Source organism: Arthrobacter sp. FW306-07-I (assembly GCF_021800405.1).
In the GTDB taxonomy this organism is placed as follows: Bacteria; Actinomycetota; Actinomycetes; order Actinomycetales; family Micrococcaceae; genus Arthrobacter.
Genome location: NZ_CP084550.1, coordinates 2220793 through 2450823, shown reverse-complemented (window position 1 = coordinate 2450823; position 230031 = coordinate 2220793). Strand labels below are relative to the sequence as shown.

At 65.7% G+C, this 230031-nt stretch carries 216 protein-coding genes, 1 tRNA gene, 2 pseudogenes and 1 riboswitch (2 of these 220 cut by a window edge); of the genes and pseudogenes, 125 read left to right on the top strand and 94 right to left on the bottom strand.

The features are described 5' to 3' along the window. The 5 genes from LFT46_RS11300 to LFT46_RS11280 form a co-directional block, all read right to left on the bottom strand. Positions 1–525, bottom strand: partial view of a DUF998 domain-containing protein gene (locus LFT46_RS11300; protein WP_236798533.1) — the 5' portion only. 180 nt of this gene lie to the left of the window's left edge; the window shows 525 of its 705 coding nt (coding positions 1–525); the start codon lies at positions 523–525; its stop codon lies off the left edge, out of view. Between the two features lie 127 nt (positions 526–652). Continuing rightward, positions 653–967 (bottom strand): hypothetical protein, encoded by a 315-nt coding sequence (locus LFT46_RS11295; RefSeq protein WP_236798532.1) that lies wholly within the window; start codon positions 965–967, stop codon positions 653–655. Positions 968–989: 22 nt separating this feature from the next. Continuing rightward, on the bottom strand, positions 990–1661 hold the full coding sequence (locus LFT46_RS11290) for a hypothetical protein (protein ID WP_236798531.1): 672 nt from the start codon (positions 1659–1661) through the stop codon (positions 990–992). A 91-nt stretch (positions 1662–1752) separates the two neighbouring features. Continuing rightward, complete coding sequence (locus tag LFT46_RS11285) at positions 1753–2223, bottom strand: GyrI-like domain-containing protein (RefSeq protein WP_236798530.1); 471 nt, start codon at positions 2221–2223, stop codon at positions 1753–1755. Between the two features lie 55 nt (positions 2224–2278). Next, a complete protein-coding gene (locus LFT46_RS11280; protein WP_236798529.1) occupies positions 2279–2647 on the bottom strand; it encodes a DUF5655 domain-containing protein in 369 nt (122 codons plus the stop codon). A gap of 240 nt (positions 2648–2887) precedes the next feature. Between LFT46_RS11280 and LFT46_RS11275 the strand changes: the two genes are divergently transcribed. From LFT46_RS11275 to ppsA, 4 genes are read left to right on the top strand one after another with little or no spacing between them, the layout of a single operon-like run. Then, positions 2888–4843: a heavy metal translocating P-type ATPase gene (locus LFT46_RS11275; protein ID WP_236798528.1), complete on the top strand. Its 1956-nt coding sequence runs from the start codon at positions 2888–2890 to the stop codon at positions 4841–4843. 46 nt (positions 4844–4889) lie between these two features. Beyond that, positions 4890–5351 carry a universal stress protein gene (locus LFT46_RS11270; protein ID WP_236798527.1) on the top strand — a complete coding sequence of 154 codons (462 nt, stop codon included), beginning with the start codon at positions 4890–4892 and terminating at the stop codon, positions 5349–5351. Further along, complete coding sequence (locus LFT46_RS11265; protein ID WP_236798526.1) at positions 5348–7909, top strand: cation-translocating P-type ATPase; 2562 nt, start codon at positions 5348–5350, stop codon at positions 7907–7909. Before LFT46_RS11270 ends, LFT46_RS11265 begins: the two co-directional genes overlap by 4 nt. 40 nt (positions 7910–7949) lie before the next feature. Next, positions 7950–10382, top strand: a complete 2433-nt coding sequence (gene ppsA, locus LFT46_RS11260; RefSeq protein WP_236819613.1) for a phosphoenolpyruvate synthase — start codon at positions 7950–7952, stop codon at positions 10380–10382. 41 nt (positions 10383–10423) lie between these two features. Here ppsA and LFT46_RS11255 read toward each other — a convergent pair whose 3' ends face one another. The 4 genes from LFT46_RS11255 to LFT46_RS11240 all read right to left on the bottom strand — a co-directional run bounded on the left by LFT46_RS11255 (position 10424) and on the right by LFT46_RS11240 (position 14800). Next, positions 10424–10846, bottom strand: coding sequence for an Hsp20/alpha crystallin family protein (locus tag LFT46_RS11255; RefSeq protein WP_272910793.1), 423 nt, complete (start codon positions 10844–10846; stop codon positions 10424–10426). Between the two features lie 13 nt (positions 10847–10859). After that, positions 10860–13379 (bottom strand): HAD-IC family P-type ATPase, encoded by a 2520-nt coding sequence (locus tag LFT46_RS11250; RefSeq protein ID WP_236798524.1) that lies wholly within the window; start codon positions 13377–13379, stop codon positions 10860–10862. Positions 13380–13403: 24 nt separating this feature from the next. Then, positions 13404–14270: a universal stress protein gene (locus LFT46_RS11245; RefSeq protein WP_236798523.1), complete on the bottom strand. Its 867-nt coding sequence runs from the start codon at positions 14268–14270 to the stop codon at positions 13404–13406. Positions 14271–14341: 71 nt separating this feature from the next. Beyond that, a complete protein-coding gene (locus LFT46_RS11240; protein ID WP_236819605.1) occupies positions 14342–14800 on the bottom strand; it encodes a pyridoxamine 5'-phosphate oxidase family protein in 459 nt (152 codons plus the stop codon). Positions 14801–15071: 271 nt separating this feature from the next. Here LFT46_RS11240 and LFT46_RS11235 point away from each other — a divergent pair, with 271 nt between their 5' ends. Then, entirely contained in the window at positions 15072–16802 is a 1731-nt protein-coding gene (locus tag LFT46_RS11235; protein WP_236822029.1) for a GAF domain-containing sensor histidine kinase, read from the top strand. 9 nt (positions 16803–16811) lie between these two features. Here the strand turns inward: LFT46_RS11235 and LFT46_RS11230 are convergent, their stop codons facing one another. After that, positions 16812–17435: a response regulator gene (locus LFT46_RS11230; protein ID WP_142135354.1), complete on the bottom strand. Its 624-nt coding sequence runs from the start codon at positions 17433–17435 to the stop codon at positions 16812–16814. Between the two features lie 347 nt (positions 17436–17782). Between LFT46_RS11230 and LFT46_RS11225 the strand changes: the two genes are divergently transcribed. Continuing rightward, a complete protein-coding gene (locus tag LFT46_RS11225) occupies positions 17783–18283 on the top strand; it encodes a universal stress protein (protein WP_236798521.1) in 501 nt (166 codons plus the stop codon). A gap of 70 nt (positions 18284–18353) precedes the next feature. Here the strand turns inward: LFT46_RS11225 and LFT46_RS11220 are convergent, their stop codons facing one another. The 3 genes from LFT46_RS11220 to LFT46_RS11210 are packed head-to-tail and all read right to left on the bottom strand — an operon-like array spanning position 18354 to position 19470. After that, positions 18354–18860, bottom strand: a complete 507-nt coding sequence (locus tag LFT46_RS11220) for a hemerythrin domain-containing protein (protein ID WP_236798520.1) — start codon at positions 18858–18860, stop codon at positions 18354–18356. Then, positions 18857–19174, bottom strand: a complete 318-nt coding sequence (locus LFT46_RS11215) for a DUF3040 domain-containing protein (RefSeq protein ID WP_236798519.1) — start codon at positions 19172–19174, stop codon at positions 18857–18859. The genes LFT46_RS11220 and LFT46_RS11215 overlap by 4 nt, the downstream gene beginning before the upstream one ends. 41 nt (positions 19175–19215) lie before the next feature. Further along, on the bottom strand, positions 19216–19470 hold the full coding sequence (locus LFT46_RS11210; RefSeq protein ID WP_236819604.1) for an SHOCT domain-containing protein: 255 nt from the start codon (positions 19468–19470) through the stop codon (positions 19216–19218). A 239-nt stretch (positions 19471–19709) separates the two neighbouring features. Between LFT46_RS11210 and LFT46_RS11205 the strand changes: the two genes are divergently transcribed. After that, complete coding sequence (locus LFT46_RS11205; RefSeq protein ID WP_236798517.1) at positions 19710–20372, top strand: hypothetical protein; 663 nt, start codon at positions 19710–19712, stop codon at positions 20370–20372. 26 nt (positions 20373–20398) lie between these two features. On the opposite strand, the gene LFT46_RS11200 is transcribed toward LFT46_RS11205, so the two are convergent. From LFT46_RS11200 to LFT46_RS21155, 8 genes and pseudogenes are all read right to left on the bottom strand, one after another. Further along, positions 20399–21487 carry an HAD-IC family P-type ATPase gene (locus LFT46_RS11200; RefSeq protein WP_272910837.1) on the bottom strand — a complete coding sequence of 363 codons (1089 nt, stop codon included), beginning with the start codon at positions 21485–21487 and terminating at the stop codon, positions 20399–20401. 243 nt (positions 21488–21730) lie between these two features. Continuing rightward, positions 21731–21862: pseudogene (locus tag LFT46_RS21160) on the bottom strand (hypothetical protein); the annotation flags it as partial. Positions 21863–22148: 286 nt separating this feature from the next. Beyond that, positions 22149–23084: pseudogene (locus tag LFT46_RS11195) on the bottom strand (HAD-IC family P-type ATPase); the annotation flags it as partial. Between the two features lie 181 nt (positions 23085–23265). Next, complete coding sequence (locus LFT46_RS11190; RefSeq protein WP_236798515.1) at positions 23266–23733, bottom strand: universal stress protein; 468 nt, start codon at positions 23731–23733, stop codon at positions 23266–23268. 88 nt (positions 23734–23821) lie between these two features. Then, on the bottom strand, positions 23822–25357 hold the full coding sequence (locus tag LFT46_RS11185) for a DUF4389 domain-containing protein (protein ID WP_236798514.1): 1536 nt from the start codon (positions 25355–25357) through the stop codon (positions 23822–23824). A gap of 63 nt (positions 25358–25420) precedes the next feature. Further along, a complete protein-coding gene (locus LFT46_RS11180) occupies positions 25421–26284 on the bottom strand; it encodes a universal stress protein (RefSeq protein WP_236798513.1) in 864 nt (287 codons plus the stop codon). A 106-nt stretch (positions 26285–26390) separates the two neighbouring features. Continuing rightward, positions 26391–27410, bottom strand: a complete 1020-nt coding sequence (locus LFT46_RS11175; RefSeq protein WP_236819600.1) for an AI-2E family transporter — start codon at positions 27408–27410, stop codon at positions 26391–26393. A 3-nt stretch (positions 27411–27413) separates the two neighbouring features. Further along, positions 27414–27536 (bottom strand): hypothetical protein, encoded by a 123-nt coding sequence (locus LFT46_RS21155; protein ID WP_272910792.1) that lies wholly within the window; start codon positions 27534–27536, stop codon positions 27414–27416. Between the two features lie 129 nt (positions 27537–27665). Here LFT46_RS21155 and LFT46_RS11170 point away from each other — a divergent pair, with 129 nt between their 5' ends. Genes LFT46_RS11170 through LFT46_RS11155 form a run of 4 tightly spaced genes read left to right on the top strand, consistent with a single transcriptional unit; the run spans position 27666 to position 31067 of the window. Beyond that, the gene (locus tag LFT46_RS11170; protein WP_236798511.1) at positions 27666–28097 is read left to right on the top strand and encodes a hypothetical protein; all 432 of its coding nucleotides are present in this window, start codon (positions 27666–27668) and stop codon (positions 28095–28097) included. 50 nt (positions 28098–28147) lie between these two features. Further along, positions 28148–28672, top strand: coding sequence for a mycothiol transferase (locus LFT46_RS11165; protein ID WP_236798510.1), 525 nt, complete (start codon positions 28148–28150; stop codon positions 28670–28672). Then, entirely contained in the window at positions 28665–29594 is a 930-nt protein-coding gene (locus LFT46_RS11160) for a ribonuclease Z (RefSeq protein WP_236798509.1), read from the top strand. Before LFT46_RS11165 ends, LFT46_RS11160 begins: the two co-directional genes overlap by 8 nt. 3 nt (positions 29595–29597) lie before the next feature. Then, complete coding sequence (locus LFT46_RS11155) at positions 29598–31067, top strand: protein adenylyltransferase SelO (RefSeq protein WP_236798508.1); 1470 nt, start codon at positions 29598–29600, stop codon at positions 31065–31067. Between the two features lie 109 nt (positions 31068–31176). Here LFT46_RS11155 and LFT46_RS11150 read toward each other — a convergent pair whose 3' ends face one another. Then, positions 31177–32016 (bottom strand): C40 family peptidase, encoded by an 840-nt coding sequence (locus LFT46_RS11150; RefSeq protein WP_236798507.1) that lies wholly within the window; start codon positions 32014–32016, stop codon positions 31177–31179. A 3-nt stretch (positions 32017–32019) separates the two neighbouring features. Then, positions 32020–32190, bottom strand: a riboswitch (cyclic di-AMP (ydaO/yuaA leader). 290 nt (positions 32191–32480) lie between these two features. On the opposite strand from LFT46_RS11150, the gene LFT46_RS11145 reads away from it, so the two are divergent. The 3 genes from LFT46_RS11145 to LFT46_RS11135 are packed head-to-tail and all read left to right on the top strand — an operon-like array spanning position 32481 to position 33832. Continuing rightward, positions 32481–32840 (top strand): TraR/DksA family transcriptional regulator, encoded by a 360-nt coding sequence (locus tag LFT46_RS11145; RefSeq protein ID WP_236798506.1) that lies wholly within the window; start codon positions 32481–32483, stop codon positions 32838–32840. Next, positions 32837–33367 carry a DNA alkylation repair protein gene (locus tag LFT46_RS11140; RefSeq protein WP_236798505.1) on the top strand — a complete coding sequence of 177 codons (531 nt, stop codon included), beginning with the start codon at positions 32837–32839 and terminating at the stop codon, positions 33365–33367. The genes LFT46_RS11145 and LFT46_RS11140 overlap by 4 nt, the downstream gene beginning before the upstream one ends. Before the next feature lie 21 nt (positions 33368–33388). Beyond that, entirely contained in the window at positions 33389–33832 is a 444-nt protein-coding gene (locus tag LFT46_RS11135) for a DUF1810 domain-containing protein (protein ID WP_236798504.1), read from the top strand. A 37-nt stretch (positions 33833–33869) separates the two neighbouring features. On the opposite strand, the gene LFT46_RS11130 is transcribed toward LFT46_RS11135, so the two are convergent. Next, positions 33870–34763 carry a glucose 1-dehydrogenase gene (locus tag LFT46_RS11130; RefSeq protein WP_236798503.1) on the bottom strand — a complete coding sequence of 298 codons (894 nt, stop codon included), beginning with the start codon at positions 34761–34763 and terminating at the stop codon, positions 33870–33872. A gap of 164 nt (positions 34764–34927) precedes the next feature. Next, positions 34928–35434, bottom strand: coding sequence for a metallophosphoesterase family protein (locus tag LFT46_RS11125; RefSeq protein ID WP_236798502.1), 507 nt, complete (start codon positions 35432–35434; stop codon positions 34928–34930). Between the two features lie 72 nt (positions 35435–35506). On the opposite strand from LFT46_RS11125, the gene LFT46_RS11120 reads away from it, so the two are divergent. Both LFT46_RS11120 and LFT46_RS11115 read left to right on the top strand, forming a co-directional pair. After that, entirely contained in the window at positions 35507–35698 is a 192-nt protein-coding gene (locus LFT46_RS11120) for a DUF1918 domain-containing protein (RefSeq protein WP_142133702.1), read from the top strand. Positions 35699–35751: 53 nt separating this feature from the next. Beyond that, positions 35752–36267 (top strand): NUDIX domain-containing protein, encoded by a 516-nt coding sequence (locus LFT46_RS11115; protein WP_236798501.1) that lies wholly within the window; start codon positions 35752–35754, stop codon positions 36265–36267. 36 nt (positions 36268–36303) lie between these two features. On the opposite strand, the gene LFT46_RS11110 is transcribed toward LFT46_RS11115, so the two are convergent. Continuing rightward, entirely contained in the window at positions 36304–36981 is a 678-nt protein-coding gene (locus LFT46_RS11110) for an endonuclease/exonuclease/phosphatase family protein (protein ID WP_236798500.1), read from the bottom strand. Positions 36982–37138: 157 nt separating this feature from the next. Between LFT46_RS11110 and LFT46_RS11105 the strand changes: the two genes are divergently transcribed. The 4 genes from LFT46_RS11105 (at position 37139) to LFT46_RS11090 (ending at position 41140) form a co-directional block, all read left to right on the top strand. Beyond that, complete coding sequence (locus LFT46_RS11105; protein ID WP_236798499.1) at positions 37139–37942, top strand: thioesterase family protein; 804 nt, start codon at positions 37139–37141, stop codon at positions 37940–37942. A 75-nt stretch (positions 37943–38017) separates the two neighbouring features. Then, positions 38018–38560, top strand: coding sequence for a PadR family transcriptional regulator (locus LFT46_RS11100; protein WP_236798498.1), 543 nt, complete (start codon positions 38018–38020; stop codon positions 38558–38560). An 8-nt stretch (positions 38561–38568) separates the two neighbouring features. Then, complete coding sequence (locus tag LFT46_RS11095; protein WP_442863640.1) at positions 38569–40284, top strand: ABC1 kinase family protein; 1716 nt, start codon at positions 38569–38571, stop codon at positions 40282–40284. 106 nt (positions 40285–40390) lie between these two features. Next, a complete protein-coding gene (locus tag LFT46_RS11090) occupies positions 40391–41140 on the top strand; it encodes a lipoate--protein ligase family protein (RefSeq protein WP_236798497.1) in 750 nt (249 codons plus the stop codon). A 46-nt stretch (positions 41141–41186) separates the two neighbouring features. Here LFT46_RS11090 and LFT46_RS11085 read toward each other — a convergent pair whose 3' ends face one another. Further along, positions 41187–41444, bottom strand: coding sequence for a mycoredoxin (locus LFT46_RS11085; RefSeq protein ID WP_236798496.1), 258 nt, complete (start codon positions 41442–41444; stop codon positions 41187–41189). Positions 41445–41594: 150 nt separating this feature from the next. Here LFT46_RS11085 and LFT46_RS11080 point away from each other — a divergent pair, with 150 nt between their 5' ends. Then, positions 41595–42350: an SOS response-associated peptidase gene (locus LFT46_RS11080; RefSeq protein WP_236802867.1), complete on the top strand. Its 756-nt coding sequence runs from the start codon at positions 41595–41597 to the stop codon at positions 42348–42350. A gap of 13 nt (positions 42351–42363) precedes the next feature. Here the strand turns inward: LFT46_RS11080 and LFT46_RS11075 are convergent, their stop codons facing one another. Continuing rightward, entirely contained in the window at positions 42364–42786 is a 423-nt protein-coding gene (locus tag LFT46_RS11075) for a VOC family protein (protein ID WP_236798495.1), read from the bottom strand. 19 nt (positions 42787–42805) lie between these two features. Here LFT46_RS11075 and LFT46_RS11070 point away from each other — a divergent pair, with 19 nt between their 5' ends. Beyond that, positions 42806–43126: a chorismate mutase gene (locus LFT46_RS11070; protein WP_142133710.1), complete on the top strand. Its 321-nt coding sequence runs from the start codon at positions 42806–42808 to the stop codon at positions 43124–43126. Between the two features lie 24 nt (positions 43127–43150). Here the strand turns inward: LFT46_RS11070 and LFT46_RS11065 are convergent, their stop codons facing one another. Then, the gene (locus LFT46_RS11065) at positions 43151–43540 is read right to left on the bottom strand and encodes a hypothetical protein (RefSeq protein ID WP_236798494.1); all 390 of its coding nucleotides are present in this window, start codon (positions 43538–43540) and stop codon (positions 43151–43153) included. Positions 43541–43671: 131 nt separating this feature from the next. On the opposite strand from LFT46_RS11065, the gene LFT46_RS11060 reads away from it, so the two are divergent. The 6 genes from LFT46_RS11060 (at position 43672) to pdxS (ending at position 51956) form a co-directional block, all read left to right on the top strand. After that, on the top strand, positions 43672–44022 hold the full coding sequence (locus LFT46_RS11060) for a hypothetical protein (protein ID WP_236798493.1): 351 nt from the start codon (positions 43672–43674) through the stop codon (positions 44020–44022). An 11-nt stretch (positions 44023–44033) separates the two neighbouring features. Beyond that, a complete protein-coding gene (locus tag LFT46_RS11055; RefSeq protein ID WP_236798492.1) occupies positions 44034–47525 on the top strand; it encodes a DNA polymerase III subunit alpha in 3492 nt (1163 codons plus the stop codon). Between the two features lie 138 nt (positions 47526–47663). After that, the gene (thrS, locus tag LFT46_RS11050) at positions 47664–49673 is read left to right on the top strand and encodes a threonine--tRNA ligase (protein ID WP_236798491.1); all 2010 of its coding nucleotides are present in this window, start codon (positions 47664–47666) and stop codon (positions 49671–49673) included. Positions 49674–49691: 18 nt separating this feature from the next. Then, the gene (locus LFT46_RS11045; protein WP_236798490.1) at positions 49692–50279 is read left to right on the top strand and encodes an HIT family protein; all 588 of its coding nucleotides are present in this window, start codon (positions 49692–49694) and stop codon (positions 50277–50279) included. Next, positions 50269–50892, top strand: coding sequence for a phosphatidylinositol phosphate synthase (gene pgsA, locus LFT46_RS11040; RefSeq protein ID WP_236798489.1), 624 nt, complete (start codon positions 50269–50271; stop codon positions 50890–50892). Before LFT46_RS11045 ends, pgsA begins: the two co-directional genes overlap by 11 nt. Positions 50893–51029: 137 nt before the next feature. Next, positions 51030–51956 (top strand): pyridoxal 5'-phosphate synthase lyase subunit PdxS, encoded by a 927-nt coding sequence (gene pdxS / locus LFT46_RS11035; protein WP_272910791.1) that lies wholly within the window; start codon positions 51030–51032, stop codon positions 51954–51956. Positions 51957–52307: 351 nt separating this feature from the next. Here pdxS and LFT46_RS11030 read toward each other — a convergent pair whose 3' ends face one another. Further along, positions 52308–54320: a M3 family metallopeptidase gene (locus LFT46_RS11030; RefSeq protein ID WP_236798488.1), complete on the bottom strand. Its 2013-nt coding sequence runs from the start codon at positions 54318–54320 to the stop codon at positions 52308–52310. Positions 54321–54488: 168 nt separating this feature from the next. Between LFT46_RS11030 and LFT46_RS11025 the strand changes: the two genes are divergently transcribed. Continuing rightward, positions 54489–55862, top strand: a complete 1374-nt coding sequence (locus LFT46_RS11025) for a ferredoxin reductase family protein (RefSeq protein ID WP_236798487.1) — start codon at positions 54489–54491, stop codon at positions 55860–55862. Between the two features lie 16 nt (positions 55863–55878). Here the strand turns inward: LFT46_RS11025 and LFT46_RS11020 are convergent, their stop codons facing one another. After that, positions 55879–56634 (bottom strand): type 1 glutamine amidotransferase, encoded by a 756-nt coding sequence (locus LFT46_RS11020; RefSeq protein WP_236798486.1) that lies wholly within the window; start codon positions 56632–56634, stop codon positions 55879–55881. Beyond that, positions 56631–57923: a Mur ligase family protein gene (locus LFT46_RS11015; protein ID WP_236798485.1), complete on the bottom strand. Its 1293-nt coding sequence runs from the start codon at positions 57921–57923 to the stop codon at positions 56631–56633. Before LFT46_RS11015 ends, LFT46_RS11020 begins: the two co-directional genes overlap by 4 nt. A 90-nt stretch (positions 57924–58013) precedes the next feature. On the opposite strand from LFT46_RS11015, the gene pdxT reads away from it, so the two are divergent. From pdxT to LFT46_RS10970, 9 genes are all read left to right on the top strand, one after another. Then, positions 58014–58724, top strand: coding sequence for a pyridoxal 5'-phosphate synthase glutaminase subunit PdxT (gene pdxT / locus LFT46_RS11010; RefSeq protein ID WP_236798484.1), 711 nt, complete (start codon positions 58014–58016; stop codon positions 58722–58724). A 3-nt stretch (positions 58725–58727) separates the two neighbouring features. Beyond that, positions 58728–59483: a YebC/PmpR family DNA-binding transcriptional regulator gene (locus tag LFT46_RS11005; protein WP_236798483.1), complete on the top strand. Its 756-nt coding sequence runs from the start codon at positions 58728–58730 to the stop codon at positions 59481–59483. Between the two features lie 65 nt (positions 59484–59548). Further along, the gene (gene ruvC / locus LFT46_RS11000) at positions 59549–60127 is read left to right on the top strand and encodes a crossover junction endodeoxyribonuclease RuvC (protein WP_159631890.1); all 579 of its coding nucleotides are present in this window, start codon (positions 59549–59551) and stop codon (positions 60125–60127) included. An 88-nt stretch (positions 60128–60215) separates the two neighbouring features. Then, a complete protein-coding gene (gene ruvA, locus LFT46_RS10995) occupies positions 60216–60860 on the top strand; it encodes a Holliday junction branch migration protein RuvA (protein WP_236798482.1) in 645 nt (214 codons plus the stop codon). Next, entirely contained in the window at positions 60853–61938 is a 1086-nt protein-coding gene (gene ruvB / locus LFT46_RS10990; protein WP_236798481.1) for a Holliday junction branch migration DNA helicase RuvB, read from the top strand. Before ruvA ends, ruvB begins: the two co-directional genes overlap by 8 nt. Before the next feature lie 209 nt (positions 61939–62147). Then, positions 62148–62561: a preprotein translocase subunit YajC gene (gene yajC, locus LFT46_RS10985; RefSeq protein WP_236798480.1), complete on the top strand. Its 414-nt coding sequence runs from the start codon at positions 62148–62150 to the stop codon at positions 62559–62561. 99 nt (positions 62562–62660) lie between these two features. Next, complete coding sequence (gene secD, locus LFT46_RS10980) at positions 62661–64418, top strand: protein translocase subunit SecD (RefSeq protein ID WP_236798479.1); 1758 nt, start codon at positions 62661–62663, stop codon at positions 64416–64418. Next, entirely contained in the window at positions 64418–65434 is a 1017-nt protein-coding gene (gene secF / locus LFT46_RS10975) for a protein translocase subunit SecF (protein WP_236819598.1), read from the top strand. Before secD ends, secF begins: the two co-directional genes overlap by 1 nt. 169 nt (positions 65435–65603) lie before the next feature. Beyond that, positions 65604–67994, top strand: coding sequence for a RelA/SpoT family protein (locus LFT46_RS10970; protein ID WP_236819596.1), 2391 nt, complete (start codon positions 65604–65606; stop codon positions 67992–67994). Here the strand turns inward: LFT46_RS10970 and LFT46_RS10965 are convergent. The 3 genes from LFT46_RS10965 to LFT46_RS10955 all read right to left on the bottom strand — a co-directional run bounded on the left by LFT46_RS10965 (position 67875) and on the right by LFT46_RS10955 (position 71144). Continuing rightward, positions 67875–68648 carry a type IV toxin-antitoxin system AbiEi family antitoxin gene (locus LFT46_RS10965; RefSeq protein ID WP_236819593.1) on the bottom strand — a complete coding sequence of 258 codons (774 nt, stop codon included), beginning with the start codon at positions 68646–68648 and terminating at the stop codon, positions 67875–67877. The two genes, LFT46_RS10970 and LFT46_RS10965, sit on opposite strands and share 120 nt — an antisense overlap. 99 nt (positions 68649–68747) lie before the next feature. Continuing rightward, positions 68748–70259: a DUF349 domain-containing protein gene (locus LFT46_RS10960; protein WP_236819591.1), complete on the bottom strand. Its 1512-nt coding sequence runs from the start codon at positions 70257–70259 to the stop codon at positions 68748–68750. A 66-nt stretch (positions 70260–70325) separates the two neighbouring features. Next, a complete protein-coding gene (locus LFT46_RS10955; protein ID WP_236819589.1) occupies positions 70326–71144 on the bottom strand; it encodes a peptidylprolyl isomerase in 819 nt (272 codons plus the stop codon). Between the two features lie 229 nt (positions 71145–71373). Between LFT46_RS10955 and hisS the strand changes: the two genes are divergently transcribed. Next, positions 71374–72744: a histidine--tRNA ligase gene (gene hisS, locus LFT46_RS10950; RefSeq protein ID WP_236798473.1), complete on the top strand. Its 1371-nt coding sequence runs from the start codon at positions 71374–71376 to the stop codon at positions 72742–72744. A gap of 28 nt (positions 72745–72772) precedes the next feature. Here the strand turns inward: hisS and LFT46_RS10945 are convergent, their stop codons facing one another. After that, entirely contained in the window at positions 72773–74026 is a 1254-nt protein-coding gene (locus LFT46_RS10945) for an APC family permease (RefSeq protein ID WP_236819587.1), read from the bottom strand. Positions 74027–74123: 97 nt separating this feature from the next. On the opposite strand from LFT46_RS10945, the gene aspS reads away from it, so the two are divergent. Together aspS and LFT46_RS10935 are read left to right on the top strand one after the other, a co-directional pair. Further along, entirely contained in the window at positions 74124–75923 is a 1800-nt protein-coding gene (gene aspS, locus LFT46_RS10940) for an aspartate--tRNA ligase (RefSeq protein WP_236819585.1), read from the top strand. Between the two features lie 96 nt (positions 75924–76019). After that, on the top strand, positions 76020–76829 hold the full coding sequence (locus tag LFT46_RS10935) for a GNAT family N-acetyltransferase (protein WP_236822026.1): 810 nt from the start codon (positions 76020–76022) through the stop codon (positions 76827–76829). A 20-nt stretch (positions 76830–76849) separates the two neighbouring features. Here LFT46_RS10935 and LFT46_RS10930 read toward each other — a convergent pair whose 3' ends face one another. Further along, positions 76850–77518, bottom strand: coding sequence for an acVLRF1 family peptidyl-tRNA hydrolase (locus tag LFT46_RS10930; protein WP_236819583.1), 669 nt, complete (start codon positions 77516–77518; stop codon positions 76850–76852). Positions 77519–77571: 53 nt separating this feature from the next. Here LFT46_RS10930 and LFT46_RS10925 point away from each other — a divergent pair, with 53 nt between their 5' ends. The 14 genes from LFT46_RS10925 to nusB all read left to right on the top strand — a co-directional run bounded on the left by LFT46_RS10925 (position 77572) and on the right by nusB (position 91039). Continuing rightward, a complete protein-coding gene (locus tag LFT46_RS10925) occupies positions 77572–79056 on the top strand; it encodes a replication-associated recombination protein A (protein ID WP_236798469.1) in 1485 nt (494 codons plus the stop codon). Positions 79057–79225: 169 nt separating this feature from the next. Then, positions 79226–79852, top strand: a complete 627-nt coding sequence (gene rpsD, locus LFT46_RS10920) for a 30S ribosomal protein S4 (protein WP_009357431.1) — start codon at positions 79226–79228, stop codon at positions 79850–79852. A 145-nt stretch (positions 79853–79997) separates the two neighbouring features. Further along, positions 79998–80372, top strand: a complete 375-nt coding sequence (locus tag LFT46_RS10915; protein ID WP_142133738.1) for a DUF948 domain-containing protein — start codon at positions 79998–80000, stop codon at positions 80370–80372. A 16-nt stretch (positions 80373–80388) separates the two neighbouring features. After that, a complete protein-coding gene (locus tag LFT46_RS10910) occupies positions 80389–80619 on the top strand; it encodes a DUF6167 family protein (protein ID WP_236798468.1) in 231 nt (76 codons plus the stop codon). Positions 80620–80746: 127 nt separating this feature from the next. Continuing rightward, the gene (gene alaS / locus LFT46_RS10905) at positions 80747–83425 is read left to right on the top strand and encodes an alanine--tRNA ligase (protein WP_236798467.1); all 2679 of its coding nucleotides are present in this window, start codon (positions 80747–80749) and stop codon (positions 83423–83425) included. A gap of 7 nt (positions 83426–83432) precedes the next feature. Next, a complete protein-coding gene (ruvX, locus tag LFT46_RS10900; RefSeq protein WP_236798466.1) occupies positions 83433–84032 on the top strand; it encodes a Holliday junction resolvase RuvX in 600 nt (199 codons plus the stop codon). Further along, on the top strand, positions 84029–85639 hold the full coding sequence (gene mltG, locus LFT46_RS10895) for an endolytic transglycosylase MltG (protein WP_236798465.1): 1611 nt from the start codon (positions 84029–84031) through the stop codon (positions 85637–85639). Before ruvX ends, mltG begins: the two co-directional genes overlap by 4 nt. After that, positions 85636–86496, top strand: a complete 861-nt coding sequence (locus tag LFT46_RS10890; protein ID WP_236802864.1) for a shikimate dehydrogenase — start codon at positions 85636–85638, stop codon at positions 86494–86496. The genes mltG and LFT46_RS10890 overlap by 4 nt, the downstream gene beginning before the upstream one ends. Before the next feature lie 23 nt (positions 86497–86519). Beyond that, positions 86520–87719: a chorismate synthase gene (gene aroC / locus LFT46_RS10885; RefSeq protein WP_236802863.1), complete on the top strand. Its 1200-nt coding sequence runs from the start codon at positions 86520–86522 to the stop codon at positions 87717–87719. Beyond that, positions 87719–88288, top strand: a complete 570-nt coding sequence (locus tag LFT46_RS10880) for a shikimate kinase (RefSeq protein ID WP_236798464.1) — start codon at positions 87719–87721, stop codon at positions 88286–88288. The genes aroC and LFT46_RS10880 overlap by 1 nt, the downstream gene beginning before the upstream one ends. Further along, positions 88285–89376 carry a 3-dehydroquinate synthase gene (aroB, locus tag LFT46_RS10875; RefSeq protein WP_236798463.1) on the top strand — a complete coding sequence of 364 codons (1092 nt, stop codon included), beginning with the start codon at positions 88285–88287 and terminating at the stop codon, positions 89374–89376. Before LFT46_RS10880 ends, aroB begins: the two co-directional genes overlap by 4 nt. Continuing rightward, complete coding sequence (locus LFT46_RS10870; protein WP_236798462.1) at positions 89376–89894, top strand: tetratricopeptide repeat protein; 519 nt, start codon at positions 89376–89378, stop codon at positions 89892–89894. Before aroB ends, LFT46_RS10870 begins: the two co-directional genes overlap by 1 nt. 171 nt (positions 89895–90065) lie before the next feature. Then, positions 90066–90629 carry an elongation factor P gene (efp, locus tag LFT46_RS10865; protein ID WP_142133745.1) on the top strand — a complete coding sequence of 188 codons (564 nt, stop codon included), beginning with the start codon at positions 90066–90068 and terminating at the stop codon, positions 90627–90629. After that, the gene (gene nusB / locus LFT46_RS10860; RefSeq protein ID WP_236798461.1) at positions 90629–91039 is read left to right on the top strand and encodes a transcription antitermination factor NusB; all 411 of its coding nucleotides are present in this window, start codon (positions 90629–90631) and stop codon (positions 91037–91039) included. Before efp ends, nusB begins: the two co-directional genes overlap by 1 nt. A gap of 79 nt (positions 91040–91118) precedes the next feature. Here the strand turns inward: nusB and LFT46_RS10855 are convergent, their stop codons facing one another. Further along, the gene (locus LFT46_RS10855) at positions 91119–92390 is read right to left on the bottom strand and encodes a PrsW family intramembrane metalloprotease (RefSeq protein WP_373462164.1); all 1272 of its coding nucleotides are present in this window, start codon (positions 92388–92390) and stop codon (positions 91119–91121) included. Between the two features lie 195 nt (positions 92391–92585). On the opposite strand from LFT46_RS10855, the gene pyrR reads away from it, so the two are divergent. The 13 genes from pyrR to LFT46_RS10790 all read left to right on the top strand — a co-directional run bounded on the left by pyrR (position 92586) and on the right by LFT46_RS10790 (position 107621). Continuing rightward, the gene (pyrR, locus tag LFT46_RS10850; protein ID WP_236798459.1) at positions 92586–93173 is read left to right on the top strand and encodes a bifunctional pyr operon transcriptional regulator/uracil phosphoribosyltransferase PyrR; all 588 of its coding nucleotides are present in this window, start codon (positions 92586–92588) and stop codon (positions 93171–93173) included. Beyond that, a complete protein-coding gene (locus LFT46_RS10845) occupies positions 93170–94198 on the top strand; it encodes an aspartate carbamoyltransferase catalytic subunit (RefSeq protein ID WP_236798458.1) in 1029 nt (342 codons plus the stop codon). The genes pyrR and LFT46_RS10845 overlap by 4 nt, the downstream gene beginning before the upstream one ends. Continuing rightward, positions 94198–95538, top strand: a complete 1341-nt coding sequence (locus LFT46_RS10840) for a dihydroorotase (RefSeq protein ID WP_236798457.1) — start codon at positions 94198–94200, stop codon at positions 95536–95538. The genes LFT46_RS10845 and LFT46_RS10840 overlap by 1 nt, the downstream gene beginning before the upstream one ends. Further along, entirely contained in the window at positions 95538–96056 is a 519-nt protein-coding gene (locus tag LFT46_RS10835; RefSeq protein WP_236798456.1) for a PH-like domain-containing protein, read from the top strand. The genes LFT46_RS10840 and LFT46_RS10835 overlap by 1 nt, the downstream gene beginning before the upstream one ends. Positions 96057–96075: 19 nt before the next feature. Further along, the gene (gene carA, locus LFT46_RS10830) at positions 96076–97338 is read left to right on the top strand and encodes a glutamine-hydrolyzing carbamoyl-phosphate synthase small subunit (RefSeq protein WP_236798455.1); all 1263 of its coding nucleotides are present in this window, start codon (positions 96076–96078) and stop codon (positions 97336–97338) included. Then, positions 97338–100652 (top strand): carbamoyl-phosphate synthase large subunit, encoded by a 3315-nt coding sequence (gene carB, locus LFT46_RS10825; RefSeq protein WP_236819581.1) that lies wholly within the window; start codon positions 97338–97340, stop codon positions 100650–100652. Before carA ends, carB begins: the two co-directional genes overlap by 1 nt. Beyond that, positions 100645–101520 carry an orotidine-5'-phosphate decarboxylase gene (pyrF, locus tag LFT46_RS10820; RefSeq protein ID WP_236819576.1) on the top strand — a complete coding sequence of 292 codons (876 nt, stop codon included), beginning with the start codon at positions 100645–100647 and terminating at the stop codon, positions 101518–101520. Before carB ends, pyrF begins: the two co-directional genes overlap by 8 nt. A 110-nt stretch (positions 101521–101630) precedes the next feature. Beyond that, positions 101631–101948, top strand: a complete 318-nt coding sequence (mihF, locus tag LFT46_RS10815) for an integration host factor, actinobacterial type (RefSeq protein WP_200830713.1) — start codon at positions 101631–101633, stop codon at positions 101946–101948. Positions 101949–101993: 45 nt separating this feature from the next. After that, positions 101994–102587, top strand: coding sequence for a guanylate kinase (gene gmk / locus LFT46_RS10810; protein WP_142133756.1), 594 nt, complete (start codon positions 101994–101996; stop codon positions 102585–102587). Between the two features lie 15 nt (positions 102588–102602). Next, a complete protein-coding gene (rpoZ, locus tag LFT46_RS10805; protein ID WP_003800778.1) occupies positions 102603–102863 on the top strand; it encodes a DNA-directed RNA polymerase subunit omega in 261 nt (86 codons plus the stop codon). A 38-nt stretch (positions 102864–102901) separates the two neighbouring features. Beyond that, the gene (gene coaBC / locus LFT46_RS10800) at positions 102902–104137 is read left to right on the top strand and encodes a bifunctional phosphopantothenoylcysteine decarboxylase/phosphopantothenate--cysteine ligase CoaBC (protein WP_236819575.1); all 1236 of its coding nucleotides are present in this window, start codon (positions 102902–102904) and stop codon (positions 104135–104137) included. 106 nt (positions 104138–104243) lie between these two features. Continuing rightward, entirely contained in the window at positions 104244–105479 is a 1236-nt protein-coding gene (gene metK, locus LFT46_RS10795) for a methionine adenosyltransferase (protein ID WP_236798450.1), read from the top strand. Between the two features lie 60 nt (positions 105480–105539). Further along, entirely contained in the window at positions 105540–107621 is a 2082-nt protein-coding gene (locus tag LFT46_RS10790) for a primosomal protein N' (RefSeq protein WP_236819574.1), read from the top strand. Positions 107622–107634: 13 nt separating this feature from the next. Here the strand turns inward: LFT46_RS10790 and LFT46_RS10785 are convergent, their stop codons facing one another. The 4 genes from LFT46_RS10785 to LFT46_RS10770 are packed head-to-tail and all read right to left on the bottom strand — an operon-like array spanning position 107635 to position 111502. After that, positions 107635–108714: a glycosyltransferase family 4 protein gene (locus LFT46_RS10785; RefSeq protein WP_236819573.1), complete on the bottom strand. Its 1080-nt coding sequence runs from the start codon at positions 108712–108714 to the stop codon at positions 107635–107637. Beyond that, complete coding sequence (locus tag LFT46_RS10780; protein WP_236819572.1) at positions 108711–109640, bottom strand: alpha/beta fold hydrolase; 930 nt, start codon at positions 109638–109640, stop codon at positions 108711–108713. The genes LFT46_RS10785 and LFT46_RS10780 overlap by 4 nt, the downstream gene beginning before the upstream one ends. A gap of 7 nt (positions 109641–109647) precedes the next feature. Then, positions 109648–110517, bottom strand: a complete 870-nt coding sequence (locus LFT46_RS10775) for an aldo/keto reductase (protein ID WP_236819570.1) — start codon at positions 110515–110517, stop codon at positions 109648–109650. A gap of 19 nt (positions 110518–110536) precedes the next feature. Beyond that, positions 110537–111502: a sugar-binding transcriptional regulator gene (locus LFT46_RS10770; RefSeq protein WP_236802862.1), complete on the bottom strand. Its 966-nt coding sequence runs from the start codon at positions 111500–111502 to the stop codon at positions 110537–110539. Between the two features lie 125 nt (positions 111503–111627). On the opposite strand from LFT46_RS10770, the gene LFT46_RS10765 reads away from it, so the two are divergent. The 10 genes from LFT46_RS10765 to holA all read left to right on the top strand — a co-directional run bounded on the left by LFT46_RS10765 (position 111628) and on the right by holA (position 124874). Next, positions 111628–113451, top strand: coding sequence for a glycerol-3-phosphate dehydrogenase/oxidase (locus tag LFT46_RS10765; RefSeq protein ID WP_236819568.1), 1824 nt, complete (start codon positions 111628–111630; stop codon positions 113449–113451). Between the two features lie 90 nt (positions 113452–113541). Next, the gene (locus LFT46_RS10760; protein WP_236798444.1) at positions 113542–114291 is read left to right on the top strand and encodes an MIP/aquaporin family protein; all 750 of its coding nucleotides are present in this window, start codon (positions 113542–113544) and stop codon (positions 114289–114291) included. A gap of 39 nt (positions 114292–114330) precedes the next feature. Continuing rightward, positions 114331–115845, top strand: coding sequence for a glycerol kinase GlpK (gene glpK, locus LFT46_RS10755; protein ID WP_236819566.1), 1515 nt, complete (start codon positions 114331–114333; stop codon positions 115843–115845). 331 nt (positions 115846–116176) lie between these two features. Then, on the top strand, positions 116177–118702 hold the full coding sequence (leuS, locus tag LFT46_RS10750) for a leucine--tRNA ligase (RefSeq protein WP_236819564.1): 2526 nt from the start codon (positions 116177–116179) through the stop codon (positions 118700–118702). Positions 118703–118788: 86 nt separating this feature from the next. Continuing rightward, positions 118789–119799 carry a DegV family protein gene (locus LFT46_RS10745; RefSeq protein WP_236819562.1) on the top strand — a complete coding sequence of 337 codons (1011 nt, stop codon included), beginning with the start codon at positions 118789–118791 and terminating at the stop codon, positions 119797–119799. A gap of 86 nt (positions 119800–119885) precedes the next feature. Next, the gene (locus LFT46_RS10740) at positions 119886–120185 is read left to right on the top strand and encodes a DUF4193 domain-containing protein (RefSeq protein WP_236798440.1); all 300 of its coding nucleotides are present in this window, start codon (positions 119886–119888) and stop codon (positions 120183–120185) included. A 154-nt stretch (positions 120186–120339) separates the two neighbouring features. After that, positions 120340–120855 (top strand): DUF805 domain-containing protein, encoded by a 516-nt coding sequence (locus LFT46_RS10735; RefSeq protein ID WP_236819560.1) that lies wholly within the window; start codon positions 120340–120342, stop codon positions 120853–120855. Between the two features lie 91 nt (positions 120856–120946). Further along, positions 120947–121840: a ComEA family DNA-binding protein gene (locus tag LFT46_RS10730; protein WP_236819558.1), complete on the top strand. Its 894-nt coding sequence runs from the start codon at positions 120947–120949 to the stop codon at positions 121838–121840. 185 nt (positions 121841–122025) lie between these two features. Continuing rightward, positions 122026–123924 carry a ComEC/Rec2 family competence protein gene (locus LFT46_RS10725; RefSeq protein ID WP_236822025.1) on the top strand — a complete coding sequence of 633 codons (1899 nt, stop codon included), beginning with the start codon at positions 122026–122028 and terminating at the stop codon, positions 123922–123924. Beyond that, entirely contained in the window at positions 123858–124874 is a 1017-nt protein-coding gene (gene holA, locus LFT46_RS10720) for a DNA polymerase III subunit delta (protein WP_236819556.1), read from the top strand. Before LFT46_RS10725 ends, holA begins: the two co-directional genes overlap by 67 nt. A gap of 174 nt (positions 124875–125048) precedes the next feature. Here the strand turns inward: holA and rpsT are convergent, their stop codons facing one another. After that, positions 125049–125309, bottom strand: coding sequence for a 30S ribosomal protein S20 (rpsT, locus tag LFT46_RS10715; RefSeq protein WP_018761400.1), 261 nt, complete (start codon positions 125307–125309; stop codon positions 125049–125051). A 169-nt stretch (positions 125310–125478) separates the two neighbouring features. Beyond that, positions 125479–126033: a type II toxin-antitoxin system PemK/MazF family toxin gene (locus LFT46_RS10710; protein WP_236819554.1), complete on the bottom strand. Its 555-nt coding sequence runs from the start codon at positions 126031–126033 to the stop codon at positions 125479–125481. A 175-nt stretch (positions 126034–126208) separates the two neighbouring features. Here LFT46_RS10710 and lepA point away from each other — a divergent pair, with 175 nt between their 5' ends. Next, the gene (gene lepA, locus LFT46_RS10705; RefSeq protein ID WP_236798435.1) at positions 126209–128065 is read left to right on the top strand and encodes a translation elongation factor 4; all 1857 of its coding nucleotides are present in this window, start codon (positions 126209–126211) and stop codon (positions 128063–128065) included. Between the two features lie 25 nt (positions 128066–128090). Next, complete coding sequence (hemW, locus tag LFT46_RS10700; RefSeq protein WP_236819552.1) at positions 128091–129320, top strand: radical SAM family heme chaperone HemW; 1230 nt, start codon at positions 128091–128093, stop codon at positions 129318–129320. 224 nt (positions 129321–129544) lie between these two features. Here hemW and LFT46_RS10695 read toward each other — a convergent pair whose 3' ends face one another. Both LFT46_RS10695 and LFT46_RS10690 read right to left on the bottom strand, forming a co-directional pair. After that, positions 129545–129955, bottom strand: coding sequence for a DUF4870 domain-containing protein (locus LFT46_RS10695; protein WP_056336732.1), 411 nt, complete (start codon positions 129953–129955; stop codon positions 129545–129547). 76 nt (positions 129956–130031) lie between these two features. Beyond that, complete coding sequence (locus LFT46_RS10690; protein WP_236819550.1) at positions 130032–130880, bottom strand: DUF3097 domain-containing protein; 849 nt, start codon at positions 130878–130880, stop codon at positions 130032–130034. Positions 130881–131053: 173 nt separating this feature from the next. Here LFT46_RS10690 and hrcA point away from each other — a divergent pair, with 173 nt between their 5' ends. From hrcA to LFT46_RS10675, 3 genes are all read left to right on the top strand, one after another. Then, complete coding sequence (gene hrcA / locus LFT46_RS10685) at positions 131054–132067, top strand: heat-inducible transcriptional repressor HrcA (RefSeq protein ID WP_236819543.1); 1014 nt, start codon at positions 131054–131056, stop codon at positions 132065–132067. A gap of 86 nt (positions 132068–132153) precedes the next feature. Then, the gene (gene dnaJ / locus LFT46_RS10680; protein ID WP_236819541.1) at positions 132154–133281 is read left to right on the top strand and encodes a molecular chaperone DnaJ; all 1128 of its coding nucleotides are present in this window, start codon (positions 132154–132156) and stop codon (positions 133279–133281) included. Positions 133282–133283: 2 nt separating this feature from the next. Next, on the top strand, positions 133284–134063 hold the full coding sequence (locus LFT46_RS10675; protein WP_236819539.1) for a 16S rRNA (uracil(1498)-N(3))-methyltransferase: 780 nt from the start codon (positions 133284–133286) through the stop codon (positions 134061–134063). On the opposite strand, the gene LFT46_RS10670 is transcribed toward LFT46_RS10675, so the two are convergent. Next, entirely contained in the window at positions 134050–135006 is a 957-nt protein-coding gene (locus tag LFT46_RS10670) for a GerMN domain-containing protein (RefSeq protein WP_236819537.1), read from the bottom strand. The genes LFT46_RS10675 and LFT46_RS10670 overlap by 14 nt on opposite strands. A 368-nt stretch (positions 135007–135374) precedes the next feature. Between LFT46_RS10670 and LFT46_RS10665 the strand changes: the two genes are divergently transcribed. The 5 genes from LFT46_RS10665 (at position 135375) to LFT46_RS10645 (ending at position 140893) form a co-directional block, all read left to right on the top strand. Next, the gene (locus LFT46_RS10665; RefSeq protein WP_236798428.1) at positions 135375–136463 is read left to right on the top strand and encodes a PhoH family protein; all 1089 of its coding nucleotides are present in this window, start codon (positions 135375–135377) and stop codon (positions 136461–136463) included. Continuing rightward, a complete protein-coding gene (gene ybeY / locus LFT46_RS10660; protein WP_236798427.1) occupies positions 136460–136933 on the top strand; it encodes an rRNA maturation RNase YbeY in 474 nt (157 codons plus the stop codon). The genes LFT46_RS10665 and ybeY overlap by 4 nt, the downstream gene beginning before the upstream one ends. Further along, positions 136930–138261 carry a hemolysin family protein gene (locus tag LFT46_RS10655; protein WP_236798426.1) on the top strand — a complete coding sequence of 444 codons (1332 nt, stop codon included), beginning with the start codon at positions 136930–136932 and terminating at the stop codon, positions 138259–138261. The genes ybeY and LFT46_RS10655 overlap by 4 nt, the downstream gene beginning before the upstream one ends. Continuing rightward, positions 138245–139204 carry a GTPase Era gene (gene era / locus LFT46_RS10650; RefSeq protein WP_236798425.1) on the top strand — a complete coding sequence of 320 codons (960 nt, stop codon included), beginning with the start codon at positions 138245–138247 and terminating at the stop codon, positions 139202–139204. Before LFT46_RS10655 ends, era begins: the two co-directional genes overlap by 17 nt. Positions 139205–139300: 96 nt before the next feature. After that, complete coding sequence (locus tag LFT46_RS10645; RefSeq protein ID WP_236819535.1) at positions 139301–140893, top strand: LCP family protein; 1593 nt, start codon at positions 139301–139303, stop codon at positions 140891–140893. Between the two features lie 77 nt (positions 140894–140970). On the opposite strand, the gene LFT46_RS10640 is transcribed toward LFT46_RS10645, so the two are convergent. Then, complete coding sequence (locus LFT46_RS10640; RefSeq protein ID WP_236819533.1) at positions 140971–142923, bottom strand: M13 family metallopeptidase; 1953 nt, start codon at positions 142921–142923, stop codon at positions 140971–140973. A 253-nt stretch (positions 142924–143176) separates the two neighbouring features. Between LFT46_RS10640 and leuA the strand changes: the two genes are divergently transcribed. The 3 genes from leuA (at position 143177) to LFT46_RS10625 (ending at position 146619) form a co-directional block, all read left to right on the top strand. Continuing rightward, entirely contained in the window at positions 143177–144916 is a 1740-nt protein-coding gene (leuA, locus tag LFT46_RS10635; RefSeq protein WP_236819532.1) for a 2-isopropylmalate synthase, read from the top strand. A gap of 84 nt (positions 144917–145000) precedes the next feature. After that, complete coding sequence (gene recO, locus LFT46_RS10630) at positions 145001–145753, top strand: DNA repair protein RecO (RefSeq protein ID WP_236798421.1); 753 nt, start codon at positions 145001–145003, stop codon at positions 145751–145753. Between the two features lie 2 nt (positions 145754–145755). After that, entirely contained in the window at positions 145756–146619 is an 864-nt protein-coding gene (locus LFT46_RS10625) for an isoprenyl transferase (protein WP_236819530.1), read from the top strand. A gap of 2 nt (positions 146620–146621) precedes the next feature. Here LFT46_RS10625 and LFT46_RS10620 read toward each other — a convergent pair whose 3' ends face one another. Then, positions 146622–147581 carry an alpha/beta hydrolase gene (locus LFT46_RS10620; protein WP_236819529.1) on the bottom strand — a complete coding sequence of 320 codons (960 nt, stop codon included), beginning with the start codon at positions 147579–147581 and terminating at the stop codon, positions 146622–146624. A 95-nt stretch (positions 147582–147676) separates the two neighbouring features. Between LFT46_RS10620 and LFT46_RS10615 the strand changes: the two genes are divergently transcribed. After that, on the top strand, positions 147677–148747 hold the full coding sequence (locus tag LFT46_RS10615; RefSeq protein ID WP_236819527.1) for a quinone-dependent dihydroorotate dehydrogenase: 1071 nt from the start codon (positions 147677–147679) through the stop codon (positions 148745–148747). 101 nt (positions 148748–148848) lie between these two features. Here LFT46_RS10615 and LFT46_RS10610 read toward each other — a convergent pair whose 3' ends face one another. Further along, on the bottom strand, positions 148849–149451 hold the full coding sequence (locus LFT46_RS10610; protein ID WP_236798417.1) for a DUF3043 domain-containing protein: 603 nt from the start codon (positions 149449–149451) through the stop codon (positions 148849–148851). Positions 149452–149543: 92 nt separating this feature from the next. Here LFT46_RS10610 and LFT46_RS10605 point away from each other — a divergent pair, with 92 nt between their 5' ends. The 5 genes from LFT46_RS10605 (at position 149544) to LFT46_RS10585 (ending at position 154765) form a co-directional block, all read left to right on the top strand. Next, entirely contained in the window at positions 149544–150998 is a 1455-nt protein-coding gene (locus LFT46_RS10605; RefSeq protein WP_236819525.1) for a dipeptidase, read from the top strand. A gap of 184 nt (positions 150999–151182) precedes the next feature. Beyond that, complete coding sequence (locus tag LFT46_RS10600; protein ID WP_236798415.1) at positions 151183–151569, top strand: HesB/IscA family protein; 387 nt, start codon at positions 151183–151185, stop codon at positions 151567–151569. Positions 151570–151756: 187 nt separating this feature from the next. Then, the gene (ctaC, locus tag LFT46_RS10595; RefSeq protein ID WP_236798414.1) at positions 151757–152629 is read left to right on the top strand and encodes an aa3-type cytochrome oxidase subunit II; all 873 of its coding nucleotides are present in this window, start codon (positions 151757–151759) and stop codon (positions 152627–152629) included. A gap of 10 nt (positions 152630–152639) precedes the next feature. Then, positions 152640–154367, top strand: coding sequence for an aa3-type cytochrome oxidase subunit I (gene ctaD, locus LFT46_RS10590; RefSeq protein WP_236798413.1), 1728 nt, complete (start codon positions 152640–152642; stop codon positions 154365–154367). Next, the gene (locus tag LFT46_RS10585) at positions 154364–154765 is read left to right on the top strand and encodes a cytochrome c oxidase subunit 4 (protein WP_236798412.1); all 402 of its coding nucleotides are present in this window, start codon (positions 154364–154366) and stop codon (positions 154763–154765) included. The genes ctaD and LFT46_RS10585 overlap by 4 nt, the downstream gene beginning before the upstream one ends. A gap of 73 nt (positions 154766–154838) precedes the next feature. Here the strand turns inward: LFT46_RS10585 and LFT46_RS10580 are convergent, their stop codons facing one another. Beyond that, positions 154839–155132, bottom strand: coding sequence for an HPr family phosphocarrier protein (locus LFT46_RS10580; RefSeq protein WP_236819523.1), 294 nt, complete (start codon positions 155130–155132; stop codon positions 154839–154841). Positions 155133–155297: 165 nt separating this feature from the next. Here LFT46_RS10580 and LFT46_RS10575 point away from each other — a divergent pair, with 165 nt between their 5' ends. Next, on the top strand, positions 155298–156068 hold the full coding sequence (locus tag LFT46_RS10575; protein ID WP_236798410.1) for a GntR family transcriptional regulator: 771 nt from the start codon (positions 155298–155300) through the stop codon (positions 156066–156068). A gap of 109 nt (positions 156069–156177) precedes the next feature. Here LFT46_RS10575 and qcrB read toward each other — a convergent pair whose 3' ends face one another. The 4 genes from qcrB to ctaE all read right to left on the bottom strand — a co-directional run bounded on the left by qcrB (position 156178) and on the right by ctaE (position 160544). Further along, positions 156178–157848: a cytochrome bc1 complex cytochrome b subunit gene (gene qcrB / locus LFT46_RS10570; protein WP_236798409.1), complete on the bottom strand. Its 1671-nt coding sequence runs from the start codon at positions 157846–157848 to the stop codon at positions 156178–156180. Then, complete coding sequence (qcrA, locus tag LFT46_RS10565; RefSeq protein WP_236798408.1) at positions 157826–158896, bottom strand: cytochrome bc1 complex Rieske iron-sulfur subunit; 1071 nt, start codon at positions 158894–158896, stop codon at positions 157826–157828. Before qcrA ends, qcrB begins: the two co-directional genes overlap by 23 nt. 98 nt (positions 158897–158994) lie before the next feature. Next, entirely contained in the window at positions 158995–159783 is a 789-nt protein-coding gene (qcrC, locus tag LFT46_RS10560) for a cytochrome bc1 complex diheme cytochrome c subunit (protein WP_236798407.1), read from the bottom strand. A gap of 86 nt (positions 159784–159869) precedes the next feature. After that, positions 159870–160544, bottom strand: a complete 675-nt coding sequence (gene ctaE, locus LFT46_RS10555) for an aa3-type cytochrome oxidase subunit III (RefSeq protein WP_217509392.1) — start codon at positions 160542–160544, stop codon at positions 159870–159872. Between the two features lie 112 nt (positions 160545–160656). Between ctaE and trpD the strand changes: the two genes are divergently transcribed. After that, positions 160657–161712 carry an anthranilate phosphoribosyltransferase gene (gene trpD, locus LFT46_RS10550; RefSeq protein WP_236819520.1) on the top strand — a complete coding sequence of 352 codons (1056 nt, stop codon included), beginning with the start codon at positions 160657–160659 and terminating at the stop codon, positions 161710–161712. 12 nt (positions 161713–161724) lie between these two features. On the opposite strand, the gene LFT46_RS10545 is transcribed toward trpD, so the two are convergent. The 6 genes from LFT46_RS10545 to LFT46_RS10520 form a co-directional block, all read right to left on the bottom strand. Next, complete coding sequence (locus tag LFT46_RS10545; RefSeq protein ID WP_043456257.1) at positions 161725–162006, bottom strand: Lrp/AsnC family transcriptional regulator; 282 nt, start codon at positions 162004–162006, stop codon at positions 161725–161727. A gap of 106 nt (positions 162007–162112) precedes the next feature. Further along, positions 162113–162514 (bottom strand): DUF3054 domain-containing protein, encoded by a 402-nt coding sequence (locus LFT46_RS10540; RefSeq protein WP_236798405.1) that lies wholly within the window; start codon positions 162512–162514, stop codon positions 162113–162115. Between the two features lie 10 nt (positions 162515–162524). Beyond that, complete coding sequence (locus LFT46_RS10535) at positions 162525–162812, bottom strand: hypothetical protein (protein ID WP_236798404.1); 288 nt, start codon at positions 162810–162812, stop codon at positions 162525–162527. A 1086-nt stretch (positions 162813–163898) separates the two neighbouring features. Then, the gene (locus LFT46_RS10530; RefSeq protein ID WP_236819513.1) at positions 163899–165416 is read right to left on the bottom strand and encodes a recombinase XerD; all 1518 of its coding nucleotides are present in this window, start codon (positions 165414–165416) and stop codon (positions 163899–163901) included. Continuing rightward, positions 165406–165744 carry a helix-turn-helix domain-containing protein gene (locus LFT46_RS10525; protein ID WP_217509636.1) on the bottom strand — a complete coding sequence of 113 codons (339 nt, stop codon included), beginning with the start codon at positions 165742–165744 and terminating at the stop codon, positions 165406–165408. The genes LFT46_RS10530 and LFT46_RS10525 overlap by 11 nt, the downstream gene beginning before the upstream one ends. Further along, positions 165738–166844 (bottom strand): tyrosine-type recombinase/integrase, encoded by a 1107-nt coding sequence (locus LFT46_RS10520; protein ID WP_175319800.1) that lies wholly within the window; start codon positions 166842–166844, stop codon positions 165738–165740. The genes LFT46_RS10525 and LFT46_RS10520 overlap by 7 nt, the downstream gene beginning before the upstream one ends. A 423-nt stretch (positions 166845–167267) precedes the next feature. Between LFT46_RS10520 and LFT46_RS10515 the strand changes: the two genes are divergently transcribed. Genes LFT46_RS10515 through LFT46_RS10505 form a run of 3 tightly spaced genes read left to right on the top strand, consistent with a single transcriptional unit; the run spans position 167268 to position 170381 of the window. After that, on the top strand, positions 167268–168521 hold the full coding sequence (locus LFT46_RS10515) for a type III polyketide synthase (protein WP_236819511.1): 1254 nt from the start codon (positions 167268–167270) through the stop codon (positions 168519–168521). A gap of 16 nt (positions 168522–168537) precedes the next feature. Then, a complete protein-coding gene (locus LFT46_RS10510) occupies positions 168538–169233 on the top strand; it encodes a class I SAM-dependent methyltransferase (RefSeq protein ID WP_236819504.1) in 696 nt (231 codons plus the stop codon). A gap of 2 nt (positions 169234–169235) precedes the next feature. Next, positions 169236–170381 carry an FAD-dependent oxidoreductase gene (locus LFT46_RS10505; protein WP_236819502.1) on the top strand — a complete coding sequence of 382 codons (1146 nt, stop codon included), beginning with the start codon at positions 169236–169238 and terminating at the stop codon, positions 170379–170381. Positions 170382–170409: 28 nt separating this feature from the next. Here the strand turns inward: LFT46_RS10505 and LFT46_RS10500 are convergent, their stop codons facing one another. Further along, positions 170410–170823: a nuclear transport factor 2 family protein gene (locus LFT46_RS10500; protein ID WP_236819500.1), complete on the bottom strand. Its 414-nt coding sequence runs from the start codon at positions 170821–170823 to the stop codon at positions 170410–170412. A 52-nt stretch (positions 170824–170875) separates the two neighbouring features. On the opposite strand from LFT46_RS10500, the gene LFT46_RS10495 reads away from it, so the two are divergent. The 5 genes from LFT46_RS10495 (at position 170876) to LFT46_RS10475 (ending at position 174665) form a co-directional block, all read left to right on the top strand. Next, positions 170876–171556 carry a peptide deformylase gene (locus LFT46_RS10495; RefSeq protein WP_236819499.1) on the top strand — a complete coding sequence of 227 codons (681 nt, stop codon included), beginning with the start codon at positions 170876–170878 and terminating at the stop codon, positions 171554–171556. A gap of 67 nt (positions 171557–171623) precedes the next feature. Beyond that, positions 171624–172505 carry a putative RNA methyltransferase gene (locus LFT46_RS10490; protein ID WP_236819497.1) on the top strand — a complete coding sequence of 294 codons (882 nt, stop codon included), beginning with the start codon at positions 171624–171626 and terminating at the stop codon, positions 172503–172505. A gap of 129 nt (positions 172506–172634) precedes the next feature. Beyond that, entirely contained in the window at positions 172635–173108 is a 474-nt protein-coding gene (locus tag LFT46_RS10485) for an NfeD family protein (RefSeq protein WP_236819495.1), read from the top strand. A gap of 22 nt (positions 173109–173130) precedes the next feature. Further along, positions 173131–174075 (top strand): SPFH domain-containing protein, encoded by a 945-nt coding sequence (locus LFT46_RS10480; protein WP_236819493.1) that lies wholly within the window; start codon positions 173131–173133, stop codon positions 174073–174075. Positions 174076–174317: 242 nt separating this feature from the next. Beyond that, the gene (locus LFT46_RS10475) at positions 174318–174665 is read left to right on the top strand and encodes an RNA polymerase-binding protein RbpA (RefSeq protein ID WP_026266052.1); all 348 of its coding nucleotides are present in this window, start codon (positions 174318–174320) and stop codon (positions 174663–174665) included. Between the two features lie 102 nt (positions 174666–174767). Here the strand turns inward: LFT46_RS10475 and LFT46_RS10470 are convergent, their stop codons facing one another. The 18 genes from LFT46_RS10470 to LFT46_RS10385 all read right to left on the bottom strand — a co-directional run bounded on the left by LFT46_RS10470 (position 174768) and on the right by LFT46_RS10385 (position 195266). Next, a complete protein-coding gene (locus LFT46_RS10470; protein ID WP_236798392.1) occupies positions 174768–175511 on the bottom strand; it encodes a polyprenol monophosphomannose synthase in 744 nt (247 codons plus the stop codon). 95 nt (positions 175512–175606) lie between these two features. Further along, a complete protein-coding gene (locus tag LFT46_RS10465) occupies positions 175607–177256 on the bottom strand; it encodes an amidohydrolase (protein ID WP_236819491.1) in 1650 nt (549 codons plus the stop codon). A gap of 60 nt (positions 177257–177316) precedes the next feature. Then, a complete protein-coding gene (locus LFT46_RS10460) occupies positions 177317–180244 on the bottom strand; it encodes a DEAD/DEAH box helicase (RefSeq protein WP_236819489.1) in 2928 nt (975 codons plus the stop codon). Positions 180245–180264: 20 nt separating this feature from the next. Continuing rightward, positions 180265–181059: a twin-arginine translocase subunit TatC gene (gene tatC, locus LFT46_RS10455; protein ID WP_236819487.1), complete on the bottom strand. Its 795-nt coding sequence runs from the start codon at positions 181057–181059 to the stop codon at positions 180265–180267. A 48-nt stretch (positions 181060–181107) separates the two neighbouring features. Then, the gene (gene tatA, locus LFT46_RS10450) at positions 181108–181383 is read right to left on the bottom strand and encodes a Sec-independent protein translocase subunit TatA (protein ID WP_142133819.1); all 276 of its coding nucleotides are present in this window, start codon (positions 181381–181383) and stop codon (positions 181108–181110) included. A 32-nt stretch (positions 181384–181415) separates the two neighbouring features. Continuing rightward, the gene (locus LFT46_RS10445) at positions 181416–181763 is read right to left on the bottom strand and encodes a hypothetical protein (RefSeq protein WP_236798388.1); all 348 of its coding nucleotides are present in this window, start codon (positions 181761–181763) and stop codon (positions 181416–181418) included. Positions 181764–181773: 10 nt separating this feature from the next. Then, positions 181774–183759 (bottom strand): helix-turn-helix transcriptional regulator, encoded by a 1986-nt coding sequence (locus LFT46_RS10440; protein WP_236819480.1) that lies wholly within the window; start codon positions 183757–183759, stop codon positions 181774–181776. Between the two features lie 102 nt (positions 183760–183861). Further along, a complete protein-coding gene (locus LFT46_RS10435) occupies positions 183862–184257 on the bottom strand; it encodes an FKBP-type peptidyl-prolyl cis-trans isomerase (protein ID WP_066275847.1) in 396 nt (131 codons plus the stop codon). A 63-nt stretch (positions 184258–184320) separates the two neighbouring features. After that, positions 184321–185295: an FKBP-type peptidyl-prolyl cis-trans isomerase gene (locus tag LFT46_RS10430; RefSeq protein WP_236798386.1), complete on the bottom strand. Its 975-nt coding sequence runs from the start codon at positions 185293–185295 to the stop codon at positions 184321–184323. A gap of 128 nt (positions 185296–185423) precedes the next feature. Then, positions 185424–186788 carry a Pup--protein ligase gene (gene pafA, locus LFT46_RS10425; RefSeq protein ID WP_236819478.1) on the bottom strand — a complete coding sequence of 455 codons (1365 nt, stop codon included), beginning with the start codon at positions 186786–186788 and terminating at the stop codon, positions 185424–185426. Between the two features lie 9 nt (positions 186789–186797). Next, on the bottom strand, positions 186798–187508 hold the full coding sequence (gene prcA / locus LFT46_RS10420; protein ID WP_236798384.1) for a proteasome subunit alpha: 711 nt from the start codon (positions 187506–187508) through the stop codon (positions 186798–186800). Between the two features lies 1 nt (position 187509). Beyond that, complete coding sequence (gene prcB, locus LFT46_RS10415) at positions 187510–188331, bottom strand: proteasome subunit beta (RefSeq protein WP_236798383.1); 822 nt, start codon at positions 188329–188331, stop codon at positions 187510–187512. 80 nt (positions 188332–188411) lie between these two features. Next, positions 188412–188615 (bottom strand): ubiquitin-like protein Pup, encoded by a 204-nt coding sequence (locus LFT46_RS10410; RefSeq protein ID WP_236819476.1) that lies wholly within the window; start codon positions 188613–188615, stop codon positions 188412–188414. An 84-nt stretch (positions 188616–188699) separates the two neighbouring features. Next, the gene (gene dop / locus LFT46_RS10405) at positions 188700–190373 is read right to left on the bottom strand and encodes a depupylase/deamidase Dop (protein ID WP_236798381.1); all 1674 of its coding nucleotides are present in this window, start codon (positions 190371–190373) and stop codon (positions 188700–188702) included. After that, entirely contained in the window at positions 190370–192121 is a 1752-nt protein-coding gene (arc, locus tag LFT46_RS10400; RefSeq protein WP_142133828.1) for a proteasome ATPase, read from the bottom strand. Before arc ends, dop begins: the two co-directional genes overlap by 4 nt. An 82-nt stretch (positions 192122–192203) precedes the next feature. Then, positions 192204–193268 carry a tRNA (adenine-N1)-methyltransferase gene (locus tag LFT46_RS10395; protein WP_236798379.1) on the bottom strand — a complete coding sequence of 355 codons (1065 nt, stop codon included), beginning with the start codon at positions 193266–193268 and terminating at the stop codon, positions 192204–192206. Between the two features lie 98 nt (positions 193269–193366). Next, complete coding sequence (locus LFT46_RS10390) at positions 193367–194557, bottom strand: site-2 protease family protein (RefSeq protein ID WP_236802860.1); 1191 nt, start codon at positions 194555–194557, stop codon at positions 193367–193369. Beyond that, positions 194544–195266: an HAD family hydrolase gene (locus tag LFT46_RS10385; RefSeq protein WP_236798378.1), complete on the bottom strand. Its 723-nt coding sequence runs from the start codon at positions 195264–195266 to the stop codon at positions 194544–194546. Before LFT46_RS10385 ends, LFT46_RS10390 begins: the two co-directional genes overlap by 14 nt. 151 nt (positions 195267–195417) lie before the next feature. Between LFT46_RS10385 and LFT46_RS10380 the strand changes: the two genes are divergently transcribed. Further along, the gene (locus LFT46_RS10380) at positions 195418–196323 is read left to right on the top strand and encodes a PAC2 family protein (protein WP_236798377.1); all 906 of its coding nucleotides are present in this window, start codon (positions 195418–195420) and stop codon (positions 196321–196323) included. Positions 196324–196397: 74 nt separating this feature from the next. On the opposite strand, the gene mshC is transcribed toward LFT46_RS10380, so the two are convergent. Together mshC and LFT46_RS10370 are read right to left on the bottom strand one after the other, a co-directional pair. Then, the gene (gene mshC, locus LFT46_RS10375) at positions 196398–197675 is read right to left on the bottom strand and encodes a cysteine--1-D-myo-inosityl 2-amino-2-deoxy-alpha-D-glucopyranoside ligase (RefSeq protein ID WP_236819474.1); all 1278 of its coding nucleotides are present in this window, start codon (positions 197673–197675) and stop codon (positions 196398–196400) included. A 16-nt stretch (positions 197676–197691) separates the two neighbouring features. Next, the gene (locus tag LFT46_RS10370; RefSeq protein ID WP_236819473.1) at positions 197692–198525 is read right to left on the bottom strand and encodes an undecaprenyl-diphosphate phosphatase; all 834 of its coding nucleotides are present in this window, start codon (positions 198523–198525) and stop codon (positions 197692–197694) included. A 51-nt stretch (positions 198526–198576) separates the two neighbouring features. On the opposite strand from LFT46_RS10370, the gene LFT46_RS10365 reads away from it, so the two are divergent. Further along, positions 198577–199512, top strand: coding sequence for an aldo/keto reductase (locus LFT46_RS10365; protein WP_236819471.1), 936 nt, complete (start codon positions 198577–198579; stop codon positions 199510–199512). A gap of 23 nt (positions 199513–199535) precedes the next feature. Here LFT46_RS10365 and LFT46_RS10360 read toward each other — a convergent pair whose 3' ends face one another. Beyond that, positions 199536–199802 (bottom strand): hypothetical protein, encoded by a 267-nt coding sequence (locus tag LFT46_RS10360; protein ID WP_141941360.1) that lies wholly within the window; start codon positions 199800–199802, stop codon positions 199536–199538. 40 nt (positions 199803–199842) lie between these two features. Between LFT46_RS10360 and LFT46_RS10355 the strand changes: the two genes are divergently transcribed. Further along, on the top strand, positions 199843–200076 hold the full coding sequence (locus LFT46_RS10355; protein WP_018771130.1) for a DUF5703 family protein: 234 nt from the start codon (positions 199843–199845) through the stop codon (positions 200074–200076). A 24-nt stretch (positions 200077–200100) separates the two neighbouring features. On the opposite strand, the gene LFT46_RS10350 is transcribed toward LFT46_RS10355, so the two are convergent. Both LFT46_RS10350 and LFT46_RS10345 read right to left on the bottom strand, forming a co-directional pair. Further along, a complete protein-coding gene (locus tag LFT46_RS10350; protein ID WP_236819469.1) occupies positions 200101–201261 on the bottom strand; it encodes an acyl-CoA dehydrogenase family protein in 1161 nt (386 codons plus the stop codon). A gap of 12 nt (positions 201262–201273) precedes the next feature. Continuing rightward, positions 201274–202578, bottom strand: coding sequence for a M20/M25/M40 family metallo-hydrolase (locus tag LFT46_RS10345; protein ID WP_236802747.1), 1305 nt, complete (start codon positions 202576–202578; stop codon positions 201274–201276). A 172-nt stretch (positions 202579–202750) separates the two neighbouring features. Between LFT46_RS10345 and LFT46_RS10340 the strand changes: the two genes are divergently transcribed. Next, positions 202751–202833 (top strand) — tRNA-Leu (locus LFT46_RS10340). 1956 nt (positions 202834–204789) lie between these two features. Here the strand turns inward: LFT46_RS10340 and LFT46_RS10335 are convergent. Together LFT46_RS10335 and LFT46_RS10330 are read right to left on the bottom strand one after the other, a co-directional pair. Further along, entirely contained in the window at positions 204790–206700 is a 1911-nt protein-coding gene (locus LFT46_RS10335; RefSeq protein ID WP_236819467.1) for a S8 family serine peptidase, read from the bottom strand. A 122-nt stretch (positions 206701–206822) separates the two neighbouring features. Next, positions 206823–207284, bottom strand: coding sequence for a GatB/YqeY domain-containing protein (locus LFT46_RS10330; protein ID WP_236819465.1), 462 nt, complete (start codon positions 207282–207284; stop codon positions 206823–206825). A 193-nt stretch (positions 207285–207477) separates the two neighbouring features. On the opposite strand from LFT46_RS10330, the gene LFT46_RS10325 reads away from it, so the two are divergent. The 4 genes from LFT46_RS10325 (at position 207478) to LFT46_RS10310 (ending at position 211409) form a co-directional block, all read left to right on the top strand. Beyond that, entirely contained in the window at positions 207478–209073 is a 1596-nt protein-coding gene (locus LFT46_RS10325; protein ID WP_236822024.1) for a phospholipase D family protein, read from the top strand. Between the two features lie 95 nt (positions 209074–209168). Next, positions 209169–209342, top strand: a complete 174-nt coding sequence (locus tag LFT46_RS10320; RefSeq protein WP_142133841.1) for a CsbD family protein — start codon at positions 209169–209171, stop codon at positions 209340–209342. A gap of 148 nt (positions 209343–209490) precedes the next feature. Then, the gene (locus LFT46_RS10315) at positions 209491–210327 is read left to right on the top strand and encodes a formate/nitrite transporter family protein (RefSeq protein WP_236802740.1); all 837 of its coding nucleotides are present in this window, start codon (positions 209491–209493) and stop codon (positions 210325–210327) included. Positions 210328–210383: 56 nt separating this feature from the next. Continuing rightward, the gene (locus tag LFT46_RS10310; protein WP_236802737.1) at positions 210384–211409 is read left to right on the top strand and encodes an NADPH:quinone reductase; all 1026 of its coding nucleotides are present in this window, start codon (positions 210384–210386) and stop codon (positions 211407–211409) included. 15 nt (positions 211410–211424) lie between these two features. On the opposite strand, the gene LFT46_RS10305 is transcribed toward LFT46_RS10310, so the two are convergent. From LFT46_RS10305 to LFT46_RS10290, 4 genes are all read right to left on the bottom strand, one after another. Continuing rightward, the gene (locus LFT46_RS10305; RefSeq protein ID WP_236802735.1) at positions 211425–211616 is read right to left on the bottom strand and encodes a three-helix bundle dimerization domain-containing protein; all 192 of its coding nucleotides are present in this window, start codon (positions 211614–211616) and stop codon (positions 211425–211427) included. Between the two features lie 198 nt (positions 211617–211814). After that, a complete protein-coding gene (locus LFT46_RS10300) occupies positions 211815–212045 on the bottom strand; it encodes a hypothetical protein (protein ID WP_236802733.1) in 231 nt (76 codons plus the stop codon). Between the two features lie 74 nt (positions 212046–212119). After that, positions 212120–213091, bottom strand: coding sequence for a glycosyltransferase family 9 protein (locus LFT46_RS10295; RefSeq protein WP_236802731.1), 972 nt, complete (start codon positions 213089–213091; stop codon positions 212120–212122). Then, positions 213088–214230: a glycosyltransferase family 9 protein gene (locus LFT46_RS10290; RefSeq protein ID WP_236819463.1), complete on the bottom strand. Its 1143-nt coding sequence runs from the start codon at positions 214228–214230 to the stop codon at positions 213088–213090. Before LFT46_RS10290 ends, LFT46_RS10295 begins: the two co-directional genes overlap by 4 nt. A gap of 206 nt (positions 214231–214436) precedes the next feature. On the opposite strand from LFT46_RS10290, the gene LFT46_RS10285 reads away from it, so the two are divergent. The 5 genes from LFT46_RS10285 (at position 214437) to LFT46_RS10265 (ending at position 219081) form a co-directional block, all read left to right on the top strand. Beyond that, positions 214437–214739, top strand: coding sequence for a DUF4193 domain-containing protein (locus LFT46_RS10285; protein ID WP_018761323.1), 303 nt, complete (start codon positions 214437–214439; stop codon positions 214737–214739). A gap of 183 nt (positions 214740–214922) precedes the next feature. Further along, entirely contained in the window at positions 214923–215663 is a 741-nt protein-coding gene (locus LFT46_RS10280) for a M50 family metallopeptidase (protein ID WP_236802727.1), read from the top strand. A gap of 29 nt (positions 215664–215692) precedes the next feature. Beyond that, a complete protein-coding gene (locus tag LFT46_RS10275; protein WP_236802725.1) occupies positions 215693–216775 on the top strand; it encodes a glutathione S-transferase family protein in 1083 nt (360 codons plus the stop codon). 50 nt (positions 216776–216825) lie between these two features. Then, positions 216826–217935, top strand: a complete 1110-nt coding sequence (locus LFT46_RS10270) for a serine hydrolase domain-containing protein (RefSeq protein WP_236802723.1) — start codon at positions 216826–216828, stop codon at positions 217933–217935. Positions 217936–218028: 93 nt separating this feature from the next. Beyond that, a complete protein-coding gene (locus tag LFT46_RS10265; RefSeq protein WP_236802858.1) occupies positions 218029–219081 on the top strand; it encodes an FUSC family protein in 1053 nt (350 codons plus the stop codon). Positions 219082–219103: 22 nt separating this feature from the next. On the opposite strand, the gene LFT46_RS10260 is transcribed toward LFT46_RS10265, so the two are convergent. Genes LFT46_RS10260 through LFT46_RS10250 form a run of 3 tightly spaced genes read right to left on the bottom strand, consistent with a single transcriptional unit; the run spans position 219104 to position 222716 of the window. Continuing rightward, positions 219104–220015: a MaoC family dehydratase gene (locus tag LFT46_RS10260; RefSeq protein WP_236802721.1), complete on the bottom strand. Its 912-nt coding sequence runs from the start codon at positions 220013–220015 to the stop codon at positions 219104–219106. Beyond that, the gene (locus tag LFT46_RS10255) at positions 220012–221352 is read right to left on the bottom strand and encodes a 3-oxoacyl-ACP reductase (RefSeq protein ID WP_236802719.1); all 1341 of its coding nucleotides are present in this window, start codon (positions 221350–221352) and stop codon (positions 220012–220014) included. The genes LFT46_RS10260 and LFT46_RS10255 overlap by 4 nt, the downstream gene beginning before the upstream one ends. An 8-nt stretch (positions 221353–221360) precedes the next feature. Then, positions 221361–222716, bottom strand: coding sequence for an acetyl-CoA C-acetyltransferase (locus LFT46_RS10250; protein WP_236802717.1), 1356 nt, complete (start codon positions 222714–222716; stop codon positions 221361–221363). Positions 222717–222735: 19 nt separating this feature from the next. Between LFT46_RS10250 and LFT46_RS10245 the strand changes: the two genes are divergently transcribed. Beyond that, positions 222736–223506 (top strand): TetR/AcrR family transcriptional regulator, encoded by a 771-nt coding sequence (locus LFT46_RS10245; protein WP_373462206.1) that lies wholly within the window; start codon positions 222736–222738, stop codon positions 223504–223506. Position 223507: 1 nt separating this feature from the next. After that, positions 223508–225622 (top strand): acyl-CoA dehydrogenase family protein, encoded by a 2115-nt coding sequence (locus LFT46_RS10240; protein ID WP_236802713.1) that lies wholly within the window; start codon positions 223508–223510, stop codon positions 225620–225622. Between the two features lie 103 nt (positions 225623–225725). Here the strand turns inward: LFT46_RS10240 and glgA are convergent, their stop codons facing one another. Next, a complete protein-coding gene (glgA, locus tag LFT46_RS10235) occupies positions 225726–226931 on the bottom strand; it encodes a glycogen synthase (RefSeq protein WP_236802712.1) in 1206 nt (401 codons plus the stop codon). A gap of 102 nt (positions 226932–227033) precedes the next feature. Between glgA and glgC the strand changes: the two genes are divergently transcribed. The 3 genes from glgC to LFT46_RS10220 form a co-directional block, all read left to right on the top strand. Further along, positions 227034–228443 (top strand): glucose-1-phosphate adenylyltransferase, encoded by a 1410-nt coding sequence (gene glgC / locus LFT46_RS10230; protein ID WP_236802710.1) that lies wholly within the window; start codon positions 227034–227036, stop codon positions 228441–228443. 96 nt (positions 228444–228539) lie between these two features. Then, positions 228540–229991 carry an SDR family NAD(P)-dependent oxidoreductase gene (locus LFT46_RS10225; protein ID WP_236802708.1) on the top strand — a complete coding sequence of 484 codons (1452 nt, stop codon included), beginning with the start codon at positions 228540–228542 and terminating at the stop codon, positions 229989–229991. Between the two features lie 19 nt (positions 229992–230010). Next, on the top strand, positions 230011–230031 hold the 5' portion of the coding sequence (locus LFT46_RS10220) for a pyridoxamine 5'-phosphate oxidase family protein (RefSeq protein ID WP_236821963.1). The gene runs 450 nt beyond the window's last position; the window shows 21 of its 471 coding nt (coding positions 1–21); it begins with the start codon at positions 230011–230013; its stop codon lies off the right edge, out of view.

The window sequence follows — 230031 nt, the reverse complement described above, 5'->3', positions numbered from 1 at the left end:
GGTGAGTACGCCGAAACCGATGAGAAGCAGGATTGTGGCTGTGGTGTACAGACGGAACCACAGGTTCAATGCAACGGCTGCGGAGATCATTGCCGCCATCATCAGCGCACTGGTCACCGACACGATGATCAAATGCGCTGTGTCGGCCGCAGTGGCGCCGCCGGCGGCCAGTACTTCGCGGGTGTGCATCGAGGCGAACGGGTAGGCCAGTCCGGCCAGCACGTAGGCGGCCAGGAGGATGGCGGACACGCGAAGCGACTGGCGTCGGCTTCCGGACTGCCAGACGCCGGCTGCGAACGCAGCCATCAGGGCGCTCCACAGCAACCCCAGCCATACCCACAGGGTCCTGGTGGGGACATCCCATGCCGAGAGCTCGCTGACCGTCTGTGAGATGGGGTCGTACCCGGGATACCGGATCAGCCAGATCATGACTCCGTAGAGCGCAGAGGCAGCAGGTCCGCACAACAGCAACGACCTCCGCCGGGTAGCGGTCGCGAGCAGGGAGTGCTGGACTGAACTGGACATGCCTACCTCCGGGCCTCGGCCTCGGTGTTAATGAACCTTGTGAATTTCCTACCTGAGCCACTGCCGCCGGCACGCCTCTTTTTCGGTGCGTTTGATCTCATTGGTGGAGGCCCTGCCATGTGTCCTGCTACTGGTACCCAGCGACAGCGGAATACATGATCACGCCCGCCGCCACCGCCGCGGCAAGGGCGGCCGAGGTGGTGAGCCAAATCAGGACCGAGCGTTCCTTGTAGTGAATGATGCTGACGAGCCCGAGTGCCGCTGCTGCGGCTGCGGGTCCCGCGAAGGCCTGCCCAAGGGCGTGCCACACCCAAGTGGCAGACGGGAAGCCCATCATGGGCAGCAGAACGATCCATGCAAGGAGGGTCGCCAGCACGGTGATGGCAGCGAAGAGCAGGCTCCAGCGCCCGGCTGCCGACTTTGGTGTGATTGCGGGTGACATGTCTTCTGCTTACGGGTGCGGTTTACGGGTGCGGTGTGAACATGCTGATGAAGAAGGCGAGGTCAAAGACGGCCAGCTGCGCCGGGCCGGCGACCAGTGCGGTAGCTGCCAGCACCGAGCGGTCCCGGTAACTGATGATTCCGGCCAGCGCGAGGGCCGGACCAGCCCCTGCCACCGGTGTCAGGATGGCCCACGGGCTATATGAGAGAACCAGACCGACCACCAGGAAGGCCGCGGCCCACCACCCTGCCGGTGTCGTCGGCAGGAATCGGATGCTATCTCGGTCAGCCCGGAACGCCGCGAGGATGAACAGCACGGCCGCCACAGTGAGGGCATAGGACGCGCCGGAGATCAACACGTCCGGGGTCACGGGCAACTGCGTTCCGGGCGTGAAAACTATCGAGGCAGCAGCCATGATCCCGCCCGAGAGGATGAGAAAAGCCAGGGCCCAGTAGCCCAGCCGCGTGCGGACCACGCCGTGTTTCCGCACCTGCCGTGCGATCCCTGCAACAGCGCTGAGGAAGAAACCGCCGACGACGACGCTTGCCCAGACAACCTGTCCCGTTGGGGGCTCCCCAAAGGGTATCGACGCCACGGTCAGGGCCACGATGAAAAGCACAACGGCCGTTCGCGAAAGCCAGATCACCGGCAGAGCGGCCCGGTGGGGAATTGTCGATTGGATCGGAATTGCCATCGAAGGCTCCAAGTGGGTTTGCGTGCTGGCGGGGTCAGGAGTGGCGAAGCGGGACCTCAGCTCCGCGTTCCCGGGTTCTCAGCCCACAGCCTCAGGCGACCGGCCACACCACCCTGGTCTGCCACGTTGCAGGATCCGGTTGCTGTTCCGGATCGGTCAGGTAGTACTCCCACATCGTGTCCGAGGGGGCGGCGCCATCGGCCTCCATCCGTTGCCGGATGGCATCGTAGGTGGTACCCAAGGTGTCATAAGGGCCCGTATGGACAGCTTCGAACGCGTCCGTATCGGGCAGTGTCCCGCTGGCCACTTCGCCTGTCCCCCGGAAGTTCCCGGCGATAGGGAACCCCGCTTCAACATCCACAGTTTCGCCCGGCATCCCGTGGTACAGCGCGAACGGCGGCCCCGCCGGCCTGGCTCCCTGCATCTGGACTGCCGCCATCACGGCGCCGAAAGCGCGGCCGAAGAAGCCTGTCAGCGCGTCCATGGGGACCCTTTCGCGCACCACGGCAACGGGTTGTTCGGGAACATGGATCTTTCGGGGCTGCTGGCCATCTTCAGTCATGGCATCAGCTTTGACCTGCCGGCAACAGCGCGACAGGGCCAGAGGACTCTAACTGTCAGCCCGCAGCGCCGTACGCTTCCTGCATCCACGTCCGGACCTCGGCATCGAGTTGGGTGCTGTCAGTGAGCTCCAGGTGGTGCATCCAGGTTTGGGCCGAAGGATGCACGATCTGCTTGAAGCGCGGTGAACCCAGGTCCCGCGGCAGGGCCAAAGACAGGACAAGCGGAACCGCGGATTTCACATAAAGACCGGGCCGCCAGAGGTACGCGAACCCGCGGCGCCGGCGAAAGGAAATCTGGCTCTTGCCCACCCTTATCCCAAAGGGTCCCAGGCCCGCCGCCATTCGCTCCACCGCTTCGTAGAGGCCAAGCGCGGTGGGCGCCCCGTCGAAGAACTGTTCCACCGTCCGTAACTGCACCGACATTGCCGCCCTATGGCTCACTGGTGCTGATCGTTACGGCTTGCATGTGGGCTCCGGTCTGCGTCGGCGGCAGGTCTTCCCCCAACGTTGCCGAGACGCCCGGAGCCGTGGACAGGGCCGAAGGTCACATCGGCGGTAACAGAAGGCGGGCTGGGGCCAAATGCCCTAGCCCGCCTGACGGCAGCAGGGTAGGTTCAGTTCCATGTGCGATGACCTTCACCGCCTCGTGCCGAAGGGTCCTGGATGAGGAAGCAGGCGTCCCCAACCATGGCAACCGGCCCTGGTCCGGGCAGCGTTGATGCCGGTGAACCTGCCGGCTCGCCCATGGAAAAGGCCCGGGTCTTTCTCAGGCGGTATCCCGTCGTCGCACTGACTTTGCTGGTGCTCCTGGCCACGCTGGTGCTGGTTCAGTTCGGCCTGGAACTGCAGGTCCGCATCCTGGCGTCGGCTTACGCGGCCGTTATCGTGGTGGCGCGCGCGGCCGGCATGGTCCGGTCGCTGCGTGAAGGCCGCTGGGGCATCGACCTTTTGGCGCTGATGGCCATTGCCAGCACCGTGGCGGTGGGCGAATACCTCGCGGCCCTGGTGGTGATCCTGATGCTCACCGGCGGGGAGGCGCTGGAGAATTTTGCCCAGGGCCGCGCAGCGCGGGAACTGCGGTCCCTGCTGGACCGGGCGCCCCGCTTTGCCCACCGTGAGGAATCCGGTGGAGCCCTGGTGGACACCCCGATCGGCGAGGTTGCGCCGGGGGACATCCTGGTGGTCCGTCCGTCCGAACTGGTACCCGTTGACGGTGAACTCCTGTCCGATTCAGCCAGCCTGGATGAGTCGTCGCTGACGGGCGAAAGCCTGCCGGTGGAACGCACCCGGGGGCAACAACTGCTCAGCGGCGCCGTCAACGGCGTGGCGGCCATCCGGCTGCGGGCAGCGGCCACCGCGGCAGACTCACAGTACAGCCGCATCATCGCCCTGGTGGAGGAGGCTTCCAACAGCCGCGCTCCCGTGGTCCGGCTGGCCGACCGCTACGCAGTGCCCTTCACCCTCCTCGCCCTGGCCATGGCAGGTACGGCGTGGCTGTTGTCCGGTGAGCCGCTGCGCTTTGCCCAGGTCCTGGTGGTGGCCACGCCGTGCCCGCTGCTGATCGCGGCGCCGGTGGCGTTCCTGGCCGGCACCAGCCAGGCCGCCCACAAGGGAATCATCATCAAGAACACCAGGACCCTTGAACAGCTGGCGAAGGCGCAATCAGCGGTCTTCGACAAAACCGGAACCCTCACGTCGGGACGTCCCGTCCTCGATGAGATCAGGGTGTCGCCCGGTCACGGGGAAACACTGGGCAGCAGGAAGCTCCTGCAGCTTGCAGCCTCCGCGGAACAGTACTCCTCGCATGTGCTGGCAGCTTCGGTGATCGAAGCCGCCAAGGCGGCCGGCATTGGACTCCTGCCCGTGACGCAGGCGACCGAAAACGCCACGCACGGTGTGGAGGCCATCTGTGACGATCAGCAGGTGGTGGTGGGAAAAGCGGGCCTGGTCCGCAGTTCATCCACCGGGTTCCGGGAGGCTGCAGTGCACAGCGGTCAGCTTGCCGTCCATGTGGCCGTCAACGGCGGGTACGCCGGTGCCTTGATCATGAAAGATCCATTGCGCGGCAACGCCGTGGATACCCTGGCGCGCCTGCGCAGCCTCGGCGTGCAGAACACGATGCTCCTGACCGGTGACGCCAAGGCCACGGCCGCGCACATCGCCGAGGAAGCCGGGATTGACCGCGTCCAGGCGGAATGCCTGCCCGAGGACAAGGTCAATACTGTTGCCGCGTTGGCGGAACGGCCGGTCCTGATGGTGGGCGACGGCGTGAATGACGCTCCCGTCCTGGCCGCTGCGGATGTTGGCATCGCGATGGGGGCCAAGGGCGCCACGGCGGCGAGCGAATCCGCGGACGTGGTGATCATGCTCGATGACCTGTCCAAAGTGGCCCAGGCCGTAGCCATCGGAAAGCGCACGGTGGGTGTTGCCCTGGTGAGCATCTGGACGGGCATAGGACTCAGCATCGTCCTGATGGCCATTGCCATGACCGGATACATTCCCGCCGTCGCCGGCGCACTCCTCCAGGAACTGGTTGACCTGGCCACCATCCTGAACGGCCTTAGGGCACTGCACGGTGCCGATAGGAAATCCGGTCCACGGAGGCCGCCGGCGGCATGACTTTTGGCCCTTCCCAGCTCAACCCCCAGCCGGGATCGTGGTGACCATGAACGCAGAAACAGGAGCCAAGCCGGTCATCGTGGGTGTGGACGGGTCCGAATACTCCTCCGCAGCCCTCCGCTACGCGGGCACGCTGGCAGCCCGCCTGGGCACCCGGCTCGAAGTCATCTCATGCATCGGGATGCCGGACTACCTGGTGATGTCACGCCTCGAGGGGGCCGACCGGCAGTTCACCGCCAGGTTGGAGGACGCTGCCGGGCGCCTGGTGGAGGATGCCCTTGGCCGGGCGTTTTCCGCTGAACGGCCGGAAAACATCGACGTGACCATCAAGTTCGGGTCACCGGCGAAGGTGCTGGTGGACGAGAGCCGGCGGGCACAAATGCTGGTGGTTGGACGGCACGGCGAAGGCGGCCTGCTCAAGTCGTCCATGGGCTCCGTCAGCAAGGCCTGCGCTGCCCACTCCAACTGTCCCGTGCTCCTGGTTGGGCAGGAGGCGGACGCTGTGTGAGGACCGCGGAGGGCCTGACCTCTGAACAGGCCGCGCAGCTCCTGAAACAGGCGGGCCCCAACCAGCTTCCCGCGGAGAAACCCGTTCCGCAGTGGCGGAAGCTCTGGGGCGAAATGACTCACTTTTTCGCCCTCATGCTGTGGTGCGCCGCCGGGCTGGCCTTCATCGCGGACATGCCGCAGCTCGCCGTGGCGATCATCGTCGTCGTCATTGTCAACGGAGTCTTCGCGCACATCCAGCAGGAACGTGCCCAGCACGCCGCCGCCCGGCTGCGTGGCCTGCTGCCCGCCGACGTGGTGGTCCGGCGGGACGGGAAGGTGCGCAAGGTCCACGCCAGCGAGCTGGTGGTCGGCGACGTGGTGCTGCTCGCTGCCGGCGACCGCGTCCCCGCGGACTTGGTGCTGCTGTCGGCGTCTGCCTGCGCGGTGGATGAATCCATGTTGACGGGCGAAAGCGCCCCTGTGCCCAAAATCGCGGATGACCCGGCTTGGGGCGGCACATTCCTGGTCAACGGCTACGCGGAAGCAGCGGTTTCCGCGACAGGTGCTGGAACCAGGCTGGCCGGCATCGCTGCCCTGACCAGCGGGGCGGTTTCTCCGCCTACGCCGCTCTCCCAGGAACTGCGCCGGATCGTCCGCGTTACCGCCGGTATGGCGCTGGGGATCGCGGCGGTCTTCTTCCTGGCATCGCTGCTGGTGGGCTTCCAATGGCGGGACTCGTTCCTGTTTTCCATCGGCGTTGCCGTGGCGCTGGTCCCGGAAGGCCTCCTCCCCACGGTCACGCTGTCGCTGGCCATGGGGGCCCAGCGGATGGCATCGCGCAGCGGGCTGGTCCGGAACCTTGAGGCAGTGGAAACCCTGGGTTCCACCACTTTTATCTGCACCGACAAAACCGGGACCCTGACGCAGAACCGGATGAACGCCGTCGAAGTCTTCACAGCGGCTGGTCCCGTCCACGTGACGGGCCAGGGATACGCTCCCGACGGCGACGTGCAGGGAAGCGGGGTGGAAGAGGCAGCCGCGGCGGCGCTGGCAGCGCGTACCGCTTCCCAGGGCCGCGCCGAGTTCCACGACGGGCAGTGGCGGGCGCAGGGCGACCCCATGGAAGCGGCCATGGACGTCCTGGCCCGCAGGCTCACAGGCACAGAGGCCGGCGCTGCCCCCTGGCGCCGGTTGCCGTTTGATCCCGTGCGGCGGCGCGAATCCGCCCTCCTGGGAACCGATCTGTTCTGCAAAGGTGCCCCCGAAACCGTGCTGCCGGTCTGTGAAGCCGTGCCCGGCCCAGTCAAGGAACAGGTGGAGGTGATGGCCGCACGCGGGCTGCGCGTCATCGCGGTTGCGAGGCGCCGGCTCGGCGGAGCGCCTGCTGCGTGGCAGTCCACTCCAGCCTTGGAACTCGAAACGGGCATGGAACTCCTGGGCCTGATCGGACTGCAGGACCCGCCCCGGCAGGATGTGGGGGACGTGATCCGCGCGGCCCGGCAGGCAGGGTTGAGGATTGCCATGATCACCGGCGACCACCCGGCCACGGCCGCGGCGATTGCCCGCCAGATCGGCCTGACCGGGAGCCCCGAACTTGTGCTGGAAGGCGCGGACCTGCCGGAGGACGACCAGATACTGGGCGCACTCCTGGACCGCGACGGAGTGGTGGTCAGCAGGGTCTCACCGGAGCAAAAGCTCCGCGTGGCCAAGGCGCTGCAGGCCCGCGGGCATGTGGTGGCGATGACCGGCGACGGCGTCAACGACGGTCCTGCCCTCCGTGAAGCGGACATCGGTGTGGCTATGGGCCTCAGTGGAACAGACGTGGCACGTGAGGCCTCGGACCTGGTCCTCCTTGACGACCATTTCGGCACCATCGTGGCCGCCATCGAACAGGGCAGGGCCACCTACGCCAACGTCCACCGGTTCCTCACCTACCACCTCACAGACAACGTGGCGGAACTGACCCCCTTTGTCATCTGGGCACTGTCCGGCGGGCAGTTCCCGCTGGCCCTGGGGGTCCTGCAAATCCTCGCCCTGGACATCGGCACCGATTTGCTGCCGGCCCTGGCCCTTGGCGCAGAACCGCCCGGCAGGCGCATTCTGGCCCGGCCGCCCGAACGACGGCACCTGATGGACCGGCAGTTGATCATTCGGGTCTTCTGCATCCTGGGTCCCGTGGAGGCTGCAATGGAAATGGCAGTGTTCTCCGCTGTCCTGGCCGGCGGCGGATGGAGCCGGGGCCAGGTTCCCGGGGCAGGGCTGTTGATGGCGGCCTCCGGTGCCGCTTTCACCACCGTGGTCCTGGGACAGGTAGCTAACGCTTTCGCCTGCAGGAGCGCCACGTTGCCGCCCTGGAAGCTGGGCTGGGCGACCAACAGGCTTCTGGTATGGGCCGTCCTGGCTGAACTGGCCATCCTTGCCGTCTGCCTGTACGTGCCCTACCTCGCCACGCTGCTGGGCCAGGCACCGCCAACACCGGCGGGCTTCCTGCTGGCGCTCCTTGCGGCACCTGCTGTCCTCCTGGCGGACTGGATCCACAAAACGGCGCGCGGGCGGCTGCGGCGGAGCAGGACCTAAGACTCTGCATGCCCCGGTTGGTGGAGTCCAGAATCAAGCCATGAGTGCCGCCGCAGACACGTCCCTGGCCAACGCCAACGTCAAATGGATCGAGGACACCGGGATCGCGGACATCCCATCCGTGGGAGGGAAGAACGCCTCGCTGGGCGAATTGAGCCGTGCACTGCAGTCCGCGGGGGTCAGGGTACCCGAGGGGTTCGCCACCACAGCTGCCGCCTACCGGGCGTTCCTTGCTGCGAACGGCCTGGAGCCGCTGATCAGGAAGCACATGGAGGACCAGCGCTCCGGAACGTCCACGCTCCGCCAGGCCGGGGCCGCGATCCGTGAGCTGTTCCTGCAGGCCACCTTCCCTGCAGACATCGCCGCGGACATCCAGGAACACTACCGGGCCCTGTGCCAGCGGGCCGGGCAGCCCCAGGTTGCCGTTGCGGTCCGCAGCAGCGCCACTGCGGAGGACCTCCCGGACGCCAGCTTCGCCGGCCAGCAGGAAACCTTCCTGAATGTGGCAGGCGGACGCGCGGTGTTGGACGCTTGCCGGCGCTGCTATGCCTCCCTGTTCACGGACCGCGCCATCAGCTACCGCGAAATGAAGGGATATGACCACCTGGACGTCGCCCTGTCCGTGGGCGTGCAGCGGATGGTCCGCTCAGACCTGGGCGCGTCCGGGGTGATGTTCTCGATCGACACCGAGTCCGGTTTTCCAGGCATGGTGGTGATCAGCGCAGCCTGGGGACTGGGAGAGACGGTGGTCCAGGGGACCAGCAACCCGGACAAGTACCAGGTGTTCAAGCCGCTCCTGGCAGAGGAACGCTTCAGCCCCGTGATCGAGCGCGAGCTCGGTGCTAAGGAACGCAAAATGGTGTACAGCCAGGGCGGGGACGCGCGGACCAGGATGGTCGAGACCTCCGAGCGGGAGCAGCGCTCGCTGGTGCTGGATGACCGGGAGGTTGTCCTCCTGGCCCGCTGGGCCGTTGCCGTGGAGGAGCACTATGGGCGCCCGATGGATATGGAGTGGGCCAAGGACGGGATCACCGGAGAACTCTTCATGGTGCAGGCAAGGCCGGAAACCGTGCAGGCCCGCAGGAGCACAAGCACGTTCCGGACCTACCACCTTGCACAGCCCGGCAAGGTCCTGGTCTCCGGCGCCGCGATTGGCGACGCCATTGCCCGGGGCCAGGCCTGCGTGGTGCGGGATGCGAAGGACATTGAATCCTTCGTGGACGGGTCCGTGCTGGTCACCCGGATGACGGACCCGGACTGGGTGCCCGTGATGAAGCGTGCCGCTGGCATCATCACGGACCACGGCGGCCCGACCAGCCACGCGGCCATCGTCAGCCGCGAACTGGGCGTGCCCGCCGTCGTGGGCACGCGCAACGCCACCGAAGCATTGTCCGACGGCGTCCCGGTCACCTTGTCCTGCGCCGAAGGCGAGGAGGGCCGCGTCTACGAAGGACTGCTGGAGTTCTCAGTGGAAGAAGTGGACATGCAGACACTTCCGGCCACCCGCACGGCCGTGATGATCAACATCGCCAGCCCGGCTGCCGCCTTCAAATGGTGGCGGCTGCCCGCCGCCGGCGTGGGCCTGGCCCGGATGGAGTTCATCATCAACAACCTGATCCGCATCCATCCCATGGCCCTGGTCCACCCGGAGAAGGTGACTGACCCGGAGGAGGCTGCGCTCATCCGGCAGCTGACCCGCGGCTATGAGGACCCGCAGGAGTATTTCGTCGACGTGCTGGCAACCGGGATCGCCAAGATTGCCGCTCCCTTCCATCCCAAGCCCGTCATCGTCAGGTTGAGCGATTTCAAGACCAACGAGTACGGCCACCTGATCGGCGGCAGCGCCTTCGAACGCCCGGAGGAAAACCCCATGCTCGGGTTCCGCGGGGCCTCCCGCTACTACAGCAGCCACTACCGCGAAGGATTCGCCCTGGAGTGCAAAGCCCTGAAACGCGTGCGCGAGCAGGCGGGGTTCGGCAACGTCATCGTCATGGTTCCCTTCTGCCGTACCGTGCGGGAAGCAGACCAGGTGATCGCGGCCATGGAGGAACAGGGATTGGTCCGCGGCAGGGAAGGGCTCCAGCTCTACATGATGTGCGAGATTCCGTCGAACGTGGTCATGGCAGCGGAATTTGCCAAGCGCTTTGACGGCTTCTCCATCGGGTCCAACGACCTCACGCAGCTGGTGCTGGGCGTGGACCGCGACTCGGAGGAACTTGCGGGGCTGTTCGACGAGCGGGACCCGGCAGTGATGGCCATGATTGCCGAGGCGATCAGCAAGGCCCACGCGGCCGGCATCAAGATCGGGATCTGCGGGCAGGGGCCCAGCAACCATCCGGACTTCGCAGAGTTCCTGGTCGGCCTGGGCATCGATTCCGTGTCCCTGAACCCTGACACCTACGTGCGGACGCTCCCTGTCATTGCCGCGGCGGAGGCACGGGCGTACGAAAGTGCCTGGCAGCCCGAGGGGTGATCCCCGGGAAGCCAGGCACCGGCGTCGTACTTAAACTGTCCTTAACCCCTGCTGATGGGGATCTTTGACGCCGCAGCTTCCTGCCCCTGGTCCGGCATCGGAGCCCGGACTTCGAGGAGGCCGTCCTTGTACGAGGCAGTGATGTCGCCTTGCTGGACGCCGCTGGGGAGGGGAATCCGGCGCATGAAGGAGCCGTAGCGGAATTCGGACCGGTAGCTGTCCTTGTCCTTGTGCTCTTTCTTTTCCTGCCGCTCCGCCTTGATCGACAGCACGCCGTCGGCAATCGTGACGTCAACGTCCTTTTCCGGATCTATGCCGGGCAGCTCGGCCCGCACCACGAGCGTGTTGCCGTCCATCATCTCCTCAACCCGAATGGCCGAGGAACCCATGTCGCCGTCGAACAGCCTCTCGATAACATCCATCGGGGAGCGCCGGGTGTCGAACCATCTCATCAGGTCAGTCATTCTTGCCTCCTGCTCATGTGGAAGCCGGACCATCGCGTTGCCCGGCAGTTCCACCTTCCCCTTCCCGGGTGGCCGCTTCCAGAGTCAAAGGTCCCAGCCCGCCTTGGTGGCCGTGCAAGGATGGCCGCCGGGTAAAACGCCCCACCAGCTCAATAGCCACGCAACCTGCTGCGGCAACCGCGGTGGAAAGGCTCAGCAGGGCGGGAGGCGGCCAGTCCACGCGGAAGAAGTCCTGCGCCACCGGGACGGTGAACAACAGGACCAGCCCTGCGTACATTCCGGCAAGGATCAGGACCTTGGTTGGGCTGAGGGGGCGCGATGCCATCACCAGGATCCACGCGGCCACCAGGCCCAGGGTCAGGGTGGCCGCAGACTGCGCAGACTCTTCGCTGTATCCGCCCCATGTCTGGGCATAGCCGCTGACGGCAAGGACGCACAGGGCGGCGCAGATGCCGGCCGGAACAGCGAAGGCGAGGGAACGCCGGAGGAACCCCGGAGCGTAGCGCTGCCCACCGGGCTGCAGGGCCAGGAAGAACGACGGCAGGCCGATGGTCAAACCATCCAGGGCCGACAGCTGCCGGGGCAGGAACGGAAAGGCCAGCAACAGGATGCCGGACACCACGGAAATGATGGTGGCGTAGACGGTCTTGCTCAGGAACACCAGGGAAACGCGCTCGATGTTGCTGATGGCCCGACGTCCCTCGTCCACTACGGCCGGCAGCCGTTCGAAGCGACCGTCCAGCAGGACCAGGCGGGCCACTGCCTTGGTTGCGGGGGAGGCCGAGTCCATGGCGATCCCCAGGTCGGCCTCTTTGAGCGCCAGGACATCATTCACCCCGTCACCGGTCATTGCCACGGTGTGCCCCCGCCGTCTCAGTGCCTCGATCAGGTCCCGCTTCTGGGAAGGTGTCACGCTCCCGAACAGGCTGTTGGCCTCCACCGTTTCCTCCAGTTCGACGCGATCGTCAGGAAGCCGGCGTGCGTCACAGGCAGCACCGGTCCCAAACCCCACGCGGCGGGCCAGCGCCCCCACCGTGCGGGGGTCGTCTCCGGAGATGATCTTGACGGTTACCCCCTGCCGCCGGAAATAGTCCAGGGTCGAGGCTGCGTCCCGGCGGATGCTTTCGCGGAACGTCAGCAGCATGACCGGAACCAGGTCCGGCGGGATTCCCGCGCCTGCGGCATCCCGGGGCAGCGGCCCGTCCAGGTACACCAGGGCCAGGGTCCGGAGGCCCGTTGCGGCGAGGGTTGCGGCGCTGCCGTGCGCCGCCTCGCAGCCGCGCCCACTGAGTACTGCGTCGGGGGCTCCGAGGATCCATGTGCCGGCAGCGGCGGAGCCCGGCGCAAACGTCACCGAGCTCCACTTGCGGGCAGAGGAGAAGGGGACCGAGTCCTGCTCCTGCGGAGGGACCGGCGCAGGGAAGGCCTTCCCGATGGCTGCGGCGGTGCTGCTGCTGTCTGCGTTGGAACCGAACCACTCCAGCGCCTGCTGCCACCCGGGGGCAGGAACAGTCCCGGCGTGATGGACGGCGTCGAACACCAATGAGCCTGAGGACAACGTGCCGGTCTTATCCAGGCAGAGGACGTCCACCCGTGCCAGCACCTCCACGGCGGCAAGTTCCTGGATCAGCACCTTTTGGCGGGCCAGCCGGAGCCCTCCCACGGCGAAAGCCACGCTGCTCATCAGGAGCAGGCCCAACGGAATCATGGCCATGATGCCCGCAACCGAACCCACGGCCGCCGGCACCCAACGCCCTGATCCCATGGCTCCGGCCCACCCGCCCTGCTCCTGCATTTGGGCATTCGTGAGCAGCAGGGCGGTGGGAAGAAGCAGCCACGTGATGACGGCAAAGACTTTTTCCAGGCCCCGCCGGATCTCTGACGTCACCAGGGAAAACCGGCGCGCCTCAGCCGCCAGCCCGTAGGCGAACGTGTCGGGTCCCACCCGGAGCACCTTGGCACGCCCGCTACCGGCAAGGATCAGGGACCCGGAGAGCAGCACGGCGCCGCCCTGCTTGGGCACGGGTTCGGATTCGCCGGTCAGCAACGACTCATCCACCTCAAGCGGGTTCCCGTCCAGCAGCATCAGGTCCGCCGTGACCTGGTCTCCGGCGTTGAGTACCACCAGGTCGTCAGGCACCAACTCCTCGGAGGAGATGGTTTCCCGGGCCCCGTTCCTGACCACCGTGCTCCTGGCGGCATGCAATATCGCAAGCTGGTCCAGCGAGCGCTTGGCCCGGTATTCCTGGATGATGCCAATCAGGGAATTGCTGATGGCGGACAACCCGAACAGCGCGTCTCGCCACTGGCCAAGGACCAGCAGCAGGATGAAGCACCCTCCGACAACGCCGTTGAAAAGCGTGAAGACGTTGGCCTGGACAATCTCTCCGACGCTCCTGCTGGTAGCCGTCGGCACGCTGTTGATGCGGCCGGCGGCAGTGCGCTCCCGAACTTCGGCAGTGGAGAGCCCGTCCCGGGCATGGCCGATGTCCAGGCCCGGGACCGCGGCCCCGTTGTCCCCGGCTACCGTCATGACGTGGCCAGGCTGCTGACCCGGTCAGTCGTGGTGCTGCTGCCTGTGCACGCGGGTGATGACCGTAGGGCAGGGCGGCTGGGTAAGCACCGCGTGTGCCGTGGACCCCAGGAGGAGCCTTTCGAAGCCACCCCTGCCACGGCTGCCCAGCACCAGCAGACGGGCACCGGCAGCTGCGCGGAGCAAAGCGTCTGCAGGTTCCAGGACGGTCTCCATCACGGTTTGCACCCTGAGGTCCGGGTAGTCCTGCCGGAGGCCTGCCTCCGTTTCGGACAATACGATCTGCTCCTCCTCCACCACATGGGTGGCGAAACTGCTTTGCGGCAGTCCGGCGGAGATCCAGCGGTTGGGGCCGGTGAACGCGTAGAGGACGGTCAGGTCCTCCCCGAGGGCGTCAGCTTCGGCCGCCGCAAAGGCAACAGCCTGCGTTGATTCCCGTGATCCATCAACACCCACCACGATGCCGCGGCCCGGTTCCTGGGCGTCGCCGATGACGGCCACGGGGCATTCGGCTGTGGCAGCCGCCTGCAGGGCCCGGTCCGTGAGGGCACCGCGTGTGTGGCCGCTGGTCCCAAGCACCAGCATGCTGGCATTTTTCGAGTAATCGCCCAGGGCGGCCCCTACGCCGCCCTCCAGGAGCTGGAGGGTCACCTGCAGGCCGGGCTCGGCAGCGGTGGCCTTCTCACCGGCTTCCTTCAGCAGGCCCAGCCCCGATTCGCGCAGGACTTCAAGATAGGGCAGGACTTCGGCGGCCATCCACCGGTCGTCCACCACATTCACGACGGCGAGGGGAAGCTTGAGCCTGTTGGCCCGGGCTGCTGCCCACAACAGGGCGGCATTGGACGCCGAGGAATCAGTGATGCCGACGGCGATTGGCTTGGCAGGTGCCATGGGGGACCATCCTTTGCGGGTTCTTGTGGCGGGGTGTGGTGCAGGAGCCGGGGGAGTGTTCGTGTGCAGGCCTAATCCGCGCTTGGTTCGCGCGGCGGCCACCAGTGGGTTGGCGCGGCGATGACGAACCTGCGCCCACTGATTTCGTGCGGCGTGATCCGGATCAGGACGTTCTTTTGGCCGGGTTGCCATGGGGAAAGCCCTGCATCCATGGCGTCCTGCGTTTCCTCGGCATCGGTAACGATCAGCGCGTGCCCCTTGAGGATGACGCTCCAGGCGATGGTGCCGTACTGGTTCATCCCGTCCGCCTCGACGGCCACTGCCTTATGTTCGGCGAGGGAGGCAAGCTTGGTTCCTTCCCCCGTCCGGATGAGCAGGGTGCCGTTGGTGGGGACAAAGTTCACGGGATAGTTTTCAACAATGTCCCCGTCCGTGAAGGCGATCCTGCAAAGGGACGTTGAACGAAGGTATCGCCAGCAATCGTGGACGCCCAGTTCCTTGATTTCCGGTTCAGTCGCTGCGGTGTTCATGGCCGTAGCCTAAAGCCGGGTATGGCCCCCGGCTAGGGAAGAAGGTCCCGCGCCCCCTAGCGCCCCTATTCGGGGACCATTGGGGGTATTTTTTCCCCTGTGCTCCTAGAATTAATCGGGAAGCGCCTTCATGCTCAGGTGAAGGTGGAATTGGGGGGCGGAGGCCGGCACTTCCGTTTCGAACACTTGGACCGCGCCAGGGACCCGCAGCGCCGCAGGTTCCTGCCGCAGGAGGTGGCACGTGAGCACTGACCAGCCCTGGCGCTCGCCGATGAGGGACAGAGTTGAAGACCTGGTACGGGACTTTACAGCCCGCGGGGACGAATTGCTGGATACGCAGGAACGGATCAACGGCCTGTTGGCTGCGGTGGTGGCCCTGGCCGAGGACCTGAGCCTCGAGGCCGTGCTTGACCGGCTCGTGCGGTCTGCGTGTGCCTTGGTGGGCGCGAGGTACGGTGCTTTGGGGGTCATCGGCGAGGACCGCAGGCTCAGCCACTTCATCACGGTGGGAATTGATGAAGAGGGCATCCGTTCCATCGGTGACCTTCCTACCGGCCATGGAGTGCTGGGCCTTTTGATCCGCGAGCCGCGGCCCCTGCGCCTGCATGACCTTGGCCAGCACCCCATCGCTGCGGGTTTCCCTGCAAATCACCCGCCCATGCGGACCTTCCTGGGCGTACCGGTCCGCCTCCGGGACGAAGTCTTCGGCAACCTCTACCTGACGGAGAAACAGGGCGGGGAGGACTTCACAGCTGAAGATGAGGACCTTGCCGTGGCCCTCGCGGCTGCGGCCGGAGTGGCAATCCAGAATGCCCGCCTTTTCGAAGACAGCAGCCGGCGGCAGAAGTGGCTGGAAGCGGGGATGGAGCTGAGCAGCAGATTGATCATGACGTCCCACCCGGGAGGTGGGGACAACCTGGATGTTGTTGCCGATACCGCCCTCAAGGTGTCGGACTCGGTGCTTGCGGTCGTGGCCGTGCCGGCCGGTGACGGCTCGCTTCGCTGCCGGTCATGCCTGGGGGTGCAGGGAATCCAGGCAGGCCAGGAGTTGATGGTTTCACGGGCGGTATCGGGCGTCCTTGAGGGCGGCGGGTCGTTGGTGGTGAAGGATCCGCGGCAGGTGTTCGAGGACGGGGTAGCGGAGAAGCTTGGTTCCGTCCTCGTGTGCTCGCTCGGGCACAGCTCCAGTGACAACGGGGTCCTGCTGCTGGCGCGCGGACAAGGAACTGCCGTGTTCAACCAGGCTGAGGCCGAATCCAGTGCCATCTTCGGAAGCCGGATCGGACTGGCGCTCGACCTGGCCCGCGTGAATGCACTTCGCGAACAAAACCTTCTTTTCACGGACCGGGAACGGATTGCCAGGGACCTGCATGACCTGGTCATCCAGCGCTTGTTTGCTGCCGGGCTGAGCATCCAGAGCCTGCGGCGGTACACCCTGGATCCGGTGGCGCATGAGCGTATCGCCGCCGTGACCACGGAGCTCGATGACACCATCCGGAAACTGCGGGACACCATCTACTCGCTCCGCACGGCGGATGAGGAACGTGAACCGCTGACGGGCCGTATCCTGCGGGTGGTCCGGGAGAATTCGCGCAGCTACGCCCTGACCCCAAAGGTATCCCTGGACGGACCGGTGGACTCGGTTCGTGAGGATGTGGCAGTGCACTTGTTGTCAGTGCTGTCGGAAGGGCTCAGCAATGCGCTGCGGCATTCCGGCGCGGACGATATCCAGGTGACCGTTGCCGTGGGGAGCGGCGACGCTTCGGGCAGGGACGTTCACCGCGGGAACTTTGATGGCAGGAATGCCAGTGCCGGGAGCGCCAATGCCAGGAATGAAGTCCAGCTCCTCATCCATGACAATGGCCGGGGGTTCGCCGAGCACGGCCAGGTAAGCGGACTGGCGAACATGCGCCACCGCGCTGAACTGCTGAAGGGCAGCTGCGTCATCGAAAGCGTCCCGGGGCAGGGTACGTCCGTGCGGTGGTCGGTGCCACTGGCCTGACCTGTCCGGTCAGGCGGAGTCCGGTGAACTCTTGGTGACGTAGACCGCCGCCTGCGTCCTGCGTTCGAACCCCAGCTTGGCCAGGATGGACGAAACGTAGTTCTTGACGGTCTTCTCGGCCAGGAACAGCTCGTCGCCGATTTGGCGGTTGGTCAGCCCCTGGCCGATCAACGCCAGCACCTTCTTCTCCTGCGCGCTCAGGCCCTCCAAACGGGGATCTGTAGGCGCCGTGGAAAGCCCGGTAATGATCTGCTGCTCCACCCCAGGATCAAACAGCGATTCTCCGGCAGCGGCCCTGCGGATCCCGGCCAGCAGGTCGTCACTCCTGATCTGTTTCAGGATGTAGCCGGAGGCACCTGCCAGGACCGCCCCGCGCAGGGCCTGTTCGTCGTCGTAGCTGGTGAGGATCAGGCAGCGCAGGCGGGGATCCAGCGAACGCACGTCCCGGCACACTTCGATTCCCGTGCCGTCAGGAAGCCGCCCGTCAAGGATGGCGATGTCCGGGTGCAGGGCGGGGATGCGGCGGGTGGCTTCGGCTGCGGACCCGCTTTCGCCTACGACAAGGAATCCTTCGCCTTCCAGCAGGTCCTTCAGCCCCTGCCGGACAAGCTCATGGTCATCGAGGATGAACACCCGGATCTGCCCCAAAGATCCTGTTGGCCCATCAGTCCCTGCTTCATGCTTGTACACCGAACGCTCCCAATGTCTTCAGGATCAAGGCCCCGCTGCAGACGGGGTAGCCCCCGGGGAGGGCCTGGTCCCATTGTTACCCGGGGAGGCGGCGGCGGGAAGGGACCAAAGTCCACGTCACCGGACCTTGGCCGGGAAAGGGGCCCCTCGGCTTGCAAGGACGTGATGACCTTCGGCCCTTCCACGCGGAGCGTTTGTGGTCCATTCTGGGACCGAGCCAAAGGATGGCACCCGGCCACAGGAAAGCATATGGCAGGGCAGCACTTGGCAGGACAGTGATGGGAGCCGGCATGGATGGCCTTGAACCGCACCCGAGGATCATAGTCGGGGTGGATGGATCCGAAGCCTCCGTCGCCGCGCTCCGGGTGGCCCGGGCGATGGCGGAACCAATGTCGGCCAAGGTTGAAGCCTGGGCGTGCTGGGACGTTCCGGCCGGCTACGGCGTGTACCTCGCCGTCGGAATCGAGGGGTTCAAGTATGCCGCGGAACAAGTGCTCCAGCAGGCGCTGGCAGACGCTTTCGATGAACTGCCTCCGTTCGTGCACCCCCGGCTGGTCAGGGGCAAGCCCGGTCCAGCGCTGATTGACGCGAGCCGCAACGCGTCCCTGCTGATTGTTGGAAGGCGGGGGCACGGGAGCTTCGTCCCCGGTTCGGTGAGTTCGGCATGCGTGAGCCACGCGCACTGCCCGGTGCTGGTGGTCCACGCCCCGGAGACAAAAGACCCGGAAGAAAAGGCAGAGGCGGAGGCCGCAGTGGGGGTTGCAGACCCCCGCACCGCTGTGGTTCCCTGACCGTGCACCTGATTGTCCAGCAGTTCAGCGCCGAGCCAATGCACATGCGCCTCAATGCAGGTGCGCCCGCTCAATGCTTGTGATGATGTGCTGCGCCTTCTCCCACCAGTTCGTGCAGTCCTTCCACTGCATGGGCGAGCGACAGTGCGGGGGATTGGATGACGAAAGGCATCAGGAGGCGGTTCTCTTTGTCCAGGTGCAGGGCGAAGATCCGCTGGATGGCACCGGCCGCCACAGCCGCGGCCACCCCGTCAGCCGTTCTGAGCTCCTCGATCAGGCCCACGATGACCTGGTGCTCGGCCAGCATGCCGTCCACCAGCAGCTTGGCCTCCGGCATGCCGTGCGGCCCGCTGTAAAGCGGCCCTTCCTCGGCCAGGGCGTGAGGCACCAGCTCCTTGTCACACCAGTCAAGAAGGGTGGCCTGCGCAGCCTGGGCGGCGCCGGCATCTCCAGCCTCCACGGTCTCCGTCAGCAGGCCCACCAGCCCGTTCAAGTGCCGCAGCATATCCGCATGGTGGGTTTCCACCGCCTGCAGCGCCTGCCGTTCGGACGAAAGGTCCTTGCCGTTCCCGCTCATTCGTTGTTGCCTTCCACTTGGGTAACGCGCCGGTTCCTGCTCCGCAAGGACCACCGGAGGTCCTTGATGGCCCAGTAGCCGCCCCCGTTCATGAGGGCAAACCCTGCGATGCCCACGGGGGGCACCCGCATCACCAGGCCCAGGAGGAGGACGCAGACACCTGCCGCGAAAACGACCAATCCGCGGCTGATCCGGGCCCTGCGGGACAGCGCGGCGCTGTCCCTGCTGAGCATGTCGGCGAGCCGGGGATCGTCCTCTTCCAGGCCGTGGCCGATCAGTTCAAGTTCGCGTTTCTCGAATTCAGAGAGTGGCATCGTTGCACCCCCGCGGTTCGTTGCCTGTAGGACCCGGGAACTCAGGCACCCGGCTGGCCGCGCAGGACGGACAGCCTGTTCTGGTATTCCAGCGCGTCGATCTCGCCGCGGGCAAACCGCTCGGCAAGCACGTCCTCTGCCGGCCGCGGGGACTGCTGCAGCGGGTGCGGAGACGGCGCCCGCAGGGAGCGGGCCAGCAGGACAATACCGGTGATGATTGCTCCCCAGACCACCACCATGCTGATGCTCATCAGGACATAGCCCCACAGGCCCATGCCGTCATTCCAGCCGTACACTTCCACGACCTCCGGGTTCTGAAAGGCGGGCGCCAGCCGTCTGCCTTCCCTTTCAGTATTGGGCGCCCAGGGTGCGGAAGGGAGAGCCATTGGTCCTGTTCCAGCGGCGTGCACCACCGCTTTGGCCGGCTTGCCCAACGGGGCTTTTGACACTGGCGCAGGTGGTGCAGGCCCGGGACCCTGAAGCACGGCGTGATTCTGGAATCGCGGACAACCCGCGGAAGCAGAGAGAGGAGCGCATGGCCTCCAGGGAAAAAGCCGCCGACGGCGTGACGCCGCAGCATGCGTTCCTCGCTGCTTGGGTGGGCTGGGTAAGCCTCGGTGAGAGCATTGGGTTCCTTGCCCCGGCCCTTGCCCAGTTCCTTGCCGCAACTGTCTGGCCCGGCGCGGATTTTGGGCTTCTGGTCCTGGCCGGGTTGGCTGAAGGTGCTGTCCTGGGCTGGTCCCAGGCCCATGTCCTGCGATCGCGGCTGCCGCGCATTTCCACTTCACGATGGATTCTGTTGACCGCGGCGGGTGCGGCCTTCGCCTGGTCCGTGGGAATGCTGCCGTCGGCCTTCGAGACATGGCAGGATTGGCCGCCGGCGGCCTGGATAGGGGCCGGCGGTGTGGCAGCCATCCTGCTGCTCGGGTCCATTGGAACTGCCCAATGGTTCGAGCTGCGCCGCCATACCTTCCGGGCATGGCGCTGGGTCGTCGGGAGTTCTGCGGCGTGGGCCGCGGGTCTGTCGGTCTTCATGCTTGTGGCCCCTCCTCTATGGCAGCCGGGGCAGCCTGCCTGGCTGATCGCTGCCATCGGGGTGGCGGCAGCAGTTCTGATGGCAGTAGTGATGGCCCTGGTCACCGGCCTGGTGCTGATACGCCTTCTGCAGGTGACCCGGACGGCCGGGGCAGGACGTTGAAGCGCGGAACCTTGATGCCCGCGGAATTAAAAGCCACGGCGCCGGAAGCGCTTGTCCAGGGCGACGACGAGGGAGGCCAACAGCGCCAGGCCGACGATCCGCAACCACGCCTCTGCGCTGATGGGGGCGGTGTGGAAGAGTTCGTTCATCAGCGGGATGTAGGTGAGGGCCAGTTGGCCGGCTGTCTGGACCATGACGCCGAGGAGCAGCCAGCGGTTGCCGAAGGGCCTTATCCGCCAGGCGGGGCGGGTCAAGGACCGGCAGCTGAAGAGGTAGAACACCTCCACCGCCACGAAGAGGTTCACTGCGGAGGTGCGGGCCTGCGCCACCGATGCGCCGACGGCCGCTTCGTGTTCGAAGAGCCACCAGGCCCCGGCCACCAGCAGGGCCGACACGAGCAGGATCCTAACGGTGAGCGCCCACGTCAGGAGGGGGCGGTCCGGTGCCCTGGGCGGTCGGGACATCAGGCCTTGCTCCTTCGGCTCGAAGGCGAGCATCAGTCCAAGGGCGACGGCGGTGGTCATGTTGATCCAGAGGATCTGGGTGGGCAGGATGGGCAGCGTAGCGCCCAGCAGGATGGCCACGAGGATCACCAATCCCTCGGCCATGTTGGTGGGGAGGGTCCAGACGATGAACTTGGTCAGGTTGTCGAAGACATTCCGGCCCTCTTCGACCGCTGCTTCAATGGTGGCGAAGTCGTCGTCAGTCAGGACGATGTCCGAGGCCTCCTTGGCCACCTCGGTTCCGGTGCGTCCCATCGCGATGCCCACGTTCGCCTGCCGCAGGGCGGGGGCGTCGTTCACGCCGTCACCGGTCATGGCGGCCACGTGCCCGCGGGATTGCAGGGCATCGATAAGGCGAAGCTTCTGTTCAGGCGAAACCCGTGCAAAAACCGTGGCGCGCTCCACGGCATCCGGGAACCGGTCTGCCGGGATGTCGTCCAGCTGGGCCCCCGTCAGGGCAGTTCCGGCATCATGGTCTGCGGCCAGCCCCACCGCCGCGGCCACGGTCACCGCCGTCCGTATGTGGTCTCCCGTGATCATCTTGACGCCCACGCCGGCACGCCGGCAGGCCGCAACGGAGGCCGCCGCGGCCGGCCGCGGTGGGTCATGCATGCCCTGGAGTCCGGTAAAGGTCATCCGGCCCCGCAATTCCATGGTGGAAAGGGGACCGCCGGCCGCGGGGAGGCGCATCATGGCAGTGGCCAGCACCCGGAGCCCGGTGTCTGCGAGCGCGTGTGCGGCGCTGAGCACCGAATGCCTGCGGAGGGGACTGGCGCCGCCGCCGGTGTCCATTTCGTGGCCGCAGAGTTCCAGGACCCGTTCCACGGCGCCCTTGACGAACACCGTTCCGCCGCCGTGGGGGAGCGTTGAAGCGTGCAGTGTTGCCATGAACTGCCGCTCGGAGGTGAACGGCTGCTCGGCCTGCCGCGGGTTGGCGGCCAGGAATTCCCGCACCCGGATGCCGCCTTTCCCTGCCGCCACCAACATCGCTCGCCTCGGTAGGGTCACCCCGAACCTGCCATCCGGACCCCTCGGGCCGGATGGTTGCATCGTTGCAGGCGGCACCACCCAGGAGGGACCAGTACAGGGCAGCATCCCGGTCTGCCGGCCGCGTTGCCGCGCCGGGTGCCTGTCCGCCGGTGCCGTCTCCGGCTGAAGGGATGATGAGGCCCTCCGGTCCGTAGCCGGAACCCGTGACGTCGTACCTGCCCGAGGGCGTCCAGAGCGCCCGGACTGTCATCTGGTTCTCCGTGAAGGTGCCTGTCTTGTCGGAGCAGATCACCGTGGTGCTGCCCAGCGTTTCCACCACTGGAAGCCGGCGGACCACGGCACGGCGGCGGGCCATCCGGCGCACGCCGATGGCAAGCGTTACCGTGACGGCGGCGGGAAGACCCTCCGGAATGGCGCCCACGGCCAGCGCGACGGCGGCGGTGAACATCTGTCCCGGGCGTTCCCCATGTGCCAGGCCGGCGAGGAAGGCTACGGCAGCGAGGGCAAGGATGGCGATGGTGAGCGTGGTGCTGAAGCGTGCCAGCTTCAGGGTCAAAGGTGTGGCCACGGGGCGGACGGCGCCCATGAGGCGGTGGATCTCGCCGAGTTCGGTTTCACCGCCGACGGCGACGACGATTCCTGCGCCGGTGCCGGCGGTCACCAGTGTGCCGCTGTACAGCATGTTCCGCCGGTCGGCCACGGGCGTGACCTGGGGGAGTACCACCTCGTCCTTGGCCACGGGGTCCGATTCTCCCGTGAGCGCGGATTCGTCCACCCGGAGGGCGGACAGGCGCACCAGGCGCAGGTCGGCGGGTACCTTGTCTCCCGCCTCGAGCAGGACAAGGTCGCCAGGGACCAGGTCTTCGGAGGGGACCTGCATCCGTTCGCCGCCACGCATTACGGCGGCATGCGTGCGGACCAGCGAATGAAGGGCATCCAGGGCTGCTTCTGCCCGCACCTCCTGGACGAAACCGATCAGCGTGTTAACCAGGACCACGGCGAGGATGACTGCAGAGTCCAGGAATTCGCCAAGGAACACGGTAACCACGGCGGCGGCCAACAGGACATAGACCAGCGGGTTGTTGAACTGGCGTCCCAGTTTGCGGGCAATGCCTCCACTGTGTGACCGCGGTAGCTCGTTTCTCCCGAATTGGGCACGTCGGCGCTCTACCTCGCCATGGCCCAGGCCCCTGGCGGCGTCCGTTCCAAGCAGGATCACCACTTCGTGGACCGGGAGACCGTGGTGGGCAGGATCCGGAGGGCCGTCCTGCCTCCGGCGGCCGGATCCAGGCTCCGGGCTCCTCAACCGCCCCTTCCCGGTGGTCCGCCGTCGTACTTCACCGGCCGGCACCGCGCTCACCCGCCCCGGACGTTAATTACCGTCTTCGCAGCTGTCCTGGTCAGTGGTTTCCGGCGGCTTCGGAGTGCTCCTCTGGTGTGTGCACCACCAGGACCGGGCAATGGGCGTGGGCCACGATGGCGGAACTTACGGAGCCCAGGAGCAGGCCACCGAACCCGCCGTGCCCGCGGCGCCCCACCACGATCATGTCCGCGTCGCGGCTGGCATCGATCAGCGCTTCACGGGGGTGGCTCCGGATCAACGACGAGGTGACATTTGCCGGCGTCTCCGCTCCGAACGCCTGCACCACGGCCTCGTCCAGGACCTTTCTGGCGCCCTCCTCGAAGCCCTCGATGCCCATCATGACGTAGCCGCTGTACATCTGCGGGTACTCCCAGCAGGCCACTGCCTGGACCTTTGCGCCCAGGGGAGTGGCGAGCCGCTGCGCCTGGCGAAGGGCCTCCACGGATGCTTCCGATCCGTCTACGCCCACCACGATCCTGGCTATTGGTGCCCCGGCAATGCTCATTTCCGCTCCCTTGGTCCGCCCGCTTGCTTTAACCCGCGCTGTCACGCCTATCTTGCCTGCACGAGTGGGACCGGGCCAGGGTCCAAGGTCACGGCGCCCCGGCAGGGGGCACGCCGGCCGGCGGAATGGCCACCCCGGACCATGCCGGTTCGGTTGCGCCCTGGTCCAGCCGGAACGGCGGATATTCGTCCCGCATCAGTGCGGTGTACACCAGGACCCGGTAGATCCAGCGGTCAACGCCGAGGATGAAATCGAACAGCGGGCGCTGGTAGCGGCCCGTGAACAGCAGGATCACTGCCGCTATCAGGACCAGCAGCCCCAGCAGGGACGGGCCCGCTTCCTGGACATATGTCGTCCCGCCGAAGTTGTTTTCCGCCCGCCACCGCCACGTGGTGTTGGTAAAGGCAGCGACCACCAGCAGGTGCGGGATCGACAGCAGCCACCATTTCACCAGGACCAGGCCGCGGGACAGCCGCTCCGGGTAGTCGACGTCAAAGTCGGCGGGGTAATTGGTGCGCTTCAGTGTGAACGGCGGGTACAGGTCGGTGCCGACGGCGGCGTAGGCGTAGAACGCCACCCGCCAGTTCCACCGCATGACGCCCACGTTGAAGTCGAACAGTGCCCGCGGGTAGCGGCCGGTGAACAGGATGCCGAACCCGGCCACGATGGTGGTGATGACGAAGGCGAACCAGAGGAAGAAGAGCAGGATGAAATGCGGAATCGCCAGGAACCACTTCACCAGCCACATCCACCGCGACAGGGCCGGGTCGATGTCCCCGAAGAGCCTTGCGGGGTAGCCGGGGGCACCTGGCACCGGGGTGAAGGTTTCAGAGGGCGGCGCGGCCCCGGGTGCCGGGGGTGCTCCGACCACCGGCGCCGGGTACACAGGTGCGCCTCCCGCCGGCCCGCTGTAGGGAGGCTCACCGGCAGGTGGTCCTGCGGAAGGATGCGCGGCGTGCCGTCCAAGGCCGGACGCCCCCAGGATGATGAGGGGAATGCCGATCACCAAGGCAATGATCCCGCCTACCAGCAGGCCCGTTGCTGCCGGCTGGAAGAGGTCCGAGTGGAAGCCTGCCTGCAGCCGCACATCCACCCCTTGGGAGGCGTCGGCGTTCATCACCACCACTTCCCAGGCGCCGGGCGCGATGTTCCAGGTGAGCTCCTGCTGCCCGGATCCTGTTGCGGAGGCGCTCCAGAAGCGCTGGTCGGCAGGCGGGGTTGCAGGATTGTTGCCCGGAACGTCGCGGTAGTCCGCACGGAAGGGCTGCTGCCGGATGTTCAGCAGCTCCGAGTGATGCACGCCTGACAGGTACTGCTCCACGTCGGCCTGCCGGCCAATGCCAATGAACACGGGCTTGTCCGGCGTTACTGATGCAGCCCGCAGCCTCAGCTTTCCGATGTCAAAGGGCAGCCTGCCGGGAACGTCCTCGCCGATGGCGTCGGCCCGAGGCGAGGTGAGGGCAAAGGAATTGACGGAAAACCGTGACGTACCGGACGTCAGGTAGCCGTCGCCCTGGATGGTTCCCACCGCTGAGGCCACGGCTCCGCCCGCCAGTGCGGCCAAACCGGGGAGCGTGATGAGGATCCCGAGGATCAGCATGATGATGGCAGCGGGCTTTTTCATGGCGTCGAACCTTCGGCGTACGGAATACGGAGTGCCGGCAGGAGGACCGGCAGGCGGTGCAGCCTACATCGTGCGGGCAGCGTCAGTCCGGGTGATGATCACGGGGCACGGAAGGTGCTTGAGGACGCCGTGAGCGGTGGAACCGAGCAGGAGGCGTTTAAAGGCGCCCCGGCCGCGGCTGCCCACCACCAGCAGCCTTGCCCCGGCTGCGGCCTCCACCAGGGCGTCCACCGCGCGCCGTTCGGTATCAAGGCGCTGGTGCACGATCAGGTCCGGGTAGTCTTCCTTGAGCCCTGCCACCGCTTCGGACAGCACCACGCGTTCCTCGTCAGCGATGAGGTCCGCCATGGCTGCGGGCGACAGGCCGGCGTCGATGACAGGATCCGGGACATCAACGGCATAAACGACAGTGAGTTCGTCGCCTTCGCGGTCTGCCTCCGCGGCCGCAAAGGCGACGGCCTGGGTCGACTCGGGGGATCCGTCGATGCCGACCACCACTCCGGCCCTGCCTTCAAGGTCCTGGGTTCCGACGACGGCCACAGGGACTTTGGCGGCAGTGGCCACCTGGAGTGCGCGGTCGGCAAGGGTGCCGCCGAGATGGCCGCTGCCGGAACCGATGACCATCATCGAGGTCCTCTTGGAGTACTTGGCCAGGGATCCACCCACGCTGCCGGTAAGCAACTCTGTTTCAGCGGTGATGGGCACCGTTCCTTCGAGGCGTCCGGCGGCGGTCTTCAGGAGTTCTTCCCCGGCCTGTTGAAGCGTTCCGAACCACGGGTAGGGTTCGGCAACCCACCGGTCGTCCACCACGTGGAGGATCACCAGGGGCAGGTTTGCGCGGTGGGCGCGCCGGGCGGCCCACAGGACGGCGGACTGGCTTTGCGCTGAGTCGTTGGTGCCCACAGCAATGGGTTTCTGGGATGTCATGGCCGCGCTTCCTGCTTGTCTTTAACTGGCTCCTGCCTTTCAAGACTGGCCCGGGTGCCACCGGTGCTCTAGGGCCAGAAGTCACAGAAGCGCTGTTCAGGGCGCATTACGCGCCGGGCGCTGGCGGAGCAATAGGCTCCGGGCCGGGTGTTTCCCTTTCGGCCAGCGTCTTGTAGATGGTCCAGCCGACGGCGGCCAGCGGCACGGCCAGCAGCGCACCGATGACGCCTGCCAGCGTCGCCCCCGCGGCCAGTGCCAGGATGATCACCAGCCCGTGGATCCGCAGGACCCGGCCCATGAAGAAGGGCTGGAGGATATGGTGCTCAAACTGGTTGGCCGCGACCAGGATCACCAAAACCACCAGCGCGGGAACTGGCCCGTTCTCCACCAGGGCCACCAGCACCGCCAGGCTGCCGGCGGTGGTTGCGCCAATAATGGGAATGAAGCCGCCCAGGAAGACCACCGCGGCCAGGGGGACGGCCAACGGAACTTGCAGGATCAGGAGCCCGGCCAGGACGATGATGGCGTCGATGGCCGCGATGATGAGTGTCCCGCGGACGTAGCCGCCCAGCACCACGATGCTGCGTTCGGCCGCCAGGTGCGCCTTTCCTTGGCGGGTCCCGGGGAGGAAGCCGATCAGGAAGCCGCGGATCTTCTCACCGTCCTTGAGGAAGAAGAACAGGACCACGGCAGTCAAGACTGAACCCGCCACGATTTCCCCGGCCGTCCGTAGCCCCGTCAATGCGTCGGCGCCCAAACTTCCTCCCGCCAGGAACTTCTGGAACTCGCTGCGGGCCGCGTCGATCTGGTCACTGATCAGGGCCACGGGACCGGTGGTGATGAATTGCTGCAGTTGGCCAATACCTGCTTCTGCCCGGGCTGCCAGGACGGAGGCCTGCTGCCGGACGAGGGCGATGATTCCGCCGACCACGCCGGCAGCCACCACCAGGATCACCAGGAATGAGGACAGTACGGCCAGGGCGCGCGGCCAGCCCCGGGCTGCAAGCCAACGGACGGCAGGAGCCATCGCCGACGCGAGGATCAACGCAACCAGTACCGGGATGGTGACAAGCGGGACGCGGATGGCGGCCGAGACCACTACCCAGGCAAGCGCCAAAACTGACAATGCCTAGATGGCGCGGATGCTGGCCCGGCCTAATCCATCGGTCCACATAAAGGACATCCGGGCGGTAAAGGACTGGGGCCGGGACGGCTGTGCCGCGGACCCGTCCGGGGACATATTCGGTTTCATGGGATTCTCCTTGCTTGCCCTCACGTTCTGTCCCATTTGCCTGTTCCTTACCCATGACGGTTCACATCCACCCCAGTTCGTCAGTATGCTTACTATTGTTCGCTGTACGACAACGTGAAAGGCATCATCATGACTGAGCAGAACGTCCCTGACGATGAGCTGGAAGTTGTGGAGGAGGACGACGTGCTTCTCGATGAAACTCCCGGCGCGGCATCGTCCCTGGAACTGGACCCCGTGATGGGGGAACCCGACAACTACCCCGGTGCTGCGGAGAACAATCCGGAACGCTGGCGGGAGGACCCCCTGCTGCAGGACGAGGCCGTCTCGGGTGAAGAGGAGGACTTCCTGAGCGACCAGACACTGCGGGACGAAAGCGCCCAGGCCCGCTACCGCGCCGGCGACGAGCAGGTGCCCCCGGATACGCCCACGCTTGGGGAGGCAGCGGCCGATGTCGATTTCGGCGAAAACCCCACCGGTCCTGAAGCGGACGCCAGTGACGACGAGGAAAACTTCGGCGGCTCGCCGCTCAGCCAATTCGAGCCCGACGACCTGGAACGCTAGCAGCTGAAGGTCCGGGCCCGCGGGGTCCGGACCGGTGGGAAGGGAGACAGATGCAATCCAAGGAACTGCTGCTGGAGGCCTTCGACCGGCTCCCGGCCCTCGTCCGCCAAGTTCTGGAGGGGCTCAGCGAGGCGGACCTGCAGCGCCGCCCTGCCGGCAACGGCAACTCCATCGGTTGGCTGATCTGGCACACGGGCCGGGTGGAAGATGCGCAGGTGGCCTCCGCCTTCGGGCTGGAGCAGGTGTGGACGGGAGAAGGCTTTGTATCCCGTTTCGGGCTCCCGCTGGCGGAGCGGGACACGGGCTACGGCCACACAAGTGAACAGGTGGACACCGTCAGGGCGACCGGCGAAGTCCTGCAGGAATACTACGATGCGGTCCACCGGCAGACCGCCAGGGCCCTGCAAGGTATTGATGATCCGGACCTGGACCGTGTGGTCGACAGGCATTGGGACCCGCCCGTAACCCTTGGGGTGCGGCTGGTCAGCATCCTGGGGGACTGCCTGCAGCACCTTGGCCAGGCTGCCTACGCCAAAGGGCTGCATGCGGAGATGGCGGACGCCCCCGGTGCGTGAACTCGTGGTGCTGGGCACGGCCTCCCAGGTTCCTACGCGCACACGGAATCAGAACGGCTACTTCCTTCGCTGGGACGGCGAAGGACTTCTGTTTGACCCCGGCGAGGGCACCCAGCGCCAGATGATCCATGCCGGGGTGTCGGCCAGCCGCATCACCAGGATTTGCCTCACGCACGTGCACGGTGACCACTGCTACGGCCTGCCGGGGGTACTGTCCCGAATGGCCCTGGACGGCGCCGCACACCCCGTTCACCTGCATTACCCGGCCTCCGGAGACCAGGTGGTCCGGGCCCTCTTGGCGGTCAGTTCACCCGGCATCGACCTGCGGCTCCATCCGTACTCCGGCTCCGGCCCCGTGGCGGACGGCCTCGAGATCCGGCCTCTTAGGCACCGCATTGAAACGTACGGATACCTGCTCACCGAGCCTGACGGCCGCACCTTCCTACCGGAGCGGCTGCGGGCGGCAGGAGTCCAAGGGCCCGACGTCGGCACGCTGCAGCGCCAGGGGTACCTCGGAGCAGTCACGGTGGAGGACATGAGCATTCCCAGGCCCGGCCAGCGCTTCGCGTTCATCATGGACACCGCGCCGTGCCCGGGCGCGGAGGAACTGGCCGACGGCACCGACCTGCTGGTCGCTGAGTCGACCTTCAGCGACGACGACGGCGGGCTGGCGAAGCAGTACCTGCACCTCACCGCCGGACAGGCAGGGGAGCTGGCGGCATCCGGAAAGTCCCGGACCCTGGTGCTCACACACTTTTCCGCACGCTATGGCGACGACATGTCCCGGCTTGCGGAGCAGGCGCAGGCACGTGCTGGGGGAACCACCGTCATTGCAGCCCATGACCTGCAGCGCATAGCCGTTCCCCCGCGGCGGCAACCGGAGCGGGAAGCGGCGGGCCATAACGACGGCGATAGGGTTTAAACCATGACGGCAGCAGCTGAATCCACAGTGGCCCTTGATGGCCGCTTCGCACGTGAACTGTCAGAACTCGCTGTTCCCTGGCAGGCCGAGGAAGCCCCCAACCCAGGGCTCCTTGTCCTGAACGAGGAGCTGGCACGGGAGCTGGGACTGGACCCGGAGTACCTGCGCAGCCCCGAAGGTGTACGGCTGCTGGCGGGAAACCATGTTCCGCCTGGCGCCACGCCCGTTGCGCAGGCGTATGCAGGCCACCAGTTCGGAGGATACTCACCCCTGCTCGGGGACGGACGGGCCCTCCTGCTGGGTGAGGTCACGGACCGCAACGGACGGCTCCTTGACCTCCACCTCAAAGGCTCGGGGCGCACGCCTTTCGCCCGCGCCGGGGACGGCCGTGCCGTCGTCGGGCCTATGCTGCGCGAGTACCTCGTCAGCGAGGGGATGTACGCCCTGCACATCCCCACCACCCGTTCGCTCGCAGTCGTGGCAACAGGCCGCCAAGTCCGGCGCGACGACATGCTGCCGGGCGCCGTCCTGGCCCGGGTGGCAAGCAGCCACCTGCGCGTGGGCAGCTTCCAGTACGCGCGTGCCACCGAAAACATGGATCTCCTGAAGCGGTTGGCGGACCACGCCATCAGCAGGCATTACCCGCACGCCGCCGACGCCGACAACCCCTACCTTGAGCTGTTCGCCTCGGTCGTCTCGGCCCAGGCGGAATTGGTGGCCCGCTGGATGCTGGTGGGATTCGTGCACGGGGTCATGAATACGGACAACATGACCATTTCAGGGGAGACCATCGACTACGGCCCGTGCGCGTTCATGGACGCGTTCAATCCCGCAGCCGTTTACAGTTCCATCGACGTCAGCGGCCGCTACGCCTACGCGAACCAGCCGGTTCTTGCTGAATGGAACCTTGCCCGGCTCGCCGAGGCGATGCTGCCGCTCATCCATGAAGCCCAGGAGCAGGCGGTTGCGCCCGCAGTGGAGGTGCTCGGCGGCTTCCGGGGCCACTACAGCAGGGCGTGGACCGGTGGCATGAATGCCAAGCTCGGCCTTGGCAGCCGCGGGGGAAGTGACGAGGAAACCACGTCCGCTTTGGTGGACGGCGCCCTTGCCATCCTGAAGGACGGTCCCGTGGACTACACCCTCTTCTTCCGTAACCTGGGCAAGGCCGCCCGTGGCGACCTTCGTCCGGTGCGCGGCATGGTTCTTGATCTGGCTGCGTTTGATTCCTGGGCGGAGCGGTGGCAGGCACTCGAACCGGACGCGGAGCTGATGGACAACGTCAACCCGGCGTACATTCCCAGGAACCACCTCGTGGAGGAGGCATTGGCCGCTGCCACGGCCGGAGACCTGTCACCCTTGCAGCAGCTTTTGGAGGCAGTCAGTGACCCCTTCACCGAGCGGCCCGGGCTGGAACGCTACGCCGAAGGCGCCCCCGAGGACTTCGGCAACTATATGACCTTCTGCGGGACCTGACGGCTGCGGGGGCAGGCGGCGGATGCGACAGGAGGGCGGCAGCCGGATGACCGGCTGCCGCCCTCCTGTCTAATGCCTGCGCTGTTGGGCGCCTGCGGTGATGCGAAGACTAGGCGACGCGGACCGCTGAGTAGCCGCCGAGCCAGCTGATGGAGTGCACCTGGGTGTCGTAGCCGTTCACGCCACCGCTGACAACCTGGCCGTTGCCGGCGTAAACGCCAACGTGGCCGGAGGTGATGATCAGGTCGCCGGGCGCAGGAGCGCCGACCACGGTGCCGTACTGGAAGAACTGGGTGGGGGCAAGATCGCCAACGGACTTGCCCACCGAGCGCAGCGCCTTCTCAACCATGGCAGTGCAGTCCTGCTTGATGCCCAGCTGGCCGTAGGCGTTTGCCAGGATGGCAGCGCCGGTGCCGCTGCCGGTGGGGGCGGACACGGGGGTGGCCGAGGCGTAGGACATGTTCATGCCGGTGTTGGCCGGAGCGGCGGCTGCGGTCTGCACGGGTGCTGCTGCAGGGGCCGGAGCCGGTGCCGGTGCCGCGGTGTAGCCGGCGGCGGGGATCTGGATCTGGTCGCCCGGGTAGATGATCGAGGACAGGCCCAGTCCGTTGGCGGACAGGACGCTGTTCAGGCTGACGCCATTAGCAGACGCAATGGCACCCAGGGTATCGCCGGAAACTACGGTGTGGACGCTGCCTGCTGCCGCTGCCGGGGCCGCAACAGGTGCGGAGTACGCCTGCACGTTGGTCTTTTCCGTGGTGTCAGGGCCGGTGACACCGGCGTGGGCCGGGGCGCCGACGCCGAAGGCAATGCCGGACGCTGCAGCAACTGCGAGCGCGGGGCGGCCCAGCGAGCGGGCCTGGGACTTGGCTGTCACGGCGAGGCCCTCGAGAACAATGGAGCGGGCCGGAGTTGCGCGGTGACGGGCAGTGGTGGAATTTTTTGACACGGTTGATCGCCTCTCCCATGCCTGCGGGGTGAGCTGTCGGGTTCGGGCTGGAGATACCCGGCCGGAAGCAACCCCGTAATGGACGGAGGCGCTATCGACTTAACCCCAAGGCCACAAGTGGCCGCGGAAACTTGGTTCCCCCGTCCCTGCCAGCTGGAGCGGTTGTATCCCATGATCAGTGGCAGGGCTCGGCATACTGATGGGAATGTCCCGTCTGAGAGGGACACCTGAAGACCATAACCCACATGCGGTGGCATTGTCACATTTGGATAACATACGAGGTTCCCCTCTCGAATTCCGCAAACGTTTGGACGTTACGGCTGTTACCGGTGTCGACCTCGGCTAATAGCCGGGCTTGCAGGATAGGTAACGGCCCGGACACGGACACGGGATGTTTGCCGCGGCTCCATCGCACTGGCCGTTTCCATTCAGGCGCTCCGCGATCCGACCGCTAGGCTGTTTGTATGCCAGATTTCGACCGGTTCCGGGTACTGCTCGAAGAGGAGCGGGCGCGGCGCCTGGAGTTGCTGCCGGCGCTGCGGGCTGACATCCAGGCAGCGAATTCGGCCCGGCAGGACTCCAATGTCGATGACGAGCACGATCCCGAAGGGGCCACGATCGCGTTTGAGCTCTCGCAGGCTTCGGCGCTCCTGAAGCAGAGCTCGGCCGGCCTGGACCAGATTGACGCGGCGCTGGCCCGCCTGGCAGCGGGGACCTATGGAGCCTGCGCCGTGTGCGGGGAGCCCATTGCGGAGGGCAGGCTGGAAGCGCGCCCCTGGACACCGTTTTGTATCCGCCACGCCTCGTCCGGTCGGGGACGATGACTGGCCCTGCGGATGTGGTGTCCGCGGCGGCGGAGTTCGTTGACCGGACCCTCCAGAACGAGGGCGCCTGGTACCGGGCGGACGACGTCGGGAACCGGCTTGGCTGGGTGCTGGACTCTTACGGTTCCTCCATCGGAGCGGTGCGCGGCACGGTGCGCGATGCCCTGCGCAAATTCAAGAACCTGGACCACGACACCACGGTGATGCTTGCGTCCACCCTGTGGGGACAGCCCCGGCCCGGCTCCCGCCCCGTGTTTGAGCGCCGGTTGGCGGCCGTGGTGCTGCTGCAGTCACGGGTGCGGCTGCTCAGGCACTCGGACCTGACCCGGCTGGAAGGCTTCCTTCGTTCTGCCCAGGCTGCAGACCTGATCCAGCCCCTCCTGGGCGACGTCCTGGTGCCGCTGCTGTCCGGCCTCGGGGAGCGCGAGCGGCAGCGGGCCAACGCGGTCCTGGCTCGGTGGCGGGACGACCCCGACCCGCAGCTTCAGGCGGCGGCAGCCGCCCTTGAAAAAGATTTGACCCTTTGACCTCGAAACCGGGAGATCCGCATGAATGAGCACTTTGACCTTGACCGTTTTGTTGCCGCGCAAAACAGCGGCGGCACCTATGACCAGGCGCTGGGGGAGCTGCAGGTCGGCAGGAAGTCCGGCCACTGGATGTGGTTCGTCTTCCCGCAGATTTCCGGGTTGGGGCAGAGCGCAATGTCCCGCAAATACGCCATCTCCTCACTCGCAGAGGCCCGTGCCTACCTGGATCATGAGGTACTGGGGCCGCGGCTCCTGGAGTGCGCCCTGGTCCTGGCCAACCATGCAGACCAGTCCGCGGAGGACATCTTCGGCGGCATCGATGCCAGGAAGCTGCGGTCGTCCATGACACTGTTTCTCCGGGCGGCACCCGGAGAAACAGTGTTCAAGACTGTCCTGGCCCAGTTCTTCGACGGCGAGCCTGACCCTGCCACCGATGAGATCCTGGCTGGCCAGGCCGCTGGCTGACGCCGGGTTGGCGGATCAGCCAGGCCCGGGGAACCGGCTAGGGCGTGGGGCTGCCGCCGTTGACGTTCAGTGTTTCCCCTACCACGTAGCTGGACTCGGGTGAAGCCAGGAAGACGTAGGCGGGTGCCAGCTCCGCGGGCTGTCCTGCCCGGCCCAGGGGAGTCGACTGGCCGAATTCCGGCAGCTGCTCCTTGGGCTGGCCGCTGCTGACCTGCAATGGCGTCCAGATGGGACCCGGGGCCACGGCATTCACCCGGATTCCCTTGGGTGCCAGCTGCTGTGCCAGTCCCTTGGTGAAGTTGTTGATGCTGGCCTTGGTGGTGGCGTAGTCCACCAGGGTGGGGGACGGGTTGTACGCCTGGATGGAGGTGGTGTTGATGATGGTTGAGCCGGCCGGCATGTGCGGGACGGCGGCCTTGGTCAACCAGAACATCGCATACACGTTGGTCTTGAGGGTGTGGTCGAACTGCTCGTCGGTGATGTCCTGCAGGTCCTCCTGGGCCACCTGCTTCCCGGCGTTGTTGACCAGGATGTCCACCCCGCCCAGCACGGCAACCGCCGTATCAACGACTTCCCGGCATGTGGCGGAATCCTTGAGGTCGCCCGGCACCTTGACGGCCTTGCGGCCCGCGGCCTCGATGATCCCGGCGATGCGGGAGGCATCCTCCTCTTCCTGGGGCAGGTAGGAAAGGACGACGTCGGCGCCTTCCCTTGCAAAGGCAATGGCAGTTGCGGCGCCGATGCCTGAGTCCGCGCCGGTCACGATGGCGCGGCGGCCTTCCAGCCGTCCCGTTCCGCGGTACGTTTCTTCGCCCAGGTCAGCCTTGGGTGTCAATTCGGCGTCGAGGCCCGGCTCGGGCTGGTGCTGCTTTGGCGGGGAAATCTTTTCGTAGGCAGTCACGGGATTACGGAAGGTGTACTGGTCAGTCATGGTGGTCCTCCTGTTCGTGCGGACTCGGGCTGGTTCGTCGCCCCGGAAATTGAAGCAGCCTGCGATCCATGGATCACAGTGAGCCAAAAAGCTAAGCATGCTTACCGTTCCCAGCCTAGGCAATGTAACCCCGCCCTGCCAAGCGGTCCTTCGGCGTGGCCGCGTCAGTCCCGCCGTACTTCGACCAGCCTGACCTCCGCCAACCGCCCGCCGTCGACCACGGCTTCCATGAATGTGCAGGAGGGCTGCCGGCGGCGGTCCGTGGGCGACCCGGGATTCAGCAGCCGCAGCCCGTTCGGCGACGCGGTGTCCCAGGGAATGTGGCTGTGCCCGAACACCAGGACATCGGCTTCCGGATACAACGCTTCGCACCGCAGTTCGCGGCCCTTCGCCTGCCCTGTCTCGTGGACCATCGAAAACCGGACGCCCTCCAAGGTCGCGCTGGCCGTTGCAGGAAGGCGGCGGCGCAGCTCCGCGCCGTCATTGTTCCCATACACGCCCAGCAGGCGCCTGCTTCGGCGCTCGAATTCGTCCAGCAGCGCTGCGTCCACCCAGTCACCGGCGTGGAGCACCACATCGGCATTTTCAACGGCCCGCCACACCTGGGCGGGAAGGTCTTTGGCGCGTTTTGGCACGTGGGTATCGGCGATGAGGACAAGGTTCAAGGGCATATCCGCATCCTGCCATGAAGCCCTGTTCCCGCGCCCACCGCAGTCGTACTCTGGGGCTGGGAGGTGATTGCCATGGAGGCAGCCCAAGGCGACCGCATCGTCGTGCACGGAAGGACCGTAGGGTCCTCGGACCGGCACGGGGTGATCCTGGAAGTCCGCGGCGAAGGCGGAAGCCCGCCCTATGTTGTCCGCTTTGACGACGGGCACGAAACGGTCATGTATCCCGGCGGCGATTTCGCCGTCGACCGTGCACACAACACCTGACCGGCGGTGCAAGCGGGACTGCGCCCCGCCGCTCCACCTGTCAGACTGGACGAATGGACCACTTTCCGTACTCCAGCACGTCATCCACCCCACCGCCCCGCTCCGGTCCGCGCGACCCGGGTGACGCCTGGGTGGAAGGGGACCGGGGCCGGTACTGGGGCAGGTTCGGTGCGGCCGGCGTCCTGGCCTACGACCCTGCCAAGGGCGTGCTCCTGCAGCACCGCGCCGTCTGGAGCCACAACGGGGGAACCTGGGGCCTTCCCGGCGGGGCGCTGCATGAAGGCGAAGAAGCGGTGGACGGCGCGCTCCGCGAGGCCTACGAGGAGGCGGCCGTCCCGTCGGAGAGCGTGGAAGTGCTCTTCACCTCGGTCCTGGACCACGGCTACTGGTCCTACACCACCGTGGTGGTGCGGGTGCTGGAGTCCTTCGAGCCCATTATCAGCGATCCCGAAAGCATTGCGCTGCTCTGGATCCCGGTAGCCGAGGTGGATGCCCTGGAGCTGCATCCGGGTTTCGCGGCGGCCTGGCCGGAACTGCTGGCGCGGCTGGATTCCGGAGAGTCCTGGTGAACGGGGAACGCTGCTGAACCCCGGCCTGCGCCGCTGCTAGTAGCCTTCGCCGTACTCGGCCGTCACCAGGATGGGCAGGTGGTCCGAATTGCCGCGCGGCAGCGTCTCCACACTGGCGATGTCCAGGCCCAGTGACGTGGCGAAGTCGAAGTGGCCCTTGAACACCTTGTACCTGGTGTAGGTCCGCCTGTTGCTGAGGGACAGGGCGTATCCGGAGTTCTTCATATGCATGTCAAGGTTCTTGGTGAAGAACGGGTAGTTGAAGTCACCCACCATCAGGGTCATCAGGCCCTTGCCCATGCTCAGCAGCTCGGCGTGCGCTGCGTGGATCTGCTTGCGCCGCAACGAGTTGGAGGCAGTGAGCGGGGCTGCATGGAAGGAGCCGATCACCAGCTCATGCTGGGTTTCGTTGTCCATCACCCTGGTGCCGATCAGCCGCTCATGGGCCGGGGCCAGCACCCTGTCATGCATGGACTTCTTCAACGCGAAGGACTGGGTGTCCAGTGCAGTGAAGCGGCTGGTGCGGTAATAGATGGCCAGGCCCAACCGGTTGCCCTTGGTGGCATCGGCAAGGTGCAGGGGGCCCAGGGTTTCGGGAAGGTCGCTGGCATCCACTTCCTGGAGGCACAGCGCATCGATGTCATGGTTCCGTGCCAGGGCGAGGAGCTCGCCGCTGGCATTGTGCTTGCGGAGGTTGTAGCTGATGACGCGCATGAAACACCTCTTTTGAGGGTTGCTGACAGGACCAGTTCCTTACTCTAGTCCGATTGCCGCCCCCACCCTCCAACATTTCGCCGGCCGTCCCGGCGCGCCGTTCCCGTGAAGGATAGAGTTAGTGGCAATTCACTGAACGTTTCGTAAGGGGCCAGCCTTGACTGCAGACCTGCCCGAACTTGCCGGGGGCAACTTTTACTACCAGGACCTGGGGGAGGGAGCGTTCCGGTCCACCATCCATGCCCAGGGAGCGTGGAATGTCCATGAACAGCACATGGCACCGGCGTCCGGCCTTCTGGCGGACCGGCTGGAACGGCACGAGCCGCGCGAAGACATGCGGATGGCGCGAATCAGCTATGAGATCCTTGGCCTGATCCCGGGCGGTGAGTTCAGGATCGATACCACCACGCTGCGGCCCGGCAGGACAATCGAACTTGTGCAGGCCGAGCTGGTAGCAGGCGGCAGGACGGCGATCCGCGCTACCGGGTGGCGGATGCTGACCAGTGACACGGGTGAGGTGGCCGCCGTCGAGGACGCCGCCATACCCGGCCCTGACGAATGCAAGCCCTATGACGGCTCAGCCGTCTGGCCCGGCGGTTACATCCGGTCCCTGGAAATGCGGGTCGCGGAAGGACACCGGCCGGGGGCGGGGAAAGTGTGGCTGCGCACGGAACATCCACTCACCGACCGCGCCGACAGCGGGGATTTCGCACGGCTGATGGGGATGGTGGACACCGCCAACGGCATCGCCGCCCGGGTCCCACCGGGCAAGGACAGCTACGCGTTTCCCAATCTGGACCTGCAGATCCACATGTACCGCAGGCCCGAGGGGGAGTGGCTGGGGCTGGACAACGCTGTGTCGTTTGGCCGCGACGGGATCGGCCTCACATCCACCGTGCTGCACGACCGGCAGGGTCCCTTCGGCCGCGCCGAACAGATCCTGACGCTTCGCAGGACGTGACCTGCCCAGCTATGGTGCCCGCCTGTATCGCTGAGTATCGTTGTATATCGTTCGCGATTGACAAAGGAGTTCATCATGCGTTCGTCATACCCTGCAGGCGGATTCGGTCCCGGTAATTTCGATGGGATGTGGCAGGCCGTCGAAGAGCTGAGGTCGCGGTTCGAAAAGCGGGCGGGAACCCGTGCCGGGAAAGGCGAGGTGCGGGCGGCGGTCCTGGCCCTGCTCGCGGAGCGGCCCATGCACGGTTACCAGATCATCCGTGAAATCGAGGAGCGCAGCGGCGGCAGCTGGAAGCCGAGCGCAGGTTCTGTCTATCCCACCCTGCAGCTGCTGGCCGATGAAGGAACAATCAGCGCCGAGGAATCCAACGGCCGGAAGATCTACTCCCTCACCGAAGCTGGGCGCGAGGAGGTGGCGGCCCGCCACGGTGCTGCGCCCTGGGATCCTGCAGGTCCCCAATCCGGAACCGGAATTGCTTCGCTCCCCAAGGCCGGCATCGAGCTGGCCCAGGCGGCAGCCCAGGTGGCCCGGACCGGATCGCCGGAGCAGGTGCAGCAGGCCGTAGTGGCGCTGGACGAGGCCCGGCGCCGGCTCTACGCCATCCTCGCCCAGGACTGACCCGGGTGGTGGCGTCGACCGTCCAGGACAAAGCCGCAGACCCCTCGCTGCCCGTGCGCGAGCACCGGGGGCGCTACCGGCGGATCCTGCGTTTCGCCGCCTGGAACCTCGCCGCCACGTGGTGGTTCGAACTGTTCCTGCCGCGGATCGGGCTGGGACGGATCTCCGCGCGCACCCGCTCCAGGCGGATGCGGCGCTTCGCGCAGCGGTTCCATGACCTGGCGGTGGAACTTGGGGGACTGATGATCAAGGTGGGCCAGTTCCTGTCCTCCCGGCTCGATGTCCTTCCACCGGAGATCACCAAGGAGTTGGAGGGGCTGCAGGACGAAGTGCCGCCGGTTGCGTTCCCGGCCATCTCTGCCCTGGCGGCACAGGAACTGGGGACACCGCTGGCAGGTGTTTTCGCGTCCGTGGACCAAGCGCCCATCGCCGCTGCATCCCTGGGCCAGGCCCACCGGGCCCGCCTCAATGACGTTGACGCGGGGGACACCGGGCTCGACGCCGTGGTTTTGAAAGTGCAGCGCCCGGGTATCGGAGCCATCGTGGACGTCGACCTCGCCGCCCTCCGCAAGGTGGCCGGCTGGCTCAGCCACATCCGGCTCGTATCCCGCAGGGCCGACATGCCGGCCCTGGTGGAGGAATTCGCCCAGACCAGCCTCCTGGAAATCGACTACCTGCACGAGGCCGTGAATGCAGAGCGTTTTGCCGCCGATTTCGCCGGCGATGACCGCGTGGAGGTTCCTGGCGTGGTGTGGGAGCGGACCACCCGCCGCGTGCTGACCCTCGAGGACGTCACGGCCATCAAGATCACCGACGTCCGGGCGCTCCGCGCCGCCGGCATCGACCCCGCCGAGGTTGCGCCGGTGTTCGCCTCCATCATGTTCGACCAGCTCTTCACCAACGGCTTCTTCCACGCCGACCCGCACCCGGGAAACATCTTCGTCACCCCGGTCCCGCCAGGCACCGGGGAGCATCCCTGGAAGCTGACCTTCATCGACTTCGGCATGATGGGGGAAGTAACAGCCTCAACCCGCAGCGGGCTGCGGAAGCTGCTCATCGCGGCGGCCGCGCGCGACGGCAAAGGACTTGTGGCGGCCATCAACGACGTGGGCGTCCTGATGCCGTCAGCGGACAGCGTGGGCCTGGAACGGGCCATGACGCAGCTCTTTGCCCGTTTCGGCGGCATGGGGTTTGCCGAACTGCGTGAGGTGGACCCGCGGGAGTTCCGGGACTTCGCCGTGGAGTTCGGTGACGTGGTCCGCTCGCTGCCGTTCCAGCTGCCGGAGAACTTCCTGCTGATCATCCGTGCCATGTCCCTGACGTCCGGGGTGTGCAGTGCCCTCGACGAGCGGTTCAACCTGTGGGACTCGGTGGAACCCTACGCAGCACAGCTGCTGCGGGACGAGCGCGGCAACGTGGTGCAGGATGTGGCCCGGCAGGCCATCGATGCCGCCGCCGTGGCCTTCCGCCTGCCAGGCCGGCTTGACGCGTTGGCCGGCCGGCTCGAAGAGGGATCACTGGAGGTGGCCGTTCCCCGGCTGGAGCGGCAGGGGGCCCGGCTGGAAAGGGCCGTGCGCCGCTCGGCCTCCGCCGTGGTCTTCGGCGCCGTGCTGATCGCCGGCGCCATCGCCCGCGCCGACGACCTGGTACTGGGCAACGTGCTGATGGCAGCATCGGCAGTTCCACTGCTGCACGCACTGTGGGTGGGGCGCCGGGGGCGTTAAGTCGCGTGCCGCCGTCGGGCGTACCCTAGGGATGGCCCGTCCGGCCGCTGCCAATGAACCTGTCGCCACCAATACCCGTCGACGCCAAAGCCCAGGGAGCTTCGCCATGCACCATACCGCTACCGGACTCCGCCCGCTCACCGTGGTGCGGCAGGACGTGTCCCTCGGCGCGGGCCGCGACCTCGAATTTGGCCTGGAACTGTTGGCCAGGGCCAGGAGTGGCGGGATAGGGCCCACCCTGCGGCTGTACCGACCAGCTCCCACTGTGGCGTTCGGGCAGCGGGACACCCGGCTGCCGGGTTTCGACGCGGCCGCCCGCGCCTGCCGGGAGAACGGCTTTGAGCCCCTGGTCCGCAGGGCAGGCGGACGCGCTGCCGCATACCACCAGGGCACGCTGGTGGTGGACCATATCGAACCGGATGCGGATGCCGTCGCGGGCTCCAAGGCACGGTTCGGCTACTTCGGCGAACTCTTTGCGACGGCCTTGCGCAGCGTGGGGGTGCAGGCGGCTGTGGGCGAGATCCCGGGGGAGTACTGCCCCGGTGAGTTCAGCGTGCACGGCACCGACCCGCAGGACAGCTCGCGGCGGCTGAAGCTGGTGGGGACTGCCCAGCGGGTGGTCTCCGGCGGGTGGCTGTTCAGCTCCGTGATTGTGGTGGAGGACTCAGCCCCTATCCGTAAGGTCCTCACGGACAGCTACGCGGCGCTGGGCCTGGACTGGGACCCTGCCACCGCCGGTGCAGCCAATGACCTGGTCCCCGGCCTGGACGTGGCAGCCGTTGAGCAGGCCCTGCTGGAAACGTATGCGGGCCATGCCGTCCTGGAATCTGCTTCATTCAGCAGCCTGGGGGCATGACCCGCAAACAGTGGTGCGGCCGGCGCCGCATGGGATGGTGGCCGGATCAGGCGGCCAGGCGGCTCTTGACCTCGGCAGCCGACGGGTTGGTGGCTGCGGTGCCGTCCGGGAAGAGGACGGTGGGAACGGTCCGGTTGCCGCCGTTCAGCTGCTCCACGAGCTCGGCGGTACCCTCCACCTCTTCGATGTTGATTTCGTTGTAGCCGATGCCCTGCGCATCGAGCTGCTTCTTCAGCCGGTTGCAGTAGCCGCACCAGGTGGTGGAAAACATGGTGATGGTGCCGGATTCGGGAGTGAAGTCCACAGGGAGCTCCTATACGTCGCTTGGAAGGTTTCCTTACATTCAACCGTAGCGCGGCGGCCGGTATTCCCCGGTACGGCATTGCGTGGGCGGGGCTGGATGACAGTTTGTGGCGGGCGGTGGCAAGGTGGTGCCATGTGTGGACGCTACGTAATGGCCCGTGCCGTGGGGGACCTCCTGGCTGAGTTCGACGCCGAGCTGGAGGACGAGGTGAGCGTTCCGCCGTCGTGGAATGTAGCTCCCACCGACGCCGTCCCCATCGTGCTGGAGCGCCTGAAGGAGGACAACGCCGGGCCCAGGCAGGTGCGCCAGCTGCACGTGGCACGCTGGGGCCTGGTCCCGTCCTGGGCGAAGGACCTGAAAATCGGGTCCAGCATGATCAATGCCCGCAGCGAATCGGTGCTGGAGAAACCGGCATTCCGGAAAGCCGTAAAGTCACGGCGCTGCGCAGTCCCGGCGGACGGCTACTACGAATGGAAGCAGGGCCCCGGGAAGTCCAAGCAGCCGTATTACGTGCACCCGGTCCAGGGCAATGGGCTGGTTTTCGCCGGCCTCTACGAATGGTGGAAGGACCTGTCCGTGCCTGTAGGGCAGCCGGGGCGGTGGCTGCTGTCCACGTCCATCCTCACCGCTGACACGCCTCCGCCGGGGACGGAATCCACCATCTTTGGGAAGCTGGCGGAACTGCACGACAGGGTGCCCCTGCCCATGGACAAGGCCACGATGGAAGCCTGGCTGGACCCCCGGGCCGATGACGCAGCCGGGCTGGTGGACCTGGTGCGGTCACGGGTCAAGGATGCCGCCGCTGACTGGCAGGTGGATTCGGTGGGCAAGGACGTGGGCAATGTCCGGAACAACGGCCCGGAACTGATCCGCCCGGCGGAGGCACTGTTCCAGCAGCCCCTCTGAAGGTGCCCGGCCTTCACACCGTGACGGTGCCGGCGTCGTCCACTGCCCAAGTGGGGTTATAGGCCACTTCCCAGCGGAAGCCGTCGGGGTCGGCGAAGTAGCCCGTGTAGCCGCCCCAGGGCTGGGTGACCGGCTCGGCGATGATGGCAGCGCCCGCCCCCGCCGCCTCCTCCAGGACCCTGTCCACATCCGCCGGGCTTTCCACGTTGTGGCTGAGGGTGATGCAGGGGACGCCGGTCGGCGGATTGGTGCCGGCTTCGGCCTGCATCTGGCGTGCGTCCCACAGGGAGAGCATCAGGCCGTGGTTCACCTGGATGAACAGCACCTCCCCTGCAACCTCCCGGTGGACCGGCCAGCCAAGGCCGTCAATATAGAAGGCGCGTGAATCCGCAACGTTGCGGACACCGAGGGAGATAAAGTCGACTCTGGGCTCCATGCTTCGATACTGTCAGACGATGGCGACAATTCAAGGAAACGATAGGGATGCCCGGGCCGACAAGGAACAGCTCGCTGCGGTCCGGATTGCCGTTGACGAGGTGGATGAGCAGATTGTCACCCTCATCGCCCGCCGTGAACGGCTGATCAGGATCGCCGGAACCCTCAAGGGTGATGACGCCGAGGTGCGCGCCCCGGGCCGGGTGGAGCGCATTATCGAGCACGTGCGCTCAGCGGCTGAGAAAAAGGACATTGACCCTGACATTGTGGAGTCAACGTACCGGGCCATGATCTCTGCGTTCATCGAACTTGAACTGCGGATCCACAAAGAAAACAGCTGACTTTAAAGTGTTGGTGGAGGTGGCCTACAGGGCCTCCTCCACCGGCACGCCGTGCTGGAACTCCCGTCCGTCCGCCTCGCTGAAGGCGGAAATGACGTGCCCCTGTCCCAGCCCGTTGAGGGCTGACAGGGGAAAGCTCCCGGTAATGGTGTTCTCCGAGTGGGACACCCCGGACAGGTCGTAATCCTCCTCGACGCCCTGGTCCCGGTTGAACGAGTAGCAGGCGATTGCCTTCCCGTTCATGAACTCAATGCACAGCCGCCGCTGGAATGAATAGTCCGGCGAGGCCCCCATCAACCCCACCACGTAGGCGCCGGATTCCGGAATGGCGCCGTCGATATCGAACGTGGCAAGGATCGTGGAATCCTGGGCCTTGATGCTTGCCTGCTTGAGGAGTGCGTCATCGGTACTCATGCCAACATCCTGCTCCCTGCCGCACGCTCCGTCCACCCCCGCCTATGTTTTGCTCCCGACGCGGCGTAGACTGGCATTATTCGAATACGTGTTCGAATAACGATTCCAGTTTTACCGTCCGGGGAGGCGCCATGGGCATGTTCAGCGAGTCCGTTGACGTGGTGTGCTCCGCTGCAGGCCAACCGGAATCCCTCACCTGGGCAGGAAAGTCTTACGCAGTCTGCGCCGACCCTGTCCGCTGGTTTGAACGCCGTCAATGGTGGGCGGAGGACGCCAGGGCTCCCTTGGGAAGCGGGCAGGGCGTGGTGGACCACGAAATCTGGCGCATCCAGGTGCTGCCCGTCCGGAAGCCACCCCGTTCCGGGGAATCCGGAGAATCTGACGGCACAGAACCCCTCACCCTTGACCTGTCCCGCCACATCCCCAGCGGCCGGTGGCGGCTGCTGCGGATCCATGACGCACTGCGCCCCAGAACTGCTTGAAACAGAACAGCATGAGCTTCACCCACCTTCACGTGTCCACAGCATTCAGCGCCCACTACGGCGTCTCCTGGCCGGAGGAACTGGCCATGGCAGCCGCCGCTGACGGGGCCACTGCCCTGGCCTGCACCGACAGGGACGGCCTGTACGGCACCATCAAGCACCTCAAGGCCTGCATGGCAGCCGGCATCGATCCCATCGTCGGAGTGGATTTGGCAGTCTTTGACGACGACGGCGATCACCGCACGCAGGTATCCGGCAGGGTGGTGGTGCTGGCCAGGGGCAACAACAACGGAGCCGGATACCGTGCGCTCTGCCGGCTGGTCTCCGACGCCCACGCCAGGACTTCCGGGAAAGCCGGGGGAGCAGTGCCCGCGGCAGTCACCCGCGCCGAACTCGCCTCCCGCACCCTGGACCCCCAAACCCTCAAACCCGTGCTGACCGTCCTGCTCGGCCCCGACTCCGACGTCGGAAGGTCCATGGGCGGGCGTCGCTACCTGCGCCCCCGGACCTTGTTCAAGCAATGGATCGATGCCATGCCCGCGGGAACGGTCGTAGCGGAAATCGTCTCCCAGCTCAGCGCCCCGGGTACCCCGTTCAGCACGGCCCATGCTGTCCGCATGCTCAGGCTTGCCGAGGAATACCATGTACCCGCCATCCTCACCAATGCCGTCCGCTACTGCGCCGCCGATGGAGCCCCCACTGCCGACGTCCTGGACTCAGCCAGGACCCTGAAGTCCCTGCCGGAGCTGGCAGGGGAGCCGCTCCTGCAGCCAACCGGACAGGGGTGGCTGAAATCCGGGGAGCAGATGCTGGCCCTGGGAAAGGAGATCATTTCCGCGGCCGGTTATGGCGCCGCGGACCTCAAGCAGCTGATGGCCCAGACCGAGGCGCTCGCCGACCTCTGCAGGATTGACCCCACCGCCGATATGGGGTGGAAGCAGCCGGTGGTCCCGGAAGCATCAGTCATTGGCATCAACCAGGATCCGCACGCCGAACTTCTCCAGCGCTGCCATGCAGGAATCGGGAGGCGGTTCCCCGGTGTCAGCGGCAAGGCTGAGAAGGACATGCTGCTTCGGCTGGACCATGAGCTCAGGATCATCAACAGCCTCGGTTTCTCCTCCTACTTCCTGACAGTGGCGGAGGTGTCGCGGATGATCCAGGACATGGGGGTCAGGGCGGCCGCCAGGGGGTCGGGGGCCTCCAGCCTGGTCAACTACCTGATTGACGTCAGCCATGTGAATCCCCTCCAGCACGATCTCATTTTTGAACGGTTCCTTTCCAACGACCGCGCCACCCTTCCGGACATCGACATCGACGTCGAAAGCGCAGAACGGCACAACGTCTACCGGCGGATCTTCGAACGGTTCGGGTCCGAGCGGGTCACCCTCATGAGTATGCAGAACGGGTACCGGGCACGGGGGGCAGTGCGCGACGCCGGGCTGGCGCTGGGGATGGACGACGGCGAGGTGGGGGAGATCGCCAAGCAGCTGTGGCGGTTCTCGGCGCGCAAGTTCCGTGAGGCGCTGCAGGAGAAGCCCGAGCTGCGGGAGTTTGCCGGCAGGGTTGAACAGCGCGATGCCGATGGCAACCAGCAGCTTGACCTGCTGGTGGACCTGACCGAACGCCTGGACCGGCTTCCCCGCCACATCTCAATGCACCCGTGCGGCGTGATCCTGGGCGATGCAACGCTCCTGGACCGCACCCCGGTCCAGCCAAGCGGGCTTGGCCTGCCCATGAGCCAATTCGATAAACACGACATGGACCCCATGGGCATGCTCAAACTCGATGTCCTGGGTGTCCGCATGCAAAGCGCCATGGCTTTCGCTGTCAGGGAGATCATCCGCATCCACCCCACCAAGAAGGAAGTGGTGGCAGCGGGGCGGCACCCACTGGGACCTGACGGCACCGGGCCGGATTACATTGCCGGAGATGGCCGGATCGACCTGAACGCCGTCCCCCTGGACGATGAACCAACCTACGAACTGATCAGGAGCACGCACACCCTGGGCTGCTTCCAGATTGAATCCCCCGGGCAGCGGGAACTGATCGGCAAGATGGCGCCCCGTGAATTCAACGACCTCATCATTGATATCTCCCTGTTCCGCCCAGGACCGATGAAATCGGATATGGTGCGGCCCTTCCTGGAACACCGCCACGGTTTTGCCCCTGAGGTGTATCCGCACCCGGACCTCAAACCCGTGCTGCAGGAAACCCACGGGGTCACGGTCTTCCACGAACAGATCCTGAAAACCCTCAACATCATGACCGGTTGCGGGCTTGCCAAGGCCGACGAGTTCCGCAGGGCGTTGAGCAACGAGGTCGGGGAAGCGCAGGTAGAGGAATACTTCCGGCGCAACGCCAAGGCCAGGGGATATACCCCCGAGGTAGTGGAAAAGGTATGGGGGACGTTAAAGTCCTTTGCCAGTTTCGGCTTCTGCAAAGCCCATGGCGCTGCTTTCGCCGTTCCCACCTACCAGTCCGCCTGGCTGAAGGCACACCATCCCGAAGCCTTCCTGGCGGGCCTGTGGGAGCACGATCCCGGAATGTATCCCAAACGGCTTTTGGTTTCCGAAGCCCGGCGGCTGGGCATCCCCATCCTTCCCCTGGACATCAACAGGAGCAAGGCCGAATACAGGGTGGAGCGGATCGAATCCGGCAAGGACACTGGAAAGCTGGGAATCCGGCTCAGCCTGAACGGGATCTACGGGCTGTCTGCGGCCGAATTGAAACGGATCGTAGCCGGACAGCCCTATGACTCGCTGGCCGACCTCCGGGCGCGCTCGCGGCTCAGCAAGCCCAGCATCCGGCGCCTGGCCCAGCTGGGTGCCTTCGATTCCCTGCATCGGGAAGCAGGTGGCCCGGCCAACCGCGCGGACCTGGTGCACCATCTGCAGCAGTTCCAAACCGCCAACGGAACGCGCAAAGGCCTGGAGGTGCTGGAAGGGCAGCTGGCACTTCCCCTGGGCGACATCGAACTGCGGAACATCAAGCCTGGGCTTCCCGCCCCCACCCTGGTGGAAAACGTCAGGGCAGAACTGGACCTTATGGCCGTCGATGTCAGCACCCACCTGATGGACAGCCACCGGCCGCTGCTGGAAAAGCTGGGCGTCACCACAGCGGATAAGCTCCTCAGCCTGCGCAACGGCACTGAAGTGCTGGTGGCAGGAGTGCGCGTGGCCACCCAAACGCCACCCATGCGCGGCGGCAGGAGGGTGGTGTTCATCAGCATTGACGACGGCACCGGCTGCGTGGATTCTGTCTTCTTCCACGAGGCCCAGGAAAGCGCCGGCCCGCTCCTGTTCGGCACCCGCCTGCTGCTGATCCGCGGCACCACCCGCAGGACCGGACCCCGGGGCATCAGCATCAGCGCGAGCATGGCGTGGGACCTGCGCCGGACGGACACCTTGCCCTTCCCGGAAAACACGACGGCGAGCGGCGGGGACGTGCCCCATCCCCTGGATGGCATCAGCAGGACACTGGCGATCACCGGTTTCAACGGGTGAGCCTGCAGTTTTTGTCCGCTGCACCTGCCGTGCGCCGCGTTGGTCGGCCCTGACCGGAACCGATAGCATTGACGATGGCTGGCTGTGGTCCCCGTATGCCACAAGCTATGAAGCCTCAACTTTGAATAGGAGACACCCGTGTCAGATGCCCAGCAGATCACCCTTCTCGTCGATGGCGAAGAGACCAAGGTGACTACCGGGACAACCGGTGCGGAACTCTTCTTTGAGCGCCGTGACGTTGTCGTTGCCCGCGTTAACGGCGAACTGAAGGACCTGGACCAGGAACTTCCCGAAGGCGCCGAGGTGGAGGGTGTCACCATTGATTCCCCCGACGGCCTGAACGTCCTGCGCCACTCCACGGCCCACGTCATGGCCCAGGCCGTGCAGCAGCTGCGTCCCGACGCCAAGCTCGGCATCGGCCCCTACATCACCGACGGCTTCTACTTCGACTTCGACGTTGCCGAGCCGTTCACCCCCGAGGACCTCAAAACCCTCGAAAAGATGATGCAGAAGATCATCAACCAGAACCAGAAGTTCGTCCGCCGCGTCGTCACCGAGGACCAGGCACGCGAAGCGATGAAAAACGAGCCCTACAAGCTCGAACTGCTGGGCAGGAAGAACGACGCCGCCGAGGCCGGGGAAGGCGTAAACGTCGAGGTCGGTGCCGGCGACATCACCATCTACGACAACGTAGAACGCAAGGAAGGCACCACCGTCTGGTGCGACCTCTGCCGCGGCCCGCACCTGCCCAATACCAAGTTCATCTCCAACGCCTTCGCCCTGACCCGCTCGTCGTCGGCCTACTGGCTGGGCAACCAGAAGAACCAGCAGCTGCAGCGCATCTACGGCACGGCCTGGCCCACCAAGGAAGCGCTGAAGGCCTACCAGGAACGCATCGCCGAGGCCGAACGCCGCGACCACCGCAAGCTGGGCTCCGAACTGGACCTGTTTTCCTTCCCGGACGAACTGGGCTCTGGCCTGCCCGTCTTCCATCCCAAGGGCGGCATCATCCGCAAGGAGATGGAGGACTACTCCCGCCAGCGCCACGTCGAGGCCGGCTACGAGTTCGTCTACACCCCGCACATCACCAAGGGGCACCTGTACGAGGTCTCAGGCCACCTGGACTGGTACAAGGACGGCATGTTCCCCGCCATGCACGTGGACGCCGAACTCAACGAGGACGGCACCGTCCGCAAGCCCGGCCAGGACTACTACCTGAAGCCGATGAACTGCCCCATGCACAACCTCATCTTCCGCTCCCGCGGCCGGTCCTACCGTGAACTGCCACTGCGGCTGTTCGAATTCGGGTCGGTCTACCGGTACGAGAAGTCCGGTGTGGTGCACGGCCTCACCCGCGTCCGGGGCATGACACAGGACGACGCCCACATCTACTGCACCCGCGAGCAGATGAAGGACGAACTCACCAAGACCCTCAACTTCGTCCTGGACCTGCTCAAGGACTACGGCCTGAACGACTTCTACCTGGAACTGTCCACCAAGGACCCGGAAAAGTACGTCGGCGACGACGCTACCTGGGAAGAAGCCACCAGGACCCTTTCCGAGGTGGCCCAGGAGTCCGGACTGGAGCTTGTGCCGGACCCGGGTGGAGCTGCGTTCTACGGTCCCAAGATTTCCGTGCAGGCCAAGGACGCGCTGGGCCGCACCTGGCAGATGTCCACCATCCAGTTGGACTTCAACCTGCCGGAACGCTTCGAGCTGGAGTTCCAGGCCGCCGACGGCAGCCGCCAGCGCCCCGTGATGATCCACCGCGCGCTGTTCGGCTCCGTGGAGCGCTTCATGGGTGTCCTCACCGAGCACTACGCCGGTGCGTTCCCCGCATGGCTGGCGCCGGTCCAGGTGGTGGGCATTCCGGTCGCCGAAGCGTTCAACGAGTACATGTTCGACGTCGTCGATCAACTTAAGGCAGCGGGTATCCGTGCCGAGGTGGACACGTCCTCCGACCGGTTCCCCAAGAAGATCCGCACCGCCAGCAAGGACAAGATCCCGTTCGTGCTCATCGCCGGCGGCGACGATGCGGAAGCAGGCGCGGTGTCGTTCCGCTTCCGCGACGGAAGTCAGGACAACGGCGTGCCGGTGGAGGAAGCCGTCAAACGGATCACCGACGCCGTCCGCAACCGGACCAGCTAGCCGAACGGAAGCAACACAGTGCAGGAGAACACAGGCGCAGGTTATCCAGGCGATGCCGGCGTTACCGACGATTTTGCCCTCGCCGGTGTCCCGGACGCCTTCCAGCGCCTGTGGACTCCGCACCGCATGGCCTACATCAAGGGCGGTCAGCACCAGTTCAAGAACGAGAATGATTGCCCGTTCTGCGTGGGCCCCGGCCGCACCGACGAAGAGGCCCTCATCGTCCACCGCGGCCGCACCTGCTACGTGGTGCTCAACCTCTTCCCCTACAACCCAGGCCACCTGCTGGTCTGCCCGTACCGGCACATCCCGGACTACACGGATCTTACGGTTGACGAAACAGCAGAATTCGCCGACCTGACCCAGACAGCCATGCGGGTCCTGCGCAAGGTTTCCAATCCCGGTGGCTTCAACCTGGGCATGAACCAGGGAGTTGTGGGCGGTGCCGGGATCTCGGCGCACCTGCACCAGCACATCGTTCCGCGGTGGGGCGGGGACGGCAATTTCTTCCCCATCATCGCCCAGACCAAGGCCATCACTCAGACCCTTGACGAGGTCCGGCAGTTGGTGGCCGACGCCTGGCCCGGGGAGTCGGATGCTGAATAAGCATGCCCGCGGTTTCTTCACCGCCCTGTTTACCCCATTGGCCCGCTGGCTTCTGAAGATGGGTGTTTCCCCGGATGCGGTCACCATCCTTGGCACAGCAGGGGTTGCGGCGGGTGCCCTCGTGTTCTACCCGTTGGGCCAGCTCTTCTGGGGGACCCTCTTCATCACGGCGTTCATCTTCTCAGATGTCCTGGACGGCATCATGGCCAGAATGCAGGAGGTCAAGAGCCGCTGGGGGAACTTCCTCGATTCCACCTTGGACCGGATCGCCGACGGCGCCCTCTTCGCCGGTGTTTCCGTCTGGTTCTTCACCGGCGGCAACAACCCGCCCATCGCCGTCGCCGCCCTGCTGTGCCTTGTCCTGGGCATGGTGGTTTCCTACGCCAGGGCCAAGGCCGAGTCCCTGGGATTCACCGCCAACGTGGGAATCGCGGAGCGTGCAGAGCGCCTGGTATCCGTGCTGGTTGTCACCGGCCTGACCGGCCTTGGACTCCCGCCAGTGGTGCTCCTGGTCACGCTGGTGCTTCTGGCGCTGGCCAGCCTCATTACCGTGGTGCAGCGTGTACTCTCGGTGCACCGGCAGGCCTTGGCAGCACCAACCTCCGCTGATTAAGCATGATTAAGCCGGTCCCGCGGCGGGGGACTAGTATATAAGTGCCCGGTCAAGGGACCCGGCAACCCGTGCGTGCACCTCCGGCAGCTGCCGCCGCATGCCCGGCGAAGATCATCTGTCTACCCATAGGGGTTTTTGTGTCTACACCTGATGTAAGCAACGAGGCCGGTTCGTCCGCGAGCAGCGTCACGGGCAGCAGCCGCGTGAAGCGTGGCATGGCCGAGATGCTCAAGGGCGGCGTCATCATGGACGTCGTCAACGTCGAGCAGGCCCGCATCGCCGAAGACGCCGGTGCCGTGGCGGTCATGGCGCTCGAGCGCGTTCCCGCCGATATCCGCGCCCAGGGCGGCGTGTCCCGCATGTCCGATCCCGACATGATCGACCAGATCATTGACGCCGTGTCCATCCCGGTCATGGCAAAGGCCCGCATCGGCCACTTCGTGGAGGCCCAGGTCCTGCAGTCCCTCGGCGTGGACTACATCGACGAGTCCGAGGTCCTGACCCCGGCCGACTACGTCAACCACATCGACAAGTGGAACTTCAAGGTTCCCTTCGTCTGCGGTGCCACCAACCTCGGTGAGGCCCTGCGCCGCATCAACGAGGGCGCGGCCATGATCCGGTCCAAGGGCGAGGCCGGCACCGGCGACGTCTCCAACGCCACCGGGCACATGCGCAAGATCCGCTTCGAGATCGCAAGGCTCTCCTCCCTGCCCGAAGACGAGCTGTACGTCGCCGCCAAGGAACTTCAGGCCCCCTACGAACTGGTCAAGGAAGTGGCTGCGGCCGGCAAGCTCCCCGTGGTGCTGTTCACCGCAGGCGGCATTGCCACCCCCGCTGACGCTGCCATGATGATGCAGCTCGGCGCCGACGGCGTCTTCGTCGGCTCCGGCATCTTCAAATCCGGCAACCCCGCCCAGCGCGCCGCCGCCGTCGTGAAGGCCACCACCTTCTTCGACGACCCCGACGTCATCGCCAAGGCCTCCCGCGGGCTGGGCGAAGCCATGGTGGGCATCAACGTCGACGAGATCCCCCAACCGCACCGTCTCGCTGAGCGCGGCTGGTAACTCACTACTCGTTTTGGCGCCTTGTCGGCGCCGGACGGCGCGATCCTCTGCGTGCTATCCCCGCGCTCCTTTGGCAGCTTTCGCGGCTGGCTGGGGCGCGGGGCCCCTTTACGCACGCTGCCGGACCGCACCGTCCGGCGCTTCGTGTCGCCAACCGCGGTGACTGACGACGCCGGTTCCTCACTTTCTTCTGGTGGGGGACCGGCGTCGTCCGTTTTTTAGCTTTTCTCATCGATTGCTCCCCGCCGGCCCCCTAACCTCGCAAGCTCGGCCGGGGAACCCTGCCGACGTGGGCCCACGTACTTGTCGTTTTCGGGGCTCAGAACGACACTTGCTCAGCAATCGATGGGGTTACTCCAGGCCGCGGCGCTTTAGCAGGGGCTCAAGCCTTGCTTCGCGGCCTCTCAGCGTGCGGAAGGAGTCCAGCGGGTCGCGGCTGTTGCCGCGGCTCAGGAGCTCCTCGCGGAAGCGTTCGCCGTTGGCTCGGGTCAGGCCGCCATTCTCGGTGAACCAGTCCACCGTCTCGGCATCCAGCACTTCGCTCCAGATGTAGGAGTAGTAGCCCGCTGCGTAGCCTGCCCCCGCGAAAATGTGCTGGAAGTAGCCGGTCCGGTAGCGCGGCGGGATCAGCGGGTGGGCAATTCCCGCCGCAGCGAGGGCCTTGGCCTCAAACTCCAAGGCATCCTCCGGCACCTCACCCGGCTCCAGCGTGTGCCAGGCGAGGTCCAGCAGGGCCGCGCCCAAATATTCGGTGGTGGCGAAGCCTTCCCCCCAGAACCTGGATTCGTTGAGCCGGTCCACAATCTCCTGCGGAAGCGGCTCCCCGGTGACGTGGTGGCGGGCGTAGTTCGACAGCACCTGCGGCCACATGATCCACATCTCGTTGACCTGCGACGGGTACTCCACGAAGTCCCTGGGCACGGAGGTGCCTGAGAAGCGGGGATACGTGACGTTGGAGAACAGGCCGTGCAGGGCATGGCCGAACTCGTGGAACAAGGTCCGCAGCTCGTCCAGGGTGAGAAGCGTTGGCTCGCCCACCGGCGGCTTGGAGATGTTGAGCGTATTAGTCACCACGGGCTGCGTGCCGAGCAGGGCAGACTGCTCAACGAGCGAGTTCATCCACGCCCCGCCCCGCTTCGATTCGCGCGCATAGTAGTCGCCGAGGAACAGGCCCAGGCTGGAACCGTCCTCATTCCGGACCTCCCAGATGCGCACATCCGGGTGGTAGGCCTGGAGATCCGCCCGCTCCTGGAAGGTGATCCCGTACAGCGATTTTGCGGCAAAGAACACGCCGTCGGTGATGACCCGGTCGAGCTCGAAATACGGACGCAGGGCCTGTTCGTCGACGTCGTACTTCTCCCGCCGCACCTTTGCGGAATAGTAGGCCCAGTCCCATGCTTCCAGCGGGTGCCCGGCGACCTCGGCCAACGCGGCCGCTTCGGCATCCGCGTTACGGACGGCTGCCGGCGCCATTCGGTTGAGCATGGTCCGGACGGCCTCGAAGTCAGGCGCGGTCTGGCGGTCCGCGACAAGCTCGGCGTAGTTGGCGAAGCCCAGTAACTGCGCCTTTTCCGCCCGCAGCCCGGCCAGATCGCGGGCCAGGTCCAGCACATCCAGGCTGCCGCCGTCGCTGCCCCTGGCCACGGACGCTTCAAACAGGCGACGGCGGACGGCACGGTTCTCGAGCGAGGCCAGGGCAGGCTGGTTGCCTGGCTGGACCAGGGTGAGCAGGTATTTGCCCTCGTGTCCGGCGGTGCGGGCAGCTTCCGCGGCGCTGGCGACGTCATCGGCGGGCAGCCCCGCCAGGTCACGGACGTCCTCCACCAGCAGGGCAGCCGATTTCATGCCCTCTTTGACCCGCTGGCCAAACTCGGTGCCCAGCCGGGCCAGCCCGGCGTTAATTGCCCGCAGCCGTTCCTGGCCTGGGCCGTCCAGCTGGATGCCCGACTGGCGGAACTCCCTCAAGTACTCCTCTACCAGCCGGACGGATTCCGGATCACGACCGGCCGTATCAATGGCCGCAAAGCGCTCGAACAGCCTCCTGTTGAGGTAGACCTCGTCCTGGTGGGCAGAGAACCGCGGTGACAGCACCGTTTCGAGTTCCCTGATCTGCTCAGACGCGTCCGCCGAAACCAGGGTGAAGAACGCCGCGGCCGACCGGTTCAGGAGTTGTCCGGAGCGTTCCATGGCAAGGGCCGTGTTCTCAAACGTGGCCGGTTCGTCGTTGTCGGCGATGGCCTCGATTTCGTCCATGTGCGCAGCCAGGCCTGCTTCGATGGCCTCACCGTATTGCTCCGGCGCGAGCGCCGCGAAAGGTGGAATGCCGTAGGGCAGGGGACTGGCAGTGAGGAGGGGGTTCGTCATGGGGTAAACCTTTCACAGCGGGGCACGCTTCTCAATTACCTGCCCATGGCGTCGTCCTCCCAGCCGGGATCCCTACAATTGCCGCTATGGAGTCCAGCCAGGACTGCAACCAGCGCGCCCAGCAGGGCAAAGTCCCAGTTCGGGTAATGACGAAGGAGACCAGGGTCCATGACCAAAAGTGGCACAAGGCCCGGGACCACCTTCCTGGGTGTACCGTTCCAGTGGCTGGGTCCGGGCGTGGTGACGGTGCTCGTGATGGCGTACGGCATCTTCTGGTATCTGGCTCGTCCGGGAAATGAGCCCGTTGCCGGTTACGTCGGGCAGCTCTTCGGCGGCGAATCCGTGCTGCTGTATTCGATCGCGCTGGTCCTGGTCAGTACCCTTCCCCTTGTCGAGCCTGTTTTCGGCGGCATCGACCACGCCGCCATCTGGCACCGCAGGGCGGCGATTACGGCAACCATCCTGCTGTTGCCGCACATCGAACTTGCGTCCAACCCGGAAGCCACCAGCCTGGGAAAAACCTTGGCCGTGGTGGCTATCTGCGGCCTCGCGGCGCTGGTGGTGTGGGCCATCCTGCCACGTTGGCGGACCATGCTTCCGGCACCCGTGCGGCGGCTGGTGGTCACCGCGCTTCAGTCCAAGCCGGTCCAGCTGGCCGCCCGCCTACTGGGCGGCTACGAGCGGTGGCGGGGCTTCCACCGCCTGACCGGCCTGTTCCTTGCGGCCGGATTCCTGCACGGCCTGCTCGATGCCAGCGCATTCGGTGCTGTACCCGGACTGCGGTGGAGCTACGTGGCCATCGGCGGAACGGGCCTGGCCTTCTATGCCTACCGCGAACTGCTGGCACGGCGCTTCCTTCCGCACCACGACTACCAGGTGGCCGGGGTCCGGCCTGTTGCTGCGGACCTGGTGGAGGTGGCGCTGCGACCCCTGGGCCGGCCGTTGGCCTTCAAGCCGGGCCAGTTCGCCATGGTTTACCTCGAAACGGCCGAGGGCTGGCAGCGCCATCCTTTCTCCATCTCCGGACCCGCCCCGGAGGGTGGAATCAGCATTACGGTGAAGGCCCTGGGCGACCACACGACCAGGCTTCCCGACGTGGTCCAGCCGGGCATGCCGGCGGTCGTGGGCGGCCCCTATGGTCGGTTTGACCGGCACCGTGGCACTGCCCACCAAGTCTGGATCGCGGGAGGAGTGGGGATCACGCCGTTCCTCAGTTGGCTGCGGTCCCTCGACGCGGAGCCTGACGGGCAACTGCAGCAAGAGGTCCACTTCTTCGTCACCTCGGCGGGACGTTCCCCGTTCGCCGACGAGATTGCCGCCGTCGCCAGGAAGCATCCCCGGCTTACCGTACACCTGGTGGACACCGCCGCGGACGGACGGCTGACCCCGGAAGCGGTCCTGTCCTCAGTGGGCACCGAACCACGGCGGCTGTCGGTCTTCATGGGCGGCCCGGACGTCATGCTGCGGCAGTTCCGGAAAGCCTTCCAGGCGGCAGGCGTCCGCCGGGCAAACATCCACCGCGAGTACTTTCAGTGGCGTTGAGTACGGATACCGCAGCTCAGCGGGGGCGGCGGGCAGCGTGCTCCCTGGCGAGGACGGCGTAGGTGTCGTCCGGGTTGCCGGGGGAGAAGCTGCCGAATTTGCGCTCCGCAGCCGTCCGGATGAGGAAGTCCGCGATCGCCGGGTTCTTGGGCAACAGCGAGCCGTGCAGGTAGCTGGCCACGATGTTGCGGTAGCGGGCGCCCTCATGGCCATCGTTGCTGTTGTTCCCCATACCCTTGGGGACGGTGCCGAGCGGCCTGACACCGGCGCCCAGCGTCGTCTGTCCGCTGTGGTTCTCGTAGCCCAAAACCTCACCGAACTCTGGAGTGGAAATCTTGACGTTGCCGATCAGGCGCTCGTCGGTGCCGTGGGTTTCCACGTCCAGGACGCCGATACCCGGGATAACAGCGCCAGTGCGGGTCTTGAAGAAGCGGCCGAAGAGCTGGTAGAGGCCGCAAATGAGCAGCATGGGCGCACCGTCCTCGGCCAACTCCTTGAGTTCTCCGGCCCGGGCCTGCAGGTCGTCCTGGATCACCAGTTGGCCGCTGTCCTGGCCCCCGCCTCCCACGATGATGTCCACGCCGTCAGGGAAGGGGTCGCCCACGTTGTACTCAAGCAGTTCGGGGGTGTACCCGTGCCAGGCGATGCGCCGCTGCAGGACCAGGGCATTGCCCCAGTCGCCGTAAATGTTCATGTCGCGGGGGTACAACTGGACTACCCGGAGGGTGCCTTTGGACTGGGCGGCAGCTGTCGCTGCTTCTGCCGGATTCACGAGACAACCTCCACGGTGGTGATTTTGGACAGCTCGCGGCGAATGGCCAGCATCGCCGTGTAAGTGCAGAAGATCCGCTTTGGCTTGCCCCGGCCCTCCCTGACGAAGGCTGCGAGGGCGGCGGGGATCTCCGGCTCCACGGCCCCGACCTGGACGTCGTCGTACTGCAACCGCAGCGCCATGTCGTAGGCCCGGGACCCGGTGATCAGCTCCACGCCGCCCTCCCGGAGGGAATCGAACTCCACGTCCCAGAGCCAGGACATGTCCCGGCCGTCGGCATAGTTGTCGTTGATCGCGATCATGGTGGCGTAACCGCCGGCAGGGAAGGATTTAAGTCCCAGCCGGAAACCGCTGGGGTTCTTGACCAACACCAGGTCCAGTGGCTGGCCGTCCACGGTGAGGCTTTCACCGCGCCCGAAGGCGGGGGCAACCTTGGACAACGCCTCGAGCAAGGTGGCGTGGTCCGCCGTCGCGGCGCCTGCCCCGCAGATGCTGCGGGCCAGGGTCAGGGCCGCGGCCGCATTGAAGATGTTGTACACGCCGCGCAGCTTCATCGCTGTGGTGACCGTACCGCCGTCGTACTCAAACTCGGCACTGTCCGCGCCCACTTTCCGGAGCACGACGTCGGCGGCCGGCTTCTCCGGCAGGCCCGCCGGGGCGGGGCTTCCGGGAGCAGCCCGCATGTCGTCGTCATTGGGGAAGGTCGCCAGCAGGGAGTCGTCGAGGCCGAAGTACTTGACCTCCTGACCCGTCAGGGTGTCTGCGATCCGTGCCACCCGCGGATCCTCGCGGTTGAGGACCACGGTTCCGGTGGTCTTGGCGGCAATGTGCTGCAGGAGCTGTGCGGTCTTGTCGATTTCGCCGAAGCGGTCCAGCTGGTCGCGCAGCACGTTAAGGAGCAGGCAGTAGCGCGGCGGGACACTGTTCACGAAATGCACCGCGTGGGCTTCGTCAAGCTCCAGGACGGCAATGTCCGCGTCCAGCCGGCCGCGCCAGTCCACTTCACCCAGGAGGGCCGCCGCCACGCCCCGCGTGAAATTGCTGCCGGTGCGGTTGGTGAAAACCTTCAGGCCCTGGCTTTCCAGCAGTTCCACCACCATCTTGGTGGTGGTGGTTTTGCCGTTGGTGCCGCTGACCACCGCCACACCGTGCGGCAGGGTGGTGAGCGTCCGCCGCATGAAGCCGGGGTCGATTTTCTCGACCACCAGGCCGGGCAGCGCGGACCCGCCGCCCCGCAGCCGGGACACCCTGCGGACCAGCTTGCCGAGCGGAACACTGTAGAAGACCATGTTTTGAATATATCCCAGCAGCGGCATGCAACCTTTGCCGGCAGGATGCCTGCGGCACCAGCCATACGGCCCGGGCCGTATGCTGGAAAGATGACAAACCCCCCATCTGCTGCCCAGGCGCGCGTGGGGTCAGGCCTGAAAATCGGTGTCCTGGCCCTCCAGGGCGACTTCCGTGAGCACCTGCGTGCCGCGGAAGCCACGGGCGCCCAAGGCGTGCCCGTGCGCCGCCCGGAGGAACTGGACGGCCTGGACGGCCTCATTATCCCCGGCGGCGAGTCCACCGCCATCGATAAGCTGGCCCGTGCCTTCGAGCTTGCCGATCCGCTCCGCAAATACATCGGCGAGGGTTTGCCCGTGTATGGCTCCTGTGCAGGCATGATCCTGCTCGCGTCCGACATCGCCGATCCGGCAACCGATCTGTCCGGTGCGCCGCAGCAGACCTTCGGCGGCCTTGACATTACTGTCCGCCGCAACGCCTTCGGCCGCCAGCGCGAATCCTTCGAAACCGACCTGGACTTCAAGGGCCTGGACTTCAGCGCCACCGAATCGGGCGTGGAACCGGTGCACGCAGTCTTCATCCGCGGGCCCTGGGTGGAACGGGTGGGAGAGGACGTGGAGGTCCTGGCACAGGTGGAACCGGCCGACCCCCACCATGCATCCCACGCCGCATCGCTGCCGGGGGCGGCTAGAATTGTGGCAGTGCGTTCCGGCCAGTTGCTGGCCACCTCCTTCCATCCGGAAGTGACCGGCGAGAAACGCGTACACGAACTTTTTATCCGAATGATCAGAGGAGAAGCGTAAAGCATGTCAGGCCACTCCAAATGGGCAACGACCAAGCACAAAAAGGCGATCATTGACAGCCGCCGCGCAAAGTCGTTCGCCAAACTGATCAAGAACATTGAAGTTGCCGCCCGGATGGGCGGACCGGACCTCGCCGGCAACCCCGGTCTGGAACTCGCCGTCACCAAGGCCAAGAAAACCTCGGTTCCCAACGACAACATCGACCGCGCCATCAAGCGCGGCGCCGGCCTCACCGGCGAAGTGGTTGACTACACCGAAATCATGTACGAGGCCCGCGGCCCGCAAGGCTCGGCCCTGCTGATCGAGTGCCTTACCGACAACAAGAACCGGGCAGCATCAGAGGTTCGCCTGGCCATCTCCCGCAACGGCGGCACCATTGCCGACCCCGGCTCCGTCAGCTACCTCTTCACCCGCAAGGGCGTGGTGAACCTGCCCAAGAACGGCCTCAGCGAGGACGACGTCCTGATGGCCGTCCTCGATGCAGGTGCGGAGGAAGTCAAGGACAACGGGGAGACCTTCGAGATCCACTCGGAGCCTGGCGACCTGCAGGCCATCCGTGAAGCGCTGAAGGAAGCCGGCATTGAATACGACACGGACGAAGTGGAGTTCGTGCCCTCCATGCAGGTTGAGCTGGACGTTGACGGCGCCCGCAAGTTCCTGAAGCTCGCCGATGCCCTCGAGGACCTCGACGACGTCCAGAACGTCTACAGCAACGCCGACCTGAGCGACGACGTCCAGGCTGCCCTGGAATCCGAGTGACGTCCCACCTTGCCCGCTAGCCCGCAGGAATCGAAGCCGGGTTCCCCGGCCGGAGCGGAGCATAAGTGACCCTCCGTGTCCTCGGTGTTGATCCCGGCCTCACCCGCTGCGGCATCGGCGTCGTGGACGTCGAACGGAACCGGCGCGCCAGCATGGTCGCCGTTGGCGTCGTGGGCACGTCCCCGGACGAGACCCTCGACCGCCGGCTGCTGGTAATCGCAACCGCCATCGACGAGTGGCTGGACCGCTACGAACCGGAAGTACTCGCCGTCGAACGCGTTTTCTCGCAACTCAACGTGAGCACGGTAATGGGTGTTGCCCAGGCCTCCGGCGTGGTGATCGCGGCGGCCGCACGCCGGGGAATCCCGGTGGCGCTGCACACGCCGTCGGAGGTTAAGGCAGCCGTCACCGGCAGCGGGTCCTCCAACAAGGACGCCGTGACCAAACTGGTCACCAAGATCCTCCGGCTGGATGCCCCTCCGCGCCCCGCCGACGCCGCCGACGCGCTGGCGCTGGCCATCACGCATGCGTGGCGCGCCGGCAGCGGTGCCGCCGTGGCCACCACCGGTCCCGGCAGCTCATCCCTGACGCCCGCCCAGCGCGCGTGGGCCGAAGCGGAGGCAAAGGCGCGCCGCGCACGCTGATTGTCCCTGCTGCTTGCTAGGGTATTCGTAGATATGTTCGGATAGCCGGGCCCCACGAACGGGCCCGCAGTACCACGGGAGCCCGGCCTTGATCAGTTTCCTCCGCGGAACGGTAGCGCACGTTGGCCTGTCAACGGCTGTGATTGACCTCAACGGTGCCGGGATGAGCGTCTATGCCACCCCGCAGACCCTTAGCCACCTCCGCGTCGGTGAAGAGGGCAAGGTGTTCACCTCGCTGATCGTGCGGGAGGACTCGCTCACGCTCTTTGGCTTCGCGGACGACGACGAGCGCGAGGTTTTCGAGGTTCTGCTCAGCGTCAGCGGAGTCGGGCCCCGGCTTGCCCTTGCTGTCCTGGCAGTCCATGACCCCGAAGCCATTAGGGTGGCGGCACACACGGGGGACAGCAAGACCTTCACCAAGGTCCCCGGCATCGGCCCCAAGGTGGCGGGCAGGATTGTGCTGGAACTCGCAGGGAAGCTCGTCCCGCAGGGGACAGCTCCAGCCCCCGGAGCCGGAACCCCTGCCGAGGCCGCCTGGAAGCCCCAGGTGGTGGCCGCAATGACCAGCCTTGGCTGGTCCGAGAAGGACGCGTCCACCAGTATCGACAAAGCCCTGGCCGACGAACCCGAAGTGTCCTTCCGCGGCAACGTTCCCGAGATCCTCCGCACCACGCTCCGGTGGCTCGGCCAGGACGGCGCACGCGCCGGTAACCGCGTAGGCACCCGTGGCTGAACCCTCACTGGTTGCCGCGGGGGAGGAACCGGAAGAGCGTGCCATCGAGGCCGCGCTGCGGCCCAAGAACCTGGACGACTTCGTTGGCCAGCACCGGGTGCGCAAGCAGCTGTCGCTGGTGCTGCAGGCCTCCCGGATGCGCGGGCGAACAGCGGACCACGTGCTGTTCTCGGGCCCGCCCGGCCTGGGCAAGACCACCCTTGCCATGATCGTCGCCGCGGAGATGAACGCGCCGCTGCGCCTCAGCAGCGGACCAGCCATCCAGCACGCCGGCGACCTCGCGGCCATCCTGTCCTCGCTGTCCGAAGGCGAGGTCCTGTTCCTCGACGAGATCCACCGCATGTCCCGGCCGGCCGAGGAAATGCTGTACATGGCCATGGAGGACTTCCGCGTCGACATTGTCGTGGGCAAGGGTGCAGGCGCCACTGCGATTCCCCTGGAACTGCCGCCGTTCACCCTGGTGGGGGCCACCACCCGTGCCGGGTTGCTCCCGGGACCGCTGCGCGACCGGTTCGGGTTCACCGGGCACCTCGAGTTTTACTCGGTTCCCGAGCTGGAGCTGGTTCTGCGCCGTTCCGCCGGGCTGCTGGACCTGAAGGTCAACTCCGCCGGATTCGCTGAGATCGCCGGCCGTTCCCGCGGTACGCCGCGTATCGCCAACCGCCTGCTGCGCCGTGTCCGGGACTGGGCGCTGGTGCACGGCATCGAACAAATCGATGCAAGGGCCGCCTCCGCTGCCCTGGACATGTATGAAGTGGACAAGAAAGGCCTGGACCGGCTGGACCGGGCGGTCCTGGACGCCCTCATTACCAAATTCGGCGGCGGTCCCGTGGGCCTCTCCACCCTCGCTATTGCCGTGGGTGAGGAAACCGAAACGGTGGAAACCGTCGCCGAACCCTTCCTGGTCCGCGAAGGCCTGCTGGGCCGCACGCCCCGCGGCAGGATCGCGCTGGCGGCTGCGTGGACGCACCTTGGCTACGCCATCCCGTCCAACGTGTTCGCGCAGGAGCAGCTGGACCTTTTCGAGCCCGGCGGGGACGCTTCCGCGGCGGGGGAATGGGTCGCGGAGGGCCAATAGCAGGCTCCCTTCAGCTTTTCCCTTTAGACTGGTATGACGCCCGGCACGTTCGGGTCTTTGTTTCGCGGGTGGCCCTGACGCCCCCGTCGCTTGGGGAAGGAAAAGTCAGGCGCTCTGCCTGCATCACCAGCCCGCCCCGGCCGAAGCGAAGCCGACGTCGCTGGAAAACCAGCTGTACCAGAAAAAGAACGGAATTCCCCTTGGATCCAATGTCAATTCTCCTGTTCGTCATGCTCGGCGTGTTCATCTTCATGATGTTCCGCCGCAACAAGAAGACGCAGCAGCAGCAGGCAGAGCTCCAGTCGAAGTTTGGCCCGGGCGTGGAGGTCATGACCAGTTTTGGCCTTTTCGGCCGGATCGTGGACATCGACGAGGCCGACAACAAGGTCACGCTTGAACTTTCCCCCGGCAACCTGGCCACCGTCCACCGCCAGGCCGTCACCAAGGTCATCGAGCCTGCCGTGGAAACCACCCCTGAGGCCGAGCCCGCCGCTGCTTCCCCTGTGGTACCGGACGATGCGTCCTCCCTCACCACCCCGGAGACCGGGAGCACCGCCACCGGCGCGGAGACTCCGGAAGAAAACCTGAAGCGCCTCAACGACGAGGGCAAGAAGGACAGCTAGGCCCGCTGGCCCCTTTCCTCCCTCTACCGCTGCGGACCACCGCCGGCGCGGCCATGGCCTGCGCCGGCGGTTCCTCCGCGAATAAGAGAAAGATCGACAATGGCACGAACTGGCCGCAAGAAGCCGGGGCTCCGCGTCCTGGTCTGGCTTGGCGTACTCCTGGCGGCGCTGACCGCCGTCCTGGCCGGCGGCACCATCGCCGGACAGGCCAGCTGGGCGCCCAAACTCGCCCTGGACCTGGAGGGCGGCACCCAGATGATCCTCGCCCCGAAGGTGGAGGGCGGATCGGACATCAACGAGCAGCAGCTCAACCAGGCCGTGGCGATCATCCGCCAGCGCGTTGACGGCTCGGGCGTCTCCGAAGCGGAAATCAGCACCCAGTCCGGGCGCAACGTGGTGGTCAGCCTTCCCGGCACGCCTTCCGCCGAAACCCGGAACCTGATCCAGGCCTCCGCGGACATGAATTTCCGCCCCGTGCTGCTCAATGGTGACGGCGCACCGGTGCCGCCGGAGTCGCAGACCCCTGAGGCCCAGCTCCCCAAGCCGACGGCTGCCCCGGCGAACAGCAGCGACACCAACTGGATCACACCCGAGATCTACAAGCAGTTCGAGACACTTGACTGCAACAGCCCCGCAGCCGAGAAGTCCCAGCGGTCAGATCCCACGAAGCCGCTGGTCACCTGCGAGCCTGCCACCGACAAGTCCCCGGCGATCAAGTACATCCTGGGTCCCGTGGAGGTGAAGGGCAGCAACATCGTCACTTCGTCCTTCCAGCTGCAGCAGGGCGCCCAGGGCGCGGTCACCAATGAGTGGGCCGTCAACATCCAGTTCGACGCCGAAGGTACCGCGAAGTTCAAAGAGGTCACCGAGCGCCTGAACCAGTTCTACACGGCCGCCGGCGGGCAGTCGGGCAGCGACCCCAAGGCGCAGTTCGCCATCGTCCTGGACGACCAGGTCATCTCCGCGCCGCGTGCGCTGGCCGTCATCACCGACGGACGTCCGCAGATCACCGGCGGCTTCACCGAGCAGACCGCCAAGGCCCTGTCCGACCAGCTGAAGTTCGGCGCCCTTCCCATCAGCTTCGACATCCAGAGCGAGCAGCAGATTTCCGCCACGCTTGGTGGGGAACAGTTGCGCATGGGATTGTTGGCCGGCCTGATCGGGCTCCTGCTCGTGGTGGTCTACTCGCTGTTCCAGTACCGGGCCCTGGGCTTCGTGACCATTGCCTCCCTGGTGGTGGCCGGTGCCCTGACCTACCTGGCCATCGCCATCCTCGGCTGGACCGAGAACTACCGGCTGTCCCTTGCGGGCGTTGCGGGCATCATCGTGGCCATCGGCCAGACAGCTGACTCGTTCATCGTCTACTTTGAGCGCATCCGTGACGAACTGCGTGAAGGGCGCGGCCTGGTGTCCGCGGTCGAAAACGGCTGGAAGCGGGCCAAGCGCACCGTCCTGGCGTCCAAGGCCGTCAACCTGCTGGCCGCGCTCGTCCTGTACTTCGTCGCCGTGGGCAACGTGCGCGGTTTCGCCTTCACCCTGGGCCTGACCGCCATTGCCGACCTCATCGTGGTGTTCATGTTCACCCACCCCACGCTGCAGCTTCTGGCCCGCACCCGTTTCTTCGGTGAAGGCCACAAGTTCTCCGGCCTGGACCCCGAACGGCTGGGCGCGGTGCCGCTGTACCGCGGCGCCGGGCGGATCCGTACTCCCGAGGAGCGGCCTGTGGTGGTCCGCAGCAAGAACGCCGGTGCAGCGGCCGAGGCCGAGCGCCGCATGACCATCGCCGAACGGCGCATGGCAGAAAAGCAGGAACAGCTGGCTGGCTCGTCCAAGACCTCCGCGAAGGAGAACAAGTAATGTCAGGCTTCTCCACTTTCGGCAACGAGCTTTACTCGGGCAAGCGCTCCTACGACTTCGTTGGCGCCAAGAAGATCTGGTTCATCATCGCCGCGGTGGGCGTGGCCCTGTCCATCATCATCCCGGTGGCCAAGGGCGGCTTCAACCTCGGTATTGAATTCCGCGGCGGCTCTGAATTCACGGTCTCCAACGTCAAGACCACCGATGCCGCCATCGGCGGGAAAGCCGTCACCGACGTTGTATCCGGCAGCGTTCCGCGCGTGGCAAACGTGGCCGGCAACACCATGCGCATCCAGACGGACAAACTGACGGACGACGAAACCCTCAAAATCAAGCAGGGCCTCACCAGCGCCTATGGCGTTACGGACAACGAGGTGACATCCACGTTCGTGGGCCCCACCTGGGGTGCTGACGTGACAAAGCAGGCACTGATCGGCCTGGTGGTGTTCGTGCTGCTGGCGGCCCTGCTCATGGCCCTGTACTTCCGTACCTGGAAGATGTCCCTCTCGGCCCTTGCCGGCATGGCGGTGACCATGTTCATCACCGCCGGGGTCTACGCCCTGAGCGACTTCGAGGTGACCCCGTCGGCCATCATCGGCTTCCTGACCGTCCTCAGCTACTCCCTGTACGACACCGTGGTGGTCTTCGACAAGATCCGCGAGAACACCTCCGGCATCGACGCGTCCACGCGCCGGACCTTCGCCGAGGAAGTCAACCTCGCGGTCAACCAGACGCTGGTGCGGTCCATCAACACCATGATGGTGGCCATCCTCCCCGTCGGAGCCATTCTGTTCATCGGTGCCGGACTCCTCGGCGCAGGAACGCTCCGCGACCTGTCCCTCGCCCTGTTCGTCGGGATCCTGATCGGCACCGCCGCGACGATCTTCGTGGCGGCGCCGATGTACGCCTGGCTCCGCCAGGGCGAACCGGATTTGGTCAAGCAGGCACGGCGCGTGGAGCAGCGCCGCGCCGGGGCTGCGGAGCGGTCAACGACGGCGACGCCGGCGCAAGCCTGACCGGCAACCGCGAAGCCTGACGGGGAACCACAGGCAGTTGTAAAGCCCTCAAGGGCCGGGTGATGCAGATATTGCGTCACCCGGCCCTTGACTATTCTGTCCCGGTTATAAAAGTCGCCGCCCGGAGGAATAGACTGGGGTAATTAAATCGGTGGTGAGGGGTGCTTCATTGGAAGAACGTTCGGCGTCGGCGCCAACGGCACAGGAAGATAAGAATCCTGCCGGTGTACAAGCCGGTGCGGCAACGCCCGCGCGCCCTGGTTCCCTGGTTCCTGTCGACAACTCAGGATCCCGCGCCACGTTCCCGGGCCGCCGTGAGCGGACCCGCTCCCGCCTTGCCCGCCTGACCGGCCGCGGCCCAGCCACGTACTCTCCCATCCTTGAACCGTTGCTCCGCACCGTCCGCGCCAACAATCCCAAAGAGGACTTCGACCTCATCCAGGGCGCCTTTGACGTAGCCGAGCGCAGCCACCGCGGGCAGAAGCGCAAGAGCGGGGATCCGTACATCACCCACCCCGTGGCCGTGGCAACCATCCTCGCTGAACTGGGACTCAGCGGCACGACGCTGGCTGCAGCGCTGCTGCATGACACGGTGGAAGACACTCCGTACACGCTTGCCGACCTGAAGCGGGACTTCGGGCCGGAAGTAGCAATGCTGGTGGACGGCGTGACCAAACTGGACAAAGTCAGCTTCGGCGAGGCTGCCCAGTCGGAGACCGTCCGAAAAATGGTCGTGGCCATGGCCAAGGACATCCGTGTCCTGATGATCAAGCTGGCGGACCGGCTGCATAACGCCCGCACCTGGCGCTTCGTTTCGGCCGAATCCTCTGCCCGCAAAGCCCGGGAAACCCTGGAGATCTTCGCACCGCTGGCCCACCGCCTGGGTATGAACACCATCAAGTGGGAGCTTGAGGACCTGTCCTTCGCGGCGCTGTATCCCAAGGTGTACGAGGAGATCGTCCGGATGGTGGGGGACAGGACCCCCGAGCGGGAAAAGAGCCTGGGCGTCATCCGCGACCAGATCACGGAGGACCTGCGCGGAGCCCGGATCAAGGCCACCATCACCGGCCGGCCCAAGCATTACTACTCCATCTACCAAAAGATGATTGTCCGCGACAAGGACTTCGACGACATCAACGACCTCATGGGTGTCCGCGTCCTGGTGGACTCCGTCCGGGACTGCTACGCCGCCCTGGGTATCATGCATTCGCGCTGGAACCCCCTGCCCGGCAGGTTCAAGGACTACATCGCGATGCCGAAGTTCAACATGTACCAGTCGCTGCACACCACCGTCATCGGTCCGGGCGGCAAGCCGGTGGAGATCCAGATCCGCACGCATGAGATGCACCGCCGGGCCGAATACGGCGTGGCTGCCCACTGGAAGTACAAGGACCAGCCCAATCGCACCGCCGTGGGTCCCGGAAGTCCCCGCGACGGCGACATGGGGTGGCTGCGGTCCCTGGTGGACTGGCAGCAGGAGACATCGGATCCGGGGGAGTTCCTGGACTCGCTCCGGTTTGAAATCAACGCCCGCGAAGTGTTCGTCTTCACCCCCAAGGGCGAAGTCATGGCACTGCCGGCGGGATCGACACCCGTGGACTTTGCCTACGCAGTCCACACGGAGGTGGGCCACCGCACCATCGGCGCCAGGGTCAACGGCAAGCTGGTCCCGCTCAACAGCGAACTGAACCACGGCGACTGGGTGGAAATCTTCACCTCCAAGGCCGAGGGAGCGGGGCCCAGCCAGGACTGGCAGCACTTCGTTAAGAGCGCCCGGGCACGCAACAAGATCCGGCAGTGGTTCAGCAAGGAACGCCGCGAAGAAGCGATCGACCGTGGCAAGGAACTGCTGACCCGTGCCATGCGGAAGCAGAACCTCCCGCTGCAGCGGCTGATGACGCACGAGGCCCTGGCCGCCGTGGCGGAGGAGTTCAAGTACGCCGACATCTCCGGACTTTACGCCGGGGTGGGCGACGGACACACGTCCGCGCAGTCGGTCATGGAGAAGCTCATTGAAAGCCTGGGCGGCAATGAGAGTGCCGATGATGACGTCGAAGAGGTCAGCATCCCCACCCAGGTCACCAAGGCCCGCTTCTCCGACTCCGGTGTAGTGGTCCGCGGCGTAGGCGACGTCTGGGTCAAGCTCGCGCGCTGCTGCACGCCCGTTCCGCCGGATCCGATCCTGGGCTTCGTGACCCGGGGCTCCGGTGTCTCCGTACACCGGACTGACTGCACGAACATCTCGGACCTGAAGGACCAACCGGACCGGATCGTGGACGTGGACTGGGCGCCAACCCAGTCGAGCGTCTTCCTGGTGGAAATCCAGGTTGAGGCGCTGGACCGCAAGTCCCTGCTCTCCGACGTGACCAGGGTCCTGTCGGACAACCACGTCAACATCCTTGCCGCCAGCGTCCACACCTCCACGGACCGCGTGGCGATCTCAAAGTTCGCTTTCGAGATGGGCGACCCCAAGTACCTCAGCCACGTCCTGAGCGCCGTCCGCCGGATCGACGGGGTCTTTGACGTCTACCGCACCACCGGCAACAAACGCCGGAGCTAGCAGGGCAAGCTTTTCCAGCGCCGCCCGCTTGTGTGGCACCCGGGGTGTTGCCTCGATGGCCCGGACCAGGAGGCGCAGCTTCACGTCCTGCTGCGGCCTTGCGAGCAGGCCGGCGAGGGCAGGTACGGCGCGCTCCGATTCCACATGCAGGGCGATATCAAGCGCGGTCCGCAGGGGGCTGGACACCATGAGCCCGCCCAGGCTGATCACATCGAACGGCCCAAGCTTCACTTCATGCAACGTGCAGCCGCGCGTGCTCCGCAGGCTGGACACCCTCCGCTTGGCATCCACCAGCAGGGCCAGGCGGTCAGGCTCAGCCGCACAGCCGTAGATCCAGGCCGCCGTCATCCGCCCGGCAACAACGCGCTGCCGTATTGCCGCCGGTACAGCCCCTGCCGCTGCCCTTGCACGCAGCTGAGGGGACGCAGGGATTCCGGGGAGCGTATAGCCGTGCTGATGGAAACGGGCCAGCAGGCCGTCCGCTGCGAGGGACTGCAGTTCCGGACCGGCGAAGGGGCCGCCGGGAGCATAAAGCTCGGGAAAGCGGGGCGCTGCGCCGGCTTCCGCCGGGTTTTCCCGGCAAGCCGCACGGGAAACTGGCGGGCCGGCTGCCCTGCCTGGCCCGGCGGCGGATGGAGTTGGAGGAGTGGCCATAGCCCCATCCTGCCCGGGACGCCCTTAAACGGCACAGGCCCCGCCCGGTTTATGTGGATAACCGGAACGGGGCCTGCGCCCGTCAGCTCAACGGGTTGTTCAGGACAGCTCGCTGGCGGAGCGCTGGATCTGGTCGAGCCAGGCCTGGCGCGCCTCAAGGGCTTCCTGGGCAGCCTTGATCTTGCGCTGGTCGCCGCTCTTCTCTGCCTTGGCGAGGTCTTCCTGGAGCCCGGCGATGGCGGACTCCAACTGGGACAACGCGCTGTTGGTGCGTGCCTTGCGCTCAGGGTTGGACCGCTGCCACTGCTCTTCCTCAGCGTGGCGGACGGCGTCCTCCACCTTCCGCAGTCCGGCCTCGATCCGGCCCATGTCTGCCCGCGGCACCTTGCCGGCCTCTTCCCAGCGGTCACGGATGGACTGCAGGGCCTTCTTGGCCGCGGCGAGGTCCTTGACCGGCAGGATGGTGTTGGCCTCGGCCAGCAGTTCTTCCTTCACGGTAAGGTTTGCGGCGTATTCCTGGTCGATCTCGTCATTGGCGGCCTGGCGCGACGTGAAGAAGACGTCCTGTGCGGCGCGGAAGCGTGCCCACAGCGCGTCATCGTCCTTGCGGCTGGCACGCGGCGATGCCTTCCACTGGTCCATCAGCCGGCGGTATTCCCCGGCGGCGTAGCCCCAGTCCGTGGAGGTGGACAGGGCTTCAGCTTCGGCAATCAGCTTCTCCTTGGCAGCCTTGGCCGCAGAGTTGTTGCTGTCCAGCTGGGAGAAATATGCCCTGCGGTGGCGGTCGAAAACGGTGCGGGCAGCACGGAACCGCTTCCAGAGGGCGTCTTCGTTGCTGCGGCCCAGCCGGACGCCGCTCTTCTGGGCGGCTTTCCAGTTTTCGAAAAGCTCGTTCATGCGGGCGCTGGAGGTCTTCCACTGTGTCTGGGCGGGATCCTGGCCGGAAATCTGCTCCGCCTCGGCAACAATGGCTTCACGCGCTGCGAGCTCGGCGGCCCGCACGGCGTCGTGCTCTGCTTTCTCGGCCTTTTCCAGCTCCGCGATCTGGCCGGACAGCTTATCCAGGCGCGCTTCCGCAGCCCGGAGGTCGCCCACCATGTTCCGCTCGGCAAGCTGCTCATGCAGGTGCGTCACCGTCTTCTGCATGTCGGTGCTGGGGGCCTTGGAGGTGACCCGCTGTTCCAGCAGAACGATCTGAGCCACGACGTCGTCGTACTTCCGCGCAAAGTACAGCAGGGCTTCGTCGTCGCTGACGCCGGGGTACTGGCCCACGGGGTGCTCGCCGTCGTCGATCTTCAGGTAGACGTGGCCGTCGCCCTCCACCCGGCCCCATTTGGACGCCTCGGCGATGGAGGTGCTGGGTGCGGCAGGAGCCGGTGCGGCGGCGGGTGCGGCCGCGGCCGGCTTGGGCCGGGAGGCGAAAGCGGCAGGAGACGGTGCAGACGGCCGGGGCCCGGGGGCCGGCGCAGCCGCCGAGGGCGCTGCGGGAGCCTCGGGCGCGGCAGATGACTGCTCGGCATTCGCATCAGGACCGGTACCTTCGCCGGTGGCGGGGGCCGCCGTTTCGGTCAGGTCTGTTGCTGTTTCGTCGGATTTTTGACTGTCTGTCACCGCTAAAAGTCTTTCGCTTGGAGGGAAATACTCACGTACTCACCGTGGCCAGTCCGGCCCGGCTTCCTACTTCAGAGAAAACGAGTCTATCGTGACTGCTTGTTTTGGCGCGCCGTCCGTGTCGCTGGCTCCCGGTGTGATTCCTGCGGCCGCGATGGTGGAGACGACGTCGAGCCCGGAGGTGACCTTTCCTACAACGGTGTAGCCCCCGGCGGCGTCCGCCGGGATGACCGTGTCCTTGTAGACAATGAAGAACTGCGTCCCGTTGCCGTACGCGTTATTGCCTGTGCGGGCAACGGCGATGGTGCCGGCAGGGTAGGTGTTGTCAGCCGGGGTGTTCTCGAGCGGACCCCACGTGTAGTTCGGGTCGCCCTGCCCGTCTCCCTTGGGGGAGCCGCACTGCAGGACGCCGAACTTGTCTGCGGTGGTCAGCCGGTGGCACGTCTTGCCATTGAAATAGCCTTCGTCGCTGAGGGACTTGAACACGGCGGCGGCCTGCGGGGCCTTGGTCCCGTCCACTTCCACGCCCAGCGGGTTGCCGTTCAGCAGCAGCTGGCCGGAGAATGTCTTGCCGGCCGCCGTATCCGCAGCCGGGATGTTCGGTCCATTGGTTGCCGGCGCGGAGGGTGTGGGGGAGGAGCTTGCGGAAGCGGAGGGCTCCGTCAATCCCGCCTGCGCAGCAGCGTATTCGGCTTCCGTGGGATTGCCGGCGAACGCGGTGAGTTGGAGGACGACGGCGAGCACCACGGCGGCGGCCCCGGCACCGGCGGCCACGAGGTCGTCGCGCTTCCGTCGCTTCTCCTGGCCGCGCCGGAGCTCACGCTTGGCCTCCATTTGCTGGATGCGCCGTTTTGCTTCGCGTGCACTGCGTGAACTGGCCGCCAAGGGTCCTCCTCGTCGTCGGGCTGCTGGTGCCCGGCGGTTGGCCGCAGGGCGCAGGTATCAGGGGCCAGGCTTCGCGGGTCCGCTGCATTAGAGATGCACAGTGATGCCGCATAAACTGGCTGCCGCACATAGTTTATGCATGGCTGGCTGTGCTGCCGCCGCATGCCGTCTTAACGGGCGCGGGCCGGCAGTTCCGGCGCACCTTCCATTCCTAAGGAGAACCTTCCCCATGGCACGCACCGCCTCCCTGTCCGGATTCCCCGAGTGGCTTCCCGAGGAACGGCTGGTGGAGCTGCATGTGCTCGATACCCTGCGCCGGGTTTTTGAGCTCCACGGTTTCGGCTCGATCGAGACCCGAGCGGTGGAGACGGTGGGCCAACTGCTCCGCAAGGGGGAGATCGACAAGGAAGTGTACGGCCTGAGCCGGCTGCAGGAGGATGAGAGCGAGAACCCCGTCAAAGGCGGAAAGGCCGACCCGCACGCACTTGCCCTGCACTTTGACCTGACGGTTCCCTTCGCCCGGTATGTCGTGGAGAACGCGGGCTATTTGTCTTTCCCGTTCCGCCGTTACCAGATCCAGAAGGTGTGGCGCGGGGAACGGCCCCAGGAAGGACGGGCCCGCGAGTTCACCCAGGCGGACATTGACGTGGTGGGCGACGGCGAGCTTCCGTTCCGCTATGACGTCGAGATCGCGCTGGTCATCGCCGAGGCACTCAGCGCCCTGCCCATCCCCGACTTCCGCCTGCGCATCAATAACCGCAAGCTGGCTGAAGGGTTCTATCGCGGCATTGGACTGGAAGACACCGCAGGCGTGCTGCGCAGCATCGACAAGCTCGAAAAGGTGGGCCCCGCCAAGGTGGCCGAACTGTTGAAGAGCGAACTCGGCGCGTCCGACGAACAGGCGGCCAAGGCCCTGCAGCTGGCGGCCATTCGCACCGAGGACACCTCCTTCGTGGCCCAGGTCCGGGCCTTGGGCGTCAGCAACGAACTGCTGGATGAAGGCCTGGACGAACTGGAGCAGGTCATCGATGCCGCCGTCCAGCGGGCCCCGGGCAAGGTCCTGGCGGATCTCAGTATTGCCCGCGGCCTGGACTACTACACGGGCACGGTGGTGGAAACGGTGCTGGTGGGCCACGAACAGCTGGGCTCGATCTGCTCCGGCGGCCGTTACGACGCCTTGGCATCGAAGGGAAACCGCAAGTTCCCGGGCGTCGGCCTCTCCATCGGTGTCACCCGCCTGGTGTCCCGGATCCTGAGCCAGGACCTGGCCAAGGCTTCCCGTTCGGTTCCCACCGCCGTCCTGGTGGCCCTGAACCAGGATGACAGCTGGGGAGCGGCCCAGGACGTTGCCGCCCTGCTGCGCAGCCGGGGGATCCCCACCGAGGTTGCGGCGAAGGCGGACAAGTTCGGCAAGCAGATCAAGTTCGCGGACAAGCGGGGGATCCCCTTCGTCTGGTTCACCGACGAGGACGGCACCCACCAGGTCAAGGACATCCGCACCGGCGAGCAGGTGCTGGCCGCTCCCGAAACCTGGATGCCGCCGCTGGAGGACCTGACCGTGCAGGTTGAAACGACCGCGACTGCACCGGCTTCGGTGTAGCCCGGGAACCTAAGGCGGGGGCTGGTACCTACGCCTGGGGCTGGTGCTGCCGGAAGCGAAGCACCAGCCACCGTCCGGCCACCCCTGCCGCCAGGACCACCGCCATGGTCAGGAGGGACGCTGCCGGCAGCGTGAAGGCGAGTACGACGCACCCTAGGAACCCGACAGCGTTGAGCCAGCGTGGAGCGTACCCGGGGTGTGCCGCGAGCGTGAAGGCGGAGGCGTTCGCTATCGCGTAGTAGACCAGTACACCGAAGCTTGAGAAGCCCACCACGGTCATCACGTCAGTGGTCAGCAGGAGCAGGATGACGACGGCGGCCACGGCCAGTTCCGCGACGAACGGAACGGTGTGGCTGCCGCCCACCTTCGCCAATGGTCCGGGAAGATCCCGTTCCCTCGCCATGGCCAGCGTTGTCCTGCCCACCCCCGTGATAAGTGCGAGAAGGGCGCCCAGGCATGCGGCCGCCGCTCCGGCCTGCACCAGCGGCGCACCCGCGGCCAGGCCTGATTCCAACACCGCGTCCAGCAGGGGTGTCCGGGTGGCGGCAAGCCGGTCACCGAGGTGGGCCTGCAGGAGCAGCGCCAGCACCAGGTAAATGGCAAACGCGGCCGCCAGGGCCGCGAGAATGGCCCGCGGTATGGCCCGGGCCGGGTTCCGCACCTCTTCGCCCAGGGTGGCGATCCTGGCGTAGCCGGCGAAGGCGAAGAACATCAGTCCGGCGGCGGGCAGCACGCCGGCCGCACCTGCGGACGGAGCCCCTGCCGTTTCCGTCGCAGGGTGCGGCCCCAGCACTGCTGCGACGGCAACGAAGACCAGTGTTGCCAGGACCATGCACAGCAGGATCCGGGTCAGCAGGGCGGTCCTGGTGATGCCCAGCAGGTTGACGCCGGTCAGCACCACGACGGCGGCGATGGCCACCGGAACAGCAATAGCCGGGGCCACGTAACTGCCGAACGTCAACGCCATGGCGGCGCAGGAGGCGGTCTTGCCCGTGACAAAACCCCAGCCGGCCAGGAAGCCGGGCCATTCGCCCAGTTGCTTGCGGCCATAAACGTATGTTCCGCCACTGGTGGGATACTTTGCGGCGAGGGCTGCGGAGGCCACCGCGTTGCAGTACGCAACGACGCCGGCGACCACCACGGCCAGGACCAGCAGGTTCCCTGCCAGGGCGGCGGCCGGGGCGAACACCACGAACACGCCTGCACCCAGCATGGAACCAAGGCCAATGGCGGTGGCATCAAAGGTCCCCAGCCGGCGCTGCAGCTGCTGTGGTTCGCTCATGCGGCGGCAGTCCCTTTCCAGCGGGTAAACTCGGACGGGATCGTTCCCGCAACGATCATATTGAACTTCCCCCTGTTTTCCCGCAGAAAGGCGTGCTGTGCTGCGCACACATGACCTCGGATCCCTTCGCTCCGAGCACATTGGACAGACCGTAACCCTGGCCGGCTGGGTGGCCCGCCGTCGTGATCACGGTGGTGTGGCATTCGTGGACCTGCGCGACGCTTCAGGCGTGGCGCAGGTGGTTGTCCGTGAGGAAGAAGTGTTCCACGGGCTGCGCAACGAGTACGTCCTGCAAATCAAGGGCACGGTGTCCCGGCGACCGGAGGGCAACGAGAACCCTGCGCTGGCCACAGGCGAAATCGAGGTCATCGCCGAGGACGTCACCATCCTCAACACCTCGGACCCGCTGCCGTTCCAGATTGACGAGCATGTGGAGGTCGGCGAGGAAGCCCGCCTGAAGCACCGCTACCTGGACCTGCGCCGCCCCGGCCCCAGCCGCAACCTGCGCCTGCGGTCAGAGGCCAACCGGGTGGCGCGCGAGCTGCTCCACCAAGAGGGCTACGTTGAGATCGAGACGCCCACGCTGACGCGCTCGACGCCGGAAGGCGCCCGCGACTTCCTGGTTCCGGCACGCCTGGCCCCGGGTTCCTGGTACGCCCTTCCGCAGTCACCGCAGCTTTTCAAGCAGCTGCTGCAGGTGGGCGGCTTCGAGAAGTACTACCAGATTGCCCGCTGCTACCGTGACGAAGACTTCCGCGCGGACCGGCAGCCGGAATTCACCCAGCTGGACATCGAGGCCAGCTTCGTGGACCAGGACGACATCATCCGGATGGGCGAAAACATCGTCAAGGCCGTATGGCAGCTCATCGGTGTCGACATCCCCACGCCCATCCAGCGGATTACCTACGCCGATGCCATGGCACGGTTCGGCTCGGACAAGCCGGACCTTCGGTTCGGCCAGGAGCTCACCGAGTTGACTGAGTTCTTCAAGGACACCAGCTTTGGGGTGTTCAAGGCGCCGTACGTCGGCGCCGTGGTGATGCCCGGCGGCGCCTCGCAGCCGCGCCGCACCCTGGACGCCTGGCAGGAATGGGCCAAGCAGCGCGGCGCCAAGGGCCTGGCCTACGTGCTGTACAAGGAGGACGGCGAACTCACCGGTCCTGTGGCCAAGAACCTCACGGACACCGAGCGCGCCGGCCTGGCCGATGCGGTTGGCGCCAAACCGGGCGACTGCATCTTCTTCGCCGCAGGCGAGAAGACCCCGTCGCGGGCCCTCCTGGGTGCTGCCCGCGTGGAGATCGGCCACCGCACCGGCCTGATCGACCCCACCGACTGGGCGTTCTGCTGGGTAGTGGACGCCCCGATGTTCGAGCCCGCCGCCGCCGCAGTCGCCTCTGGTGATGTGGCTGTCGGCGGAGGGCAGTGGACGGCTGTCCACCACGCGTTCACCTCGCCCAAGCCGGAATTCCTGGATACCTTCGACAAGGACCCGGAGTCGGCACTGTCCTACGCCTACGACATCGTCTGCAACGGCAACGAAATCGGCGGTGGCTCCATCCGTATCCACCAGCGTGAAGTGCAGGAGCGGGTCTTTGAGCTGATGGGCCTGGACAAGGAGGACGCGCAGACCAAGTTCGGCTTCCTGCTCGAAGGTTTCAAGTACGGCGCGCCTCCGCACGGCGGCATCGCGTTCGGCTGGGACCGTGTTGTCTCGCTGCTGGCCGGGGTGGAGTCGATCCGCGACGTCATCGCCTTCCCCAAGTCCGGCGGCGGCCACGACCCCCTCACCGAGGCCCCGGCCCCCATTACGCCGCAGCAGCGCAAGGAAGCAGGCGTGGACTTCAAGCCGGAGGCCAAAAAGCCGGAAGAGAAAAAGAAGCCCGAAGACCAGCAGTAGTACCCGCGGCCTGGGGCCGCAACGCAGCAGGAGGTTCTCCGGTCCGCCGGGGAGCCTCCTGCTGTTAAGGAAGGAAACCTCGTGGCCGTAGGCGATATGCAGCCCCCACCCCCGAATATTGAAACTACCGCCCTCGAATCCGCCATGGACGCCGCCTGGCCCGCCCTGGAACAGGACGCTGCCGGCGGCTGGATCCTCCGGGCGGCGGAAGGTGTCACGCAGCGGGCCAACTCCATCTGGCCGCGGGACGCCGCGCAGCACCTGGGCGAAGAGCTTCCCGCGCTGCTCCGCCGGGCTCGGTCCTGGTACCGCAGCCGCCGGCTTCCGGTCATCTTCCAATTGTTTGAGGGCCCGGATGCGGCCGCGCTGCACGGACTTCTTGATGCGGAGGGCTTCACCCGCCAGTCCGAGACCATGGTCATGACCCGCAGCGCCCTGCACGTCCCCGCTCCTGCAGCCGAGCCGGGCACTCCGGCTGTTGAACTCTCACCGAAGCCATCGAAGGACTGGCTGCGGGTCTGGTGGCAGGTGGACGGCCGCGGCGGGGAGGACGCCATGGCCGTCGTCCAAAAAATCCTTGAAGGCTGCCCCTCCGTCTATGCCCTGGTGCGGGACGACGGGGGCCGGCCGGCCGCCGTCGGGCGCCTTGCGCTTCCCACCGGCAGCCACTTGGGTGGCCTGTACTGCATGGCCACCCTGCCGGAAGCGCGTCGCCGCGGGTTCGCGGCAGCGGTCCTCGACTCCCTGCTGCAGGCCGGCAACAGCCGGGGCGTGACGGGCTTCTGGCTGCTGGTGACTGCGGCGAACCACGGCGCGCAGGAGTTGTACGCCAAGGCCGGGTTCAAGGAAGCCGGCCGCTACCTGTACCGGCAGGAACGGCCCCGCCGGGCGGCCACCGGCTGCTGAACCGTCATGGCCGAAGCACTCTACCCGGGCGGATCCGCTACGGTGATCCGCACCGCGCAGGCGTCGGCTGCGGCCTTCTTTACCACGGCGGCCCTGGGTTCCGGCACGTCGAGGTATGCGAGGCGGGGGAGCTGCGCATAGTCCCGGAGAACTGGTTCGGCGAGGACCAGGTCCGCCAGTGTCCTGTCGCCGCCCGGCACGAGATATTCGAAGGCATGCCCGGCGAAGACCAGCCCTGCCTGTTCCGCCACGGCAACCACCAGGGCATCAGCCTGGTTGGAGCGCCGGCGGGCAAAGCGCTGCTGGGACTGGCCGCCGGCGGCCGTGCGCGACTGGACGTACCGGGTTCCCGCTTTTGACGCGAGCAGCGTACCTTCGCTTGCCACCCCGACGCCGTAGCCGCCCCGCCGGACCAGCAGCAGTCCCAGCCGGCGGGGCTGGGAGGCAAGTGCGGCCAGCCGCTCCAGCGGGCCGGCGCCGCGACCCGGCCGCCCATCTGCCGGCCACGGCGCCTGGAGGAGGGCTACGGTGCCATCGGCCGCCACAAGGCGGAGGCCGTCGTCGTCATCCTGCAGCCGGTATCCGCCGTGCGAGGCGCCGAACCGTTCAGCCCAGCCCGCCAGCCGGGCGCCTGGGACGAAGGCGGTCCGGACGGAGGGCGGTCCGCCGGCAGAAGCAGGGGAAGGCATGGGGCATCCTTGGGGCGGAGAAAGCAGCGGTTGACTGGAAGTAGCCTATCTATGTGGATGATCTCTTCGGCAACGGGCCAGAACATGACGACGACGAGGGTCCCGTCGCCGGGGCAGGCAACGGTTCCCGGGGCAACAGTGCGCGCGGCCAGGGCTCGCCCCGCAGCCCCCTCGCCGTAAGGATGCGGCCCCGCACCCTCGATGAGGTGGTGGGCCAGCAGCACCTGCTCGGCCAGGGCTCGCCGCTGCGCCAACTGGCAGCCGGGGCAGGCGCCGACGCAGCCGGTCCGGCCGGACCCAGTTCCCTGATCCTTTGGGGTCCGCCTGGTACCGGCAAGACCACGCTCGCGCACGTCATTGCCCGCGGTCCCGGCCGCAAGTTCGTGGAACTGTCCGCCATCACTGCGGGCGTCAAGGATGTCCGCCGCGTCATGGACGACGCCCTCACCGCGCGGGACCTGTACAAGACCACCACGGTGCTGTTCCTGGACGAGATCCACCGCTTCAACAAAGCCCAGCAGGACGCCCTGCTGCCCGGTGTCGAAAACCGCTGGGTGGTCCTCGTGGCTGCCACCACCGAGAACCCTTCCTTCTCGGTGGTCTCGCCGCTGCTCTCCCGCTCGCTGCTCCTCACGCTCAAACCCCTGACCGACGCGGACATCGAGGGCCTGCTGGTGCGCGCCGTGGAGGATCCGCGGGGGCTGGGCGGCAAGGTCCGGCTCAGCGACGAGGCGCTGGAGCACCTGGTCCGGCTCTCGGGCGGGGACGCCCGCAGGGCGCTCACGGCACTGGAAGCCGCGGCGGGTGTCGCTTTCGGTGACGCGGACGACGTCGAACGTTCCGTGGCGGAGGAAGGCGCACCTGGTGGGCCGGCCGCCGAAGCGCCTGTCGCCCTGGAGCCCGTCGTTGTGGAGTTGCGGCACACCGAGCGCGCCCTGGACGCGGCTGCCGTCCGTTACGACCGCGCCGGTGACCAGCACTACGACGTGGCCAGCGCCTTCATCAAATCCATCAGGGGCTCGGACGTGGATGCGGCCCTGCATTACCTCGCCCGGATGCTCGAGGCGGGGGAGGACCCGCGGTTTGTTGCCCGCAGGATTGTCATCTCCGCAGCGGAGGATGTGGGCATGGCCGACCCCACCGCCCTCCAGACGGCCGTCGCAGCGGCGCAGGCCGTGCAGCTTATTGGCATGCCCGAGGGCCGGATCATCCTGGCCGAGGCCGTGGTCCACCTGGCCACCGCACCAAAGTCCAATGCCGCCTACATGGGCATCAACAAAGCGATCGCCGATGTGCGCGCCGGCCTGGGCGTGGGGATTCCCGCGCACCTGCGTGACGCGCACTATCCCGGCTCCAAACAGCTGGGCCATGGCGTGGGCTACAAGTATGCCCACGACGCACCGCACGCCGTGGCTACCCAGCAGTACCCGCCGGATGACCTGGTGGGCCGGGACTACTACCAGCCCACCGGCAACGGTGCGGAACGGGACATTGCCCAGCGGCTGGAGCGGCTGCGGAGGATTGTCCGGGGCAAGTAATCGCGTGGTAAGCTGACTCTTTGTCTGGCAAGGCACGGACGCACAATCTCCCCAATTTACGTTGGACAGGTTATGCCCTGCGCCCAGTAGCAAAAGGCAGCGGTTGGCCGATGCTCTCCATCGTGGAGGCCAGTAACACTGACACACCGCAGATATTGGAAGGACACAAGTGGCTAACAACACTCGTGCTCGCCGTCAGGCCCGCCTCTCGCGGTCCCTCGGCATTGCTCTGACCCCCAAGGCCGCCAAGTACATGGAGCGCCGCCCGTACGGCCCCGGTGAGCATGGCCGTGCCCGCAAGAAGCAGGACTCCGACTACGCCGTTCGCCTGCGTGAAAAGCAGCGCCTGCGCGCCCAGTACGGCATCCGCGAAGCACAGATGACCCGTGCCTTCGAAGAGGCCCGCCGCACCAAGGGCCTGACCGGTGAAAACCTCATCGAACTGCTCGAAATGCGCCTCGACGCCCTGGTCCTGCGTGCCGGCTTCGCCCGCACCATCGCCCAGGCCCGCCAGCTGGTTGTGCACCGCCACATCATGGTTGACGGCGTCCGCGTTGACCGTCCGTCGTTCCGCGTCGGCGAGGGCCAGCTGGTCCACGTCCACAGCCGCAGCGAAACCATGGTTCCGCTCCAGGTTGCCGCAGCCGGTGCCCACCGCGACGTCCTGCCTGCCGTTCCGGCCTACCTGGACGTCAAGCTGGAGGCCCTGCAGGCACGCCTGGTCCGCCGCCCCAAGCGCTCCGAAATTCCCGTGACCTGTGAAGAGCAGCTCGTCGTCGAATTCTACGCACGCTAAATCCCAGCAGCGTATCCAAAGAAGCCCGTGGCAAGCGCCGCGGGCTTCTTTGTATGTAAGGTACTTGGGGGACATCTGCGCAACGGGCCTTCCGTGCATGCCGCGGATGGGGCCCCACCACGGAATTTCAAGGAGATGAACGTCTATGTCTGGTGGCGATATTGCCGGCCTGATCGCTGCCGGGGTGTTCGCGCTCCTGGTCCTGCTGCTTGCGGTCCCCATCCTGAAGCTGGGGAAGGTCTTTGACGAGATGCGGACTACCATCCGCTCCCTCAGCGACGGCGCCACGCCACTGATGGATGAGGTCACCGCAACTGTTTCCACCACCAACCAGCAGTTGAAGAAGGTGGACGGGATCTCATCCAACGTCTCGGACGCGTCCGCCAACATCTCCGCCCTGTCGTCGCTGGTCGCCGCCACCGTGGGTTCCCCGTTGATCAAGGTTGCCGCGTTCAGCTACGGCGTGCGCAGCGCCTTCGCCAACCGCCGGAAGCCCGCTGCAGGCCGCCGCAGCCGCTAGATTCGAAAAGAAGACCATGAAAAGAATTGTGTGGATGGGTATCGGCGTGGCCATTGGCGTCATCGCCTTCCGTAAAGTCAGCCAGGCGCAGTCCAGCCTCGGGCCGGAAGGCCTGAACCGTGCAGTGGGCCGGTTGGCCGACGGCGTTTACGACTTCGCCGACGCCGTGCGTGCAGGGATGCATGAACGCGAAACCGACTTGAGGACCGCCCTGGGCATCGAGTCCGCGGAAGTTGTTCGCCGCTAGCCCGGAAGGGCATATAGCGCCGGCAGCCAGTCAACAACCGGCAGGAACCCGATCCGGGAACCCGCCACCTGAACGAAATATCCGTGCCGCCCTGCGGTGCGGACCAAGAAGGGTAAGAAAACAGCTCATGAAGTCGCAGGAGATCACAAAGCGCTGGGTGGACTTTTTTGTCAGCAAGGGCCACACCGCGGTTCCCTCCGCATCGCTGGTCTCCAGCGACCCCTCGCTGCTGTTCACGGTGGCCGGCATGGTCCCGTTCATTCCTTACCTCACCGCCCGCGAGGAACCGCCCTACTCCCGCGCCACCAGCGTGCAGAAGTGCATCCGCACCGGCGACATCGAGGAAGTGGGCAAGACCGCCCGCCACGGCACCTTCTTCCAGATGTGCGGCAACTTTTCCTTCGGCGACTACTTCAAGGAAGACGCCATTAAGTTCGCCTGGGAACTGCTCACCAAGAGCGTTGACGACGGCGGCTACGGCCTTGCGCCCGAGCGGCTCTGGGTCACCGTCTACGAAGAGGACGACGAAGCCGAAGAGCTGTGGCTGAAAAACACCGGCGTCCCCGCCGAACGCATCCAGCGGATGGGCAAGTCGGACAACTACTGGTCCACCGGCCAGCCCGGCCCCGCCGGTCCCTGCTCGGAGATCTACTACGACCGCGGTCCGGCCTACGGCGTCGAGGGCGGTCCCCTCGCGGACGAGACCCGCTACATCGAGATCTGGAACCTGGTGTTCATGCAGTACCAGATCGAGAACGTCCGGTCGAAAGTCGACTTCGACATCGTGGGCGAGTTGCCTAAGAAGAACATCGACACCGGCCTGGGCATGGAACGCCTCGCCATGATCCTGCAGGGCGTCGAGAACATGTACGAGACCGACCAGGTCCGCCCCGTCATCGACAAGGCCGCGGAACTGTCCGGCAAGGAATACACCTCCGCCGAAACCCCGGACGATCCCCACCACACGGACGACGTCCGCATGCGCGTGGTGGCCGACCACATCCGCTCGGCCCTGATGCTGATCTCCGACGGAGTGACCCCCTCCAATGAAGGCCGCGGCTACGTCCTGCGCCGCCTCATCCGCCGCGCCGTCCGTTCCATGCGCCTGCTCGGCGTTGAAGAGGCCTGCCTGCCCCAGCTGCTGCCGGCTTCCCGTGACGCGATGAAGGGTGTGTACCCTATCGTGGAAACCGACTTCGACCGGATCAGCCGCATCGCCTACGCCGAAGAAAAGGCATTCCTGCGCACCATCGCCTCCGGCACCGCCCGGCTTGAAGACGCCGTCAAGGAATCCAAGGCCGCCAACCAGCCCCTGTCCGGTGCCGATGCCTTCGCCCTGCACGACACCTACGGCTTCCCCATCGACCTCACGCTCGAAATGGCCGAAGAGGCCGGGCTCAAGGTGGACGAGGCCGCGTTCCGCAGCCTGATGCAGGAACAGCGCCAGCGCGCCCAGGCCGATGCCAAGGGCAAGAAGGGCGGCCACGCCGACGTCAGCGTCTTCCAGGACCTCCTGGCCCAGGGTGAGACGGTCTTCACGGGCTACTCCGAGCTGGAGGGTGAGTCGCGGGTCCGCGGCCTGCTCAGCGCCGGCCGCCAGGTCCAGCAGGCCCTCACCGGGGACGAGATCGAACTCGTGCTGGCCGAAACGCCGTTCTACGCCGAAGCCGGCGGCCAGGCCGCCGATACCGGCCTGATCACCGGCGACGGTTTCGTCGTCGAGGTCCTGGACGTCCAGCGGCCGGTAAAGGGCCTGAGCGTGCACAAGGCGATTGTCCGGGAAGGCGAAATCGGTGCTGATTCGCTGGTGCGCGCCGCCGTCGACCGCGAACGCCGCCACGCCGCAGAGCAGGCGCACACGGGCACGCACATCGTGCACGCCGCCCTGCACCAGATCCTTGGGCCCGAAGCCACCCAGCGCGGCTCTTTCAACAAGGCCGGGTACCTGCGCTTCGACTTTGCGTGGGGCGAAGGGCTGAGCACCGCCACCCGATCCGAGATCGAAGAAGTCTCCAACCTTGCCATCCGCAACAACTACGCGGTGGAGACGAAGATCATGGGCCTGGCCGAAGCCAAGGCACTGGGCGCCATGGCGCTTTTCGGCGAGAACTACGGCAGTGAAGTCCGGGTTGTGGAGATCGACGGCGCGTGGTCGCGCGAGCTCTGCGGCGGCACCCACGTTGCCAACACCTCGCTGATCGGCAGCCTTTCCCTCCTGGGCGAGCAGTCGGTGGGTTCGGGGAACCGCCGCGTGGAGGCCTTCGTGGGCATGGAGGCGTTCCGCCACCTCGCCGCCGAACGCGCACTGGTTACCGAATTGACCGACCTGCTGAAGGTCCCCTCCGGCCAGCTCGCGGACCGGATTTCCGCCACTTTGGCCAAACTGAAGGCAACCGAGAAGGAACTGGACCGGCTCCGCAAGGAGCAGCTGGCCGCAGCCGCCGCGAATCTCGTCAACACCGCGCAGGATGCTGCCGGTGTCCGGGTGGTGGCCCACGACGCCGGCTCCGTCAGCGGCGCTGACGACCTCCGCGGCCTCGCGTTGGACCTGCGCAACCGCCTCGGTTCAGAAGCTGCCGCGGTAGCCGTCGCCGGTGTCGCCAACGACCGCCCCCTGATCCTGGTTGCCACCAACGAGGCAGCCAGGGAAGCCGGTGTCAAGGCCGGCGCCCTGGTCAGAGTCGCTGCCGGCGTGCTGGGTGGTGGCGGTGGCGGCAAAGATGACGTTGCCCAGGGCGGCGGTACGGACGCCGGTAAGGTCGGTGCTGCCCTGGCTGCCGTCGTCGACGCCATCTCAAGGCGCTAACCCTCCGATGACCAATCCTGTTGCTGCCGGCGGCTACCCCCAGGGCGTGAAACTGGGGGTGGACGTCGGCACCGTCCGGGTCGGGGTCGCCATCTGCGACCGGGACTCGATCCTTGCCACGCCCTACAAGACCCTCGACCGGAACGCGAAGAAGAACTCGGACATCCGCGTCATCGCGAAGCTGGCGGAGGAACTGGAGGCTGTGCAGGTTATCGTTGGCCTGCCCAGGACCATGAAGGGTGAGGAACATGCCTCAGCCAGGATGGCAACGGACTATGCGCTGCTGCTGGCTGCTGAATTTTCCAGCCGCGGCCTGGCCGTTGCCGTCAACCTTGTGGACGAGCGCCTCAGCAGCGTCACGGCCCACCGGAACCTGCACGAAGCTGGCATGAGCAGCAGGGAGCACCGTAAAGTAGTTGATCAGGTCGCGGCGGCGGGTATTCTTCAGCACGCCATCGACATGCAGAAAGCCAGGGGAGCGGATGTCGGCTCACGCGTGACAGCGCCATCCCCGTCCGTGGACCTGGGGGCCGGTGGGGTGGACGAACCAGTCCGCACCGCCCCCGCAGACACGGCCCGATTTTCAGATAATGGAAGGCAACAGTGAGCCCTGCCAACATTGATGACACCTCCGGTCCGCTGGGCACCGGGGCCCAGCGGCCGCTGACCCGCAAGGAACTGCGCGCCCGCGAGAAGACCCTCAATACCGGGGGCCAAAACGCCGTGCCCGAACAGGCTTACGAAACCGGCGAGGTCCCTCCGCAACCCGCCGCACCCCCGGCCGCCGCTTCTCCGGCCACCGAATCCACTTTTGCTCCGCTTCCCGGCGCCGGTGACGTTCCGGCGGCACCGCAAACGCCCCCGTCCATCCATGACGACGCGGCACACCAGGACGCCGCAGGGCATCACCACACGGATGACTACCGGCACGACCACCCCGACGACGTCACGTCCCATTCGGACGACGTCCACTATGCGCACCACGAGGCCCACATCCACGATGAAACGGACGTCCCCGACTACCCGGAGAGCGTTCTCGGCCACTCTGCGTATGAGGCAACCGACTACCACCCTGAGGCCCATCCCGAATCCGCGCATGTTGACCCGGTTGCCGGGATCCTGCCCGCCGCATCCAGTGAGGTGGTGAAACGTCCCTCGAAGAAGGTCCGCCGCCGCCGCAGGCTGTTGGCGCTGTTCCTGACGCTGGCCGTGTTCGTGACGGCCGTGGCCGTAGGCGCCCAGTTCCTCAAGCCCCTCCTGGGCAGCGGCAAACCATCGGACTTCCCCGGCCCCGGAACCGGTGAGGTCCGCGTGACCGTCGCCAGCGGCGAGGGCACCAGGTCCGTTGCGTCGGAACTGGAGAACCAGCGCGTCGTGGCTAACGCGGATACCTTCATGCAGGCGTTCCATGCGTCCGGCGCAACCCTTTCCCCGGGGGATTACGTTTTCAAGACCGAGATGAAGAACGCGGATGCGGTCAGCGTCCTGGCCGGCAAAGACAAGTCCAAGGTCATTTACTTCGCCCTGAGCGCAGGACTCCGCATCAGTGAATCCCTCCAGGCGATCTCCGAGGGATCCGGTATCTCCGTGCAGCAGTTGCAGGCGCTCAGCAACCAGCCTGCGCAGTTCGGCCTGCCCGCCAACGCGAAGAACCTGGAAGGCTACCTGGCGCCGGGCGAGTACCGCTTCCCGCTGGGTACCCAGGCAAAGGACATCCTGCAGGCGCTGGTGAAGGCCACCACCGATGAACTCGTCTCACAGGGCATCACGGAGCCCGCAAAGCAGTACCAGGCCGTGATCGTGGCGAGCATTGTCCAGGCCGAGGGAGGCCAGGCCGACTACGGCGACGTTGCCGGCGCCATCTACAACCGGCTGAAGCCCAATGACCAGACCGGTGGCTTCCTGCAGGTTGACTCAGCCGTCACGTACGGACTGGGAACCCGGAGCTTCAACTTCACCGATGAGCAGCGCAAGGACAAGTCGAACCCGTACAACACCTACGCGAACCCCGGGCTGCCCCCTGGCCCCATCGGGTCTCCCGGCAAGACAGCTATCGACGCGGCAGCCAGGCCAAAGACCAACGACTACCTGTACTGGGTCACCATCAACCTGGATACCAAGGAAACCAAGTTCGCCAAGACCCTTGCTGAACACAACGCCTACGTGGAGCAGTACAACGCCTGGTGCCAGGCAAACGCGGGCCGCTGCACATGAGCCTGCGGGCTGCCGTCCTGGGCCACCCGATCAGCCACTCAAAATCCCCGGCGCTGCACCTCGCGGCCTATGAGCGGCTGGGTGCAGGCATCAGTTACACGGCCATCGACGTCACTGAGGAACTGCTGCCGTCCTTCATGCGCCAGATCCGGCACCAGCCGGGTTGGCGGGGATTGTCGGTGACCATGCCGCTGAAGACGGCGATGCTGGACGAGGTGGACGAGGTGCGGGGAGTTGCACGGACCCTGGGCGTCGTGAATACCGTGACGTTCGAGGAGACCGCCGCCGGCCTCAGGACGGTGGGCTCCAACACTGACGTGACGGGCATCGTCAACGCCCTCTGCCATGCCGGTTCTGCTGCCGCACCCTCGGCCGTCATCCTGGGCGGGGGCGGCACGGCGGCCTCGGCCGTCGCCGCACTCAAGGAACTGGGCACCGAAACGGTGCAGGTCTTTGTCCGTGACGCGTCCCGCACGGCAGACGTCCGCGCGGCTGCCGACAGCCTCGGGATGGCCCTGGAGGTCCGCCCCCTCGCCGGGGCCGCCCGCCCAACGGCGGAAGCCGACGTCGTCGTTTCGACACTGCCGCCGCGCGCGGCAGACGGGCTCGCCGCGGAAATTGCCGCGCTCAAAACCACGACACCAGGTGTGCTGCTGGACGTCGCCTACGATCCTTGGCCCAGCCTTATCGCCTCGGTTTGGCAGGCCGGCGGCGGCCGCGTGGTGCCCGGATTGGAAATGCTGCTGTACCAGGCAGTGGAGCAGGTGCGGCTCTTCACCCGGCGCGGAGAAGACGTTAATGCAGCTGTCATAGATGTGATGTGTGACGCAGTCGGCCTTGCCCGGCGGGCGTTCTGACCGCCCTACGTGGCAGGATGGAAATTATGCGTTGGTTGACTGCCGGTGAATCCCATGGTCCGGCTCTAATGGGAATTATTGAGGGCGTCCCCGCCGGTGTGGAAATCACCAGCGGCCACATCGCAGACTCGCTGGCCCGCCGCCGCCTCGGCTACGGACGCGGCGCGCGGATGAAGTTCGAGCAGGACGTCGTGACCATTCTTGGTGGCGTCCGGCACGGCCGCACCCAGGGCGGTCCGGTCGCTATCGAGGTGGGAAACACCGAATGGCCCAAATGGGAGCAGATCATGTCTGCCGATCCCGTGGACCCCGAACTCCTCGCCGACCAGGCCCGCAACGCGCCCCTGACGCGCCCGCGCCCGGGCCATGCAGACTTTACCGGCATGCAGAAATACGGCTTCGACGAGGCCCGGCCCGTGCTGGAACGTGCAAGCGCCCGGGAAACCGCCACGCGCGTGGCACTGGGGACCGTGGCCGCACAGTTCCTCAGGCATCTCGGCATTGAGCTGGTCAGCCACACGGTATCCATCGCCAGCGTGACGGTGCCGGAAGGCCGTCCGCTGCCCGTGCCCAGCGACGTCATCGCCCTGGACACCGACCCCCTGCGCTGCTTCGACCGCGAAACCTCCGACGCCATGGTGGCCGAGGTCGACGCCGCGCACAAGGAAGGCGAAACCCTGGGCGGTGTCGTTGAGGTCCTGGCCTACGGCCTTCCGCCGGGACTGGGCAGCTACGTCCACTGGGACCGCCGCCTGGACGCCAGGCTGGCCGCGGCCCTCATGGGGATCCAGGCCATCAAGGGCGTGGAGGTTGGCGACGGTTTCCTGACAGCGGCACGCCGCGGGTCCGCCGCCCACGACGAAATCCTCCGCGACGGCGAAGGCCGGATCGTGCGCGCCAGCAACCGCGCCGGCGGCATCGAAGGCGGCATGAGCATCGGCGACGTCCTCCGTGTCCGGGCAGCCATGAAGCCCATCGCCACTGTGCCCCGCGCCCTGCGGACCATCGATGTCAGCACCGGCGAACCAGCCAAGGCCCACCACCAGCGCTCCGACGTTTGCGCTGTGCCGGCTGCCGGAGTGGTGGCCGAGGCCATGGTGGCCCTGGTCCTCGCCGAAGCGGTCATCGAGAAGTTCGGCGGTGACTCGGTGGCGGAGACCGCACGCAACATCAAGGGCTACCTGGACAGCATCCCGGCATCCCTGGACTCGATCGGCCAGTAGTGCTCCACCGCAGCAGTCCCGGAGCGGTTGGCGGCCGGCCGATTGTGCTCATCGGCCCCATGGCCGTGGGCAAATCAGCCGTCGGCCGGCAACTCGCCCAGCAGCTGGGTGTCCGTTTCATTGACACCGACGCCGTGATCGTCGCCGGCCACGGCTCCATCGCCGAGATCTTCGCCGGGCGCGGCGAGCACGCCTTCCGGGAAATCGAGGCCCGGACCGTCGCCGAGGCCGTGGCGGAAGCCGAGGGCACGTCCACGGTCATCTCGCTCGGCGGGGGAGCGGTGCTGGACCCAGGCACGCAGCAGCTCATCAGCCGCTGCACCGTCGTGTACCTGGAGTGCGACGCCGCTACCGTCGCGGACAGGATCGCCCGCAACTCCGGCCGGCCGCTCCTTGCCGGAGACGCGATGGGCCGCTGGACGGCCATGTTCGCCACCCGCAGGCCGGTCTACGAAAGGCTGGCCGACATCACCCTGGACGTCCGCCACGGCTCGATACCCGAACTGTGCGGTCGGCTGGAAGCAGCACTGCGCAACCATGCAGCTGCCAAACAGGAAGTTGAAAAGTGAACACGCAATCAACAGTCATCAACGTCACCGGCGAAGGCGCCGGCAACAACTACGGCGTCGTCGTCGGGCGCGGCCTCCTTGGTGAACTTCCCGCCCTGCTCGGAGAGCGCGTCCGCCGGGTCCTCGTGATCCACCCCCGCGCGCTGCGCCTCACGGGCGACACCGTCCGCGATGAACTCGCAGAAGCGGGTTTCACGTCCCTCACCGCGGAGATCCCGGATGCCGAGGAAGGCAAGCACATCCAGGTGGCCGCCTTCTGCTGGCAGGTCCTGGGCCAAAACGACTTCACCCGCTCCGATGCAATTGTCGCCGTGGGCGGGGGAGCGGTGACCGACCTTGCCGGCTTCGTTGCAGCCACCTGGCTGCGCGGGGTGAAGGTCATCCACATGCCCACCAGCCTGCTGGGCATGGTGGACGCCTCCGTGGGCGGCAAGACCGGCATCAACACGGCTGAGGGAAAGAACCTCGTGGGCTCCTTCCACCCGCCGGCGGCCGTCCTGGCGGACCTGGACACCTTGGACACGCTGCCGAAAAACGAAATCATTTCGGGCCTGGCCGAAGTCATCAAATGCGGCTTCATCGCCGACCCCGCCATCCTGGACCTGGTGGAAAAGGATCCGGCCGCGGTGGTGGACCCCCGCTCCGAGGCCCTGCGGGAGTTGATCGAGCGGGCCATTGCCGTGAAGGCGAAAGTGGTCTCCGAGGACCTCAAAGAGTCCGGGCTGCGGGAAATCCTGAACTACGGACACACCCTGGGCCACGCCATCGAACTCGTGGAGCGGTACTCGTGGCGGCACGGCGCCGCGGTGTCCGTGGGCATGATGTTCGCAGCTGAGCTCGCCCGGAGCGTGGGGCGGCTCAGCGACGCCGACGCCGACCGGCACAGGAGCATCCTGGACGGCCTCGGGCTTCCGGTCACCTATCGGCGGGACCGGTGGCAGGGCCTGCTGGACGGTATGCGCCGCGACAAGAAATCCCGCGGCGACCTGCTGCGGTTCGTGGTGCTGGACGGCATTGCCAAACCCGGAATCCTCGACGTCCCGGACACCTCGCTGCTGTTCGCGGCCTACCAGGAGATTGCTTCCTGATGCAGGGCGACATAAGCGGCACCGCCGACTGGCCCGAAGCCGGCTTCCCGGGCATCCGCATCAACCCCGATAGCCTGCAGCCCCAGATCGTCAACGAGGACGTGGTCCGGGAGACCCTGGCCGCCTCCTCGGATCCGGCGGACCAGATCTTCGTGCTGCTGGTTGAGGGCCACGCGTCCGAGGCTGCCGAGCTGCTTGCGGAGGCCCGCTTCAAGGATCCGGAATCGTTCCTCCTGCGCATCTTCGAAGCCGAAGTGCTGAGCGTCAGCCATCGGATGGACCGCGCTGTGGGCCTGTTCCGCCAACTCCTTGCCGAGGCGCACGGCACGCCGGGGGAGGCCCTGGCCCTCCAGTACCTGGGCAGGGCGCAGTACGCAGCCGGACAGACCTCTGCTGCGGTTGAATCCTTCTCCAGGGCGCTGGACCTGCGGGTGGCTCAGTCAGCCGACGCCGCCCAGATCTACTCGTCCACGGTGGCTCTCCAGCGGGCCAGGGACGTCCTGGACCTGGCCTGCTGAGGCCGCAGCCATAGGCTGCGGAAGGGCGCCCGGTATTTACCGGTAGAATGGTTGTGGAATTTTTGCATCCACGCGATTTTTGACAAACACGTGCAGGCGGGCCGTTGCGGCGTGCCCGCCCGGCATACAGCATCTGACCACGCGGCCAGACAAAGAAACCAAAGGAAACCAGTGGCAACCACTAACGACATTAAGAACGGAACGGTCCTGAAGCTTGAGGGCCAGCTCTGGAACGTCATCGAATTCCAGCACGTCAAGCCCGGCAAGGGCGGCGCCTTTGTGCGGACCAAGATGCGCAACGTGATGTCCGGCAAGGTTGTCGACAAGACCTTCAACGCCGGGCTCAAGATCGAAACGGCTACCGTCGACCGCCGCGACTACCAGTACCTGTACCAGGATGGCGCGGACTTCGTGTTCATGGACACCTCGGACTACGACCAGATCACCGTCTCCGGTGCCACGGTAGGCGACGCCACCAACTTCATGCTCGAGAACCAGATGGTCAACATCGCCATCCACGACGGTACCCCCCTCTACATCGAGCTGCCGCCGAGCGTTGTCCTCGAAATTACCTACACTGAGCCGGGCCTGCAGGGTGACCGCTCCTCCGCTGGCACCAAGCCCGCCACCCTGGAAACCGGCTACGAGATCCAGGTTCCGCTGTTCATTGAAAATAACACCAGGGTCAAGGTGGACACCCGCGACGGCAGCTACCTGGGCCGGGTCACCGACTAGTGAGCGCCCGCGGTAAAGCCCGCAGCAGGGCACTGGATGTTCTTTTCGAAGCGGAGCAGCGCTCTGTTTCACCGTTCGACGTGCTCCGCGCACGCCGGGAAAAGACCGACCAGGTGGTCAACCCCTACACCCTGGAAATCGTCGAAGGAGTGCTGTCGCAGCAGGCAGCCATCGATGAGTTCCTGGAGACCTACTCGCAGGGCTGGAGCCTGGAGCGCATGCCGTCAGTGGACCGCATCATCCTGCGCATCGGCACCTGGGAGCTGCTTTACAACGACGACGTCCCTGATGGCGTGGCGGTCAGCGAAGCAGTTGCGCTGGCCAAGACCTTGTCCACGGACGAGTCGCCGCAGTTCATTAATGGCCTCCTGGGCCGGCTGCAGCAGCTGAAGCCGTCGCTCCTCGCGTAAGAGCTGCCGGCAGCACTATCAATAGACAAAAGAACCCCGCCCATGGCGGGGTTCTTTTGCGTTGCCGGTGGGATTCGGTTCACCCGGCCACTGACGCCCGCAGGGCCAGGATCCGCTGGAGCTGCAGCCTCTCCTCGGCCTGGTGGATGGCTACGTCGCGTCCGCTCAGGATCCGCTGGCGGGTGTTGGCCAGCTGGGTTGCCGCCTTGAGGAACTGCTTCATCTGCTGCTTCCTGCCCGCACTGGCTGCCCACGCCAAGGCTGTCCGGCGGCCCCCGCGCGTGGCCAGCAGCTGTACCTCAGCGGGCGTGAACCAGCCCGCGGCGGAATACTCCAGCAGGCGTTGGCGGGTCAGGCGTTTCTCGGCCACCCGCAGGAAGATGATGCCTGCCACTGCCAGAACGAAGATCGGCACCTGGACCACGATGTAGTCCAGCAGGAATCCCTGTCCCATGCTGTTCCACCTGTTGTGGAGGAACATGGCCGGCAGCAGGCCCACGAAGAACGCGCCGATGGATGCGCCGGTGTGCCAGCGCCTGGCGGCGAAGCCCATAATGAGGCCGGTGGTGCCGGTGAAGATCGCATGGGCGAAAGGGGACATGACGCCGCGCAGGAAGAAGACCTGGGCGAAGTCGGTTGCCGGCGACGCCGATTCGGCGATGGCCCGGCCGAAATAGAGGATGTTCTCGGTGAAGGCGAAGCCGCCGGCGATGGTGAAGGCGAACACCACGCCGTCCACGGGGCCGTCGAACTGCCGCCGCGCTGCCAGCAGGAGGATGAGCAGGCCCAGCGACTTGGCGAACTCCTCGACGATGGGTGCCTGCACGGTGGCCATGTAGGTCTGAAGGTCAGGCTGGTCCGTGAACTGGAAGGCGATCACGAAGAACGGCTGGATCAGCAGCGTTACGGCAACGGACACCGCGGCGCCCCACGTGAAAGCAAAAAACAGGAGCCGTTTCGGTTCCGGCTCCCACCTGTCGATGATGTGCACCGCCGTCAGCACCACCGCAAGCGGGACCAGGGACGCCAGGAAACCAATCAGGAATCCGGCAGCACCGGTGTTGGACAGCAGGAACGGCACCACCAGGAACAGGCTAAGGAAGGCGAGCACGCCGCCGGCAACGCTCAGCCCCAGCAGTCCGCTGCGGGTCCGCGACGCCTGCAGCACCGTTCCCTGCGCCTGCGGCGGAACCACGCCCGCCGGCGGCTGGCCCTGGTGCCCCGGCGCCGCCCGGTAGTTTTCCGGCTGCACCTGCCCCATCCAGCTTGGATTCGCTTCCCGGGGCAGGGCACCACCGGCACCGCCGTAGTGGTCGTCGGGGAGTCCGGGTGAAGGGTGCTGCGAATACATCGGCATACCGGAAAGCCTAAGCGGGCGCTCCCGCGCCACAAAGGAAGCGGGCTTACTTTCTGTTTTGCGGCCCGCGGGATGTGACCAGCACCGCGTTGATCCGGGGCCGGCGGGGCAAGACCGTGTGGTAATTTTGAACAGCAAACATTCCTTTTTTAATTCCGTCCTGTGAGGCGGGGAAAGGGGAGACGAGCGTTGACATCTGTCACCAGCGCACCGGTTCCAGCCAGGGTTGTCCTCAACCAGGCGGACATTGACCGGGCCCTCACTCGTATCGCCCACGAGATCCTCGAAGCCAACAAGGGTTCCCGGGACCTGGTCCTGCTGGGCATTCCCCGCCGCGGTTATCCGCTGGCTGTCCGGCTGGCGGAAAAAATTGCCGCCGCGGATAACGCCGTTGATGCCGCCGCCATCGTAGGCCAGCTTGACGTCACCATGTTCCGTGACGACCTCTCCCACCAGGGAACCCGCCCCCCATACCCCACCAGGCTGCCCCGGACGGGGATTGACAACAAAGTGGTGGTGCTCATCGACGACGTTCTTTACTCCGGCCGCACCATCCGCGCCGCCCTGGACGCACTCGTGGATCTCGGCCGCCCGCGCATCGTCCGGCTTGCAGTCCTGATCGACCGGGGCCACCGCGAACTTCCCATCCGCGCGGACCACGTGGGCAAGAACCTGCCTACGTCCTCAGCCGAAAAGGTCCGGGTCCGGCTGGAAGAGACGGACTCCTCCGACGGCGGAAGCCCGGTCAACGAAGTCGTGATCGAGGGGGGCGCATGAAACACCTCCTGTCGACCGAGGACCTCAGCCTCTCGAACGCCATCCGCATCCTGGACACCGCCGAGGAAATGTCGGCCGTGGGGGAGCGGGAAGTCAAGAAACTTCCTGCGCTGCGCGGCCGCACCGTGGTCAACCTCTTCTTCGAAGACTCCACCCGCACGCGGATCTCCTTCGAAGCTGCCGCCAAGCGGCTCTCAGCGGACGTCATCAACTTCGCCGCCAAGGGATCATCCGTCTCCAAGGGCGAATCCCTCAAGGACACGGCCCAGACACTGTCCGCCATGGGTGCGGACGCCGTCGTCATCCGGCACTGGGCCTCCGGCGCACCCCACCGCCTCGCCGCCACTGACTGGATCGACGCCGCCGTCATCAACGCCGGTGACGGCACGCACGAACACCCCACCCAGGCCCTGCTCGACGCCTTCACCATGCGCCGCCACTGGGCCCGCCTCTCCGGCACAGCGTCTGAAGGGACTGACCTCAAGGGCATGCGGGTGGCCATCGCCGGCGACGTCCTGCACTCCCGCGTGGCGCGTTCCAACGTCTGGCTGCTGCGCACCCTTGGCGCTGAAGTCACCCTGGTGGCCCCACCCACGCTGCTGCCGGTCGGCGTCGACAAATGGCCCTGCAGCGTCAGCTACGACCTCGACCAGACCCTGGCCAACGGCGTGGACGCCATGATGATGCTCCGAGTCCAGGGCGAACGCATGAACGCGTCGTTCTTCCCCAGCACCCGGGAATACTCCCGCCGCTGGGGCTTCGACGACAACCGCCTGCGTGCCCTCGACGACCTCGGCATGACGGACACCATCATCATGCACCCCGGACCCATGAACAGGGGCCTTGAGATCAGCGCCGCCGCCGCCGACTCACCCCGTTCCACCGTCCTCGCGCAGGTCCGCAACGGCGTGTCCGTGCGGATGGCCGCGCTGTACCTGCTGCTCTCCGGAGACACCCGGGAACCAGCCGCACACCGGGCACCGGCCTACGCTGCCGCCGCCCCTTCCCCCAAGGAGAGCAACTGATGGCAGCCAGCACCGGAACCTACCTCATCCAGGGCGCCGCCATCCTGGGCGGGGAGCCTGCGGACCTGCTGATCCGCGACGGCATCATCGCCGAGATCGGCCATGGCCTGTCGGCTGACGGTGGGACCGTCATCGACGCCACCGGGCTGGTGGCGCTGCCCGGCATGGTGGACGTCCACACGCACCTGCGTGAGCCGGGCCGCGAAGACGCCGAGACAGTGGAAACGGGCACCCGGGCCGCGGCACTGGGCGGCTACACCGCCGTGCACGCCATGGCCAACAGCACTCCCGTTGCCGACACCGCCGGCGTGGTGGAGCAGGTCTACACGCTTGGCCTTGCAGCCGGCTGGGTCGACGTCCGCCCGGTGGGCGCCGTAACCGTCGGCCTGGCAGGGGAGCAGCTCGCCGAACTCGGCGCCATGGCCGATTCCCGCGCGCGGGTGCGGATGTTCTCCGACGACGGGATCTGCGTCCATGACCCGGTGCTCATGCGCCGCGCCCTCGAATACGTCAAGGCGTTCGACGGCGTGGTGGCCCAGCACGCGCAGGAACCGCGGCTCACAGCCGGGGCACAGATGAACGAGGGCGACGTGTCCGCCGTCCTGGGCCTCACCGGATGGCCCGCCGTGGCGGAGGAAAGCATCATTGCCCGCGACGTCCTGCTGGCCCAGCACGTTGGCTCCCGCCTGCACGTGTGCCACGTTTCCACGGCGGGCTCGGTCGAGATCATCCGCTGGGCCAAAGAGCGCGGCATCGACGTCACCGCCGAGGTCACCCCGCACCATCTGCTCCTGACCGACGACCTGGTGCGCAGCTACGACCCCGTGTTCAAGGTCAACCCTCCGCTGCGCACCGACGCCGACGTCCAGGCATTGCGCGCGGGCCTGGCAGACGGCACGATCGACGTTGTGGGTACCGACCACGCACCGCACCCCAGCGAACACAAGGAATGCGAGTGGGCGCAGGCTGCCATGGGCATGACCGGGCTGGAAACGGCCCTGTCCGTGGTCCAGGACGCCATGATCGAAACCGGCCTGATGACCTGGGCCGACTTCGCCCGGGTCACCTCCACCGCGGCTGCGAAGATTGGGCGGCTGGCTGACCAGGGCCGGCCCATCGAGGCCGGCGAACCCGCCAACCTCATCCTGGTTGATCCGGCAGCACGCTGGACAGTGGACCCCTTCCAGATGGCCACCATGGGCCGCAACTCCCCGTTCAAGGGCAGGGAACTTCCGGGCAAGGTGGTAGCCACCTTCTTCAAGGGCCACCCCACCGTCCTGGACGGCGCCCTCAACACCCCCCACCCGGAAGCCGCCGCAACCCCGGCAGGCGCTGCCTGATGGACAAAATCCTTCCCGGACTTGCCATGCTGGCGGTTGTCGCCGTCGTCTTTGTCCTCCTCGCCGTTGGCTGGCGCAACCGCCTGAAGCGCCAGTCCGACGTCGAGCAACTGCCCCAGGTGCCCGACGCGCCCGGCGAGCCCACCGCCGCTGCCGATGGCCAGTACGTGGCCACCACCACGGCAGGCGACTGGCTCGACCGGATCGCGGTGCACGGCCTGGGCATCCGTACCAACTCCAGCCTCGAGGTGTATCCGCACGGGGTCCTCTATGAGCGCTCAGGTGCCCCGGCCCTCTACATCCCCGCAGCCTCCCTCACGGGTGTCCGGCAGGACAGCGGCATGGCAGGAAAGTTCGTGGAAAAGGACGGCCTGCTGGTGCTCGCGTGGAGGCATGGTGCCCACGAACTGGACACCGGCTTCCGGACCCGCCGCGCGGCGGACAAGGAAGCTCTGTACCAGGCCCTTCAGGATTTGATTTCGTCAGCCCCCGCGGCTGGTGCCACCAGTGGAAAGTAAGACAGTGAAAGCGAATACATTGACAGCAACCACCTCCGCTCCTGTATCAGCCCCGGCTGCGCTGGTCCTCGAAGACGGGCGCATCTTCCGCGGCACCAGCTACGGCGCCACGGGCACCGCCCTGGGCGAAGCCGTCTTCGCCACCGGCATGACCGGTTACCAGGAAACCATCACCGATCCGTCCTACGCCCGCCAGCTGGTGGTGCAGACGGCGCCGCACATCGGCAACACCGGCGTAAATGATGACGACGCAGAGTCCCGGCGCATCTGGGTGGCTGGCTACATTGTCCGCGACCCCGCGCGCCGGCCCTCCAACTGGCGTTCCGAGCGATCGCTGGACGAAGAGCTGGTGGCCCAGGGCATCGTTGGCATCCAGGGCGTTGACACCCGTGCCATCACCCGGCACCTGCGCGAGCACAAGACCATGCGCGCCGGCATCTTCTCCGGTGAGGCCGCCCAGGTTACGGACAAGGAACTGGTCGACGCCGTCCTGGCGAGCGCCCCCATGGAGGGTTCCCGCCTGGCCGAGGAAGTCAGCGTTGACGAAGCCTACGTGGTGGAACCCAAGGACCACGGATGGGACGGCGACCCCCGCTTCACCATCGCGGCGATCGACCTCGGCATCAAGGCCATGACCCCCGTGCGGTTCGCCGAACGCGGCGTCCGCGTCCACGTGCTGCCCGCCACCGCCACCCTGGAGGACGTCAAGGCGGTCAACCCGGACGGCTTCTTCATGTCCAACGGCCCCGGAGACCCCGCCACGGCCGACGCCCAGGTCAAGCTGCTGCGCTCGGTCCTGGACGAGAAACTGCCCTACTTCGGCATCTGCTTCGGCAACCAGATCCTGGGCCGGGCACTGGGCTTTGGCACGTACAAGCTCCGCTACGGCCACCGCGGCATCAACCAGCCCGTCATGGACCGCCGCACCGGCAAGGTGGAAATCACCTCCCAGAACCACGGTTTCGCCGTCGACGCCCCGCTCGACGGCGCCACCCAGGCACCAGAGGAGCGCTACGGCCGCGTGGAAGTCAGCCACGTCAGCCTGAACGACGACGTCGTGGAAGGCCTGGCCTGCCTCGACATCCCCGCCTTCTCCGTGCAGTACCACCCGGAGGCTGCAGCCGGACCGCACGATGCCGCCTACCTGTTTGACCGCTTCATCGAACTGATGGAAGGCACCCGCGACGGCCGGACCGCCAACCTGTCAAAGGAACCCGTGGATTCCGCGCACTCTGCCGGGGCTGACCACAAAAACGACAACAAGACTGAGGACAAGAAGTAATGCCGAAACGTACAGATCTCAAGAGCGTCCTCGTCATTGGTTCCGGCCCGATCGTCATCGGCCAGGCCGCCGAGTTCGACTACTCCGGCACCCAGGCGCTGCGTGTCCTCAAGGAGGAAGGCCTGCGCGTCATCCTCGTGAACTCCAACCCGGCCACCATCATGACCGACCCCGAGTTCGCCGACGCCACCTACGTTGAGCCCATCACCCCCGAGGTGGTGGAGAAGATCATCGCCAAGGAACGCCCGGACGCCGTGCTGCCCACCCTGGGCGGCCAGACCGCGCTGAATACTGCCATCGCCCTGGACAAGAACGGTGTGCTCGAGAAGTACAACGTGGAGCTGATCGGCGCAAACATCGCCGCCATCGAGCTCGGCGAGGACCGCGAGAAGTTCAAGGGCGTCGTGGAGCGCTGCGGCGCCGAGTCCGCCCGCAGCCACATCATCCACACCATGGACCAGGCCCTCACTGCCGCGGTCGACCTTGGCTACCCCATGGTGGTCCGTCCGTCCTTCACCATGGGCGGCCTGGGCTCGGGCCTGGCTTACAACGAGGAGGACCTGCGCCGCATCGTCGGGCAGGGCCTGCAGTACAGCCCCACCAGCGAGGTGCTGCTCGAAGAGAGCATCCTGGGCTGGAAGGAATACGAGCTCGAGATGATGCGGGACAAGAACGACAACGTGGTTGTTGTCTGCTCTATCGAGAACTTCGATCCCGTAGGCGTGCACACCGGTGACTCCATCACCGTTGCCCCGGCGCTGACCCTCACGGACCGCGAGTACCAGAAGCTGCGCGACGTGGCCATCGCCGTCATCCGCGAGGTGGGCGTGGACACCGGCGGCTGCAACATCCAGTTCGCCATCGATCCCAAGACCGGCCGCGTTGTGGTCATCGAGATGAACCCCCGCGTTTCCCGTTCCTCCGCCCTGGCATCCAAGGCCACCGGTTTCGCCATCGCCAAGATCGCCACCAAGCTCTCCCTGGGCTACACGCTGGACGAGATCCCCAACGACATCACGCAGAAGACGCCCGCGTCCTTCGAGCCCACCCTGGACTACGTGGTGGTCAAGGTCCCGCGGTTCGCCTTCGAGAAGTTCCCCGCGGCCGACAACACCCTTACCACCACCATGAAGTCGGTGGGCGAGGCCATGGCCATGGGCCGCAACTTCACCGAGGCACTCCAAAAGGCCCTGCGCTCCCTGGAACAGAAGGGTTCGCAGCTGGACTTCAGCTCTGTCCCGGAATACGAAGTCGCAGAGCTCATCGAAAAGGCCAAGCGCCCCACCACCGAGCGGCTGCACCAGGTCCAGCGAGCCCTCCTGGGCGGCGCCACCGTGGAACAGCTCTTCGAAGCCACCAAGATTGATCCCTGGTTCCTGGACCAGCTCGAACTGCTGAACGAGGTCTCCCGGGAAATCCGGCAGGCCGGCGCCCTGACCGTCGACATGCTCAAGCGCGCCAAGCGCCACGGCTTCTCCGATGAGCAGATCGGCGCGCTGACGCACAACTCCGAGGCCGTGGTCCGCGGTGTGCGGCAGGCCCTGGGCATCCGCCCCGTCTACAAGACCGTTGACACCTGTGCCGCCGAGTTCGCCGCCTACACCCCGTACCACTACTCGGCCTACGACGAGGAGGACGAGGTTGCGCTGCACTCCAAGCCGTCCATCCTGATCCTCGGCTCGGGTCCCAACCGCATCGGCCAGGGCATCGAGTTCGACTACTCCTGCGTGCACGCCTCCATGGCGCTGCGCAAGGCAGGCTACGAGACCGTCATGGTCAACTGCAACCCGGAAACCGTCTCCACCGACTACGACGTCTCCACCCGCCTGTACTTCGAACCGCTCACGCTCGAGGACGTCCTGGAAGTCATCGCGGCCGAGGAACGCACCGGCGGCGTTATGGGCGTGTTCGTCCAGCTCGGCGGCCAGACCCCGCTGAAGCTCGCCCAGCAGCTTGCCGACGCCGGCGTACCCATCCTGGGCACCTCCCCGGAGGCCATCGACCTCGCCGAACACCGCGGAGCCTTCTCCCGCGTGCTGGACAAGGCCGGCCTGGTGTCACCCAAGAACGGCACCGCGGTCTCCTTCGAGGATGCCAAGACCATCGCCGACGAAATCGGCTACCCCGTCCTGGTCCGCCCGTCCTACGTCCTGGGCGGCCGCGGCATGGAAATCGTCTACGACGAGCCCAACCTGTCCCGCTACATCGCCAACGCCACGGAGATCACCCCGGACCACCCGGTCCTCATCGACCGGTTCCTGGAGGACGCCGTCGAAATCGACGTCGACGCCCTCTTCGACGGCACCGACATGTACCTGGGCGGCATCATGGAGCACATTGAAGAAGCCGGCATCCACTCCGGTGACTCCGCCTGCGTCCTGCCGCCCATCACCCTGGGGAGCAACGTCATTGAACGCGTCCGGACCGCAACCCGTGCCATCGCTGAGGGCGTGGGCGTGCGCGGCCTGATCAACATCCAGTTCGCGCTGGCCTCCGACGTTCTGTACGTCCTGGAAGCCAACCCCCGCGCGTCCCGGACCGTGCCGTTCGTATCCAAGGCCACCGGCGTCCAGATGGCCAAAGCCGCCGCGCTCATCGGCACCGGCGTGACCATCAACCAGCTGCGCAGTGCCTACAAGATGCTGCCCGAGGTTGGCGACGGTTCCACCCTGCCGCTGGACGCCCCCGTCGCTGTCAAGGAAGCGGTGCTGCCGTTCAGCCGGTTCCGCACGCTCGAGGGCAAGGTGGTGGACTCGCTGCTCGGACCCGAGATGCGTTCCACCGGCGAGGTCATGGGCATCGACAAGCACTTCGACACCGCCTTCGCCAAGAGCCAGGCCGGCGCCAACAATGCCCTGCCCACCGAGGGCAAGGTGTTCGTCTCCGTGGCCAACCGGGACAAGCGAGCCGTCATCATGGCGGTCAAGCGGCTCTCGGACCTCGGCTTCGAGATCGTCTCCACCGGCGGCACCGCCGACGTCCTGCGCCGCAACGGACTGCAGGCCACGCCGGTCCGCAAGGTCGCCGAGGGCAGCAGTGCCGAGGGCGAGGGCACCATCGCGGACCTGATCGTCGCGGGCGAGATCGACATGGTCTTCAACACGCCCTCGGGCGGCGAGGCCCGCAGCGACGGCTACGAAATCCGCGCCGCAGCGACCTCCATCGGCATCCCGTGCATCACCACGGTGGCTGAGTTCAACGCCGCGGTCCAGGCCATCGAAGCCATGCGCACTTACGAATGGTCGGTCACCAGCCTGCAGGAGCACGCGGCAGCCCTTGCGGAGTCGCAGAAAGCGGCCCTGCAGCATGCCTGAGCAGGTTCCCGCTTCGCCTGCATCCGGCGCCGGCCGGGAGTCCTTTGGCTCCCGGCTCGGCGCGGCCATGGCCGCCCGCGGCCCGTTATGCGTTGGCATTGACCCGCACCCGGCCCTCTTAAAGGGCTGGGGACTGGACGACGACGCCGCCGGGCTGAGGCGCTTTTCCCTCACCGTCCTGGAAGCGGTGGCTTCGCTCGCTGCCGCGGTCAAGCCGCAGGTGGCGCTTTACGAGCGCCACGGATCTGCGGGCATGGCCGTGCTGGAGGAGGTCCTGGCCACCGCGCGCGACGAATCAGTTCTGACGATCGCCGATGCCAAGCGCGGGGACATTGGTTCCACCATGGCTGCCTACGCCGACGCCTGGCTCCGTGACGAGTCTCCGCTGGCGGCCGATTCCGTCACGCTTAGCCCCTACCTCGGCTTTGAGTCCCTGCGCCCTGCGCTTGACCTGGCGGCAGAGACCGGCCGCGGGGTCTTCGTGCTGGCCCTGACCTCCAACCCGGAGGGCGCCTCCGTCCAGCACGTGGGCGGAAAGGATTCCGTGGCCCGAAGGATCACGGCCGCAGCGGCGGCGGAGAACGTGCGCTATGCAGGAAACCTGGGGTCCGTGGGCCTGGTGGTGGGTGCCACCGTTGGCAGCGCCCTGGCGGATTTGGACCTGGATCTTGCGGCCGTCCGCGGCCCCATCCTGGCACCCGGGCTCGGGGCGCAGGGGGCCACGCCGGCCGACCTTCGGGCCACCTTCGGTGCTGCTTACCCTCTGGTCCTGGGAACGTCCAGCCGCGACATCCTGTCGGCGGGACCGCAGGTCCGCGCCCTGCGTGAGGCCGCCCTGCGGACCCTGGAGGGGCTGCGGGGACAATAGCCTGCAATTGCCCTGATGCATTGATTCACGCTGCACCAGAGGGTAGTTTCAGGACAGGTCCAAGGGCGGCCGCCCTTGGATGAAATCCGCCGACTTCGGGGGTGTCCGTGATGGTCCTGCGACCTTTATCTGCGTCTGAACGGGCCGATGCCCTGGGCAAGGCGGCAGCCGCCAGGGCCACCCGGGCCGCCGCCAAGGAAAGCCTTCGAAACGGCGACAGGTCCGCCGCGGACATCATCAGCTCGGCACTGGAGGATGACGCGCTGGCCCGCATGAAAGTCTCTGAGCTGCTCGAGGCCCTTCCCGGCATCGGCAAGGTACGGGCCGCCGCGATCATGCAGCAGCTGGGCATTGCAACCTCCCGCAGGGTCAGGGGCCTGGGCGTCCACCAGCGCCGGGCGCTGGTAGATTTTATAGATGAGCATTGAGGCAGGCAGCGCCTGTCTTTCCCCCAACTGCGGCAAAAGGAATACGTGAGCAAGAAACCTGGACTGACAGTCCTCGCAGGTCCGACGGCTGTTGGCAAAGGCACCGTGTCCACCTACATCCGTGACAATTACCCCGAGGTGTGGCTTTCCGTCTCAGCCACCACCCGCGCACCCCGGCCCGGGGAGGTCGACGGCGTTCACTACTTCTTCAAGTCCAAGGAGGAGTTCGAGCAGCTCATTGCGGATGGTGAACTCCTGGAATGGGCGGTGGTCCACGGCCAGAACACCTACGGCACCCTGAAGAGCACCGTGAACCGGGCCATCGCTGAAGGCCGGTCCGTGCTGCTGGAAATCGACCTGCAAGGCGCCCGCCAGGTCAAGGCAGCCGTCCCGGACGCCCAGTTCGTCTTCCTGGCCCCGCCCACCTGGGACGAAATGGTCCGCCGGCTGGTGGGCCGGGGCACCGAAACGCCGGAAGAACAGCAGCGGCGCCTGGAAACCGCTAAACTGGAACTTGCTGCTGAACCGGAGTTCGACCACACCGTCATCAATGACGACGTCCGCCGGGCAGCGGACGAGCTTGTTTCACTCATGGGGCTGACACCGCATCCACACCTGCCGGAACCGTCAGCCCGCTAGGAATTTGGAGAATTCGTGTCCACGAACCTTGAAGGCATCATCAACCCGCCGATCGACTCGCTGCTCGAAGCAGCCGACTCCAAGTACGGCCTGGTGATCTTCGGTGCCAAGCGCGCTCGTCAGATCAACGCCTACTACGCCCAGCTGCACGAGGGCCTGTTCGAATACGTCGGACCCCTGGTTGACACCAAGCTGAACGAAAAGTCGCTCTCGATCGCCCTGCGTGAGATCAACGAAGGCAAGCTGGTTTCCACGCCGATCGAAGCCGCAGAGTAGTCCTGCCGCTGAACTGACTTGCTGTTGACGGAGGTCACGTGCGCATAGTCCTCGGAGTCGGGGGAGGGATTGCCGCCTATAAGGTGGCATCGCTCCTCCGGCTTTTTACTGAAGCCGGCCATGACGTCACCGTGATCCCCACGGAGGCGTCCACCCGCTTCATCGGAACCGCCACCTGGGAGGCGCTGTCCGGCAACCCCGTGAGCAACAGCGTCTTCGACGACGTGCACCTGGTCAACCACGTCCGCCTGGGCCATGAAGCGGACCTCGTCGTGGTGGCACCCGCCACGGCAGATCTCCTTGCGAGAGCTGCCACGGGCCAGGCCGGGGACCTGCTCACCAACACGCTGCTGATGGCGCACGGCCCCGTGTTGTTCGCCCCAGCGATGCACACGGAAATGTGGCAGCACGCCGCCACCCGCGCCAACGTCGAAACCCTGCGCTCCCGCGGCGCTGCCGTCCTTGAACCCGCATCCGGCCGTCTCACCGGGGCCGACTCAGGTCCGGGAAGACTGCCCGAGCCCCAGATGATTTTCGACGCAGCCATGGCACTGGTGCAGGGACAGTCCGACTACCAGCTCCCGCTTGCCGGCCGCACCGTGACCATCAGTGCCGGCGGCACCCGCGAACCGTTGGACCCCGTTCGCTTCCTCGGCAACCGGTCATCCGGCAAGCAGGGCGTGGCCCTGGCGGTCGCCGCGCGGAACGCCGGCGCCAGCGTGCGGCTGCTGGCAGCCCACATGGACGTTCCACCGCCGGCCGGCGTGGACGTTGTCCGCGTGGAGACTGCCCTGCAGCTCCGCGAGGCTGCGCTGGCCGCCGCTGCCGGGTCCGATGTCATCATCATGTCCGCAGCAGTAGCCGACTTCCGCCCCGCGGCAGTCTCGGACACCAAGATTAAGAAGCGCGACGACACGGCAGACCCCGTCATCACCCTGGTCCGCAACCCGGACATCCTGCAGGAGCTCGTGGAGCAGCGCAATGCCGGACCGGCCCAATCCGGGCAGCTCATTGTAGGGTTCGCGGCCGAGACCGGGGATGGCCAGGGGGACGTCCTGGCGTATGCGGAGGCAAAGCTGCAGCGTAAAGGCTGCGACCTGCTGGTGGTCAACCATGTGGGGACGGACAAAGTCTTCGGGCAAGACTCCAACTCCGTGGTCATCCTTTCGCGCTCCGGCTCCGAACCGCAGGAAGCATCGGGAACCAAGACTGAGGTTTCGGAAGCCATCATCAGACGCATCAGTTTTGAACTGAACCGCGTTGCTTCGAACTGAACGTGTTCGCCTTGGCCGGGTGTTCCTGGCCACGTTTGCTTAGCACGGGGACATCTACGGACTTCTCCCTGACGGGAGTACCAACACCAACCAGTAAGGTAGTTGAGTGACTTTACCGCTGCACCTTCCCCACACCCACGGGGCCACGCCCTCCGCGCTCCGGCTCTTCACGTCCGAGTCGGTCACTGAAGGCCACCCGGACAAGATCTGCGACCAGATCAGCGACGCCATCCTGGACGCGCTCCTGTCCGCTGATCCAGAGTCCCGCGTGGCCGTGGAGACCATGGCCACCACCGGCCTGGTGCATGTGGCAGGCGAAGTCACCACTGATGCATATGTTGAAATCCCGCAGATCGTCCGTGAGACCATCCTGGGCATCGGGTACGACTCGTCCGCCAACGGGTTCGACGGCGCCCGCTGCGGCGTGTCCGTTTCCATCGGACAGCAGTCCAACGACATCGCTGGTGGCGTCTTTAACTCCCTCGAGGCCCGCGAAGGCCGCCAGGAGGACGACTACGACCTCCAGGGCGCCGGCGACCAGGGCCTGATGTTCGGCTACGCCAGCGACGAGACGCCGTCCTACATGCCAACGCCCATCTGGCTGGCCCACCGGCTCTCCGAACGCCTCACCGACGTCCGCAAGACGGGCCAGCTGGCCTACCTCCGCCCCGACGGCAAGACCCAGGTCACCGTCGGTTATGACAAAGACGTTCCGGTGTCTGTGGAAACCGTGGTGATTTCCAGCCAGCACGCCGAGGGCGCGAGCCTTGAGCAGCTGCGCGCCGACCTCGCCGCCGTCGTGATTGAACCTGTCCTGGCTGCCGCCAACCTGGATATTTCCCGCGCGGCCAACATCCTCAACCCTGCCGGCGAGTTTGTGATCGGCGGCCCTGTGGGCGACGCCGGCCTCACCGGCCGCAAGATCATCGTGGACACCTATGGCGGCATGGCACGCCACGGCGGCGGCGCCTTCTCCGGCAAGGACCCGTCCAAGGTTGACCGCTCCGCGGCGTATGCCATGCGCTGGGTGGCCAAGAACGTGGTAGCCGCGGGCCTGGCCAAGCGCGCCGAGATCCAAATCGCCTACGCCATCGGCCAGGCGCGGCCGGTGGGAACCTACGTGGAGACGTTTGGCACCGAAACCGTGGATCCGGCCCGAATCAGCGAAGCCATCGCCGAAATTTTCGACCTTCGTCCCAGGGCCATCATTGATGCCCTGGACCTCAAGCGGCCCATCTACGCCAAGACAGCCGCCCACGGCCACTTCGGCCGGGATGACCCCGACTTCACCTGGGAGCGGCTGGACCGGGTTGACGACCTGAAGGCGTACTTCAACGCCTAATGTCAGTGGCCGGTGCTTTGCTGTTCGTGTCAAACCGGTAGCTGAACGGAGGTAACTGTCATGGGTTCTGACAGCTCCGTCCAGCCAACCCTTTTGCAGGGTTTCCCCGCACGCAAAATGCCCGGCGGCGTTGCAGTTGCTGCCCAACTGCCGGTGGCAAGGGTCCTGGTTGAGTCCTCCCTGCCACACCTCGACCGCCCCTTCGACTATGCCGTCCCTGAGCCGCTGGACCAGGCCGCCCAGCCGGGAACCCGGGTGAAGGTCAAGTTCAACGGCCAGGACCTCAGCGGATACCTCCTTGAGCGGCTGGAGGAGTCCGACGCCGGACACACCCTTGTGCCCCTGGCTAAGGTGGTGTCCCCGGTCCAGGTCCTCGCGCCCGCTGTCAGGGACCTTGCCACCGCCGTTGCTGCCCGTTACGCCGGTACCGTCAGCGATGTCCTCCGACTGGCGGTGCCACCGCGGGTGGCGAAACTTGAAAAGGACTATCCCCACTCGCTGGGCGCGGAGGAGGCGGTGCCCGCGCCCGAGGCGGGAACCCCCGCCGTTTCCGCCTGGGGTGCGTACCGCACAGGTGCTGCTTTTCTCCGGCACCTGGCGGGTGGGGGCTCGCCCCGCGCCGTCGTCAACCCCCTCCAGGGGTACGGGCCCGCAGGCTGGCCGGACCTGCTGGCCCAGGCCGCTGCTGCCGCCTATGCCTCCGGCCGGGGATCAGTGCTCGTGGTACCCGACTACCGGGATCTGGACCGGCTCGAGGAAGCGCTCAACGGGCTGGTGCCGTCCGGGGCCGTGGCCCGGCTCACCGCAGATGACGGCCCCACGCCGCGGTACCGCAACTTCCTGCGATTGCTCGCCGGCACCGCGAAAATCGCCATCGGCACGAGGTCCGCCGCGTTCGCCCCTGTTCAGGACCTGGGGCTGGTGGCCTGCTGGGACGACGGCGACGACCTTCACATCGAGCAGCGCGCACCATACGCCCATGCCCGGGAGGTCCTGCTCCTGCGGGCCGAGCAGGAAGGCACCGCCTGCCTGCTTGCCGGACATGCCCGCAGCACCGAAGTGCAGCGGTTGGTGGAAGCCGGGTGGGCCGTCCCGGTCGAAACCGAGCGTGGAACCCTCCGCAGGACCGTTGCCCGCGTCGTGAGCACTGCGGACAGCTTCGAACAGGCGCGCGATCCCTTGGCCACCCTCGCCCGCCTCCCGCACGCGGCATGGCAGGCCGCCAAGGAAGGACTGGAACGCGGGCCCGTGCTGGTGCAGGTGGCCAGGGCGGGTTACGCGCCCTCGCTGGTATGCGAAACGTGCCGTGAACCGGCCCGCTGCGGCCGCTGCCAGGGACCCCTGGCGCTGGCCGGAACATCAGCGCTGCCGCAGTGCCGCTGGTGTTCCACCCCGGCACCCGACTGGAAGTGTTCCCACTGCGGGGGCCGGAGGCTGCGCAAAGGCGCCACCGGAGTGCTGCGCACCGCTGAGGAACTTGGCCGCGCATTTCCCGGCACAACAGTCATCACGTCCTCCGGGGACCAAGTGAAGGCCAGGGTGGGCCCCGGCAAGGCGCTGGTCGTGGCCACGGTGGGGGCCGAACCTGTCGCAGAGGACGGCTACGCTGCCGCCCTGCTCCTGGACGGGGATTCCCTGCTCCGCCGCGAAACCCTCCGTGCCGGCGAAGACACCGTGCGGCGCTGGTTCAACGCTGCAGCCCTGGTCCGTCCCGCCCCGGACAAGGGTCTGGTGGTGGTTACGGCCTCGGACGCAGCCGCCACCGGCGCGCTGCTGCGGTGGGATCCGGCAGGATACGCCCAGCGCGAGCTGTCCCTCCGAACGGAGCTGCAGCTGCCCCCGGCAGTGCGGATCGCATCGGTGACGGGGCCGCGGGCTGCCGTGGAACACTTCACCGGCGCCGTGGAAGCGGACCTCGCACGCGCCGGAATAACGCTCCGCGCCGCAGGCCCGGCGCCGCTGCTGCTGACCGCTCCGCCCTCCGGCAGGCGCTCGGCCGAAGACGTACGGACCCTGCTGTTCTTCCCGTACGGCCAGGCGTCCGCCGTCGTCCGCGTCCTAAGGGTCACCCGGGCAGCCGTGGCGGCCAAACGCGCCATCGACCCAGTGCAGCTGCGCTTGGACGGTGTGGATGTGCTCTGAGGGTTGACCTGCTCTAGGCCAGCTGCCTTTTCGCCATGACCTCGTGCGCCGCTTCCACCAGCTGGCGTGCCGACTCGTCCCAGCTGAACTCGCTTGCCCGCGCAATGGATCGCCGGGACAGATCCTGCCAGTGCGCATCATCCTGCAGTCGTGATACCGCGTCCGCGAACTGCCCCGGGGACTCCGGGTCCACATAGAGTGCGGCGTCCGCACCCACTTCCCGGAAGATCGGAATGTCGCTGGCGATCACCGGGGTGCCCAAGGCCATGGCCTCGACCAGGGGAAGTCCATACCCCTCGGCCCTGGACAGGCTCACCAGTGCAGTGGCCCGGCGCAGCAGCGCGTCATACTCCGCATCCGTCACGCCGTTGTGGAACACCACGGAGGCGCCCGGCGGAATGATGCGTTCCAGTTCGGCGCGCCGCTGGGGCGTTATGCGGCTGAGCAGGTGCAGGGTGTAGCCGGGCAGCCCGGCCATGCCCGCCACCATGGTCTCCACATTCTTGTACGGCATGAACGAGCCCATGTAGATGATGGTTTTGTCGGCTCCACCAGACGGGTTGCGGGGTTCCTGGGCAGGCTGCGGGGCGTTGGCGATGATGCGCACGGGCCGGCCCGTTAGCCGGTACTTGGCCATCAGGGCCTCTGTAGTGCGGCTGATGGTGGCTACGATGTCCGCGCGGTTGAGGAGCAGGCGCTGCGGCCAGAAAGCCTTGTGGTACAGCCGCCAGAGCACGCGCACGGGTGCGGGCAGGAAACCCGGGGGAGCGGGGTGCTCGTAGTAAATGAGGTCGTGCAGGGTGAGGATGAGGCCGTACTTGCGGCCCCAGGTGCCCATGGTCTGCATGGGGCACACCACCACGTCCGCTCCAATGCCGTTGACCGTCCGGGCGACGAACAGCTCGCGGGGGGAGAGCGGGCTGCTGATGAGCGTGTACGGAACGTCCGGCAGGAGGGCCAGCTGCCGGACATCGGAGACCAGCATGGACACGTCGGCGATCTTCGCCGTGGCAGCAATCAGGCTTGCTCCGTAGCGGCTGATGCCGTCGTGGTGGTCGGTGCGGGTGAAACGTGCATCGATGACAATCTTCACGCGGGGTGGTCCTCCAGGAAGCTGCGGATGTAGCGGGCGGCCGGTTCCGGCGTTTCGTAATGGATCAGGTGTCCGACGCCGGGGATCACCTTCAGTTGCCCGTCCGGCAGCAGGGCCAGGAGGCGGTGCTGGTTGGGAAGGGTGGCAATTTCGTCCTTTTCGCCGGCGATCAGCAACACAGGAAGGTCCAAGCGGTCCGCCACCTCCGCCACATGGTTGCTGACGGAGGCCGTGAAGGACTCCAGCAGGCTGTCCCGGTCGGCGAAGGAACTGAAATAGGCGTGGTGCTGTCCGTGGATGTAGGCGCGCAGCTCCCTGTCGCGCGTCTTGGCCATGGTTTCGCTCATCACCCGCACAATCAGCGGATTGCGCAAAAGCGCCAGCCCGGGCTTCCGGGGAAGCCGGGCCGCCAGCCGGTAGTAGAGCACGGCCAGCCGGGTCATCACCCCCTTGGGTCCCTCCAGCGCCGGGGCGGCGATGGGGTTGATGAGGATCAATGGGTTTACGCTGTCCGGGTTGTTGGCCACGAAGTGTGACGCCACGATGGAGCCGAAGGAATGTCCCAACAGCACGGTGTCCGGCCCCAAGCCCTGGGATGCCATGAAATCGGTGATGAACTGTCCGTAACGCTCCACCGAGTGCGGGTCGCTGGCGAAAGCGTCGGAACCGCCAAAGCCTGGCAGGTCCGGCATGATGACACGCATGTCCGGGAGCTGGTCCGCCACGCGCAGGAGCCCGTGGTGGTCGCCGCGGAACCCGTGGACCACCAGGATGGTCCGGGTATGCCGCGTCTCTTGGAGGGGTTCGTAGGTCCAGAAGGCCACCGTTCCGCCGTCGAGGGTCACGGTTGAGGCGGACGTGCGGGCGGCAAGGCCGGGGCTCAGGTACGCCGGCGCAGGGGCGGTCTCCGGGTTCACAGTATTCATGCCCGGCCTAGTTGACGTTGTCCGGGTGGGACCCGGTCCGCTGCCCGCGGTCCAGCTCCTTGATGGCCGCCAGGTCACGCTCTGAAAGCTCGAAACCGAAGACGTCGAGGTTCTCCCGGATCCGCGCTTCGGAGCTGGCCTTGGGTATGGCGATGTTTCCCAGCTGCATGTGCCAGCGGAGGACCACCTGCGCCGGCGTCCTGCGGTGCTCCGCGGCGCAGGCCTGGATGACGGGGTCGGCAAGGACCTGTCCTCGGCCCAGCGGACTCCATGCCTCCGTGTGGATTCCGAGTTCCGCGTGCTTGCTGCGCAGTTCTTCCTGCTGCAGCCAGGGGTGGAGTTCGATCTGGTTGACGGCGGGGACCACTTCGGCGCTTTGCAGCAGGCGGTCGAGGTGCGCCGGCTGGAAGTTGCTCACGCCAATGGCACGGACCCTGCCTTCACGGTAAAGCGTCTCGAGCGCGCGGTAGGTTTCGGGGAACAAGCCGCGGCGGGGGCAGGGCCAGTGGATCAGGTACATGTCCACGTAGTCCAGGCCCAGGTTGACCATGGAGTCGTCGAATGCCCGCAGCGTTGCGTCGTAGCCGTGGTGGTCATTCCACACCTTTGTGGTAACGAACACGTCTTCGCGGCCCAGGGGCGGAAAGAGCTCCCCGGAACCACCGCTGCCGGCCCCGGCGCCCAGCTGGGAACTGATGCCCCTCGCCACGCCGGTTTCGTTACCGTACATGGCGGCCGTATCGAAGTGCCGATACCCAACGGCGAGCGCGGTGGCCACCAGGCCTTCCGCGTCTGCTGCCGGCACTTTGTAGAGCCCGAAGCCGAGCTGGTCTATCAGCACGCCATTGTTCAGGCTGAGCCGGGGTGAGGTTCTCATGGCACCGACTCTACCCACTTCAGCTGGTCAGCCCCTCGTAATCGACCAGGCGGCGTGCAGTTGCTTCATCAAGGATCAGATCGGTGGCGAGCCGCGCCGCCAGGGCACCGCGCAGGCCGTTGATCTTGGACACCCCCGACACCACGCAGATCCTGCGGCGGACCTGCCGCAGCTGGGCCAGCGCAGGGCCGGTGGACCTTTCGTTCAGGACGATCCCGTCGGAGGAACCGTCGGCACGGAAGAAAACGGTGGCCACGTCACCCACGACGTCGGAGTTGGCGAGCGCGTTCAGGTCGTCCTCGTCCAGGTACCCGCCCGCGTAAACATGGCTGGGGTAGTCGGCGTGCACGGAACCGACACCGAAAATGGCGATGCTCATCTTGGCCTGCAGCTCCAGGACGCGCTGTACGCTGCGCTCATTCCACATGGCCGTCTTGGTGGCGGCGTGGTCAAAGAAAGCCGGGACGGGAAACTGCTCCACCCGGGCCCCGTAAGCGCTGCCGAACCTGCGCATGATGTCGCTTGCATAGGTAATGCCCGTGGTGTGCATGTTGCCGGCACCGTTGAGCTGGACGATGACGCTGTCATGCGTGATCTTCCTGGTGAGGTGCCTGCTCACCGCACTGAGGGTTGATCCCCAGGCCACCCCGATGATGGCGTTGGAGTCCACCAGGGGCCCGATGGTCCGGGCCGCTTGCATGGCTACCCGGTCCAGGGTCTCCGCCTCGTTGAGCGTCCCGAGGATCGGAACCACATGGACATCCAGGTTGTACCGGCGTCGGATCATTCCCTCCAGCTCCGGGCCGGTGTCCAGGGGGTTGCGGATTTGGATCTGCACCAGGCCGGACTCCCTGGCTGAGGACAGGAGGCGGGAAACAGTGGACCGGGAGGTGCGCAGTTCACGTGCTATCGCATCCATGGTCAGGTCCTGCAGATAATACATTTGTGCAGCTCGGAGGGCATCTTGGTCCCGGGAAAGTGCCATCTCAGTTCCGTTCTGCACGTTTGTGCATAGTCCTTGACTCCATTTTCCATTTCTCCGAACAATAGAGCAGAACGGCGGCGCCACCAAGCGGTGCCCGCATCACACAAAGCCCCAAGGGAGTAGTTTTGGGACCCAAGGATTCATCTGCTCAACCCTCTGTCAGCGCGCCCCTTCCAAGGGCCGAACGCCCCTCGGTCCACAGCCTGCGGCGCCGCCCCCACGCGAAGGTGCTGGTAGTGGGAGGTGGCATCAACGGCGTTGGCACGTTCCGTGACCTGGCCCTGCAGGGCGTGGACGTCGCACTGGTGGAGCGCGGTGACTACTGCCAGGGTGCAAGCGGCGCATCCTCGCACATGATCCACGGCGGCATCCGCTACCTCGAAAACGGTGAATTCCGCCTGGTCCGTGAGTCCGTGGTGGAACGCAACCGCCTGCTGAAGATTGCCCCGCACTACGTCAAGCCTTTGCAGACAACAATCCCGATCTTCAGCACCTTCTCCGGGATCCTGTCCGCACCGCTGCGCTTCCTGACGCACAAGCAGCAGGGCAAGCCCAAGGAGCGCGGCGCGTTCCTCATCAAGGCCGGCCTCAGCCTCTACGATTCGTTCTCCCGTGACGGCGGGACGGTGCCGCGACACCAGTTCCGCACCCACAAGGCGGCCCTCCAGGAGCTCCCGGATCTCCGCCCCGACGTCAAATACACGGCGACCTACTTCGACGCCTCCGTCCACAACCCGGAGCGGCTGACGCTCGACGTCCTGCAGGACGGCGAAAAGGCGGGCCGCGCGGGCAATGCCCAGGCCGCCGGAGCGCAGGGGAACACTGCCCGGGCCAGCAACTACCTCTCACTGCAGTCGATGTCGTCCGCACCCAACCCGGGGACTGGCCGTGGCAGCACGGTCCGGCTTCGCGACGAACTCACCGGGGAAGAATTCGACTTCACGGCTGACATCATCGTCAACACCACCGGGGCATGGGTGGACCTCACCAACGAGTCCATGGGCGCTGCATCGTCCTTCATGGGCGGCACCAAGGGCTCGCACATCGTGCTTGACCACCCCGGCCTCCTCGCGGCCTGCCGCGGACGCGAAATCTTCTTCGAGCACACCGACGGCCGGATCGTCCTCATCTACCCCATGGGCGACCGCGTACTGGTGGGCACCACCGACGTGGATGCGGACATGACGGAGGACGCCATCTGCACGGATGAGGAGATCCAGTACTTCTTCGACCTCATCGGCCACGTCTTCCCCTCGATCGCGGTGACGCCCGACGACATCGTCTACACCTTCTCCGGTGTGCGCCCCCTGCCGAGCCACGACGCCACGCAGCCCGGCTTCGTCTCCCGCGACTACCGTATTGAACGCCGCGCCTCCGGCGACAACGGAAGCGGTGCCATCGTCCTGAGCCTGGTGGGCGGCAAGTGGACCACCTTCCGTGCCCTTGCCGAGCACCTGACCAACGAGGTCCTCTCCGAACTCGGCGTACAGCGGAAAGTGTCGACGGCGCAGCTCCCCATCGGCGGCGGCGCCGGCTTCCCGGCCGATGAGGCCGGCGAACAGAAATGGATCAAGGCACACATGGGCGCCGGCCGTGACGCAGACCGCACAGCCGGACTGCTGACCCGCTACGGGACACGCGCCGAAGCAGTGATCTCGTACCTCGATGCGGAACCCGACCAGCCACTGCGCTCCACCCGCGAACTCACTGTCCGTGAACTGGGGTTCATGGCGGCGAATGAGCAGGTGGGGCACCTGGTGGATGTGTTCATCCGGCGCACCTCCCTTGCCTTCCGCGGACTGGTCACCGGCGAACTTCTCAATGAAGTGGCAGAGGTGTTGTCCGTCCCGCTCAAGTGGGACGCCGCAACCCGCGCTGCTGAGATCAAGCACGCCCAGGACGTGCTGCAGCGTTTCCACCGCGTGGAAACGCACAGCCTGGTCTCCTAAGGCCGGGCAGCCGGCCGGGACGCGCCAGCGTCCCGGCCAACGGTTCTTCACCCACGGAGAACCGACAACTAAACAAAGAAGGAGTCAAAGATGTCTCTAGGAATAGTCTTCCTCTCCGAAGTCTTTGGCACGGCAATGCTGACCCTGTTGGGTTGCGGCGTCGTTGCCAACGTGGCTTTGCGGGGGACAAAAGGCAATGGCGGCGGTTTCCTGATGGTCACGTGGGGATGGGGTATCGCCGTGTTCTGCGGCGTATTCGTTGCCGCCAAGTCGGGCGCGCACCTGAACCCGGCTGTCACTCTTGGCCTGCTGCTCAACGGCAAAGCCGAGTATGCCCCCGGCGTCGCCGTGGATTTCGCATCTACCCTCACCTACTTCGGGGGCGAGATGGTGGGCGCTTTCCTTGGCGCAGTCGTCTGCTGGCTGGCGTACAAGCAGCACTTCGATGACGAACCGGAACCCGCCGGCAAGCTTGGAACCTTTTCCACCGGCCCTGCCATCCGATCCACCTCATGGAACCTCATCACCGAGATCATCGGCACTTTCGTACTGGTTTTCGTCATCCTCACTTTGGGCGGCACCCCCTCCGGCCTGGGCCCGCTCGCCGTCGCCCTGCTGGTGGTTGGCATCGGTGTTTCCCTTGGCGGCCCCACCGGCTACGCCATCAACCCCGCCCGTGACCTCGGCCCCCGCATCGCGCACGCTGTGCTTCCCATCAAGGGCAAGGGTTCCAGTGACTGGGCGTACTCCTGGATCCCCGTCGTCGGACCGCTGGTCGGCGGCGCGCTCGGTGGCCTGGTGGCCCGCATTGTTCCCATCATCGTCACAGCTGCTGCCTGACCCACACCCATTCCAACCAACAAAGACAAGGACGTCATCATGAACCAGTACGTAATCGCCATTGACCAGGGCACCACCAGCACGCGCGCCATCATTTTCGACCACAGCGGCGCCATTGTCTCCAGTGGACAGATGGAACACGAGCAGATCTTCCCGCAGGCCGGCTGGGTGGAACACGACGCAACGGAAATCTGGAACAACACCCGTGAGGTCATTGGCTCGGCCCTCTCCAAGGCGAACCTGACGCGGCACGATATCGCCGCCGTCGGCATCACCAACCAGCGTGAAACGGCCGTGGTGTGGGACAAGACCACGGGCAAGCCCGTGTACAACGCCATTGTCTGGCAGGACACCCGCACCCAGGACATCGTGGACCAGCTGGCCAAAGACGGCGGGGCAGACCGCTTCAAACAAAAAGTGGGCCTGCCGCTGGCCACCTACTTCTCCGGCACCAAGATCAAATGGATCCTGGACAACGTTGACGGCGCCCGGGAAAAGGCCGAGGCCGGGGACCTGGTCTTCGGCAACACCGACGCCTGGGTCCTGTGGAACCTGACCGGTGGCGTTGACGGCGGCGTCCACGTCACCGACGTCACCAACGCTTCCCGCACCCTGTTCATGGACCTCGAAACCCTGCAGTGGGACGACGAAATCCTCGGCATCTTCGGCGTACCGCGCAGCATGATGCCGGAAATCAAGTCCTCCTCGGAGGTTTACGGCACCGTCCACAGCTCCCAGCTGCTCCGCGAGACGCCGGTGGCCGGCATCCTTGGCGACCAGCAGGCCGCAACGTTCGGCCAGGCCGCCTTCGACGCCGGTGAAGCCAAGAACACCTACGGCACAGGCTGCTTCCTGATCTTCAACACCGGCGAGGAAATCGTCCACTCCAAGAACGGCCTCCTCACCACCGTCGGGTACAAGCTCGGCGACGCCAAGCCGCATTACGCCCTCGAAGGGTCGATCGCGGTCACCGGCTCCCTGGTGCAGTGGCTTCGGGACAACCTGGGCATGATCAGCAGCGCACCGGAAGTGGAGACGCTGGCAGCGGCGGTCAAGGACAACGGCGGTGTCTACATCGTCCCGGCCTTCTCCGGCCTGTTCGCCCCGTACTGGCGCTCCGATGCCCGCGGCGCGATTGTCGGCCTGACCCGGTTCGTGAACAAGAACCACATTGCCCGGGCCGCGCTGGAAGCCACCGCGTTCCAGACCCGCGAGGTCCTGGATGCGGTCAACGCGGACTCAGGCGTGCCGCTGAGCGAGTTGAAGGTCGACGGCGGCATGGTGGCCAATGATGCCTTGATGCAGTTCCAGGCGGACATCCTTGGCGTCCCGGTCATCCGCCCCAAGGTCATCGAGACCACCGCGCTGGGTGCTGCCTACGCGGCAGGCCTGGCCGTCGGGTTCTGGAAGGACCTGGGCGAATGCTCCGCCAACTGGTCCGAGGACAAGCGCTGGGAACCGCAGATGGACCAGGCCGAACAGGACCGCCAGATGCGGCTCTGGAAGAAGGCGGTCACCAAGTCCATGGATTGGGTCGACGAGGACGTTCGCTAGATCCAACTTAGGTTGAGGAAGGCGGCCCCTGCCCCGCCCGCTTCGCGGTGCCCACCACACCCGGGCGAGGGGCCGCCTTCCTCAACCCTTCCGCGGCCTGTCTCACGTGCGTGGCCTGTTTCCATGTAGTGGTGGACACGCGGTAAGGTGAACGTATGCGTGCGATCCTTCTGCTTAGTTAGCCGCCGGCTCCGATTATCGGACAGCTGAGCGGCAGCCCCTCCCTTCGTGAGGGGCTTTTGTGTGTCCGGGGCTTTGCGCCGGACCGGCAGCAGGGGGATCAGGCCGTTATGGCAGCACAAATGCCGTAACAGAACAGAAGAGGGCAGCAGTGGGCGTTCAGCCGGAGACAGAGACCGGAACAGCAACAACAGTATCGGCGGAGCCTGAAGAGGGCACCTACAGTTTCACCGCCATTGAGGCCAAATGGCCCCAGGTGTGGGAGGACCTCAAGGTCTTCACCCCCGTGGACGACGGGTCCCGGGAGCGTCGCTACGTGCTTGACATGTTCCCGTACCCCTCAGGTGACCTGCACATGGGCCACGCGGAAGCGTTCGCCATGGGCGACGTGGTGGCCCGCTACCTGCGCCAGCAGGGCTACGACGTGCTGCACCCAATCGGCTGGGACTCCTTCGGCCTGCCCGCGGAAAACGCCGCCATCAAGCGCAACGCCCACCCCAGTGAGTGGACCTACGCCAACATCGACACCCAGGCAGCGTCCTTCAAGCGGTACGCCATCTCCGCCGACTGGTCGCGCCGCCTCCACACCTCCGACCCCGAGTACTACCGCTGGACCCAGTGGCTGTTCAAGCGGTTCTACGAGCGCGGACTGGCCTACCGGAAGAACTCCCCGGTGAACTGGTGCCCCAAGGACCAAACCGTCCTGGCCAACGAGCAGGTTGTCAACGGGGCCTGTGAGCGCTGCGGCACCACGGTCACCAAGAAGTCCCTGAACCAGTGGTACTTCAAGATCACTGACTACGCGGACCGCCTGCTGGACGACATGGAAGAGCTGCGCGGCCACTGGCCCGAGCGCGTCCTGGCCATGCAGAAGAACTGGATCGGCCGGTCCGAGGGTGCCCACGTCAACTTCGTGATCGAGGCCGACGGCGGCAAGCCCGCCAAGGAGGTCACGGTCTTCACCACCCGCCCGGACACCCTCTACGGGGCAACGTTCTTCGTGGTGGCAGCCGACGCGCCGCTCGCCGTCGAACTCGTTACCGACGAGCACGCCGCCGCCCTGGACGAATACCGCGAACGGGTCAAGGCACTCTCCGAAATCGAACGCCAGTCCACCGAGCGCGAAAAGACCGGCGTCTTCACCGGCCGCTACGCCGTCAATCCCCTGAACGGCGAGAAGCTGCCCGTCTGGGCCGCCGACTACGTCCTGGCGGACTATGGCACGGGCGCCATCATGGCCGTGCCGGCCCACGACCAGCGCGACCTCGACTTCGCCCGCGCTTTCGGCCTGCCCGTCCGGGCCGTCCTGGACACGGGCGAGGAGGACCCTGCTGTTTCCGGCACGGCCACCGCGGGGGAGGGCACCCTGATCAACTCCGGCGAGCTCAACGGCCTGCCCAAGGCCGAGGCCATTCCTGCCGCCATCGCCATGCTGGAGCGGCAGGGCACGGGTGAGAAGTTCGTGAACTTCCGGCTCCGCGACTGGCTGCTGAGCCGCCAGCGCTTCTGGGGCACTCCCATCCCCATCATCCACTGCCCGTCCTGCGGCGAAGTTCCGGTTCCTGATGAGCAACTGCCGGTCACCCTGCCCTCGGACCTCCGCGGCGAGGACCTGGCTCCCAAGGGCACCTCGCCGCTGGCCGCCGCTGAGTCCTGGGTCAACGTCGAGTGCCCCACCTGCCACGGCCCCGCCAAACGGGACACCGACACCATGGACACGTTCGTGGACTCGTCCTGGTACTTCCTGCGGTTCGTATCGCCGCACTACACGGAGGGCCCCTTCGATCCGCAGAAGATCAACGACTGGATGCCTGTCGGCCAGTACGTGGGCGGCGTGGAGCACGCCATCCTCCACCTGCTGTACGCGCGGTTCTTTACGAAGGTCATTCATGACCTGGGCATGATCGATGCGGACGAACCCTTCAGCGCACTCCTCAACCAGGGCCAGGTGCTCAACGGCGGCAAGGCCATGAGCAAGTCGCTGGGCAACGGTGTTGATCTCGGCGAACAGCTGGACAAGTACGGTGTGGACGCTGTCCGCCTGACCATGGTGTTCGCTTCCCCGCCCGAGGACGACGTGGACTGGGCCGACGTTTCGCCGTCGGGCTCCGCCAAGTTCCTGGCCCGGGCGTGGCGCCTGGCCCAGGATGTCACCAGCGGGCCCGGTGCCGATTTCGCCGCGGGCGACCGCGCACTGCGCTCGGTCTCGCACCGCACCATCGCCGATGCAGCCGAGCTCCTGGACGCCAACAAGTTCAACGTGGTGGTGGCCAAGCTGATGGAACTGGTCAATGCCACCCGCAAGGCGATTGACTCCGGGGCAGGAGCATCCGACCCGGCAGTCCGCGAGGCGGCCGAGGCAGTGGCTGTGATCCTCAGCCTGTTCGCGCCGTACACGGCCGAGGACATGTGGAACCTGCTGGGCCACCCCGCCTCCGTTGCCAATGCGGGCTGGCCGGCGCACGATCCCGCGCTCCTGGTCCAGGAGACGGTCACTGCCGTTGTCCAGGTCCAGGGCAAGGTCCGTGACCGGCTGGAGGTTTCCCCGGATGTTTCCGAGGACCAGCTGCGCGAGCTGGCCCTGGCGTCGGAGAACGTGCAGCGTGCCCTTGACGGCCGGGGCATCAGGACAGTGATCGTCCGTGCCCCTAAGCTGGTGAACATCGTCCCGGCATAGCCGCATCCGCAGCATGGGCCGGCCGTCGGGGGTTGTCCTCCGGCGGCCGGTCCTGGCTGAGCCGGTCACCGTCTCCAGGAGGCCCTTTGCCTGACAGTAACGCCGCCGCCTGGCCGTGGGTGCGCGCACGGCTCTCCGGCCTCCGTCCCGCGGCCCGGCCGGGCACGGGACGCGGTGGAGGCGCTGTGGTCCGCACCGCCGTCGTGACCGACTCCGCCGCCGCCCTCCCTGCGGACTATCCACGCGGGCTACCGTGCGACGGGATCCTGACGGTGACGCCCATGCCCGTCATGGTGGGTGCGGAAATTTACGGCGAAGGTGAAGACGACATCCTGGAGACCATCGCCCTGGCATTGGCCGCGGGGACTCCGGTCAAAACGTCCAGGCCATCACCGGGACAATTTGAGCAGGCCTACCGCGCCGCTCAGCTTCATGGGTTCGATGCGGTCGTGTCCGTCCACATCTCCGGCGAGCTTTCGGGCACGGCAGATTCCGCACGCCTGGCTGCAGCCAGGGTAGGAATTCCCGTCGACGTGGTTGATACGCGGACCGTCGGCATGGCGCAGGGGATGGCGGTTCAAGCCGCGGTGAACGCGGCGGCCGCTGGTGCGGACCGGGCGGCGGTGGCCGCTGCGGCGGCCACCCAGGCGGACCGCACCAAGGTCTTTTTCTATGTACCCAGCCTCGAACAATTGCGGCGCGGCGGGCGGATCGGAGCCGCTGCGTCGCTGCTGGGCACCATGCTTGCCATCAAACCCATCCTGGCACTCGACGGCGGCAGGATCGTGCCGCTCGAAAAGGTGCGGTCCGCTGCCAGGGCCGTGGCGCGCCTTGAGGAAATTGTTGTGGCCGCAGCCGCACCCCATCCGGGTCAGTCCGTGCGCCTTGCCGTCCATCACTTCGGCAACCCGGAGGAGGCTAAGAGCCTGGCGGCGAGACTGGAAGCCGCTCTTCCGGATTGTCCCCCCGCGCAGATCAGCTCCCTGCCGGCGGTCCTGGCCGCCCACGCCGGGCTGGGTGTCCTGGCGGTCATTGTGGGCAGGGTGGAAATCGAGGAGCGGCCCGCAACTGACGGGCACGCGCAGCGCCTGAAATGAGGCAGCAGTTCCGGCAGGGAATTCTTTCGTTGGGCTGTACGTTGCAGGACCGGTAACACCCATCAAGCGAAAAGAGATGTACCTTCGTGGCAACCGATTACGATGAACTCCGCACCGACGTCAAGGAATCCCAGGAAAACTCGCTGGAGGCACTGAAGTCCGCCAAAGCGCCGGACGCGCAATCCGTGGTTCAAGAGCTCGACGAGGCTGACACCCTGGACGGGCTCACCCCTGGCGGGGAGTTCATCGCCGAAGAGCTCGTCGTCCAGGTGATTCCCCAGGCTGACGACGAGTTCACCTGCTGGTCCTGCTTCCTGGTCCGCCACCGCTCCCAGAAGGCGCGGGAAAAGGACGGCCATGCCTACTGCACTGAATGTGAGGGCTGAGCGGCTCCGGTCGGAGGCCCCGCAACTTACTGGTTTTCTGTCTTCACCAAGCTTTTGTCCGCGCTTGGTCCTGGAGTAGGGCCCTCTGGCCCAGGTCCTGCGCCTCCTGTTTCCGTAGCATTGGCGGCAGCGACGTATCGGAAGGGACAGTTCGATGACCATGCAGCAGTCCCCGGACGCTTCGCGGAACGCAGTCCCGGGGCTGGATTTCCCCTACTACGGCGCTCCGCCCGTCGAGGCAGTCAAGCGTGTATTCCAGAAGTACGCCGTCTTTACCGGACGAGCCAGTCGCAGTGAGTATTGGTGGTGGTTCCTCGCCTCCGGACTGGCGTCCGCCGTGTTGAACTCGATCAGCCCGACAATCGTCAATGGGCAAGTGACGGGGTCCAGTGCGCTCGGGGGTATCTGGTTCCTCGCCACTGTGGTCCCTTCGCTCGCTGTGGCGGTCCGGCGCCTCCACGATGCCAACCTCAGCGGCTGGTTGTTGCTCCTCGCCCTCATACCGGTGCTCGGATGGATTATCCTCATCGTGCTGCTCGCGCAGCGTGAGAACCCGCTGGGCCAACGGTTCGACAGGTACTCCCGAGCCGGGTATTGGCAGACTCCAGCAGGACCCGGATACAACTCCCCGCCTGCGCCTCCGGGTTCTGACGGACTTACCCCCTCATAAGCTGCCCCCGCTGCACGCTGCCGTCGGCATGTTTCCACATAGGGCCACCGGTTCCTCGCCGTTTAACCGGTTGGGTTCCTATGGTGGAGCTATGTCACGCGGGGATGCTGGAACAGCAGGTCAGCAGGCGCGGCACGCACACGCCAGGCTTCAAGCGACCCTCGGTAAGGCACCTCCCGGACTTCTGGAGCCTGGCCTGGGTCAGACGGGTTTTGAGTTCCGGGGCTCCGGCGAGGGGGATGGAACTGAAAGTGAATCCGGCCGGGCACCTTCACTACGATGGCGGGTCGGCCTGCGCGTCGCCGTGCTGCTGGCCGCGCTGGCCGCGGCCGCCGGCGCGTGGTTCTGGTGCCAGGCAGGATCGGCAGTTACGGAGGTTTTGCCGCTGAGCGGGGTGGATGCCGGGGGACTCGCAGAAGAATCCAAGGGTGACGTCCCTGCGGGTTCGGCCCATGACCCTGCTTCAAGCCAGGGGGAGCCCAACAGTGCGGTACTGGTGGTGGTCCACGTCGCCGGAGCTGTTGCCAAACCTGGGGTTATCCGGCTGCAGCAGGGCAGCCGCGTAGATGACGCGATTGCTGCAGCGGGTGGCGCTTTGGCTGACGGCGATGCCAACCGGCTCAACCTTGCGCTTATGGTGGAGGACGGCCAGAAAATCTACGTCCCGCAGCATGGGGAACCCCTGCCCGCCGGGTCGGATGCTTCAGCTTCGGAAGGCACAGGGCCGGATGGATCCGGGGCCAGCTCCTCCGGGGCAAGCGGTACCGTGCAGCAGGGGACCCAGGGTGCGAAGGTCAACCTGAACACCGCCGGCGCCGCTGAACTGGACACGCTGCCAAAGGTCGGCCCGGTGCTGGCACAGCGAATTGTGGAATGGCGGAAGGAACATGGTCCTTTCAAGAGCGTCGAAGAGCTGGACGCTGTGGACGGTGTTGGCCCCAAGATGCTTGAGGCCTTGCTTCCCTTGGTCACGGTCCAGGGGTAACCGTGGCCACCAGTCCGGGCAGGAGAAATACGAACCGGCGGCGGGTGGGGGCCGTCCGGAATCCCAGGAGTGGGAAAGGAATGCTGCGTCCTGAGGCGGAAAGGCAGGGAACGCGACCGTCAGTAACCCGGCGTCCAGGAGTAAAGAGCCCGTGGAGCCGGTTCATTGAGTCGGCCGTGCAGGACATGGACGCAGTGCCGGCCGCCCGGGAGACAACGCCGACATCCGGCCTGGACCGGGTGCGCGCACGGATTGTCGACGCCCGCAAGGCCCAGGAAGAAGCCGACTCAAGTCCTGGCCAGCTGCAGAAGCGCACTGACGTCCGGCTTGCCCTGCCGGCAGCGTCGGTGTGGGCTGCCTCGGTGGCGGGGCTTTGGCTGCCGCCCACGGAGTTGGCCGCCCTCTGCTGCGCCCTGGTGGCGCTCGGCGGCGCGTTCCTGGCCATTGCAGCCAGGGGCGGACGGAAACGCAGAGCGCATGGTGGCACCGGGCCTGCTGCAGTTCCCACCTTCCGCAGGGCGCGGGGACGCAGCTATCGGGCGGCAGCGGGCGTCTCTTTGATATTGGCTGCTGCTGCCGCAGCACACTCGGCAACAGCGTCCAGCCAACGGTCCGATGGGCCGCTCGCGGAAGCGGTTGCGGCCGGGAAATCGGCCGTTGCCGTGGTCGAGGTGGCAGGAAGTCCGCGCGCCATCGGTGGTCGGGGAAGAACGGGGGAATGGTGGTCGGTGCCGGTGTTGACCCGTGAAGTGACGACGAGCGGTGTTCTGGTCCGGATACGGGCCCGGTTGGTCGTCATGGGCGGACAAGGCTGGGGGAATGTCGTTCCCGGGCAGACCCTGCGGGCAACCGGCAAGCTGCGGCCCGCAGAGCCCGGTGGCCAAGAAGCGGGGAACCTCAACGCCTCGACAGGCCCTGGTAACCCTTCAGGCAGCTCGCTGTCGGATAACGGTTCCTTGTTGGAGGCGGGAGCGAGGGACCTGCGCGGGCGTTTTGTTGCCGCCTCCGCGTTCCTGCCACCCGACGCCCGCGGACTGCTTCCGGGAATGGTCACCGGCGACACCAGTGCATTGGACGAGGGCTTGGGCAACGCGATGAAGGCCGTGGGCATGACCCACCTGACAGCTGTCAGCGGCGCAAACTGCAGCCTTGTCCTGGGCGCGCTGCTGGTGATGTGCCGTCGTATCCGGCTGCCCCGCGCTCCTGCTGCTGGAGCCGCCCTCGCCGGCCTGGCCCTGTTCGTTGTCCTCGTGGGACCTGATGCGAGCGTCCTGCGCGCGGCGCTGATGGGTGCCATTGGTGTCGCGTCCCTGGCGGGCGGCCGCTCGGGACGGGGCCTGAGCTTCCTGTGCCTTGCTGTTATCGGGCTCCTGCTGTCGGACCCGGAGCTGGGCTCGAGTTTCGGATTCCTGCTGTCCGTCCTGGCCACGCTGGGCATCATCCTCCTGGGACGGCGGATCGTTGGGTGGATTCCCGCGGCAGTGCCGCGGTGGGTGGCCGCGGCAGTTGCAGTTCCGTTATCGGCGCAGTTGCTGTGTGGGCCAGTGATCGTCCTCCTGCAGCCGCAGTTTGCAACCTATTCCCTGCTGGCCAACGTGGCCGCCTCACCTCTTGTTGCTCCCGTGACGCTGCTGGGTACCGCTGCTGTACCCTTGGCGGTTCTATTGCCGTGGGTGGCCACGGGGCTGATAGCAGTGGCAGGGATGTTCAGCGCCGGAGTAGGCGGCATCGCCCGGTGCGCGGCTCAATTGCCGGGGTCAGCCCTTCCCTGGCCGGAGGGGATACCTGGACTGTTGTCCATGGTGTTGTTGTCGGTGGTGACACTCGCCGCCGTATGTGCGGCGGCCCGGCCCTTGCAGGTCGTCCGCAAAGTTCAGAAAGCGCACGCCGCCACTGTGGTGCTGATCGGGCTGGTGGAACTGCGGCTGGAACAGTTCTGCCGCGCCTGCGGCTTGGACCGGGGGCACAGACATGGCAGGCTGGGATACTGCTATAACACCTCCGGAAGGGACCTTCGATGGCCGCTGCGCAAAAGCGAGCAACCCGCTCCCCGGCATCGAACGCGGCCTCCTGGCGGGACGTAACTCCGGACAGGATCGTCCTGGTGAGCGGGCCGGAGGAGTACCTGGGCATCAGGGCCATGGACAGGATACGTTCGCAGATACGGGCAGCTGCACCGGACGTTGAATTGAGCCGCATGAACGCTGCCGGCTATGAAACCGGCGCCCTCACCATGCAGGTGAGTCCCTCGCTTTTCGGTGAAAACAAGCTCATCGAAGTGGAAGCAGTGGAGGGCATGAACGACGCCTTCCTCGCGGATGCCCTCGCTTACCTCCAACATCCGGAGGAGGACGCTGTCGTCGTGCTCCGGCATGCCGGGGGAGCGCGCGGCAAGAAGCTCCTCGACGCCATCAGGAAGGGCGGCTGGCCGGTGGTGGATTGCCAGCCGCTAAAGAAAGATGCGGACAAGGTCCAATTTGTGGTCGCGGAGTTCAAGGCAGCTGGCCGGCGGATCAACCAGGATGCGGTACAGGCGTTGGTGAACGCCGTGGGTGCAGACTTGTCGGAACTTGCCGCCGCCTGCGCACAACTGATCGCGGATGCGGGCAGCACCGTCACCGCGGAAACCGTGGACAAGTACTACGGTGGCCGGGTCGAAGCCACCGCTTTCAAGGTGGCCGATGCGGCAATGGCGGGAAACGCGCCGGTGGCACTGTCCACTCTCCGCCATGCCCTCGCTACCGGCGCAGACCCGGTGCCCCTGGTGGCAGCCCTGGCATCCAAGCTGAGGACGGTGGCCCGGGTGGCAGGTGCCTCTGGATCATCAGCGCAGATTGCCGCGGACCTGGGAATGCAGCCCTGGCTGGTCGAGCAGGCGCAGCGGGATGTCCGGCGCTGGACGCCCGAGGGCCTGGTGCGCGCCATCCAGGCCACGGCGGAGGCTGACGCGCAGGTCAAGGGCCTCTCCCGGGACCCGGTCTACGCGGTGGAGCATGCCGTGACCGTGATTGCCATGTCCGTCCAGGGCAGGTAGCGCCGGCACGGCATCAGCTCCTGCCGCCTTATGGCCTCACGCAGCAGACGAATAAGGCGTTTCAGGTAACCGTCGACGGCGGGCTGCCGCGGCTCCCGAAGAAGACGCGTTAAAGGCGTGTGGCCGGCACCCGAGGGTACCGGCCACACCATCAGTTCGTGGGAACTGGAAACCTTAGAGTGCGTTGACCTTCTTGGAGATCGCCGACTTGCGGTTCGCTGCGTTGTTCTTGTGCAGAACACCCTTGCTGACAGCCTTGTCCAGCTTACGGCTGGCAGAAACGAGCGCAGTAGTAGCAGCTTCCTTGTCAGCGGACTCAACAGCGGTGTTGACGGCGCGGATGGCCGTCTTCAGCTCGGACTTGACTGCGTTGTTGCGCAGGCGGGCCTTTTCGTTGGTCAGGATGCGCTTCTTCTGGGACTTGATATTCGCCACGTGTGAACTCTCTTTGTAATGCGGAAATGGTCTAGAGGGCTTTCAAGCTGGCCTTGACTGAGCGGCGTGGGGATACCTATGGCGGCCAGCTATCAGTGACCGTCGACCTGCACGGACACACAGCAATAAAGAATAGCAGGTCAGCGGTGCCACTGGCCATTTGCGCCGGTCAGCTCCATCCGTGTCGCCTGCGGAGCCCGGCCGCCACTTTTTCGAAGCGCGCCCTGTCCAGTACCGCGCCTTCACGCCGGATGCCGTCGGGTCGGATCTGGAGGATGCGGTCCAGCCGCACCTCGCTCGCCCGGCCCTGCCTGTCCCAGCCGCCGGCCCCAAGGTCCACGTACTCGGCCGATGTGGAACCCGCGGGCACCCTGTCCCTGCTGGTGAGCATCAGTCCCAGGAGGTAGGGGCCGTGATGCCCCACCAAGAGGACCGGGCGGTCCTTCCCCTTGCCGTGGTCCTCTTCATAGGGGACCCAAGCCCACACCACTTCACCCGGATCCGGGTCGCCGTCCGGCTGCGGGGCGTAGCGGATGTCCGCGCGGCCGCGGAAGTCACCGGGGTAGGCGCCCGCCGCTGCGGTGGCGCTGTCGGGCGCGGGACGCCCGCCGCCGGCGCTCTTGGGCGGCAGCCTGCCTGGGACCGGTGGAAGGGACGATCGGTTCTGCAGCAGGCGCAGTCCGCGGCGGACGGCGTTTCCCAGGGAGCGGAGATCAATGGCCATCCCGACAGCTTATCGGCGGGGTTGCGCTCCGGAAGCGCACCGGTAGAAGGCGGTCAGGATGCGGTGGCGGGGTCCCGGACGTGGGACACTGGAGGTTCAAGATGTGCGGCTGGTCCGCGGGCGCCTTTCGCGTGCCGCCGGATGGCTGCAGAAAAGCCAACAGTAAGGACCCTGCGTGTCTCCCATGGCCCGCACCGCACCGGTGCCCGCCGCGACAGATCCGGCAATCATTCGGAACTTTTGCATCATCGCGCATATTGACCACGGAAAGTCCACCCTGGCTGACCGTATGCTGCAGTCCACCGGGGTGGTACAGGCGCGCGACATGAAGGCTCAGTACCTGGACCGCATGGACATTGAGCGTGAACGCGGCATCACCATCAAGTCCCAGGCTGTCCGCATGCCGTGGGAGGTGGATGGTGTCAGTTACGCGCTGAACATGATCGACACCCCGGGCCACGTGGACTTCACCTACGAGGTGTCCAGGTCCCTGGCCGCATGCGAGGGCGCAATCCTGCTGGTGGACGCGGCCCAGGGCATTGAGGCCCAGACGCTGGCCAACCTGTACCTGGCCATGGAGAACAACCTCACCATCATTCCGGTGCTTAACAAGATTGACCTTCCCGCGGCGCAGCCCGAAAAGTACGCAGCTGAGCTGGCCAACCTGATCGGCGGCGACCCGGAGGATGTCCTGCGCGTGTCCGGCAAGACCGGTGTGGGCGTGGAAGCCCTCCTGGACAAGATTGTCAGGGACCTTCCGGCGCCGGAGGGTGACCCCGATGGTCCGGCCCGTGCCATGATCTTCGACTCTGTCTACGACACCTACCGCGGCGTGGTGACCTACGTCCGCGTGGTGGACGGCATGCTCCACCCGCGGGAACGCATCCAGATGATGTCCACCAGGGCCTCGCACGAGCTCCTGGAAATCGGCGTCAGCTCACCCGAACCCACACCTTCCAAGGGCCTGGGCGTCGGTGAAGTGGGCTACCTGATCACCGGCGTGAAGGACGTCCGGCAGTCCAAGGTGGGCGATACTGTCACCAACTTGGCCAAGCCGGCAGCCCAGTCGCTGCCCGGCTACGCCGATGCCAAGCCCATGGTGTTCTCCGGCCTGTACCCGCTGGACGGCGCCGACTACCCGGTCCTCCGTGACGCCCTCGAAAAGCTCATGCTCAACGACGCGGCGCTGGTGTACGAACCGGAGACCTCGGCTGCGCTGGGCTTTGGTTTCCGGGTGGGCTTCCTGGGTCTCCTGCACCTCGAGATCACCCGCGAACGCCTGGAGCGCGAATACAACCTCGACCTCATCTCCACTGCGCCTAACGTGGAATACGAGGTGACCCTGGAGGACAAGAAGGTGGTCCGCGTGACCAACCCCAGCGAGTACCCCACCGGCAAGATCGCGGAAGTACGCGAACCCATGGTCTCCGCCACCATCCTGGCCCCCAACGAATTCGTCGGCGCCATCATGGAACTGTGTCAGTCACGCCGCGGCGTCATGGGCGGCATGGACTACCTCTCCGAGGACCGGGTGGAAATCCGCTACCGCCTGCCGCTGGCGGAAATCGTCTTCGACTTCTTTGACATCCTGAAGTCGAAGACCCGCGGCTACGGCTCCCTGGACTGGAAAGCCGACGGCGAGCAGGTTGCCGACCTGGTCAAGGTGGACATCATGCTCCAGGGTGAGCAGGTGGACGCCTTCAGTGCCATTACCCACCGGGACAAGGCATACGCCTACGGCGTGATGATGACCGGCAAGCTCCGCGAACTCATCCCTCGGCAGCAGTTCGAGGTGCCCATCCAGGCGGCCATCGGTTCCAGGATCATCGCCCGTGAAAGCATCCGGGCCATCCGCAAGGACGTACTGGCGAAATGCTACGGCGGTGACATCTCACGTAAGCGCAAGCTGCTGGAAAAGCAAAAAGAAGGCAAGAAGCGCATGAAGATGGTGGGCACGGTGGAAGTGCCGCAGGAGGCCTTCATCGCCGCCCTCACCACGGACGAATCGAAGGACAAGGCAAAGAAGAAGTGACCACTGCGCAGTGGGGGACGCCCTGATGCCCAGCGTCCTTCCCCTCGGCGACCCGGCGCCGTCGGACGGTCTGCTGCCTGCACAGGCAGCGGACGGTGCGGCGGGCCGGGCTTTCGGCCTGTACGTCCACATTCCCTTTTGCGCCGTGCGCTGCGGATACTGCGACTTCAACACCTACACCGCCACGGAGCTCGGCGGCGGCGCATCCCAGGATGCATATGCCCAAACGGCGGTGTCGGAAGTGGCATTGGCGGCCAAGGTGCTGGCGGGCTCGGGCATGCCGGAGCGGAAGCTCAGCACGGTCTTTTTCGGCGGCGGCACGCCCACGCTGCTTCCCGCTGAAGACCTTGCGGCGATCCTGCGCGCTGCCATCGATCAGTGGGGCATCGAGGACGGCGCCGAGGTCACCACGGAAGCCAACCCGGACTCCGTTACCCCTGAATCCCTGGCCGTCCTCAAGGAAGCCGGCTTCACCCGCGTGTCCTTTGGCATGCAGTCCGCCGTTCCGCACGTCCTCAAGGTCCTTGACCGCACCCACACGCCGAGCCGGGTTCCGCAGGTGGTGCAGTGGGCAAGGGAAGCCGGCCTGGCTGTCAGCCTGGACCTGATTTACGGCACGCCGGGGGAGTCGCTGGCCGACTGGCGGCACTCACTGGAGACCGCCCTGTCGTACCAGCCGGACCACATCAGCGCCTACGCGCTGATCGTTGAGGAGGGTACCAAGCTGGCAGCCCAGATGCGGCGCGGTGAGGTCCCGGGAATTGACGACGACGACCACGCCGACAAGTACGAGCTCGCCGACCAGTTGATCACCGAAGCAGGGCTTGGCTGGTATGAGGTCAGCAATTGGGCGCGCACTCCGGAGCAGGCGTGCCGGCACAACCTCGCATACTGGCGGGGCGACGACTGGTGGGGGATCGGGCCGGGCGCCCACTCCCACATGGGCGGGGTCCGCTGGTGGAACGTCAAGCACCCGTCCGCCTATGCCAACCGGCTGTCGCAGGGGCTGTCGCCGGCTGCCGGCAGGGAGACCCTGGATGCGGAAACCAGGCACCTGGAAAAGGTGATGCTCGAGGCGCGCCTGCAGTCAGGGCTTGAGGTGTCAACGCTCAGCGCCGCCGGGCGGCACGAGGTGGCCGGGCTGATCGCGGGCGGCCTGGTGGAGCCTGCTGCTGCTTTCCGCGGACGCCTGGTGCTGACCCTCAAGGGCAGGCTGCTGGCAGACGCAGTGGTCCGCCGCATCCTCCCTGACTAATCTCAGGGAGCCGCTGGGTGCGCCCCACAGCTTGCGAGGGCAGGGAGCCGCTGGGTGGGCCCACGCCCGTAGGGTTCCCTGGCCGAGCTTGCGAGGCTAGGACCGGTGGGTGGGCACACGCCCGTAGGGTTCCCTGGCCGAGCTTGCGAGGCTAGACCGCTGGGTCGGCCCACGCCCGTAGGGTTCCCTGGCCGAGCTTGCGAGGCTAGGGCAACGGGCGGGGACTATTTGATCCAGCGCAGGTTGTACTGGTAGCGGTGCGGCTGGCCACGGTTGACGTGGATACCTGCGGCTACGGAGAAGCAGGTGAGGGCCACCCAGATCAGTGTGGCGATGACCGCGAAGATGTTTCCCACATAGGGGATGAAGACCAGGATGTTGGCCAGCACCGCGGCGATGGTGGGCGGCAGGCTGAAGTTCAGCGCTTCCTTGGATTCCTGCGCGGTGAACGGCCCGCGGTCGCGGAAGATCAGGTAGATCAGCAGCGAGGGGATGCACCCCAGGATCCCGCCGAAGTGCGCCAGCGTGGCCCACTGGCGGTCCTCGCTGGCCGTAAGCGGCAGGGCGTTGGCGGGTACGCCATGGTACTCGGAGCGGCCCTGGCCGTCCCTGTGATCACGTGCGTTTTCTGCCACAGTCTGTGTCCTTCTGAGGTGCAAGTTAGTGCTGACTACTACCAAGAATACTGGCTTTAGGGCCGGCGCCCGCCGCTCAGGGCACGGTAAGGAAATCGATGACTTCCTCAACCCGGCCCAGCAGGGACGCTTCGAGGTCCGCGTACGTGCGTACGGCGCCCAGTAATTTCTGCCATCCGAGGCCGATGTCTTCCTTCGTGCTGTGGGGCCAGCCGAACGCTTTGAGGATCCCGGTCTTCCAGTCCTGCCCGCGTGGGATGGCGGGCCATTTTTCGATGCCCAGGACTGAAGGCCGGATTGCCTGCCAGACGTCCACGTACGGGTGGCCGACGATCAGGACGTTGCCGGCCGCGCCGGGGGACGCCATGACGGCGTCGGCGATCCGGGATTCCTTGGAATCGGGAACCAGGTGGTCCACCAGTACGCCGAGGCGGCGGCCAGGGCCCGGCTTGAAGTCCGCCACGGCTGCGGCCAGGTCGTCGATGCCGTGGAGGGGCTCGACGACGATGCCCTCCACGCGCAGGTCGTCTCCCCAGACCTTTTCCACCAGTTCGGCGTCGTGCTTGCCTTCCACCCAGATCCGGCTTGCCTTTGCGACCTGGGCGCGTTGGCCTGGGACGCGCACTGAACCGGAGGCGGTCCGGCCGGCGGGAGGACCGGCGGCGGCCTTGGGCGCGGGCGGCATCAATCGGATGGGCTGGCCCTCGAGGAGGAAACCGAATCCGAGCTTGAAGGACCGGGACTTTCCGCGGCGGTCCTCCAATGCCACGACGTGCATTCCGCCGGACTTCTCTACGCGGGTGACAGCGCCCACCCAGCCGGACTGTACTTCCTCAAGAACCATGCCCCGCTCCACAGGGACCTCGGGCAGCTCCACCCGCTTGGGAGCGGAAATGCCCCGGGGGCCCCAGTTCTGGTAATCCATGGAATCAATCCGCCTAGCGCTAGCTCCTCAACCCGGGAATTTCGCCCGGAGCGGTACCAATGCTAACAACGGGCCGAGGCATAATAGACTGTTAGCACTTAGGCATGTCGAGTGCTAACCCTTGGGCGGCACCGGGCGGAGCGGGTGCCCCGGACCATGGATGGAGGTGGAGAGTGAGCGAGCCACGCAAACTGGAAGTACTGCGGGCCATCGTGGAGGATTACGTCCACTCCCGCGAGCCGGTTGGGTCCAAAGCCCTGGTGGAGCGGCATCATCTTGGCGTTTCCAGCGCCACCATCCGCAATGACATGGCCGCGCTGGAGGACGAGGGGCTGATCACAGCCCCCCATACCAGCGCCGGCCGGATCCCCACGGACAAGGGCTACCGGCTTTTTGTCGACCAGATCTCCGCCGTCAAGCCCCTGTCGGCTCCCGAACGCCGAGCCATCCAAACCCTCCTGGAGGGCGCGGACGACCTCGACGACGTGCTGGACCGCACCGTCCGGCTGCTGTCACAACTGACCAACCAGGTAGCCGTGGTCCAGTACCCGCACCTGAGCAGGGCACTTGTCCGCCACATCGAATTCGTGCTGCTGGCACCGCGGAAGGTCCTCGTGGTCCTCATCGCCAACAGCGGCAAGGTGGAGCAGCGCGTCATCGACGTCGGGCAGGACCTCGGAGACGAAGCGCTGGCCGAGCTGCGCACCCGCTTCCTTGCCGCCCTCGGGGGAACCCGGCTGAGCCACCTCGCCCAGGCACTTCCCGCCGTCGTGGCCGCTGCGCCCCAGCCGCAACGCCAGGCAGCCTACGCGCTTGCCCTCGGCCTGGAGGCGCTGGCCCAGAACAGCAGGGAAGACCGCATGGTCATGGCCGGCACCGCCAACCTGGCCAGGTCGAACGTTGATTTCCCCCTGAGCATTGGTCCGGTGCTGGAGGCGCTCGAGGAACAGGTGGTGATGCTGCGGCTGTTGAGCGAAATGGCCCAGGACCACCGCGGCGTTGCCGTCAGCATCGGACGGGAGAACCCCTATGACGGCCTAGCCGAGGCCTCCGTCGTGGCCACCGGCTATGGTCCGGACAGTGCAGCCAAGGTGGGAATCCTCGGACCCACCCGAATGGACTATCCCACCACCATGGCCGCCGTCAGGGCCGTAGCCCGCTACCTTTCCAGGATTTTGGGGCCCTGACTCCTGGCCGCCGGAGCCCGCTTCGGCTGTGGACAAGAGTCCTGGCGCCCGACTGAACGCAGTACAACAAGGAAGAGACACGAATTTTGAGCAGCCACTATGACGTCCTTGGAGTCTCACCCGAAGCTACGGGCGAAGAGATCAAAAAGGCCTACCGCAAGCTGGCCCGCACCCTTCACCCGGACGTTAACCCAGGTGCCGACGCTGCCGAGCGCTTCAAGGCGGTAACGCACGCCTACGAGGTCCTTTCCGACCCCCAGAAGCGCAGGATCTACGACACCACCGGCAACGAAAACGGCACGGACAACGGTTTCGGCGGCGCCGGTTACGCAGGCCAGGGGTTCGCGTTCCAGGACATCTTCGACACCTTCTTTGGCGCGGGCGGCACGTCTGGCCCGGCGTCCCGGGTCCGCCGCGGCCAGGACGCACTCATCAGTGTCCGGATCGACCTCCGCGACGCCGTCTTCGGAGTCAACAAGAAACTCGAGGTGGACACCGCAGTGGTCTGCCCCACCTGTGATGGATCCTGCTGCCGCCCGGGCACCCACCCGGAGCGCTGTGACATCTGCGGCGGCAGCGGCCAGGTCCAGCGGGCCGTCCGGTCCATCCTTGGCCAGGTCATGACGGCAGCTCCCTGCGGCACCTGCGAAGGTTTCGGTACGGTCATCAAGGACCCCTGCAATGAATGCAGCGGCCAGGGCCGCATCCGCAGCCGCCGGTCACTGACCATCAAGGTTCCTGCCGGCGTCGCCACCGGCACCCGCATCCAGCTTTCCGGGCAGGGCGAAGCCGGCCCGGCAGGTGGGCCCGCCGGCGACCTCTACGTGGAGATCCGCGTCAACAACGACCCCACGTACGTGCGCGAAGGCGATGACCTGCACGCCACCCTGCACATCCCCATGACCGCTGCGGCCCTGGGCACGGACGTCAGCCTGGAAACCTTCGACGGTACCCAGGAGATCGATGTCAAGCCCGGCACCCAGTCCGGCGAAATCATCACCCTGCGCGGCTTGGGCGTCACGCACCTGAGGGGCTATGGCCGCGGCGACCTGAAGGTCCATCTGCAGGTGGACACCCCCGCCAAGCTCGACTCCGCGCAGGAGGACCTGCTGCGCCAGCTTGCCAAGCTCCGCGGCGAGCAGATCACCGAAGGCAAGTTGGCTGCCAGCGGCGGCATGTTCGCCAAGCTCCGGGACCGGTTCGGGAACCTGTAGCGGTGAGCAACCCGGTCTTTTTCACCTCCACCGGTTCGCTGGACGCCATGTCGCCGGGCCGCATCTTTGTCCTCGAAGGGGCGGAGGCGCGCCATGCCGTCACCGTAAAGCGGCTGGCGCCGGGCGAGGCCGTGGACATTGTCGACGGCGCCGGCACCCGCATGACCGGAAGAGTCGTCTCGGCTGCACCCTCGGGCCTCGAGGTGGAGTGCGGCAGCCTGGCGGTGGAAGACAGGCCGGACGTGCGGCTGGTGCTGGTCCAGGCCCTGGCCAAGGGCGATCGCGACGAACTGGCCATTGAGACGGCCACCGAACTGGGCGTCGACGCGGTGGTTCCCTGGCAGTCCGAACGGTCCATCGTCCGCTGGAAGGGCGACCGTGCAGCGCGGGCTCACGCCAAGTGGGAGTCAACCGTGGCGGCGGCCGCCAAGCAGGCACGGCGTGCCTGGATCCCGGAAGTGCGCGCCGCCGTCGACACCACAGGGCTTGCCACCGCGGTGAACGCGGCGGACCTGGCGGTCATCCTGCATGAAGACGCCGTACGGCCGCTGCGTACCGTCCTTGAAGCGTGGCAGGGGAGTGCAGGCACCGGCTCCCGTGAAATCCTGCTGATCGTCGGCCCGGAGGGCGGCATCAGCCCGCGGGAAGTAACGAAACTCTGCGACAAAGGGGCTGTGACAGCCCTGTTGGGGCACCATGTCCTGCGGTCCTCCACAGCCGGGCCGGCCGCCGTCGTGCTTGCCAGCGACATTCTTGGCCGGTGGACCACTACCGGACTTTGAAGGTCCTGGTGTCCTCGTTCTTGTCCGGCTCCCCGCCGGAGCCGGCCTGCGCCACCCGGAGTTCGTAGTCGCCTGGCGGCAGGTTCAGGGCCAGCGTGAAGACGCCCGCCTGTCCCTGCTCCGTGCCGGCCGTGGTCTCCCCGTTCAGGAAGGGCGCTTTGCTGCCCCCGTCCCCGGCCCGAAGGAGCTGCCAGTGGAGCTTCGCGCCAGGTGACGTGCTGCGCCCTGTGACTTTTACGCTGCCGCCCGGCACCTCGGCGTTTTCCTGGGGGTCGATAATCCATACCGGCGCCACCAGGCCTGCCGCGCGCGTCATGAGCGCGCCCAGCTGGATCTTTCCGAACGCCACGTAGTCCGTGTGGCCGTCCACGAGGATCCGGACCCGGACTTGCTGGCCGGTGTCGATCAGGCCCGAACTGGCGGCCGCCGCGGTGGCCGTGTAAATCAACTGCTGGATGGCCCGTGCCGCCATGTCTGCATCGAGGTTGCTGTTAAAGGCGTCGGCCGAGACGTCGACGGTGATGACATCCTTGCCGGAAATGGACGTGGCCAGCTTGTCCGGGTTCTGCCAGGGCGTGAAGAAATCAGGGTCCAGGGGCTTTTCCGACATCATGGCGCGCAGTGCCCGGGTCACCGGGTTGTCCTGCTCCGGGACGTCCCGGAATTCGCGGTAAAGGAAGATGTTCCCCCCGCTGCGGCCAATCCAGTACACCGGGGCCTTGTTGGAGGACTGCGTGGTTTCCAGCGGGGCGCTTGTGGCCGGGCCGTCCGGCATAGTGCCCCCGGAGGCGGGGACCGATGCGCTGGTGCCTGTAGGTGAAGGCCCGCCCTCGGCCGTGCAGCCTGCCAGGGCCGGAACAAGCACCAAAATTCCTGCAAGGACGGCCGGGCACAGGCGGCCCTTGGGTCGTCCTGCCCTTTTGGGCACAGAGGTTTCCGGCACTGTCCTGCCCTTGTCCTTTCCTGGCGTGGCGGGCCGATCCCCCTGGCGGCCTGACGTCCCAGCAGATGCTGGATTTCCAGCATTGCACAGCGGTGCGCACGGTCAGCCGCTCTGTGCGTCCTTCCGGCGAACTGCAACTGGAACGATATATGGCCGATATGAAGTTGATATCTAAGCGCCCTGCTCGGGAACCTTTCACGGGTGGCGCGGCAGCTCCCATTCGGGCGGATATCCGCTCCATACCCGTGCTGGCGTAAGATAAAGGGATCGCTGGGCAGGGAGCACCGCGCGACGGGCACCGGCATCAGCCAAACGCAAAACAAGTGATGTCGATCTTCGAGGGGACCACGGGCCTGCGGGCCAACACCATGACTGAATCAGCAAATGGTAAGCGCCGGCTCAACACGGGCGAAGGCAGTCCGGGGGAATTTCCGCACTCAATGCCCGGCACCCGGACCGAAGTTGTCCTCTTTGAGAACACCGACCAGATGGTTCAGTCACTTGGCAGCCACGACGAGGCGCTGCGCTTTATCGAAGAGCAGTTTCCGGATGTCAATTTCCACGCTCGCGGCAATGAACTGTCGATCAGCGGCCCCGTCAGTGACGTGCCCCGGATCATGCGGCTGCTCCAGGAGGTCCGTGGCCTGGTGGCCAGGGGCACTGTCATCACGCCCGCAGTGCTGCAGCAGCTGGTGTCGCTCCTGCGCACCCAGTCCCTGCAGAATCCCGTGGACGTGCTCACCCACGACATCCTCTCCAGCCGCGGCAGGACCATCCGGCCCAAGACGCTCAACCAGAAGAACTACGTTGACGCCATCGACGCCAACACGGTGATCTTCGGCATCGGGCCCGCCGGCACCGGCAAGACGTACCTGGCCATGGCGAAAGCGGTCCAGGCGCTGCAGCAAAAAGAGGTCAGCAGGATCATCCTCACCCGCCCTGCGGTGGAGGCCGGGGAGCGGCTGGGATTCCTGCCCGGAACGCTCAGCGACAAAATCGACCCCTACCTCAGGCCGCTCTACGACGCCCTGCACGACATGATGGACCCCGAGTCCATCCCGCGTCTCATGGCCGCCGGCACCATCGAGGTGGCCCCTCTGGCGTACATGCGCGGGCGAACCCTCAATGACGCCTTCATCATCCTCGACGAGGCACAAAACACCACGCCGGAACAAATGAAGATGTTCCTCACCCGGCTTGGATTCGGATCCAAGATGGTGGTCACCGGAGACATCACCCAGGTGGACCTGCCCTTCGGAACGCGTTCCGGGCTGCGGATCGTCGAGGAAATCCTGCAGGGAATCGAGGGCGTTAGTTTCTCCGTCCTGGATGCCGCCGACGTTGTACGGCACCGGCTTGTGGGGGACATCGTCAACGCCTACAGCATCTGGGACGAAACCCAGCGGAACCGGGTCAAGCACTCAGCCAGCAGGGAAAAACGGGGGGAACACGCGTGAGCATCGAGGTCAACAACGAGTCCGGCATCCAGGTGGAGGAATCGGAGCTCGTGGCCCTGTCGCGGTACATCTTTGAACAGCTCTATATCCACCCGCAGGCCGAACTTTCCATCCTCTTGGTGGACGAACCCGCCATGGAGAAGCTGCACATCGAGCTGATGGACGAACCTGGCTCCACGGACGTGCTCTCGGTCCCCATGGACGAGCTGACCCCCGGGACCCCTGACCGGCCGACGCCCCAGGGCATGCTGGGCGACATCGCCATCTGCCCGCAGGTGGCCAAGGTCCAGGCCCGGAACGCCGGCCATTCGCTCCAGGACGAGATGCTGCTGCTGACCACGCACGGCATCCTGCACCTGCTGGGCTACGACCACGCCGAGCCGGAAGAGAAAGCGGAGATGTTCGGGCTCCAGCGCGAACTCCTGTCCGGCTTCACCGGCAAAGAAGCCCCCGCCGAGACAACCCAGTGACGCAACTGCTCCTGGTCGCGGTGGCACTGGTTTTCCTTGCCGTCGCGGCCGTGCTGACCGCGGCCGAGGCCGCCTTCAGTTTCCTTCCCCGCCACGACGCCGAAGAGGCACTGCACCGGAGCCGCGGCACTGCCATGCGGCGCATCCTTGCCGAACCCGTGGCCCACACCCGGGCCCTGCGGTTCTGGCGCGTCTGGTTCGAGATGGCCTCCGCCGTCGCCGTTGCGGTGCTGATCGCCAGCCTGCTGGACAACGTGTGGGTCGCCGGCCTGGTGGCGACCGGCATCATGGCGCTTCTGGGCTTCGTGATCGTGGGTGTTTCGCCCCGGCAGCTCGGCCGGCTGCATTCCACGGCTGTTGTCCGCTTCACCGCCCCGATGGTCCGGTTCCTCACCAGCGTGCTGGGACCGGTTCCGGGCTGGCTTGTTGCCATCGGGAGCTCGGCAGCCCCCGGAGCGCCCGGCGGCGACGATGCGTTTTTCAGCGAGCAGGAGTTCCGGGAGCTCGTGGACCGGGCCAGTGAATCCGACATGATCGAAGACACCGAGGCGGAGATGATCCAATCGGTATTCGACTTTGGCGACACCCTGGTGCGGGCTGTCATGGTCCCCAGGACGGACATCGTCAGCATCGACGCCGGCTCCAGCCTGCACCAGGCAATGTCCCTCTTCCTGCGCTCGGGCTACTCCCGCATCCCCGTCATCAACGAGAATACGGACCACATCCTTGGCATCATCTACCTCAAGGACGTGGCCGCGGTCATCCACCAACTGGCAGCCGGCCAGGAACCACCCCTGGTGGAGTCGCTGGCCCGCGAAGTCCGCTACGTGCCGGAGTCAAAGCCCGTCAGCGACCTCCTGCGCGAGTTGCAGAAGGAATCCACCCACGTGGCCATCGTCATCGACGAATACGGCGGTACTGCGGGGCTCGTGACCCTCGAGGACCTGATCGAGGAAATCGTGGGCGAGATCGTGGACGAATACGACACCGAGAGCGCGGAAGCCGTGGCACTGGACGACGGCTCCTACCGCGTGAGCGCCCGGATGGGCATCGATGATCTCGGCGAGCTGTTCGACCTGGAGATCGACGACGACGAAGTTGACACCGTGGGTGGCCTCCTCGCAAAGGCGCTTGGCCGCGTCCCGATCGTGGGCAGCAGCGTGGAGGTGCAGGGGGTGTCCCTGCGGGCGGAGCGGCTGGAGGGCCGGCGGAACCGGGTCAGCCACATCATTGCGGCGCCCGTACCAAGAGTAGAGACTGACCTTGAAGGCCTCCTGGAAGAGGCCGAAGCAACCCAGCAGGGAGTTCCACGTGAGCAAGAAAAATAAGGCCGAATTACCAAACGATTTTGGCGGCTTCCGCGCCGGGTTCGCGGTCCTGGTTGGCAGGCCCAACGCGGGCAAGTCCACCCTGACCAATGCCCTGGTGGGCAAGAAGGTGGCCATCACCTCCGCCAAACCGCAGACCACTCGGCACACCATCCGCGGCATCGTGCACCGTGACGACGCCCAGCTGATCCTCGTGGACACGCCGGGGCTGCACCGTCCCCGTACCCTCCTGGGAAAGCGCCTGAACGACCTTGTGGCAGACACGCTGGCCGAGGTGGACGCCATCGGTTTTTGCCTGCCGGCGAACGAAAAAATCGGTCCCGGTGACAAATTCATCGCAGCCCAGCTTGCCGCCGTCGGCCGCCAACCGGTGGTTGCCATAGTCACCAAGGCAGACCTCGTGGACAAGCAGGCATTGACTGAACAACTCCTTGCGGTTGCGGCCCTGGGGCGCGAAGTGATGGGGGAGGACGGCTGGAAGGACATTGTTCCGGTCTCCGCTGCTGACGGCTTCCAGGTGGAAACGGTCGCCGACGTCCTGATCAGCCACATGCCGCCGTCGCCGCCCCTCTATCCCGACGGCGAACTGACGGATGAGCCCGAAGCGGTCATGGTTGCCGAACTCATCCGCGAAGCTGCCCTGGAGGGGGTCCGTGACGAGCTTCCCCACTCCCTGGCCGTGGTGGTCGAGGAGATCGTCCCCAGGGAGGACCGGCCGGACGACAACCCCCTGCTGGACGTCCGCGTTAACCTCTACGTGGAGCGGCCATCCCAGAAGGCCATCATCATCGGCAAGGGTGGCAGCCGGCTGCGGGAAGTGGGAACCAACGCCCGCAAGGGGATCGAAGCCCTCCTGGGCACCCGGATCTACCTGGATCTTCACGTCAAGGTGGCCAAAGACTGGCAGCGCGACCCGAAACAACTGGTCAAACTGGGTTTCTGACCTACGATAAAGGCGTTCGGCGGAGGGCGCCGGCAAGTTCTCCACACTGGACCACTAAAATGGACCGGATTTCGTTTTTAGAGGAAGGTTCACCAGGTGGATCGAGGCCGCGATGGACGTGACAACGAGGCTGACCTGTCAGCCGTACCGGGACCGGTATCCCGGCACGCAAACGGCGGTGCCGTTGGTGCTGCCCGCCACCTGGGCCCCCTGCGCGGGATGCCGTTGTGGCTGAAAACCGTCACTGGCGTGGTGGCACTGGTCCTCGTGGGCGCGATCGCCTTCGGCGGGTTCTGGCTTTTCCGGCTCCAGAACAACATCTCCAAGGCGCCGCTGAACGCCGGCGGGGAGAACACCGAAGCTGCCGGTAACGATGCAACCGGCCGGCTCCAGATCCTGATTCTCGGTTCGGATACCCGCGACGGGAAGAACTCGGAGTACGGAACTTCCGACGATTCCACCGGCTACGGCAAGTCTGACGTCATGATGCTGATGGACATCTCCGAGGACAACAAGCGCGTCAACGTCATCAGCTTCCCGCGTGACCTGCTGGTGGACATCCCCGACTGCAAGGACAGGAAAACCGGCAAGGACTACCCTGCCCGCACAGGTGTGATGATCAACGAAGCCATGAGCGAGGCCGGCATCGGCTGCGCGGTGGACACCGTCAACAAGCTCACCGGCATGCAGGTGGACCACTTCATGATGGCCGACTTCAATGCCGTGAAGGAGCTGTCCAATGCAGTGGGCGGAGTTGACGTCTGCATCAGCGACGCCGTTTACGATCCCGACTCCCGGCTGCGCCTGCCCGCCGGAACATCGTCAGTGCAGGGTGAAATGGCGCTGGCGTTCCTCCGGACCCGCCACGCTTTTGCCGACGGCGGCGACCTGGGACGGATCAAGGCGCAGCAGGGCTTCCTGTCGTCACTGACCCGCAAGATCAAGGATGAGGGAACACTGTCCGACCCGGCAAAAATGCTAAAGATCGCCGACGTCGTTACCCGGAATTTGACCGTTGATGACGGGCTTGCTTCGGTTCCCACCCTCCTGACCATCGGCACCCGGCTCAAGGACATCGACATCAGCAAGGTGGCGTTCGTGGCGGTGCCCACCACGCCGGCGCCCGTTGATCCCAACCGGCTGGTCATCGCGGAGCCTGCCGGTGCGCAGCTGTTCTCTGCGTTGCGGAAGAACGTGGACCTCACCGATCCCAATGCGCCCGCTTCGCCGTCGCCCAGTGAGACGGCATCACCGTCTCCGACGCCGACTGAGACGGCTCCGCCGGTGCCGCCGTACAACAAGGGCATCCAGCCCGTCACTGTCGCCAACGGAAGCGGGGTCAGCGGCCGCGCGCAGGAAATTGTCCAGGCGTTGGTGGCAGGCGGCTTCACGCAGACCAGCCAGTTCCTCGCCCAGCCGGTGGCCAAGACAGCCGTGTATTACGGCAACGGCTTCGCCGATGTGGCGGCCGACGTCGCCGCCCTGCTGGGGATTCCGGCCACCCTCATGATTCCTGCCCCGGGGGTATCGGGCGTGCAGGTCTATGTGGGCAGCGACTTCACCAGCGGCACCACTTATGGAGGAGGAGCCAGCGGTGGGACGGCGCCGGCTTTGCCGCAGGACATCGTGAACCAGACTGCAGGAGACAAAGTCTGCCAGCAGGCCAACCCTGAGCTGATCGTGCGGTAACACCAGTGTCGCCGGCGGCAGGCCGCCGGCAAAAAATTTGGGCCCCGCCGCACAGGCGGGGCCCAATTTTAGTTTGGCTACCAGATGCTGACGCGCTCGGCGGCCGGCATCCACATGCCGTCCTCCTCGGTGACGTCGAACGCCTCGTGGAAGGAGTCCAGGTTCTTCGCAATCGCGTTGGTCCGGAACTCATTGGGGGAGTGGGGATCGGTGGCAAGCCGCCTGATCGCCTCTTCCTGCCGGATCACCTGGCGCCATCCCGCCGCCCAGGAGGCAAAGAAACGCTGCTGTCCGGTCAGCCCGTCCAAAACTTCGGCGTCATTGCCATCGAGGCTGATCTGGTAGGCCTTGTAGGCGATGGTCAGGCCTGCCAGATCGCCGATGTTCTCACCGAGCGTAAGCCGGCCGTTGACGTGGTGGCCCGGCGCGGCGGTGGGGGACAAAGCATCAAACTGTGCAACGAGCCGTGCTGTCAGGGCCTCGAAAGCCTGGCGGTCCTGGTCCGTCCACCAGTTGCGGAGGGCGCCGCCGCCGTCGAACTGTGATCCCTGGTCGTCAAAGCCGTGGCCAATCTCGTGACCGATGACGGCTCCGATACCGCCATAGTTGACGGCGTCGTCGGCGTCGGCGGTAAAGAACGGCGGCTGCAGGATGGCGGCGGGGAAGACAATCTCGTTCATCATCGGGTGGTAGTAGGCGTTGACCGTTTGCGGCGTCATCAGCCACTTGGTCCGGTCCACAGGCTTGCCCACCTCGTCCAGGTGCCGGTCGACGTCGGCATTGTGCGCCCGTTCCACGTTGCCGAGGAGGTCTTGGGGGTCGATCTCCACCGCGGAGTAGTCGATCCACTTGTCCGGGTAGCCGATCTTGGCCCGGAATGCCTCCAGCTTGCGCAGGGCCTCGGCCTTGGTGTCCTCACCCATCCAGTCCACCCCGGTGATGCTGCGCCGGTAGGCCTCGATGAGGTTTGCCACCAGGGTCTGCATCCGTGCCTTGTGGGTCTCGGGGAAGTGGCGTTCCACGTAGATCTGCCCCACGGCTTCACCCAGAGCAGCCTCGATGACGGCGACGCCCCGCTTCCACCGGTCCTTGTTGCGGGGCGTGCCGCTGATGGTGGTGCCGTAGAAGGCGAAGTTGGCGTCCACGAAGGCGGAGGACAGGTAGGGGGCGGCACCGCTGATGACCCGCATGGCCAGCCACTCCTGCCAGGTCGCCACGGGGACTTCGCCCAGGAGTGCGGCTGCGCCGGTGAAGAAGTCAGGGGTGCTCACTACGATTTCCGTACGCTTGGCCTGGTCGATTCCTGCAGCGTCGAACCAGGTGTCCAGGAACGGGAAGAGTTCGGTGGCTTCTTCAGCCGTCTTCAGGTTGTAGGTCTTCTGCGGATCACGCAGGGTGACGTTGTCCCAGTGGTGGGACGCCAGCTTTCGTTCCAGCTCAACGACCCGGGCTGCTGCGCCCTGCGGATCGGCCACCCCTGCGAGTTCGAACATCTGCTGCACATGCGCGGCGTAGGCGGAGACGATGGGAGCGAACTTCTCCTCCCGGTAATACGACTCGTCGGGCAGGCCCAGGCCGCCCTGGCCGGTGTACAGCAGGACCCGGTCCGGGTTGCCGGCGTCGGGGGCAGGGTAGATGTAGAACAACCCGCCCACGTCGGCGCGGAACAGCCGGCCGGCCAGTGCAATGAGGTCCGGCACAGCGCTGGTGGCGAACACCTCGGCCAGTCGTCCGCGGATGGGCTCCATGCCCTTGGCCTCAACAGCTGCTTCGTCCATGAAGCTGTTGTAGAGGTCGCCGATCTTCCGCTCGATACCGGTGGCGTCCGCCCCCTTTGCCGCGGCTTCCTCGATGATGTCCCGGACAGCGATCTCGGACCCGTCGCGGAGTGCGGTGAAAGTGCCCTCCAGCGGCCTGTCATCGGGAATCTCGGTTGATTTGAGCCAGGCTCCGTTGATGTGCTGGTAGAGGTCGTCCTGCGGCCGGACTGTGTGATCAATGGTGGACAGATCGATCCCCGAAATGGGCACTGCAACTCCTTTGCTGGGACGCCGTTGCCGGGCGGAAAACCGGAATGCGTCTGCATGCTGGACTTTACGGACGGTAGTGCCCTTTCATCTTACGCACCCGTGTTACCCTCAAAGTGTGCGTGCAGAGCTCCTTCTCCTTAGCTGCCGCGGCGAGGCCACAGACGCTATCTAGCGCACGGCCCACCCTCGCTGCGGAGTTTGTGTTGCCCGGCCACCCTTTCACTGAAGATCGATAGAAAAGGCCACGAACGTCATGCGAAACGCACAGAAGCCCTCAGGAATGCCTGCCCACCGGTACACCCCGTTCCAGGACCAGATCAAGGTTGAACTCCCGGACCGCACGTGGCCGGACAAGGTCATCACCAAGGCCCCGCGCTGGTGCGCAGTGGACCTGCGCGACGGCAACCAGGCCCTGATCGACCCCATGAGCCCGGCCCGCAAGATGAAGATGTTCGATCTGCTGGTCCGCATGGGTTACAAGGAGATCGAGGTCGGCTTCCCGTCCGCGTCCCAGACGGACTTCGATTTTGTCCGACAGCTCATCGAGGGCAACCACATCCCGGACGACGTCACCATCCAGGTCCTGACGCAGGCGCGCGAACACCTGATCGAACGGACCTACGAGTCCCTGGTGGGCGCCAAGCAGGCCATCGTTCACCTCTACAACTCCACATCGGTGCTGCAGCGGCGCGTGGTCTTCAACCAGGATGAGGACGGCATCCTGGACATCGCCCTCCAAGGCGCCCGCCTGTGCAAAAAGTACGAGGAAACCCTCGCGGATACGCACGTGACCTATGAGTACTCGCCCGAATCCTTCACCGGCACGGAACTGGAGTACGCGGTGCGCGTGTGCAACGCCGTCGCCGACGTCTTTGAAGCCTCGGCGGACCGCCAGGTAATCATCAACCTGCCCGCCACCGTGGAGATGGCAACCCCCAATGTCTACGCCGACTCCATCGAGTGGATGAGCCGGCACCTGCACCCGCGCGAAGGCATCATCCTGTCCCTGCACCCGCACAACGACCGCGGCACCGGAGTCGCCGCCGCCGAACTGGGCTACATGGCCGGTGCCGACCGCATTGAAGGCTGCCTCTTCGGCAATGGTGAACGCACCGGCAACGTGGACCTGGTGACCCTGGGCTTGAACCTGTTCGTCCAGGGCATTGATCCCATGATCGACTTCTCCAACATCGACGACGTCCGCCGCACCGTGGAGTACTGCAACCAGCTGCCGGTCCCGGAGCGGTCGCCGTACGGTGGCGACCTGGTGTTCACCGCTTTCTCCGGTTCCCACCAGGACGCCATCAAGAAGGGTTTCGAAGCCCTGGAGCGCGATGCCGCTGCAGCCGGCAAGGCCGTGGACGACTTCACCTGGCAGGTGCCGTACCTGCCCGTGGACCCCAAGGACCTGGGCCGCAGCTACGAGGCCGTGATCCGCGTGAACTCGCAGTCCGGCAAGGGCGGCGTGGCCTACCTGCTGAAGAACGAACACAGCCTGGACCTGCCGCGCCGTGCGCAGATCGAGTTCTCCGGTGTCATCCAGCGCCGTACCGACACCGTCGGCGGGGAGGTCAGTGGCGCCCAGCTCTGGCAGATCTTCCAGGATGAATACCTGCCGTCCGGGCAGGCTGACGGGCAGTGGGGACGCTACTCCCTGGGCGGGGTCAAGACGGAAACGGATGCCGACGGCGGCATGACGCTGCACGCGTCCCTCGCCATTGATGGTGCCCAGGTGAACCGCACCGGCACCGGCAACGGCCCCATTGCGGCCCTGCTGAACATCCTCCACGAGGACGGCGTGGACGTCCGCGTGCTGGACTACAGCGAGCACGCGCTGTCCGAGGGCGGCAACGCCATGGCCGCCGCTTATGTTGAATGCGCCGTAGGGGAACGGGTGTTGTGGGGCGTCGGGATCGACGCCAACACCAGCATGTCCTCCCTCAAGGCCGTCATCTCGGCAGTGAACCGCGCCATCCGGGACGCCCAGGCCTGATACCTGTAGCAGGTGGCGCCGCTCTTACCGGCGGCGCCGCCACGCCTTGGCAGCATGTTGCTGTACAGGATGGGAAGATAGAGCGTGCCCCAACAGTCTTTCGCCTCCCGGGCGTACCGGGACGACGCCGTGGTGCTCCGCACCCACAAATTGGGCGAGGCGGACAGGATCATCACCCTCCTGACCAAGCACCATGGGCAGGTCCGTGCCGTCGCCAAGGGTGTGCGCCGCACCAGCAGCCGTTTCGGTGCCCGGCTTGAACCCTTCATGGTGGCGGACCTGCAACTGGTCTCCGGGCGCACCCTGGACATCGTGACCCAGGCCGTCGCCAAAGGTGCCTACGGCGGAAGCATCGCCGCGGACTACGGCAGGTACACGGTGGCCGCGGCGATGACCGAGACGGCGGAAAAACTCACGGATGTGGACGGCGAAGCGGGCACCGCGCAGTACAACCTGCTGGTAGGGGCCCTCGCCGCATTGAGTCGGGACGAGCATGCCGCCGGCCTCATTCTCGACTCCTACCTGCTGCGCGCGCTGGCTACCGGCGGATGGGCGCCCAGCTTCACCGACTGCGCGCGCTGCGGCATGCCCGGCCCGCACTCCGCCTTTTCCGCGCCACTGGGCGGCATGGTCTGCCCGCAGTGCAGGCCGCCGGGGTCACCCGCCCCGGCGCCGGAGACCGTGGTCCTGCTGGCGGCGCTGCTGACCGGGGACTGGACGACGGCCGACGCTTCCCAGGCGCAGCACCGCAAGGAGGCGGCCGGGCTGGTGGCCGCGTACCTGCAATGGCATCTGGAACGAGTACTTAAGTCCCTCAAACATGTGGAGCGTAGCTGACAGTGGCCCTGGGAAAAAAGAACAACGCAGCCCGCAGGCGCACCCATCCCGTGGTGGCCCCCTACCCGCATCCGTCCGGTGCGGTGGCGCCCTCTATTCCCGCTGAGTTCATTCCGCGGCACGTGGCCATCGTGATGGACGGCAACGGACGGTGGGCCAACCAGCGCGGCCTGCCCCGGATCGAGGGGCACAAGGCGGGGGAGCCAGCGCTGCTCGACGTCATGGCCGGAGCCATCGAGTTGGGGATTGAGTACGTCAGCGTGTACGCCTTCTCCACCGAGAACTGGCGCCGGTCGCCCGAGGAAGTCCGCTTCCTGATGGGATTTAACAAGGATGTGCTGCGAAGGCAGCGGAACCAGCTCGATGACTGGGGAGTGCGGGTCCGCTGGGCCGGCCGCCGCCCCCGGCTCTGGGGTTCGGTGGTCCGTGAGCTGGAAGAAGCTGAGGAGTTCACGGCTGCCAACACCACCTGTAATTTGACCATGTGTGTTAATTACGGCGGCCGGGCCGAGATCACCGATGCGGTTTCCGCCATTGCCGCGGAGGTGGCAGCGGGGAAGCTGAAGCCCGGTGCCATCACGGAGCGGACCATCCAGAAATACCTCGACGAGCCTGACCTGCCGGACGTGGACCTCTTCCTGCGCAGCTCGGGGGAGCAGCGGCTGTCCAACTTCCTCCTCTGGCAGTCCGCCTACGCGGAGTTTGTCTTCATGGACACGCTCTGGCCGGACGTGGACAGGCGGACGCTTTGGGCCGCCGTCGAGGAATATGCCCGGCGGGACCGCCGGTATGGGGGCGCCGTGGATGCCGCCGCTGCTCCCGCGGACGTCAGGGATGATTCCCCGGCCGGGCTTCAGGCGGAGTAACTTCACCCATACGCACGCAGCCAGCGGGCCAGCCTTGAGTAGGCATCGGACCGGACCGGCTCGGGGGAGAGGAAGACGTCGTGCAGCGCCCCGTCGATCCGTTCGAGGGTCACGGTGCGGCCCAGGGTCAGCGCCCGGGCGCTGATGGTATTGACGTCCAGGACGGCATCGGTGCGGCGCATTTCCTCGGACCAGAGAAGCCCGTTGGCGCTCCCCTTGGAGAGCAGGACCAGGATGGGCGCTTCGATCCCCAGGCCGCGCGCCACCCGCGCATGTCCCGCGAGGACCGCCCTTAACCACCCTGCCCGGACGGGGAAAGCCATCCGGGGACGGTAGCGTTCGTCAAGGGGCCACTCGCCGTCCGCAGCGCTGCTGATGGTGCGCCAGTAATGGCCCCGTTCGGGCAGGCGGAGGACTGTTTGAGGCCGGAGGCGGGCAACCGGGCGCACCATGCCCGCCGCAGCCCGGCGCACGAGTGAGCTGCCGTGCATCTCCAGCCACGGACTGTTGAGGACCAGCAACGAAACGGCCCCGGGATGCCGGCTGGTCCAGAGGGCTGCCACCAGTCCGCCGGTGGAATGGCCCATCAAAGCCAGGGGACCGGGGGCGCCCTCGGCGCTGATGATGCGCCCTGCTTCTTCAATTTCGGCGTCATAGGCCGCGAGGTCCGCCACGTACCCACCAGGGGATTCCGGGCGCAGGCTGCGCCCGTGGTTGTGCATGTCCAAGGCGTAGAAGTCGTATCCCGCCCCAGCCCAGAACCTTGCCAGGTCGACATTGAAGAAGTAGTCGCTCCAGCCGTGCAGGAACAGTACGGCACCGCGGCGGCCGTCGCCGGCGCCCCTGTCCGGCTGAGGCCGGAGCCGTACCAGGGTTGCGGTCCGCTCCACACCGTCAGGTCCGGTGGCCACAAAGGAACCGGACTCAAAGTCCCCGCCCAGGATGTCCTGCTGCCACTGCATGACCTCATGCTAAACCGGGCCGTCGGGTGCGTCCGTTCCGGATCGGCTGCTTCTTCGTTTTGGTATGCGGCCCCAGGAAACGGGAAACTGGAGGCATGCGCGTTTACCCCACTTTCTTCAGGCTGGCCTTTTCATGGATGGACGCCGAGCGCGCCCACAAAATCGGATTCAAAGGCATCCGGCTCGCGCATGCGTCGGGCGCCGGGAGGCTCCTGCAGAAACTGACGGCGCCTGCACCGTCCCTCCAGACCACTGCCTTTGGTGTTACATTTCCTTCGCCCTTCGGGCTGGCCGCCGGCTTCGACAAGGAAGGGCTCGGCATCGAGGCCCTCACCGATCTTGGGTTCGGCCACGTGGAAGTCGGCACCATTACCGGCCAGGCCCAGCCGGGCAATGAAAAACCGCGGCTGTTCCGCCTGGTGGAGGACCGTGCGGTCATCAACCGGATGGGTTTCAATAACGACGGCGCCTCGGCCGTCGCGCCCCGGCTGAAGGCGGCGCGCGCTGCGCTCCAGCGCCGATACCCGTCGGTGCGCCCGGTCATCGGCGTCAACATTGGCAAGACCAAGGTGGTGGAGCTGGCGGACGCCGTGGACGATTACCTGGTGAGCGCCCGCAGCCTGGCTCCTGCCGCGGACTACCTCGTGGTGAATGTCAGTTCCCCCAACACGCCGGGGCTGCGGTTGCTCCAGGACGTGGAGACCCTCCGCCCTCTCCTGACGGCAGTGGGACAGGAAGCTGACCGGGCAGCCGGGCGGCACGTGCCGCTGTTGGTGAAGATCGCCCCGGACCTCAGCGACGAGGACATTGACGACGTCGCCCGCCTCGCCCTGGACCTCAAACTGGACGGGATCATCGCCACCAACACCACCATTGCCCGCTCGGGACTGACCTCGCCGGCGGACCAGGTGGCCAAGTGCGGTGCCGGCGGCCTGTCCGGAGCCCCCTTGAAAGCGCGGTCCCTCGACGTCCTCAAGCGGCTCAAGAATGCTACCGGCGATTCCCTGACCCTGGTGGCGGTAGGCGGTGTGGAGTCGGCCCAGGACGTACAGGAAAGGCTCGACGCCGGCGCAAGCCTGGTGCAGGGCTACACGGCGTTCCTTTACGAAGGTCCGTTCTGGGCGGCACGGATCAACAGGCAATTGGCAAAGAACCGCCGCTCCTGATAGTCGGGCGGCCGGCAAGCCTGCCCCGGACAGCCACTACTTAAAACCGGAACCCCGGCGGTCATTCCGCCGGGGTTCCGGTTTTTGAAGTCGATGCCTGGTCAGGCGGGGTACTGGCCGCGCTGAACCTGGGGCTTGGGCAGCCGCAGTTTCCGGAACTGCAGGGACCGCATGGAGCCGTACCAAACGGTTCCACGCTCCACCTCGCCGAACTTCTCCGCCAGGCGCTTGCGAAGCTTGCGGGACAGGATAAAAACGTCCACGAAGACAGCCAGGAACATCACCCAGAATGCGCCCAGGACGTAGATCATCATGTCGCTGGAGGCCGGTACCACCAGTGACACCAGCACGAAGACCAGCGCGCCGAACATCAGGTACTCGCCAAGGTTGAACCGCGCGTCCACGAAATCGCGGGCAAACCGCTTCTGCGGGCCTTTGTCCCGCAGCGGCAGGAACTTCTCGTCACCGGTGTCCAGCGCCCGGCGCATTTTCAGCCGCTGGTCCTGGACGGCCTGGCGTTCGGCGGCCTTGGACGCCTTGCGGTCCTCGGGGACCAGCGGGCGTTTGCGGGCAGCCTCCTGTGCCTTCCGGGTGGGGGTTGGGGCGCCCTTGCCCACCGCGCTGTTCTGCCGCGCGGCCGCTTCCGCTGCCTGCTGGTCTATTGTTTGCTGCGCCGAGGGCGCTTCTTTTCTACGTCCGAACACCTGACCAGAATACCTTGCAGCAGCACGCCCGCCGCCTGCTCCCGCGCCCGCCCTGGCCGGGAGCAGAATGTGACGAGGGTAATGTTTTGGCCATGACCTCTTCATCCGCTGCCACCCCGCGCAGCACCACAGACATCCCCGGATCCAGCCCAGCCGGCAACGTCAGGACGGACGATCTTCGTTCAGCCGTAGACCGTTCCTTCGATCGGACTTTGGCACGGCTCAAGGAGCTTGTCGCTATCCCCGGAATCGCATGGCCCAGCTTCGACCGCGCCCCCCTGGAACGCAGCGCCGAGGCCGTCGCGGAACTTGTCCGGGGCGCCGGCCTTGGCGAAGTCCAGGTGCTGTCCGTGAACAAGGCAGACGGCACACCCGGTGGCCCGGCCGTCGTCGCCCGCCGTCCTGCCGGGGACGGAAAGCCGACTGTCCTGCTGTATGCCCACCACGATGTCCAGCCGGTGGGCGACGAATCGCTGTGGGAAACGGAGCCGTTCACTGCCGTTGAAAAGGGCGGCCGGCTGTTCGGCCGGGGCGCTGCCGATGACAAAGCCGGCATCATGACGCACGTTGCTGCCTACGCAGCCGTCTCCGAGGTCCTGGCCGACTCCCTGGATCTTGGCGTGACCTTCTTTATTGAGGGGGAGGAAGAAGCGGGGTCGCCTACGTTCCGTTCATTCCTGGAGGCCAATCGCGAACTGCTGCGTGCCGACGTCATCGTGGTGGCCGACTCAAGCAACTGGAAAGTAGGGGTACCTGCCCTGACCACCAGCCTGCGTGGATTGGTGGACGGCACTATTGAAGTGCAGGTCCTGGAACACGCAGTGCACTCCGGTATGTACGGGGGCCCGGTCCTGGATGCGCCCACGCTGCTGTCGCGCCTGATCGCCACGCTTCACGATGCCGACGGGAACGTGGCCATCGAGGGCCTGGTGGCAACCGACACGGCTGCGGTGGAGATGCCGGAGGCGGACTACCGCGCGGATGCCTCGGTGCTTGACGGGGTCCGGCTGGCCGGGTCCGGAAGCATCGCTTCCCGGCTGTGGACCAAGCCGGCCCTGTCGATCATCGGTTTCGACGCGCCCGCCGTGGATGTGGCCTCCAACACCCTCCTTCCGCGCGCGCGGGCCAAGTTCAGCCTGCGTCTGGCGCCCGGGCAGGTTCCGGCGGACGCCATGGAAGCAGTTCGCCGCCACGTGGAGGCCAACGCGCCCTTCGGCGCAAAGGTTGTCTTCACTCCGGGGGAGGCCGGGAACCCGTTCCGGACGGACACCTCCTCCGCCGCTGCCTCCGTGGCCATGTGGGCCCTGGGGGAGGCGTGGGGCGTTCCTGCCGTGGAAACCGGCATCGGCGGTTCCATCCCCTTCATTGCGGACTTGACGGACCTGTATCCTGCAGCGCAGATCCTGGTAACGGGGGTGGAGGACCCTGATTCGAGGGCCCACAGTGCCAACGAATCCCTGCATATCGGTGACTTCCGCAACGCCATCGTTGCCGAAGCCCTCATGCTTGCAAGGTTGAACGGTGAGGGCCTTCCGGGGGCTGAATGACGGTCCTTTGCCGTGAAGTGGACCGGACGGGCTTCCAGGGAACAACCGGACCGCTTTGACGGTTACGACAGGAGTTAGAGCTACAGGACTGCCGCGCGTAGCATGTAGCTATAGCCCATACCGTAACCGTAGGGGCAGGCGCCGTTTCGGCGACGCCGCCAGACCGTCCTAAGAAGGTAGGCCAATGAGCACCGCAACCAACGAAAACAGCACCGCCACCACCGTGGCCAGCGATGAACTGCCCGTTCACGAGGTCAACCTGACCGACGTCGCTGCAGGCAAGGTACGCAGCCTCCTTGAGCAGGAAGGCCGCACGGACCTGCGGCTGCGCGTAGCCGTACAGCCCGGCGGGTGCTCAGGGCTGATTTACCAGCTCTACTTCGACGAACGGCTCCTTGATGGTGACGCCGTGCGCGACTTCGACGGAGTCGAGGTCGTCGTGGACAAAATGAGCGTGCCGTACCTGAGCGGCGCCAGCATCGACTTCGAAGACACCATCTCGAAGCAGGGTTTCACCATCGACAACCCGAACGCCGGAGGCTCCTGCGCCTGCGGTGATTCATTCCACTAAGCCGGTTATTTCGCCTGATGTCCGCGCCGGGTTCCCTGCCGTCCAAAACGGCACGGGGGCTCGGCGCGGACATGTGGGCGAAACGCCCGGCGGAGCGGTAAGCTCTACACCGAGTAGTAAAACTTTTTTGTGCCCGGAGCGCCTTTCTGGCTGCCCGGACAACAGCAACAAGTAGGAAGGGCCGTCTGTGAGTTCGCAGAACCGAACCGGCAGCCGACGCAAAACGATCACCACGATCTCAAGCTTGGCAATTGCCGGCGCGTTGGTTTTGACCGGATGTTCGCCAGAGGTAGAGAAAGGGTGGATGCCCACTGAACGTGGCACCACCAGCAACACCGACCGCATCATGGACCTCTGGGTCAACTCATGGATTGCTGCGCTCGTGGTGGGCACCATTACGTGGGGCCTGATCATCTGGTGCCTGGTTGCCTACCGCCGCCGCAAGGGAACCGTTGGCTTCCCCCGGCAGACCAGCTTCAATCTCCCCCTCGAGGTCTTCTACCTGACCATCCCGATCTTCATGGTCCTGGTGTTCTTCTACTTCACCGACCGTGACCAGCAGGCCATCGATGACCGCTCCCAGCCGGCCGACGTCGTAGTGGACGTCCGCGGCAAGCAGTGGGCATGGGACTTCAACTACAAGTCCGGCGACGTCATTCAGGAAGACCTCCACGAGGCAGGCGTCCAGGCGCACCTCACGGGCAACACCATCGACAAGGAACAGCTTCCCACCCTGTACTTGCCCGTCAACAAGTCCGTTGACCTCGAACTCAACGCCCGCGACGTCATCCACTCCTTCTGGGTTCCTGCCTTCCTCCAGAAGCGCGACATGATCCCGGGCAAGACCAACTACATCCGGTTCACCCCCACTAAAGAGGGCACCTACGACGGTAAGTGTGCCGAACTCTGCGGCGAGTACCACTCCGAAATGCTGTTCCGCGTAAAGGTGGTGTCGGAATCCGAATTCCAGGCCCACATGGACAAGCTGAAGGCTGACGGCAACACCGGCCTGCTCGGTGTGGAGTACGACCGCAACCCGAACCTGAACGAAACCAAGTAAGGGGAGCGACGTGGCTACGTACACCCAATCCGCACCTGCGGGAGTCCTGTCGGCTCCCGTGGTACCCAAATCCAAGGGGCGCATCGTCGTCAACTGGATCACCTCCACTGACCACAAGACCATCGGGTACATGTACCTGATCGCGTCGTTCGTGTTCTTCTGCCTCGGCGGTGTCATGGCGCTGCTGATCCGCGCCGAGCTGTTCGAGCCCGGCATGCAGATCCTGCAGACCAAAGAGCAGTACAACCAGCTGTTCACCATGCACGGCACGGTCATGCTGCTGATGTTCGCCACCCCGCTGTTCGCCGGCTTCGCCAACGTCATCATGCCGCTGCAGATCGGTGCGCCGGACGTTGCCTTCCCGCGCCTGAACGCGCTGGCATTCTGGTTCTTCCTGTTCGGCTCCACCATCGCGGTGTCCGGCTTCATCACCCCGCAGGGCGCCGCGTCCTTCGGCTGGTTCGCTTACGCGCCGCTGTCCAACACCACGTTCACCCCCGGCATCGGCGGCGACCTGTGGGTGTTCGGCCTGGCGCTGTCGGGCTTCGGCACCATCCTCGGTGCGGTCAACTTCATCACCACCATCATCTGCATGCGCGCCCCGGGTATGACCATGTGGCGGATGCCCATCTTCACCTGGAACACCCTGATCACCGCCATCCTGGTGCTCATGGCCTTCCCGCCGCTGGCCGCCGCACTGTTCGCGCTCGGCGCGGACCGCAAGTTCGGCGCGCACATCTTTGACCCGGAGAACGGCGGCGCTGTCCTGTGGCAGCACCTGTTCTGGTTCTTCGGCCACCCGGAGGTGTACATCATCGCGCTGCCGTTCTTCGGCATCGTCTCGGAGATCTTCCCGGTGTTCAGCCGCAAGCCGATCTTCGGTTACAAGGGCCTGGTCTACGCGACCATCGCCATCGCAGCCCTCTCCGTGACGGTGTGGGCACACCACATGTACGTCACGGGCGCCGTCCTGCTTCCGTTCTTCTCGTTCATGACAATGCTCATCGCAGTGCCTACCGGCGTGAAGTTCTTCAACTGGATCGGCACCATGTGGCGCGGGTCGCTGACGTTCGAGACGCCCATGCTGTGGAGCATCGGCTTCATGATCACCTTCCTCTTCGGTGGCCTGACCGGCATCATCCTGGCTTCCCCGCCCCTGGACTTCCACGTCTCGGACTCCTACTTCGTGGTGGCGCACTTCCACTACGTGGTGTTCGGCACCGTCGTGTTCGCCATGTTCGCCGGGTTCTACTTCTGGTGGCCCAAGTGGACCGGCAAGATGCTCAACGAGCGCCTGGGCAAGATCCACTTCTGGATGCTCTTCCTGGGCTTCCACGGCACCTTCCTGATCCAGCACTGGCTGGGCGTCGAAGGTATGCCCCGCCGCTACGCCGACTACCTCGTGGAGGACAACTTCACGTGGATGAACCAGTTCTCCACCATCGCATCGTTCGTGCTTGGTGCGTCACTGATCCCGTTCTTCTGGAACGTCTACATCACCTGGCGCAGCGCCGAAAAGGTCCAGGTCGATGATCCGTGGGGCTTTGGTGCTTCGTTGGAGTGGGCCACGTCCTGCCCGCCGCCGCGCCACAACTTCACGTCCCTGCCCCGGATCCGTTCGGAGCGTCCCGCCCTGGACCTGCACCACCCGGAACTCCGGCAGGTTCACACCGTTGAGTCGCCGGCTCCCGCAGCAGGGGTGCTCGGCAACGCCGACCAGAAGGACACCGCACAATGAAAATCGAATCCTGGATCTTTGGCTCCGGAGTTTTCTTCTTCGTTCCCGTCGCTCTGGTCTACGGTTTCCTGACCAGCTGGGGTGAATGGGTCGGCATCCTGGGCATCCTCCTCGTTGGTGGGCTGGCAGGCATGATCGGCGCCTACCTCGGCTTCACCGGCCGGCGGGTGGGCCTGCGTCCTGAAGACCGCAGTGATGCTGAAATCCACGAAGGCGCCGGCGAGCAGGGGCACTTCAGCCCCTGGAGCTGGTGGCCCCTCGTGCTGGGCATCGCCTGCGCCACCGGCTTCCTGGGCCTGGCAGTGGGTCCGTGGATCATCTTCATCGCGGCCGGTATTGCCGTTGTGGCACTCGTTGGCTGGGTCTACGAGTACAGCCGCGGAGACCACGCGCACTAGGCAGGAAAAAGAATAGCGACGTCGGGCCCCACCGAAAGGTGGGGCCCGACGTCGTTAACTATCTCCAAGCGGCTCAGGCGGCTCCCTGCGACTCCAACAGGCCCCGGAGGTCCCGGAGGGCTTCCTCGGCCTTTTGCCGGCCCAAAGCGCCATCCAGGGCCGCCTCATTGACGGCCAGTTCAACGTGGCAGCCCTGCGGGAAGTCGGCAGCCATCACCTGGAGCAGGGAGCGGGCATCCACCTTGTCAGCGCCGGCCTTGCTGATAGAGACCGGCAGTCCGGTATCGGTGACCGCCCGGACAAATATGGCGGCGGAACGTGCGTGCAGGCCCACGGGCGCAGCGACCACGGCCTTCTGTACTGGCAAAGCGACTCCTACGTCACGCGACGGCCCCATCCGTCTGTCCGGCAAAATGTCCTGACCAAATATATCCGGCGGCCGGCGCTGTGCGCGACAGCGACCGAGAGTGGTACAGCAGGTGGTCTAGCCCGTCCTAAAATTGAGTGCAAACCCAACGGCAGGAGAAACATCATGGCAGCTGGCGCCACGGAAATAGCGGGGGAGATAGACCGCACCAGCGGAACCGCCATCTACGTTCAACTACGCGAGATCCTTCGGACCTATATTGCAGAGTCCTGCCCCCCGGGCTCGGCGCTTCCCTCGGAACGTGACCTTGCCGAGCGGTTTGGGCTGGCCCGGATGACCGTGCGACAGGCCATCGATGCCCTGGTGGGGGAGGAGGTCATCGAGCGTGTGGTCGGTTTGGGGACCTTTGTCCGGCGCCCGAAACTGGACCTCCAAGTGAAGCTCACGTCCTATAGCGAGGAGATGCAGCGGCGCGGCATGGTTCCTGCAGCCAAGGTGCTGAGCTTCGAGCAGATCGGTGCCAGCGCCTTCCTGGCGCGCGAGCTCCAGCTTGATGAGGGCACTCCGCTGGTCCGGTTCCGCCGGCTCCTTCTGGCGGACGGGGAACCGATGAGCGTGGACGAAAACTTCATCCCGGCGCACCGGGTCCCAGGGCTGCTCGACGGCGAGCCGCCCACCTCGCTGTATAACGTCCTCAGCGAGCAGTTCGGCCTGGTCATGGAGTGGGGGGAGGACATGATCGAGGCCACGGCGGCGTCACCCTCCACTGCCAGGCTGCTCAACGTCGAAGTGGGGGCGCCCCTGTTGAAGATCCAGCGGCATGCGTTCGTGGCAAGGGCCATGGTGGACTACTCCGTCTCGTACTACCGGGCGGACCGGTACAAGCTCTGGGTGCCCCTCCAGCGACCCGGAGCACGGAGAGCCCGCAACCACTAGGCACGCCACTTTTGGCGCTGGTGAACGGGCCTGGAGGTACTTGCAGCCACGTGTTAAGCAGGAAAGGCCCGATCCATAACGGATCGGGCCTTTCCTTTGGGTTCTGAAGCTAGTGCGTGAGGCTCTTGCTTCCTTCTGCCGCTTCAACAGCCTCGTGGCCGTGGCCGTGGGCTGCCTCCAGCTCAGCAGGCGTTGCCGGAGCGACGCGGTCTTCAAAGAACCAGCGCGAAAGGAACGCGCGGCGCTTTTCCTTGCTGGTGACTACGCCGTGCTCGTTGGGAATGGCCGGAATCACCTGGGGTGATTCGAAACCAACCAGCTTGTAGCGCTTGTACTCATCCAGCGGGGCGTGGACCTCGATGAACTCACCGTGCGGAAGCCGGACGATGCGGCCTGTCTCCCGACCATGAAGGGCGATCTCCCGGTCCTTGCGCTGCAGCGCAAGTGCTACGCGCTTGGCGACGATGAAGCCGATGATGGGGCCGATGAAGAACAGAGCACGAAGCCAGTAGGTGACATCGTTCAGCGACACGTGGAAGTGCGTGGCGATGAGGTCGGAACCTGCAGCAGCCCACATGACGCAGTACCAGATGAACCCTGCTACGCCGATTGCCGTGCGGGTGGGGGCGTTGCGCGGACGGTCCAGCACGTGGTGTTCACGGTCATCCTTGGTGATCCACCGTTCGATCCACGGGTAGGTGAACATCACGGTGAACAGGATCCCGGCCGGCACCAGGGCGGGCAGCAGAACGTTGAAGGTGAACACGTGGCCGAACCAGACCTGCTCCACGTGCCAGTTGCCGAGCGTGCCCGGCATGAGCCGCAGCGCGCCGTCAACGAAGCCGATGTACCAGTCGGGCTGCGTACCGGCGGACACGGGGGACGGGTCGTAGGGACCGTAGTTCCAGATCGGGTTGATGGTGAAGAATGCGGCCATCAGTGCGATCACACCGAAGACGATGAAGAAGAAGCCACCGGCCTTCGCTGCGTAGACAGGCCCGAGGGGGTAACCCACAACGTTGTTGTCGTTACGGCCGGGGCCAGGGTACTGGGTGTGCTTGTGGACCACCACCATGAACAGGTGGAGGACGATCATCAGCAGGATCAGGGCAGGCACCAGCAGGATGTGCAGCATGTAGAGGCGGCTGATGATGGCGGTACCGGGGAACTCGCCACCGAACAGGAAGAACGAGATGTACGTTCCGATGACCGGGATCGACTTGATGACGCCATCGATAATCCGGAGGCCGTTACCGGACAGCAGGTCGTCGGGGAGCGAGTAGCCGGTGAATCCGGCTGCCATGGCCAGGATCAGCAGTACGCTGCCGACTACCCAGTTCATCTCACGCGGGCGGCGGAACGCGCCGGTGAAGAAAACACGCAGCATGTGGACCGCAATGGACGCCACGAACAGCAGGGCCGCCCAGTGGTGCACCTGGCGCATGAAAAGGCCGCCGCGGATATCGAAGGAGATGTTCAGCGACGAGCTGTACGCCACCGACATTTCCACGCCCTTCAGAGGAACGTAGGAACCGTCGTAGTGGGTCTCCGCCATGGACGGATCGAAGAAGAACGTCAGGAAGGTGCCCGAAAGCAGCAGGATGACGAAGGAGTACAGGGCGACTTCACCGAACATGAACGACCAGTGGTCGGGGAATACCTTGCGGCCGAATTCGCGAAGGATGCCAGAGCCGCCCACGCGGGAGTCAACAAAGTCGGTAAACCGGCCTGTCTTTGTTTTAGCGACGAAAGCGGGTTCAGCTGTTGATGTTGCGCTCATGCTCATCACGCTCCCAGTAACTTGGTCCTACGGGTTCATGGAAGTCGCTGGTAGCGACGAGGTAGCCCTCGTCATCAACTGCAATCGGCAGCTGGGGGAGAGGACGGCTGGCGGGGCCAAAGATCACCTTGCACTCTTGCGTGAGGTCGAAGGTGGACTGGTGGCACGGGCACAGCAGGTGGTGCGTCTGCTGCTCGTAGAGGGCAACGGGGCAACCGACGTGGGTGCAGATCTTGGAGTAGGCGACGATTCCGTTGTAGCCCCAGTCTTCGCGGCCCTTGGAGGGGTTCAGCGATGCTGGATCGAGGCGCATAAGCAGGACAACGGCCTTGGCCTTCTCGTTAAGCTTGCCTTCCTCAAGTTCGTTCAGCCCCTCCGGGATAACGTGGAAGGCGGAACCGATGGTGACATCCGCGGCCCTGATGGGTGTGCCATCGGGGTCCCGGGTAAGCCGCTTGAGCTTTCCGTCCTGGGGAGCCCACATGGTGTGTGCGAGCTTGTCGTCAGGCCGCGGCCCAAGGTCGCCGAAGATGGCCACAGCGGGAAGCGGAGCCAGCGCAACGGCCCCCAGAAGGGTGTTGCGGATGAGCGGACGGCGTTTGATGCCGGTCTCTTCAACGATGTCGTCAACGATGCGGACAGCAGCCTGGCGGTCCTCCTCGTAACGGATCGCATGTCGTTCCTCGGAGACCTCGTGATCGGGCATAAGGGCCTTGGCCCAGTGCACGATGCCGGTACCGATACCCAACATGGCGAAGGCAGTGCCGACGCCGAGCAGGGCATTCTGGAGCCGGATAGTGGCAATGCTGGAGTCATGACCAAGATCGATGGCGAAGTACGCCACCAGGAAGATCAGGGTTCCAACAACAGAAATGCCAAATAGTAAGGCGACCTGCCGTTCTGCCCGCTTTGCGGCCTTCGGGTCCGTGTCAGCCAGGCGCAAACGATGCGGGGGAATTCCAGGATCCTGGAACCTCTCCACCTCATTCTGACCAGCCGTAGCTACGGTGCCCGAGTGGTTCGGACTGCCGTCACTATGGTTGCCCATAATTCGCCTCATCCTTCTCTCGTCCCGGCGGTTGCCGGGTTAGTTTCTAATATCAAGCTGCTGACTGGGCAGCAGAAGTGTGTTTTTCCTGCCGAAACTCAGGAAGTCCTTGAGGTCAGCCAGATGGTGAAGGCGATGATGACGCCGAGGCCGGCGACCCAGACAAACAGGCCTTCAGCAACCGGGCCAAGGGAGCCCAGGTTGGCGCCGCCCGGCGAACCGGTAGTCTCGATCTGCTTCAGGAAGGTGATGATGTCCTTCTTGCCCTCAGGGGAGATGTTGGCATCGTTGAACACGGGCATGTTCTGCGGGCCCGTGGCCATGGCTTCGTAGATGTGCTTGCCGCTGACATCGGCCAGGGCGGGAGCAAACTTGCCCCGGGTCAGGGCTCCACCGGCTGCTGCGGCGTTATGGCACATGGCGCAGTTGGTACGGAAGAGCTCGCCACCGGCGGCCGCGTCACCGCCACCGTTTGTCAGCTCTTCTGAAGGGATTGCCGGGCCGGCTCCCAGGGAAGCAACGTAGGCTGCAAGCTGGTGGGTCTGCTCGTCGTTGAACTGGACAGGCTTTTTCATGGCCTGGGGACCGTTCATCTGCATCGGCATGCGGCCGGTACCCACCTGGAAGTCAACAGCGGCGGCACCGACACCGACCAGCGACGGACCGTCCTTGGATCCACTGGCACCCATGCCGTGGCAGGTGGCGCAGTTGGCGGCGAAGAGCTTGCCGCCTTCCTCCACGTCGCTTGCGCTTGCGGTGGTGGTGCTCGCCTTGGCCTCATTCATCGAGGTTGCTACGGCGTACAGCCCACCCGTAATGAGGAGCCCCATCAGAAGCAGCGCGATTGCTGCAAGTGGGTGACGCCGCTTTTGGGAGAGTGCCTTCACGTGGTGGTTCCTTTATTCGATCCTGCGCCGGCTCCGGGAGCCGCTACCTGAAATTCTGCCTCTTGTAGAAAAAGAATCAAAGCTGGCTACTTGAGTACGTAGATGACCAGGAAGAGGCCGATCCACACGACGTCCACGAAGTGCCAGTAGTAAGAGGTGACGATTGCGGACGTTGCTTCGAAATGTCCGAACTTCTTCGCAGCGAAGGACCGGCCCATGATGAGCAGGAAGGCAATCAGGCCGCCGATGACGTGGAGGCCGTGGAAGCCGGTGGTCATGTAGAACGCTGAGCCGTAGGCGTTGGAGGAGAGCGAGACGTGCTCGGAGACCAGCATCGCGTATTCGGTGGTCTGGCCGGCGACGAAGAACGCGCCCATGAGGAAGGTCAGGGTGAACCATTCGTTCATTCCCCAGCGGGCGAACTGCAGCGCGCCACCGGTACGCCGGGGCTGCAGCCGCTCTGCGGCGAAGACGCCCATCTGGCAAGTAAAGGAACTGGCCACGAGGACGATCGTGTTGACGAGCGCAAAGGGGAAGTTGAGCTTGGCTGTCTCTTCCGCCCACATCTGCCCGCTGGTGGAGCGCAGAGTGAAGTACATGGCGAAGAGACCGGCGAAGAACATCAACTCGCTGGACAGCCACACAACGGTTCCGACAGAAACCATGTTGGGGCGGTTCAGCGTTGGGTGCGCCGGGGTACTGGGGGCATGGGTCGCAGATGTCACATAGACATTATGTCTGTAAAAGTCCGTGCTGCCCAACGCAAACCACCTTTTCGGAGGACTTTTTCTACAAAGACGCGAAATTGGCCGGAAAAGTTCCCGGCACCGTTCACATTGGTCAGCGCCTGCCATCCCTCGATAGCATCAGCAGGTGACTTCACTGGCATCCGCAGCGTCCGGCAACACTTGGCCCCGCCTGATCTCCGCCCTTATCAAGGGGTCCGACCTCTCGGCGGAGAGCACCTCCTGGGCCATGGACACCATCATGTCCGGTGAAGCCACGCCTGCGCAGATCGCTGGATTCCTGGTGGCCCTCAGCGCCAAGGGTGAAACCGTGGATGAGCTTTCCGGCCTGGTCGAAGCGATGCTTTCCCATGCCAACCCGGTGGCAATCTCCGGCGAAAAGCTCGACATCGTCGGGACGGGTGGTGACCAACTTAACACCGTCAACATCTCCACCATGGCCGCGCTCGTCGCTGCCGGCGCCGGTGCAAAGGTGGTGAAGCACGGCAACCGGGCCGCGTCGTCGTCGTCCGGTTCTGCCGACGTGCTCGAAGCGCTGGGTGTCCGCCTTGACCTGTCCATTGCGCAGGTGGCGCGGAACGCTGAAGAGGCGGGGATCACGTTCTGTTTTGCCCAGGTGTTCCACCCCTCGTTCCGTCACACGGCCGTACCCCGCCGCGAGCTGGCAATACCTACGGCATTCAACTTCCTGGGGCCGTTGACCAACCCCGCGAACGTTCAGGCCTCGGCCGTCGGCGTCGCCAACGAGAGGATGGCGCCGCTCGTCGCGGGAGTCCTGGCCCGGCGGGGGAGCAGGGGGCTGGTGTTCCGTGGCAACGACGGGCTGGATGAGCTGACCACCACCGGTCCTTCCACGGTCTGGGAGATCCGGAATGGCGTCGTCACCGAGCTCCATTTCTCGCCCGAGGACCTCGGCATCAGCCTGGCTACCGTTGAACAGCTCCGCGGCGGCGATGCAGCTGCCAACGCGGGAGTCGTGCGGGACGTGCTTGCCGGCCAGGAGGGTCCTGCCAGGGACGCAGTGTTGGTGAATGCTGCGGCCGGCCTGGTTGCGTTCGACCTGGAAGCGGCGGGCCCGTTCCTGGACCGTATGCAGAAGGCGTTCGCCCGCGCAGCACAGTCCATTGATTCCGGTGCCGCCGCCGCCGTGCTGGACCGTTGGGTATCCCTGTCCCGCGCCTAGGGCGGCCAGGGCCTACTGTTCGAAGCCCAGGGAAAAGGCGGCGTCCAGATCGTGCTGCGAGTAGGCCCGGAACGCGATGTGAGTGGTGGTATGGACCACGGCGGGAACTTTGGAGAGGCGGTCGGCGATGACGTCCGCCAGATCCTCGTGCCGGTGCACGCGCGCCACCGCTATGAGGTCCCATTCCCCGGTGACCGAGTAAACCTCGCTGATGCCTTCGATGGCGGAGATCTCCTCCGCCGTCTCGGGAATGCGGGCGGCGTCAGTCTTGATCAGAACAAATGCGGTAACCACGTTTGTACCCCTTCAATCAGTTCCGCCGCGGCAGGGCCCGGCAGGTTTCTTCTCTGCTGCCAGCCTATTACACGGTCGGCGTTTCCCCGGCTGCCGCGTCCTGTACTTATCGACTGCGGAGCTTTCCAGCGCCGGTGATCAGCAGGCGGTAGCCCACCAGGAAAACGGCAAGCGCCAGCGTGGCCACGATGACGAAGGGAATCACGACTGTTTGGCCAGTGAGGGCGCGCAGGACCATGCCCCCTGCCAGGCTGCCCAGCCAGACGGGAACACCTGCCCCCAGGACGGATAAGGGCCTCCGCCATACCCTGGCAGCTGCCCAGCCCGCGGCTGCGCCGGCGAGGAAGGGCCATGCGGTGAGGAGCACGCCGAGGACCGGCTCCTCACGGTGGTGCGCGTCCCGGCCTATCGCGGCGAACGCGAGAATCAACACGATGTCAGCTGCTGCCGCCGCCAGGACTACTCTCGCGGAAGCTGTCTTGGCCGGCTTCGTTTTCAACGAACTCATGGTTTCGAGCTTAGCCGCCTGCAGAGAGGGTTGACGCGGGCACGTACATGCCCGGCGTCGGGATCGGCAGGGGACCGGCATCCTGTCGGCCGTTGCTGTCTGGCGGCGCTTCAACCTTGCGGACCAGCCAGCTTGCCTCCCACCGGAGCTGGTATCCGCCGCTTCCGTCCCACTCAACCAGGACGTCCGTCACGGTATAGGCGACGGCGGTCCCCGGGTGGGCCCGAACCGTGACCGGTGCGGGCTTCAGGAGGATGATGGGCCGTCCGGGTGCCTGCCGCAGCGCGTCCTCACGCATCAATGAACGGCACGCGTGGCAGGTGCTGACCGAATGTGTGCACGCTTGGGGTCGGGGAAGTTCCTGCATGGAGGCGTCCTTGTGAATGGAAGGAGGATGGTGCGCGGTCGCCGTCTGCATGAACAAGAGAGCGGCCCGGGGGACCGCTCCATCGCGCTGGCGGGCGACCGGCCGGCCTGCCGCCATGTCCAAAAGGTTAGGACGCCCGGCTGTAGCGCGCATGGGGAGGAACTACCCAACTTCCATGCGGGGGCTCCCCGTTTTGAGCGGCGTAGGGGATAGGGATGCAGTAGGGTCACAGCAGGAACCAAGGAGCCCAGCACTACTGGAGACACAGTGAACAAAGCCTTGTGGATATGCAGCCTGGTTGGTGCGGCCTTGGGCATCAGCCTTGGCCTGGCAATGTTTCAGTCGCCGTTCTGGGGCTTTGCATTGGGACTGGGACTTGGAGCCGTGGTGGGCGCTTCGATCCGGCGGCGTCACTGACCAGTATCAAAACCGGCCCGTTGGCCGGCCAGTCCCACCAGCCCACCAGCTATCCAGCAGAACAGGCTTGATAGCCGTGGCAGGAGGGGGATGCATGTCTCAGCCAGAGGCCAAGCCATCGAACTGCTTCATCAACGTTACTGGCATCCCTGCGGATCAAATGTGAGCGTATTCGCCACGAAAGCCTGCGTCGTGCAAGTCCTCCGCTAGAACACGGAATGTCTACCTTTGCTGCCAAGGCTTTCCCTGTTGGTCTAGTTCGTGCCAGCATTTGCACAACTGCTCGGGGAGGAGTGCGATGACGGGTCGAAAGCAGAAAGCCTTCGTTTTGGTAGTCACAGCGATGTTGGTTGTTGGCATTGCCGTCTGGATCCAGGTTGCAACGGGCTCCCCGGCTGTGACGGCGGTGGGTTTCGCGTTAGCTGGGCTTCTTGGGTCCTACTTTGGTTGGCGATGGTCTCGAAAGAAGTCTGCTGAAGTTGAGGGTTATCGTCAGGAGCTCATTGGAAAGAGACCGATTGAGGATCTGCGCTCAGACAGGCGAGAAGACCTTGATGAGTGAGAGTTAGATGTCACTGTCGAAGTGTTCGCAAGGACGCTTCAAGGCCCGGTTCTTAGGTTGACGTAGCGGGACCAGGCGTCGCCTGCCGCGTCGGCGTGGAGGAAGGCTACTTGGTGGCTGTATCCGAGTGCGTCGGCGACCAGTGGCGGTGGTGAGACTAAAAGGTGTTCGTCGAGGGCCGTGTTTCGTGCGCCGCGCAGGTCGATGCCCAGGCTTCGGAGCCTATCCATGATGCCGTTTGGGTGAAGTGGTTGTCCGGCCCGGGTCCCCGGGAAGAGCCAGGGGCTTTGTGCGTCTGATCCTGTTCTGAGATTCGGACGGCCTTTAAGGTGCTCTCGAAGCAAGTCGGCGAAGGGTTCGGGAATGGGCACTGGGTGCGGGCCGAAGGTGATCCGCATGTTGCCGGTGCTTTCATTGGTTTCGATAGCGTCGGTCCGGAGTTTGGCGACCCGAACGAGCGGCTGGGCGTAGAGAAGCAGCAGGATGCCGGCGACTCGGTAGGGCAGGGACTCGCTGGTGCCGGTAAGCAGTTCCCGGAGCCAGGCCACGCGCTGGTCCTGGGTGATCGCGGGGCGGGTTTTGGCTGTGTAGTGGCCCATGTCCACCCTGTGGTTTGTGCCGGTGTTCTTGATGAAGACGATGAAGGTGCGGATGGCTTTTCTGGTCGTGGAACCGGTTGCGAGCCAGGTTTCGATGTCTTGTTGGGTGCAGTTCGCCGCTGTCCGCTGGTGGGTTTCCCAGAGCCAGTCCAGAAACTTGACGGTTTCGGTGATCTCTTGCTTGGCCGAGTGGACCGGGGCTTGGGCGCTCTTCTCCGGTGTTGTGATGGACCGGATGCGCCGGAGGTGATGCCAGGTGGCAAACTGTGCGACGGGTTTGGCGACCTCCTCGGGCAAGTGGCGGAGCTTGTCGTCAATCCAGGTTTCGAACCGGGCCAGATACGGGTCTTGGTAGGGGAGGAGTCCATGATGAATGAACAGGGCGCGCAGGTGATTGGCTTCGCGGTTCGCTGACTTGGCCGCGGCATCGAGTCCTTCGTGCGTCAAGGGAGTTTCCCCGCATGACAGAGAGGCCAGGAGTGCTTGGACTTTGGGGGAGCGTTTCCACGTGATGATGCTTTCGGGCCGGTCCGCTTTGCAAAGCGCATGGACGATTTTGCCGGCGGTGTCCGGGTCGGCGGGGTGCATGAGCAGTAGTTCGTTGAGGTCCTCCCGGAGGGCGCAGCGGGCGCATATGCCGCGCCGGTAGAACTCGCCCTCCGTATTGCAACGGGTGCAGTGGAAGTCGTGGAGGATGCCGGCGCAGGGCGCGCAGCGTGGCCCTCCGCTGATGTCCGGTGGCCCGGGTAGAAGTCTGTGCTGGCCGCACTCCGGGCAGGTCCCGTGGGTGCGGGTGGCGGTGGTGAAGCATGGGCCGCAGATTCGGCCTTCGGGCCAGGTGGCGCGGGTTTTACCGGCGGCCCGGCCGCAGCGTGCGCAGGTGGCAGTCCCCGTGGTGCGGGGCCGGCCGCGGCTGGTGCTGCGGGGGCTGAGGCCTGCGGGTTTGTCAGTGATCATTGTCGATGATGCGTGCGCGCCGTGGTCTGACGGTGCGGTTCAGGTCGACGACGTTGGGGGCGCTGGTTCCGGTTTTGCGGGCGCGGACGTCGGCGGCTGTGACGGTGATGAGGTCCTCGGGTCCGCAGGAGAAGATGTCGCAGATCGCGGCGATGACCTGCAGTGCGACGCGTTCGGGTTTCTGGTTGACGAGACGGTAGACCTGTGGGCGGGACAAGGTGATGCCGCGCTCGGCCAGAAGGGGGATGAGGTCGGTGGTGTTGTGCAGGCCCCGTGCTGCCATGAGCTCCGAGAGCCGCCACTTGTATTCGACGTCGCGTCTCACCATTCACCTCGCATCTGCACGCCCAGGACTTCATCCATGGTGCGGTCCAGCGCTGCCCGAAGGGTCGTGTTGCGGAAGTCGTCGCTGACGAACTGGTAAATCCCGGTGGTGGAGGCGTGTTCGTGGCCCATCTGATGTTGCACGAATCTAGGATCCCATCCGTCCTCCAACAGGTGCGTTGCATAGGAGCGCCGGAGCGAATGCAGGTCCAGGCCATCCATTGGCAGGCCCAGCTCGTTGAGGTAGCGCCGGAGCCGGCGCAGCAGGGTGGATTCGCAGATCAGGCCGCCGCGTTCGCTGGGGAACAGGTCCAGGGTGTCGAGCATGCCCCGTCCGTTGGCGAGCCAGTCCTCGAGAACGCCGGCGGTCCAGTCGAAGACCGTCAGGACGCTGCGGGGTTTGTGCGGGGAGCCCTTGCGGGATTTGCCGAACCGGACCTTGCAGACGCCTGCCTTGCCGAACCTTCGCGCCTTCGGGTTGGCCGCAAAGTCGATGGATTGCAGGTGCCGGAGCTCGTTGAATCTGAGCCCGTACGAGTAGGCGATTTTCAGCATGACGGCGTCCCGGTAGGCGGCCTGCCAGCCTTTCTTGCCTGAGGCGGCGATGAGTTCGACCTGGTCGTCGGCGTGATCGAACAGCATCTGGAGTTCCGTCTTGGTGAAGGGCCGCTTGGAGGGACGTCCTTCGTACTCCTGTGTGTGGGAGGCGGTGTTCCAGTCAAAGAAGACCTGGGACGGGTGCGTGCCGAAGCGCTGTTCGCAGACCTGGTCCCAGCCGTAGTCGGGGTTTGACACGTAGGACGTGAACCGGCGGAGCGTGGACTGGTAGCCGCGGACCGTGGAGTGCTTCAGCTGGTGGATTGAGCGGAGGTCACCGAAATACTCCTCGACGTGTTCCGGTGCCCAGTTCCACGGAAACTCGTTCACATGGTTCACGAACCGGCGGACACTCGCGATGCCCTTGTCGATCGTGTCGAACTGGAGGTTCCTGGAAAGCTGCTGGTTGCGCCACCCGGTCAGCATGTCCTCAAGAGTCTGTTCCTCGGGATGCAGCAGCTGAACAGCACTCAGCTGCAGCACACGCCCGGACGCGTCCACCGCCATTCTCGCCCCACAGTTCCCTCGAAGTTTGTGCTCAAATCTTGAATCAATGATTCATTAAATGCATCATCAGCACAAAACCGCAGGTCAGACGCTTGTCGCAACCGCTTCAAGGATCGATATTGCGCCCGTCGGGCAGCGCCTGGCCAGCGGCGCGTTAACGCTGTTCAGACCGCAAATTCCGCGGAATCTTAGGGAAGTGAAAGGACTTGGTGCGGATCCGGGGGATCGGGGCGATTGATTCATCTGATGCAATACGCAGAGTACTACTTGACATAATGTAGATTATCGGCGTTTCGGTAAGGACTCCGGGCGGGGTTGCCCAGCATGCATCCCTGGCCACAAAACCGGCCTGAAAGAGCATGAAAGCGCTGGTCAGGACGCAGAGGCATTGTCTTTATCCAGGCGCCCGTCAAGAATGAATCAATGACGGTCTACGTGCGTTCACTCGAAACTGCAGTTCCGACGACAAAGCTGATCCAGTCCGAAGCCCGCGACGTGTTTGCGGCACAGCCGGGTTTGTCCCGATTGGGTTCGCGGCTGGTCAACACCTGCTTTGATGGTGCAGCCATTGATACGAGGTTCACCGCCGTTGAGGAACTGACCACCACGGCCCGCTCCGAAAACCCGCAGTTCTATGACCAGGAATCCGGCCTGCTGCTGAACCCGAGCACCAAGGTCCGCAACGACATCTTCGCCCGCGAGGCCACAAAGCTGTTCGTCGAGGCTTCCCGCGCTGCCCTGGAAGCCGCCCCTGAACTCGATTTACTTGACATAACTCATCTGGTGACCGTTTCCTGCACCGGCTTTTTCAACCCTGGCCCTGACTATAAGGTTGTTCGCGAACTCGGCCTCAGTCCTGCTGTCCAGCGCTACCATCTGGGTTTCATGGGCTGTTACGCGGCGTTCCCCGCGCTCCGCGCGGCGAAGCTGTTCTGCGAGGCGGATCCCAATGCCGTCGTGCTGGTTGTCTGTGCTGAACTGTGCTCCCTGCACGTCCGGACCTCCAACAACCCGGACACCATCATGGGCTCGGCGCTGTTCGCTGACGGTGCGGCAGCCGCCGTCGTGACGGCCCGGCCAGGCGCCGAGGAAAGCGCGCTGCTGAAACTGGACCATTTCGAAACTGTCCTGACGCCGGTCGGTGAGGACTCCATGGCCTGGAATATCGGTGACAACGGCTTCGAGATGGTCCTGGGCAACTACGTGCCGCACATCATTGACGACCACATCGTGGATGCACTGGAACCGCTTTTAGCCAGGGAACCCGAGCTGGCGGCACTCCCCTACACCGCCATCCCCCACTGGGCCATCCATCCCGGCGGCCGCAGCATCCTGGATAAGGTGCAGTCCCGGCTCGGCCTCAGCGACACGCAACTGGTTCCCGCCCGGGAGACCCTGCGCAATTTCGGAAACATGAGCAGCGCCACCGTGCTGTTCGTCCTCAAACACATCCTGGAACAACCCCTCAAGGAAGAGGATGAACGGATCTGTTCCATGGCCTTTGGCCCGGGCCTGACGGTGGAAACGGGTTTGTTCACGAAGCTCCGGCAGTCCGCTGGCCGGTCGGCGAGCACTCCCCAGGAGGACCCCGCACAAATAGACACTCCCCAGGAGGACGCTGCCAGGGAAGAAGTCCTGCTCAAGGACAACCGGGCCACCGAGGCAACGCTTGCCTGAGCGGGCTTCCACAACAATGGACATCCTGCTTACCCGGCGCGCCATCGGCGATGTCGAGCAAATGGACCACCCCGACTGCGACCCCCGGCTCCTGGACAACACCTACCGGCAGTTCGGCATCATTAACAGGGCTCTGTCGGGCTGGCGTCGGCTCTACACCAGGGAGTTGCGCAGCCTGGAACGGCAGGGCCAGGCGCCGCTGACTGTCCTCGATGTCGGATGCGGCGGCGGCGACCTCGCGGTGATGCTGGCCCGCTGGGCAGCCCGGGACGGCATGCCTATGCAGATCACCGGCATCGATCCCGATCCCCGCGCGGCCAGCTTTGCCAGGCGCCGGCCGCCCATACCGGGCGTTGAGTTCCGTCAGGCCCACAGTGCAGACCTCGTCCGGGAAGGTGCGGCATTCGACGTCGTGATTTCGAACCACATGCTGCACCACCTCGGACCCGAGGAGCTGCGGCATCTGTTGGCCGACTCCGAAATCCTGGCGTCAGGGAAAGCGCTGCACAACGACCTCGTTCGAAGCCCCACCGCCTTTGCCCTCTTCAGCGTTGCCGCACTCCCCTTCCGCCGCTCCTTCATCCGCCAGGACGGCCTTACCTCCATCCGCCGGAGCTACCGGCCCGCCGAGTTGGCTGCCGCCGCTCCCCCGGGCTGGTCCGTGGAGCACTCATTTGCCTTTCACCAGGTCCTGACCTACCGCAAGGGCTGACCATGGATGCCGAGGTTCTGATCGCAGGCGGAGGTCCCGTGGGCCTGTACATGGCTGCTGCGCTGCTGCAGGAAGGTGTCTCGGTCAAGGTTTTTGAACAGAGGCAGACCCGGAACCGGCATACCCGCGCCATCGGCATCCACCCCCCGGCACTGAAGGCACTTGCCGGGGTTGGAGTGGCTGCCCCCATGGTGCAGGAGGGCGTCCCCATCAGGACCGGCCTGGCGGTCAGCGGCGGGAAGACAGTGGGGACCATGGATTTCGGCGCCGTATCCAAGGATTTCCCTTTTGTGCTGGCGCTCCCGCAGTTCCGCACGGAGCAGCTTCTCGAAGAGCGCGTCACTGAGCTGGACTCCGGCGCGATCATCAGGGGTGCCAACGTCACCAGGGTCAGGGACGACGGCGGCACGGTAACCGTTGAGGTCGAGTCCGGCGCAGGTGCCACGCGCCGCAGCGCCACGGCAGCGTTGCTCGTGGTGGCTGACGGTGCCCGGTCCCGGCTGCGCAGCGCGTTGCAGGTGCCGGTGGCCGGCAGAACGTACCCGGACCACTACCTCATGGGGGATTTCGACGACGGCACGCACTACGGGAACAAAGCCGTCCTGTTCCTCGAACCGGAGGGAATCGTTGAATCCTTCCCGTTGCCCGGCGGCGTGCGCCGCTGGGTGGTCCGGCTGGGACAGGCCGCCGGACCGGCGGCAGGCCCGCACGATCTGGCCCAGTTGGTGCGGCGGCGGACCGGGTTCCTTCCTGATACGTCCTCGAATTCCATGCTGAGCGCCTTCAGCGTGCGGTCCACCATTGCCCGCCGCACCGTCACGGGACGGGCGGTGCTGCTGGGAGATGCGGCGCACGAGATCAGCCCTATTGGAGGCCAGGGCATGAACCTGGGCTGGCTGGACGCCAGGGAGCTGCTGCCGGTGGTCTGCGCGGCCTTGGCAGGCAGGCCGACTGGCAGCCAGCTCAGGGAGTTCGAAAAGCGACGGCAGAAGGCAGCGGTCCTGGCCCGCCGACAGGCGGAAGTCAACATGATGCTCGGCAGGCCGCTGCCGTCACAGCTCCTGGGAATCCGCACCGCCGCCATTGGCGCGGCCGCGGCGATTCCGGCAGTGAACCGGTGGGCCGCCAGGCGCTTCACAATGCACTAGGCTCCCGGCGGGCACAAGCAGGCGGGGGTTACCGGAAATAGCAGTCGTAGCTGTCCTGGCTCACAATCACGCCACCGCTCACCTCAAAGACGGAGGCCGTCCTGGCGCGGACGGTCTCGCCGCGGTCCCAGTACCGCAGGTCCATCAGTACCGTGGCCGACCAGTCGGCCTCCACCACCACCCGGCCGCCTTCACAGGTGGTCCTCCGCACAATGAACTTCTGGTCCTTCACCACCTGGCGGCTTTGGTCGGCGCCGGCAAGGACTCCAGCCAGTGCCCGGGTGGAGCCTTCAGGGGCCAGCAGATGCGGTGCCTCGGTCAGCACGAACGATTCCGACAGGAACGGCCTGATCTCCGCCGCGCCGCCGCCGGCCTCAAGGACCCGAATGAATTCCAGTACGTGCTCCAGCGGGGATGCCGCCGGGAGGGAATTGTCAGCCATGCAGTAGACCCTAACCGACAGGTCCCCGTGGTCCGGCCAGTAGGCTGTCCCCATGACCCAGACTGTTCCCCAAACAACTGCCGGTGCCCACGAAATCCGTGAGACCGTGGAGCGGATCCTGTCCGCCGAATCCCTTCCGCCCATCGTCCAGGCGGGCCACCCGGCACTGCGCCAACGCGCCGCCGAGTTCGACGGGCAATTGTCAGCGGACCAGTTGCACCGCTTGATCGGGATCATGCGCCAGGTCATGCACGAGGCCCCGGGTGTGGGCCTTGCCGCCCCGCAGCTGGGCATTCCCCTGCGGCTTGCCGTCCTGGAGGACCAGTTCAACGTTGATCCGGAAGCTGCAGCCCTGAGGAACCGGAGCCCACTGGAGTTCCTGGCCATCCTCAATCCCCGGTACACGCCCCGGGGGGAAGGACTCGCGTCGTTCTATGAGGGGTGTCTTTCCCTGAACGGGCTCCAGGCCGTAGTGGCCCGCCCGGAGGCTGTGCTCCTGGAGTATCTGAGGCCCGACGGCGTGCCGGAGCACCGGGAGTTTTTCGGGTGGCAGGCGCGCATCGTTCAGCATGAAACGGACCACCTAAACGGCATCCTGTACATAGACCGGGCCCAGCTACGGTCCCTGAGCAGCAACGCCGAGTACGCGGCGCACTGGGCGGAGGCCGGCATCGGCAGGGCACAGGATGGTTTGGGGTTCGACGCCGGTCCGGCCGGCATTTCCGCCGGCTGATTCCAGCTGCCACGTACGCAAGGCGGCGGGCACGGACTGCGGGCCCGGCAGCCCTAAGATTGGTCCCATGCCTTCCGCGGATGTCCTTCTCCTCTGTCCTGTCTGCTCAGCTCCGCTCGAGCACCAGGAAGCGAAGGGTGGCCGCCATCCGCGCCTGGCCTGTCCCAACGGCCACAGCTTCGACGCCGCCCGCCAGGGCTACTTCAACCTCCTGGTGGGCAAGGGCTCACCCTTCGAGCCGGACAGTGCGGCCATGGTGGCGTCACGTTTCAACTTCCTGGGGGACGGCCACTACCGGCCGATGGCGCAGGCGCTTGCCGCCGCCGTCGTGCCCAACCTGCCGGCGGCAGGTGCCGTCGTGCTGGACTCCGGAACGGGGACCGGGCACTATCTGCGCGAAATCCTCGACGCGGCGGCTGCGGCCGGGCGCCAGGCGTCTGCCATCGGCCTGGACATCTCCAAATTCGCCCTCCGGCGCGCCGCCCGGCTCAATCCTGAAACGGTCAACCTGGTGTGGGACATCTGGCAGCCCTTTCCGGTGGAAAGCAACTCGGTAGACGCGGTTACCGTGGTTTTTGCCCCACGGAACCCCGCGGAATTCGCCCGGGTCCTGCGCCCCACGGGCGTGCTGGTGGTGGTGACACCGCGCAGCGGACATCTCGCGGAGCTCGCCGAGGCGACCGGGATGCTGGGAATCGAAGAAGGCAAGGACGAACGGCTGGCCGTGGCAATGGCCGGCCATTTCGAGGCGGAAAGCACCCTCGACGTCGACGTCGCGCTGGAGCTTAGCCGCACGGCAGCCGCGGACCTGGCGTTCATGGGGCCTGCCGGCCATCATCTGGACCGGGATCGGCTTGCGGCCCGGCTCGAAGATGTCCCCGAGCCTTTGGCAGCACAGGCGAAGTTCAGGCTTTTCATCTTCCGACCCGGCACCCGGGATGCCCCGTAACGACTTGGCCACTATCCCCCGGCAGCCTCCATGATCCGGCCCACACCGCAGGACCGCGGACTAGGATGAAAAGACAGTTACTGGCGGGTCCGCGGACGCGGTTCCCCCGTGACGAAGGGGGAAACAGGGATGTTCGAATGGCTTGGGGAAAACTGGTGGGCCGTCTGGCTCACAGCCTTCCTGACGTTTGCCGTGATCGAGATGATCACCCTTGACCTGTTTTTCATTATGCTCGGCGGCGGTTCACTCGCCGCACTGGTGGCCGATTTCGCCGGCGCCGATCCCTGGCTGCAGGTGGTCATCTTCTGCATCGTGTCCCTGCTCATGGTTGCCTTTGTCCGCCCGGTGGCGCTCTCGCACCTGAAGAAGGGCCCGTCCGAACAGCGGACCAACGTGGACCGGCTCATTGGCGAACCGGCCGTGGTGATGGAAGCAGTCACCTCCGACGGCGGCCTGGTGAAAATCGGCGGTGATATTTGGAGCGCCCGCTCCGCCGCGGGAGTCCTTCCTGCGGGCCAGAAGGTGGTCGTGGCGGCTATCGATGGCGCAACAGCAGTGGTTTCGGTACCGCCTACGGCGGCCACCGGACCTGATACAACCTGACAATTGGGGAACAAGGAGTTGTATGAATAACGCAGGCGGAACCGCGCTGGCCATCGTGCTGGTGGTTCTGATCGTCTTTGTCATCATAGTTTTGGTCCGGGCCGTCCGGATCATTCCGCAGGCACGCGCCGGCGTCGTTGAACGGCTTGGCAAGTACCAGCGGACGCTGAACCCGGGACTGACGATCCTGATTCCGTTCGTCGACCGGCTCCTGCCGCTCCTGGACCTGCGCGAACAGGTGGTGTCCTTCCCGCCGCAGCCGGTCATCACCGAAGACAACCTGGTGGTTTCCATCGATACGGTGGTGTACTTCCAGGTGACGGACCCCCGGGCTGCCACCTATGAGATCGCCAATTACATCCAGGCCGTGGAACAGCTCACCACCACCACGCTGCGCAATGTTGTGGGCGGACTCAACCTTGAGGAAGCCCTCACGTCCCGCGACCAGATCAACGGGCAGTTGCGCGGCGTCCTGGACGAAGCAACCGGCCGTTGGGGCATCCGCGTCTCACGGGTGGAACTGAAGGCCATCGACCCGCCGCACTCCATCCAGGATTCCATGGAGAAGCAGATGCGCGCGGAACGTGACCGTCGAGCCGCCATTCTCACCGCGGAGGGAACCAAGCAGTCCGCCATCCTGACGGCAGAGGGCCAGCGCCAGGCTGCGATCCTCAAAGCCGAAGGCGAGGCCAAAGCCGCAATCCTCCGCGCCGACGGCGAGTCGCAGGCAATCCAGAAGGTCTTCGACGCGATCCACAAAGGTAACCCGGACCAGAAATTGCTGGCCTACCAGTACCTCCAGACGCTCCCCAAACTGGCTGAGGGATCCGCCAACAAACTTTGGATCATCCCGAGCGAGGTCGGGGAAGCATTGAAGGGCATCGGCAGCGCCATCGGCGGCGCCAACGCGGAAGCCACCGCTTCCGGGCTCTTCGAGCAAGCGCCCGCCGACCGGAGCCAGCCCTAACACGACAGGGAAACAGGGAGGGTTCCACGGCAGAACCGCGGAACCCTCCCTGTTTGGTCCTGACCGATTAACACCCGTATAATTGGGTATTTGTCCGGCAGGAGTATACCGGCTGGAACAACCAAGCTTCGCAATGCGTTGAATCCTATGATGCAGCACAGTGCACACAGTAGTCCGGCGGTGCTACGGCGCCACCGGCTAGCGCGGAGATCTAATCCGCGAACCGACCAGAGGGAGAAAACATGAGCGATCGCAGCCTGCGGGGCATGCGCCTTGGTGCGCAGAGCATGGAGACCGAGTCCGGAGTTGAGCCGGCTCCGCGCCAGCGGGTTGAATACCGTTGCGCGGATGGCGAGCAGGTCTTCGTCACGTTCTCCTCCGAGGCGGAAATTCCTCCGGTGTGGGTCTCCAAGACCGGCAAGGAAGCGCTCCTGGTCGACGGCGAAAAGCCGGACACCAGCAACGACAAGGCAGTGCGCACCCACTGGGACATGCTGCTGGAACGACGTTCCCTGCCTGAACTCGAACAGATCCTCGAGGACCGCCTGACCATCCTTCGCGAACGCCGCGGAGAGCGCCGCTCGGCCTAAGGCCAGCCGCAAAAAAATGGGGCGGCCCCGCACTTTGGTGCGGGGCCGCCCCCTTTTTTTCGCGTATTCCGTCCCCTGCAGGGGTTTAGCCCGCCAGCAGAATCAGGCCTGCTTGTTCTTCAGCTTGCCTGCCAGGGTGTTCCATCGGGCAGCCAAACCCCACCTGGTGACATTGATCATGGCTTCGACGACGATGTTGCCGCTCATTTTCGATGCACCCAGCTCGCGTTCAACGAAGGTGATGGGGCGTTCCTCGATGCGCAGGCCCAGCTTCGCCACGCGCCAGGCCAGGTCCACCTGGAAGCCATAGCCCACCGAGTCCACCTGGTCCAGGTTGAGCTTCTCCAGGGTCGTCCTGCGGAATGCCCGGAAGCCTCCGGTCACATCCTTGATCGGCAGGCCGAGCATCAGGCGGGCATAGGTGCTGCCCACTCGCGAGATCGCCTGGCGATACAGGGGCCAGTTCACCACGCTGCCGCCGGGAACCCAGCGCGAGCCCATGGCCAGGTCTGCGCCCTGGTCCACCGCTTCAATCAGTTGGGGAAGCTGTTCGGGCTGGTGGGAACCGTCTGCGTCCATTTCAACCAGGACGTCGTACCCGGCCTCCAGCCCCCACTTGAAGCCGGCAATGTAGGCCGCGCCCAGGCCTTCCTTGCCTTTGCGGTGCAGGACATGGACCTGGGAATCCTCGGCGGCGAAGCCGTCGGCAAGTTGCCCGGTGCCGTCAGGGCTGTTGTCATCAACCACCAACACGTCCGACGCCGGAACAGCCTTCCGAAGGCGCTGGAGCGTCTTGGGCAGCGATTCCAGTTCGTTGTAGGTGGGAATGATCGTAAGGACGCGCACAAAGGGCCTTTCCTGGTGGAAGTGGTCGGTGCACCTGATACCGGCCTTGCCGGCGCCGGGCGCAACTCCCCATTATAGGGCGGACGGTTCCCGGGTCAGGAACGCAGTGCCGGGCTGGCGAACAGTTCGGCGCCGTTTTTGACGGTCTGCAGGCATACCGGGTCCGAGCCCGTGTCCAGGGCCGGCAGCAGGGGGGTCCGGGCGCGCGGATCTGTGCTCCATGACTGCACCCGTCCGTCGGCCACCTGGACCATCAGTTCCTCCACCTCCCAGACGGCAAAACTGGCAGGAGCTCCGGGAACCAGCTGCCCAGCCATGGGGTTTGCGTGCCGGGCAGCCCTCCAGCCGGCGCGGGTATGACCCAGGAACGCCGCCCGTGCAGAAATTCGCTCTGCGCTGTTGTGATGTTCCACGCAAGCGCGCACGCTGGCCCACGGACGGAGGGGGGTGACGGGACTGTCACTGCCAAAGCAAACGGGGACCCCTGCGGAGTAGAAGGCGGCGAACGGATTCATGGACCGGCTGCGCTCCCCCACCCGCCTCTCGTAAAGTCCGCCTGGGCCGCCCCAGGCTGCATCGAAGGCCGGCTGGGCGCTGACCGTCACGGAGTAGTGGGCCAGCTTGGCCACGGCAGGCGCATCAGCCATCTCCACATGCTCAAACCGGTGGCCGGCTGCACGCACCCGCTGCTCCCCCACTTCCCTGGCCGCCAGGTCCAGCGCTTCCAGGGCAGCGTCAAGCCCGGCATCGCCGATCACGTGGAACCCGCCCTGGATCCCGGCGAGGGAACACGCGGCAAGGTGGGCTGCCGCCTGGTCCACGCTGAGGTACAGTGCGCCGCGCTCCTGGGCCGCATCGCTGTAGCCCGCCCGCAGCGCGGCAGTGCGGGAACCCAGTGAACCGTCAATGTTGAGGTCACCGGCAAGGCCGCGGATGCGTCCTTCGAACTGCCCAACGAGAACGCGGGCCTGCTCCTCGGACGAAACCAGCTCGCCCCAATACGGCAATACTTCGGGAAACTGCGCACCGCCGTCCGCACCACCGTTCCAAGCGGCAGCAAGCTTGAGATCATCGGCGCCGCCAATATGCGGCGCCCCCATCTCTGCCACGGCAACGTAACCGTTGGCCGCCGCCTCCATCAGGGCACGCTCCTGGTGCCGCTTCAATGACTCCTGTGGCAGCTGGCGCGTTGCCAGTCGTGCCGCTTCGTGTGCCGCCCGCGTTACCCGGGCTCCGCCGTCGTACCCGTCCTTGCCGCGCAGGTCCGCTGACCGTGCCAGCGACGTCGAAACCAACGCCGAATGCACGTCCACCCGAGAGAGGTACACCGGACGACCGTCCGCTGCGCGCTCCAGTTCCTCGGCGGTGGGCAGGGTGGAGTCCGCCCAGGTGGTCTCGTCCCAACCGTGGCCGAGCACGGGCCCGTCACCGCCGGCGGCGGCAACTGCGTCCAGCAGGGCGCGGGCAGAGGCTACGGACCCCAGCTGCAGTGATTCCAGGGCAATGCCGGTTTCGGTCAGGTGCATGTGGGAATCGATGAATCCGGGGGCCACCAGGGCGCCGCGGAGGTCGATGACCTCCATGGAACTGTCGGCAATGGATGATGCCGCCTGCTCTGAACCGACCCAGGCAACGGTGTCGCCGTCCACCAGCATGGCCGTAGCGAAGGGGTCCGCCGCGGTGTAGACGGACCCGTTCCGGTACAGCACCGGGGTGGGACGGGACGTGGCTTCAGGGTTGGGCATGGCGGAAAGGACTCCTGTGTATGGGCAGGCCGGCAGCGGCCGGCAGGGGTGAAAGCGGGACTAGAGAACGGACGAGTACGCCACGACGCCGCGGCGGATGAGGTTGATGGCTTCGGCGCAAAGCCGTGCCAGCCGCGGATCAAGGCCGGGAATTTTTGCCAGCTGGTCCAGGAGGTCCACCACCTGTTTGACCCAGCGGACAAAGTCGCCGGCCGCAAGGTCCGTGCCGCTCAGGACATCCTGCAGGTGGCGGCCGCGGGCCCACTTGTAGAGAGGCCAGACCAGGCCCAGTTCAGGCTCGCCCGTCAGCGGAAGCTTGTTCTCCTCTTCCACGTCTTCAAGGACGGACCATTCCCTGACCACGATGTCCACAGAGGTTTCCAGGGAGACACTGGGCATGCGCGGCCGCAGGCCCCGGTCTTCGCGTTTGGCCTGGTAGACCAACACGCTGGCCAGGGCAGCAACTTCTGCGGCGTCCAGGTCATCGAACGCGCCCAGCCGCAGCGACTGTGAGATCAGCAGGTCCTTCTCGCCGTAGATTCGGCGCAGCCGCTGGCCGTCCGCGCTGATGTTCAGGCGGCCATCGCCGGCGTCCTCCAGATATCCATAGGCGAAAAGGACGTCGCACACCCGGTCAAAGGTTTTAGCGATGGTGTTGGTGCGGCCCTGGATCTGGCGGACCAGGCCGTCCGTTTCGCGCCGCAGCTTCCACCAGCGCTCCGACCACCGCGCGTGGTCTTCCCGTTCGCTGCATCCATGGCAGGGGTGTGCCTTCAAGGCCCGGCGCAGGGCCGCGATGCGCTTCTCATGGTTGGGAAAGGCGGCGCCACGGCCGAAATCGTGGTTGCGGTTCTGGCCGGGAGCGGGCGGCCGGTTTTCCCGCAGCGCGTTCCGGACGGAGGACGCAAGATCGCGTCGTGACTTGGGCACCTTTGCATTGAAGGACTTCGGGATCCGGATGCGGGTCACCGGGGCGATGGGACCTTCCAGGTCATCCGTACCGATTCGTCGCAGCTGGTTGTCCAGCGTAAGAACGGCAGGCCGCGGTTCGCGGCTGCCGTGGTCGGAGCTGAGTACGACGGCGGGCCCAGGGGCGCGTCCGCCGGGAACATTGACCACGTCCCCCGGCAGGAGACGGGCAAGGGAGTCGCCACTGAGTGACTTCTGGACCCGTGACTTGGTCCGGGAGGTGGCACTCTCCGCGTCGGATAGTTCCCTGCGCAGCCGGGCATACTCCGTGAAGTCGCCCAGGTGGCAGGTCATGGACTTGGCGTAGCCTGCCAGGGATTCCTCGCGGCTGCGTACCTGCCTGGCCAGGCCCACCACGGAACGGTCGGCCTGGAACTGGGCAAAGGAGGATTCCAGGATTTCTCGGGCCCGGGACCGGCCAAACTGTGCCAGGAGATTGATGCTCATGTTGTAGGTGGGCCGGAAACTGGAGTTCAGCGGATAGGTGCGCCGGGACGCCAGGCCCGCCACCGCCGTCGGGTCCGTTCCTGGCTGCCAGAGCACCACCGCGTGGCCCTCAATGTCGATCCCGCGGCGGCCCGCCCGTCCGGTCAGCTGGGTGTATTCACCTGCCGTGATGTCCACGTGGGCTTCGCCGTTGAACTTGTCCAGCTTTTCCAGCACCACGGAACGGGCCGGCATGTTGACGCCCAGGGCAAGGGTTTCCGTGGCGAAGACAGCCTTCACCAGCCCGTCGGCGAAGAGCTTCTCCACTACCTCCTTGAAGGTGGGCAGCATGCCTGCGTGGTGGGCGGCAAAACCGCGGACCAGGCCGTCCCGCCAGGTCCAGAAGCCCAGGACGTCGAGGTCGTCCGGCGGGATGTCCTGCCCGGCCTCATCGACCCGCTGGGCGATGATCCGCTGCTCCCTTTCGGTGGTGAGCCACAGTCCGGAACCGACACACTGCGCCACTGCTGCCTCGCAGCCGGCGCGGGAAAAGATGAAGGTGATGGCGGGCAGCAGGTCCATCCGGTCCAGGCTCGCGATGACCTGCGGGCGGCTGGCCGGACGCACTCCCCTGGGCTCTCCGCCCCGGCCCAAGCGGTCGTTTCCGCGCCGGCCGCGCTGCCCGCGGCCCCCGGGCCCGGGGCGGCTTCGGAAACTCTGCTGGGTTTCGCTCTGCGCCACTGTCAGCAGGTCCGGGTTGACGTCGAAGCCGCGCCCCGTGGCGTTGTCCGGAGATTTTCCGGGCTTGGCCGCTGGCCGGTCCTCATCCTCCTCAACGGGCGGGGCGATCTCGTCAAAGGTGGTTTCCCCGGCGAACAGGTCCATGATTTGCCGGCCCACCATGACGTGCTGCCACAGCGGTACCGGCCGGTGTTCGGAAACGATGATGTCGGTGTCACCGCGGACGGTGTCCAGCCAGGCGCCGAATTCCTCGGCATTCGAGACCGTGGCACTGAGCGAAGCGACCTGCACCTCGGTGGGCAGGTGGATGATGACTTCCTCCCAGACTGCACCGCGGAACCGGTCGGCAAGGTAGTGGACTTCATCCATGACCACGTAGCCAAGGTCGTCCAGCGTCGCCGACTCAGCGTAGAGCATGTTCCGCAGGACTTCTGTGGTCATGACCACCACCTGGGCATCACCGTTGATGCTGGTGTCACCGGTCAGGAGGCCCACGTTGTCGGCACCGTACTTTTCGGTGAGTTCGCTGAACTTCTGGTTGCTGAGGGCCTTTATGGGCGTGGTGTAGAACGCCTTCAGCCCGCGCTGCAAGGCGAGGTAGATGGCGAACTCCCCCACGATGGTCTTGCCGGCACCGGTGGGGGCAGCCACCAGGACTCCCCTGCCCTCCTGCAGGGAACGGCACGCCTGCTTTTGGAAGTCATCCAGCTCAAAATCCAGGGTCCCGCTGAAGGCTCCCAGGGGTGTGGCGGCGTAGGCCCTGCGTTCGGCGCTTGCGCGGTAGCGCTCGGCGGGAGACAGTTCTTCAGGATCGACGGGGCCGGTGGAGAAGGGTCCGGTGGTGGAGGACATACCCCAAGCCTAACGGCAGCCTAGAGCTTCTTGAGTTCGCTGCTTGGGGTGGCGATATCTGCGGTGGCTTCGGTCTCCTCGACCTGCCGGGCCTGGCGGCGGTCGCGTCGCTTGTCATTCATGATGCAGATGCCGATTGCTGCGAAGAACAGCGCCAGCAGCGGGACGGCGAGCATGAACATCGATATCGCATCCGCACCCGGCGCGGCGATCGCAGCCAGGACAAAGACCAGGAACACCGTGATGCGCCACGCTTTGAGGATGGTGTGGCCGGACACGATGCCCGCCATGTTGACGCCGACCAGCACCACGGGCACCAGGAAGGCCAGGCCCAGCATCAGCACCATGCGGGTGACGAATTCGATGTAGGTCCTGGCATCGATGACGCTGGAGGAACCTTCAGGGGTGAACTGGGTCAGCGCGTGGACCACCTGGGGAACCACGAGCCAGCCTACCCAGATTCCGGCGAGGAACAGCGGGATGGCCGCGGCCATGTAGCCCAGGGTGTAGCGCCGCTCCTTGGATGTCAGCCCGGGCGTGATGAACGCCCAGAGCTGGTAAATCCAGATGGGGCTGGAGATGACAGCCCCAATAAGGAGCGACATCTGCAGCTTGAAGTCAAAGGGCGACGCGATGGTTCCGAAGTTGATGGCAGCAAGGCCGCCGGTCTCATTCGAAATACGGTTTACCGGCTCCGCGAGGGCCTTCAGCAGCGGATCGTAAAGTATCCAGCCCCCAATGCCGCCAATGACGACGCCGATTGCCGACTTAATCAGCCGGTTCTTCAGCTCCTTGAGGTGTTCCCAAAGGGACATCCGCCCCTCGGGATTGGCTTTACGGGCCCGCGACAGTGCCACGGGAGGTCAGGCGCGGGTCGACGGCGGAACGTCAGTGCCGTCAGTCGGCTCACCGGGCTTCGCCTTGGGGTGGTTCACGATGGTGCCTTCCACCGGACCTGAGGCATCGGTGGTGGAGTCGGCTTTGCCGTCGTTCTTCATTTCCTTGACCTCGGACTTGATGATCCGCATGGACTGGCCCAGGCTTCGGGCCATGGCCGGAAGCTTGGGGGCGGCGAAGAGAAGCAAAGCAACAATGATGATGATTACGATTGGCCAGGGGCCATCAAAGAGTCTTCCCACGGGAAATCCTTTCCTCTAACTACATCCTACTTCTATGTGAAGTCGAGATCGCCGAGCGCCTGCGGCTGGCCCCGGTCCTTTTTGCGCTGCACTCGCCTGCGCCGGCGTTCTTCGCGCCGTGCCAGTTTGGATGCCTCGTAATCATGTCGCATGACAGCGGGTGAGGCAAAAACGGCAGAGCCCGGCACGGTGCGTGACGGATCACCGGTTTCGTCCGGGACCTCAAGGGGGCCCAGATGCCCCAACTTGCCGCCTGCGGCGCTGAGGTCCTTCATGATGGCCATGAACTGCCGGAACAGACGGATGCCCAGCAGGACATAGAAAAGCAGGGCTACGGCGACGAGCGCCACCCATATAAGAATCCAGGACCACCAAGGCATGGTGAAGAGTCTATCCGGCGTAAGTGTGCAGGGCTGCCGCCAGCCAGTCCCGCGCCGCGTCGGCTACCTCAGCGGGTGCCAGGATGCGGACCGCGCCACCATGTTGGGCCACGAACATCGGCAGCCAAGCCGTGCTTCCAAACCGGATCTCTGCCACCAGGCCGCCGTCGGGAAGCTCGGCTGTCCGCTCCGCGTAATAGTCCTCGGCCAGCCCCCTCCCCTGCCGGGTGAGCTGGACCGTGACGATTGTGTCGTCGTCGTTCGGGGTGAACAGCTTGGCCGGGACCCCGCTCTCCCGTTCTCCCGCCTTGCTGGCGGGCGCCCCGTTGGGGTGCACATCCTCTACCCTGTCCAGGCGGAAGTTCCGCAGCCCGTCCACCAGGTGGCACCAGGCTTCGAGGTACCAGGTGTTGTCAAGGGAGTACAGCCGGAGCGGGTCAACGTCGCGTTCCGTCACGGCGTCCCGTTGCGGTGACAAGTACGTGAGGTGGAGCTGGGAACGGGACTCGATGGCGTGGCGGACTATGGCGTGCGTTTCGGCGTCCTCGGGAGCAACCTGCGGTCCGGCGATGGAGGCAGCGCGGAGTCCTTCCTCCCCTGCGGCTGCCAGAAGCTTCAGGGTGACCGATTCCAGGGCCCCGCCACCGGGCAGGTCCGGCAGGCCATTGAGTGTCTCCAGCCCGGTCAGCAGGGCACAGGCCTCCTCCACGGTAAACCGGACTGGCTTTTTCAGGTCGAGGTCCTGGGTGATGAAGACGTGGTCGTCTTCCCACTGGATGTCCAGCAGGTCGTCCGGATAGCCCTCGGGCAATCCGGAGCAAATGAGGATCCGGAGGTCCGCCTCGAGCTCTTCGCGGGTGACGCCGAAGTGGCGGGCGACGTCCTGGATGTGGAGGCCTTGGTTGTGGACCAGGAACGGCACCAGTTGGAGCATCCGCTTGAGCTGGTCCTCCGAGGTCCCTTTCCGGGCAGTCCGTGCACGGGTATCGGTGAAGGAGTAGGCGGGGACAGGTGCGGCACTGAAGTCTGCCGCGGCCTGCAGCCGACGGCGTACGGCCTCGACGAGCACGGCGGGTTCCACTGCCAGGGCGTCCGGCCCGTAGGACGCCAGCTCCTCGGCCAGGACTTCCGGGTCGCGGTACTCCAGGACCAGCTGGTCATAGCCCCCACGGGGCCGGCCGGACGCCTGCGGGGCAGCCTCCTGGACCGCCCGGCGGCGAAGGGCCAGCAGGTGCCCTTTCCGGACATGCACGACGGCGGTGCGGAGCGGCAGTTCAGGCAGGCGTTCCAGCTCCGCGCGGATGTTGAAGTCGGCGGGCGGTTCGTACTGCTCTCGTGGCAGGGTGGTCACGGCGCTGGTGAGGCGGGAAAGCCGGAACTGCCGCGCGGCCTTCCGGGCCCGGTCGTAACCCATGAGGTACCACTGGCCAAAGCGGCTGCCCAGGCCCCATGGCTCAACGATCCGTTCCTCCTCCTTGCCGGTACTGCCTGCCAGGTAGGTGAAGGCCACCGGATGCTTGGCGTGCATGGCTGCCACGATGTCATCGAACGCCTGGCCCGCCGGTTTGATCCGCGGCTGGACCCCCGCGGGCAGCTCCACCTCTGCCAGCTGCCCGGATGCCTGCAGCTTCCGCAGTGCACTTTGGGCTGCCGTCCCCAACGCGGCACGCTCCCAAAGCTGGGAGGCCAGGAGGAGGACGGTCCACTCCTCGGGCCCAAGCTCGACATCAGGGAGCCGGTTGGATTCCTTGCCGATCCGGTACCGCGTGGTAGCGGGATCGTCCTCGCTCCAACCCAGGTCCGTCAGTGTCTCAACATCAAAGCCCATCGCGCGCAGGTCATTCTTGTCCCGCTCAAACATGCGCCCGAATGCGACGTCATTGCCGGAGGTGTCGTGGTAAACCTTGTCGCGCAGCTCGCTGCGGTGGAGCCCGTAGCGGGTGTTGAGGAGCGCGATCAGCAGGTTGAGGAGTCGTTCAGTGCGGGTTAGGGACACGTTCGTTACGTTACTAAACTCCCCCGGGGAAAGCAGAAAGCGCGGCTGGATGGAGGGTTGTCCTCCGTCCAGCCGCGCCCCTGGCGGCAGCCCTGGGTTGGGTCAGCGGACCCCGACGAGGTCCACGACGAAGATCAGGGCTTCGTTGGGTGCGATGGCCCCACCGGCGCCACGGGAGCCGTAAGCCAGCTCTGACGGGATCTCCAGGCGACGGCGGCCGCCCACCTTCATGCCCAGCAGGCCCTGGTCCCAACCCTGGATGACCTGGCCGACGCCGACGCGGAAGTCCAGCGGTGCACCGCGCCCCCATGAGGCGTCGAATTCCTCGCCCGTGGACCAGGCAACGCCGACGTAGTGGGTGGAGACGGTATCCCCTGCCTTGGCTTCGCGGCCGTCACCCTCGATGAGGTCGGTGATGACGAGTTCCGTGGGAACATCACCTTCCGGGAAGTCGATCTCGGGCTTCTGGCGGTCGAATTCCCGCTGTCCAAACGACATGCTTGCTCCTATGCGTGAGTGCTGATGGTTGCCGCGAAGAACGCGGCGTTCCTGTAAGTCTTGCTACTTGACCCCGAGGATGTCCACTACGAACACCAGGTCACCCTTCGCCTGGCCCTGGCCGGCGTCACCGTAGGCCAGATCCTTGGGGATGACCAGCAGGACGCGGGAGCCTACGGTTTTACCGGTAAGGCCCTGGGTCCAGCCCTTGATGACGCCTGAGAGCGGGAAGGTGGCCGGCTGTCCGCGGTCGAAACTGGAATCGAACTTGGTGCCGTCGCTGAGGTTGACGCCGACGTAGTTCACGGTCAGTGTGTCGGTTTCCTTGACCGTGGCGCCGGTTCCCTTGATCAGGTCCTGCGACACAAGGGAAGTGGGGGCCGGTGCTCCGGCTACATTGATTTCCGGTACGCCGTCCTTTTCGGTCACCGTGGGCAGCCCGGCCTGGGGCGACACCGTTTCACCCTGGGGCTTGTCCAGGACAGGAGTGGGGTCTGAGGCGGAAAGAACCTTGATGATCAGCAGCTGAGTGGGATCGGAAGCTGCGCTGGGGCTTGCGCCGGGACTGGCGCTGTCGGACGGGCCGGCACTTGACGACGGTGCACTCTGCTTGCCGGGGACGGCCAGGGCAAGGCTTGACCCCACCTTCGCGCCGACGAAAGCGTTATAGATGACGGCGCTGTTGGTCTTGAGCTCATCGTTCAGCTCCAGGTTTTCAGGCTCGTTGGGGAATGTATCCTCCAGCTGGGACCCATCCGTGCCGTTCAAGGCCAGGACGGAGATTTTGGCGATCTGGTTGGCCTTCACGGTGGCGCCGCTGCCTTCGGAAACGACTTTGATGGTGGGCTGGGTGACGGTCAGAGGCTTGTCGAACTCCACCCCCGGGGCCTTCTTGTCTCCGTTGTCGGTCAGCTTGATGGAGTCGAACTTTGCAGTCTCCCCGGCGGACTGGCTGCTTGGTTCGGGCTGGGAGGCTGTACCTCCGCAGGCGGTCAGGAGCAGCAGGCCGGGGAGGAGGATTGCTAGTAGTCGGCGCACGTAGGATAACTTTCGTCGGGGCAGGGTGGATACGACAATCCGCATGGCGGCGGACAGTGCCGTGGAGGTCCCGTTAAAAGGACCCTATCCAGAATAGACCCTGAAGCTGGGCGTCCGCCCGGAGCCGATCAACCCATGGAGTCGAGCAGCGTATCCACGCGCTCATCGACGCTGCGGAAGGGATCCTTGCACAGGATTGTCTGGTGGGCGCGGTCGTTCAGCTTCAGGTGCACCCAGTCAACCGTGTAGTCGCGCCCGAGTTCCTGTGCCCGGCGGACAAAGTCCCCCCGGAGCTTGGCCCGGGTGGTTTGCGGGGGTGCGTCCACGGCACTCTTGATCACCGTATCGTCAACGATCCGGCGCACCGCGCCACGGGACTGGAGCAGGTAGAAGAGTCCACGGCTGCGGGAAATGTCATGGTACGTCAGGTCGAGTTGGGCGATCCGGGGAGCCTCCAACCCAAGCCCGTGCCGTTCGCGGTAATTGTCCATTAGCTTCTTCTTGATGGCCCAGTCGATTTCCGTATCGATGCCCCTGGTATCACCCGATTCGATGGCGTTCAGCGTGCGTTCCCACAGGTCCAGGATCACCGGAACGTGCTGGTTGTGGGCGCCGTGCTCCTTCACGAAGGCCGTGACCTTGGTCAGGTATTCCTGCTGGATCTCAAGGGCTGTGAGCTGGCGGCCGTTGGCCAGGCGGACCAGGGCGCGGCCGCTGAGGTCGTGGGAGATTTCCCGGATGCTGCGGATGGGATTTTCCATCCGCATGTCGCGCATGATCACGCCCGCCTCGATCATCCGAAGAACCAGGTCCACGGTGCCGATCTTCATCAGTGCCGTCGCCTCGGACATGTTGGAGTCACCGACGATGACGTGCAGTCGCCGGTAGAACTCGGCATCTGCGTGCGGCTCGTCCCTGGTGTTGATAATGGGGCGGGACCGGGTGGTGGCGGAGGAGACGCCCTCCCAGATGTGGTCGGCGCGCTGGGAAAAGGCGTAGGTGGCCCCGTGGGGAGTCTTCAGGATCTTGCCGGCCCCGGCGATGAGCTGGCGGGTGACGAGGAACGGAATCAGGATCTCGGCCAGACGGGAAAACTCGCCGCGCCGCGGAATGAGGTAGTTCTCGTGGCTGCCGTAAGAGTTGCCGGCGGAGTCCGTGTTGTTCTTGAACAGGTACACGGTGCCGTTGAACCCTTCAGCAGCCAGACGCGCCTGGGCCTCGTCCACCAGGTCGTCAAGGATCAGTTCACCGGCACGGTCATGGGCGATCAGCTGGGCAAGGTCGTCGCATTCTGCCGTGGCGTACTCGGGATGGGACCCCACATCGAGGTACAGCCGGGAACCGTTGGTAAGGAACACGTTCGACGAACGCCCCCAGCTGACCACCTTGCGGAAGAGGTACCGGGCCACCTCCTCGGGAGCAAGAGGCCTGGAGTCCGGGCTCGAATAAGAGATCCCGAACTCGGTTTCGATGCCGAAGATTCTCTTGTCCATGTTGTCCTCCTAGGCCAGCAGTGCTGTGATGTCCGCGTCATTAAGCCTGCGGAAGGCGCGCCGGGTGCCGCGGGTGCTGTCGGAAAGCCTGTCCAGCACGGCCACCTCGAGGGCGCTGGGCGGCAGTGGCGCTCCCGGCTGCTCCCCCTCCTGGACAGGCGTCAGCCCCTTCAGTGCCAGCCGCACTGCGTCAGCGAAGCCCATCGAGGCCTGCCAGCCTGCATCAATTGCCGACGACACCTTCTCGGCCTGGCCGCCCATCACGACGAAGCTGTGCTCGTCGGCAATGGACCCATCAAACGTCAGCCGGTACAGGTGGTCTTCGGCCTGCGTGGGACCCACCTCCGCGACGGCAAGTTCCACCTCGAAAGGCTTCTGTTCAGCGGTGAAGACGGCGCCCAGGCTTTGCGCATACACGCTCGCCAAGCCACGGGCGGTTACATCCTCGCGATCGTACGAGTATCCCCGGACGTCGGCGTAGCGCACGCCGGCCTGCCTGAGGCTTTCGAATTCGTTGTACTTGCCCACCGCGGCGAACGCGATCTTGTCATAGATCTCACCGATCTTGTGGAGGGACGGCGAGGGATTCTCGGCGACGAGTGCAATGCCGTCGGCGCAGCTGATGACCACAACGGAGCGGCCCCGGGCGATGCCTTTCCGCGCAAAATCCGCGCGGTCCTTCATCAGCTGTTCGGGCGAGACATAGAACTGCTGGGTCATCTCAGGCCTCCCGTCCGGCGATGGTGCGTGCTTCAATCACGCCGCGGGAGGCAGCCGCAAGTTCAGGTTCCGGCACCCGGCGGGCGCCCGTCCTGTCCACCGTATAGACCACGGGCCACAGCTGCCGGACCGTATCGGGTCCGCCCGTGGCGGAGTCGTCGTCGGCGGCGTCATACAGGGACTCCACGGCAACGGAAAGTGCCTCGGCTGCGGTGAGGTTGGGGCGCCAGAGCTTTTTCAGCGCGCCGCGGGCGAAGACGGAACCGGAGCCGACGGTGTGGTGTTCGTGTTCCTCATACCTGCCGCCGGTGACGTCGTAGGAAAACAGCCGGCCGACACCGGCGGTGGTGTCGAAACCTGCGAAGAGGGGCACTACCGCCAGACCCTGCAGGGCCAGCGGAAGGTTGCCCCTGATCATGGCCCCCAGCCGGTTGGCCTTGCCCTCAAGGCTGAGCTGGGTTCCTTCAATTTTTTCGTAGTGTTCGAGTTCAACCTGGAAGAGCCGGGTCAGGTCAATCGCGATGCCCGCCGTTCCGGCGATGCCCAGGACCGAGAAGTGGTCCGCGGGAAAAACCTTCTCGATGTGCCTGCTGGCGATGACGTTTCCCATGGTGGCCCGCCTGTCCCCCGCCATCAGGACACCGCCGCCGTAGCTCATGGCAACGATGGTGGTGGCGTGTGGGACCTGCACCGGGACAGCCGCGGACGCACCACCTTGGAGGGACCGGCTAAAGGGCAATAGCTCGGGCCGGTCCCGTAGAAGGTGCTCCGTAAAGGACGAGGTGGCGTTTGCGGCTACCTGGTTGGCGGTTGATTCCTGCACTCATCACTCCTTGAACGTGGTACTTCAACGTTGGTACAGATCCCGGCCTTCCGCGGCTTCCGCCACCTTCCGGGTCCGGGTTACTGGCCGCCCTTTTGGACGAACGCCCGGACAAACTCCTCGGCGTTGGATTCCAGGACGCCGTCGATCTCGTCGAGCAGGTCGTCAACGCCTTCGGTTGAAACCGAGGCCTGCGCCCCAGGTGGTGCCGGGGGCGCCTCGGGGATGTCTTCGTCGACCTGGCTGTCGCGTGATTGGGGCTGTTGCTGCTCCTGGCCTGCCATTGGTTTCCCTCCTTCTTCCTTCGGTGGATCCGGCGGATCCTCCGATATGCCCATCCTGCCACGGGACGGACGTTCCGGCGCGGTTTAGCCCGCAGGAGGAGTGCTGCTGTGTCCCAGCAGCTCCCCGAGGAATGGGCCCGCTTCCCGATAGCGCTCGAATAACGCTCCAGTCAGGGCTTTGGTTCCCCTCAGGGGCTCACGGGTGGGCACCCGCTGAAGCCTTCCATAACCGGGCACGTCGAAGATGACAGAGTCCCAGCTTGCCCCCACTACGTCCTTGCCGAAGCTGCTGATGCACTTGCCCCGGAAGTAGGCCCGGGTGTCGGCCGGCGGCTCCGCTACTGCCGCGGCGATGGTGGCATCATCCACCAGCCGCTGCATCCGGTTCCTGGACAGCAGGCGGTAGTAGAGGCCTTTCTCGGGCCTGATGTCCGCCCATTGGAGATCCACCAGACCCAGCCGCGCGTCGCTCCATTCCAGTCCGTCGCGCTGGCGGTAGCCGTCCAGCAGGGAGAGTTTGGCCAGCCACTCAACAGAGGTGGCGGCAGCGGCCCTGTCGCTGTCAAGCTGGGTAAGAACGGACGCCCACCGCTCCAGGACCTCGTGGGTATGTCCGTCACCGTCCACGGCGTCACCCACACCGGTGTCCTGCGCGAGTTTGGCCGCAGCCTCGTGGTACATCCACTGGAGGTCCAGGGCCGTGACGCGCCTTCCGTCGAGTAGGCGCAGCTTTGCGGTCAGCGAAGTGTCGTGGCTGACGGTCTTGAGGGCTGCGACGGGTTCATAGACCTCGATTTTGGGCGCAAGCCCCGCTTCAATGAGGCTGAGGACCATCGCCGTGGTGCCGAACTTGAGGTAATTGGACACCTGGCTGAGGTTGGCGTCCCCGATGATCACGTGCAGGCGCCGGTACTTGTCCGCTGTGGAGTGGGGCTCGTCCCTGGTATTGATGATGGGCCTGCGGATGGTGGTTTCGAGCCCCACTTCGGCTTCGAAAAAGTCCGCCCGCTGGCTGATTTGGAAGCCGGGAATCGAGCTGTCCTGGCCGAGTCCCAGCCGGCCGGCCCCACAGACCACCTGCCGGCTCACGAAGAACGGTGTCAGCCCCCGCACGATGTCCCCGAACGGTACCGACCTTGGCATGAGGTAGTTCTCGTGCGAACCGTAGGACACGGACTTGTTGTCAGTGTTGTTCTTGTACAGATTGACCGGCGGCAGGGCCGGGTCCGCGGCCAGCCTGCGGACGGCAGCCAATCCCACCAGGTCACCTGCGGCGTCCCAGGCCACGGCGTCGCGCGGGTTGGTGACTTCGGGGCTGGAGTACTCAGGGTGCGCGTGGTCGACGTACAGCCGGGCCCCGTTGCCCAGGACCATGTTCATCAGCAGGGTGCCGGATTCGTCCTGGCCGTCGAGTTCAAGTTCCTCGCGGCCGTAGGCCAGGGCCACCGCCTCCGCGTCGAGCACCGGCGGCTGGTCGGTCAGCTGGGTGGGATGTGCGGCGCCCCTGTCCACTGTCCAGCCGCGGGCATCGTGCAGCGGCTCTTCGTCGGTGTAGTCCCAGCGCGTTTCCGCTCCGCCCGCAGCGCGTTGCCGGGTCACCTGGGCGTAGGCCTGCACCACCCTGGCGCTCATCATGGTGGCGTTGGCGGATGGCGCAGATGGGGCATGGATGCCGTATTCGGTTTCCGCTCCCATGACGCGCATGGCCCCGCCGGCGGGGAGGCCTTCCCCACCGGCGGAGCCGTGTGCACCCGTCATAGATACTGTCCTGTGGTCGGCATGGTCTCGATGGACTTGCCCGGCTCCTGGCCGGCTTTCCCTTGGACGATGGTGCGGATATAGGTGATCCGTTCGCCCTTCTTCCCGGAAATCCGGGCCCAGTCATCCGGATTGGTGGTGTTGGGCATGTCTTCGTGTTCACGGAACTCATCCACCACGGCGCGCAGCAGGTGCTCGATCCGGAGGCCCTTCTGGTGCGTGGTCAGCAGGTCCTTGATGGCGTACTTCTTGGCCCGGTCCACCACGTTCTGGACCACGGCCCCGGAGTTGAAGTCCTTGAAGTACAACATTTCGGTGTCACCATTGGCGTAGGTGACCTCCAGGAACTCGTTGGACTTGTCCGTGGAGTACATCGCCTCCACCGTTCGCTGGACCATGGCATCAACGGTGGCCTGGATGTCCCCGTTGTGTTCGGCCAGGTCGGATTCGTGGAACGGCAGGTCCGTGGTGATGTATTTGTTGAAAATGTCTGCAGCAGCTTCCGCGTCGGGCCGCTGGATCTTGACCTTGACGTCCAGACGTCCGGGCCGCAGGATTGCGGGGTCGATCATGTCCTCGCGATTGGACGCGCCAATGACGATGACATTGTCGAGGCGCTCCACGCCGTCGATCTCGCTGAGGAGCTGCGGCACGATGGTGGTCTCGACGTCGGACGAGATGCCGGTGCCGCGGGTACGGAACAGTGAGTCCATCTCGTCAAAGAACACCACGACGGGGCTGCCGTCCGAGGCCTTCTCCCGGGCGCGGGAGAAGATGAGGCGGATGTGCCGCTCTGTTTCACCCACGTACTTGTCCAGGAGCTCAGGCCCCTTGATGTTGAGGAAATAGCTCTTCAAGTCAACGTTTCCGGAACGCTCCGCTGCGCGGGCGGCGAGCGAGTTGGCAACGGCCTTGGCGATCAGGGTCTTGCCGCAGCCCGGAGGACCGTAAAGGAGGATGCCCTTGGGAGCCTTCAGGCCATGTTCCCGGTAGAGGTCCGGGTGCAGGAACGGCAGTTCGACGGCGTCGCGGATCTGTTCAATCTGCGGGCCGAGGCCGCCGATGTCTTCGTAGGTGATGTCCGGAACTTCCTCAAGGACCAGGTTCTCCACCTCGGAGCGGGGTACTTTCTCCAAGGCGTAGCCGGTCCGGGAATCGACGGACAGGGCGTCGCCAACCCGGAGTTTCTCGGAGAGGAGGGCACCGGAAAGCCGGACGACGCGTTCCTCGTCCGCACGGCCCACCACCAGGGCCCGGTCGCGTCCCAGCATTTCCTTCAGCGTGGCAAGTTCACCGGCGCGTTCGTAGCCCAGTCCCGCCACGATCAGGAGTGCCTCGTTCAGGAGCACTTCCTGCCCTACCGCGAGCTGGTTGATGTTCACCAGCGGGCTGATGCCCACCCGCATTTTCCGCCCGGCGTTGAAGATGTCCACCGACTCTTCAGTGGCGGCCTGGCCGCTGTTGCCCGGAGCAGGCTGCCGCTTCGGATTTATTTGGAGGATGGTGCCGAAGCTGTATGGCGGCTGCCCTTCCTGGTCCAGGGCGTTTTTCAACCGCAGGATCTCTGCCTTGGCAGTCTCAAGCATGCTGACCAGCTTGGAGTTGTTCTGCGTGGCTGCTGCCAGCTGGCGGTCGATATGCCTGAGCTTGTCCCGAAGTATGTTGACCTGGCGGTCAGCAACCGAGAGGTCGTTGGCGGCAGACTGCTCTGCCGGAGTACGTCCGGAGTCCGTGTTTGGTGTCTCCATGATGTATCAGCCCCTTCCTGCGCTTCTCTTAAGACATTAGTCCCAGATTGCCGGGTAGGGATGGAGACTCCCGAAATGTGGACTAGTTCGTGACCTCTGGCCCGTCCACCACGTTGGTCCCCGCGATGGCGTCACGGGCGGCGCGCCGGAGCTTCTTGTCCGATACAGCGCGCTCCCCCACGGCCCCCGGAGTCCAGGCGTTGACGTCCTCTTCGTTGAAGTCGGTCTTGGACGGGCGGCGCTTGACTGAAATGCCGGTGACGCCGTCGGCGAGCCGCCGCGTGACCAGCAGGAATCCGGTGTGGGCCACCATTCGGTGGTCGGGACGGACGGCGAGACCTTCCAGGTGCCAGCCGCGGACCATCGACTCCCACGCGTCGGGTTCGGTGAACCGGCCGTCCGCCCGGATGGCTTCCGCGGTGCGGGAGAGCTGGGTGACGGTGGCAACGTAGTTGATCCACACGCCGCCGGGCGCGAGGACGGTGGCAACGGCGTCGAGGCATTCCCAAGGCGCGAGCATGTCCAGGACAACGCGGTCCACGGAGCCGGGTTCCTCGGCTTTGACCACTTCCTCCTGGAAATCACCCAGGGAGATCTGCCAGGCGGGGTGCGGGCCGCCAAAGATCGTCTCCACGTTTCCGCGGGCGATGTCCGCGAATTCCTGGCGCCGTTCGAAGGAGTGCAGGTAGCCGTTATCGCCCACGGCGCGGAGCAGGGAGATGGAGAGGGCGCCGGAGCCGACGCCGGCTTCCACTACACGTGCGCCCGGGAAGATGTCCGCCATGGTGACGATCTGGCCGGCGTCCTTGGGATAGACGACGGCGGCGCCGCGCGGCATGGAGAGGACGAAGTCGGAGAGCAGGGGGCGGAGGGTCTGGTACTGCTGGCCGACATTGTTGACCACCACGGAGCCGTCGACCTTGCCAATGATTTCGTCATGGTTGAGGAACCCGCGGTGGGTGTGGAATGCGCCGCCGCGTTCCAGGGTGATGGTGTTCATGCGGCCCCGCTCATCGGTGAGCTGGACACGTTCGCCTTCACGGAAGGGGCCGCGGCGACGGGCAGCTCCCACCGGCTGCGAGCCGCTGGCGGCAGCACCGGCTTGGGCTGCTCCGTTGGCGTCGTTGACGGCAGTTTCGCTGCTCATGATATTTCCTCGCTCCTGTAAACCTGTTGTGCCGCAACCGGACGGTCCGTTGGGACGTTGTGGCTCTATCGGCGGCAATGCACGACCGGCAGGTAACTCTACCGGTTCTGGCCCTGCGGGTGCCTATCGTTGCGCGGGCGCTTGCCGGTAATGGCCGCGAGGACTGCCTCCTGGGTCATTAGCCCAGTGACCATGCCGTTGTGGTCCACCACTGCATAGTGGCGTCCCTCAAGCTGCGAAAGGAACTGGATCAGCTCCTGCCCTTTGGACCATTCAGGGACGTAGGCGCCTGCAGCCAGTGGAAATGAAACGGCGGTGATGGGGGTGGTATCGGCGGCAGCAGCCGGCACTGATGCCACCGCGCCGGGGTCAACTACGCCCTGGGGCCGGCCATCCGGTCCGCAGACCACGACAGACTTTGTTCCTGCTGCCCCCAGGCGGATGGCATCCCGTACGGTGCCGGTGGCAGGCATTCCGGTGGCGGGCGTCGACAATGCCGCGGCACTGACCAGCGGGAGCCGGCCGCGCAGCGTGCCTTGCTGGATGGACGCTGACGCTCCCATCCAGAGGAACCCGCCCACCAGGATAGTGATCATGAGGAGGCTGAAGTCCGGACTATCTCCGGCCAGGTACGGGCGAAGGAGGAACCAGTACGCAATGGCCAGGACGATGATGCGCCCGCCCCACCCGGCTGCAACAGTTCCTTTCGCCTGGCTGCCGGTGGCCTTCCAGACGATGGACTCGACCAGCCTGCCGCCGTCCAGTGGCAGGCCCGGCAGGACGTTGAAGACGCCAATCAGGAAGTTCGCCCACATGAAGATGTTCGTCAGAATTTCCGCGACGCTTCCAAGGCTGTCGGTGCCGAGCAGCAGCCAGGCCCCGCCCGCCAGGACGAAGTTGGCAGCCGGGCCCGCCAGCGCCACGAGCACGGACCGGCCCGGAGACGATGTGAAGCTTTCGAACTGGGTGTGGCCGCCCCAAAGGTTAAGCACAATCTTTTGCGTAGGCCAGCCGTAGATTTTTGCTGTCAGGGCATGGGCGAGTTCGTGGACGAGCACTGAGATCAGGAGCAGGACGGCGTACGCGAACGCCACGATATAGGCACTCGTGCCCAGCGTCGGGTTGTTCCTGGCCAACACAGGCCCGTAGACGATCACGGTGAAGGCCGCGATCACGAACCACGAGTACGCAAGGACAACGGGGACGCCGGCGATCCGCCCCAGCGGGATGCCTTCGCGGCGTGCCGGGTTGGTGCCTTGGCCGGGGCCGCCCGGGTCAGCCACGTGCATCACCCGTTGAAGCCGCGGGTGCGTCCGCCCGCTGAAGCAGTGCTTCCAGCTCAGCCAGCCCCCGGCCGGCGAGGGTGTCCCAGAGTGCGTAGCTGTCGTGGTCCGGCAGCGGCACAATGTGGGGCACGGCCACAGTGGCGACGCCGGAGGCGACGGCCGCGGCCACGCCGGGCACGGAGTCCTCAAGGGCTACGCAGTGGTGGATTCCAAGATCGGGATCGCTCTCCTGCAGCCGTTCCACGGCCGTCAGATATGCCTCCGGGTGCGGCTTGCCCTGGCTCACGATATCGCCGGTGACCAGCACTTCGAAGTACGGCCGGGGAAGGCTGGCCACCACCTCGCGGGCCAACGGTCCCTCCGACATGGTGACCAGGGCGCAGCGAACGCCGGCCAGGTGCAGTTCTTCAAGGAGTTCACGGGCGCCGGGGCGCCACGGCACCTGCTGCCGCACGCTGTTGATGACCTGTCCGGTGAGGGTGTCGATGATTTCGCGGATTTCGAGCTCGACGCCGGCCTGTTGGAGCAGGCCCGCGGAAAAGGTCAGTGACTGGCCAACCAGCTGCATTGCCTGGTCATGGCTCCACGTTCCACCGTGTGCCTCCACCAGTGCATGTTCCGCCGCGATCCAGTATGGCTCGGTGTCCACGATGGTGCCGTCCATGTCCCACAGGACGGCTTTGAGCGGTGAACCGGAGGCAGGAAATCGCATGACGCCAGTCTACGGGGGATGGCTGGGCGGCGGCTGTGGGCTACGCCCTTGGCGAATATGACGCAGGGCCGGTGCTGTTTGCACTGGTTCCCGGGGATTTGCGGCGCTTCATTCCATGCGCGACCCTGCACCTTGGACGTAGGGTGAAGAAATGAATAGCTTCGAGGGAGACACCGCCGAACAGGGTGCCGGACCCGAGCGGGAACGGTTCCTGCAGCCAGTGGCTGACGGACAGCGCGTAACGGTGATGCTTGCCGCCTTTGAAGGGTGGAACGACGCCGGAGAAGCGGCCAGCGATTCGCTGCGTTACCTGAACAAGTTGTGGGGCGGCAAGAAGGTGGCATCCATCGATGCCGATGAGTATTACGACTTCCAGTTCACGCGCCCCACCGTCCGCAGGAACGCGGCCGGGGAACGCAAGATCAAGTGGCCTTCAACCCGCATCTACAAAGCCACCGCGCCCAACTCCAACGTGGACGTCATCTTCGTCCAGGGCACGGAACCGTCCTATAAGTGGCGCGCCTACACTGCAGAACTGCTGGCCCATGCGGAGGCGCTGAATGTGGACTACGTGGTGCTGGTTGGAGCGCTGCTGGCGGACGTCCCGCACAGCCGCCCTATCCCAGTGAGCACGTCCTCCGACGACGCACCGCTCAGGGAGCGGATGAACCTGGAGGCCTCCCAGTACGAAGGCCCCGTGGGCATTGTGGGCGTCCTGTCCGAGGTGGCGCTCCTGGCTGGTATCCCTGCCGTGTCCTTGTGGGCTGCCGTGCCGCACTACGTGGCCCAGGCTCCCTCCCCCAAGGCGCAGCTCGCCCTCCTGCACCGCATCGAGGAGCTGCTGCAGGTGCCCCTGGATACCCATGAGCTGGCCGAGGAAGCTGACGCCTGGGAACGCGGCGTGGACGAACTGGCTACCGAGGATCCCGAAATTGCTGCCTACGTCCGGCAGCTGGAGGAAGCCAAGGACACCGCAGACCTCCCGGAGGCCAGCGGCGAATCCATCGCCAGGGAATTCGAACGGTACCTGAAGCGGCGGGGCCAGGACCGGCCCTGAGTATTAACAGGTGAGGGGCGTGGGCGGAAGAATTCCGCCCACGCCCCTCACTTGTGTTCCTGCAAACTGGAGTACTACAGCCGGATGCCCAGCAGGGCGTCCACCGCATCTTTCGCCAGGATGCTGTCAGCAGGGCTGGCGGCAGCACCGCCGTCGTTCGCGGACCGTGCCCAGCGCGAGATGGCGGCAACCGCCGCCGGGGCATTGAGGTCTGCCGCCAGCGCTTCACGGATTTCGGCGAGGAGCGCCTTTCCCGATCCTTCGGGGGCGTGGTCCAGTGCAGTCCGCCACGCCGCCAGGTCAGCCTTGGCGGCCGCGAAGCCTTCGTCCGTCCATGACCAGTCGGAGCGGTAATGGTGCGCCAGGATGGCCAGGCGGATTGCAGCCGGGTCCTCACCGGCAGCGCGGAGCTTGGAGACCAGCACCAGGTTGCCCTTGGACTTGCTCATCTTTTCGCCGTCGAGCCCCACCATGCCTGCATGGGCGTAATGCCGGGCAAGGGGCACCCCTGCGAGGGAGTACGCGTGGCCGGCGCCCATCTCGTGATGCGGGAAGATCAGGTCCGAGCCACCGCCCTGCACCGTGAAGGGCGACGGCAGGTACTTCTGGGCGATGACGGTGCATTCGATGTGCCAGCCGGGCCTTCCGGCGCCCAGGCTTCCACCCGGCCAGCTGGGTTCGCCCGGCCGTTCCACGCGCCAGAGCAGCGGGTCAAGCGCCTGCCGCTTCCCGGCCCTTCCGGGATCGCCGCCGCGCTCGGCAAAAAGCTCCAGCATGGCGCTCTCGCCCAGGTGGGAAATGCATCCCAGTACCCAGGCGTCAGGTGCCGTCGACTGCTTTCCGGCAGCTTCGACGTCGTAATAGACATCGCCGTCAGGTTCCCCGTTGGTGCCTGCCACCTGGTAGGCCAGTCCCATGCTGACCAGCCGCTCCACCTCGGGGACGATCAGGCCGATGGATTCCACAGCGCCAACGTAGTGGTCGGGTGCCAGGACGTTCAGCGCCTCCATGTCGGTCTGGAAGAGCTCCACCTGCTCTGCGGCGAGGTCGCGCCAGTCGACGCCGGTGGCGGTGGCACGTTCAAGCAGGGGATCGTCCACATCAGTCACGTTCTGCACATAGGAAACCTCGCTGCCGGCGTCGCGCCAGGCGCGGTTGAGCAGGTCAAAGGCAACGTAGCTGGCTGCATGTCCCATGTGGGTCGCGTCGTAGGGGGTGATGCCGCAGACGTACATGGAGGGCCTGGCCTCCTGCTCAAGTGCCACTTCGCGGCCTGCCGCAGTGTCGAACAAACGAATCGCGGGCATGTTTCCGGGCAGGGCAGGAACGGGGCGGGAAGTCCAGGATTTCACAAGCCCAAGCCTAGCCCTAGGCGCTGATGACGCCGAAACCGAGCAGGAGGTAGAGCGCCAGGCCCAGGAAGATGCGGTACCAGACGAAGAGGCGGTAGCTGCGCGTCGAGACGAACTTCAGGAACCAGCCGATGATGACATATCCCACTACCAGGGCGATCACAGTGGCAAGGGCGGTCTCCGGAAGGCCAAATGGCCCGGAAAGGCCTTCCTTGGTGACCACCTTGTACAGCTGGTACAGCCCGCTGCCGAACACGGCGGGGATGGCCAGCAGGAACGAATACCGTGCCGCGGCTTCCCGCGTGTACCCCATGAGCAGGCCTGCAGTGATGGTGCCGCCGGAGCGGGAGACGCCGGGGATCAATGCCAGGGCCTGGGCAAGGCCGTAGAAAATGCCGTGCTTATAGGTCAGGTGCGTCAGGTCCCGCTTCTGGGCACCGGTGGCGTCGGCCACGGCAAGGATCAGGCCGAAGACGATCAGCATGGTGGCCACAATCCACATGCTGCGGAGCACGGACTCGATCTGGTCCTGGAAGAGCAGGCCGAGCACGATGATGGGCAGGCTGCCCAGGATCACCAGCCAGCCCATCCTGGCATCAGGATCCTGCCGCGGCACTTTGTAGGTCAGGGATCCGGCCCATGCCTTGACGATGCGGACAATGTCGCGCCAGAAAAAGATCAGCACGGCGGTCTCCGTGCCGAGCTGGGTGATGGCCGTGAAGGCGGCCCCGGGGTCCTGCGCGTTGGGAAGGAATTCACCCACGATCCGCAGGTGCGCGCTCGATGAAATCGGTAAAAATTCGGTCAGTCCCTGCACAAGGCCCAGCAGGGCCGCTTCAAACCAGTTCACGCTAAGACCCTACGGCATGGCACCTGTGCTTCTGCCCGTAAGCTTGCTGCTATGCAGCAGCGTTACGTCGGCAACAGTGGTTTGCGAGTTTCAGCCCTCTCCCTGGGCACCCGGTCCTGGGGCGGGGAAACTGACGAGCAGGACGCTTCAGAGTTGCTGCGGACCTTCCTCGACGCAGGCGGCCGGCACGTGGACACTTCGGCGTCATATGCGGGCGGCGCCTCAGAGGCAGTCCTCGGTTCCCTGTTGGGTGATGTGGTGTCCCGCACGGAGGTTTCCATCTCCACCAAAGCAGGAATGACGACGCCGGATGGCCGGCGTGCGGTGGACACGTCGCGGAACGCGATGCTGACCGGGCTGGACGCCAGCCTCGCCAGGCTGGGCACCGACTACGTGGACCTCTGGTTTGCCGAGGCGTGGGACGGCAACGTTCCCCTCGACGAGACGCTGGGGGCACTTGACTTCGCGGTCCGCTCCGGGCGGGCCAGGTATGCAGGGATCTCCAACTTCAAGGGCTGGCAAGCGGCGAAGGCGGCCGCTGTCAGCAGCGTCCCGCTGGTGGCGGTCCAGGCCGAGTATTCGTTCCTTAACCGGTCGGCTGAGGCGGAGCTGATGCCGGCTGCGGAGGACGCAGGGCTTGGGCTCATGGCGTGGGGGCCGCTGGGCCGTGGGGTGCTCACCGGGAAGTACCGGGGTACCATCCCGGCCGGTTCCCGTGGCGCGTCCGTCAGCGAGGCCGCCTACGTGGAGCCGTATTTGGCGGAGAAGCCGTCACGGATCGTCGATGCGGTGTGCATGGCCGCCAACGGGCTGGGCCGGACTCCCCAGGATGTGGCGCTTTCGTGGCTGCTGTCGCAGCAGGGAGTTGCCACGGCCATCGTCGGCGCCCGCACACCAGTGCAGTTGAAGGAAATCCTCGACGCCCAGCTCGCGCCGCTGCCGCCGCAGATTGCTCGGGCCTTGGAGGACGTTTCGGCAGCTTCCTAGGGCTGCCGGGTTTTCCGGGGCCGCTATTCCTCGACGATCTCCAGGTCTTCGTCGTCGTCCACGTCGGCTTCCTCGTCTTCTTCATCCTCGTCGTCGAAGACCTGAAGCGGGGTCACTTCGTTGTACGCCTCGTAAAGCGCGTCCTCGTAAACTTCGAAGGCATCGGCAACTGCGAAAAATGCTGCTTCGACTGAGGGGTCGCCGTCCCCGCGCCGGTTGGATGCTGCTATAAGGTGTTCTTCCAAAGCGGTGGTCAGGGACGAAAGCGCGACACGCGGATCGATGCTCATGACTTCACGTTAGCGGGAAAAGGACGAAAATGGAGAGCAAATGAAGGAACAATTTCTCACCAGCTCGGTCCAGCGGGAACGGGATTATTTGCGGCAGTACGAGTACCTCGTACTGACCGTCAGTCCTGATGATTCCCTGCCCGAAGCGCGGCGCCGGCTGGTTGAACACTCCGAATACGGCAAGTGGGAACTGGAACGCAGCAAGCTTTATGTGGGCGGCGGCCGGCGCTTTTGGCTCCGCCGCCGGGTGATGCAGGTCCAGCGGACCGTCTAGTGCGTACGCGGTCCGGTGGACCCTCTAATCTTCCAGCGGGCCCAGCCAGGCGTTCGCCACAGTGTTGTGGGCTGACTCGTCGTCGGAGGGGTGGAACATCCCGGCCAGCACATCGCGGTAGAGCCGTTCGAGCTCTGAGCCCCTGAAGTAGCTTGATCCCCCGCTGACGCGGATGGCCAGGTCCACCACGCGGCGCGCCGTCTCCGTCGCGTTCACCTTCAGGCCCACCAGTTTGGGGAACCATTGGGCCCCGTGGTCGGCAAGGGCGTCGACGTCGACCGTCACGGACCGAAGCTGCGGGTACAGGTTGTCCATGGCCATGGCGGCGTCCGCCACCTTCCAGCGGATGTCGGGGTCCTGGGCGTAGCTGCGCCCCCCGTTCCTGAAGGAGGTCCGCCGCTTCACGGTCTCCACGCCCACGGCCAGGGCACGTTCGCCCAGCCCCGTGTAGACAGCAGCCAGGAGGCTCTCGAAGCAGGCGAATATGGCGAAGATCAGCGGGTCGGCGTTGGGGCCCACGGGAAGTTTCCGGAAGATCCGGTCCGCAGGAACGGCCACACCTTCCAGGACAGTGGTGGCGGACTGGCTGGCCCGCATACCGAGGGTGTCCCAGTCGTCCAGGATCCGGTAGCCGGAGGTTTCGCGGGTGATGAAGCCGTGCACGAGTTCGCCGGCGCCGTTCCGGGCATCCGGGTCCTTTCCGAAGATGCCCAGGCGGGTCCAGGCCGGCGAGAGGCTGGTGAAGATCTTTGTCCCGGTGAACGAGTAGCCGCCGTCCTGATCCGGCGTGGCAGTGGTCCGGGAGTCGAAGAGGACCGAGTCGTTGCCGGCTTCCGAGTTGCCAAACGCGAAGACCTCGCCCTGGGCGGCTTCCTCGAGGACGAAGGCCAGCGAGTGGTCGCCCCGGGCGGCGAGGACGTGGGCGACGCCGGTCCAGACCAGGTGCATATTGACAGCCAGTGCGGTAGCAGGGGCAGCCGTTGCCAGCCTGCGCTGGCACTGCGCCGCCGCTTCGAGCCCAAGCCCTGCGCCGCCGTCGGACGCCGGCACGAAAAGCTTCAGGTACCCGGCCGCTGCCAACTCCTGGAGGTCCTCATGGAAGAAGGCGTTGTCACGATCATATGCGGCAGCGCGGCCGCGGATGCGCTCAAGGAGCTCATCCGGCAACAGTTCCTCAGGAGTCACGGCCTGGTCCCTTTAGTAGTTGGTGAGCAGGGTGTTCAGTACGCGGGCGCCGAACTTGAGGGAGTCCGCCGGGACGCGTTCGTCAACGCCGTGGAACATGCCGGTGAAGTCCAGATCGTCCGGAAGCATCAGGGGTGCGAACCCGTAGCCGGTGATCCCGAGGCGGCTCAGCGACTTGTTGTCCGTTCCGCCGGAGAGCGTGTACGGCAGCACCTTGGCACCCGGGTCCTCCTTGTGAAGGGCGTCGATCATCGAGTCCACCAGGTTTCCGGCGAACGGGACCTCGAGCGAGACATCGTTGTGGACGTAGCTGACGTCCACGCCGTTGCCGGCCAGTTCACGGACGATCTCGAGGACCTGCTGTTCCTGTCCCGGCAGTGTGCGGCAGTCGACCAGGGCTTCGGCAGACTCCGGGATGACGTTGTGCTTGTACCCGCCCTTGAGGAGGGTTGGGTTGGTGGTGTTCTGCAAGGTGGCGCCGACGAACCTGGCCACCGTACCAAGCTGGTTGAGCAGGAGGTCAGGATTGTCGGCGTCGAACTCCACACCGGTGAGTTCCGTTACACCGTCAAGGAACTGGCGCGTGGTGGGGGTGAGCTCGATCGGCCACTTGTATTCGCCGATCCGCGTGACCGCAGCGGCCAGGCGGGTGACTGCGTTGTCCGTGTTGATTTGGGAACCGTGGCCGGCCCTTCCATGGGCCACGAGGCGGAGCCAGGAGATGCCCTTCTCCGCCGTCTGGAGGAGATAGGTGCGCTGGCCGCCGATGGTCGCCGAGAAGCCGCCGACCTCGGAAATGGCTTCGGTGGCGCCTTCGAAAAGTTCGGGGCGGTTGTCCACGGCATAGCGGGCGCCGTACACGCCCCCGGCTTCCTCGTCCGCGAAGAAAGCGAAGATGATATCCCGCTTGGGCTTCCTGCCTTCCCTGGCGAAGCTCCGCAGGACCGAAAGAATCATGGCGTCCATGTCCTTCATGTCGACGGCGCCGCGGCCCCAGATCAATCCGTCCTTCAGTTCTGCGCCGAACGGGTCCACCGACCACTGATCACGGAGGGCAGGAACGACATCAAGATGGCCGTGGACCACCAGGGCGCTGGCGGACGGGTCCTCACCTGCCATTCTGGTGACAACGTTGGCGCGGCCCGGTGCGGACTCGAAGATCTCTGCGCTTAGGCCCACTTCTTCAATGAGCCCAGCGGCATACTCGGCCGCCGGCCGCTCCCCCGGCCCCGACCCGTCCCCGTAGTTGGAGGTATCGATCCGGATGAGTTCCTGGCAGATCCGGACAACTTCATCCTCGGGCAGGACATCAGGCATATGGGGCTCCTTGGTAGGGAATGACTGGGGCGGCACGGGCTTGAATCGCTGTCCTCAGCCTACCTACTTGGCCCGATTCGTTGTTCTCCGAAAAGTCGTGTTAGAGTTTTTCTCGCTGCTTCGGAGAGGTGCGAAACGCTGAAAGGCGGGACGGCTTCCCGAAATACCACCTGCGCGGGTGGCGGAATGGCAGACGCGCTAGCTTGAGGTGCTAGTCCTCGAAAGGGGGTGGGGGTTCAAGTCCCCCTCCGCGCACAAAGAAAACCCCGGGAAACCGGGGTTTTTTTGTGTCTCCAACCATGTGAGACGCGTCTTCAACCACGGTGGTGCCGGTACCCAGTACAACTGGGGTTTGGAATCCAGCTCCCCGGGCTGTTTCTTGCGGTGCAGTCGAGTGGGAAGGCATGTCGGCCGGGGGGGTCAAATAGGGTGTGCCTGGGGGAAACGGGGCGCACATTTCCCTGTGTCCCTATGACCTCGTCCGCATCCCCTAATGGCCTTGCTTCACCTCGGTGACAAGCGGAAACTATGACCCATAGGGTTACGCAGTCAGCCGATCCGGACCACTGCGGAAAGCAGGGACTCGTGTCCTCGCATGCTGACCATTCCCAAACATTTGAGCTCCCGCAGGTACCCAGCCCGTCAGGACAGGACCAGTGGGCCTCCTGGCCAAAGCGGGCCTTTGCGCCATGAGCACCCTTCAGGCGGTGGCCCTGATCTTCGTTGGCGCCTTCGCCTGGATCGGCCTGACCGTAGTCGTTCTTCTGAATTTGAGGCGCCGAAGGAAGGGATCCTCCAGGGTGGCTGCGGCACCGCCGGTTCCAGTCCCGATCAGCTATCGCCCCCATCGGCCCTGGCGCCGCGCCCGGCCCGTTACCGGCCAAGCCCCTGCCCCGGGACGACACAGGTTGAGACTCAGACGAATCCGCGGCTGATGTCGTTTATCCGACCGTGAGGCAGCCCGCCAAGAAGCAGGGTGGCCACCAATCTAATAAGCAATCACCTATTCCGGGTGACCTTTCTTTGGAGCAGGAATGGATACCGGGACGATCCTCGGGTTCACTTTCGGTTACCTTGCCGCCATCGCAGGGATCTTCATTCTGTACAGCCCGATCATCATTTTGTGCATCGGCGTGCTCATCGCGGGTGGCCTCCTGCAATTGCTGCTTTTGCCCTTCGCGGCCCTGATCAGAAGGCTGCGGCGCCGGCCGCCGCCGGAAACGGACCCGTCATGGCTTCTGGACCGCAGCAGGCAGGGCGAAGTAAACGTCCGACGTGCAGATGGTCGGCGTGCAGAGGGGACGGGCCCTGCTGGCCCAGTCCCCCAATGACGGCGCCACTACCCGCCCCACTGCTTCAGGCCGCCCCATCTCCCCTGCTGCCGCATTTGTTGAGTCAGCAGGAGCCCGGCCTGCTTCCGGGCGATACTCATCTGTCGGTGCGACGAAATGATGCCTCCGCGGAATGATGACCGCCGGGCTGGTCCTGCATTGACGACGTCCAGCAACTCCGAGGCAGCAACCTCAGTGGTTTCACCGCCATGCCCAAACACATGCCGCAGCAACAATCTTCTGACAGTACGTTACGGCCGCTGGCATAAAGGCGGACTTCGGCACGGAGTTGCGCCCGGATCTACGGGAGCCACCGTCCTAAGCTTTCGCCATGCACCCCTTAGCGGCAATCGCCTTGGTGTTCCTGACCGGGCTTGCCTGAGGGCGGGCGATGCCCGAGCCCGCGAGCAGCCCACAGCACACGCAGACACCCGTTGCCGATGCCGAAGCAGCAGGAAGGTAAACCTGCCATAGCTCGCCGTGCCGGTCTTTCCCCAGAACGTCTCGCCGCCCGCAGGAGTGTCCGGTGGTAACAAGTCCTGCATCAGCCGACAATTTCCCGCCTGGATCCTGGCCGCAGGGCTGACGGATTCTGTCGCCCGGCTACCGCGGCTGCAAGGGACATGGCTAAGGACGGCGTCGTGGTCGTTCTACAGATTGCGCACCCAGGCCGCCAACCTCGTGTCCGCGCCGTAGTCAGGGCCCCTGCAATAAGCAGGGCCGCCAGGGGAACCGCGACGCTGACACCTACGCTGGCGGTCGCTGGCACAGGTGTTTCTGCCAGGCCGGCGCAGGGATGTCGGGGCTCCGGCAGTTTACGCCGAAACAGCAAAGGGAACCCCAGTCCCGGACATCCCGGGCGCTTGCTCCTGCTGCCCCTTTACGCCCAGGTGATGTAGTAGCCGCCCGGACTCCAATGGATGATGCCGCCCTGGTAGTTCTGGGCGACACTCCCATCATTGCCAGTCGGATATTCATCGCTTGTGGGGTATCCCAGGCGTCCCGATTCAAACCCCGTTGAGGCCCAGATGGACCGGATCGCACCGACGGAGATGTGGGCGCCCGTGGCTGGAGACCAGATGATCGCTCCGCCCTGATAGTTTTGGTAAACGCCCCCATCCCGAAGACCGGTGACCTCGTCAGTCACCGGGTATCCCAGCCGGCCGTTCTCAAAACCCGTGGCTGCCCAAAGCCCCCGGATAGCGCCGGTGGAGACGTGTGGCCCGGATGCAGGCGAGTAAACGATGCACCCGTGTTCAAAACACTGATATCCGCCGCTGTCCTTCAGGCCGTAGACCTCGCTTGTGGTGGCCGCTCCGAGGGCGCCATTCAGGGATGCCGCCTTGGCGGCGATCGGAGTTTGCGGGGCTGGAAAGGTGACGGCAGCGGAGGCATCGATAAGGCCCGCTCCGCATCCCCCCGGGCAGGTTCCCAGGAGGGGACGTGCGGTCGCCTTGAGCTTGGCTTCGATTTGGGATGGCGCCAAGGAGGGATCGGCCGCCTTCATCAAGGCACCAACGGCCGACGCCATGGGCGTGGCCATTGACGTGCCCATCATGTATCCATAGGTCTCGGCGCCCGGGCTGGTGGTACCGGCATTCAACGTGGAGAGGATCCCCGCATCCGTGTCGCCTCCCGGGGCCATGACATCCACCGTGGGTCCGAAATTCGAGTACGACGCTTTGGACCCGGCCTTGCTGCTGGCGCCGATGGCAATCACGTTGTTGCAGTTCGCCGGCGCGACGTTCGACGCGGGCTGGTTCTCATTGCCCGCAGCGACAAAAACAGTGGAACCGCGGCTCACGGCGCCGTCGATGGCTGCCTGCATGGTGGCAGGGCACGCGGCAGTTCCCCCGACGCTCAGGTTGATGGTCTTTGCCGGATTAGCGTTGGCGGGTACGCCACTGACCGTCCCCCCTGAGGCCCAGGTAATGCTGTCGGAAACATCAGAGAGGTAACCACCGCAGGCGCCGAGCGCGCGGACCGGCTCGATTTTCACTCCGGGAGCAGCGCCGCTGACTCCCTCGGCATTGTTGGCGACGGCGGCGATAAGCCCGGCCACGTGGGTTCCGTGCCAGGAAGAGTTGGCGGACGAGCCGGAACCGCAAGCACCTGCGGTCCGGAAATCCCCCGGATCGGAGGGGTCGGCGTCCCTTCCGTCGCCGTCACCTGAAGAGGCTGGATCGGTAATCATGTCGTAGCCGGCGGTGACATTGCCCTTGAGGTCGCTGTGTTGGGTGATGCCGGTGTCGATAACGGCGACGACCTGTCCCGCACCCGTGGTTTTATCCCACACTGAGGGGACGCGGATGCCGGAATTGGGATCGGACAAAGCCCACTGCTGGGAGTAGTAGGGGTCGTTTGGTATGGACGACGGATACAGGAGGATGTCGGGCTCCACCGAGGCGACGTCAGCGCCTGCGGCAAGGCTCTCCAACATACGCTGGGACTCTGCAGCACTCAGCCGGCGGCTTGCCTTCACTACCTTGGCGTCGCTGGCCGTGGCCTTGACCTCCCTGACCTCGATGGAGGTATCGCCGGCAGCCTTCGCATACGTCTTGCCCCGCCCTGCAACGGTGCCCGCTGCCGAGGGCTTGAACTTTACGATGAACTGGTCCGTGGGCCGCGGGGAAGCCGCGGAACCGACTGGAGTGGGAGGACCAGGGGGCACTGCCGGGCTGTTCGCGGCGATGGCAGTTGTTGCGGTGCCAGAGGCAAGAATGACGGTGACCGCCAGCAGCCGCCTGGTCCTGGTACCGATGGCCTTTGTCCGACCAGTGTTCGTGCGCATATCCGCTCCTCTGGGGCCTCCCGGTTCCACCAGCGAGCCTACTAAGACCATGCCGCGTGCGGGACCCCCGCAGCGTCCCCCAATCCACGTGGGCTAAACCCCGCAATGCTCCCGGGTACTGGTCAGGCCAACCGGCCCCTAACCATCTCGCTGACGGCCTTACCGTCGAAGCGTCCCCCGATCCTGGGAGTGACGGATTTCATGATGGTCCCCATGGAGCGCATGCTCAGCTCGGCGCCGTCTGACTTCAGGCCGGCGATAACCTCGTCGACGATGGCTTCGGCTTCCTCACGGGTCAGGGCCTTGGGCAGGTAGGTCTCGATGACCTCGGCCTCGGCGATCTCCGCGTCCGCCCGGTCGGAGTGGCCGGCGGCGGAATACGTGGCAGCGGTGTCCCGGCGCTTGGCAGCCTCCTTTTGCAGGAGTGCGGTGACCTGGAGGTCATCGAGCTCAATGGGGGTTTTTCCGGACTTCTCCCGCGTTTCGATCTCGCCCAGGACGTTGCGGACCGTGGTCAGGGCCACTCTGTTACCGGCTTTCATATGAGCGACGACGTCGCCCTTCAGTTTTTCCTTCAGTGACATGGTGTTGTGGCCTCATTCTTTGTTCGGAGGGGAACTGCCATGGCCAAGCCTATTCCGCCGCTCCTGCGCGCGGCGCGGCTACTGGATGTGGGGCCGCTCCTTTCACGGTCACCGATTGCGCAGGTACGTAGGCTAGTTTGGGAACCCAGTCGCCCGGTCCCCCGGGCCCCGAAAGGAGCACCGAGTGGAAAGCATGGTTGGCAAGTGGTTTCTGAATTGGGTTGAGCGCGGCAACCCCGCCTCTGACATCCAGGCGGGTGGTGCGGGAACTCCGGCGTGGTCGGAAGGCAACCTGGTCCGCCCCTTGGTTCACGGAGCAGCCTACTTCGCCAGGCTGCGGGATGAGCTGCGCGGCCTCCAGGCGGGTGACAGGGTTTGGTTCACCGACTGGCGCGGCGATGCCGACGAGCAGATTGCGCCAGACGGAACCACCATCGGCGGGTTGCTCGCCGGGCTGGCCAGATCGGGGGTGGAAGTGCGCGGCCTCGTCTGGAGATCCCACGGCGAGCGCATATCTGCGCCCATCAGCGGCCGCTCCAACGAACATCTCAGCCGGCAGATCAACGACGCCGGCGGGGAGGCCCTGTTGGATCAGCGGGTGCGCCTGTTCGGCTCACATCACCAGAAGCTGATGGTCATCCGCTATCGCGACGACCCCTCCCGCGATGTCGCCTTTGTAGGGGGAATCGACCTTTCGCACAGCCGCCGGGACGACGCCGGCCACGCCGGAGACCCGCAGGCGGTGAAGATGGATTCGCATTACGGCCCGAGGCCCCCATGGCATGACGCCGCCCTCGAACTGCGGGGCCCGGTAGTGGCCGATGTGCTGGCCGTGTTTGCCGAACGGTGGAACGATCCCCACCCGCTTGACCGCCATACGCCGTACCGGATGCTGTTGCAGCGCCTGGCCCGCATGCCCCGGCACCCCAAACCGCTCCCGGAGGCCGCTCCTCCCCCGCCTCCGGCCGGTCCGCATGCCGTTCAGCTGCTCCGCACCTACGGCCTGAAGCACCCGCCCTTCCCGTTCGCACCGAACGGCGAGCGCAGCATCGCGCGGGGTTATGCAAAAGCGTTCGGCCAGGCCCGTTCCCTCATCTACATCGAGGACCAGTATCTGTGGTCCAGCGAAGTGGCACACGGAATAGCAGCCGCACTGGAGCGCAACCAGGAACTGAACGTGATCATCGTGGTGCCCAGGTACCCGGACTCCGACGGGTTCCTCGGTGGTCCGCCCAGGCGCTTGGGGCAATTGCGCGCCATCAGCATGCTCCGCAAGGCCGCGCCGGACCGGGTGGGGGTGTTTGACCTGGAGAACAGCGAGGGGACTCCCGTCTACGTGCACGCCAAGATCTGCATTATCGACGACACCTGGTTCACCTGCGGATCCGACAATTTCAACCGCCGGTCCTGGACCACTGACAGCGAGCTCACCTGCGCCGTGATCGATACCTCCGCCGAAGGCTCACAGGACGGGGGAACACGTACCCCAGGGTCCCGCCCGCTCGCCAGGGAGCTGCGGCAGCAGCTGTGGGCCGAACACCTCGGCCTGGACGAAGACGACACCCAGCTCCAGATGGATGGGGCGCTGCAGTTATGGAACCGCACGGCCGATGCCCTGGACCGCTGGCACAGTACGGGCCGCCGTACGAAACGGCCCGCGGGACAGGTACGCCGCCATGCCCCGGAACCTGTCCCGCCCCTCCATCGCCTTTGGGCCGATCCGGTCTACCGGTTCATTGTCGACCCGGACGGCCGTCCCCGTGGGCTCCGCGGCACCACCCGCTTTTAGCCCCCGACGCCCGTGGACTTGAAAAATAGATCATAAGCATGCTTATGATGTTTCCAGCCGAATGCGAACGGCTGTCAACCACAGGAGGTAACACCATGGGACTGGGCGACAAGATCGAGAACGCTGCCGAAAAGGCCGGCGGTAAGGGCAAGGAAGCGGCGGGTAACGCCACCGGCGACGAGAGCCTGCGGGCCGAAGGCCAGGCGGACCAGGCAAAGGGCGGCCTGAAGCAGGCCGGCGAAAAGGTCAAGGACGCTTTCAAGGACTAAGAAACGGTCTTTTGGAAGGGGCGCACCCAGCGAACGGGGTGCGCCTTTTTCGTGCCCTCCCCCTTTGGCCAGCACACGGATGGGTGGGACCGGCTCCGGCGGGTACTTACCCAGTAGCATTCCAGGCGACCCGGCAGCGGAGAGGCACATGAGCGAAGAACGACGGCGGGAGCTCGGGGAGTCTGACGCCCCAGTTGAGCATGACCTTCAGGAGTCGTTCGAACGGACGGTGGGCCAGGGGGCCGAGCGGCTGCATCGAACCATGCGGAACATCCTTGTGACAGGCGTGTTCGGCGGTTTTGAGGTGGGACTGGGCATCATGGCGTACCTGGCAGTGCTCCATGAAACGGGAAACCATCTGATAGCGGGCCTGGCGTTCAGCATGGGGCTCATCGCCCTCCTGCTGGCCCACAGTGAGCTGTTCACGGAGAACTTCCTGATGCCTGTTGCGGCTGTCGCTGCGAAGGAAGCGAGCTACACCCAACTGGCAAAGCTGTGGGGAGGAACGCTCATTTCCAACCTGCTGGGCGGATGGATCTTCGTGTGGATCGTCATGGTGGCATTCCCCGAATGGTCAACGGTGGTCAGCGAGAGCGCCCACCATTTCGTTGACGCCCCGTTCTCCCTGCAGTCCATTGCCCTGGCCGTCCTGGGTGGAAGCACCATCACCCTCATGAGCAGGATGCAGCAAGGCACGGACAACGATGTGGCGCGCATTGTGGCCACCGTTATCGGCGGGTTCCTCCTGGCTGCGCTACCGCTCTTCCACTCAATCCTCGACTCCCTGCTGATCTTCGCCGCGATCCACTCGGGCGCGGACATCAGCTACGTGCAGTGGCTGGGCTGGTTCGGCTACACGCTGCTGTTCAACGTTCTCGGCGGCATCATCCTGGTAACCCTCCTGCGCCTGGTGCGGACAAAGGAACTTATTCAGAAGCGCCGCACGGAGGCACCCACTGACCCCGACGCCGCCCGCAACCCCTGACCGGCAGCGGTAGCTTGGAACCCGTAAGAATTATGCAACCGGACATGGGAGAAGACATGAAGGCAATCGTGTACGAAGCAACAGGTCCCTCATCTGTGCTCAAGCTGCAGGACAAACCGGTGAGTGATCCGGGTCCGGGCGAGGTCAGGGTCCGTCTGGTGGTGTCCGGAGTGAACCCCACCGACTGGAAGTCACGGTCGGGCAGTGGAAGCAACAAGCTGCCCGACCCCAAGGTTCCCAACCAGGACGGAGCCGGGGTTGTCGACGCACTGGGGTCCGGGGTGGCCGGTTTCAACGTGGGCGACCGTGTGTGGCTTTGGGATGTCGCATGGGCCGGTAACGAAGGTACGGCCCAGGAATACGTCGTGGTGCCTGCCCATAAGGTGGTGGCATTACCGGACGCCGAATCCTTCGATACGGGTGCCTCGCTGGGAATTCCAGCCCTGACAGCACACCGTGCCCTGACTTCGAACGAGGACGGCCCGGATCAGCTCTCCCCCGGAGCCCTGGCAGGCCGGAGTGTGTTGGTCACCGGAGGCGCAGGGGCTGTGGGGCATGCGGCCATCCAGTTGGCCCACTGGGCAGGGGCTTCGGTCATCACTACCGTCAGCGGAGACCGGAAGGCTGAGCTTGCCCGCCGTGCCGGCGCCGACACGGTTATCAACTACCGGTCCGAGGATGTGGTCCACGCCGTTAAGGCAGCAGCACCGGACGGCGTCGACATCATCGTGGACGTGAATGCGCCGGCGAACATCGAGACTGACCTGCAGGTCCTCAAACCCGGCGGCACGGTCTCCATTTATGCAGCCAACCCCGGGGAATCGCTCAATGTTCCCATCCGGGAAAGCATGACCAAGAACGTCCGCTACCAGTTCATCCTCACCTACACGGTCACGGATGAGCAGAAACAGCAGGCAGTGTCGGCAGTTGCCGGGGCCCTGGAAGCGGGTGCGCTGCGGGTGGGCGAAGACCATGGACTGCCCCTGACGCGCTTCACCCTTGAGCAGACGCCGGCGGCACATGATGCCGTGGAACAGGGAACAATCGGAAAGGTGCTCATCGACGTCGCACCTGCGCCTTAATCGCCGGCGCCGGTCTCAGCGCGAGAGGCGGTCCCGGGCGGCGTGTTCAACCAGGACAGGTATGAACGCGCGGACCCTGCCGGTGTCCAGCAGGCTGTGCTCCTGCTGGACCACGTCCTCGATGTGTTCCCTGGGCAGGGCGGGAAACTTCACCGCAAGCCTGTCCACCACGTCCCCCAGCGCCCGCAACTCTTCGCTTACTCCCATCGGGAAAGTGTCAGGGTTTCGGCGGATGCGGTCAAGACTTGACCTTCAACGCTGCGGCAGGCAGGGGCAGGGGCAAGCTGCGGCAGGCACACATTCAGCAGGCCAATGCAGCAAAGCCCACGACGGCGGGCGCCTGCCAGGGCGCGTCGCCCTCCCGCGGGTGCTCCACGCTGATGCACCCGCGGAAGACCGCCGTCGTCAGTGCGGGTGCAGCCTGCGGCTCCGGGGGCGCCGGCCCCGCCCTTGGGGGTGGGAACCGGCAGCCACCGGACGGTACTCAATCCGCCGCTTCTCCGCCCGGATGTCGCGCCGTTCCTGCCGCCGCGCTTTCCGTTCCGGCCGGTCGATGGCGGACAGAATCGTCAGCGTCACGGTGACCCACAGGAACGCTGTCCCCAACACCAAGGCGATTTCCAGCTCAGTGCTCATGCACCAATTTTAGGCCGCAGGGGCCGGACTCCAACCCTGCGGACCCACATCAACGGCGTGCAAATCCACAGTGCCTAGAGAAGCCCCAGGCTCCTTACGGCAGCCATGACATCGGGGACCTGGACGGCCAGCAGGGCAGGATCTGGCTGGGCTGCAAACGTGTCCCCGCGCCGGAGTTCCGCGCGGGTCAGGACCACATGCGGTCCCGGAGGAGGCCCCCAGATTTCCGGCGGGGCCGGCCCGAACAGCACCACGGAGGGCGTCCCGTACGCGGATGCCAGGTGCGCCGCTCCGGTGTCGGCTGAGACAACCAGGCGTGCGGCGGCGATCGTGGCAGCGAACTCACCAAGGCCCAGCACCCCGGCAAGAACGGTGGTGCCCGGGAGTCCTGCGAGGCGGCACACTTCCTCAGCCCTTACCCGTTCCGATGTCCCGCCGGTGAACACGACCTGGTGTCCCGCTTCTGCGAGCGCCGCTGCCACCGCCGCAAAGCGCTCTGCCGGCCACAACCTGCTGCCGTATGCAGCTCCCACATGCAGGACTGTGACGCCTGGGACCGGGCTGGGCATATGCGGCGAATTCAGCTGCACATCCAGCGGATCCGCCTCGATGCCATGCCATTCCACCAGCCGTACCCAGCGTTCGCGCTCGTGCAGCTCCGGCCGCCAGGGCGGACCGTCCCGGTGCGGGCTCCGGTGGCCCACGGTCTGCCGTGCCTTTAGCGCGTCGATCCGCCCCTGGCTCTCCGGACCGCTGCCGTGCAGGTTGACGGCCACATCCACCACGCCCGGTTCCATCGCCAGGGGTTCATCCAGGCCGTGCGTCGGCAGCAGCTCATAGCCGCCCACCAGACCCAGTGCTTCGGATAACCATCCCTGTGCCGCGTAGCGCAGCCGGTGCTCAGGGAAAGCCCGCCGGATGCCTTTGAGTGCCGGCACTGCGACCAGCAGGTCGCCCAGCTTCAAGGCGCGCAGGACCAGAAGTTCCGGTTTCCCATCGGCAGGAATCGTGTCGCCGGACTGCTGGGCGCTTTCGGCGCCGGTCATGCGTCCTGCTTGGCGAACGTCGTGGCGGTGAGGCTGAGGACGTCCTCATACACTTCAGGCACTCCGATTGTGGCCACCACTGAGTCGTCGTGGGCGCAGCGCGGGGCAGTCCAGCCGACCTGGGTGACGTCGATGCCGCAGGTGGGGCAGGTGGTGACCCAGGACGCGTGCACGCGGTGCAGGCTCCTGCCCAGGGCGCCGGCGTTGATCACGTTGCCCGCCCAGAAGATCCCCACCGTGGGTACGCCGAGCGCCTGCGCCAGATGCCGTGGGCCACTGTCGTTCGCCACGACAACATCAGCTTCCGCCAGCAGCGACACCAGTCCCGCCATATCGAGTGCCCCGGCCACGGAGCGGACGCCGGGCGATGCCGCCCGCTCGGCAATCCCCTCTGCCAACTCCTGCTCGCTGCTGTCCCCAACAATGATCACCCGTGACCCGTCAGCCGCGCAGGCGGCCGCGAGTTCGGCGAACTTCTCCGCCGGCCAACGACGGCGGGGGTCGGTGGCACCGGGATGGATCACCACCAGCGGCTGGCCGGCTTCGCTGTTGGCAGCTTCCGTGGCTGCTCCACAATCAGCCGGCGACAGCCGGGCCTCGAGGTCAACGGGGAAGGCACCTGCGAATCCTGCCACCTCCAGGGCCCGCAGTGGTTCGTTCTGGTAGTAGAGGTAGGGGATGGTGCGTTCCAGGCTGGCGGCGTCGGGTGTCCTGGTGCCCACCGTGTGGCGCGCCCCGAGGCGCAGCAGGAAAGGATTGGAATACCGCCCGCCGCCGTGGACCTGGACGGCGAGGTCGAAGTTCCGGCTGCGCATCTGCGCGAAGAAACGCTCCAGTTCTTCCGCATCTTCTTCCCCGGGCCGGACTCCCTCGGCGAAGGGCAGGACCACCACCTCATCAACGGGGCTCTTCAGTGCCGCCAGCAGCGCCTTGTGGATCGGCGTGCCCAGCAAGGTGATGGTTGCTTCGGGGTAGGCCGCCTTCAGCGCCGCCATGGCGGGGATCGCGAAAATCAAGTCTCCCAAACCGCCCCCGCGCAGGACCACGATCCTGGACACGGCGTCGAATTTCTCCAGCACGGGACCGACACCCACGCCGACTTGTCCCGCACCGCCGAACTCTGCGGTGAGTTGCTCCAAAATCTGCCCCTTCCGTCACGCAGAGGGAACAGCAACCGGCCGTCCCTCCACTGCCCATGCCGCCGCATTCCGGTTCCAAACCCGCGGCCGCTCCTTTGAACCTTTACCCAATCGGCACCGGATCTACGCTCCCTGTTGGGGAATACCGGCTCCATGCTGTACGTTTCATACCCGACAGCCCATCAAAGAAAAGAGAAGCACCCAAAGTGGCAACCGATTACGATGAACTGCGTTCCGACGTCAAGGAATCGCAGGACAACTCACTCGAGCAGCTCCAGTCAGCGAATGCTCCCGACGCCCGCAGCGTTGTGCAGGAGTTGGACGAAGCTGACGGGCTGGACGGCGCCGGGGTCCCGGGTGGCGAATTCGTCGCTGAGGAGCTCGTAGTCCAGGTTATCCCGCAGGCTGAGGACGAGTTCACCTGCTACTCCTGCTTCTTGGTCCGCCACCGGTCCCAGATCGCCCGGCAGAAGGACGGCCACAGCTACTGCACCGAGTGCGAAGGCTAGGGCGACACGCTTCCGCCAGTGGCTAAAATCACCACCCTTGCCCGAAAGGCACGCCGCACCAGGCGTGCCTTTCGGCTTTAAGCACTCACCGCCAAGCATTCACCCAGCCCAGCTTCGTAAGGTTGGGCACACAACGTACGACGCCGGCACGCACCACCCCGGCCCGGCGGCCAGGAGGCAACGGTGGACAGCCCCGCCAGCTTGTGGAGCGCGTTCAGCGCCGCCTTCACCCAAACAAACGTACCCACCGTCACGTGGGTTGAGCTGCTCCTGTCCCTGGCGGCCGCCGTCGCCCTGTCCGTCCCGCGCCGCAGCTGGCGCTACTTCGGGCTCCTCGCCACCGCCACGCACGAACTGGGGCACGCGTTTGCCGCCGTGACCTCCGGGCAGCGGCTGGCAGGGATCCGGCTCCGGCTCGACCACTCGGGGACCACCACCACGTACAGCCGGAGCAGGCTGGCGGCCGCGTGGTCGTGTTTTTGGGGCTACCCGGTGCCTGCCATGGTTGGTGCAGCTTTCGTGTGGTGCGGGCTCAGTGGTTGGGGTCCCGCCGCCATGGCCGCCACTGCGCTGGTCCTGGCCACGTCGCTGGTCTTCCTGCGCAACCTGGCCGGATTCGCCATCACCGCATCAGCCATCGCCGGCACCGCCGCATTGGCGTTCCTGGCACCTGGGCCCGTCGTGGGCCACGTTACCGTCGTCCTCGGCATGGCGCTGCTGGTGGCTGGCGTCCGCGACCTGCTCAAGCTCACCAACGTCCACCTCCGCCGCCGGGACCGCCTGGGCAGCTCCGATGCCTACCTCCTGTACCGGGCCACCTCCGTTCCCTCGGGGATCTGGATCGCCTTGTTTTCGCTGATCGTCGCCGGGGCCTGGCTCGTGGCGTGGCAGCCTATCTCGGTGATCCTGCTGAAAGGTCCCTAGATTTCAGGGGCGGCGCATAGGCTGGTGGCATGAGCCAGGAAACGGAAAGCACCCGCACAGCGACCCACGCCACCAACGAGCACAGCACCCGCGGAGCCTATGTGACAGGCGGCGCGGAATTTACCCGCGACACCAACTACATTGAGGACCGCATCACCAGGGACGCCGCGCCCGGCAGCAACGGCGAGCCCGGCTGGCCGGTGGAGGCAGGGCGCTACCGCCTCATTGCCGCCAGGGCATGCCCATGGGCCAACCGCACCGTAATTGTCCGCAGGCTGCTGGGGCTGGAAGAGGCAATCTCGCTGGGCCAGCCCGGCCCCACCCATGATGCACGTTCCTGGACTTTCGACCTCGATCCCGGCGGCGTGGATCCGGTCCTGGGCATCGAGCGGCTCCAGGAGGCCTACTTCAAACGCTTCCCCGGCTACCCCCGCGGCATCACGGTCCCTGCCATCGTGGACGTGCGCAGCGGCGAAGTGGTGACCAACAACTTCCCCCAGATCACCCTGGACTTTTCGACGGAGTGGACGGAGTTCCACCGACCGGGTGCGCCGCAACTCTATCCGGAGCACCTCCGCGACGAGATCGACCAGGTGAACAAGCGGGTCTTTACCGAAGTCAACAACGGCGTCTACCGCTGCGGCTTCGCCGGCTCGCAGGAAGCCTATGACGCAGCATACGAACGCTTGTGGACCGCCATGGACTGGCTGGAGGACCGCCTCTCGCGGCAGCGCTACCTGGTTGGCGACACCATCACCGAGGCGGATGTGCGGCTGTTCACCACACTGGCAAGGTTCGATCCCGTGTACCACGGGCACTTCAAGTGCAACCGGCAGAAATTGAGCGAGATGCCCAACCTGTGGGGCTACGCCAGGGACCTGTTCCAGACGCCGGGCTTCGGCGACACCATCGACTTCGTGCAGATCAAGCGGCACTACTACATCGTCCATGAGGACATCAACCCCACCGGAATTGTTCCCGCCGGCCCCGCGTTGGGCGGATGGCTGGAAGAGCACGGCCGCGAATCCCTGGGCGGCCGGCCCTTCGGCGACGGTACCCCTCCGGGGCCGGTCCGGCCGGGTGAGGAAGTGGCACCGGGACACGGAGCCTAAAGCGGGCCAAACCCGGCGCGAGAAATCGCTTTCCTCCTACACTGAAAGGCATGCAGACTTCTCTTGGTTTTGTGGCGCCGGGGTACGAAAACGTGCTGGGCCTGTTCAAGTCCCTTCTCGCAGAGGACCCCCGTTACAGCGCGCAAGTCGCTGCCTACCAGCACGGGGTGCCGGTGGTGCACTTGGCGGGTGGGCCGGACATGGACGCCGAAACCCTGACCGGCGCATATTCCTGCTCGAAAGGCGTTGCCGCAATGGTCATCGCTCTGCTCGTGCAGGACGGCGTCCTTGAGCTGGACAAGACAGTGGCCCACTACTGGCCCGAGTTCGCAGTGCATGGAAAAGACCGGCTGCTGGTGCGGGAGGCGCTGTCGCACCAGGCCGGTCTTTTGGGCGTTGAGGGCGGCTTCGGGCTGGACGAGTTCACAACAGCCCGCGCCGCCGCCCGGCTGGCCGCTGCCGCCCCCGCATGGGAACCCGGCCGGCAGTTCGGCTACCACGCACTCACCATTGGCATCCTGATGGAGGAACTGTGCCGCCGCACCACGGGTGAGGCACTGCAGGACCTTTATGACCGGAGGATCCGCAAACCGCAGGAGGTGGAGTTCTTCCTCGGCCTTCCGGAGGACCTGGAACCGCGGTACCGGGATGTCCTCTACGAAGATGTTGCGAACCAGCCGTGGGTGGACCCCCTCAGCCTCGAAGGCCTCAACAGCAATGCACCCCTCAGCACCATCATGGAGCTGCCGAACATCCGGTCCGTGCGGGCCGCCGGTATGTCCGCGGCGGGCGGTGTGGGATCAGCAGACGGCCTCGCCCGGCTGTACGCGGCGGCGACCACCGGCGTCGACGGCGATGAGCCGTTCCTCACAGGTGGGACTGTCGCGGCAATGACACGGGAGCAGGTGTGGGGGCTGGACCGGTCCTCCGGACTGGACAATGCTTTCGCCGTCGTCTTCATGAAACCGCACCCCTCGCGGAACTTCGGAAGTTACCGTGCCTTCGGGCATGAGGGGGCCAATGCGGCCCTTGGATTTGCCGACCCCTCCTACGGCATGAGCTTCGGTTACATTCCCCGGCGGCAGGAAGAAGGGCGCACGCCGGGCCGGGCCCACCGCCTCGCCGCAGAGGTGCGGCGGTCAGCGGCCGGCTTGTCCTGAGGGTGCCCCGGGCCTACTGTGGTCCGGATGGGCAATACTCAGGCACGGCCGGATGCACGGTGGGCTCGGGGGACCCAACTACTCAAGCAATCGGTGGCGGGACTCTCTGCCGCCTTCGCAGCACAGCGGCTTCAGCTGGCTGCCAAAGCGGCTCTCGCCGCGGGGCTGGCTTTCGCCATCGCTCCCCACATGCCGGGCGCGGCGTCGCACTACGCCTACTACGCGCCGCTGGGTGCACTGGTGGCGATGTACCACAATGTCGCCGGGTCGGTGAAGCAAGGGGCGCAGGCTTTGGCGGGGCTTGCGATGGGGATTGGCCTCGCTTTCGTCCTGGTGAGCATCAGCGAGCCCTCACCCCTGACAGTCGCCCTTTTCATGGGGGTGGGAGTGCTGTTGGGCGGGTTGCCGGGCATCGGCTCAGGCAGCGATTGGATTCCGACGGCGGCACTCCTGGTGCTGCTGGTGGGCGGCAGCAATGCCGATGACTTTTCCTACGGTTACCTGGTGCAGATGGCTGCCGGCGTGGCGGTGGGCATCGCGGTAAATTTTCTGATCTTCCCGCCGCTGCACTTCAACGCGGCCGCCTCCAGCCTTGCAGACCTGCGGCTCGCACTGGGACGGCAACTGACCGACATGGGCGCGGCCCTGAAGGAAAAATGGCCGCCTGAGCATGAGGACTGGTCGCGCAGGTCGGACGAACTGGCCGAGGCGGCCAGGTCGGTGCGGCACCTGGTCAAGGAAGCCGACGCAAGCCGCCGGGCGAATCCGCGCCGGAAACTGCACCCGCGCGACATGGACCAGGATTACCGCGACCTGCAGGACCTGGAGCGCGTTACGTTCCACATCCAGGACATGACCGATGTGCTTTCCGATGTGATCTGGGAAGACGACGTACCCTACGCCATCCCGTTGCAGGACAACGAACCGCTGGCAGACGCCGTCACCGCAACCGGAGAGCTGCTGTCGGTCGATTCCAGCGGCGACACCGGGTCCCGGAAGGACGCGTATGCAACCGCCAAAGCGGCGGTGGAGGCCTGTATGGCCGCCACCGCCGGAAGGCCTGCGGCGCAGGGAACGGTCCCTGCCTCCGAGTCGGTCCTGCTCAGCCTTCACCGGATCCTGCGGGCGGTGCGGCCGAAGGACTAAGCCCCGAATCCGGCGCCAGGAGCTACAGCGCTGAAACAGTGCCGGTGAAGTGGCGCCGCCCGGAGCGCGGACTCCACGCAACAAAGTTGGAGTGCTTCCACGCCCCTGAACCGCTTTGTTCGGTTTCGATCTCCAGAGCCACCCGGGACGGCAGGAAGACCGGCGCTTCGAAGTCCACGTCCCAGATGAAGGAATCGCCCCGGGCGGGTCCCACATCTGCAAGGGCCCGCGAGGCCAGGTACATGCCGTGCGCGATTGAACGGCGCAGCCCCAGCGCTTTGGCCGAGAGCACACTCAGGTGTATGGGGTTGAAGTCCCCCGATACGGCGGCATAGGCACGTCCGGCATCCACTCCCAGCTGCCACAGGGCTGTTGGGTCAGGTGCGGTGAAGTCTGACTTTGCCGGGATGGCAGTGGGTTTGTCGATCCCGGGCAGGAACACGCCCTTGGCCAGGTAGGTGGACACCCCGCGCCAGTGCACCTCCCCAGAGCCGGCAGTCCGGACCTCCGCCACAACGTCCACCTGGGTGCCTGCACGGTGTCCGCGCAGATTTTCCACCCTGGCGGTCATGTCCAGAAGGTCGGTGAAGACCAATGGCGACCTCTGCTCCACGCTGTTGCGCAAATGGATCATGCCCAGCAGGGGCAGCGGAAAGTCGTCCCGGTTCATGACGCTCATGGCCAGGGGAAATGCGATGGCGTGGATGAAACCGGCCGGCAGGACGTCACTGGCCGTCTCACCGATCAGGTGCTGGTAGGCGGTGAGGTTTTCAACGTTGACAGCCACGCCCCTGACTTCATGGCTTTCAGCCGGAAGGACTGACGTGTCGTGGTTTCCCAGCAGCCTGCGGCGTGCTGCCATCGCGGCCGCATTGACGTAGAGCTTGGACAGGGAGGGCATTTCGGCCAGGATTACTGGTTGCTGGACTGTCATGCCCCCACCAGGTTCTGCCCGCACACCCGCAGCACCTCCCCGTTGATGCCGCCCGCGGCGTCGCTGGCCAGGAAAGCGATGGTTTCCGCAACGTCGGAGGGAAGGCCTCCCTGCTGGAGCGAATTGAGCCGCCGTGCCACCTCGCGCACGGCAAGGGGGATCCGGGCCGTCATCTCGGTTTCGATGAAACCGGGCGCCACCGCGTTGATGGTGCCGCCGAGGGACGCGAACAGCGGGGCGCTGGCCCGGACCATTCCCATCACTCCCCCCTTGGATGCGGCGTAGTTGGTCTGTCCCCTGTTACCGGCGATGCCGCTGGTGGAGGCAACTGACACGATACGCGGCGCAGGCCCCAAATGCCCGGATTGCAGCAGTGCCTCGTTGATCCGGAGCTGGGCCGCAATGTTGATGTTGATGACACTGTTCCACCGTGCCTGGTCCATGTTGGCCAGCAGCTTATCCCGGGTGATACCCGCGTTATGCACCACGATGTCCAGCCGACCGTGCCGCTGGACGGCATGGCCGATAATCCGTTGTCCCGCGTCCTCGCCGGTGATGTCCAGCTGCAGGGCAGTGCCCCGCACCTCGTTGGCTACGGACGCCAGCTGGTCCCCGGCCGCCGGGATGTCCACCAGGATCAGTGTGGCTCCATCGCGGTGCAGGGTCCGGGCAATCTGGGCTCCGATGCCGCGGGCGGCGCCGGTGACGACGGCAACTTTTCCTTCCAGCGGCCGTTGGGGGTCAGCGGGAAGCCCGCCGTCCTCAGTTGAAACCTTCAGGAACTGGCCGTCCACGAACGCGGACCGGGCGGAAAGGAAGAACCTGATGGCACCGAGGGTGCTGGGACTGATGGATGTGGTGCCGTCTGCCAGGAGTACGCCGTTACCCGTTGCCCCTGCCCGCAGTTCCTTGGCAAGGGAACGCAGGAAGCCATCCACCCCCTGCCGTGCCGCAGCGGTTTCGGGTGAGGTCGCCTCCGCTGCGGGACGCGACAACGTGATGATCCGGCCACCTGGCCGCAGGTCCCGGAGCGAGCCGGCCGCGGCCAGTACGGGCTTTTCCAGCTCTGCCGGGTGCTCCACCTCGTCGAGGACCAGGATGATGGCGCCGAGTTTTTCGGCCGGGACAGCGTGCCGCCTGACGTCAAGGTCCCAGGACAGCAGTTCCGCGGCCAGTTTGTCTGCCCCTGCAGTATCCCCCACGACGACGACGGGTCCCGTCACCAGCGGCTGGCCCGGCTCGTAGCGGCGCAGGACAGCGGGCTGCGGAAGGCCGAGCTTCTTTGCCAGGTTGCGGCCCAGGCCGCTGTTGACCAGTTGCGTGTATTTGTCTGCCATGCCGCCCCCTACAGAGATTCCAGGATCGCGACGACGCCCTGGCCGCCGGCTGCGCAAACGGACACCAGGCCGCGGGCAGGACGGCCGGTGGAAGCCGCCTTGGCGTGCAGCATCTTGGCCAGGGTGGCGACGATGCGGCCGCCGGTTGCGGCGAACGGGTGGCCCGCCGCCAGCGAAGACCCGTTGACGTTGAGGCGCGATCGGTCAATGCTGCCGAACGCACCTTCCAGGCCCAGGCGGGTGCGGCCGAACTCCTCGTCCTCCCATGCAGCCAGTGTGCTGAGGACAGTGGCGGCAAAGGCTTCGTGAATCTCGAAGTAGTCAAAGTCAGCAAGCGTCAGGTTTTGCCGGGCCAGGAGCCGTGGCACAGCGAACACGGGCGCCATCAGCAACCCGTCCTTGCCGTGCACAAAATCCACCGCAGCAGCCTCGGCGTCAACCACGGCGGCCAGCTTGGGCAGGTCCCGGGCGTCTGCCCATTCGTCGGAAGCCAGCAACACCGTGGAGGCCCCGTCCGTCAGCGGCGTGGAGTTGCCTGCGGTCATGGTGGCATCTGCACCGAGGTTGCGGCCAAAGACCGGCTTCAGGGAAGCGAGCTTTTCCTTTGAGGTATCGGCGCGGAGGTTCGCGTCGCGCGTCAGCCCGCGGTACGGGGTCAGCAGGTCATCAAAGAAGCCTGAATCGTAGGCGGCGGCCAGGTTGTGGTGGCTGTTCAAGGCCAGCTCGTCCTGGGCTTCGCGGGAGATTTTCCACTGTGCGGTGGTGAGGGCCTGGTGCTCGCCCATGGTCAGGCCGGTACGCGGCTCTCCCGTACCGGGGGCCAGCGGCGCCAAGTCCTTGGGTCGCAGCCGGCTCAGGATCTGCAGCCGCTGGGGAAGTGTCTTGGCGCGGTGCAGGTCCAGGATTACCTCGCGAAGACCTTCGCTGACAACCACCGGTGCGTCGGATGCCGAATCAACGCCGCCGGCGATGGCCGAGTCGATTTGACCCAGCTTGATCTTGTTCGACAGCCCCACAACCGTTTCAAGGCCTGTGGCACATGCCTGCTGGAGGTCGTAGACGGGAGTTTCGGCCGAGAGTGCCGTGCCGAGTACGGCTTCCCTGGTGAGGTTGAAATCTTTGGAATGCTTGAGCACCGCGCCCGCTGCCACCTGGCCGATCCGCTCGTCCTGAAGTCCGAAGCGTGCGATCAGGCCGTCCAGGGCAGCGGTCAGCATGTCCTGGTTGGAAGACTTTGCATAGGCGCCGCCGGCGCGGGCGAACGGAATCCTGTTTCCGCCGACGACCACCGCCCTGCGGGTTGGCGGGACGGCGGCTGAGGCTGATCCATCAGGCGCGGGGGTGGACTGTCCGTCTATGGACATGGAAGGCTCCTCGGGTCACATGCGGTTACCGATACCCAGCGTACCTGATACGCTGGGTATCGTGAACTTTCAGGACACAAACATCTCTCCTTCCATCGGGCTTCAACAACCCGCAAGCCCGGACGGGCGTTCCTCGCGCTGGCAAAGCCACCGCGAGGAACGCCGCACAGAGCTGATCAAGCAGGCCCGCCGGGCAGTGCATGCACTGGGCAGCGACGCCTCGATGGAGGACATCGCAACTGCCGCCGGGACCTCCAAATCGGTCTTCTACCGCTACTTTGGGGACAAAGCCGGGCTGCAGCAGGCTGTGGGAGAAGTGGTCCTCAGCCAGATGCAGCACCGCATCCAGGAAGCTGCGCAAAGTGCCGTCACACCCCGGGAAGGGCTGCTGGCGATGGTATCGGCCTACCTGCAAATGGCGGACACCAGCCCCAACGTCTACGCGTTTGTCACAAGCTATGCGCCGGCTGACCAGCCCGGCCCTGCCCATCCTGCAGCCGCAGGCGGCCCGCTGGGACACTTCTTCGACGCCATCGCGGACATGATCGCCAAACCGATGCGCTCGCACCTGGGCGACGTCGGAGAAGCCGTCATCGGCTACTGGCCCAAGGCGGCCATCGGCCTGGTGCGGAATGCCGGCGAACAGTGGCTCAGCACCCCCGAGTCCCCTGCCAAGCCAACCCAAGAGAGCATGGCGCGCCAGATCACGGCGTGGCTGTGCGTTGGCATAGCCCCTGAGCTCACCCCTGCTTCACCAACCACCAAGTTATCCGCCAAAGAAGGACTGTGACATGACTGATGTAGTGGAACGCCAAGCCGGCAAGGGCCTCCGCCCCGCGGCAACGCCTGCCGCCACTCCGGACAAAAGTTCCGAACCCGCCGTCGACGTCGAGGCATTGGGCAGGCAGCTCCTGGGAAAGTGGGCCGATGTCCGCCGCCAGGCGCGGGACCTGGCAGCCAGGCCGGAACTGCACAAAGTGGAGGGCCTGACCCACACGGACCACCGTGAACGCGTCTTCGGCCAGCTCAAATACCTCGTGGACAATGAGGCCGTGCACCGCGCCTTCCCATCTGACCTGGGCGGCTCGGACGACCACGGCGGAAACATCGCAGGTTTTGAGGAACTGGTGGTGGCCGACCCCTCGCTCCAGATCAAGGCCGGCGTCCAGTGGGGACTCTTCGGTTCCGCGGTGATGCACTTGGGCACGGCTGAACACCACGCGAAGTGGCTGCCGGGAATCATGAGCCTCGAGATCCCCGGCTGCTTCGCCATGACCGAGACCGGCCACGGCTCAGATGTGGCCAGCATCGCCACCACCGCCACCTACGATCCCGACACCGAAGAATTCGTCATCCATACCCCCTTCCGGGCGGCCTGGAAGGACTACATCGGCAACGCCGCCACTGACGGGCTGGGCGCCGTGGTCTTCGCCCAGCTGGTCACCCGCGGCGTGAACCATGGAGTCCACGCCTTCTACGTGGACCTGCGGGACCCCCGGACCAAGGAGTTCCTGCCCGGCATTGGCGGCGAGGACGACGGCATCAAGGGTGGCCTCAACGGCATCGACAACGGCCGCCTGCACTTCACCAACGTCCGCATCCCCAGGACCAACCTCCTGAACCGGTATGGCAACGTTGACGTGGACGGAAACTACACCTCGCCCATCGCCAGCCCCGGCCGGCGCTTCTTCACCATGCTGGGCACCCTGGTCCAGGGTCGGGTATCACTGGACGGTGCCGCCGTCGCCGCCTCCAAGGTGGCTTTGAAGGCGGCCATCCAGTACGCCACCGAGCGCCGCCAGTTCAATGCCTCCTCCCACACCGAGGAGGAAGTCCTCCTTGACTACCAGCGCCACCAGCGGCGGTTGTTCACCCGGCTGGCCACCACCTACGCGGCCGCCTTCGCCCACGAACAGCTGCTGGAGAAGTTCGACGACGTCTTCTCCGGTGCCCACGATACCGACGCGGACCGCCAGGATCTGGAAACCCTGGCTGCAGCGCTGAAGCCGCTGAGCACCTGGCACGCCCTGGACACCCTGCAGGAATGCCGGGAGGCCTGCGGCGGCGCCGGGTTCCTGATCGAAAACCGCTTCGCCTCGCTGCGTGCGGACCTGGACGTGTACGCCACGTTCGAGGGCGACAACACCGTTTTGCTTCAGCTGGTGGCCAAGCGCCTGCTGGCTGATTACGCCAAGGAATTCCGCAACGTCGACTTCGGCGTCCTGGCCCGCTACGTGGTGAACCAGGCAGCCGGCGTCGCAGTCCACCGTACCGGCCTGCGCCAGGTGGCCCAGTTCATGGCGGACACCGGATCGGTCCAGAAGGCCGCGATCGCGTTGCGGGACGAGGAAAGCCAGCGTGCGCTCCTCACGGACCGGGTGCAGACCATGGTGGCTGAGGCAGGAGCTGCCCTTAAAGGCAGCAAGCGCCTGCCGCAGGACAAGGGCGCCGCCCTGTTCAACCGGCACCAGAACGAACTCATCGACGCCGCCCAGGCACACGCCGAACTGCTGCAGTGGGAGGCCTTCACGGAGGCCCTCCATCAGGTGTCGGACCCGGGAACCAGGAAAGTGCTGACCTGGCTGCGTGACCTATTCGGCCTGTCGCTGATCGAAAAGAACCTGTCCTGGTACCTGATGAACGGCCGCCTTTCCATGCAGCGGGCCCGCACGGTGGGCGGCTACATCAACCGGCTGCTGGAGAAGATCCGTCCGCACGCGCTGGACCTCGTGGATGCCTTTGGATACGGCGAGGACCACGTCCGTGCAGCCATTGCCACCGGTGCCGAAAAGACGCGCCAGGACCAAGCCCGGGCACATTTCCGGAACCAGCGTGCCAGCGGCCAATCCCCGGTGGATGAGAAGGTGCTTATCGCCCGGACCGCTGCCGGAGCCCGGAAGGGCTGACCTGCCGGGAGCGCCCAAGGCACTCCATGCGATGCCGGGAAATTACGACGGCGCCGCTCCCCTATCAAGGGGAGCGGCGCCGTCGTTATTTGTACTTGGACGATCAGCCGGCGGCCGGCAGTACAGAGCGGTACACCTCAAGGGTGGTCTCGGTGATGGACTCCCAGGAGAAGTGCTTTTCGGCGCGTTCCCGGCCGGCGCGTCCCATGGCGCGGGCGCGGTCGGGATCGGACACCACTTCTGTGAGGGCCGCAGCAAACTCCTTGACGAACTTCTCCGGATCCAGGGGCGTGCCCGTGCCGTCCGTCACCTGCTCCAGGTCGACCAGCAGTCCGGTGCGGCCATGCTCCACGACCTCGGGGATGCCGCCGGTGGCACTGGCCACCACCGCCGCCCCACAGGCCATGGCTTCAAGGTTGACGATGCCCAGCGGCTCGTAGATGGAGGGGCAGGCGAACGCGGTGGCGTGGCTGAGCACCTGGATGAGCTCGTGGCGCGGCAGCATCCGTTCGATCAGTACCACGCCCGTGCGCTGCTTCTGCAGGTCCTCGATCAGGGCCGCGGTCTCTGCTGCGAGTTCCGGGGTGTCGGCCGCGCCGAGGCACAGGACCAGCTGGACGTCGGCCGGTAGCTTCGCCGCCGCCCTCAGGAGGTAGGGGACGCCCTTCTGGCGTGTGTTTCTTCCCACAAAGACGACGCTCGGCTTGGCCGGGTCGATGCCAAGGGCGCGGACGGCGTCGTCGTTTTCGTCACGCTGCCACAGCTCCACGTCGATGCCGTTATGCACCACCCGGACCTTCGCCGGGTCCACGTTGGGGTAACTGCGCAGGATGTCCTGGCGCATGCCTTCGGACACCGCGATGATCGCGGCCGCAGCTTCATACGCTGTCTTCTCCACCCAGGAGGAGAGGGCATAGCCGCCACCGAGCTGCTCAGCCTTCCAGGGCCGCAGCGGCTCGAGGCTGTGAGCGCTGAGGACGTGCGGGATTCCGTGTAGCAGAGACGCCAGATGGCCTGCCATGTTGGCGTACCAGGTGTGCGAATGGACCAGGTCCGCGCCTTGGACGTCCGGCACAATGCGCAGGTCCACACCCAGGGTCTGGACCGCCGCGTTCGCCCCGCCGAGGTCTTCCGGGACCTGGTAGGACGTTACCGTCGCGCCATGATAGTCGGCGTCACGGGGAGCGCCAAAAGCACGAACCTGCAGGTCAACGTGCTTACTAAGCACCCTGCTCAATTCGGCTACATGCACCCCGGCGCCACCGTAGATCTCCGGCGGGAACTCTTTAGTCACAATGTCTATTCGCACAAGACCCAAGGTAGTCGTTCACGGATAACTGTTCTAGTGTGAAGGAGTCCGGGCATACCGGACTGTCTTGGGGAGTTACGAAGGCGTACAGGAGCGACCATCATGCCGTTAACCAAAAAAGTCCTGGCCATTGTCCTCGCAGGCGGCGAGGGAAACAGGCTTATGCCACTGACGGCAGACCGGGCCAAGCCCGCCGTGCCCTTCGCCGGCAGCTACCGCCTCATCGACTTCGCGCTGTCCAACCTGGTGAATTCCCGCTACCTGCAGATCGTGGTGCTGACCCAGTACAAGTCGCACAGCTTGGACCGGCACATTTCAGAGACCTGGCGGATGTCCACCCAGCTCGGCAACTACATCGCTTCTGTCCCGGCGCAGCAGCGCGTGGGCAAGAGCTGGTTCCTGGGCAGTGCCAACGCCATCTACCAGTCCCTGAACCTCATCCATGACGCCAACCCCGACATCGTGGTGGTGGTCGGCGCGGACCACGTGTACCGGATGGACTTCGCCCAGATGGTTGCCCAGCACGTCAACAGCGGTGCCAAGGCCACCGTGGCCGCAGTACGGCAGCCGCTGCACATGGCCAACCAGTTTGGCGTCATCGAAACGGACCAGAACGACCCCCAGAAGATCGCGGCGTTCGTGGAAAAGCCCGCCAGCACCCCCGGTCTTGCCGCGGACCCCTCCCAGTTCCTCGCCTCCATGGGCAACTACGTTTTTGATGCCGACGCCCTGGTGGCCGCGCTGCACGTGGACGCCGAGCGCCTTGACACCAAGCACGACATGGGCGGGGACATCATCCCCTACTTCGTCAACCGCGGCGAGGCAGGTGTCTACGACTTCACGCTCAACGACATCCCCGGCTCCACCGAACGCGACCGCACCTACTGGCGCGACGTAGGCACCATCGACTCCTTCTATGACGCCCACATCGACCTCATCTCCCCGCTGCCGGTCTTCAACCTCTACAACTCCGAGTGGCCCATCTACACCCGCCAGAGCATTTCGCCGCCGGCCAAGTTCGTCCGCGGCAAGAACAACACCGTGGGCACGGCGCTGGACTCCATCGTCGCCAACGGCGTGGTGATTTCCGGCGGCGTGGTGGAAGGATCGGTGCTGTCCAACGACGTCTACGTGGCCACCAGCGGCCGCGTCATCGACTCGGTGCTGATGGACAAGGTGCAGGTGGGCGAAGGGGCCGTCATCAACCGCGCCATCCTGGACAAGAACGTCAAGGTCCCCGCGGGAGCCGCCATTGGACTCGACCCGGACCTTGACCGGGCCCGCGGCTTCAAGGTCACCGAATCCGGCATTACCGTCCTGTCCAAGGGCCAGGAGGTCCCGGAGCCGGGCGAGGAAGAACGGAAGCTCGCGGCGAAGCATGTCGGCGTCCTGCCCAGTGCGATCAGGGCCGCCGCGGAGCAGTACCCCGACATGCGCGAGGCCGCGGACAAGGTTGCCGGCACGCATGCTGCCGCAGCCGCGGAGGCCGCGCCGGCCGGCAGGGTTTCCTGACGCCCGAGTCGCCGCCGCTTTACCCGCAGTAAGCCAGCAGGCCGGGGCACCACCGATGGTGCCCCGGCCTGCGGCGTACGCTGTAAAATTTTCCCAATGAGCTCCCCCGATCTGACCCCTGAGGACATCCAGGCCTGCCTCAAGGTCCTGAACACCATCCACGCGTACGACGAGGAGCACCCGGACTACCTTGCAGTCCGCCGTGCGACGGGAAAGATGTTCAAGGCGGTCAAGCGCCACCGCAGGGTCACCAAGCGCGATTCGATCGCCGAGGCTGACCGCGCCGTTATCGCCCAGACCGCCACGGCCGCGCCGGACCGGATCGATGACGAGACCCGTGGCAATAAGCTGGCACCGTCCACCACCGGCAAGGTTGCAGGCCACCTCATCAGGTCCCGCCCCTGCTACATCTGCAAGCAGCACTACACCCAGGTGGACGCGTTCTACCACCAGCTGTGCCCCGAATGCGCCGCCTTCAGCCACAGCAAGCGCGACGCCCGGACTGACCTCACCGGGCGCCGGGCCCTGCTCACCGGCGGCCGCGCCAAGATCGGGATGTACATCGCCCTGCGCCTGCTGCGCGATGGAGCGCACACCACCATCACCACCCGGTTCCCCAAGGACGCGGCCCGGCGCTTCGCCGCCATGGAGGACAGCGGCGAGTGGCTGCACCGGCTCCGGATCGTGGGCATTGACCTGCGCGATCCTGCCCAGGTCATGGCCCTCACCGACTCGCTCAATGAAGCCGGCTCGCTGGACATCATCATCAACAACGCCGCCCAGACGGTGCGCCGTTCCGGCAATGCCTACAAGCCCCTGGTCGATGCCGAGGACGAACCCCTCCCCGCGGCACTGGAGCACGCCAACGGCGGCCCGGAGCTGCTGACCTTCGGCCACGCCCATGACAAGCACCCGCTGGCGATCGCCGGCAGCGTCACGGAACATCCCGTCCTGGCCGGCGATGCCGTCACCTCCCTCGCGCTGTCCACCGGGTCCGCCTCGCTGGAACGGATCGCCTCGGGCACGGCCATCGACGCCGGCGGGCTGGTTCCCGACCTGGCCACCATCAACAGCTGGACCCAAGTAGTGGACGAGGTGGATCCGCTCGAAATGCTCGAGGTGCAGCTCTGCAACGTCACCGCGCCGTTCCTGTTGGTCAGCCGCCTCCGCGACGCCATGAGGCGCTCCACTGCCCGGCGGAAGTACATCGTGAACGTCTCCGCCATGGAGGGCCAGTTCTCCCGCGCATATAAGGGGCCCGGGCACCCCCACACGAACATGGCCAAGGCCGCCCTGAACATGATGACGCGCACCAGTGCGCAGGAAATGCTGGACACGGATGGAATCCTGATGACGGCCGTGGACACGGGCTGGATCACCGACGAACGTCCGCACTTCACCAAGGTCCGGCTGATGGAGGAAGGCTTCCACGCTCCCCTGGACCTGGTGGACGGCGCGGCCCGGGTCTACGATCCCATCGTCATGGGCGAAAAGGGCGAGGACCAGTACGGCGTTTTCCTGAAGGATTACAAGCCCAGCCCCTGGTGATGCGCGGTATGCTCACGGCATGAGCAACGAGTCATCCAGC

Coding starts and splice junctions, on each gene's coding strand:
- pyrF (WP_236819576.1), top strand. CDS start 100,645: ATGCCTGAGCAGGTTCCCGCTTCGCCTGCATCCGGCGCCGGCCGGGAG.
- LFT46_RS10335 (WP_236819467.1), bottom strand. CDS start 206,700: ATGCGCACGAACACTGGTCGGACAAAGGCCATCGGTACCAGGACCAGG.
- pafA (WP_236819478.1), bottom strand. CDS start 186,788: ATGGACAAGAGAATCTTCGGCATCGAAACCGAGTTCGGGATCTCTTAT.
- LFT46_RS10480 (WP_236819493.1), top strand. CDS start 173,131: ATGAATAACGCAGGCGGAACCGCGCTGGCCATCGTGCTGGTGGTTCTG.
- LFT46_RS21155 (WP_272910792.1), bottom strand. CDS start 27,536: ATGAAACCGAATATGTCCCCGGACGGGTCCGCGGCACAGCCGTCCCGG.
- yajC (WP_236798480.1), top strand. CDS start 62,148: ATGTCAATTCTCCTGTTCGTCATGCTCGGCGTGTTCATCTTCATGATG.
- LFT46_RS11250 (WP_236798524.1), bottom strand. CDS start 13,379: ATGACGGTAGCCGGGGACAACGGGGCCGCGGTCCCGGGCCTGGACATC.
- LFT46_RS11125 (WP_236798502.1), bottom strand. CDS start 35,434: ATGCCCTTGAACCTTGTCCTCATCGCCGATACCCACGTGCCAAAACGC.
- LFT46_RS10870 (WP_236798462.1), top strand. CDS start 89,376: ATGCAGGGCGACATAAGCGGCACCGCCGACTGGCCCGAAGCCGGCTTC.
- LFT46_RS10965 (WP_236819593.1), bottom strand. CDS start 68,648: ATGGCCACTCCTCCAACTCCATCCGCCGCCGGGCCAGGCAGGGCAGCC.
- LFT46_RS10730 (WP_236819558.1), top strand. CDS start 120,947: ATGTCACGCGGGGATGCTGGAACAGCAGGTCAGCAGGCGCGGCACGCA.
- qcrB (WP_236798409.1), bottom strand. CDS start 157,848: ATGAGCGCAACATCAACAGCTGAACCCGCTTTCGTCGCTAAAACAAAG.
- LFT46_RS10305 (WP_236802735.1), bottom strand. CDS start 211,616: ATGGGAGTAAGCGAAGAGTTGCGGGCGCTGGGGGACGTGGTGGACAGG.
- LFT46_RS11245 (WP_236798523.1), bottom strand. CDS start 14,270: ATGGCACCTGCCAAGCCAATCGCCGTCGGCATCACTGATTCCTCGGCG.
- LFT46_RS10315 (WP_236802740.1), top strand. CDS start 209,491: ATGAGCGAAGAACGACGGCGGGAGCTCGGGGAGTCTGACGCCCCAGTT.
- LFT46_RS10930 (WP_236819583.1), bottom strand. CDS start 77,518: ATGCCTTCCCCTGCTTCTGCCGGCGGACCGCCCTCCGTCCGGACCGCC.
- LFT46_RS11015 (WP_236798485.1), bottom strand. CDS start 57,923: ATGGTCTTCTACAGTGTTCCGCTCGGCAAGCTGGTCCGCAGGGTGTCC.
- LFT46_RS10510 (WP_236819504.1), top strand. CDS start 168,538: ATGGACATCCTGCTTACCCGGCGCGCCATCGGCGATGTCGAGCAAATG.
- LFT46_RS10395 (WP_236798379.1), bottom strand. CDS start 193,268: ATGAGCAGCGAAACTGCCGTCAACGACGCCAACGGAGCAGCCCAAGCC.
- LFT46_RS11285 (WP_236798530.1), bottom strand. CDS start 2,223: ATGACTGAAGATGGCCAGCAGCCCCGAAAGATCCATGTTCCCGAACAA.
- LFT46_RS10585 (WP_236798412.1), top strand. CDS start 154,364: ATGAAAATCGAATCCTGGATCTTTGGCTCCGGAGTTTTCTTCTTCGTT.
- LFT46_RS10355 (WP_018771130.1), top strand. CDS start 199,843: ATGAAGGAACAATTTCTCACCAGCTCGGTCCAGCGGGAACGGGATTAT.
- LFT46_RS10245 (WP_373462206.1), top strand. CDS start 222,736: ATGCGGTTACCGATACCCAGCGTACCTGATACGCTGGGTATCGTGAAC.
- LFT46_RS10505 (WP_236819502.1), top strand. CDS start 169,236: ATGGATGCCGAGGTTCTGATCGCAGGCGGAGGTCCCGTGGGCCTGTAC.
- LFT46_RS11180 (WP_236798513.1), bottom strand. CDS start 26,284: ATGACATCCCAGAAACCCATTGCTGTGGGCACCAACGACTCAGCGCAA.
- tatC (WP_236819487.1), bottom strand. CDS start 181,059: ATGTCCCTTTGGGAACACCTCAAGGAGCTGAAGAACCGGCTGATTAAG.
- LFT46_RS10445 (WP_236798388.1), bottom strand. CDS start 181,763: ATGCCTTGGTGGTCCTGGATTCTTATATGGGTGGCGCTCGTCGCCGTA.
- LFT46_RS10360 (WP_141941360.1), bottom strand. CDS start 199,802: ATGAGCATCGATCCGCGTGTCGCGCTTTCGTCCCTGACCACCGCTTTG.
- LFT46_RS10845 (WP_236798458.1), top strand. CDS start 93,170: ATGAAACACCTCCTGTCGACCGAGGACCTCAGCCTCTCGAACGCCATC.
- arc (WP_142133828.1), bottom strand. CDS start 192,121: ATGGAGACACCAAACACGGACTCCGGACGTACTCCGGCAGAGCAGTCT.
- LFT46_RS10495 (WP_236819499.1), top strand. CDS start 170,876: ATGACCCAGACTGTTCCCCAAACAACTGCCGGTGCCCACGAAATCCGT.
- LFT46_RS11155 (WP_236798508.1), top strand. CDS start 29,598: ATGACGGCAGCAGCTGAATCCACAGTGGCCCTTGATGGCCGCTTCGCA.
- LFT46_RS11130 (WP_236798503.1), bottom strand. CDS start 34,763: ATGACTGACCAGTACACCTTCCGTAATCCCGTGACTGCCTACGAAAAG.
- glgC (WP_236802710.1), top strand. CDS start 227,034: ATGCCGTTAACCAAAAAAGTCCTGGCCATTGTCCTCGCAGGCGGCGAG.
- LFT46_RS10250 (WP_236802717.1), bottom strand. CDS start 222,716: ATGTCCATAGACGGACAGTCCACCCCCGCGCCTGATGGATCAGCCTCA.
- LFT46_RS11005 (WP_236798483.1), top strand. CDS start 58,728: ATGTCAGGCCACTCCAAATGGGCAACGACCAAGCACAAAAAGGCGATC.
- secF (WP_236819598.1), top strand. CDS start 64,418: ATGTCAGGCTTCTCCACTTTCGGCAACGAGCTTTACTCGGGCAAGCGC.
- LFT46_RS10760 (WP_236798444.1), top strand. CDS start 113,542: ATGTCTCTAGGAATAGTCTTCCTCTCCGAAGTCTTTGGCACGGCAATG.
- LFT46_RS11115 (WP_236798501.1), top strand. CDS start 35,752: ATGGACCACTTTCCGTACTCCAGCACGTCATCCACCCCACCGCCCCGC.
- LFT46_RS10910 (WP_236798468.1), top strand. CDS start 80,389: ATGAAAAGAATTGTGTGGATGGGTATCGGCGTGGCCATTGGCGTCATC.
- LFT46_RS10300 (WP_236802733.1), bottom strand. CDS start 212,045: ATGAGCACTGAGCTGGAAATCGCCTTGGTGTTGGGGACAGCGTTCCTG.
- pgsA (WP_236798489.1), top strand. CDS start 50,269: ATGCTGAATAAGCATGCCCGCGGTTTCTTCACCGCCCTGTTTACCCCA.
- LFT46_RS10525 (WP_217509636.1), bottom strand. CDS start 165,744: ATGGTGAGACGCGACGTCGAATACAAGTGGCGGCTCTCGGAGCTCATG.
- LFT46_RS10530 (WP_236819513.1), bottom strand. CDS start 165,416: ATGATCACTGACAAACCCGCAGGCCTCAGCCCCCGCAGCACCAGCCGC.
- LFT46_RS11275 (WP_236798528.1), top strand. CDS start 2,888: ATGAGGAAGCAGGCGTCCCCAACCATGGCAACCGGCCCTGGTCCGGGC.
- LFT46_RS11185 (WP_236798514.1), bottom strand. CDS start 25,357: ATGAAAAAGCCCGCTGCCATCATCATGCTGATCCTCGGGATCCTCATC.
- LFT46_RS11090 (WP_236798497.1), top strand. CDS start 40,391: ATGCACCATACCGCTACCGGACTCCGCCCGCTCACCGTGGTGCGGCAG.
- LFT46_RS10270 (WP_236802723.1), top strand. CDS start 216,826: ATGCAGACTTCTCTTGGTTTTGTGGCGCCGGGGTACGAAAACGTGCTG.
- LFT46_RS11145 (WP_236798506.1), top strand. CDS start 32,481: ATGCCAGATTTCGACCGGTTCCGGGTACTGCTCGAAGAGGAGCGGGCG.
- LFT46_RS10615 (WP_236819527.1), top strand. CDS start 147,677: ATGCGCGTTTACCCCACTTTCTTCAGGCTGGCCTTTTCATGGATGGAC.
- LFT46_RS11215 (WP_236798519.1), bottom strand. CDS start 19,174: ATGCCACTCTCTGAATTCGAGAAACGCGAACTTGAACTGATCGGCCAC.
- LFT46_RS10665 (WP_236798428.1), top strand. CDS start 135,375: ATGACTGAATCAGCAAATGGTAAGCGCCGGCTCAACACGGGCGAAGGC.
- LFT46_RS10465 (WP_236819491.1), bottom strand. CDS start 177,256: ATGCCCAACCCTGAAGCCACGTCCCGTCCCACCCCGGTGCTGTACCGG.
- LFT46_RS11200 (WP_272910837.1), bottom strand. CDS start 21,487: ATGCATGACCCACCGCGGCCGGCCGCGGCGGCCTCCGTTGCGGCCTGC.
- LFT46_RS11065 (WP_236798494.1), bottom strand. CDS start 43,540: ATGAGTACCGATGACGCACTCCTCAAGCAGGCAAGCATCAAGGCCCAG.
- leuA (WP_236819532.1), top strand. CDS start 143,177: ATGCGAAACGCACAGAAGCCCTCAGGAATGCCTGCCCACCGGTACACC.
- LFT46_RS10385 (WP_236798378.1), bottom strand. CDS start 195,266: ATGCGATTTCCTGCCTCCGGTTCACCGCTCAAAGCCGTCCTGTGGGAC.
- LFT46_RS10410 (WP_236819476.1), bottom strand. CDS start 188,615: ATGGCAGGCCAGGAGCAGCAACAGCCCCAATCACGCGACAGCCAGGTC.
- LFT46_RS10725 (WP_236822025.1), top strand. CDS start 122,026: ATGGACGCAGTGCCGGCCGCCCGGGAGACAACGCCGACATCCGGCCTG.
- LFT46_RS11060 (WP_236798493.1), top strand. CDS start 43,672: ATGGGCATGTTCAGCGAGTCCGTTGACGTGGTGTGCTCCGCTGCAGGC.
- LFT46_RS10460 (WP_236819489.1), bottom strand. CDS start 180,244: ATGTCCTCCACCACCGGACCCTTCTCCACCGGCCCCGTCGATCCTGAA.
- LFT46_RS11240 (WP_236819605.1), bottom strand. CDS start 14,800: ATGAACACCGCAGCGACTGAACCGGAAATCAAGGAACTGGGCGTCCAC.
- glpK (WP_236819566.1), top strand. CDS start 114,331: ATGAACCAGTACGTAATCGCCATTGACCAGGGCACCACCAGCACGCGC.
- LFT46_RS10915 (WP_142133738.1), top strand. CDS start 79,998: ATGTCTGGTGGCGATATTGCCGGCCTGATCGCTGCCGGGGTGTTCGCG.
- LFT46_RS11025 (WP_236798487.1), top strand. CDS start 54,489: ATGACCAAAAGTGGCACAAGGCCCGGGACCACCTTCCTGGGTGTACCG.
- LFT46_RS10620 (WP_236819529.1), bottom strand. CDS start 147,581: ATGCAGTGGCAGCAGGACATCCTGGGCGGGGACTTTGAGTCCGGTTCC.
- alaS (WP_236798467.1), top strand. CDS start 80,747: ATGAAGTCGCAGGAGATCACAAAGCGCTGGGTGGACTTTTTTGTCAGC.
- LFT46_RS10295 (WP_236802731.1), bottom strand. CDS start 213,091: ATGACCGGCGCCGAAAGCGCCCAGCAGTCCGGCGACACGATTCCTGCC.
- LFT46_RS10225 (WP_236802708.1), top strand. CDS start 228,540: ATGAGCTCCCCCGATCTGACCCCTGAGGACATCCAGGCCTGCCTCAAG.
- LFT46_RS11235 (WP_236822029.1), top strand. CDS start 15,072: ATGAGGGACAGAGTTGAAGACCTGGTACGGGACTTTACAGCCCGCGGG.
- LFT46_RS10275 (WP_236802725.1), top strand. CDS start 215,693: ATGAGCCAGGAAACGGAAAGCACCCGCACAGCGACCCACGCCACCAAC.
- LFT46_RS11110 (WP_236798500.1), bottom strand. CDS start 36,981: ATGCGCGTCATCAGCTACAACCTCCGCAAGCACAATGCCAGCGGCGAG.
- LFT46_RS10780 (WP_236819572.1), bottom strand. CDS start 109,640: ATGAATACTGTGAACCCGGAGACCGCCCCTGCGCCGGCGTACCTGAGC.
- LFT46_RS10935 (WP_236822026.1), top strand. CDS start 76,020: ATGCAGCCCCCACCCCCGAATATTGAAACTACCGCCCTCGAATCCGCC.
- LFT46_RS11190 (WP_236798515.1), bottom strand. CDS start 23,733: ATGAGCATTGCCGGGGCACCAATAGCCAGGATCGTGGTGGGCGTAGAC.
- LFT46_RS11225 (WP_236798521.1), top strand. CDS start 17,783: ATGGATGGCCTTGAACCGCACCCGAGGATCATAGTCGGGGTGGATGGA.
- LFT46_RS10380 (WP_236798377.1), top strand. CDS start 195,418: ATGAATAGCTTCGAGGGAGACACCGCCGAACAGGGTGCCGGACCCGAG.
- LFT46_RS11140 (WP_236798505.1), top strand. CDS start 32,837: ATGACTGGCCCTGCGGATGTGGTGTCCGCGGCGGCGGAGTTCGTTGAC.
- LFT46_RS10255 (WP_236802719.1), bottom strand. CDS start 221,352: ATGGCAGACAAATACACGCAACTGGTCAACAGCGGCCTGGGCCGCAAC.
- LFT46_RS11055 (WP_236798492.1), top strand. CDS start 44,034: ATGAGCTTCACCCACCTTCACGTGTCCACAGCATTCAGCGCCCACTAC.
- LFT46_RS10365 (WP_236819471.1), top strand. CDS start 198,577: ATGCAGCAGCGTTACGTCGGCAACAGTGGTTTGCGAGTTTCAGCCCTC.
- LFT46_RS10500 (WP_236819500.1), bottom strand. CDS start 170,823: ATGGCTGACAATTCCCTCCCGGCGGCATCCCCGCTGGAGCACGTACTG.
- LFT46_RS11170 (WP_236798511.1), top strand. CDS start 27,666: ATGACTGAGCAGAACGTCCCTGACGATGAGCTGGAAGTTGTGGAGGAG.
- LFT46_RS10790 (WP_236819574.1), top strand. CDS start 105,540: ATGGGTTCTGACAGCTCCGTCCAGCCAACCCTTTTGCAGGGTTTCCCC.
- LFT46_RS10840 (WP_236798457.1), top strand. CDS start 94,198: ATGGCAGCCAGCACCGGAACCTACCTCATCCAGGGCGCCGCCATCCTG.
- LFT46_RS10770 (WP_236802862.1), bottom strand. CDS start 111,502: ATGGCACTTTCCCGGGACCAAGATGCCCTCCGAGCTGCACAAATGTAT.
- LFT46_RS11255 (WP_272910793.1), bottom strand. CDS start 10,846: ATGACTGACCTGATGAGATGGTTCGACACCCGGCGCTCCCCGATGGAT.
- LFT46_RS11100 (WP_236798498.1), top strand. CDS start 38,018: ATGCGTTCGTCATACCCTGCAGGCGGATTCGGTCCCGGTAATTTCGAT.
- LFT46_RS10575 (WP_236798410.1), top strand. CDS start 155,298: ATGGCAGCTGGCGCCACGGAAATAGCGGGGGAGATAGACCGCACCAGC.
- LFT46_RS11165 (WP_236798510.1), top strand. CDS start 28,148: ATGCAATCCAAGGAACTGCTGCTGGAGGCCTTCGACCGGCTCCCGGCC.
- holA (WP_236819556.1), top strand. CDS start 123,858: ATGGCCGCTGCGCAAAAGCGAGCAACCCGCTCCCCGGCATCGAACGCG.
- LFT46_RS10600 (WP_236798415.1), top strand. CDS start 151,183: ATGAGCACCGCAACCAACGAAAACAGCACCGCCACCACCGTGGCCAGC.
- LFT46_RS10325 (WP_236822024.1), top strand. CDS start 207,478: ATGGTTGGCAAGTGGTTTCTGAATTGGGTTGAGCGCGGCAACCCCGCC.
- qcrA (WP_236798408.1), bottom strand. CDS start 158,896: ATGGGCAACCATAGTGACGGCAGTCCGAACCACTCGGGCACCGTAGCT.
- LFT46_RS10835 (WP_236798456.1), top strand. CDS start 95,538: ATGGACAAAATCCTTCCCGGACTTGCCATGCTGGCGGTTGTCGCCGTC.
- LFT46_RS11030 (WP_236798488.1), bottom strand. CDS start 54,320: ATGACGAACCCCCTCCTCACTGCCAGTCCCCTGCCCTACGGCATTCCA.
- LFT46_RS10485 (WP_236819495.1), top strand. CDS start 172,635: ATGTTCGAATGGCTTGGGGAAAACTGGTGGGCCGTCTGGCTCACAGCC.
- LFT46_RS10260 (WP_236802721.1), bottom strand. CDS start 220,015: ATGACAGTCCAGCAACCAGTAATCCTGGCCGAAATGCCCTCCCTGTCC.
- LFT46_RS10390 (WP_236802860.1), bottom strand. CDS start 194,557: ATGCACGTGGCTGACCCGGGCGGCCCCGGCCAAGGCACCAACCCGGCA.
- LFT46_RS11070 (WP_142133710.1), top strand. CDS start 42,806: ATGGCGACAATTCAAGGAAACGATAGGGATGCCCGGGCCGACAAGGAA.
- LFT46_RS11270 (WP_236798527.1), top strand. CDS start 4,890: ATGAACGCAGAAACAGGAGCCAAGCCGGTCATCGTGGGTGTGGACGGG.
- prcA (WP_236798384.1), bottom strand. CDS start 187,508: ATGACCCAGCAGTTCTATGTCTCGCCCGAACAGCTGATGAAGGACCGC.
- LFT46_RS10490 (WP_236819497.1), top strand. CDS start 171,624: ATGCCTTCCGCGGATGTCCTTCTCCTCTGTCCTGTCTGCTCAGCTCCG.
- LFT46_RS10775 (WP_236819570.1), bottom strand. CDS start 110,517: ATGAGAACCTCACCCCGGCTCAGCCTGAACAATGGCGTGCTGATAGAC.
- LFT46_RS10310 (WP_236802737.1), top strand. CDS start 210,384: ATGAAGGCAATCGTGTACGAAGCAACAGGTCCCTCATCTGTGCTCAAG.
- LFT46_RS10540 (WP_236798405.1), bottom strand. CDS start 162,514: ATGAGTTCGTTGAAAACGAAGCCGGCCAAGACAGCTTCCGCGAGAGTA.
- LFT46_RS10890 (WP_236802864.1), top strand. CDS start 85,636: ATGAGCCTGCGGGCTGCCGTCCTGGGCCACCCGATCAGCCACTCAAAA.
- LFT46_RS10475 (WP_026266052.1), top strand. CDS start 174,318: ATGAGCGATCGCAGCCTGCGGGGCATGCGCCTTGGTGCGCAGAGCATG.
- ruvX (WP_236798466.1), top strand. CDS start 83,433: ATGACCAATCCTGTTGCTGCCGGCGGCTACCCCCAGGGCGTGAAACTG.
- LFT46_RS11290 (WP_236798531.1), bottom strand. CDS start 1,661: ATGGCAATTCCGATCCAATCGACAATTCCCCACCGGGCCGCTCTGCCG.
- LFT46_RS10535 (WP_236798404.1), bottom strand. CDS start 162,812: ATGCGTGAGGACGCGCTGCGGCAGGCACCCGGACGGCCCATCATCCTC.
- LFT46_RS11080 (WP_236802867.1), top strand. CDS start 41,595: ATGGCCCGTGCCGTGGGGGACCTCCTGGCTGAGTTCGACGCCGAGCTG.
- LFT46_RS11135 (WP_236798504.1), top strand. CDS start 33,389: ATGAATGAGCACTTTGACCTTGACCGTTTTGTTGCCGCGCAAAACAGC.
- LFT46_RS10515 (WP_236819511.1), top strand. CDS start 167,268: ATGACGGTCTACGTGCGTTCACTCGAAACTGCAGTTCCGACGACAAAG.
- LFT46_RS10435 (WP_066275847.1), bottom strand. CDS start 184,257: ATGTCGTTTGGACAGCGGGAATTCGACCGCCAGAAGCCCGAGATCGAC.
- LFT46_RS10240 (WP_236802713.1), top strand. CDS start 223,508: ATGACTGATGTAGTGGAACGCCAAGCCGGCAAGGGCCTCCGCCCCGCG.
- ppsA (WP_236819613.1), top strand. CDS start 7,950: ATGAGTGCCGCCGCAGACACGTCCCTGGCCAACGCCAACGTCAAATGG.
- LFT46_RS10345 (WP_236802747.1), bottom strand. CDS start 202,578: ATGCCTGATGTCCTGCCCGAGGATGAAGTTGTCCGGATCTGCCAGGAA.
- LFT46_RS10330 (WP_236819465.1), bottom strand. CDS start 207,284: ATGTCACTGAAGGAAAAACTGAAGGGCGACGTCGTCGCTCATATGAAA.
- dop (WP_236798381.1), bottom strand. CDS start 190,373: ATGACGGGTGCACACGGCTCCGCCGGTGGGGAAGGCCTCCCCGCCGGC.
- LFT46_RS11295 (WP_236798532.1), bottom strand. CDS start 967: ATGTCACCCGCAATCACACCAAAGTCGGCAGCCGGGCGCTGGAGCCTG.
- LFT46_RS10735 (WP_236819560.1), top strand. CDS start 120,340: ATGACCATGCAGCAGTCCCCGGACGCTTCGCGGAACGCAGTCCCGGGG.
- LFT46_RS11120 (WP_142133702.1), top strand. CDS start 35,507: ATGGAGGCAGCCCAAGGCGACCGCATCGTCGTGCACGGAAGGACCGTA.
- carB (WP_236819581.1), top strand. CDS start 97,338: ATGCCGAAACGTACAGATCTCAAGAGCGTCCTCGTCATTGGTTCCGGC.
- LFT46_RS10710 (WP_236819554.1), bottom strand. CDS start 126,033: ATGGCCATTGATCTCCGCTCCCTGGGAAACGCCGTCCGCCGCGGACTG.
- secD (WP_236798479.1), top strand. CDS start 62,661: ATGGCACGAACTGGCCGCAAGAAGCCGGGGCTCCGCGTCCTGGTCTGG.
- LFT46_RS11075 (WP_236798495.1), bottom strand. CDS start 42,786: ATGGAGCCCAGAGTCGACTTTATCTCCCTCGGTGTCCGCAACGTTGCG.
- LFT46_RS11280 (WP_236798529.1), bottom strand. CDS start 2,647: ATGTCGGTGCAGTTACGGACGGTGGAACAGTTCTTCGACGGGGCGCCC.
- LFT46_RS10320 (WP_142133841.1), top strand. CDS start 209,169: ATGGGACTGGGCGACAAGATCGAGAACGCTGCCGAAAAGGCCGGCGGT.
- hisS (WP_236798473.1), top strand. CDS start 71,374: ATGGCACGCACCGCCTCCCTGTCCGGATTCCCCGAGTGGCTTCCCGAG.
- LFT46_RS10605 (WP_236819525.1), top strand. CDS start 149,544: ATGACCTCTTCATCCGCTGCCACCCCGCGCAGCACCACAGACATCCCC.
- LFT46_RS10855 (WP_373462164.1), bottom strand. CDS start 92,390: ATGTATTCGCAGCACCCTTCACCCGGACTCCCCGACGACCACTACGGC.
- LFT46_RS11205 (WP_236798517.1), top strand. CDS start 19,710: ATGGCCTCCAGGGAAAAAGCCGCCGACGGCGTGACGCCGCAGCATGCG.
- hemW (WP_236819552.1), top strand. CDS start 128,091: ATGCCCAGCGTCCTTCCCCTCGGCGACCCGGCGCCGTCGGACGGTCTG.
- LFT46_RS10945 (WP_236819587.1), bottom strand. CDS start 74,026: ATGAGCGAACCACAGCAGCTGCAGCGCCGGCTGGGGACCTTTGATGCC.
- mihF (WP_200830713.1), top strand. CDS start 101,631: ATGGTCCTGCGACCTTTATCTGCGTCTGAACGGGCCGATGCCCTGGGC.
- pdxT (WP_236798484.1), top strand. CDS start 58,014: ATGACAAACCCCCCATCTGCTGCCCAGGCGCGCGTGGGGTCAGGCCTG.
- LFT46_RS10690 (WP_236819550.1), bottom strand. CDS start 130,880: ATGGATTACCAGAACTGGGGCCCCCGGGGCATTTCCGCTCCCAAGCGG.
- LFT46_RS10520 (WP_175319800.1), bottom strand. CDS start 166,844: ATGGCGGTGGACGCGTCCGGGCGTGTGCTGCAGCTGAGTGCTGTTCAG.
- LFT46_RS11220 (WP_236798520.1), bottom strand. CDS start 18,860: ATGAGCGGGAACGGCAAGGACCTTTCGTCCGAACGGCAGGCGCTGCAG.